The sequence below is a fragment of the Eilatimonas milleporae genome (assembly GCF_003688555.1).
GTDB classification, from domain to species: domain Bacteria; phylum Pseudomonadota; class Alphaproteobacteria; order Sphingomonadales; family Kordiimonadaceae; genus Eilatimonas; species Eilatimonas milleporae.
On sequence record NZ_REFR01000011.1, the window covers coordinates 346,030 to 576,715 of the forward strand.

The 230,686-nt window shown below is 63.2% G+C and carries 177 protein-coding genes, 2 tRNA genes, 1 pseudogene and 3 CRISPR repeat arrays (2 of these 183 running past the window's edge); of the genes and pseudogenes, 75 read left to right on the plus strand and 105 right to left on the minus strand.

Annotated features, from left to right (window positions below; all coding sequences use genetic code 11):
* The 12 genes from BXY39_RS09750 to rplU all read right to left on the minus strand — a co-directional run.
* On the minus strand, positions 1-468 hold the 5' end (the start) of the coding sequence (locus tag BXY39_RS09750) for a divergent polysaccharide deacetylase family protein (protein WP_121938664.1). 804 nt of this gene lie to the left of the window's left edge; only the first 468 of its 1,272 coding nucleotides appear in the window; the start codon lies at positions 466-468; the stop codon falls past the left edge of the window.
* A gap of 212 nt (positions 469-680) precedes the next feature.
* Positions 681-2,057: a S41 family peptidase gene (locus tag BXY39_RS09755; protein WP_245999034.1), complete on the minus strand. Its 1,377-nt coding sequence runs from the start codon at positions 2,055-2,057 to the stop codon at positions 681-683.
* 225 nt (positions 2,058-2,282) lie between these two features.
* On the minus strand, positions 2,283-3,617 hold the full coding sequence (locus BXY39_RS09760) for a murein hydrolase activator EnvC family protein (protein WP_170163738.1): 1,335 nt from the start codon (positions 3,615-3,617) through the stop codon (positions 2,283-2,285).
* The gene (gene gpmI / locus BXY39_RS09765; protein ID WP_121938666.1) at positions 3,595-5,172 is read right to left on the minus strand and encodes a 2,3-bisphosphoglycerate-independent phosphoglycerate mutase; all 1,578 of its coding nucleotides are present in this window, start codon (positions 5,170-5,172) and stop codon (positions 3,595-3,597) included. The genes BXY39_RS09760 and gpmI overlap by 23 nt, the downstream gene beginning before the upstream one ends.
* A 108-nt stretch (positions 5,173-5,280) precedes the next feature.
* Positions 5,281-5,742, minus strand: coding sequence for a 23S rRNA (pseudouridine(1915)-N(3))-methyltransferase RlmH (gene rlmH / locus BXY39_RS09770; protein WP_121938667.1), 462 nt, complete (start codon positions 5,740-5,742; stop codon positions 5,281-5,283).
* 242 nt (positions 5,743-5,984) lie between these two features.
* Positions 5,985-6,374: a ribosome silencing factor gene (gene rsfS, locus BXY39_RS09775; protein WP_121938979.1), complete on the minus strand. Its 390-nt coding sequence runs from the start codon at positions 6,372-6,374 to the stop codon at positions 5,985-5,987.
* 6 nt (positions 6,375-6,380) lie between these two features.
* A complete protein-coding gene (nadD, locus tag BXY39_RS09780) occupies positions 6,381-7,076 on the minus strand; it encodes a nicotinate (nicotinamide) nucleotide adenylyltransferase (protein ID WP_211332172.1) in 696 nt (231 codons plus the stop codon).
* Positions 7,057-8,370, minus strand: a complete 1,314-nt coding sequence (locus tag BXY39_RS09785) for a glutamate-5-semialdehyde dehydrogenase (RefSeq protein WP_121938980.1) — start codon at positions 8,368-8,370, stop codon at positions 7,057-7,059. Before BXY39_RS09785 ends, nadD begins: the two co-directional genes overlap by 20 nt.
* A 95-nt stretch (positions 8,371-8,465) precedes the next feature.
* Positions 8,466-9,773 carry a glutamate 5-kinase gene (gene proB, locus BXY39_RS09790; RefSeq protein ID WP_121938669.1) on the minus strand — a complete coding sequence of 436 codons (1,308 nt, stop codon included), beginning with the start codon at positions 9,771-9,773 and terminating at the stop codon, positions 8,466-8,468.
* Between the two features lie 11 nt (positions 9,774-9,784).
* On the minus strand, positions 9,785-10,852 hold the full coding sequence (gene obgE / locus BXY39_RS09795; protein ID WP_121938670.1) for a GTPase ObgE: 1,068 nt from the start codon (positions 10,850-10,852) through the stop codon (positions 9,785-9,787).
* Between the two features lie 443 nt (positions 10,853-11,295).
* A complete protein-coding gene (rpmA, locus tag BXY39_RS09800) occupies positions 11,296-11,556 on the minus strand; it encodes a 50S ribosomal protein L27 (RefSeq protein WP_121938671.1) in 261 nt (86 codons plus the stop codon).
* A gap of 50 nt (positions 11,557-11,606) precedes the next feature.
* Complete coding sequence (rplU, locus tag BXY39_RS09805; RefSeq protein WP_121938981.1) at positions 11,607-11,993, minus strand: 50S ribosomal protein L21; 387 nt, start codon at positions 11,991-11,993, stop codon at positions 11,607-11,609.
* Between the two features lie 448 nt (positions 11,994-12,441).
* Here rplU and BXY39_RS09810 point away from each other — a divergent pair, with 448 nt between their 5' ends.
* From BXY39_RS09810 to BXY39_RS09820, 3 genes are all read left to right on the plus strand, one after another.
* Entirely contained in the window at positions 12,442-14,016 is a 1,575-nt protein-coding gene (locus BXY39_RS09810) for an HTTM domain-containing protein (RefSeq protein WP_121938672.1), read from the plus strand.
* Complete coding sequence (locus BXY39_RS09815) at positions 14,013-14,477, plus strand: thiol-disulfide oxidoreductase DCC family protein (RefSeq protein WP_245999035.1); 465 nt, start codon at positions 14,013-14,015, stop codon at positions 14,475-14,477. The genes BXY39_RS09810 and BXY39_RS09815 overlap by 4 nt, the downstream gene beginning before the upstream one ends.
* A 555-nt stretch (positions 14,478-15,032) precedes the next feature.
* Positions 15,033-15,122 (plus strand) — tRNA-Ser (locus BXY39_RS09820).
* A gap of 267 nt (positions 15,123-15,389) precedes the next feature.
* Here the strand turns inward: BXY39_RS09820 and BXY39_RS09825 are convergent.
* Entirely contained in the window at positions 15,390-15,623 is a 234-nt protein-coding gene (locus tag BXY39_RS09825; RefSeq protein ID WP_211332173.1) for a helix-turn-helix transcriptional regulator, read from the minus strand.
* A 225-nt stretch (positions 15,624-15,848) separates the two neighbouring features.
* Positions 15,849-16,091: a helix-turn-helix domain-containing protein gene (locus BXY39_RS09830; protein ID WP_121938674.1), complete on the minus strand. Its 243-nt coding sequence runs from the start codon at positions 16,089-16,091 to the stop codon at positions 15,849-15,851.
* A gap of 210 nt (positions 16,092-16,301) precedes the next feature.
* Here BXY39_RS09830 and BXY39_RS09835 point away from each other — a divergent pair, with 210 nt between their 5' ends.
* The 4 genes from BXY39_RS09835 to cas2 (BXY39_RS09850) all read left to right on the plus strand — a co-directional run bounded on the left by BXY39_RS09835 (position 16,302) and on the right by cas2 (BXY39_RS09850) (position 21,525).
* Positions 16,302-16,709 (plus strand): hypothetical protein, encoded by a 408-nt coding sequence (locus BXY39_RS09835; protein WP_121938675.1) that lies wholly within the window; start codon positions 16,302-16,304, stop codon positions 16,707-16,709.
* 432 nt (positions 16,710-17,141) lie between these two features.
* A complete protein-coding gene (gene cas9 / locus BXY39_RS09840; RefSeq protein WP_121938676.1) occupies positions 17,142-20,333 on the plus strand; it encodes a type II CRISPR RNA-guided endonuclease Cas9 in 3,192 nt (1,063 codons plus the stop codon).
* Positions 20,291-21,193 (plus strand): type II CRISPR-associated endonuclease Cas1, encoded by a 903-nt coding sequence (cas1, locus tag BXY39_RS09845; protein WP_121938677.1) that lies wholly within the window; start codon positions 20,291-20,293, stop codon positions 21,191-21,193. The genes cas9 (BXY39_RS09840) and cas1 (BXY39_RS09845) overlap by 43 nt, the downstream gene beginning before the upstream one ends.
* Before the next feature lie 2 nt (positions 21,194-21,195).
* Entirely contained in the window at positions 21,196-21,525 is a 330-nt protein-coding gene (gene cas2, locus BXY39_RS09850; protein WP_121938678.1) for a CRISPR-associated endonuclease Cas2, read from the plus strand.
* 58 nt (positions 21,526-21,583) lie between these two features.
* A CRISPR array of direct repeats spans positions 21,584-22,880; the repeat unit is 36 nt; unit sequence AGCCTACCATGGGCAAATCGGTAGGGAAACCACGGC.
* A gap of 549 nt (positions 22,881-23,429) precedes the next feature.
* Here cas2 (BXY39_RS09850) and BXY39_RS09855 read toward each other — a convergent pair.
* Positions 23,430-24,260 (minus strand): TIGR02391 family protein, encoded by an 831-nt coding sequence (locus BXY39_RS09855; RefSeq protein ID WP_170163740.1) that lies wholly within the window; start codon positions 24,258-24,260, stop codon positions 23,430-23,432.
* A gap of 61 nt (positions 24,261-24,321) precedes the next feature.
* Here BXY39_RS09855 and BXY39_RS09860 point away from each other — a divergent pair, with 61 nt between their 5' ends.
* Together BXY39_RS09860 and BXY39_RS09865 are read left to right on the plus strand one after the other, a co-directional pair.
* Positions 24,322-25,431: a hypothetical protein gene (locus BXY39_RS09860; protein ID WP_147453536.1), complete on the plus strand. Its 1,110-nt coding sequence runs from the start codon at positions 24,322-24,324 to the stop codon at positions 25,429-25,431.
* Between the two features lie 417 nt (positions 25,432-25,848).
* On the plus strand, positions 25,849-27,276 hold the full coding sequence (locus BXY39_RS09865; protein ID WP_121938681.1) for a DUF2971 domain-containing protein: 1,428 nt from the start codon (positions 25,849-25,851) through the stop codon (positions 27,274-27,276).
* Between the two features lie 321 nt (positions 27,277-27,597).
* Here BXY39_RS09865 and BXY39_RS09870 read toward each other — a convergent pair whose 3' ends face one another.
* The gene (locus BXY39_RS09870) at positions 27,598-28,767 is read right to left on the minus strand and encodes a tyrosine-type recombinase/integrase (protein ID WP_170163741.1); all 1,170 of its coding nucleotides are present in this window, start codon (positions 28,765-28,767) and stop codon (positions 27,598-27,600) included.
* 393 nt (positions 28,768-29,160) lie between these two features.
* Positions 29,161-29,901, minus strand: a complete 741-nt coding sequence (locus BXY39_RS09875; RefSeq protein ID WP_170163742.1) for an IclR family transcriptional regulator — start codon at positions 29,899-29,901, stop codon at positions 29,161-29,163.
* A 98-nt stretch (positions 29,902-29,999) separates the two neighbouring features.
* Here BXY39_RS09875 and BXY39_RS09880 point away from each other — a divergent pair, with 98 nt between their 5' ends.
* The 10 genes from BXY39_RS09880 to BXY39_RS09925 all read left to right on the plus strand — a co-directional run bounded on the left by BXY39_RS09880 (position 30,000) and on the right by BXY39_RS09925 (position 40,762).
* On the plus strand, positions 30,000-32,030 hold the full coding sequence (locus BXY39_RS09880) for an alpha-ketoacid dehydrogenase subunit alpha/beta (protein WP_121938683.1): 2,031 nt from the start codon (positions 30,000-30,002) through the stop codon (positions 32,028-32,030).
* 22 nt (positions 32,031-32,052) lie between these two features.
* Positions 32,053-32,280, plus strand: a complete 228-nt coding sequence (locus BXY39_RS09885) for a lipoyl domain-containing protein (RefSeq protein ID WP_121938684.1) — start codon at positions 32,053-32,055, stop codon at positions 32,278-32,280.
* 181 nt (positions 32,281-32,461) lie between these two features.
* Positions 32,462-33,106 carry a DUF1330 domain-containing protein gene (locus tag BXY39_RS09890; protein WP_121938685.1) on the plus strand — a complete coding sequence of 215 codons (645 nt, stop codon included), beginning with the start codon at positions 32,462-32,464 and terminating at the stop codon, positions 33,104-33,106.
* Positions 33,099-33,509, plus strand: coding sequence for a nuclear transport factor 2 family protein (locus BXY39_RS09895; RefSeq protein ID WP_170163743.1), 411 nt, complete (start codon positions 33,099-33,101; stop codon positions 33,507-33,509). Before BXY39_RS09890 ends, BXY39_RS09895 begins: the two co-directional genes overlap by 8 nt.
* Positions 33,510-33,516: 7 nt before the next feature.
* A complete protein-coding gene (locus tag BXY39_RS09900; RefSeq protein ID WP_121938687.1) occupies positions 33,517-34,389 on the plus strand; it encodes an amidohydrolase family protein in 873 nt (290 codons plus the stop codon).
* 3 nt (positions 34,390-34,392) lie between these two features.
* On the plus strand, positions 34,393-35,931 hold the full coding sequence (locus BXY39_RS09905) for a class I adenylate-forming enzyme family protein (RefSeq protein ID WP_121938688.1): 1,539 nt from the start codon (positions 34,393-34,395) through the stop codon (positions 35,929-35,931).
* Between the two features lie 22 nt (positions 35,932-35,953).
* The gene (locus BXY39_RS09910) at positions 35,954-38,128 is read left to right on the plus strand and encodes a TonB-dependent receptor (RefSeq protein ID WP_121938689.1); all 2,175 of its coding nucleotides are present in this window, start codon (positions 35,954-35,956) and stop codon (positions 38,126-38,128) included.
* A gap of 17 nt (positions 38,129-38,145) precedes the next feature.
* Complete coding sequence (locus BXY39_RS09915) at positions 38,146-38,667, plus strand: VOC family protein (RefSeq protein WP_121938690.1); 522 nt, start codon at positions 38,146-38,148, stop codon at positions 38,665-38,667.
* The gene (locus BXY39_RS09920; RefSeq protein ID WP_121938691.1) at positions 38,668-39,147 is read left to right on the plus strand and encodes a hypothetical protein; all 480 of its coding nucleotides are present in this window, start codon (positions 38,668-38,670) and stop codon (positions 39,145-39,147) included.
* Positions 39,148-39,208: 61 nt separating this feature from the next.
* Positions 39,209-40,762, plus strand: a complete 1,554-nt coding sequence (locus BXY39_RS09925; RefSeq protein WP_121938692.1) for a GMC family oxidoreductase — start codon at positions 39,209-39,211, stop codon at positions 40,760-40,762.
* Positions 40,763-40,770: 8 nt separating this feature from the next.
* On the opposite strand, the gene BXY39_RS09930 is transcribed toward BXY39_RS09925, so the two are convergent.
* Both BXY39_RS09930 and BXY39_RS09935 read right to left on the minus strand, forming a co-directional pair.
* Positions 40,771-41,166, minus strand: coding sequence for a MarR family transcriptional regulator (locus BXY39_RS09930; protein WP_170163744.1), 396 nt, complete (start codon positions 41,164-41,166; stop codon positions 40,771-40,773).
* A gap of 299 nt (positions 41,167-41,465) precedes the next feature.
* Positions 41,466-42,371 (minus strand): LysR family transcriptional regulator, encoded by a 906-nt coding sequence (locus BXY39_RS09935; RefSeq protein ID WP_121938694.1) that lies wholly within the window; start codon positions 42,369-42,371, stop codon positions 41,466-41,468.
* Between the two features lie 156 nt (positions 42,372-42,527).
* On the opposite strand from BXY39_RS09935, the gene BXY39_RS09940 reads away from it, so the two are divergent.
* The 5 genes from BXY39_RS09940 to BXY39_RS09965 all read left to right on the plus strand — a co-directional run bounded on the left by BXY39_RS09940 (position 42,528) and on the right by BXY39_RS09965 (position 52,363).
* The gene (locus BXY39_RS09940) at positions 42,528-44,777 is read left to right on the plus strand and encodes a 2Fe-2S iron-sulfur cluster-binding protein (protein ID WP_170163745.1); all 2,250 of its coding nucleotides are present in this window, start codon (positions 42,528-42,530) and stop codon (positions 44,775-44,777) included.
* 565 nt (positions 44,778-45,342) lie between these two features.
* A complete protein-coding gene (locus BXY39_RS09945; protein ID WP_211332176.1) occupies positions 45,343-46,752 on the plus strand; it encodes a hypothetical protein in 1,410 nt (469 codons plus the stop codon).
* Between the two features lie 88 nt (positions 46,753-46,840).
* A complete protein-coding gene (locus tag BXY39_RS09950; RefSeq protein WP_121938696.1) occupies positions 46,841-48,937 on the plus strand; it encodes a LodA/GoxA family CTQ-dependent oxidase in 2,097 nt (698 codons plus the stop codon).
* A gap of 174 nt (positions 48,938-49,111) precedes the next feature.
* The gene (locus tag BXY39_RS09955) at positions 49,112-50,386 is read left to right on the plus strand and encodes a hypothetical protein (RefSeq protein ID WP_147453537.1); all 1,275 of its coding nucleotides are present in this window, start codon (positions 49,112-49,114) and stop codon (positions 50,384-50,386) included.
* 606 nt (positions 50,387-50,992) lie between these two features.
* Positions 50,993-52,363: a hypothetical protein gene (locus tag BXY39_RS09965; RefSeq protein ID WP_147453538.1), complete on the plus strand. Its 1,371-nt coding sequence runs from the start codon at positions 50,993-50,995 to the stop codon at positions 52,361-52,363.
* Positions 52,364-52,695: 332 nt separating this feature from the next.
* On the opposite strand, the gene lpdA is transcribed toward BXY39_RS09965, so the two are convergent.
* The 7 genes from lpdA to BXY39_RS10000 all read right to left on the minus strand — a co-directional run bounded on the left by lpdA (position 52,696) and on the right by BXY39_RS10000 (position 61,958).
* Positions 52,696-54,084: a dihydrolipoyl dehydrogenase gene (lpdA, locus tag BXY39_RS09970; protein WP_121938700.1), complete on the minus strand. Its 1,389-nt coding sequence runs from the start codon at positions 54,082-54,084 to the stop codon at positions 52,696-52,698.
* The gene (locus BXY39_RS09975; protein WP_121938701.1) at positions 54,085-55,410 is read right to left on the minus strand and encodes a dihydrolipoamide acetyltransferase family protein; all 1,326 of its coding nucleotides are present in this window, start codon (positions 55,408-55,410) and stop codon (positions 54,085-54,087) included.
* Positions 55,410-56,426, minus strand: a complete 1,017-nt coding sequence (locus BXY39_RS09980) for an alpha-ketoacid dehydrogenase subunit beta (protein WP_121938702.1) — start codon at positions 56,424-56,426, stop codon at positions 55,410-55,412. Before BXY39_RS09980 ends, BXY39_RS09975 begins: the two co-directional genes overlap by 1 nt.
* On the minus strand, positions 56,426-57,658 hold the full coding sequence (locus BXY39_RS09985) for a 3-methyl-2-oxobutanoate dehydrogenase (2-methylpropanoyl-transferring) subunit alpha (RefSeq protein ID WP_121938984.1): 1,233 nt from the start codon (positions 57,656-57,658) through the stop codon (positions 56,426-56,428). Before BXY39_RS09985 ends, BXY39_RS09980 begins: the two co-directional genes overlap by 1 nt.
* Positions 57,659-58,267: 609 nt before the next feature.
* On the minus strand, positions 58,268-59,926 hold the full coding sequence (locus tag BXY39_RS09990; protein WP_147453539.1) for a hypothetical protein: 1,659 nt from the start codon (positions 59,924-59,926) through the stop codon (positions 58,268-58,270).
* Positions 59,927-60,279: 353 nt separating this feature from the next.
* Complete coding sequence (locus tag BXY39_RS09995) at positions 60,280-61,185, minus strand: DUF2490 domain-containing protein (RefSeq protein WP_121938704.1); 906 nt, start codon at positions 61,183-61,185, stop codon at positions 60,280-60,282.
* Between the two features lie 38 nt (positions 61,186-61,223).
* Positions 61,224-61,958, minus strand: a complete 735-nt coding sequence (locus tag BXY39_RS10000) for a carbonic anhydrase (protein ID WP_121938705.1) — start codon at positions 61,956-61,958, stop codon at positions 61,224-61,226.
* Between the two features lie 353 nt (positions 61,959-62,311).
* Between BXY39_RS10000 and BXY39_RS10005 the strand changes: the two genes are divergently transcribed.
* Together BXY39_RS10005 and BXY39_RS10010 are read left to right on the plus strand one after the other, a co-directional pair.
* Positions 62,312-62,992, plus strand: coding sequence for a response regulator transcription factor (locus BXY39_RS10005; RefSeq protein WP_121938706.1), 681 nt, complete (start codon positions 62,312-62,314; stop codon positions 62,990-62,992).
* Positions 62,992-64,599, plus strand: a complete 1,608-nt coding sequence (locus tag BXY39_RS10010) for a sensor histidine kinase (RefSeq protein WP_121938707.1) — start codon at positions 62,992-62,994, stop codon at positions 64,597-64,599. The genes BXY39_RS10005 and BXY39_RS10010 overlap by 1 nt, the downstream gene beginning before the upstream one ends.
* A gap of 10 nt (positions 64,600-64,609) precedes the next feature.
* Here BXY39_RS10010 and BXY39_RS10015 read toward each other — a convergent pair whose 3' ends face one another.
* The 13 genes from BXY39_RS10015 to BXY39_RS10075 all read right to left on the minus strand — a co-directional run bounded on the left by BXY39_RS10015 (position 64,610) and on the right by BXY39_RS10075 (position 82,901).
* On the minus strand, positions 64,610-65,143 hold the full coding sequence (locus BXY39_RS10015; protein WP_121938708.1) for a DUF3833 domain-containing protein: 534 nt from the start codon (positions 65,141-65,143) through the stop codon (positions 64,610-64,612).
* Positions 65,140-65,664: a chalcone isomerase family protein gene (locus BXY39_RS10020; RefSeq protein WP_121938709.1), complete on the minus strand. Its 525-nt coding sequence runs from the start codon at positions 65,662-65,664 to the stop codon at positions 65,140-65,142. Before BXY39_RS10020 ends, BXY39_RS10015 begins: the two co-directional genes overlap by 4 nt.
* A 162-nt stretch (positions 65,665-65,826) precedes the next feature.
* Positions 65,827-66,426 (minus strand): DUF2878 domain-containing protein, encoded by a 600-nt coding sequence (locus BXY39_RS10025; RefSeq protein ID WP_170163746.1) that lies wholly within the window; start codon positions 66,424-66,426, stop codon positions 65,827-65,829.
* Positions 66,427-66,536: 110 nt separating this feature from the next.
* Positions 66,537-67,280 (minus strand): SDR family NAD(P)-dependent oxidoreductase, encoded by a 744-nt coding sequence (locus tag BXY39_RS10030; protein ID WP_121938711.1) that lies wholly within the window; start codon positions 67,278-67,280, stop codon positions 66,537-66,539.
* Entirely contained in the window at positions 67,277-67,699 is a 423-nt protein-coding gene (locus BXY39_RS10035; protein ID WP_170163747.1) for a nuclear transport factor 2 family protein, read from the minus strand. The genes BXY39_RS10030 and BXY39_RS10035 overlap by 4 nt, the downstream gene beginning before the upstream one ends.
* Before the next feature lie 245 nt (positions 67,700-67,944).
* A CRISPR array of direct repeats spans positions 67,945-69,038; the repeat unit is 36 nt; unit sequence GTTGCGGTCGGCCCGCAGTTTCAGATCTGCTATAAC.
* Positions 69,039-69,108: 70 nt separating this feature from the next.
* Entirely contained in the window at positions 69,109-69,414 is a 306-nt protein-coding gene (gene cas2, locus BXY39_RS10040; RefSeq protein ID WP_121938985.1) for a CRISPR-associated endonuclease Cas2, read from the minus strand.
* Between the two features lie 35 nt (positions 69,415-69,449).
* Positions 69,450-70,379 (minus strand): type II CRISPR-associated endonuclease Cas1, encoded by a 930-nt coding sequence (gene cas1, locus BXY39_RS10045; RefSeq protein WP_121938713.1) that lies wholly within the window; start codon positions 70,377-70,379, stop codon positions 69,450-69,452.
* Positions 70,380-70,403: 24 nt separating this feature from the next.
* Positions 70,404-73,688: a type II CRISPR RNA-guided endonuclease Cas9 gene (gene cas9, locus BXY39_RS10050; RefSeq protein ID WP_170163748.1), complete on the minus strand. Its 3,285-nt coding sequence runs from the start codon at positions 73,686-73,688 to the stop codon at positions 70,404-70,406.
* Positions 73,689-74,339: 651 nt separating this feature from the next.
* Positions 74,340-75,564: a CRISPR direct-repeat array (repeat unit 36 nt; unit sequence GTTGCGGTCGGCCCGCAGTTTCAGATCTGCTATAAC).
* Positions 75,565-75,829: 265 nt separating this feature from the next.
* On the minus strand, positions 75,830-77,068 hold the full coding sequence (locus BXY39_RS10055) for a methyl-accepting chemotaxis protein (RefSeq protein ID WP_121938715.1): 1,239 nt from the start codon (positions 77,066-77,068) through the stop codon (positions 75,830-75,832).
* 3 nt (positions 77,069-77,071) lie between these two features.
* Positions 77,072-77,692, minus strand: coding sequence for a PAS domain-containing protein (locus BXY39_RS10060; RefSeq protein ID WP_245999036.1), 621 nt, complete (start codon positions 77,690-77,692; stop codon positions 77,072-77,074).
* Between the two features lie 565 nt (positions 77,693-78,257).
* Positions 78,258-79,649, minus strand: coding sequence for a lipocalin-like domain-containing protein (locus tag BXY39_RS10065; RefSeq protein ID WP_211332177.1), 1,392 nt, complete (start codon positions 79,647-79,649; stop codon positions 78,258-78,260).
* Positions 79,639-82,206 carry an FtsX-like permease family protein gene (locus tag BXY39_RS10070; protein WP_121938716.1) on the minus strand — a complete coding sequence of 856 codons (2,568 nt, stop codon included), beginning with the start codon at positions 82,204-82,206 and terminating at the stop codon, positions 79,639-79,641. Before BXY39_RS10070 ends, BXY39_RS10065 begins: the two co-directional genes overlap by 11 nt.
* Positions 82,203-82,901, minus strand: coding sequence for an ABC transporter ATP-binding protein (locus BXY39_RS10075; protein WP_121938717.1), 699 nt, complete (start codon positions 82,899-82,901; stop codon positions 82,203-82,205). The genes BXY39_RS10070 and BXY39_RS10075 overlap by 4 nt, the downstream gene beginning before the upstream one ends.
* Positions 82,902-83,153: 252 nt before the next feature.
* Between BXY39_RS10075 and BXY39_RS10080 the strand changes: the two genes are divergently transcribed.
* From BXY39_RS10080 to BXY39_RS10095, 4 genes are all read left to right on the plus strand, one after another.
* Positions 83,154-83,900: a c-type cytochrome gene (locus BXY39_RS10080; protein WP_121938718.1), complete on the plus strand. Its 747-nt coding sequence runs from the start codon at positions 83,154-83,156 to the stop codon at positions 83,898-83,900.
* A gap of 417 nt (positions 83,901-84,317) precedes the next feature.
* Positions 84,318-86,081: a DEAD/DEAH box helicase gene (locus BXY39_RS10085; RefSeq protein ID WP_211332179.1), complete on the plus strand. Its 1,764-nt coding sequence runs from the start codon at positions 84,318-84,320 to the stop codon at positions 86,079-86,081.
* A gap of 540 nt (positions 86,082-86,621) precedes the next feature.
* Positions 86,622-87,818 (plus strand): acyl-CoA dehydrogenase family protein, encoded by a 1,197-nt coding sequence (locus tag BXY39_RS10090; protein ID WP_121938720.1) that lies wholly within the window; start codon positions 86,622-86,624, stop codon positions 87,816-87,818.
* Between the two features lie 164 nt (positions 87,819-87,982).
* The gene (locus BXY39_RS10095; protein ID WP_121938721.1) at positions 87,983-89,107 is read left to right on the plus strand and encodes an acyl-CoA dehydrogenase family protein; all 1,125 of its coding nucleotides are present in this window, start codon (positions 87,983-87,985) and stop codon (positions 89,105-89,107) included.
* Between the two features lie 426 nt (positions 89,108-89,533).
* Here BXY39_RS10095 and BXY39_RS10105 read toward each other — a convergent pair whose 3' ends face one another.
* Positions 89,534-90,958 carry an alginate export family protein gene (locus BXY39_RS10105; protein WP_170163749.1) on the minus strand — a complete coding sequence of 475 codons (1,425 nt, stop codon included), beginning with the start codon at positions 90,956-90,958 and terminating at the stop codon, positions 89,534-89,536.
* Positions 90,959-91,624: 666 nt separating this feature from the next.
* Positions 91,625-93,367, minus strand: a complete 1,743-nt coding sequence (locus tag BXY39_RS10110) for a methyl-accepting chemotaxis protein (RefSeq protein WP_170163750.1) — start codon at positions 93,365-93,367, stop codon at positions 91,625-91,627.
* A 355-nt stretch (positions 93,368-93,722) separates the two neighbouring features.
* On the opposite strand from BXY39_RS10110, the gene BXY39_RS10115 reads away from it, so the two are divergent.
* Positions 93,723-94,124 carry a DoxX family protein gene (locus BXY39_RS10115; RefSeq protein ID WP_121938725.1) on the plus strand — a complete coding sequence of 134 codons (402 nt, stop codon included), beginning with the start codon at positions 93,723-93,725 and terminating at the stop codon, positions 94,122-94,124.
* A 279-nt stretch (positions 94,125-94,403) separates the two neighbouring features.
* On the opposite strand, the gene BXY39_RS10120 is transcribed toward BXY39_RS10115, so the two are convergent.
* The 4 genes from BXY39_RS10120 to BXY39_RS10135 form a co-directional block, all read right to left on the minus strand.
* The gene (locus BXY39_RS10120) at positions 94,404-94,982 is read right to left on the minus strand and encodes a HupE/UreJ family protein (RefSeq protein WP_211332180.1); all 579 of its coding nucleotides are present in this window, start codon (positions 94,980-94,982) and stop codon (positions 94,404-94,406) included.
* 42 nt (positions 94,983-95,024) lie between these two features.
* The gene (locus BXY39_RS10125) at positions 95,025-95,663 is read right to left on the minus strand and encodes a DUF6702 family protein (protein WP_147453541.1); all 639 of its coding nucleotides are present in this window, start codon (positions 95,661-95,663) and stop codon (positions 95,025-95,027) included.
* A 14-nt stretch (positions 95,664-95,677) separates the two neighbouring features.
* Positions 95,678-98,143, minus strand: a complete 2,466-nt coding sequence (locus tag BXY39_RS10130; RefSeq protein WP_121938988.1) for a M1 family metallopeptidase — start codon at positions 98,141-98,143, stop codon at positions 95,678-95,680.
* A 387-nt stretch (positions 98,144-98,530) separates the two neighbouring features.
* The gene (locus tag BXY39_RS10135) at positions 98,531-99,145 is read right to left on the minus strand and encodes a TetR/AcrR family transcriptional regulator (RefSeq protein ID WP_121938728.1); all 615 of its coding nucleotides are present in this window, start codon (positions 99,143-99,145) and stop codon (positions 98,531-98,533) included.
* Between the two features lie 507 nt (positions 99,146-99,652).
* On the opposite strand from BXY39_RS10135, the gene BXY39_RS10140 reads away from it, so the two are divergent.
* The 6 genes from BXY39_RS10140 to BXY39_RS10165 all read left to right on the plus strand — a co-directional run bounded on the left by BXY39_RS10140 (position 99,653) and on the right by BXY39_RS10165 (position 104,231).
* On the plus strand, positions 99,653-100,066 hold the full coding sequence (locus tag BXY39_RS10140) for an antitoxin Xre/MbcA/ParS toxin-binding domain-containing protein (protein WP_121938729.1): 414 nt from the start codon (positions 99,653-99,655) through the stop codon (positions 100,064-100,066).
* A gap of 12 nt (positions 100,067-100,078) precedes the next feature.
* Positions 100,079-100,813, plus strand: coding sequence for an RES family NAD+ phosphorylase (locus tag BXY39_RS10145; protein ID WP_121938730.1), 735 nt, complete (start codon positions 100,079-100,081; stop codon positions 100,811-100,813).
* A 98-nt stretch (positions 100,814-100,911) separates the two neighbouring features.
* On the plus strand, positions 100,912-102,102 hold the full coding sequence (locus tag BXY39_RS10150; RefSeq protein ID WP_170163751.1) for an alkane 1-monooxygenase: 1,191 nt from the start codon (positions 100,912-100,914) through the stop codon (positions 102,100-102,102).
* 510 nt (positions 102,103-102,612) lie between these two features.
* On the plus strand, positions 102,613-103,368 hold the full coding sequence (locus BXY39_RS10155) for an aspartate/glutamate racemase family protein (protein ID WP_211332181.1): 756 nt from the start codon (positions 102,613-102,615) through the stop codon (positions 103,366-103,368).
* 51 nt (positions 103,369-103,419) lie between these two features.
* Positions 103,420-103,818, plus strand: coding sequence for a nuclear transport factor 2 family protein (locus BXY39_RS10160; RefSeq protein WP_121938732.1), 399 nt, complete (start codon positions 103,420-103,422; stop codon positions 103,816-103,818).
* Between the two features lie 14 nt (positions 103,819-103,832).
* A complete protein-coding gene (locus BXY39_RS10165) occupies positions 103,833-104,231 on the plus strand; it encodes a nuclear transport factor 2 family protein (protein WP_121938733.1) in 399 nt (132 codons plus the stop codon).
* Between the two features lie 104 nt (positions 104,232-104,335).
* On the opposite strand, the gene BXY39_RS10170 is transcribed toward BXY39_RS10165, so the two are convergent.
* Positions 104,336-104,707 carry a hypothetical protein gene (locus BXY39_RS10170; RefSeq protein ID WP_121938734.1) on the minus strand — a complete coding sequence of 124 codons (372 nt, stop codon included), beginning with the start codon at positions 104,705-104,707 and terminating at the stop codon, positions 104,336-104,338.
* A gap of 323 nt (positions 104,708-105,030) precedes the next feature.
* Here BXY39_RS10170 and BXY39_RS10175 point away from each other — a divergent pair, with 323 nt between their 5' ends.
* The 6 genes from BXY39_RS10175 (at position 105,031) to BXY39_RS19325 (ending at position 109,511) form a co-directional block, all read left to right on the plus strand.
* The gene (locus BXY39_RS10175) at positions 105,031-105,477 is read left to right on the plus strand and encodes an ABA4-like family protein (RefSeq protein ID WP_121938735.1); all 447 of its coding nucleotides are present in this window, start codon (positions 105,031-105,033) and stop codon (positions 105,475-105,477) included.
* Between the two features lie 279 nt (positions 105,478-105,756).
* Positions 105,757-106,464, plus strand: coding sequence for a glutathione S-transferase family protein (locus BXY39_RS10180; RefSeq protein WP_121938736.1), 708 nt, complete (start codon positions 105,757-105,759; stop codon positions 106,462-106,464).
* Positions 106,465-106,893: 429 nt separating this feature from the next.
* Positions 106,894-107,310 (plus strand): very short patch repair endonuclease, encoded by a 417-nt coding sequence (locus BXY39_RS10185; protein ID WP_121938737.1) that lies wholly within the window; start codon positions 106,894-106,896, stop codon positions 107,308-107,310.
* Entirely contained in the window at positions 107,307-108,482 is a 1,176-nt protein-coding gene (locus BXY39_RS10190) for a DNA cytosine methyltransferase (RefSeq protein ID WP_121938738.1), read from the plus strand. Before BXY39_RS10185 ends, BXY39_RS10190 begins: the two co-directional genes overlap by 4 nt.
* Positions 108,479-109,243 carry a GIY-YIG nuclease family protein gene (locus tag BXY39_RS10195; RefSeq protein WP_211332182.1) on the plus strand — a complete coding sequence of 255 codons (765 nt, stop codon included), beginning with the start codon at positions 108,479-108,481 and terminating at the stop codon, positions 109,241-109,243. The genes BXY39_RS10190 and BXY39_RS10195 overlap by 4 nt, the downstream gene beginning before the upstream one ends.
* Before the next feature lie 118 nt (positions 109,244-109,361).
* On the plus strand, positions 109,362-109,511 hold the full coding sequence (locus BXY39_RS19325; protein ID WP_170163752.1) for a hypothetical protein: 150 nt from the start codon (positions 109,362-109,364) through the stop codon (positions 109,509-109,511).
* Between the two features lie 29 nt (positions 109,512-109,540).
* Here the strand turns inward: BXY39_RS19325 and BXY39_RS10200 are convergent, their stop codons facing one another.
* Positions 109,541-109,885, minus strand: a complete 345-nt coding sequence (locus BXY39_RS10200; RefSeq protein WP_121938739.1) for a hypothetical protein — start codon at positions 109,883-109,885, stop codon at positions 109,541-109,543.
* A gap of 70 nt (positions 109,886-109,955) precedes the next feature.
* Positions 109,956-112,595, minus strand: coding sequence for a TonB-dependent receptor (locus BXY39_RS10205; RefSeq protein ID WP_211332183.1), 2,640 nt, complete (start codon positions 112,593-112,595; stop codon positions 109,956-109,958).
* A 282-nt stretch (positions 112,596-112,877) separates the two neighbouring features.
* Here BXY39_RS10205 and BXY39_RS10210 point away from each other — a divergent pair, with 282 nt between their 5' ends.
* Positions 112,878-113,546, plus strand: a complete 669-nt coding sequence (locus tag BXY39_RS10210; protein ID WP_121938740.1) for a GntR family transcriptional regulator — start codon at positions 112,878-112,880, stop codon at positions 113,544-113,546.
* On the opposite strand, the gene BXY39_RS10215 is transcribed toward BXY39_RS10210, so the two are convergent.
* A complete protein-coding gene (locus BXY39_RS10215) occupies positions 113,543-114,268 on the minus strand; it encodes an isochorismatase family protein (protein WP_121938741.1) in 726 nt (241 codons plus the stop codon). The two genes, BXY39_RS10210 and BXY39_RS10215, sit on opposite strands and share 4 nt — an antisense overlap.
* Positions 114,268-115,476, minus strand: coding sequence for a CaiB/BaiF CoA transferase family protein (locus BXY39_RS10220; RefSeq protein ID WP_211332184.1), 1,209 nt, complete (start codon positions 115,474-115,476; stop codon positions 114,268-114,270). Before BXY39_RS10220 ends, BXY39_RS10215 begins: the two co-directional genes overlap by 1 nt.
* A 515-nt stretch (positions 115,477-115,991) precedes the next feature.
* Here BXY39_RS10220 and BXY39_RS10230 point away from each other — a divergent pair.
* From BXY39_RS10230 to BXY39_RS10240, 3 genes are all read left to right on the plus strand, one after another.
* Positions 115,992-116,936, plus strand: coding sequence for a hydroxymethylglutaryl-CoA lyase (locus BXY39_RS10230; protein WP_121938993.1), 945 nt, complete (start codon positions 115,992-115,994; stop codon positions 116,934-116,936).
* A 75-nt stretch (positions 116,937-117,011) separates the two neighbouring features.
* Positions 117,012-119,066, plus strand: coding sequence for a hydantoinase/oxoprolinase family protein (locus tag BXY39_RS10235; RefSeq protein ID WP_121938743.1), 2,055 nt, complete (start codon positions 117,012-117,014; stop codon positions 119,064-119,066).
* Between the two features lie 14 nt (positions 119,067-119,080).
* Complete coding sequence (locus BXY39_RS10240) at positions 119,081-120,940, plus strand: hydantoinase B/oxoprolinase family protein (RefSeq protein ID WP_121938744.1); 1,860 nt, start codon at positions 119,081-119,083, stop codon at positions 120,938-120,940.
* A gap of 110 nt (positions 120,941-121,050) precedes the next feature.
* Here the strand turns inward: BXY39_RS10240 and BXY39_RS10245 are convergent, their stop codons facing one another.
* From BXY39_RS10245 to BXY39_RS10300, 12 genes are all read right to left on the minus strand, one after another.
* Positions 121,051-121,641 (minus strand): DNA-3-methyladenine glycosylase I, encoded by a 591-nt coding sequence (locus BXY39_RS10245; protein ID WP_121938745.1) that lies wholly within the window; start codon positions 121,639-121,641, stop codon positions 121,051-121,053.
* Positions 121,642-121,956: 315 nt separating this feature from the next.
* Positions 121,957-123,339 (minus strand): aldehyde dehydrogenase family protein, encoded by a 1,383-nt coding sequence (locus BXY39_RS10250; RefSeq protein WP_121938746.1) that lies wholly within the window; start codon positions 123,337-123,339, stop codon positions 121,957-121,959.
* Positions 123,340-123,390: 51 nt separating this feature from the next.
* Positions 123,391-125,085, minus strand: a complete 1,695-nt coding sequence (locus tag BXY39_RS10255; protein WP_121938747.1) for an acetolactate synthase large subunit — start codon at positions 125,083-125,085, stop codon at positions 123,391-123,393.
* A gap of 79 nt (positions 125,086-125,164) precedes the next feature.
* A complete protein-coding gene (locus BXY39_RS10260) occupies positions 125,165-126,706 on the minus strand; it encodes an FMN-binding glutamate synthase family protein (RefSeq protein WP_121938748.1) in 1,542 nt (513 codons plus the stop codon).
* Between the two features lie 320 nt (positions 126,707-127,026).
* Complete coding sequence (gene msrA / locus BXY39_RS10265) at positions 127,027-127,548, minus strand: peptide-methionine (S)-S-oxide reductase MsrA (RefSeq protein ID WP_121938749.1); 522 nt, start codon at positions 127,546-127,548, stop codon at positions 127,027-127,029.
* Between the two features lie 369 nt (positions 127,549-127,917).
* On the minus strand, positions 127,918-130,002 hold the full coding sequence (locus tag BXY39_RS10270; protein WP_121938750.1) for a HAMP domain-containing methyl-accepting chemotaxis protein: 2,085 nt from the start codon (positions 130,000-130,002) through the stop codon (positions 127,918-127,920).
* A 436-nt stretch (positions 130,003-130,438) separates the two neighbouring features.
* The gene (locus BXY39_RS10275) at positions 130,439-130,834 is read right to left on the minus strand and encodes a hypothetical protein (protein WP_147453542.1); all 396 of its coding nucleotides are present in this window, start codon (positions 130,832-130,834) and stop codon (positions 130,439-130,441) included.
* A gap of 159 nt (positions 130,835-130,993) precedes the next feature.
* Entirely contained in the window at positions 130,994-131,479 is a 486-nt protein-coding gene (locus BXY39_RS10280; RefSeq protein WP_121938752.1) for a PaaI family thioesterase, read from the minus strand.
* Positions 131,472-132,014, minus strand: coding sequence for a winged helix-turn-helix transcriptional regulator (locus BXY39_RS10285; RefSeq protein WP_170163753.1), 543 nt, complete (start codon positions 132,012-132,014; stop codon positions 131,472-131,474). Before BXY39_RS10285 ends, BXY39_RS10280 begins: the two co-directional genes overlap by 8 nt.
* A 250-nt stretch (positions 132,015-132,264) precedes the next feature.
* Positions 132,265-133,881, minus strand: a complete 1,617-nt coding sequence (locus tag BXY39_RS10290) for a TolC family protein (protein ID WP_170163754.1) — start codon at positions 133,879-133,881, stop codon at positions 132,265-132,267.
* Positions 133,874-134,959, minus strand: a complete 1,086-nt coding sequence (locus tag BXY39_RS10295; RefSeq protein ID WP_170163755.1) for an efflux RND transporter periplasmic adaptor subunit — start codon at positions 134,957-134,959, stop codon at positions 133,874-133,876. The genes BXY39_RS10290 and BXY39_RS10295 overlap by 8 nt, the downstream gene beginning before the upstream one ends.
* On the minus strand, positions 134,943-136,658 hold the full coding sequence (locus BXY39_RS10300) for an ABC transporter transmembrane domain-containing protein (protein ID WP_121938755.1): 1,716 nt from the start codon (positions 136,656-136,658) through the stop codon (positions 134,943-134,945). The genes BXY39_RS10295 and BXY39_RS10300 overlap by 17 nt, the downstream gene beginning before the upstream one ends.
* A gap of 334 nt (positions 136,659-136,992) precedes the next feature.
* Here BXY39_RS10300 and guaD point away from each other — a divergent pair, with 334 nt between their 5' ends.
* The 3 genes from guaD to mdoH all read left to right on the plus strand — a co-directional run bounded on the left by guaD (position 136,993) and on the right by mdoH (position 142,184).
* Complete coding sequence (gene guaD / locus BXY39_RS10305; RefSeq protein ID WP_211332186.1) at positions 136,993-138,303, plus strand: guanine deaminase; 1,311 nt, start codon at positions 136,993-136,995, stop codon at positions 138,301-138,303.
* A 139-nt stretch (positions 138,304-138,442) separates the two neighbouring features.
* Positions 138,443-139,990: a glucan biosynthesis protein G gene (locus BXY39_RS10310; protein WP_211332187.1), complete on the plus strand. Its 1,548-nt coding sequence runs from the start codon at positions 138,443-138,445 to the stop codon at positions 139,988-139,990.
* Positions 139,956-142,184 carry a glucans biosynthesis glucosyltransferase MdoH gene (gene mdoH / locus BXY39_RS10315; RefSeq protein ID WP_245999038.1) on the plus strand — a complete coding sequence of 743 codons (2,229 nt, stop codon included), beginning with the start codon at positions 139,956-139,958 and terminating at the stop codon, positions 142,182-142,184. The genes BXY39_RS10310 and mdoH overlap by 35 nt, the downstream gene beginning before the upstream one ends.
* A 53-nt stretch (positions 142,185-142,237) precedes the next feature.
* Here the strand turns inward: mdoH and aceB are convergent, their stop codons facing one another.
* Entirely contained in the window at positions 142,238-143,839 is a 1,602-nt protein-coding gene (gene aceB, locus BXY39_RS10320) for a malate synthase A (RefSeq protein WP_211332188.1), read from the minus strand.
* A 251-nt stretch (positions 143,840-144,090) separates the two neighbouring features.
* Entirely contained in the window at positions 144,091-145,551 is a 1,461-nt protein-coding gene (xdhC, locus tag BXY39_RS19330) for a xanthine dehydrogenase accessory protein XdhC (protein ID WP_170163756.1), read from the minus strand.
* A 361-nt stretch (positions 145,552-145,912) separates the two neighbouring features.
* Here xdhC and phbB point away from each other — a divergent pair, with 361 nt between their 5' ends.
* Positions 145,913-146,635, plus strand: coding sequence for an acetoacetyl-CoA reductase (phbB, locus tag BXY39_RS10335; RefSeq protein WP_121938758.1), 723 nt, complete (start codon positions 145,913-145,915; stop codon positions 146,633-146,635).
* Between the two features lie 138 nt (positions 146,636-146,773).
* On the opposite strand, the gene BXY39_RS10340 is transcribed toward phbB, so the two are convergent.
* The gene (locus BXY39_RS10340; RefSeq protein ID WP_121938759.1) at positions 146,774-147,739 is read right to left on the minus strand and encodes an NAD(P)H-dependent flavin oxidoreductase; all 966 of its coding nucleotides are present in this window, start codon (positions 147,737-147,739) and stop codon (positions 146,774-146,776) included.
* 441 nt (positions 147,740-148,180) lie between these two features.
* On the opposite strand from BXY39_RS10340, the gene BXY39_RS10345 reads away from it, so the two are divergent.
* From BXY39_RS10345 to BXY39_RS10355, 3 genes are all read left to right on the plus strand, one after another.
* A complete protein-coding gene (locus tag BXY39_RS10345; RefSeq protein WP_211332189.1) occupies positions 148,181-149,668 on the plus strand; it encodes an amidohydrolase family protein in 1,488 nt (495 codons plus the stop codon).
* 3 nt (positions 149,669-149,671) lie between these two features.
* On the plus strand, positions 149,672-150,541 hold the full coding sequence (locus tag BXY39_RS10350) for an ATP-binding cassette domain-containing protein (RefSeq protein ID WP_211332190.1): 870 nt from the start codon (positions 149,672-149,674) through the stop codon (positions 150,539-150,541).
* Between the two features lie 203 nt (positions 150,542-150,744).
* Positions 150,745-152,184: a glycine betaine ABC transporter substrate-binding protein gene (locus BXY39_RS10355; RefSeq protein WP_211332191.1), complete on the plus strand. Its 1,440-nt coding sequence runs from the start codon at positions 150,745-150,747 to the stop codon at positions 152,182-152,184.
* A gap of 430 nt (positions 152,185-152,614) precedes the next feature.
* Here the strand turns inward: BXY39_RS10355 and BXY39_RS10360 are convergent, their stop codons facing one another.
* The 10 genes from BXY39_RS10360 to BXY39_RS10405 all read right to left on the minus strand — a co-directional run bounded on the left by BXY39_RS10360 (position 152,615) and on the right by BXY39_RS10405 (position 166,440).
* Positions 152,615-153,745: a hypothetical protein gene (locus BXY39_RS10360; protein WP_121938760.1), complete on the minus strand. Its 1,131-nt coding sequence runs from the start codon at positions 153,743-153,745 to the stop codon at positions 152,615-152,617.
* Between the two features lie 43 nt (positions 153,746-153,788).
* A complete protein-coding gene (locus tag BXY39_RS10365; protein WP_121938761.1) occupies positions 153,789-157,796 on the minus strand; it encodes a hypothetical protein in 4,008 nt (1,335 codons plus the stop codon).
* Positions 157,797-157,862: 66 nt separating this feature from the next.
* The gene (locus BXY39_RS10370) at positions 157,863-158,786 is read right to left on the minus strand and encodes an exonuclease/endonuclease/phosphatase family protein (protein WP_121938762.1); all 924 of its coding nucleotides are present in this window, start codon (positions 158,784-158,786) and stop codon (positions 157,863-157,865) included.
* 83 nt (positions 158,787-158,869) lie between these two features.
* Positions 158,870-159,601 carry a hypothetical protein gene (locus BXY39_RS10375; RefSeq protein ID WP_121938763.1) on the minus strand — a complete coding sequence of 244 codons (732 nt, stop codon included), beginning with the start codon at positions 159,599-159,601 and terminating at the stop codon, positions 158,870-158,872.
* 24 nt (positions 159,602-159,625) lie between these two features.
* Complete coding sequence (locus BXY39_RS10380) at positions 159,626-161,293, minus strand: hypothetical protein (RefSeq protein WP_121938764.1); 1,668 nt, start codon at positions 161,291-161,293, stop codon at positions 159,626-159,628.
* A gap of 54 nt (positions 161,294-161,347) precedes the next feature.
* Entirely contained in the window at positions 161,348-162,406 is a 1,059-nt protein-coding gene (locus BXY39_RS10385) for a polyprenyl synthetase family protein (RefSeq protein ID WP_121938765.1), read from the minus strand.
* Positions 162,407-162,420: 14 nt separating this feature from the next.
* Positions 162,421-163,863, minus strand: coding sequence for a hypothetical protein (locus BXY39_RS10390; RefSeq protein WP_121938766.1), 1,443 nt, complete (start codon positions 163,861-163,863; stop codon positions 162,421-162,423).
* A gap of 39 nt (positions 163,864-163,902) precedes the next feature.
* Positions 163,903-164,280: a hypothetical protein gene (locus BXY39_RS10395; RefSeq protein WP_121938767.1), complete on the minus strand. Its 378-nt coding sequence runs from the start codon at positions 164,278-164,280 to the stop codon at positions 163,903-163,905.
* A 139-nt stretch (positions 164,281-164,419) separates the two neighbouring features.
* Positions 164,420-165,364, minus strand: coding sequence for a hypothetical protein (locus BXY39_RS10400; RefSeq protein WP_121938768.1), 945 nt, complete (start codon positions 165,362-165,364; stop codon positions 164,420-164,422).
* A 416-nt stretch (positions 165,365-165,780) separates the two neighbouring features.
* Positions 165,781-166,440 carry a TetR/AcrR family transcriptional regulator gene (locus BXY39_RS10405; protein ID WP_211332192.1) on the minus strand — a complete coding sequence of 220 codons (660 nt, stop codon included), beginning with the start codon at positions 166,438-166,440 and terminating at the stop codon, positions 165,781-165,783.
* 404 nt (positions 166,441-166,844) lie between these two features.
* Between BXY39_RS10405 and BXY39_RS10410 the strand changes: the two genes are divergently transcribed.
* Complete coding sequence (locus tag BXY39_RS10410; protein WP_121938769.1) at positions 166,845-167,495, plus strand: peroxiredoxin-like family protein; 651 nt, start codon at positions 166,845-166,847, stop codon at positions 167,493-167,495.
* 112 nt (positions 167,496-167,607) lie between these two features.
* Here the strand turns inward: BXY39_RS10410 and BXY39_RS10415 are convergent, their stop codons facing one another.
* Positions 167,608-168,375, minus strand: coding sequence for an ion channel (locus tag BXY39_RS10415; RefSeq protein WP_121938770.1), 768 nt, complete (start codon positions 168,373-168,375; stop codon positions 167,608-167,610).
* 270 nt (positions 168,376-168,645) lie between these two features.
* Here BXY39_RS10415 and ggt point away from each other — a divergent pair, with 270 nt between their 5' ends.
* Positions 168,646-170,388, plus strand: a complete 1,743-nt coding sequence (ggt, locus tag BXY39_RS10425; RefSeq protein WP_121939002.1) for a gamma-glutamyltransferase — start codon at positions 168,646-168,648, stop codon at positions 170,386-170,388.
* A 428-nt stretch (positions 170,389-170,816) separates the two neighbouring features.
* Positions 170,817-172,346 (plus strand): ATP-binding response regulator, encoded by a 1,530-nt coding sequence (locus tag BXY39_RS10430; protein ID WP_147453543.1) that lies wholly within the window; start codon positions 170,817-170,819, stop codon positions 172,344-172,346.
* Positions 172,347-172,557: 211 nt separating this feature from the next.
* On the opposite strand, the gene BXY39_RS10435 is transcribed toward BXY39_RS10430, so the two are convergent.
* The 5 genes from BXY39_RS10435 to BXY39_RS10455 all read right to left on the minus strand — a co-directional run bounded on the left by BXY39_RS10435 (position 172,558) and on the right by BXY39_RS10455 (position 181,492).
* Positions 172,558-173,739, minus strand: a complete 1,182-nt coding sequence (locus tag BXY39_RS10435) for a sensor histidine kinase (RefSeq protein WP_121938773.1) — start codon at positions 173,737-173,739, stop codon at positions 172,558-172,560.
* A gap of 149 nt (positions 173,740-173,888) precedes the next feature.
* Positions 173,889-174,335: a response regulator gene (locus BXY39_RS10440; protein ID WP_121938774.1), complete on the minus strand. Its 447-nt coding sequence runs from the start codon at positions 174,333-174,335 to the stop codon at positions 173,889-173,891.
* Entirely contained in the window at positions 174,304-176,682 is a 2,379-nt protein-coding gene (locus BXY39_RS10445; RefSeq protein ID WP_121938775.1) for a PAS domain-containing protein, read from the minus strand. Before BXY39_RS10445 ends, BXY39_RS10440 begins: the two co-directional genes overlap by 32 nt.
* Positions 176,683-177,100: 418 nt before the next feature.
* Positions 177,101-180,238 (minus strand): efflux RND transporter permease subunit, encoded by a 3,138-nt coding sequence (locus BXY39_RS10450; RefSeq protein WP_245999040.1) that lies wholly within the window; start codon positions 180,236-180,238, stop codon positions 177,101-177,103.
* A gap of 18 nt (positions 180,239-180,256) precedes the next feature.
* Entirely contained in the window at positions 180,257-181,492 is a 1,236-nt protein-coding gene (locus BXY39_RS10455; protein ID WP_121938776.1) for an efflux RND transporter periplasmic adaptor subunit, read from the minus strand.
* Positions 181,493-181,988: 496 nt separating this feature from the next.
* On the opposite strand from BXY39_RS10455, the gene BXY39_RS10460 reads away from it, so the two are divergent.
* The gene (locus BXY39_RS10460; protein WP_170163757.1) at positions 181,989-183,653 is read left to right on the plus strand and encodes a PAS domain-containing sensor histidine kinase; all 1,665 of its coding nucleotides are present in this window, start codon (positions 181,989-181,991) and stop codon (positions 183,651-183,653) included.
* A gap of 88 nt (positions 183,654-183,741) precedes the next feature.
* On the opposite strand, the gene BXY39_RS10465 is transcribed toward BXY39_RS10460, so the two are convergent.
* Both BXY39_RS10465 and purD read right to left on the minus strand, forming a co-directional pair.
* Positions 183,742-184,545 (minus strand): alpha/beta fold hydrolase, encoded by an 804-nt coding sequence (locus BXY39_RS10465; protein WP_121938778.1) that lies wholly within the window; start codon positions 184,543-184,545, stop codon positions 183,742-183,744.
* A gap of 339 nt (positions 184,546-184,884) precedes the next feature.
* Entirely contained in the window at positions 184,885-186,150 is a 1,266-nt protein-coding gene (gene purD / locus BXY39_RS10470) for a phosphoribosylamine--glycine ligase (RefSeq protein ID WP_121938779.1), read from the minus strand.
* Positions 186,151-186,402: 252 nt separating this feature from the next.
* Here purD and xseA point away from each other — a divergent pair, with 252 nt between their 5' ends.
* The 3 genes from xseA (at position 186,403) to BXY39_RS10485 (ending at position 190,537) form a co-directional block, all read left to right on the plus strand.
* Positions 186,403-188,328, plus strand: a complete 1,926-nt coding sequence (xseA, locus tag BXY39_RS10475) for an exodeoxyribonuclease VII large subunit (RefSeq protein ID WP_245999056.1) — start codon at positions 186,403-186,405, stop codon at positions 188,326-188,328.
* A gap of 92 nt (positions 188,329-188,420) precedes the next feature.
* Positions 188,421-189,623, plus strand: coding sequence for a M23 family metallopeptidase (locus tag BXY39_RS10480; RefSeq protein WP_245999064.1), 1,203 nt, complete (start codon positions 188,421-188,423; stop codon positions 189,621-189,623).
* Between the two features lie 146 nt (positions 189,624-189,769).
* Complete coding sequence (locus BXY39_RS10485) at positions 189,770-190,537, plus strand: TorF family putative porin (protein WP_121938781.1); 768 nt, start codon at positions 189,770-189,772, stop codon at positions 190,535-190,537.
* 420 nt (positions 190,538-190,957) lie between these two features.
* Here BXY39_RS10485 and BXY39_RS10495 read toward each other — a convergent pair whose 3' ends face one another.
* From BXY39_RS10495 to BXY39_RS10505, 3 genes are all read right to left on the minus strand, one after another.
* Positions 190,958-191,848 carry a 3'(2'),5'-bisphosphate nucleotidase CysQ gene (locus tag BXY39_RS10495; RefSeq protein ID WP_170163758.1) on the minus strand — a complete coding sequence of 297 codons (891 nt, stop codon included), beginning with the start codon at positions 191,846-191,848 and terminating at the stop codon, positions 190,958-190,960.
* 150 nt (positions 191,849-191,998) lie between these two features.
* The gene (locus BXY39_RS10500; protein WP_121938783.1) at positions 191,999-193,345 is read right to left on the minus strand and encodes a TldD/PmbA family protein; all 1,347 of its coding nucleotides are present in this window, start codon (positions 193,343-193,345) and stop codon (positions 191,999-192,001) included.
* Between the two features lie 18 nt (positions 193,346-193,363).
* The gene (locus BXY39_RS10505) at positions 193,364-194,872 is read right to left on the minus strand and encodes a UbiD family decarboxylase (protein ID WP_121938784.1); all 1,509 of its coding nucleotides are present in this window, start codon (positions 194,870-194,872) and stop codon (positions 193,364-193,366) included.
* A 146-nt stretch (positions 194,873-195,018) separates the two neighbouring features.
* Between BXY39_RS10505 and BXY39_RS10510 the strand changes: the two genes are divergently transcribed.
* Positions 195,019-196,005 (plus strand): nitrilase-related carbon-nitrogen hydrolase, encoded by a 987-nt coding sequence (locus tag BXY39_RS10510; RefSeq protein ID WP_121938785.1) that lies wholly within the window; start codon positions 195,019-195,021, stop codon positions 196,003-196,005.
* A 27-nt stretch (positions 196,006-196,032) separates the two neighbouring features.
* Here the strand turns inward: BXY39_RS10510 and BXY39_RS10515 are convergent, their stop codons facing one another.
* On the minus strand, positions 196,033-197,136 hold the full coding sequence (locus tag BXY39_RS10515) for an alkene reductase (RefSeq protein WP_121938786.1): 1,104 nt from the start codon (positions 197,134-197,136) through the stop codon (positions 196,033-196,035).
* Positions 197,137-197,741: 605 nt separating this feature from the next.
* Here BXY39_RS10515 and BXY39_RS10520 point away from each other — a divergent pair.
* Positions 197,742-198,299, plus strand: a complete 558-nt coding sequence (locus BXY39_RS10520; RefSeq protein ID WP_121938787.1) for a hypothetical protein — start codon at positions 197,742-197,744, stop codon at positions 198,297-198,299.
* 574 nt (positions 198,300-198,873) lie between these two features.
* On the opposite strand, the gene BXY39_RS10525 is transcribed toward BXY39_RS10520, so the two are convergent.
* Positions 198,874-199,338, minus strand: coding sequence for a VOC family protein (locus BXY39_RS10525; protein ID WP_121938788.1), 465 nt, complete (start codon positions 199,336-199,338; stop codon positions 198,874-198,876).
* Positions 199,339-199,614: 276 nt separating this feature from the next.
* Here BXY39_RS10525 and BXY39_RS10530 point away from each other — a divergent pair, with 276 nt between their 5' ends.
* The 4 genes from BXY39_RS10530 (at position 199,615) to BXY39_RS10545 (ending at position 202,855) form a co-directional block, all read left to right on the plus strand.
* Positions 199,615-200,232, plus strand: coding sequence for an Hsp20/alpha crystallin family protein (locus BXY39_RS10530; RefSeq protein WP_121938789.1), 618 nt, complete (start codon positions 199,615-199,617; stop codon positions 200,230-200,232).
* A 346-nt stretch (positions 200,233-200,578) separates the two neighbouring features.
* Positions 200,579-200,668: transfer RNA gene (locus tag BXY39_RS10535), tRNA-Ser, on the plus strand.
* Positions 200,669-201,188: 520 nt separating this feature from the next.
* Entirely contained in the window at positions 201,189-201,362 is a 174-nt protein-coding gene (locus BXY39_RS20110) for a DUF3311 domain-containing protein (protein ID WP_425458910.1), read from the plus strand.
* 2 nt (positions 201,363-201,364) lie between these two features.
* The gene (locus BXY39_RS10545) at positions 201,365-202,855 is read left to right on the plus strand and encodes a sodium:solute symporter family protein (protein ID WP_121938791.1); all 1,491 of its coding nucleotides are present in this window, start codon (positions 201,365-201,367) and stop codon (positions 202,853-202,855) included.
* Here BXY39_RS10545 and argE read toward each other — a convergent pair.
* The 3 genes from argE to BXY39_RS19720 all read right to left on the minus strand — a co-directional run bounded on the left by argE (position 202,852) and on the right by BXY39_RS19720 (position 205,998).
* Positions 202,852-204,009, minus strand: coding sequence for an acetylornithine deacetylase (gene argE, locus BXY39_RS10550; protein ID WP_121938792.1), 1,158 nt, complete (start codon positions 204,007-204,009; stop codon positions 202,852-202,854). The two genes, BXY39_RS10545 and argE, sit on opposite strands and share 4 nt — an antisense overlap.
* Entirely contained in the window at positions 204,010-205,089 is a 1,080-nt protein-coding gene (locus BXY39_RS10555) for a C45 family autoproteolytic acyltransferase/hydrolase (protein ID WP_121938793.1), read from the minus strand.
* Between the two features lie 462 nt (positions 205,090-205,551).
* Positions 205,552-205,998, minus strand: coding sequence for a DUF6653 family protein (locus tag BXY39_RS19720; protein ID WP_342779441.1), 447 nt, complete (start codon positions 205,996-205,998; stop codon positions 205,552-205,554).
* Between BXY39_RS19720 and BXY39_RS20025 the strand changes: the two are divergent.
* Positions 205,915-206,088 (plus strand): annotated as a pseudogene (locus BXY39_RS20025) (DUF2000 family protein); the annotation flags it as partial. The gene BXY39_RS19720 and the pseudogene BXY39_RS20025 overlap by 84 nt on opposite strands.
* Positions 206,089-206,450: 362 nt before the next feature.
* Here the strand turns inward: BXY39_RS20025 and BXY39_RS10565 are convergent.
* Complete coding sequence (locus BXY39_RS10565; protein ID WP_121938794.1) at positions 206,451-208,037, minus strand: ABC-F family ATP-binding cassette domain-containing protein; 1,587 nt, start codon at positions 208,035-208,037, stop codon at positions 206,451-206,453.
* Between the two features lie 338 nt (positions 208,038-208,375).
* Positions 208,376-209,650, minus strand: a complete 1,275-nt coding sequence (locus tag BXY39_RS10570) for an MFS transporter (protein ID WP_170163759.1) — start codon at positions 209,648-209,650, stop codon at positions 208,376-208,378.
* Positions 209,651-209,821: 171 nt separating this feature from the next.
* Between BXY39_RS10570 and BXY39_RS10575 the strand changes: the two genes are divergently transcribed.
* The gene (locus BXY39_RS10575; protein WP_121939006.1) at positions 209,822-210,724 is read left to right on the plus strand and encodes a LysR family transcriptional regulator; all 903 of its coding nucleotides are present in this window, start codon (positions 209,822-209,824) and stop codon (positions 210,722-210,724) included.
* A gap of 16 nt (positions 210,725-210,740) precedes the next feature.
* Positions 210,741-211,220, plus strand: coding sequence for an NUDIX hydrolase (locus BXY39_RS10580; RefSeq protein ID WP_211332195.1), 480 nt, complete (start codon positions 210,741-210,743; stop codon positions 211,218-211,220).
* 70 nt (positions 211,221-211,290) lie between these two features.
* Here BXY39_RS10580 and BXY39_RS10585 read toward each other — a convergent pair whose 3' ends face one another.
* The gene (locus BXY39_RS10585) at positions 211,291-211,755 is read right to left on the minus strand and encodes a cupin domain-containing protein (RefSeq protein WP_170163760.1); all 465 of its coding nucleotides are present in this window, start codon (positions 211,753-211,755) and stop codon (positions 211,291-211,293) included.
* A gap of 98 nt (positions 211,756-211,853) precedes the next feature.
* Between BXY39_RS10585 and BXY39_RS10590 the strand changes: the two genes are divergently transcribed.
* From BXY39_RS10590 to BXY39_RS10600, 3 genes are all read left to right on the plus strand, one after another.
* Positions 211,854-212,723, plus strand: coding sequence for a LysR family transcriptional regulator (locus tag BXY39_RS10590; protein WP_121938797.1), 870 nt, complete (start codon positions 211,854-211,856; stop codon positions 212,721-212,723).
* Positions 212,724-213,229: 506 nt separating this feature from the next.
* The gene (locus tag BXY39_RS10595; RefSeq protein WP_211332196.1) at positions 213,230-214,306 is read left to right on the plus strand and encodes an aminotransferase class V-fold PLP-dependent enzyme; all 1,077 of its coding nucleotides are present in this window, start codon (positions 213,230-213,232) and stop codon (positions 214,304-214,306) included.
* A gap of 21 nt (positions 214,307-214,327) precedes the next feature.
* Entirely contained in the window at positions 214,328-214,801 is a 474-nt protein-coding gene (locus BXY39_RS10600; RefSeq protein WP_121938799.1) for a RidA family protein, read from the plus strand.
* Between the two features lie 46 nt (positions 214,802-214,847).
* On the opposite strand, the gene BXY39_RS10605 is transcribed toward BXY39_RS10600, so the two are convergent.
* Positions 214,848-215,450, minus strand: coding sequence for a TetR/AcrR family transcriptional regulator (locus BXY39_RS10605; RefSeq protein ID WP_170163761.1), 603 nt, complete (start codon positions 215,448-215,450; stop codon positions 214,848-214,850).
* A 287-nt stretch (positions 215,451-215,737) separates the two neighbouring features.
* Here BXY39_RS10605 and BXY39_RS10615 point away from each other — a divergent pair, with 287 nt between their 5' ends.
* Both BXY39_RS10615 and BXY39_RS10620 read left to right on the plus strand, forming a co-directional pair.
* Positions 215,738-216,070, plus strand: a complete 333-nt coding sequence (locus BXY39_RS10615) for a DUF3817 domain-containing protein (protein WP_211332197.1) — start codon at positions 215,738-215,740, stop codon at positions 216,068-216,070.
* Entirely contained in the window at positions 216,067-216,486 is a 420-nt protein-coding gene (locus BXY39_RS10620) for a CopD family protein (protein WP_121938802.1), read from the plus strand. Before BXY39_RS10615 ends, BXY39_RS10620 begins: the two co-directional genes overlap by 4 nt.
* A gap of 431 nt (positions 216,487-216,917) precedes the next feature.
* On the opposite strand, the gene rsgA is transcribed toward BXY39_RS10620, so the two are convergent.
* From rsgA to BXY39_RS19335, 10 genes are all read right to left on the minus strand, one after another.
* On the minus strand, positions 216,918-218,018 hold the full coding sequence (gene rsgA, locus BXY39_RS10625) for a ribosome small subunit-dependent GTPase A (protein ID WP_121938803.1): 1,101 nt from the start codon (positions 218,016-218,018) through the stop codon (positions 216,918-216,920).
* 344 nt (positions 218,019-218,362) lie between these two features.
* Positions 218,363-218,941 (minus strand): TetR/AcrR family transcriptional regulator, encoded by a 579-nt coding sequence (locus BXY39_RS10630; protein WP_121938804.1) that lies wholly within the window; start codon positions 218,939-218,941, stop codon positions 218,363-218,365.
* On the minus strand, positions 218,938-219,987 hold the full coding sequence (locus BXY39_RS10635; protein ID WP_121938805.1) for an aldo/keto reductase: 1,050 nt from the start codon (positions 219,985-219,987) through the stop codon (positions 218,938-218,940). Before BXY39_RS10635 ends, BXY39_RS10630 begins: the two co-directional genes overlap by 4 nt.
* 342 nt (positions 219,988-220,329) lie before the next feature.
* Entirely contained in the window at positions 220,330-221,667 is a 1,338-nt protein-coding gene (locus tag BXY39_RS10640; protein WP_121938806.1) for an MFS transporter, read from the minus strand.
* Between the two features lie 6 nt (positions 221,668-221,673).
* On the minus strand, positions 221,674-221,931 hold the full coding sequence (locus BXY39_RS10645; protein ID WP_121938807.1) for a metal-sensing transcriptional repressor: 258 nt from the start codon (positions 221,929-221,931) through the stop codon (positions 221,674-221,676).
* Between the two features lie 415 nt (positions 221,932-222,346).
* On the minus strand, positions 222,347-223,519 hold the full coding sequence (locus BXY39_RS10650) for a PHP domain-containing protein (protein ID WP_170163762.1): 1,173 nt from the start codon (positions 223,517-223,519) through the stop codon (positions 222,347-222,349).
* A 480-nt stretch (positions 223,520-223,999) separates the two neighbouring features.
* Positions 224,000-227,185, minus strand: a complete 3,186-nt coding sequence (locus BXY39_RS10660) for a TonB-dependent receptor (protein ID WP_170163763.1) — start codon at positions 227,183-227,185, stop codon at positions 224,000-224,002.
* A gap of 191 nt (positions 227,186-227,376) precedes the next feature.
* Positions 227,377-228,522, minus strand: coding sequence for a FecR family protein (locus tag BXY39_RS10665; RefSeq protein WP_121938811.1), 1,146 nt, complete (start codon positions 228,520-228,522; stop codon positions 227,377-227,379).
* The gene (locus tag BXY39_RS10670; RefSeq protein ID WP_121938812.1) at positions 228,515-229,321 is read right to left on the minus strand and encodes an RNA polymerase sigma factor; all 807 of its coding nucleotides are present in this window, start codon (positions 229,319-229,321) and stop codon (positions 228,515-228,517) included. Before BXY39_RS10670 ends, BXY39_RS10665 begins: the two co-directional genes overlap by 8 nt.
* A 420-nt stretch (positions 229,322-229,741) precedes the next feature.
* A protein-coding gene (locus BXY39_RS19335) for a helix-turn-helix domain-containing protein (protein WP_170163764.1) crosses the window boundary here: on the minus strand, positions 229,742-230,686 show its 3' portion. The gene runs 141 nt beyond the window's last position; 945 of the gene's 1,086 nt are visible here — the last part of the coding sequence; its start codon lies off the right edge, out of view; the stop codon is at positions 229,742-229,744.

The following is a 230,686-nucleotide window of genomic DNA, read 5'->3' on the forward strand; positions in this document are numbered from 1 at the left end:
CGGCTGCGGATAGCGGCGCCGTGAGACGGGCGCGCTCTCGGGAGAGGGCGCCGTGCTTACAGCGCTATCCTGCGGTGCCGTGCCGGCAGCTGGTGCGGTGTCTTGAACGGACTGCAATGGTCTGTCGGACTCTGGCGCGCCATCCGGTGTCTTGACGGTCACGGTTTCAGCGGTGCCGTCAGGGACCGAGGTCTGGGGCGACATGGTTTCGGGGGCGGCGGTAAGCGGCGCATCCTGCGTGCGGGGCATGTCGTCCGTTGCCCTGTCGTCCACCCTGCTGTCACCCACCATGCCGTCATCTGCCATGGTGGTCGGCGCCGGGGATATATCGGCGTCTGTGTCCGGGTCCGCCATGGGGGCGTGCACCGGTGCCGCCTCATGGGTGACTTCCAGAAACAGGCCGCCACCGACAAGGATAACCAGGCTGAGTGCCCAGGCCGCCAGAAGTAGGTTCAGATTGCTCGACACGTGAAAAGACTTCCTTCAAAACCGAAGGCGGTTCTTCCATGCCCGTTTCCGGACCGGAAGACCCCCTGTCCGTTCCGCCAAACACCGCCGGTCCACTGCGGACCCGCGCACTCCGCAAGCCTTCCGGTGACTTGCCGGGGCCGGGTCATGCACAGCCGGGTCTGGCCGACCGCAGCGTCAACCTCTCCGAAACGGGCCTGTCAGGTCAAGCATCATTCAGGCCGGGCCTCGGCGATTTGCGGTATGGGAAGCATGCTGATATTTTTCAAAAGCTTGATCGCATACTGAAGCTGTATATCCGCCGGCGCGGTGTCGGAGTCGTTCTGGGCTTCGATCAGCGCTTCAATGTGGGCGATTTCCTCTTCGCTCATGGCGTCCACCTCGCCGGCGCGGTCCACATCCTGCGTGTCATTGTCGATGCTGTTTTGCAGGTCTTTTTCCCGGCGGGGCTTGCGGGCCTTGCGGGCCTTGTCGCGGGGGAACAGCACCTCGATGTCAGGCTCGATGCCGCGTTCCTGGATGGACCGGCCCGACGGCGTATAATAGCGCGCCGTCGTCAGACGGATCGCCTGGTCGCCGGCGCGGCCCAGGCGGATTTCACTTTGCACCGTGCCCTTGCCGAATGTCTGGTCGCCGATGACCAGCGCGCGCCGCTGGTCCTGCAGGGCGCCGGCCACGATTTCGGACGCTGACGCCGAATAGGCGTTGACCAGAACCACCATCGGCAGGCCGTCCAGCATGTCGCCTTCGGTGGCGAACCAGCGATTGTTGTTCTGGCGCCGGCGTCCGCGGGTCGAGACGATTTCACCCCTCTCGACAAAGGCGTCGGAAATACGCACAGCCTCATCCAGCAGGCCGCCGGGATTGTTGCGCAGATCCAGAATCACGCCGTCCATCCGGCCGCCCAGTTCCTCTTTGAGGGCGGTGACAGCCTGTTCCACGCCCTCGCCGGATTGCATATTGAAGGTGGTGACGCGGATATATCCGATGGTTTCCGCTTCCACGCGGTGACGGACCGACCGCACCAGAATGCGGTCGCGGACAATTTCCACATCGAACGGGTCGCTCTCTCCCTCGCGGATGACGGTGATGTTGATGGGAGAGCCGACGGGCCCGCGCATTTTCTTCACCGCTTCCGTCAGGGTCTGCCCCATGACCGCTTGGCCATCGATATGGCTGATCAGGTCGCCCCCCTCGATGCCGGCCTCGGCCGCCGGGGTGTCGTCGATGGGCGAGACCACCTTGACCAGCCCGTCTTCCATCTGCACCTCAATGCCAAGACCGCCGTATTCGCCTTCCATCTGGACGCGAACCTGTTGATAGACATCGGGGTTGAGATAGGTGGAGTGCGGATCGAGCGAGCGCAGCATGCCCTGAATGGCCGCTTCGATCACCTCGCGGTCATCCACTTCGTCCACATATTCGGATTGCACACGCTGGAAAACACGCATCAGAAGATTGAGATGCTCATAAAGATCATCTTCCGCCGCGGCGGCCGGCGGGCCCGACGGTATACTCAGGCCCGTTGTCAGGGCCAGAGTGACAGCCATGCCGAGCGCCGTCTGCCGTGCTGTTTTCCAAATCCGCATCCCAAATCCTTTCACCCGTTCTGACCGGCCGGTATCATGGCTCTTGCACATGTCGCGGGATTTTCATCACATGCCGAAACCGGCACGTTGAACATCATTTACTTTATCTAGGCCTATTATGGCCGAAAACAGGCATTAAATTCTTAACACACGTTGATTTGATGGTTTCGAACCGGATCATATTCCTGTCCCGGTTCGGATACGCCGCATTCTGCAAACCGTAAATCACGGCGCCGCGCTTGCGGATTGCCGTGACAGCCAGGGCAGGGGGTCAATGGCCTGGCCTGCGTGCCGCAATTCCATATACAGGCCGCCTTCATTCGCCGTGGCCGGCTGTTCGACCGCCATGGCGCCGACCGGTTCTCCGGTCAGAACCCACTCGCCGGTGCGTGCATACAGATCGCCAAGACCGGCCAGCAGACTATGGTATCCTCCACTGTGGGCGATGATCAAGAGCCTGCCGTATCCCCGATAGGGTCCCGCAAACAAGATCTGCCCTTCGTAAGGGGCGATAATCTGGGCGCCTGCGCGGCTGCGGATGCGGATGCCGCGTGACCGGACGGCCCCGTCCCGCTGGCCGAACGTCATGCTGACGGAACCTGCCGCCGGATAGGGCAGTCGCCCCCTGACCGCGCTGAGGGGCTGTCCGGTAATGGCATCGGGCCGTACAAGCGTCGGCGGTGCCGGTGTCGCCGGCCTGCTGCGCCGGGCGGCGGCCGCGGCCGCCTCACGGGCGGCCCGTTTGCGGGCGGCGTCGGCTTCGCGTTCCAGTTTCTCGATCAGGCTTTGGAGCGAATCGGCCTCTTCCGCCAGCCGTAAGATCCTCGCGGCTTCAAAGGCGGCTTCCGCTCTCGACTGGCGGGCCGCGCGTGTCTTCTCGGTCCTGAGGCGCGCCAGGGATGTCCGCCGTATGCTCAGGTCTTCCAGTGTGTCTTTCAGCGCGAATCGCTCGGCCGACAGGCTGCGTTGCAGGTCTTTCAGACGGGCCAGGTCCGTCCGCAGTCCTGCCGCCTGTGTCTGGATCTGCGGCATCAGTGTGGCCATGACCCGCGCGCTGCGGGCCGTGCGCACGGCTTCTCCCGGCCGGAGAAGCGCCAGCGTGGCCGGACGGCGGGACAGGCTTTCAAGGGCCGCCAGCAAATGTGTGGAGGTTTTTTGGCTGTCTTCCAGGCGGATACGCTGGGCCCGTTCTTCGGTGGACAGGTCGGCAATGCGCGTCTCCAGCCGTGTGGCCCGGCGTTCGGCATCCTGGATGTCGGCGGCAAGGGCGACGAGCCGCGACGCGAGGGTGCCGGCCTCGCTTTCAAGAACACCGGCGGTCTTTCGCAGATCGTCCTGGCGGGTCTGCCGGGCCTGGAGTTCCGTTTCAACCGCGTCGAGACGCTTGCGCGCATCCTCGGGTGTTTCCTGGGCAGTGGCTGTACCCGTCGTCGCAATCGGGACGGCGGGGACGGGCATGACGCCAAGAACCGACAGCAAAACCGCCGCGCCGGCCCGGCGCCGCCGGGTCTGGCGATAGGGGTGCCGCCGCCTGCTCTCAGGATGCGGCACGGTCCTCACGGGGGGCTGCATCCTGTCCATGGGCGTGGTCATCCTCTGCCGCCAGCAGGCTGTGTCCCGTCATCTCCGCCGGCCGGTCCAGTCCCATCAGGGCCAGCACCGTCGGGGCGACATCGGCAAGACAGCCGTCTTTTAAAGGCACCGTGCGGTTCACAAGCAGGACCGGAACATCGAAACTGGTATGGGCCGTGTGCGGTGCCCCGGTTTCTGGGTCCAGCATCTGTTCCACATTGCCGTGGTCGGCCGTGACCAGCATGGCGCCGCCGGTTTTAGCGACCGCCTGTTCCAGGCGCGACAGGCAGGTATCGATGGTTTCCACCGCCTTGATCGCGGCGGTGAGAACGCCCGTGTGGCCGACCATGTCCGGGTTGGCGAAATTGACGATGATGGCGCCGTACCGGCCGCTTTCGATTGCCTGCACCAGCTTGTCGGTGACCTCCGGTGCCGACATTTCCGGTTTCAGGTCATAGGTCGCCACATCGGGGGACGGGACCAGGACCCTATCTTCACCGGGAAAGACGGTTTCCACCCCGCCATTGAAGAAAAAAGTGACATGGGCGTATTTTTCCGTCTCGGCGATGCGCAGCTGCGGAATGCCCCTGTCGGCCAGCACCTCGCCCAGGCTGTTGGTGACGCTGACGGGCGGGAAGAGGGCGGGCAGAAAGGCATTCAAGGCGCTGGAATATTCCACCATGCCGGCGGTGGCGGCAAAGTGAACCGGCGTGCCCCGCTCGAAACCGTCAAAGGCCGGATCGGTCAGCGCCGTCAGAATCTGACGCGCACGGTCGGAGCGGAAATTGGCCATCAGCAGACCGTCACCGTCCGTCATGCCGGCATAGCCGCCGAGCGAGGTCGGTGTCACGAATTCGTCGGTTTCGCCGTGATCATAGGCGGCTTTCAGGCCGCTGGCGGCACAGTCCGCGCTGCGGGCGGCAGCGCCGTGTGCCACTGCGTGATAGGCGTTGGCGACACGGTTCCAGCGTTTGTCACGGTCCATGGCGAAATACCGCCCCGACAGGGTGGCGACGACCGCCTGCGTGTCCGCGATATCGGCCGTGAACCTGCCGAGAAAGGCGCCGGCGCTTTGCGGCGCGGTGTCGCGCCCATCCAGAAAGGCATGGACGGCGACGGGAATGCCCGCCCGGTCCAGCAGACGGACAAGGGCGGCCATGTGATCCTGATGGCTGTGGACGCCGCCGGGCGACAGCAGACCCATCACATGCGCGGTGCCGCCGCTGGCCTTGAGCGCGGCGATGAAATCCGCCATGGCGGCGCGGTCGCCCAGGCTGCCGTCGGCGATGGCGTCATTGATGCGCGGCAGATCCTGCTGGATAACCCGCCCGCTGCCCAGGTTCATGTGGCCGACTTCGGAATTGCCCATTTGTCCGTCCGGCAGGCCGACGGCGCGGCCGCTGGTTTTCAGCCAGGCCCGCGGCGCGGTGTCCCACAGACGGTCATAGGTCGGCGTCCGGGCCAGTTTGATCGCATTGTTGTCGACGGCGTCGCGGTGCCCCCAGCCATCCAGGATGCACAATATGACGGTTTCGCGGTGCATCGCTCTGCTCCCTCGCGTCCCTGTTCGGCATGTGGCCGCATGACCGGCGCCGGATCGTTTCGTTGCCAAAGGGCCGCTTCGTTGTCAAAAGGCCGTTACGTTGCCAGGTCAGTCCCTGTGATAGGGGTGACCGGCCGTGATCGACCATGCCCGGTAAAGCTGTTCGGCCAGCATGGCCCGCACCAGCATATGTGGCCATGTCAGCGCGCCGAGCGCAAGTGTCAGGTCGGCGCGGTCCCGCACGGCATCGCTGAGGCCGTCAGCCCCGCCGATGATGCAGGCAAGGCCGTTAAAGCCTGCCAGTGCCCAGCCGTCAATTTTTTTCGCAAAAGCCGGCGACGTCATCTGTTTGCCGCGTTCATCCAGGGCAAGCACCGCGGCGCCCGCCGGCACCGCGGCCAGAATACGCTCGCCCTCCAGCTTTTTACGCTGTCCGGCGTCAAGATGCGGTTTGCGGATGTCGATCTCCTGAACTGTCACCGGCCAGCGCAGCCGCTTCACATAGCTGTCCAGCAGGGTTTTTTCAGGTCCGGCGCCGAGCCGTCCGACGGCAATGATGGTGATGCGCATGATGTCAGCCAAACAGGCCGGCGCGGACCGGCCACCTTGTGCACGGGAGTGGCGGGAACAAACGCTCTGACCGCCGCCCTCCGGTGGGGCGGCACGGACCAGGGTCTTGCTCAGCGAGACAGCCCGAAGCGCCAGTCCGAAGCAATGGTCCCAAGGCCGTCCCATACCGCCACGGGACGGCATGGGGCTTGGGCTCGGAACTGCGGGCACGGCATCAGGGCCGTGCACCGTGTCGCAACCGGTCAGTTCAGGACGTCGGTCTCGTCAAGATCCGTCGCCCACATCTTGTCCAGATTGTAGAAGCTGCGGACCTCGGGACGGAAAATGTGGATGACCACATCGCCCGCATCGATCAGGACCCAATCCGCCTGCTCCAGCCCCTGGACGCTGATATTCTTCACACGGGCCTCTTTCAGGGTTTTCAGCACATGGTCGGCCAGGGCCGCCACCTGACGCTGCGAGCGTCCGCTTGCGATCACCATGAAATCGGCAATGCTGGATTTACCGGCAAGATCGATGGATACGATATCCTCTGCCTTGCGGGCATCCAGGGTTGAAACGACGGTATCGAGAAGGGTGCGGGGCTCAAGCCCCTGTTGAGGGTGTGTGACGCCGGGCGTCTCTGTATTCACCTGCAACTAGGTCTCCTGTTGTTCACCAGTCAGCGGAGCGGGGCTGTGCCATTCGCGCCCCAGCGCCTGACGGATCAATGTGGCCGAGGCGGGATGACGCGGTATCGTCAAAAACGCCCAGGCCGGTGCGCGGTCCGCCCGGATCATCCTTGCCGGCACGCGGTTCGCGGCGAAACGCTGTGCCAGATGACCCGACAAACCATGTTGAGAATACTGCGGACGGTCGAAAATCGCAATGGGAACGGTCATGGCGATGTCCTGCCAGTCGCGCCACAGGTGAAAAGTGGCCATATTGTCCGCGCCCATCATCCAGATGAAGGATGTTTTCGGCATGAACCGTCTGAGGGCGCGCACCGTTTCCGCCGTGTACCGCGTGCCCAGGCGGTTTTCCACATCGCTGGCAAACAGTCCGGGGTGCCGGTCCGCCAGTTCGCGCGCACTTTCCAGCCGGGCGTCGAAAGGGGCCATGTCCGTATCGTCCTTCAGCGGATTGCCGGGACTGACCATCAGCCACACCGCATCGACCGGCAGCCGTTTCAGGGCCTCCAGCGCCACATGCAGATGCCCCTCATGGCCGGGGTTGAAACTGCCGCCATACAGCCCCACGGTCCGCCCTTCCCACCGCGCCGCGTCACGCAGAAGGCCGCTGTGCACGGGGGGGCGCGGGCCGGCGGCGGATCGCTCAGGGACGGGTCTGGCCACGCCCGCGCACCTGATATTTGAAGCTGGTCAGCTGTTCGACCCCGACGGGGCCGCGGGCATGGATACGCCCGGTGGCGATGCCGATTTCAGCCCCCATGCCGAATTCGCCGCCATCGGCGAACTGGGTCGAGGCATTGTGCATCACGATCGCACTGTCCACGCGGGTCAGAAAGGCCTCGGCCGTGGCCGGGTCCTCGGTGACGATGCTTTCCGTATGCCCGGACGAATAGCGGGCGATGTGCGCCAGTGCGCCGTCCAGCCCCTCGACGAAACGCACGGACAGGACCGGTGCCAGATATTCGCTGGACCAGTCGTCCTCGCCCGCCGGAACGATGCCGTCGGCCAGCGCCTGAACCCCTTCATCGCCGCGGATTTCGCAGCCGGCCTCTTGCAGGGCGGCAAGAATGCCGCCGGCCATGTGCCGCGCCCGCCGGTCGATCAACAGGGTCTCCAGCGCGCCGCAGATGCCGGTGCGGCGCATCTTTGCATTTAGCACAAGGTCGCGGGCCATGCCGGCATCGGCCATGCCGTCCACATACATGTGGCACAGTCCTTCCAGGTGGGCGAAGACGGGCACGCGGCTCTCGGCCTCGACCCGGGCGACGAGGGACCGCCCGCCGCGCGGTACGATCACATCGATCAGGCCGCTGGCCGCCAGCATCGCGCCGACCGCCGCCCTGTCCGTCGTGGGCACCAGTTGCACCGCATCGCCCGGCAGGCCGGCCTGCGCTAGGCCGGCCTGAATGGCCCTGAAAATCGCCTGATTGGAATGGAAAGCCTCGCTGCCGCCGCGCAGAATGACGGCATTGCCCGCCTTCAGGCACAGGGCGGCGGCATCCGCCGTCACATTGGGGCGGCTTTCGTAAATCACACCGATCACGCCAAGCGGCGTGCGCACCCGGGCGATGGACAGCCCGTTGGGGCGTTGCCAGTCCGCAATCGTCTCGCCGACGGGGTCGCTCAGTCGCGCCACGTCTTCGAGGGCGCTGGCAATAGCGTCCAGACGATCCGGCGTCAGACGCAGGCGGTCGGTCATGGCCTCGGACAATCCCCTGGCGCCGGCGGCTTCCAGATCGCGCGCATTGGCCGCGATAATGCCGTCCCGGTCCGCGCGGACCGTCTGCGCCGCATGCCGGAGGGCCGCGTTTTTCTCATCCGTTTCCGCCAGGGCCAGCACCCGGGCCGCCGTGCGGGCGCGCTTGCCCATATCGGTTATGAGCGTGCCGGCGTCCGCATTTGCCGGTTTCGGGTCTGTCTGTGCCGGCTCGCGCTGGTTGGTGTGTGTCCGGGACATGTCGTTATCCATGACAGGTCATTCCATCATCTGGGCCATGTTTCAGGCGCCATACTCGATCCGCCGCACGCAAAGCGCGGCCTTCTGCGTCATCGTCAAAACAGGACCAGATCGTCCCTGTGTACCAGAGCTGACCGCCCTACATAGCCCAATATATCGGGAATGTCCGACAGCTGGTGCCCGCGGATCCGGCCTGCCTCGCCGGAACTGTAGGCGCTTAGACCCTGGCCGACAAGGCGTCCGTCGGCGCCGATAAAGGCCACCAGATCGCCGCGCGCGAACCCTCCCTCCACATCGGTCACGCCGGCCGGCAGCAGGCTGGCGCCTCGCTTCAGGGCGTCCAGCGCACCCGCATCCATATGCAGGAAGCCGGCAGGGGCCATCAGACCGCGAATCCATTGCTTGCGCACATTGAGCGGATCACCCGACGCCGGAAAAAAGGTCGCGCGCTCCCCCCGGTCCAGCCGGTTCAGCGGCCGTCCCGACCGGCCGTTCATGATCGCCAGCGTGCATCCGGCCGCCACCGCGATGCGGGCGGCCGCCACCTTCGTCACCATGCCGCCGGACCCGAGACCCGAGACCGCCGGCGGTCCGGCCATGGCCTCGATCTCGTCGGTGATGACCGGTACGATATCGAGAAAGTCGGCGCCCGGATCGTGGCGCGGGTCCGCCGTATACAGGCCGTCCACGTCCGACAGCAGCAGCAGGCCGTCGGCGCCCGCCATCTGGGCCACGCGCGCGGCCAGCCGGTCATTGTCGCCGAACCGCAGTTCGCTGGTGGCCACCGTGTCGTTTTCATTGACGATGGGCAGGATATCGCGCGCCAGAAGGGCCTCGATCGTCTGCCGTGCGTTCAGATAGCGAGGTCGGTCCTCCAGGTCGCCGATGGTCAGCAGCAGTTGCGCCGCGGTCACGTCATAGCGTTTCAGACTGTGCTGAAAGGCTTCCATCAGGGCCAGTTGTCCGATGGACGCGGCGGCCTGGGCATCTTCCAGCCGTTCGGGGCGGCCGGCAAAGCCAAGCGCCGACTGGCCAAGCGCGACGGCGCCCGATGACACGATAACGATTTGTGTGCCGTTCCGGCGCCAGCGATTGATGTCGGCCGCCAGTCCGCGCAGCCACAGACGGCGCGGCGCCGTGCCCTCGGCGATCAGGGCGGAGCCGACCTTGATCACCAGGCGCCTGGCGCCCAGCAGGCCCCGGCGCGCTTCTTCCGCCGTGATCGCGGCGGCGCTGGCGGCATCGGACGCGGCCGCGTCCGCTTCGTCGATACTGTCCGCCGCCACGGTCCGTGCCTCATGACGGGGGGGCGCATCCGTCTCCACATTCCCCCGCGCGCGTGGCAGGGATGCGGGGCCTTTGCCGGTCTTGCCGAACCAGGACAGGATGCGTTGCAACGGCATGGGCCGTCTCCTCAGATCGGCGACCAGCCGCCGGCGGTTTCGCTGTCGTCCGCGCCGGCGCCGTCGGCCTCGGCGCGGGTGCGCTGGCGCCGGTCTTCCTTGATCACGTCCCACAGGGCGGACAGCGCGTCGCGCACACCGGCGCCGCTGACGCCCGACAGGGTCATCACCGGCCGGGCCGATGCGTCCGCCAGGGCCAGCCGCTTTTCCTCAAGCGTGTCCTCGGGGATGGCGTCGGCCTTGTTCAGGCCTATGATCATCGGCTTGCCCGTCAGGTCAGCCCCGTAATCCGCCAGTTCGGCCATGATGGTTTCATAAGCCCCCACCACATCGTCGGCCGTGCCGTCGATCAGATGCAGCAGCACGCCGCAGCGCTCGATATGGCCGAGAAAACGTGTGCCCAGGCCGACGCCCTCGCTCGCACCCTCGATCAGGCCGGGAATGTCGGCCAGAACGAATTCGTTGCCGTCAACGCCGACGACGCCCAGTTGCGGGCTCAGCGTGGTGAAGGGATAGTCGGCGATTTTCGGCTTCGCCCGGGTGACCGCCGCCAGAAATGTCGACTTGCCCGCATTGGGCAGGCCGACCAGCCCGGCATCCGCGATCAGTTTCAGCCGCAGCACGACCCACATTTCCGCGCCCTCGGCCCCCGGTGTCGATCGGCGCGGCGCCTGATTGGTCGAACTTTTGAAATGACTGTTGCCAAGGCCGCCGCTGCCGCCCTCGGCCAGCATGACCCTGTCGCCCGGCTGGGTCAGGTCGGCGATCAGAAAGTCCATGTCCTCGTCGAAAATCTGCGTGCCGACGGGCACTTGCAGGGTGATGTCCGCGCCGTTGGCGCCGGTGCGGTCCTTGCCCATGCCGTGCTGGCCGCGCGCGGCCTTGTAATGGCGCTTGTAGCGGAAATCGACCAGCGTGTTCAGGCCGTCGACAGCCTCCACATAGACATGGCCGCCGCGCCCGCCGTCCCCGCCGTTGGGGCCACCGAATTCGACGAATTTTTCCCGCCGGAACGACACGCAGCCATTGCCGCCGTCGCCGCTTTTGACAAAGATTCTGCTTTGGTCGACAAATTTCATGGGGCCCTGTCTATCAGACACCACCTCCGCTTGAAAGGCTTGGCGGCGGGTTATTTTCGGCTTTGTTCCCCAAGGGGCCGGCGGCGCTTTCCCGCTGGACTTATATCCGTGAAGGGCAGTGTCTGCGCGTGGAAAACCGTCCGCTTGCAGGACATGGAAAAGTGGGCTTTCCGCATTTGTCGGGCGGTGTGTCGGTTGCCGGGCACCATAGCCTGGCACACGGAGTACGTCGTGCGGCGTTTCCTTGCTGCCATGATCGTGTGCCGTCTGACGTATAAGGACGGCAACAGGGACGCCAGACGGCAAAAGGCCGGGCTGTTATGCCGGCCCGGCCTTTTGCTGATACTGTTCTCGAACGGATTTTTTGTGGCGTGTCACACCCGTGGCGCAGCATTGGTCGGCGATCATCAGGTCGCCGTGCCGCATCCATGCTTTATGTGGCCTTACGCCTCGCCGCCGTCGACGGAAACAAAGGCCTTGCCGCCCTTGCCCTTGGAAAATTTCACATGGCCGTCGGTCAGTGCGAACAGGGTGTGGTCCTTGCCGATACCCACATTCTGGCCGGGGTGCCATTTGGTGCCGCGCTGGCGGATGATGATGTTGCCGGCGATGACGCGCTCGCCGCCGAATTTCTTGACGCCGAGACGGCGGCCGATGGTATCGCGGCCGTTGCGGGAACTGCCGCCTGCTTTCTTGTGAGCCATCTGTTTACTCCTTCCGGTATCTGGGACTGCCTTTGGGGCCGGTGCGGCGCTTATTCAGCGGCCGACTCTGCCGGCGCGGCGGCTGCTTTTGTCTCGTCCGCCTTGGCCGCGGTCTTGCGCGGGGCGGTCTTGGCGATCTTGGTCACGCGCAGGACGGTCAGGTCCTGACGGTGGCCTTTCTTGCGGCGGTAATTGTGGCGCCGCTTTTTCTTGAAAACGATGATTTTCTTGTCTTTTTTCTGTTCCAGAATCTCAGCCGCGACCGAGGCACCCTTGACGGCGGGCTCACCCACCTTGACACCCTTGTCATCGCCCACCATCAGCACGGTGTCGAGCGTGACGGTCTTGCCGGCCTCGCCATCCAGTTTTTCAACCTTGATGACATCGCCTTCACTAACGCGGTATTGCTTACCGCCGGTCTTGACGACAGCGAACATGTCCTTGTTCCTTAATTTTTGCGCGCCGCGGACAATCGGACGGGGTACACCCATTTGGCCCTGTCATATGCAGGGCCGGTCCCGTACTTTGGGCGATTTCCGCTGGCTTTTTCACACCAGATGGCGCGGCCCGTCCATGGGACAGCCCGCCATCAATCGGCGCACCATACGGATTTCGCTCCCCAAGTCAATGTTTATCGCGGGTTTGTCACGGCCGTATTCCGCTTGCCGGCGGTTTCCCGCATGTAAATCGGCTGTCGGGCCCTGAAACCCTGTTTCGGGTCTTGACCGGACTGCCGGCGCGGCGGCACCTTGACCGGGTATTGCGGGAAAAGCCACCCGGCACCATGGCGGTCCACGCATAGGGCCGACACCGGTCGGGGCCCTCAACGGTATCTCAGGGTATCTCACGGTATGCCACGGATGGAAGGACAATGACGGACGGGCAATGACGGTGGGCGAAAAAATCATGGGTGCTTTGTTCCGCCCGGCGGACGGGCGGTCGCTGGCCGTTTTCCGAATCCTGTTCGGCCTGATCATCATGGTCGAGGTCTGGCGCTATGCCGATCATGGCTGGATCGCCAGTAAATACATCACACCGGGTTTCCATTTCGCCTATCTGGGGCTGACCTGGATCACCCCGTTCGAGGCCCCTTATATATACTGGGTTTTCTTCGCCCTCGCCGTGGCCGGGTTTCTGGTCATGATCGGCCTGTTCTACCGTTTTGCCGCCGTCGCCCTGCTGCTGTTGTTCAGCTATGTCTTTCTCCTCGACGAAACCCAGTATCTGAACCATTTCTATTTCACCATGCTGCTGGCCGCCATTCTGGCGGCGGTGCCGGCCGCGCGCGCGTGGTCGGTGGATGCCTGGCGGGCGCGGCGGCGCGAACGGGCGGGCTCCGTGCCGGAATCCGCAGAACCGGCGGCAGTTACATCAGCCCCTGTATCAGCCCCCTTATCAACGGCGCCATCAGCCACATCCGTACCCGGGTGGAGCTACATCCTGCTCAAGGGCCAGATCGAAATCATGCTGATCTGGGCCGGACTGGTGAAAATCGACGCCGACTGGCTGGCCGGCCGGCCGCTGGCCGACTGGCTGGCCGATCAGGCCTACAAATATCCCGTTTATATCGCCGACCTGCTGACGATGCCCGAATTCGGCGTCGCCGCCGCCTGGGGCTCGGTCATCCTGCATCTGGTGGGGGCGCCGCTGCTGCTGGTGCGCCGGACCCGTCTGCCGGTGTATCTGATCTATTGCGGGTTTCACCTGTCCAATCACAGCCTGTGGCAGATCGGTATTTTCCCGTGGCTGACCATTGCCGGCATGCTGATCTTTTTCCCCGCCGACTGGCCGGCGCGGCTTATGGACCGTTTGTGCCGGGGTCTCGTCTTGCTGCCGTTTCTCAGACCGGCGGAAGGCTGGCTTCGGAAAGCGGCCCGGATATTGGATCTGGAGCCCGCCCCGGCGGGCGATACCCGCGTGCCCCCGTCCGCTGCCCCCCAGTCTACTGCACCTCCGGCGGCTGCGGCCCCCGCCGGACGGCTGACCCTGGCGCGGAAGGCCGTGGCGGGCGGCGTTATTCTGTGGCTCGGCACGCAGGTGCTTCTGCCTGTGCGGCCTTATCTCTATGACGGGGCCGCGTCCTGGAATGAACAGGGGCACCGTTTTTCCTGGCGCATGAAGCTGCGCGACAAGTCGGGCCGCGTCCGCTTTCGTCTGGTCGATCCCGTGACCGGACAGGAAACCGCCATCGACCTCAACCGGCATCTGACCGCGCGCCAGCGCCGCAAAATGGCCGTGCGGCCCGACATGATCCTGCAATTCGCCCATCATCTGCGCGACGAATATCGCGCCCGCCACGGCCATGACCCGCATGTCTATGTGCGGTCGCGCGTGCGGGTGAACGACCATCCGCCGGCGACCATGATCGACCCGGACCGCGATCTGGCGACGGTCCCCTTTCGCCTGATCGCACAGGATGATTTCATCCTGCCCCATCCGCAGCTGGACGCCCGCCGGTGAAGGCGGCGCCCGCAGCGGCCATGCCCGCCGCCCTGGCCGGTGTGACGGCGGACGGGCCGATCCTGTTGTTCGACGGCGTGTGCAATCTGTGCAACGGCACGGTGCGTTTCGTCGCCCGGCGGGACGCGGGTCGCCGCTACCGTTTCTGCCCCCTGCAATCGGCTTTGGGTCGGGCGCTGGTGAACGCCCACGGCGGCACCGCGGAACTGGATACCATTTATCTTGTCGAGGACGGGCGGCTTTATGACCGCTCCACCGCCGCGCTGCGGGTGCTGCGCGGTTTGCGGATGCCGTGGCCGCTGCTGTCGGCGTTTCTGGTCGTGCCGCGTCCCGTGCGCGATGCCGTCTATAATTTTATCGGCCGCCGGCGGTACCGCTGGTTTGGCCGGCAGGACCGCTGCCCCCTGCCGGACGCCGGCCTGGCCGCGCGCTTTCTCGGCATGGACGACCCGGATTTGTGATCCACCCGTGCCGGGCCGGTAGGGTGACCCCGGCAAAAGGCTGATCCGTCTCGTTTCTTGATCGCCGTTTTTTTCGCTGCCGATACGCTTCGGGACGATGCGCTCCTGCGTCTTCCTTTAGGGGTCCGCTGTCGCTTTCAGGCCGGTGATGGTTCCTCCATTGACAGGTAGGATATAAATCCAGGGACGGTATATGGATTTTATTTTAGAAATTATTATTTAATATCAATGACTTGATTCAAAAAATTCAAGACCAAAAACCATATACTGTCCCTGAATTATTCTATGCGGCAAAATCCGTATACTGTCCCCATAATTTCACCCCGTATTGTCACATGCGTTGCCGCATCCTGGACAGGCCGGTCAAAGGCCAGCCCGCCACACTTGGGATGCCGGACCGCTCAGTCAGGGCCGGGCTTGTGCCATAAGTCCATCGCCGCGCAATTTCCGGCTTGAAGCCCGTCCCCCCTTTGAGTAGGGTGCGCCGGTTCCTGCGCCCCTTGGCCTCCCAGGCATGTGTCCCACACTGTGGGCCGCACAGGGCGCACCACACGCGGAGAGTTGCCGGAGCGGTCGAACGGGGCGGTCTCGAAAACCGTTGTGCGCGCAAGCGTACCGAGGGTTCGAATCCCTCACTCTCCGCCATTTTTCTTATATAAATAATTGATAAAAATAGATTATTTTCGTGGGTAGATGGGGTTTTCCCACATTTTACCCCACATTTTTATATGCTTGTAAACGGTGTGGGAATGGTGCGCCCAGTATGAGGCTCTTGGCCCGACACCGTGAGTCTTAATAAGGGAGTTTTGTCGCGCCTGTTGCCCAGCAATAACCCTGTAGCACCTTTGCCCGAGACTCAGTCGGTTGTCCAGGCGTGTGCGGACGGAGAGGGTTCTATGGTGCACCACCGCATTAGTCAGAGCGGTTCTGCCGGGCTTTCTCGATCCGCTTGGCTTTCCAGGCGACAATGTCCGCTTCCACCCACAGCGCTCGGGTGCCGACATGGATGGGGGACGGAAACGGGTCGTCCGCCTCCTTCATCAGCGCATAGAGTTTGGATTTCTTGAGACCGACGGTGGCTTCGACCTCCGGCAGGCGCAGGAACCGCCCATATGGGTCCATTATTGGTTTGTCTTCAACGCGCATGGCGCACTCCTCCCCTTAAGAAAAATCAAGAGGACGGGGGACAAAACCCACTTCTTTATGGGCAGTGAAAACGGCGTTCGCGCAAGCGGAATTTGATTAAGCAAAAAAAATCGCGTTTAAGGCCCAAAAGTGTTGCTTAAGCAAAGCGTCCGATTTCAGCGTCGTGGCTATAAAGTGCCTTCCCGTTGCTTAGGCAAATCTGCCCGGTCCTGCGGCGTTTGGGTCTTAGGTATTTGTGCCGGGATGTTTCAACCGCACACCATCGCCGCCGCCATTGGCCGGGATGAATTCAACACCGGCTGCCTCAAATGTTTGTCTAAGGACGACCAAGGTGCCCTTCTGCGGGGTGGTTTTCTCAATCTCAAAGTGGCGGATCGTCACATCGCTGATTTCAGACTCGCGGGCCAAGTCTTTTTGAGACCATTTCAGCAGGCCACGGGCGGCACGACATTGGGCAGGTGTAATCATGGGCGCAATCTAAAGCCCTTATGGAAAATCATAAAGACATTTGATTTTGCTTATTAAAAAGCACAATTACTTATGCTATAGGTAAGAATCTTAAGGCGTCCGTGTTTTTTGCGCGCGAGACGGCTTTTGAGGTTTTTATCGTAAGCGGCCCGACAGAGTGCGGACACACCCTGCCGAGCCTAACCACACCAACCTTTACAGGAGATTGGCATGGCTAATCATGGCTTTATCACAAACCGCAGACAGTTGTTAATTGGTCTTGGTACATCGACACTGACCGGCAGTGCTATGTCGCTGACGGCCTCAAACGCAGCAGATGACCCCGCCTATGCAGCCTTTCTGAACGCCCAAAGGGCAGCAGATCGTTTGAATCGTTACCACGGGCCAGAGGGCACTTATCTCGACACACTTTATGCAGCTTACATCACAGCGGAGAGAGAATTGGTTGCAACGCCCGCCATAAGCCTTCCCGGTCTTCGGGGCAAGCTTGAACGATTAATCGCGATGACCGGTTGGGAGACAGAACAAGACGATATCGACGCTATGATGGCTCGTTCCGCCTGTGCAGACCTGAATTGCATAGCAACGCACACAAGCGCTAAGCAAGATATCCTATAGAATACGTGAAGTTGAATGCTGAGGTCTCGTCGAGCAGCTAAGGCTTGATGACCGTTGAGGGCTGCAAACTGGACATGTCTATCAATAGCGCTTTTAGCCCGTTTCTGCCATTAATAGTTGCATCAAAATTGCCCAAAATATACTATTGAAGCGGACGTCGAATGCAGACTGCGTTGGTGGAACACGGCCAACGCTTTTATGATTATGAATCTGGATCGAAATTTGTTTCTAAAAAGAGCCTCCGCCAGCGAGCGGAGGCCTTGATATGAGAAACCTAAATATTAGTGCTTCAATTAAGGAATTTCCCCGAGGGATGATCCTTCACAGTGAAGCTCTGTTACCGTGGCTTCCCTTCCGATTTGCCGATTACTTCAATCGCAGATTGACGCTGTCCGGTCAAGTCGGTTGTTTGGCCGATGGAGAGATAAGGTGATGAATAGTCCAGCATCCAATGGCTTGGTCTTCGGAATAGACCTCGGGATTGCTTCTTGCGGTTGGGCTGTTCTGCGCCAGCCCACGCCGAACCATCCGACTGGTGCAATCGAAGCAATCGGCAGCTGGATGTTTGACGTCCCGGAAACCGATGAGAAGCGAACACCCACCAACCAAATCAGGCGTAGCAATCGGCTTCTCCGCCGTGTCGTGCGGCGGAGGGCACAGCGCATGGCTGAGATCCGCCGGGTGTTCAGCGAGCATAGCTTGCTTTCTTCAAATGATCGCGATGCGTTAAAGCGTACCGATATCGATCCATGGGAAATGCGGGCAAGAGGTCTCGACAAGCCTCTGGCGCCTGCCGAACTGGCTGTAGCGCTGGGCCACATTGCCAAACGACGTGGTTTCAAATCCGCTGCCAAGCGACAGGAAGCAAACACGGCCGGCGACGACCAAAAGACGCTCAAAGCGCTGGAAACGACAAAAGAGAGGCTCGGTCGTTATCGCACGATGGGGGAGATGTTCGCCCGTGATCCGGATTTTCAGGCACGTAAGCGCAATCGTGACGGAATCTTCGACCGAACGCAAAGCCGAGATGACCTACTCGACGAAGTTCGCAAGCTATTCGAGGCGCAGCGCCGACTAGGCAATAAACTTGCGAGTGAGCAACTGGAAGAGGCCTTCATCGCAATAGCTTTTCACCAGCGACCCCTGCCGGACAGTGAGCGGTTAGTCGGCAAATGCCTTTTCGAACCGACAGAAAAGCGGGCCGCAAAACACGCCCCCTCGTTCGAAAAATTTCGCCTGCTGACTCGCCTCGTCAATCTGCGCGTCACGACTGATGATGGCGAACGTCCGCTGACGCCGGATGAACTCGCGGCGGCCACCACCGATCTGGGGTCGAATGCCAAGCTCTCGGTAAAGACGATACGCAGACGGATCAACCTGCCCGACCACCAACGTTTTACGGCAATCAAACCCGAAGATGAAGGCCAGGATATTGTCGCCCGCACCGGCGAGGCCATGCACGGCACGAAAAAGCTTCGCGATGTCTTGGGTGAGGAATTGTGGGCTGACTTACGCGAACAGCCTGCAAAGTTGGACCATATCGCGCATGTCCTGACATTCTTCGAAACAGCCGAGACAATCGGCGACGAGTTGCAAAAGCTCGACCTGCCAGCGGGAGCGGTCGATAAGCTGCTAGAATCGTTGCAATCGTTTGGACGCTTCAAGGGGGCCGGCCACGTTTCAGCCAAGGCTGTCCGTGCGCTCATCCCGCATCTCGAAGCGGGCCTGCGCTACGATCAGGCGTGCGAGGCAGCAGGCTACGATCACGCCGCCTCGCGCTGGTCAAAGCGCGAACAGGTGACCGACAAGAAATCCTTCAACCGGCTCGTCAAAGATATGGGCGAGGAGATTGCCAATCCCGTCGCGCGCAAATCGTTGACCGAGGGGCTTAAGCAACTCTGGGCCATGCGCAATCGTTGGGGTCTGCCCGATGCGGTGCATATCGAAATGGCGCGCGATGTGGGCAACAGCCTAGAGGAAAGGGACAAGATCAAGAAGCGCCTTGATGAAACCACGGCGCAGCGCGAGAGGGAACGAAAAGAAGCCGCCGAACAGCTGGGCGTCGATCCTGGCGATGTCGGCGGCGACACGTTGCTGCGTTACCGCCTGTGGAAGGAACAAGGAGGACGCTGCCCCTATAACGATATTGCCATTCCGTCGACTGCGATCGCCGCGACCGATAACAGCTTTCAGATCGATCACATTCTGCCCTGGTCCCGTTTCGGTGACGACAGTTTCAACAACAAAGTTCTGTGCAGCGCGCAGGCCAATCAGGAAAAGCGTCGGGACACGCCATTTGAGTGGATCACACGCACGAAGGGCGATGAAGGCTGGGCAACCTTCGTTAAGGGGATTGAGACAAACAAACAATACCGGGGTTTCAAAAAGCGTAACTTCACACTGAAGAACGCGAGGGAGGCTGAAGAGCGTTTCCGAAGCCGAAATCTCAATGACACACGTTATGCTGCCCGTCTTCTCGCTGAGGCTGTGAAGCTGTTTTTCCCTGAAGGCGAGAGGCAGGATCGTGCGAGCAGTCGCCGGGTGTTCACGCGCCCCGGCGCGCTCACCGCAGCCCTGCGTCACGCGTGGGGGATCGAATCGCTCAAGAAGGTCGATGGCAGGCGGGTCGATGACGCGCGCCACAACGCTCTCGATGCGCTCGTCGTCGCCGCTGTCGGTGAAGGGGAAATCAACCGGCTAACCAGATCATTCCAGAACTGGGAGCAGCGTGGCCTTCCTCGCCCCCTTCGGCGCGTCGATCCGCCGTGGGGTGATTTCCACAGTTTCCGACGGGAGGTCGAAGAAGCCTTTGATGCCGTTTTCGTAGCCCGTCCGGAGCGTCGCCGCGCACGCGGCAAAGGGCACGAGGCAACAATAAGGCAGGTTAAGGAGCGAGAAGGCGAAACACGCGTTTACGAGCGAGTGCCAATTGCGAAACTGACCGAAAAGCGACTGGAAGAGATCAAGGACCCCGAGCGCAATTCAGGCATCGTTGCGTCCGTCAAACAGTGGATTGCAAATGGCCGACCTAAGGATTCACTGCCTAGGTCTCCCGCAGGTGATGAAATTCGAAAGGTGAGAGTGCTCGCCGACAGGAAATACAAGAACCCAGCAATTCCCGTCCGTGGCGGTACAGCAGCGCGAAGCAAAATGGTCCGGGTCGATGTGTTCTCGAAAACCGACAAGCGAGGAAGGAACAAGTACTATCTTATTCCAGTTTATCCGCACCAGATCATGGACAAGCGGCGATACCCAAAACCTCCAATGCGAGCGATTGTGGCGAATAAGCCGGAGGCAGATTGGGAGCAGATCGACGAGAGTTTTGATTTTCAGTTCAGTTTGTATCCACGCTGCTATCTGGAGGTTGTCAAATCAGACGGAACTGTGTTCGAAGGTTACTTCTCGGGTGCTCATAGTGGAACTGGCGCCCTTACTCTATTCAATCCAAACAACAAGAACTCGTATGTTGATAAATCGGGACGAAAAATGGAAGGAATAGGTGCGAGGACTCTGTTAACTATAAAAAAATATAGTGTGGACCGTTTCGGCAATCGATTCGAAGTGAAGTCGGAGGTCCGCACATGGCGTGGCGCGGTCTGCACATCTCCAACCCCGCGCGACTGACCCATCGCCGGCGTCAGATCGTCATTGCGCTTGAGAGCGAGGACGAAGAACTGTCCTTTCCGGTGGAGGATGTCGCCTGGATCATCCTCGACACGCCACAGGTCTCGCTGACCGGCGCGCTGCTAAGCGCCTTGGCCGAGAATGGTGTCGCCATGATCGTGCCGGACGCAAAACACCACCCCGCCGGCGTGCTCATCTCCTTCCATCAGCATCATGCTCAATCGGCAATCGCCCATGCGCAAATCGCCATGACAACACCGTTGCAAAAGCGACTGTGGCAGAGAATCGTCAAAGCTAAGATTGAGAATCAGGCCGCCGTCTTGCGTGGGATTGGCAATGATCATGCGCAGGCGCTGTCAGCCATGGCGTCCCACGTCGCTTCAGGCGACCGCGGCAATGTGGAGGCGCAGGCGGCCCGTATCTACTGGTCCCGGCTCTTCGAAGACTTCCGCAGGCATGATGAAACCCGGGAAAATGGCCTCCTCAATTACGGCTATGCCGTCGTTCGCGCCGCTCTTGCGCGGGCCTGCGCTGCGTCCGGACTGTTGCCCGCTTTTGGCCTTCACCATAAGTCACAGACAAATCCTTTCAATCTGGTCGACGACCTGATCGAGCCCTTTCGGCCCTCGGTCGATCGTATGGCGCAGCGGCGCGCGAATGACAGGGACGGCGAAGACCTGAATGTTGAGGACCGTCGCCACATGGCGGGCATTCTAGGCGAGACGGTTTTGATCGGGGACGAACGGCTGACCATCTTGGCGGCGACCGAAGCCGTTACGTCCAGCCTTGTTCGTGCCATCCAAAGCCGCGATGCCACTTTGCTCAACACGCCTGCTCTGCCACTGGCGCGACGAGGATGACCATGGAGGCTGGGGAGATTCGCTTCATGTGGTTGATGGTGTTCTTCGATTTGCCCACAAAAACCAAACCCCAAAGGCGGCGCGCCAATCGCTTTCGGGAATTCCTCAGAAAAGACGGCTTCATAATGCTGCAATTATCCGTTTACGCGCGCGTCTGCAGGGGGCAGGATGCGGTGGAAAAGCACGTCCGAAGGGTGCGTTCGAACCTCCCCAAGGAGGGCAGCGTAAGGACACTCCAGGTGACGGATAAGCAGTATGGCAGGATGCAACTAATGCTCGGGACCGCGCCAAAAACCGAGACTGCCGGAACGTCACAAATGGTCCTGCTGTGATTTCGGCGGCAAATAATCCGCGAAAATCACAGCAGTTCCAATATGTTGCCGTAGAGGCAGCCTACCATGGGCAAATCGGTAGGGAAACCACGGCGCGTCTTCCGGCTTTACGCTCGGGTCTCTGAGCCTACCATGGGCAAATCGGTAGGGAAACCACGGCTGCCCGGTCCATCTGGCTTTGCCATTCGGAAGCCTACCATGGGCAAATCGGTAGGGAAACCACGGCCAGTGAAGGTACAGTTATCAGCCACATCAAAGCCTACCATGGGCAAATCGGTAGGGAAACCACGGCGTAAAATGACGATGACAGCCACCGCGCCAAAGCCTACCATGGGCAAATCGGTAGGGAAACCACGGCTTTGTTACACTTGGTGATGATCCGGGCTTGAGCCTACCATGGGCAAATCGGTAGGGAAACCACGGCCTTGACCGGTCCGGAATGCTCATATGTCTCAGCCTACCATGGGCAAATCGGTAGGGAAACCACGGCGAAAAGTCGAGCAGGCCGAGCTGCCGACCCAGCCTACCATGGGCAAATCGGTAGGGAAACCACGGCTGATCATGTGGACAGGCATCTGGAAGATATAGCCTACCATGGGCAAATCGGTAGGGAAACCACGGCTTCACCATGGTATTGGGGGCGGGGAGCGCGAGCCTAAGCCTACCATGGGCAAATCGGTAGGGAAACCACGGCCGCACGATGCGCCGATGGCTGTCCGGTGAGAGCCTACCATGGGCAAATCGGTAGGGAAACCACGGCTGCATGGTCCGCCTCCCGCTCATCGACACCAGCCTACCATGGGCAAATCGGTAGGGAAACCACGGCGTGAAGCGCCACGGGCAGACATTTCATATTAGCCTACCATGGGCAAATCGGTAGGGAAACCACGGCAAACCTCACCGGCTGAACAGCGCGCCGATTAGCCTACCATGGGCAAATCGGTAGGGAAACCACGGCGTGCGGTTTGCGGCGGCGCCGATATTCATCAGCCTACCATGGGCAAATCGGTAGGGAAACCACGGCATCCTGGATGTGGAAGGCGTATAAAATCGCAGCCTACCATGGGCAAATCGGTAGGGAAACCACGGCAGAATTCACCAACGCTTGTGTTTTCATTAAAAGCCTACCATGGGCAAATCGGTAGGGAAACCACGGCCGCCTTCGCGCTCGGCGGGTCGTCATCGCCAGCCTACCATGGGCAAATCGGTAGGGAAACCACGGCACCAATGACCGCACGCCCATGAACACTTTCAGCCTACCATGGGCAAATTGGTAGGGAAACCACGGCTGCCGGTCTCGACCAGCACGCCGGCATTGCAGCCTACCATGGGCAAATCGGTAGGGAAACCACGGCTTTATGGCGGACTGGGGTCCAATTGTCATCAGCCTACCATGGGCAAATCGAAAAAAGGGCACACAAATGTCCGCTAACGATAGATCAATAGCTGAATTCTGCATCTGCAGCGAACTTCCGCTTCCCGCCCAAGGCGGTTCTTCGCTGCAGAACCGCTTGTGTCCGCAATGGGAATGTTTCGGACGACCACTCGCTCTGCAGCTGAGTATCGCTACCGGTTTTACTGAGGTTGCAGCTCACAATATCAACTCAGCCCGATTTCGCTAGTTTGCCGCTATTTGATGCCGATTGAACGCATTAAGGACAGACTGCGGCATGGATAATTGTACAAAGTCTTGCGAGCGGTGGCTGGAGCCGCTCGCGATGGAAACGCGAAATATTATTTTAGAATAGCCTATGATGCCGCAATACCGGAATTTTGATTTAGCGTTTTTCTTTTCAACATATATTGTGCTCCTATTATGCCGTCCACCAAAGGAAAGGCCTTAACTGTCACTAAAATATGTCTGACTTGTCTAATGGATGAGGACAGTTAGAGCGCGATACTGACTACAGTAGTAACGACTTTGACTTATCAGTTGCACGTGGCCTGAGATTGACAGCGTCCCTCTCCAAGCAAAAGAGCTCATTTATAAGGTTGAATTCACGCACCAATGCGCAGCTTGTACTTCTGTCTTCCCGATGTGCCCGGCGGTTGCGGTATGCCCCAAAGATCGAGATGAAGAGGTTGGTGCGGCCTGTGTGTTCTCCATCATCCACATCATCCCAACCAAGCCGCCGTTCTTTTGCAAGGAAAGCTTGTGAGAATAACTTCTGACCACTGGTGGTTAAGCCGGTTCGCTCGCGGACAATGTCCTCAAGCTTCCTGAATGCGCGGACGAGCGCCGCATCCGGATCTTTCCTGAAGTCGATTGCCAAGTCGCATAGGCGGGGGTCGACCACGCCAAGCGAGAGAACTGGTGAGAAAAAACCTCGAAACCCATCCTGATCGGACTTACGCAGGACTAATAGGTAATCCCAAAGGCGTTGAGGCCGAATAGGACGTCGCTCCGCGATCTCTTCAGCTTGTTCGTAAGTCAGCAAACAGGAGTTAATCTGCTCAAGTTCCTTGTCGGTGATGTCAACCTCATCAATCTCAACCTGAAACCTATCCAACGTGGTGATCACTTCTGCGAAGCCGGCAGGGCCTGTACCACCATACCCCGATGTGAAACCAGATTTGATCGCTATCGACCATGCAGAGTCGATGTAGAGCAAAAAGGCGTGTTCATTGCCTGCCGTTAGAATAAGCGCGCGCTTAATATCCGCGCCACTTACCAAAAGCCGCTCGATAGCCTCTCGGCAAGGTACGGTTGCGCCGGCGGCGCCGTGGAACTGCATTTGTGCTATCTCCAAATGGTTTTTCCGTTCGCATTTTGCTAGTACGAAGCATATTGGAATAATGCACATCTTATCGTCGCACAACCGTTCCGAGTTTTTGTCCGTTCCGCAGCTAATCCGGTTCGAATACGCTCATGGTCGCGATGGTTTTGAACCAACTCTTCTCATTAAGGGCAGTACATTACTATTGAAATACACAGTGCTTGGAGCGCGGATGCAGCTTGCTTTCACTGTGTGCGACGGTCGCCTACTGTGTGCACTCAAAGTGTGTGACGACGGCGAAGACGGCAGTATCCTTTGGTCTGTTGTGGAGCACGAAGAAGAGTTGAACGGCATTCGCAGTTTGGCGCGCCGGGAACCATTAGTGGCGTTTCTATTCAACGAACTTGCTGTAAACGTCTCTTGGAATGACCTATATACGATAGGCGCTTTAGATCGCCTATCGACGATGGCAGATAGTGCTGCGCTCGGCCAGGTTAATCACTCGGCTATCAAGGTTAAGGTATCCCCCTTACTCGACCGCTTTCATCGTCACGTTCAAGATGATGGCGGATGGTGGGTGTTGGAGATGGGCGGAAGGTCCGATTGGAAGACCGTCCACAATCACTTCATTACGTCAGGCGCTTCGTCCGGCCTGATTGACCTGTTCGACAGTGATGAAGGCAAACATCAAGAGCAACTGGGCGTTTGGCTGACTGGCAATCTTCAACCTTTGGGGGTTCAGCATAGCCCACAAGTTTCGAAGGGCACCGGGACGCGAGAACTAACCAACGAGTTTGGCTCGGTTTTGATTGAGTCCAAGACGCTTTCGGTTTTGGCGCGCAAACAACTGCCCGAGAGGGCGAAGCTAAAGCGCAACCTTTCCGCCCACATTAGCAAAGCGTTCGCTCAATTGCGTGGGGCCATACGGGCGCTTAAATCCGGCGCTCCAGTGACTAGTACCAAGGGTAATAAGCTACTGGTCGAACGGGAATATTCTGTCCACGCTATCGTCTTAATTCCTGATTTGGAACTTGTGAACGATCGTTCAGCTTATGGCATCAAATTCATTCAAGATTTTATGAGCGCGACCGGCGGATTCGCCCATTTGCTCGACGTTGCGGAGTTACTCCGCAGCGTGCAAGCCGCCGAAATAATAGCGATGCGAGGTAAGACGGCCACCCCGCGATGATGGCGTTTGACTATTACCTTTTGGAATGCGCTAAAAAGGTGACAGATGCTGGCACATTATGCATCGAAATGCTTTTCCGCTTTGCTGACGAAGCAAAGAGGCTGGACTGACATAAGGACCGCTGCAGGTTGGCTTGTAGCGTAAAGGCGGCTGTTCATTATGTCGTTTGATGCAGGTGGGGTGATTTGTAGCGATGGTGCGCGCACGGCCACACATGGTGAGCCGTGTGAGACAAAGATGCGAACTATTCCTTCGCCACCGCACTACAGCGACATGACTGCAAGATGCGCTGTAAGGAATAATTCTACGCCAGCATACTGAGACTGTAGGTCTTCCGAGCACTTGCTGCGAACGGACGGTCAGAGCCATTCGTGGACATTAGCTTGCAATTTTTTGCGGCGTGCTAGACTCCAATTTATGCCGTCTGTATCGCATTTTGAAAACGCTGTATTCAGATACCGTTCCATCGATGCTCTACTTGGGGAGCGCGAAGAGTTGGGGCGTCAAACGGTCTATTTTGCACCGCCTGAGCATCTCAACGACCCCATGGAAGGCCTGCGTCAAATCTACTGGCACGGCGATCGGATTACATGGCGCAATCTTCTGCGGCATTACGTGATATGTCTCCAAAATCGTCTCTTTCAGGCGCTTTCGACAGATGATTCTGAGCGTTTGGACCCGCAGACCATCTCAGTGTTCCAGACGCTTGATAATCTGCCAACGCCAGAGGCCAGATCGTTGTGCGAGGCGTGTATCGCGGCGGTTGAGGCTGGTGAGCTTCATACCGCTCTGCTCGACCTGCTGGCGTGTGCTGATCGGGATATCGGCTTTTCAGAGCTTCAACTGCTCTTAAGGACTGTCCATATTGACTGGCTTGGAACAGTTTACGGAGTATTCGTTGAACACGGATTAGCCCAGCAAGGCCAGCCTGTGAGCGCCGAATCATCCAGTCTGGTGGATGTGTTGCGTAAGTTTCAACATTTGATGCCGCAAGTGCGCGAACAGGTTTCAGATGATGGCGTCGAGATTATCCATAACATTCGACAAATCATGTCCGATCAAACGACCCTGTTGGCCGCATACCAGCACGCCGATGTTTTACAGCCGAAACGTGCAAGTCTGTTTTTCGAGTTTACGACTGAATATCTCACCAACCTGATGAAGCTGGTTTATCCGCCGTGGTATGTCGCCTGCTTTTCCGGTCGACACGATAATGCTGCGATGTGGAGCTATTATGCGGACAACCATCGGGGTTGCTGCCTCGTATTTCGAGCAGACGACACAGAAACCGGTCGAAGTTTGCTGCTTAACGGGCCAACTGGTTACGGTTCCGATGGCATTTCGAGGAGTGTTCAAAACCTCCCACTCGAACCCGTGCGTTATACTGCCGGCGAGCAGCGGATCGAATTCTTCACGAATATTGGGCGATTGCCCCTTGCTCCGCTGGCGCGGAATTGGTTTCAGGATAACCATGGCCGTACATCCCCGCTTGCCCAACATCTCAACGAGGACAGGCAGGAGGCATGGGGAAACGCTTATTGGGAAAACTTCACTCCGCCCCTTCTCAGAAAGCTCCCCGACTGGCAGCATGAGAAGGAGTTAAGGATTGTTCTCTCAGACATTTTGAATATACGCGGTACGGATGAAGGCCGTACCTTCACATACGATTATAATACACTTGATGGCATTATCTTCGGGATCAACACAAACCTCTCCGATAAGGTGCGGATCATGCATATCGTTAATGCGAAATTGGCAAGCCGGTCAGTTCCTGAGCCCTTCAAGTTTTATCAAGCCCGTTACAATGCTAGAACAGAACGTATAGAGGCTCATCACTTCATTTGATCGCGCACGTCAGTAATCCTTCACAGTCTTGAGTTCGGATATCTAACGTCCAGAACCTTAGTTAAAATGGCGTCTACAAAAATAATATCCGGCTGATTCAACAACCTCCGTTCCTGCAACGACATAGAGGTCCGCAAAGGGTTCGTCGAACCGGCGAGTAATACGTCGCATAATCGGCCGCGAATGGCGGAACAAACGAGGTTCGGATTTCTCGATTAGCGTCGGCCTGTGAGTCCAGTCCATGACAAGTATAGGTCCTGGCTTTGCGACGCTCAATTGAGCCATAGGTTTTGGTGTCGAGCTGCAATCGAAGATTAGGTCTTAATTGCCTGAGCGAGTATTGTCCAGAAACCCCGCCCATTTATCCATAAGCACAATGCGTTTGTCGAAATAATTGGTGCGCCGATAGGCTGCCTCCACCCGGTTGCGGATGGTGTGGGCGAGGGCGGCTTCCACCACGTCGCCGGGGAGGGTGGTCTGTTCTGCCGCCCAGTCGCGAAAGGATGAGCGGAAGCCGTGCACCGTGACATCGCCGTGGCCCAGATCGCGCAAAGCCTTGGTCAGCGTCATGTTGGACAACGGCTTGCCTTTGCGTATGCCCGGAAAGATCAGATTGTTCTCCGCTCTAAGCGGCCTCAGCGTGTCCAGCACAGCGATTGCAGCATCCGACAGGGGCACATGATGGTCCTTACCCGCCTTCATGCGCTCTCCGGGAATGCGCCAGGCTTTGCCATCTTCGTCGATCTCGTCCCATGTGGCGAGGCGCACTTCTCCTGACCGGGCAGCGGTCAGGATCAGGAAGCGCAGGGCCAGCCGCCCCACACTGTCCTTCTCGCTGAGCTGAGCCATGAAAGCCGGTAGGTCCGCATAGGGCATGGCGGCGAAATGGCTCTCGGTCCTGGGCTGTTTGGGCAGGCCCTTTCGGACGGAGCGCAAAGGCGCTTCCTGATCCCGGTAGCCTTTGGCATGCGCCCAGTCGAGTACGGTGCCGATGCGCTGCAGGACACGGCGAGCTGTCTCCGGCTTGGTGAGCCAGATGCTGATCACCGCATCCCGGATCATCGGTCCCGTCACCTCGTCTATGCGCACATAGCCGATATGGGGAAAGGCATACGTCTCCAGGGTGGTGATCCACTGTGCCCTGTGCTTGGCGTTCTTCCAGGTGTGCTTGTGTTCCTCAAAAACCGCCCGTGCCGCTGTCTCGAAGCTGGGTGTTTGCAGCATTTCAGCCAGCTTGCGCTTGCGCTCCAATACCGGATCGACGCCGCTGGCATACAGCGCCCGCGTCTCCCGCGCTTTCTCGCGGGCCTCCGACAGTGACACCTTGCTTAAAGACCCCAGGCCAAAATCCCGCCGCTTGCCGTTGACCTGTATGCGCAACAGCCAGGAGCGCGAGGTTGGAGACTTGACCACCAGCATCAGGCCGTCGCCGTCATGATAGCGCCCCGGCTCTTTCGCGGCCTTCACGGAAAGGGCGGTGAGCTTGCTCATTTCAATCGTCCGTCCAACTTATTTTCCCCACAGTCTTCCCCACACTCTATCGAGGCTTAAGGTGGAAATCAACGGATAGTCATGGAAGAGCATTTCAGTAAATGGCTGTTTTTAAGTAATTTTATGGAATAGCAAAAACGTATATGGAATATGGTTTAGCGGACTCACTCTCCGCCATTATCTCGCTCCCGGCAAATTACTGCGTGATCGTCCTGTCAGGGTGACCAGGCCCCAACCGCAGCCTGGGGGCTCGGGCTTTCGGGTTACCAAACAGTCTGTCCGCCATTTATGCGCGCGCAGGGTCGCTGTGCGAGCAATTCTGCCTGGGGTCTGAACAGCCGGGGCGCCTGACCCGGTTCGATGTGGGGCGTGGTCTTTTCCGGTGTGGTCCCGTCAGGGTGTCAGGCCTGCGATCTCCTTGACCAGCAGTTTTCCGAACAGGGTGAAATTGGGCTCCACGCGGCTGGTCGGTCCGGTGATGGAGATGATCAGGGGACGCATGTTCACGGCAAGGCCGACCGGCGCGGAAATGGCTGTGGCGTCAGGGAAAACCGCCCCCACGGCAATGGTGAACCCTTGCCGGCGTGCGGTATCGGCCGCCTGTAATATGGCCTCCAGCGGGTGGCGGCCGGTATCGATCTGCCGGCGGTTTTCCGCCCGTCGGTACAGGGCTCGGATCTGCTGCGCCTCCAGTGTTGACAAATAGGCCGTGCCGACGCCGGTGCCCCAGACGGAGAATTTCTGCCCTTTTTCGGCGGTGAAGGAAATGGCATTGTCGCTTTTTTCCACCTGGACCAGTTCAATCATCAGATCCTGGTAGGCGGCCAGCGTCACTGTCTCGCCGGTAAGGTCCTTCAATGTTTCGAGAAGGGTCATGAGCGCCTGCGGAAATATGGACCCATCGGAGATCCACGCCCCCAGCGCAGCAAAACGCGCAGTCGGGAAATAGCTGTTGGTGCGGCGGTCGACACCCAGCATCCCCTGATCGCACAGTGTTTTCAACAAAGCCGCACAGCTTGAACGCGGCGCCCCGATCGCGTGGGCGATATCCTGCGCGGTGAGCGCTTTGCGGTCCCGTTCAAAGGTTTCGAAAACGCGGATGGTGCGGACAACGGACTGGCTAACAGAAGACATTGTAAAATCCATATTTATAGAATTTATTCTAAATATATGGATTTTATTGACTCAACAAGGGGCTTGGTGAAAAATTTGTAACAATTCGGGAGGGATCTATGACGCAACTCAGCACGCTTGGCCGGGACCTGGCTCTGGATATTTACCGCACCATGGTGCGTATCGCCGCGTGCGATGAACGGATTCAGCAGGGCCTGGCCGCCGGGGATTTGCAGTTTCAGTATTATCCGGCGGGCGGACAGGAAGCGATTGCCGCCGCCATCGGGGCGCTTTTGACCCCCGAGGACTATTGTGTCACCACCTACCGTGTGATTCACGACATTGTCGCCAAGGGGACCCCTGTCAGGGAAATCATGGCCGAGATGTACGGTAAGGAAACCGGAACCTCCAGGGGTAAGGGCGGTCCGATGCACCTGTCCGACCCGAAGTCCGGTCTGATGGTCACGACCGGCATCGTCGGTGCCGGCGCGCCCATTGCAGGCGGCCTGGCACTGGCGGGGCAGATGAAGGGTACGGGCCGGGTCACAGTGTGCAGTTTCGGCGACGGCGCCGCCAATATCGGTGCCGTGCACGAGGCGTTGAACATGGCGGCGCTGTGGCGGCTGCCGGTCGTCTTTGTCTGCCAGAACAATCTGTATGCGGAATACACCTCGTTCGAGGGTTCGACCCGGTCGACCGATATTGCCGGGCGTGCGGCGGGGTACGGCATGGCGGGCGAGCGCTGTGACGGGCGCGACCCCGTCAGTGTCTATGAAGCGGCCGGACGTGCGATAGACCGCGCCCGTGCCGGTGACGGCCCGACACTTTTGGAATGTGTCGCACCGCGCCTGCAGGGTCATGCCTTCGGCTCTGACCAGGCTCATATGGACCAGGCCAGACTGGCCGAGGATATCGCCAATGCGCCGCTGAAAACCGTGCGCAACCGTCTTCTGGAAGAGGCGCTGGCCAGCGAAACCGAACTGACGGCCATTGAGGATGCCGCCAGGGTGGAAGTGGACGCGGCCCAGACTTTCGCCATGGAAAGTCAGAGCCCGGCCGCCGCCGAGCTTTACACGGAAATCTTTGCCGATAACACGCTGTTGCCGGAAGGACCGGGAGCCGGCGGTGTGGCGGCGGATGAGCCCACGCCGGCGGAGACGGTCAAGGCCTCCTTCGGGGAGGCGGTCAACAACGCGCTGGATGTGGCGCTGGAAACCGATCCCGATGTTTTTCTGCTGGGTGAGGACATCATGGACCCCGCCGGCGGTATCGTGAAGGCCACATACGGTCTGTCCACCAAATACGGTACCGAGCGCGTGCGCGGTACCCCTATCTCCGAACAGGCGATCGTGGGCGCGGCCATCGGGGCCTCGTTGACCGGAATGAAACCGGTGGCCGAGATCATGGTGTGCGATTTCGCCATGGTCTGCATGGACCAGATCGCCAACCATGCCGCCAAGCTGCGCTATATGTCCGGCGGTCGCACCAGCGTGCCGGTTACGCTCAGAATGCTTACGGCGGGCAATGTCGGCAGTTTTGGGGCCCAGCATTCGCAAAGTCTGGAAAGCTGGTTTGCTCATATTCCGGGCCTGAAAATCGTGGCGCCGTCCAACGCGTTTGACGCCAAGGGTCTGCTGCTGTCCTGCATTCACGATCCCGACCCGTGTATTTCGCTGGAAGCCATGCGCTGTTTCTTCGCGCCGGGCGAGATCGGCGTGGGTGACTACCGCGTGCCCATCGGCAAGGCCGCCGTGCGCCAGAAGGGCGATGATGTGACGCTTGTCTCCTACAGTTGGGGCATGCAGGAAGTGATGGGCGCGGCCGGCGCTCTGGCCGAGGCGGGCATCTCCGCCGAGATTATCGACCTGCGCTCCATCGTACCGCTGGACTTGAACACCGTCCTTGCATCCGTTGGCAAGACGGGACGTGCCGTCATTGTCCATCCGGCCGTGGAGTTCTGCGGGTTGGGTGCGGAACTGTCGGCAAAAATTCACGAAAACCTGTTCAGCGAGCTGAAAGCGCCGGTGGCCCGACTGGGCGCGCGTTACACGCCCATTCCATTCAATCAGCAACTGGAGGCTCTGCACTTCCCCACTGCCGAGGGCATTGCGACCACAGTGCTTGGCCTCTTCGGTAAGACGCCAGCGTAAAGGAGGCGGAACCGTGGCGAAAATGACGCTGAAGATTCCGAAGGGCGCTGTTTCCATGCAGCAGGGCACCATCGTGGAATGGAAAGTGGCTGACGGCGATACCGTGGCGGTGGGCGATCATCTCTATGACATCGAAACCGAGAAAAGCACCATCGAGGTGGAATCGCCCTTTGCTGGGACAATCAGGATCCTCGCACAGATAGGGGAGGCCCTGCCGGTCGGGCACCCGGTCGCGGAGATCCACACATAAGGCGCGGCGCACGCTCCAAGGGGCGGGATGTGTGATGCGCGATGGGAGGGGAAGCAAATGAATAGGATCATGAAAGCCAGTGCGGCCGTTTCTGGAAAGCAGCCCTCCCGATTTTCGGTACGGACCGGACTAATTCAACCTTGTTCCGCCGGGTTTCGTGGCCTGAGGAGTGCGCGTTCCCATGTCTGATCCTGCCTATCTGATCATTCGCACGGCCGCGCCGCATATCCGTTTCCAAAGGTTCTGCGCCGCCAACCGACAGCATGGCGGTATCCTTGTGGCGGCCCGTGCGATCCATGAGATCGAAACGCTGGAGCCCGGCTCTATCCCTTTGCACACATGGATTGCCCTCTTTCCGTCGATGGACTCCGCCAAGGCCGCCTGGACCCGTATGGACACATCCATGCTGGCGGCGCCCGCACCGCCGCTGGCGCTGGCCGCGCGGGCCGTGCCCGACGGTGGTTTTGAGGACGACGTCATTCCCACACGCACCAATGTGACGCCGGGGCCGGATCAGCCGCCGACCCTGATGCTGATCGAGGGGACGGCCACCGACGAAACCGCGATGGACCTCTATCGCGGGGTCATTCTGCCCATGCTGAAGGCGCGCGGAGCCTATTATGTCCTGTTTGAGTTGGGCGGTGATATAGCGGTGCTGAGCGGTGACTGGGATGATGCGGTCTTTCTCATTAGCCGCTGGCCCAGCGCCCATGCCGCGCGGGATTTCTGGCTTGCCGACCGGTATCAGGACACGGCGATTCCGCTACGTCTCGGAGTCAGCGCCTTTCAGGTTGTCACCCTTGAGGGGGAGCGCGACGATGGCTGAGCCGGAGCCGGACGCCAGAACGGTGGTCAAAGCGTTTCTTGAGGCCATGTGGAGCGGTGACAAGGCGGCGGCCAAGGCCGCGTTTTCGGAGGATGCCCAGTGGTGGTTTCTACCATCCTTGGGGTATCAGCGGCCCATGCCGGCCGGAGATGCGCTCGATATTGTCATGGACGACATGATCGGCCGGTTCGATACGGACAAACCCTTTACCGTCGATCTGCATCATTTGATTGCCGACGGCGGCGAAGCGGCTGCGGAATATACCGCTCGTGCCATCCTGAAAACCGGCAGGCCGTACGAAAACAGATATCTTCTGCGCGCCAGCGTCGCGGGAGATCGCATCGTCAGTGTGCGGCCCTACACAGATACCAAATTCTTCCTTGAAGAGCTGTACGGGGAGTAGGTCGGCTATGGTGAAGGCGATCGACATTGTCTGCAATCCGTTTACGGCGCAGGAGGTTGCGAAACAGCAGACCGGCTTTGACGAGAATTTCATGGAGCAGGTGCGCATGCCGGAAGACATGCGCGGCGGCGTTGCCATGGAACGCTATGCGGACATCATGGATGAGGCCGGGGTGGATCATTCCCTGCTGATCGCCGTCCGCGCCGGCGACCGCCGGATGAAAGGCTCCATCGCCATCCCGTACCAGCAGGTGGCGGCCTATTGCGCCGCCATGCCGGGCCGGTTTTCCGGTCTAGCCGGGGTGGATCCGTTCATGGGCATGGAACAGCTGCGTGATCTGGAATACGCCGTGCGGGAGCTTGGCTTCGTCGGCGCGCACAGCTACCCCCACTGGTTCCGCCTGCCGCCGGACGCGGCCCAGTGGTACCCCATCTACGCCAAATGCTGCGAACTGGACATCCCCATCATGATGCAGGTGGGCCAGAACCTGATCTATCAGAAGGATGTGCGCCTGCCGTCGGTGGCCCGGCCCATTCTGCTGGATCAGATCGCCATCGACTTTCCCGAGTTGACGCTGATCGGCATCCATATCGGCGTGCCGTGGACGGACGAGATGATCGCCATGGCGTGGAAGCATGAAAATGTCTTCATCGGCATCGACGCCTATGCGCCCAAACATTTGCCGAAGACGCTGGTGCATTACATGAACAGTTATGGCAGCCACAAGGTGCTGTTCGGCACCGACTGGCCGGTTATCGATCCGCGCCGGGGTGTCCGTGAAGTCCAGGGCCATGCTTTGCGGCCGGAGGCTTATGAACGGGTGATGCGCATCAATGCGCTTGCCGTCTTCCCCGCATTGGCCGACAGGCTGGGTACATAGCCCATGGCAGCACCGTTACCGGACGGGTTTACCCACCTGGATCTCAGCCGTGCCATCCGCACGGCTGCGGTACGGGTGCCGGAAAAGCCGGCCCTCGTCTGTGACCGGGGCACGCTGACCTATCGGCAGCTGACAACGCGGATGGACCGTGTCGGCAGCGCCGCTGTCCGGCAGTGGGGCTTGCGGGCGGGGGATGTCGTTGCCGTCATCGCACCGAACCGCCTGGAATATCTGGAAGTCGTGGCGGGACTGTCCGACAGGGGGGTCGTCGTTGCGACACTGAACCCCCGTATGGCGGCACCGGAACTGTCGGTCATTCTGGCGGACTGTCAGCCCAGGGCCGTCCTGATCGATCCCGCCCTTGATGACCTGGCCGAGACCGTGCGGGCGGCAGGGGTGCCGCTGATTGCCTTCGGGCCTGCATATGACGCCCTTCTGCGGGAAGCTGTCGTGCCTTCGGGCCTGCCTGTGGTGCCGGAATGGGCCAGTTTTTCCCTTTGCTATACCTCCGGGACGACTGGTGCGCCGAAAGGGGTGATGCTGTCCCACCGCAGCCGGGCGCTCATGGTTCTGGCCATGGGGGTTGAATATGGCTGTTTCGGCATGGACGACCGGTTTCTCGCTCTTGCACCCCTTTACCACGGGGCCGGTTTTGTGTTCGCGGTGGCTGCCCTGTCCTTCGGCGGGACCTGTCTGCTCTTCAATGCATCCGATCCGGAGGCCATCGTCCGCCGTATCGCCGAGGGGGACGTGACCGGTGTCTTTATGGTGCCGACCCATTTCAAGCGTATTTTCGATCTGCCCGAGCGTGCCTTTGCCGGTCTGGCGGATCGTCACCGTCTAAAAGCCGTCATTTCCAATGCGGCGGCTTTGCCGCAGCGCTTCAAGGAGGCAACCTGCGCCCATTTCGGGTCCGGCCTCTTGCATGAAACCTACGGCTCGACCGAAGGCGGCATCGTCACCAACATCCGGCCGGCCGATATTATGGACAAGCCCGGCAGCGTCGGCACGCCCTTCATCCATATGGAGGTGGCCGTCCGGCGCGAGGATGGCACCCTGTGCGCCCCCGGTGAGATCGGCGAGCTGTTTTGCCGTGGACCTTACAGTTTCAACGGCTATTTGAACCGGCCGTCGGAGACGGCGGAAACGCTGCGTGACGGCTGGGTTACCGTGCAGGATCTGGCGCATGTGGACGGAGACGGTTTCATCACCATCGACGGCCGCAAGAAGGACATGGTGGTCTCCGGCGGCGTCAATATTTATCCGGTGGAAATCGAGGCCGTCATCGCCCGCCAGCCTGGCGTGGCCGAGGTTGCCGTGGTCGGTCTGCCGGACCCGGAATGGGGCGAGCGTCTGCACGCCTTCATCGTGCCCGAGAGCGGGCGGCCTGTCTCCGAGGCGGGTGTTCTGAGTGCATGCCGCGAAAATCTTGCGGGCTACAAAGTGCCGCGCGGCATGACCTTCATGGACGCGCTGCCGCGCAATACCAGCGGCAAGCTGCTGAAACGCACGCTTCGGGAGGGCATAACCACACAACCATAGAGACTTTTTAGGGAGGGGTCGAATGCAATACGGAATCAGTTTATCAGCCATGGTCGCCGCACAGGCCGCCATACTGGTCACAGCGGCGGCACCTGCCGCCGCGCAGACAGCCGACAGTGACAGTCTTGTCCTGGAGGAAGTCGTCGTCACCGCGCAGCGCCGGGCCGAAAGCCTGCAGGAAGTACCGGTCGCCATCACAGCCCTGAGCGCGGAAGCCCTGGAAAATCGCCAGATCACCGAAGTAGTCGATATGATTTCCACGGTGCCGAACCTGCATATTTCCAACAATATCGGTCAGGGCAGTGCCACCACCGCCTTTATTCGCGGCGTCGGCGAGACGGATGCGATCATCACCATCGACGCGCCTGTCGGTTTTTATCTGGACGATGTCTATCTGGGCCGCACGGGGGTGAATAATCTTTTCCTGTTCGATACGGAACGGGTCGAGGTGCTGCGCGGCCCGCAGGGTACCCTTTATGGCCGCAACACCAGCGCCGGCGCCATCAAGCTGGTCAGCCGAAAGCCCGTTTTCGAGACGGAAGGCCGGTTTGAGGCAAGCTATGGCCGCTTTGACGAATGGCGCCTGCGCGGCATGCTCAACACCACGCTCAGCGACGATACGGCCGTTCGTGGGTCCTTCATCGTCGGCGATGGCGGCGGCGACACCTTCAACATCGCCAATGATACACGGGTCAACGATATGAGCGTGGGCGGCGCGAAGCTGGCGACCCTTACCAAGGTGTCGGACCGGGTCACGCTGGAGCTGGGCGGAGACTGGACACGCACCAACCAGAACGGCCGCTACGGCATCGATATTTCCGGCATTCTGCGCGAGCCCACCGGCAGCCTGTTTGTCGCCAACACCAACGAGGTGACGGAAAATATCGGTGAAACCTGGGGTGTCTCCGCCAATGTGACGTGGGAGGCGTCCGACACAGTGTCGGTCAAGTCCATCACCGCGTTCCGCAACACCAATCAGCGTTTCAACATCGAGCTGACGGACCAGCCCACCTCGCTCTATGTGGTGTTCAGTGACAATGACAGCGATCAGTTCAGCCAGGAATTCCAGATTACCGGCAGTGCCGTGGACGGCCGGCTGAATTATGTGGCCGGTCTGTTTTATTTCAACGAACGCAGCACGTCTTTCATTGGCGATTTCATTTTCCAGTCCCTGGTGTTCAACAAGGACCTCGGCGTGGATGTGGACTCCTATGCCGCCTTCGCCCAGTTCGACTATGATCTCAGCGACAGGCTGACCCTGATTGTCGGTGGCCGTTTCACACGGGATGAAAAATCCATCGATATCGTCCAGCGCTTGGGGGGCGAGCCTGGTTTTGAACCCGGCGGCGACGTGATTTTCGATACCGACACGGTAAACGGACAGGTGCTTGATGCCCGGCCGGACGATCCGGTACGGACCGATCTCGGGTTCAGTCGCTTCAATCCCAAAATCGGTCTGGAATATGCCGTCAGCGATGACCTGAATCTCTATGCGACCTATACGCAGGGGTTCAAATCCGGCGGTTGGTCGGCCCGCGTGACGGCGGCCAACGAGTTTTTCGATTTTGACCCCGAGGAGATTGACAGTTTTGAAGTCGGTGCCAAGGGGACACTGATCGACGGACGCGGACAATTCAGCCTGGCCGGTTTTTATTACGATTACCGGAACCTGTTCAATACCGGCACCACGGCTGACGGCAGCTTTGGCATCGCCACGTCGGATGCGGAGATTTACGGTGTGGAGCTTGAAACCAACTGGCAGATCGTAAGCGGCCTGTCCGCCTTTGCCAACGCCTCCTTTCAGGAGGGCGAGCGCAACGCCGTCTCCGCCGCGACCATCGCACTGGGCGATGAACTCCAGCGCTTTCCCCAGTGGCAGGCCGCTGTCGGCCTGGACGGTGTGCAGCCGCTGAGTGACAAATACGATCTCATCTATAATGCCAGTTACACATATATGGACGAGCATTTCGTCAACCCGCAGAATACGCCGTCCGCGCTGACGGGACCCGTGGATCTGGTGAATGCGCAAATCGGCATCGCAACGGCGGACGGTGCGGCGCGCCTGACGCTTGGCTGCCGTAACTGTTTCGGCGAGCTGTATATCGACCAGATTCTCGACTTTGCCCCGCTTGGCTTCATCACCGTCTATCCGGGCGAGCGCGCCCGCTGGACGGCGATGGTCTCTTTCACCTTCTGACCTGGAAAGGACAGCCCATGACCGCGCCCCACCACCCGCACGGCAGCGTCTATCAGATCGCTTTCGTGGTTGAGGACCTTGAGACCGCCGCCCGTCACTGGATGATGGCGGGGGCCGGCCCCTTCTATGCGTTTCCGGGGTTTGAATTCACCGATATCCGTGTGCCGGACAGCGGACCGTCCCCTAGGTTGAGCATTCTGCTCGGCTATTCCGGAGACACGCTGATCGAACTGATGCGGGTGGAGGCGGACCCCCAAGGACTGTTCGGCACTGCCGGGCGCCATGCGCCCCATCATGTGGCCCTGCTGGTCGATGATATCGCCGGATATCTGGCCGGGGACAGCGGCCTGAAGGCCGACCTGCTTTTTCACGGTCATTTTCCAACCGGCACGCCGGTCGCCTATCTGGACACGCGGGCCGAGACCGGACTGGTGACGGAGCTTGTCACACGGGATGATATGGTCGCCGCCATGCTGGCCCGAATGCATGCCGAGGCGTGCGCCTTCGACGGCAGCGACCCGATCCGGAGTTTCGGTTGAATGGATACCTCTCTCACCCGCCGGGCCCTGATCGGGCGGACGGCGGCCGCCCTGGCCGCCGCGCAGCTTGTCGCCTGCGGCCTGCGCGGGGACACCGCCCTGACCGAGGCGGACGTGGCCGCCGCGCTTTCCCGTCTGGCCCGCGACCTGTTTCCGCATGATAGGGTGACCGACCGCCATTATGCGGCGATCGCCCGTGGCTTTCTGGACCGGGATATTGCCGTTGCCCGCCTGCTGGTGCAGCGCCTGAGCGCACCGGACAGGCCCTATCACCATCAGGATCGGGCCGCCCGTCTGGCCGGGATCGAGGCCAATATCACCGATGCGGGCGTGCAGGCCTTTCGCTTTGCCGTGCTGCTTGGCCTGTACACCGATCTGAGTGTGACGCGGACATTCGGCTATCAGGGGCCGTCCTTTGAGGATTTCGGCTATCTGGAGCGCGGCTTCGACGATCTGGACTGGTTGCCGGACCCTGCGTGAACCGGACCCGTCATGAACACGGCACTTGCCGATACTGTTGGATACTGGGGGACACAGCGTCATGATTGATCCGGATGACCCGGCGATTGTCATTATCGGTTCCGGCGCGGGCGGCGGAACGCTCGCCCATGCGCTGACGGCAGCCGGCAAATCCGTCGTTCTGCTGGAAGCCGGGCCGCGCATCGGGGCGGCGGACTGGATACAGGATGACATGGCGGCATACGCCCAGTTGTCCTGGTTGGATCCCAGGGTGGCCACCGGCAGCTATGCCGCGGCCCGTCATGCCCCGACCATGCCCGCCTGGATCGTCAAGGCCGTCGGCGGCTCGACCCTGCACTGGAACGGCCTGTCCTATCGCGCTCAGCCGCACGAATTTGCGCCGCTCAGCCGATATGGCGTGGTGTCCGGAGCCAGCCTTATTGACTGGCCTGTCGCCTATGATGATCTCGCCCCTTATTACGACCGGGCCGAGGATCTGATGGGGGTGACGGGGACGCACGGTATTCCGCCGCACCCGGCCACCAATCATTATAAAGTGCTGTATGCGGCCGCCAAACGCCTTGGCTACAGCCATATCTCCAACGCCCATATCGCCATCAACAGCCGGGATCGGGACGGGCGACCCGGCTGTATCCAGATGGGGTTCTGCAATCAGGGCTGCAAGATCAATGCGAAATGGTCGACACTGGCCTCGGAAATCCCCAAGGCCGAGGCTACCGGACGGCTCGACCTGCGCGCGGGCATGATGGCCGTGCGCATAGACCACGATGCCGCTGGCAGGGCGAACGCGGTGGTCTATCGGGACGGTGCCGGGACCCTGCACCGCCAGCGCGCCGGTCTTGTTTGCGTTGCCGGCAATGCCATTGAAACGGCCCGCCTGCTCTTGCTGTCCGACAGCCCGGCTTTTCCGGACGGTCTGGCCAACACACATGGCCATGTGGGACGGCATTATATGCGTCATACGACCGCCATGGCCTTCGCCCGGCTGCCAAGGCCCGTCAATATGCATCGCGGCATTGTCACGCCGGGCACGATTTTCGATGAAGCCGGGCATGACGAAGCCCGTGGGTTCGCGGGCGGCTATCTGATGGAGGCCGCGGCCCTGGCGCCTGTCACGCTCGCCATGCTGATCGATCCGGGTGCCTGGGGGCGCGACTATGCCGATTTTATCGGCAATTACGATCATCTGGCAGGGGTTCTCCTCAACGGCGAGGAACTGCCGCGTGCCGATAACCGCGTAACGTTAAGTCCCGATGTCAAGGACGCGGCCGGCCACCCCGTGGCGCGGGTGCATGTGGACGAACATCCTCACTGCGACGCCATGCGCGGGCATTTCCATGCGCGGGCCCGGGCGCTTTTCGACACGCTCGGCTCCAGTGATGTTCGCACCGGCGTGCCGCCGTCCGCCACCCACAATATGGGCACCTGCCGTATGAGCGCGGACCCCCGGGACGGCGTGACCAATGCCTTCGGTCAATGCCATGACGTGCCCAACCTGTTTATCTCCGACGGCAGCGTTTTCTCCTCAAGCACCGCTGAAAATCCCACACTGACCATTGTCGCCCTTGCCCTCAGGCAGGCGGATTACATCCTCTCCGGCGCGGGCGGGATATAGGCCGCCTTTCACGCAAGGGGCTTGTGCCCCGCGCGCCCGTCCCCTGTCAGCGACAATTGCACGATCCGGCGGTTGGCCTCCGTCCGGTTGCGCACCACCAGCCCGCGTTTGACAAGGCGCTCGATGATGGCCGACGCCGTTGTCGGCACCACCCCCAGAAAACCGGCGATGTCGGTTCCCGTGCACAGGTCGTGCGTGCCAATGAACAGCAGGGTCTGAACGTCGGACGGGTTCAGCTTCGCGGCGGTGCCGGCGGCGATGTCGTCGCCGATTTTGAACATGCGCACAATCGCATCGATCGCCGTGCGCAATTCCGTGATCTGGGCGTCCTGGATCTTGCCGTCTTTGATCTGGCCGTCTTGGATCTGGCCACGCTCGATCTGATCGGGGGATGGGTCGGTCATCGCCGTACTGTACAATCTTCGCGCCGCGCCGCAAGGCCGCCTTTGCCGCTGGGTCAAACGCATGGGGCGGCCCGCGATACCGCCAGTCCGGCCTGCCGGACCGCACACATTGCGCATTGGCCGTGTTGTCCCTGCCGTTGAGAGGGAATACGGGGACGGTATATACAAAAATATATATCTAACCTTTTGATTTAAATGGGAAAATTTTCAAGAAAAACCATATACTGTCCCCGTATTTAACAGTGCCCTTCAAGGGGGCGGCCTGTCCCTCGCCATGGCTGGTCCGCTGTGGCGTCTCTCTACCCGCTGTCCGGGCCGTCGCCGGCGTGCTGTCCGGTCGCGGATGCGGAGACGGCCGCCTCGCACAGGGCGTCCGTCACGCGGCTGCTGCCCATCCACGCCAGCGAGAAGGGGGCGTAAAAACGCGGCGACAGCGGGCGGCGTACCAGTCCGGGGATTTGCAGCCCGGTATAGGCCGGTGCGAGCGCTACGGCCGCCCCGATCGCGGCGATGCACAGCATCTGCAGAATATCGTCGGCCACCACCGCCACGTCCGGTTCAATGCCCTTGTGCCGGAACAGGGCGCGAATGCGGTCGTGCAGCATCGGATGCGCGTCCGGGCTCGGCACCACCAATGGCACGTCGGCAAGATCGTCGAACGCGATGGCCGTCCGGTCGGACAAAAAATGTCCGTCGCCGACGAAGATCTCGATCTCGGCCTGGCCGATCTCAAGCCGGTTGAGGTGGCCGGGCAGGCAATCGTTCGAGGCGATCGCCGCATCCACATGGCGCTCCGTCAACGCTGTTGCCAGCGTTCGCTCCGTCAGGGTGACGAGCGAAACGGTCGCCAGCGGATGCGCCTTTTGAAACGTCGTGAGGAGAGAGCCGGAGAAGGGCTGGGCCGTGCCGATCAGCACACCCAGCCGAACGGAGTCGATATCGTTGCTGAAGCCGGACCGGGCCTCCCGTGTGCCGGCGGCGATGTTTTCCAGGGCGGTACGGGCACGCGCCAGAAACAGGCGCCCGGCCCGGGTCAGTGACACGCGGCGGGCCGACCGTTCCACAAGCGTTACGCCCACATCCCGTTCAAGCTCCTTCACCGTCCGGCTGACGACGGGCTGGGATGTGTTCAGGCGCAGCGCCGTGCGGCCAAAATGCAGTTCCTCGGCGAGCATCGCGAAAGTGCGCAGGTGTCTCACATCCATCAATGATATCCATTTTGCTATGTTTGAGTAGATATTCGATATTATTCACGCATGACACGCTTTGCTAGTCTTTTCAGAACCGTTGCAAGGGAGAGGGCGGCACGCTGGACATCGACAGGCGTCCATCGAACCGTTCCGGGCAAACCGGAGTTTGTCATGGCACACTACAAAGGCACGGTGGCGGCCCTCGCCACCCAGGTAGGTATTTGGGTGACATCCGCCCTGTCGGCCTCTGTGGCCCTGGCGCTGTCACACGGACCGGGGCGCGCCTTCCGCGTCTGGCACCGGGCGAAGCGCAGAGCCGGCCAGGCCATCTATGTCGAGGATCTGCCAAAGGGGCCGACGCTTACCTCCGGTCAGCGCCGCGCCGGGGGGCCGTCGGTTCCGCCGCGCCCCGCCGACAAGGCGCATCCCTTCAAGCCGCGCTTCATGCGCCATGGACGCTTTCCGGAGCCGCGCCGGACGCTTGTCTACCGCGATCCTCCGCTTTCGGGGCTGACCCTTGCCGGCGTCGGCGATGAAACGCCGCGGCGTTTCACCAAATTCTACCACGCGGGGCACGACCAGATTTACGGGGCGATAAATTTCGGGTTCCATATGCTCATGCAGCCCAGGGCGGTCGCGACGCTGATGCGGGTGCAGTGGGACAATCGGCGGGCGACCGGACCGATCGCCCGGGCCCGGCAGGATGTGGCCGATCCTGCCCTGATGGCCGAGACGATCAAGCGGCTCGCCAAAGCGTCCGGCGCAACCCATGTCGGCTGCACCCCGGTCGTGGAGGAGGCGGTTTACGCCCCTTACGACGACGTTCTGCCCCACGCCATTGTCATCGCCGCCCCGATGGACCGCGAGGCCCTCCTCGGCATCCCCGACCCCGACAGCCTCGTTTCAATTCTGGAAGGCTATTATGAGGTCGGTCATACGGCCCTCGACATCGCCGAACACATCCGGTCGCTGGGCTGGCGGGCGGAGGCCGACACCAATCTCGGCAATGCGCCCGAAAAGGTGATGCACATTCCATTGGCGGTGAATGCCGGCCTCGGCACCATGGGGCGTCACACCTCTCTCATCACCGAGAGCCACGGGGCCAATGTGCGCCTGGCCGTCGTCCTGACCGACCTGCCGCTGGCCTTTGATGCGCCGGTGGACTTCGGCGTCGAGGCCATGTGCGCCAATTGCCGGGTTTGCCGCGAAAGCTGCCCGTCCAACGCCATCTACGAAGACAAGCAGATGGTCCGTGGGGTGCGGAAATGGCACCTGGATTTCGACCGCTGCATGCCATACTTCAACGAGAATGACGGCTGCGGTGTCTGCATCACCGTTTGTCCCTGGTCGCAATCGGGACAGGGGCCGCTGACGGCCCTGATGCAGCAGCAGCGGGCCCGCGTGGCCGACAGCTGGCCGGAGCCCGTGCCCGATGAGGATCGCCTTGTGGCTCTGTCCCCCATGCCGGACGAACCGCCCCATGTGCCGGCGGTCGGCGGACCGGAGGACTGGTGGCAGCAGGTCGAGATCACCGATCTTCGCCCGTTTCCCGGCGGCATTGTCGAATTGAGCCTGGAGCGCCCCGGCGGAGCGCCGCTGCCCGACTGGTCCGCCGGCGCCCATGTCGAACTGCGCCTGCCGTCCGCCCGCGTGCGGCCGTATTCGCTCGCCAACCTGCCGGAGGAGGGACGGTACCGGCTGGCCGTCAAGGTGGAGCGGGACGGCACCGGCGGATCGCGGGAGGTGGGCACCTTCCGGCCCGGTCAGCATCTGACCGTGTCGCGCCCCGGCAACAACTTTCTCGTCGCCGAGGATCTGCCGCACATGATTTTGTGCGCCGGCGGGATCGGCATTACCGTCATCGCGGCGCTCGCCCGGCGCCTGACACAGCTTGGCGCCTCCTGGGAGATGCACTATTCCGTCAGAACCGTGGATCAGGCCATCTATGCCGACGAAATCCGCGCCTTGAACGGCGGGCCCCTCACCATCCATACCGATCGCGACTGGCTCAAGACGCCGCCAACGGACCGCCCCGTGGGCACGGGCGTCGCCACATGCGGTCCGCGGGCCTACATGGACGCCGTGCGCGCCTGGGCCCTTGCGGGCGGTATCGATCCGAAACGCTACTACTGCGAGGAGTTCGGCTCGCTGCGCAAGGACGCCCCTTTCGATGTGGTCCTTGGCTCCAGCGGTGAGCGTGTGCGGATCGAGCCCGGACAGACGATCGCACGCGAACTGTCCCGGCGCGGCATCCATATTCCCGTTTCCTGCGGCTACGGCATTTGCGGGGCCTGCACGGCGGGCCTGCTGGAGGGCGAGCAGGACGCCCGCGACCATATCTTTTCCGACGAGGAAAGGCGCACGAAGATCGCGCTGTGCTGCTCCCGCGCGGCGGGCAGCGAGATCGTCATAGATCTGTAGGGCCGGGATCTGTAGGCCGGTATGGCGTTTGCGCGCCTCCTGGTCCTGGGGTGTCCGGTATCGCGTCGGGGTCAGGCCACACGCCGGACGCGGCCCGCGATACCGCCAGTCCGGCCTGCCGGGCCGGACATAGTCCGCATTGGCCGGGTTGCCTCTGCCGTCAAGGGAGAATGCCTGCACAATATATAATATATAAATATTTGATTTGATTAAGAAAGTTTCCAAGAAAAACTATATACTGTCCCTGTATTTTACAGTGTCCTGCAAGGGGGCGTCATGTACCGCCCCAGGTGCCCCAGATGCCCCTGTGACCTTCGGCGCTTTGGCGTGGATGATCGTACCATGTGCCGTCGATGGGCGGGACGGTTCGCCGGTCTTTGGTTCTGTCTGCCAACGATGCGTCGGTAACGATCGTGCGTGAGTATGTACCAAAGGTTATAAATACACGTTAATTTTGTATTTTATTTTATAAAAAATACTCTTATAAGTATTGTTCCATATGGCCGGATATATCCTTTCAGTGGTCATGCGCCAGCAAATGCCTTTCCAGTAGGGGGACGGGGGAATGAGCCAGCATATCAGACACACGGCACTTGCCGTGGTTTTTTTCGCGTTTTCATTGTGTGGCGGCAGTACGGAGATTGCCGCGCAGGGGTATCCCGGCGGGGGCGGCGCTCCCTGCCCGGATGAGAATATCAACAGCTGGTTCCCGCACCAGGACACGCCGGAACCCGACAATGCGGGGTTTCAAAGCAAATCCATCTGCGAATTCCATGAATGGTCCTGGCAGATGTTTTTGTGGCTGACCCAGGATGTGGACGGACAGCCGCGGTTTCTGGGCTTCGAGACGCCCTATGACCTGCTCGGCATCAACAACCGCGAGGTGCTGATGCCGCGCATGGGCAAAAGCAACAGCGGCGAAAGCTTTGACGAATTTCTGCAAGCCGGCACGGACGGCATCCTCGTCGATCAAACCGGCGACGTTGTCTATTATTCGCAGTATCTGGACGACACCTTCGTCACGTTCATGCAGGACAATGACCTCACCGATCCGAACAAGGCGTTTGACTTTCCGGGCACCACCAGTTTTCCCATCGGCGCGGTCGAGCTGAAAGCGTCCTGGCGCATCGTCGATGAGGGCGAGGACACAAGCGACGTCTTCACCATGCCGTCGACGGTCTTCGCCCTGGCCAACCGGGGCGGGAAGATCGTTGTCGATACCGCCAGAACCCGCGATGTGACGCTGGCGCTTGTGGGCTTTCACATCGCCGGCGTGGTCAACGGCCATCCGGAGATGATCTGGGCCACGTTCGAGCATGTGAAGAACGCGCCCAAAGTGCCCGCCGATTTCACGCCCGATACGGTGATTTCGGACCATGATTACACTTTTTACAAGGCCGGTACGGTCTTTGCCGACTGTAACCTGAATTACGCCCTGTCGCCCGAATTGAAGCTGAATGAGAAAACACAGAAAATGTCGCCGGTCACCCAGGTGTGCCGCCAGTATGAATTCGGCAACGGCACGGACAACCTTCCGGTTCTTCAGGACAGCGTCAAGACCAACGACCGCAATGTCGCCGACCTGAACAAGGTGGTGCGGGCCCGTCTGAAGGCGGAAGGCGATGTTTTCGCCAATTACCGCGAAGTCGGCGCCATCTGGTTCAGGCCCACCGACGCGCTGAAGCCGGGTATGAGCCTTGCCAGCGATGTCGATGCCGCGGGCAATCAGTTTCTGATCGGTTCGCTCAGGCTGTCCAATTCCACCATCGAGACCTTCACCCAGCTTTCCAGCCGCATGAACAATTGTTTCCGCTGCCACAACACCATGCAGACGCTGGCCCCGGCAAGCGGCGACACCCGGCTGAAACCGCTGCCGGCCAAAAACATCAATATCAGCCACGCCTTCCAGAATATCTATTTCTGGTCGCAACAGATCGCCAACGGCGACACGCTGCTGGCCACACCCGAAAACTGAGCCCGGCCAGGACGCGCGCCCGACCCGCAAGGGTGGGGACGGGCGCGCGCATGGGAAGGCTCACGCACAGATTTTTAGGGGAACATGCATGTCCAACACCTATTTCCGGGTTCATCCCGCCATCAACATCGCCCGTGTCGGCAACAGCGACAGCTATTATATCGCGCCGGAAACCGCCGCCGGGGATCTCATCGACAAGGAAAGCGGCCTGTTCGGCGGCCTGCCCACCAATAAAGACACCGGAAAGCCGGTTGAGGCCGCCGATTTCCGCGACAGCGCGCAAAAGGTCGTGCGGCAGGCCGCGCGCTTCCGCATCTATGCCTATGACCGGCCGCAGGATGCCTATCCCGGCACCGATCCGGGGCGCGAGATCAAAATCGGCGACACCGTCGGCGGCAAGACGGTCAAGGACATCGTCTGGATGGTCCATCTCGCCAACAAGAAGAACAATTTCTTCCAAATCACCAGCGCCAACGGCGAGGAAGAGGGCATCAATGCCTACAAGCCCGGTCCGGACGGAAAATACAATTTCCCGCCGGTGCGGGACCCCAGCATCGGCCCGGCGGCAAAAGACGGCCTGGAAAAACTGGCCGAGCCCGAGCGCCTGAAAAAACTGGTGATCGATCCGGGGCCGCGCACCATCGCCTCCAGCGCGGCGCCGGACACCGTGGTTCCTTTCAACGCGGCCACGCCCTGCACCTTTGTCGACGACAAGGGGAATGTGGTCGACGCGCCCTATTATCCCGTCAGCTTTCCCGACGATCATTTCAAGATGTATCAGTATTTCGGCGCCATCGACACGCTCGGCGAGCTTCGGATCGAAAAGGATACCGGCCGGCTGGTGATTGCCGGCGGCTATGGCCGTGCCAGCGGTATCGAGCAGAAGGACGGCGGCCCGCCGCCCATGACCGATGCGATCGACAATAACTACTGGTTCGACGACATCGCCGACGGCCCGGTCAATGCGACCGTGCTGTTCGATGACGGCAGCACGGCCGAGGTCGTCGCCGGCTGGTTTGTCACCAGCGATCCCGGTTACGCCCCGCAGACCCGCAATATAGTCTCCACCTGGGACGATATCTTCAACACCTGGGTGGAAAATCTGGATCTCATGCCCGACCTGTATTCAGGCGGCACTTACCAGAGCGATTACAAGGCGGTGTTCAACCGGGACATTCTGCCGGTCTTTCACGGTGCTTTCCTCCAGCGTTGGAACACCAACCTGCCGAGCCAGGGCATCAACGGCCATGACCTGATGGCCAGCATCACCCCGCGGGACAAACCCAGCGACCGCATTCCCAGCTTCAAAAGCCTGATGCGCGACCCCAACATCCCGCAGGACGATGACGAGGGCGTGAAAATGCCCCTGTCGCTTGGCGATGCCACCAAAAGTTTCCTGTCGGTCAGCCCGACGCAGTATTTCCTGATGATGCAGTGGTATGACAACCGGTTCGTCGCCGATGCCCCGCCCATCGGTCCGGGCGAGCGGTTGGACCGGGATGTGTTGCTCAACTGCCTCGGCGGGCGTTATTCGCCGGGGATCGAGCTGACCTTCATCGTCCGCGACGTCAATCTGTACGATCAGGACTGGAAGGGGGCGACCGGCCCCTTCCGCATCAATCAGGACAGGCTGGATTATACCCCCTACACCGAGGAAAGCGGCCGCGACAAAATCCCCCTCGGCGTCGGTTATATCCCGCTTCAGACCGCCAGGGTGCAGCCCGGCGACCTCAGCAAATTCATGTCGCAGCCCTGGCACACCGACTATAACAGTTGCGCCGTTCACCTGCCCGACCCCAACCCGGACGCCAACAATACCCTCTACTGGTCCTGGCCGTCACAGCGGCCGGTTCAGGTTCATCCCGCCGACCTGTGCCATTATGACGCCGAGAAAGGGGTCTGGAATCTGGGCGGCCAGCTGTTCAGCGTGCGCGGCGACGGCTCGGGACCGGAAAACGGCACCCACACCAATCTGCCCCAGAAGGTCGGACGCTTTCAGGAGTATCCCGATTTCGTCGAAAACTGGCACAAGGTCGGCTTTATCATTCAGGGCACGCAGATCCCCGCCGACCACGGTGACAATTACGGCAGCGACAAGTTCCTGGAAATTGCCAGCCTGTTCACCGGGCCGGGCGATCTGGTGCAGCCGTGGCCCACGGCCGTCCTGCCCACCGGCGATGACTGAGCGGCCCCATCCCCCTGTGCCCGACAGTCTGTGCCCGGCAGCCTGATGTCCAACGGCCATCCTATGCCTGATGGTCTGATATCCGGCGGCCCCAGTGCTGCCAGTGCCGACAGTGGGGTCGCCACGGGGCCGCGGACCGCCCCATGGCACCCCCCGCGCCAAAGGACCGTCGCCGTGATCGGCGGCGGCCCCGCCGGCGCGGTGGCGGCCCGGGTGGCGGCGCGCACCCTGGCCGCGATGGCCGGGGACGGCTGGCGACAGCGCTTTGCCGTCCATATTTTCGACAGTGCCCCCTGTTCGTCCGAGCGTATCGGTGTGTCCGTGCGTATCGGCGAAAGCATCCCGCCCGCGGCCACCCCGCTCCTGCGCAGGCTGGGACTGCACCGCGAAGTGGAGGACGGCGGCACCCATCTTGTCTGTCCCGGCAGCATATCGCTGTGGAACGGGGACCGTCCGGGCCACAATGACTTCATGCTGGATGTGATCGGGCGCGGGTATCATCTGGACCGCGCGGCCTTCGACCGGCAGCTGCTGACGGCGTCTGAGCGCAGTGGTGCGGTTGTCCACCATGCCGCGCGCCTGACCCGCGTGCGCCCGCGCATCGGCATGGCGATCGCCGATCGCGGTGCCGTGACACCCGGCCGTGCCGACGGCCCGCCAGAAAATTCGCCAGAAAACCAGCCGGAAAACCAGCCGGAAAACCCGTCAGGGAACCGGCGGGACGGCTGCGGCTATCTCCTCGACCTGTCGCTATCGGGTCGGGGCCGGGCGGACAGCGTTTTTGCCGCGGATTTCGTCATCGATGCCACCGGCGGTCCGGCGGCCTTTGCCCGCCGTATCGGCGTCGCCCGCAATATTTTGGACGATGTCGTCTTCCACTGTGCCTTTTTCGATCTGCCGTCGGGTTGTGACCTTGTCTCCCACACACTGGTCGAGGCCGTCGCGGACGGCTGGTGGTATGCCGCCCGGCTTCCGGGTCACCGGCTGATCGTGACCTTCTGCACCGATATGGAAACCACCCGGCATCTGGCCTGTGCCGAGGCGGACATCTGGCACGGTCTGCTGCGGCGGACCCGCTGGCTGAAAACCGTTCTGCCGGACAGTGTGACCGGCGCCGGCACCCTGCCTGCCCGCATTGTCACACGGGCGGCGCCGTCGGCGCTTCTGTCGGCGGTGTGCGGCGATGACTGGCTGGCCGTGGGCGATGCCGCCAGCCAGTATGACCCCATCACCTCCGCCGGCATCACCAAGGCCCTGATGCACGGCGAGGTGGCCGGACAGGCAGCGGCGCGCCGGCTGGCCGGCGGCGACCGCGAGGGCCTGCGGGCCTATCAGCGCCGGGTGTTCGACGATTTCCTGAATTTCACCCGCGTGCGCCGGCACCTGTATGGCAGCGAAACCCGGTTTCCGGACGCCCCCTTCTGGCGGCGGCGTCTGGGCCGGGCCTGACCGGCGGCGGGGGTAGGGGGGCGGCACAGCCAAACAGGCGCACCCCGGCGGGGCGATATAGTTGTGCCCGCACCCATGCCCGCACCATGAATGCCGGCGCCCGGATGCCGCCGCGCCTTGGCCTGTGTGCCGTCTCGTATCGTATCGGGATCAGGCCGCACGCCGGACGCGGCCGGCGATACCGCCAGTCCGGCCTGCCGGACCGGACATATGTCGCATGGGTCGGGCGGCCTCTGCCGCCGGGAGAAAATACGGGGACGGTATACTAGAAAATAATAAGTTAAATATTTGACTTTATTAAGAAAATTTCTAAGAAAAACTATATACTGTCCCTATATTTTTACCCCGCTTTTCAAGCACGAGGTTTGTTCTCCACCGCCGTTTCGCCTCGCGGCCCGTTGCCGCCTGTGTCCGGTTCCATGCCTGTCCATGACGCCGTCACGAAAAGATTGTCACCGGTCCGTCTGCCCGCTCCCTGCGGGCCTCGGGCAGCCGCTGGGCCAATTGGATGGCTGGGCTGCCGCGCCGGCAATGAATATCTTGACAATACACGTAAAAATATAATTTATTATTTTAATAAATCTTTAAGGTTGCATGGGGGATATCATGGCTGCTTGGAATGCATTTATGTCCGTCGGATTGAACAGCCTTGGTGATCATTATGGCATTAGCGGACTGGGTGATCTGTTTGACGGACTTTTCTCCTCATCGGATGATGAGTTGAAGGATATCCTGAAAGAACTGGACCAGATTGCTTCGGATGTCAGTGAGATCAAACAGCGCCTTGACCGGCTTGCGCTATATGTCGAAAACATGAAGGTTGTTGAGTATTATACGAAGATCGAAAGTTCCTTTGAGGATGTGATCGCCTTATCCCAACAAAGATCAAAAAAAGGCACCGATCTAAAAAAATTAAGAGACAACATGGCACGGGTTGCCAAGGACATGGCCGACCCGACGAATGGTATCAAGAACGTGTGCGACGAAATGAGCGCCTTTTTGGTTGGCAATGATGTCAATGATGTCGCGTTCGTCAGCGAAATCGCCAAGAGCAATGTCGATAAGACGTTCGTGCCATACTATATGAGCGTCCGTACAGCCTGTGCCAAGTACGCTCTGGCGTATCACAAGGCAATCGCCTGCGTTCGCTGGATGGCGGCTCTCAGCAAGGTCAAGGATGTCGATTTCGGTTTCGTTACCGATGCCGAATGGATCAGGGATATTGAAGCCCACATTCATGCCCTGAGCCATGCATTCACCAAAGAAATCCCGATGAGCGCCGAAAGAATATTCAATCACCTGAATGACCTGCCGACGCACGGGACCACCGCGCATCCGACCTTCCGGGTCGATAACGCTTTTCCCGCATGGCCTAGTGGGGTCAGAGTGCGGATTTCTTCTGCAAAGTACAGAAGTAAAAAACTAAACATTAAGATGCTTAAATTTCGAAGAGAAGACCCAATTCTTGCTGTAAGGGCAGATGATGATGACCCTGGGGGAGTGACATTTTATTTGGCTCCTGTTACGCCATTTCATTATGCTTCAGTGAAGTATGACGGTAAACCCGAAGATAAAGACAAAGATATTCACTTTTGCCTGTTTTGGTTTCAGGACATATTGGGGAATGCGCATCATATGCTCGGTAATTCCAAAGGTATCCTCTGTGCGCAAAACTGGAACAGTGGAACGGCCGGTGGAGAAACGGTATATCCGCCAAGGTTTCAGCTTTACCTGAATCATGACGGCACATTTTCTCTTCAATGGTATAGTGACCGCAGCAGTGGGTATGGTGAAACTCACCATGCGGGCCACTTTCCAAAAATTGAACGCTTGGACAAATCCCCCTTGAGGGAAATTCCCTTCTTCTTTGAAGAAATAGAAGATGAGTTGAATGATATGGTGTACTCGGATGATGGTGATTCGAAGAAATTCGATCGCTCTTCCGAAGAACAGAAATTTATATTGCAAATATCGTGATGCGGAAAATCGGCTGATAAGAGTCATGCTCCGTTATGAGACCGGTGTGTTCTCCATGTTGTATCCCATTGGTGGGGATAGCCATGAATGACCATGGTTTGGCCGGGGCCGGATACCCCTTGTGTTGAGCCTGGCATGTCATGCGGTCCAGATGTGCGATGCCGCAGTGGTCGCGCGGTCCATGCTCTGCTGTCCGTCACTACCTTTTCGCCCGCCTCCCCCGGCGCCGTCTGTCTCCCGGTTGCATACCCAAAGGCAAAAGGCCCTGTGCTTGCCTCTGCCTTTTCCCTGTCCGTCCGACTTTTCCCGATGTCTCAGGGGGCCTTAAGGGCTCAGATATGCAGGGCGTGCCCCAGTGTTCTCAGCGCCGCTTCCTGAAGGGCTTCGCCCTGGGTCGGGTGGGCGTGGATGGTGCCGGCGATATCCTCGACCCGCGCGCCCATTTCAATCGCCAGTCCGAAGGTCGCGGCCAACTCGGCGCAGCCCTTGCCGACCGCCTGAAGGCCGAGGACCAGATGATTGTCCTTGCGCGCGGTGACGCGCACGAAACCGTCCGTGCGCTCCATGGACAGCGAGCGGCCGTTGGCGGCAAGCGGAAACTGCGCCGTCACGATGTCATGGCCGGCCGCCTCGGCCTCATCCGGGGACAGGCCGGCGCTGACGATTTCGGGGTCGGTGAAACAGATCGCCGGGATCGCCCGTTTGTCCCAGCGGCGGTTTTCGCCGGCGACGATTTCGGCCACCATTTCGCCCTGCGCCATGGCGCGGTGGGCCAGCATCGGCTCGCCCGTCACATCGCCGATGGCATACAGGCCGGTCATCGCCGTCTGGCAGCGGTCATCGATGCGGATAAAGGGGCCGTCCATGTCCAGGAACAGGTTGTCCCGGCCCCAGCCCTCGGTCACCGGGCGGCGGCCGACGGTGACCAGAACCTTCTCCGCCGCCAGGCTGTCCATTTTGCCGTCCTCGGTATCGATGTCCAGCCGTCCGTCCGTGTGGCCGGCCGCTTTCGCGTTCAGGCGGACATCGATGCCCAGCGCCTTCAGCCGTGCGGCCACCGGCTTGGTCAACTCCCGGTCATACAGCGGCAGGATGCGGTCCTGCGCCTCGACAATCGTCACTTTCGCGCCCAGCTTGGCATAGGCCATGCCCAGTTCCAGCCCGATATAGCCGGCGCCGATCACCGCCAGGCTGTCCGGTACCGTCTCCAGCGCCAGCGCCCCGGTCGACGACAGGATATCGCCGCCGAACGGCATGTGCGGCAGTTCCACCGGCACCGAGCCGGTGGCGATGCAGGTTGCCTCGGCATGGATGCGCGTGGTGCCGTCGGCGCCGGCCACATCCACGGTTTTGCCGTCGACAAAACTGGCCCGGCCGGACACCACCCGGACCTTGGCCTTTTTCAACAGGCCGCCGACGCCGCCGGTCAGCTGGCCGACGATGCCGTCTTTCCAGGCGACGGTCTGTTTCAGGTCGATGGCCGGTGTGCCGCCGCTGATGCCGAGGGCGTTCTTGCCCGCGAAATGCTGTGCCTTTTCATACTCGTCCGCCGCGTGGATCAGCGCCTTGGACGGGATGCAGCCCACATTCAGACAGGTGCCGCCCAGCGCGTCCGCGTCGACAATAACCGTATCAAGGCCGAGCTGGCCGGCGCGGATGGCGGCGACATAGCCGCCGGGGCCGGCGCCGATGACAAGGAATTTACAGGTGATGTCAGACATTCAGTCCTCGATGAAAATCGTTGCGGGGCTTTCCAGCAGGCCCTTGATGCGCTGGATGAACACGGCGGCGTCCCAGCCGTCGATCACCCTGTGGTCGAAGCTGGACGACAGGTTCATCATCTTGCGCGGCACGAACTCGCCGTCCTGCCAGACGGGCAGGGTGCGGATTTTGTTGACGCCGATGATGGCGACTTCCGGGTAATTGATCACCGGTGTCGTCACGATACCGCCCATCTTGCCCAGCGACGTGATCGTGATGGTCGAGCCCGTCAGCTCCTCGCGGGTGGCGGTGCCGGCGCGCGCCGCCTCGGCCAGGCGGGACAGCTCCGCCGCCGTGGCCCACAGGCCGAGCGCCTCGGCATGGCGCACCACGGGCACCACCAGGCCGCCGCCGGTCTGGGCCGCGACGCCCATATGCATGCCGCCATACCGGTGGATGACGCCCGCCTCGTCGTCGAAGCGGGCATTCATCTGCGGCTGTTCGCCGATCGCGCGCACCATGGCGCGCATCAGGAACGGCAGCAGCGTCAGTTTCGGCTGGCCCTCCTTGCGGTCGCTATTCAGGCGGGCGCGCAGGTCTTCAAGGGCCGTCACGTCAACCTCGTCCACATAGGTGATGTGGGGGATGCGCGACTTGGCGGTTGCCATCTGCTCGGCGATTTTGCGGCGCAGGCCGACGACCTTGATCTCCGTGACCGAGGTATCGGCCACATGGCCCGTCCGGGCCGGCGCCGCCGTTTCCCCGCCCGACGCGATAAAGGCGTCCAGGTCGCCGTGGGTGATGCGGCCGGCCCCGCCGGTGCCCGGCACATGGCGCAGGTCGACGCCGGCGTCCATCGCCCGCTTGCGCACCGAGGGCGCGGCCAGCGGCTTTTCGCCGGGGGCGCGGCGCGGCACCGCCGCCGGCATGATCGCGGCCGGTGCGGGCGCCGGTTTTGGTCTCGGCGTTGGGGCGGGCGCGGGTTTCGCCGCCCCGGAAGGTTTTTCCGAGGGTTTTTCCAACGACTTTTCGGGGGCTTTTTCCTCCGGCTTTTCCGGTGCGGGCATGTCCTCCAGCGCTTCGCCGGGTTTCACATTGCCTTCGCCCGCGACCTCCAGCCGGATGATCGGCGCGCCGACCGCCACCGTGTCGCCCACGTCCGCGCCGAACCACAAAATCTTGCCGTCGCGCGGCGAGGGGATTTCAACCGTCGCCTTGTCGGTCATGACACTGGCGAGCACCTCGTCCTCGCGCACTTGCGCCCCGATCGCCACATTCCATTCCACCAGTTCGGCTTCGGCAACGCCTTCACCGATATCCGGCATCTTGATGACGTGTTCACCCATCAGGCTGGCTCCATCACTTTCTTCATCGCCGCGCCGACCCGCTGCGGTCCGGGGAAATAGTCCCACTCCTGCGCGTGCGGGTAGGGCGTGTCATAACCGGTGACGCGTGTCGGCGGCGCCTCGAGACTGTAAAAGCAGTGCCGCGCCACCAGCGCCACCAGTTCGGCGCCGTAGCCGCACGTCCGTGTCGCTTCGTGGACGACGATGCAGCGGCCGGTTTTGCGCACGGATTCGGTGATCGTGTCCAGGTCCACGGGCACCAGCGAGCGGATATCGATGATTTCGGCGTCGATGCCGGTTTCCTCGGCCGCCGTCAGCGCCACATGCACCATGGTGCCGTAGGCCAGCACGGTCACATCGGCGCCCTCGCGCCGTATCGCCGCCTTGCCCATATCCACCCTGTAATGGCCGTCCGGCACATCGGCCAGCTCATGCTTGGACCAGGGGGTGACCGCGCGGTCGTGCCGGCCGTCGAAGGGGCCGTTATACAGGCGCTTCGGCTCCAGATAGATGACCGGGTCGTCATCCTCGATCGCGGCGATCAGCATGCCCTTGGCGTCATACGGGTTGGACGGGATCACCGTTTTCAGCCCGGCGACATGGGCGAACAGCGCCTCGGGGCTCTGCGAATGGGTCTGGCCGCCGTAAATACCGCCGCCCGTCGGCATGCGCACCGTCAGCGGCGCGGTGAAATCGGTGTTCGAGCGGTGGCGCAGGCGCGCCGCCTCGGACACCAGCTGGTCATAGGCCGGATACATATAGTCCGCGAACTGGATTTCCACGCATGGCCGCAAGCCATAGGCCCCCATGCCGATGGCGGTGCCGACGATGCCGCTTTCATTGATCGGCGTGTCGAAACAGCGGTGACGGCCGTATTTTTCCTGAAGGCCCTTGGTGCAGCGGAAGACGCCGCCGAAATAGCCCACATCCTGGCCGAAGACGATTACCTTTTCATCCTGCGCCATGCACACGTCCTGGGCATCGCGGATGGCTTCAATCATGGTCATGCGGGGCATCAGATACCGGCCTCCTTGCGCTGGCGGATCAGGTGGCTCGGCACCTCGGCATAGACATCCTCGAACATGTCTTTCGGGCTCGGGTGCGGGCCGTCATGCAGGGTGCCGTTGGCCTCGGCCTCTTTCTGGATGCGGATGATCTCGCTCTCGATTTCCGCCTGGGCCTGGTCGTGGCGTTTGTCGTCCCAGACGCCCCTGGCGATCAGGTGCGTCTTCAGCCGCTCGATCGGGTCGCCGAGCGGCCAGGACGCCTCCTCCTGCTTCGGCCGGTAGCCGGACGGATCGTCCGATGTGGAATGCGGCCCCGCCCGGTAGGAGACATATTCGATCAAGGTCGCGCCCAGGCCCAGATTGGCCCGCTCGACCGCCCATTTGGCGACCGCGTGCACGGCCAGATAATCGTTTCCGTCCACCCGCAGCGATGGGATGCCGAAGCCAAGGCCCCGCGCGGCGAAGGTCGCCGCCCGGCCGCGCGCGATCCCCTGAAAGGTCGAAATGGCCCACTGGTTGTTGACGATGTTCAGGATCACCGGCGCCCGGAAGGTCGAGGCGAACACCATCGCCGAATGAAAGTCCGATTCCGCCGTCGCCCCGTCGCCGATCCAGCCGGCGGCGATCTTGTCGTCACCGGCAATGGCCGAGGCCATGGCCCAGCCCACGGCCTGGACGAACTGGGTGCCCAGATTGCCCGAGATCGAGAAAAAGCCGTACTCCTTCGACGAATACATGATCGGCAGCTGGCGCCCGTGCAGCGGATCGGCCGAGTTGGAATAGATCTGGTTCATCATCTCCAGCAGCGGATAGTCGGTGCTGATCAGCAGGCCCTGCTGGCGATAGGTCGGGAAATTCATGTCGCCCTTGCGCAGCGCCGCCTGAAAGGCGCAGGCGATCGCCTCTTCGCCCAGCGCCTGCATGTAAAAACTGGTCTTGCCCTGGCGCTGCGCCATCAGCATGCGGGCGTCAAAGGCGCGCACCGTCATCATGTCCTTCAGGCCCTTCAGCGCCGCCTCGTCGTCCAGCGTGTCGGCCCATTCGCCTTTCGCCGTGCCGTCGTCGTCGGTGACGCGGATGATGTCGAAGGCAAGGTCGTGCATGTCCTCGGCATCGGCGTCCACCGGCGGGCGTTTGGTCGTGCCGGCCTTCGGCACATCGAAACTGCTGAAATCCGGGGTATCGCCCGGCCTGCACTCCGGTTCGGGAACATGCAGCTGGAACGTGCGTTTTTCTGCCATCAATACACCACCGAGTCTTGCGCAGGCGGCGGTGCCGCTGCGCGCCATCCTCTCCAAACCCGGCGTGTCCGTACCGGGTCCCCATGTCCGTCGCAGGCGACGGTGACCGTCCTATAGACATATGTTGACGTGCAAATAAAGGGAGAAAAATTTCTCCCCGGCCCGCGACGCGCGCCGGCCGCGAACGAACCGGGCCGGCCCGTCGCCCTTGCGGGCGTCGCGGGCCGGGGTGCGCCCAAGCACATCAGGACACATCGGGACATATCAGGGCACATCAGCGTGTACCAGGACGCGCGCCCTGCCAAGGGCGGGGGACTGCGGCGGCGGGACCCGGACCCCCTCCCACACCGGGCAACGTTCCATGCGATCAGGGCAGGGTCATGCCGGGCCGACGATCCGGCCGGTTTCCGGCATGTCCCGGCCCCATCCGGTGACCCGGAACAGCCTCGCAACCGTGGTGCCGCCATGAAGGCACAAGGTCAGTTAACCGCATGATAAATAAGGGTAACTTTTTGCAAAAAACTATATACTGTCCCCGTATTTTTCTGTGGCCGCTCCCGGTGCGGCCATCCCCCGGCATCCGTGCCGTGCCGGGGGATGGAGGCCGGCCTATTTGGCGGCGCTGGGCAGGAAGCTCAGATTGGACGGGTTGCCGGCCGCGTCCGTCGCCAGATTGTGGCAGGCCACGCAGGACGCCGGCCCCTTGAAGTGAAACCCGGTCGAACCCAGAACGCCGACCGGTATTTCATTGGTCTGGACATAGGTCTCCATGGTGGAATTGACCATATAGACGGGGGCGGAAAAGGGTTTCACGTCCAACAGGGGCGGGTTCGTGAATTCCGCTTGTGACGCCACCGCCCACTGGGTGCCGATCATTTCGTAATTCTCCCACACCAGATGGTCGACGCCGAGCGCTTTCGCCTTCTCGCGCCAGGCGTTTTTGAAGGTCCGCGTGATCTCGGCCGCGCTGTCATAGGGGCGCCAGCACCGCGCCACCTGCGTACCGTACCGGCCGTCCGTCAGATAGTCGGCGGCATAAGGGGGCGCGCTTGCCCAGAGATAGGCGGTCTGCTTCGGTCGCAGTCGTGGCGGGCCGTTGACCGTGCAGGACTGTCCCCCGTCCGTGCAGGACGGATTGAAAAAGGCATAGTCGGTTCCCGTGGTGTCTCCACCGGTTTGCACGGCATCGCATGTCGGCGTCGCCAGGGCGTCCGGGCTCGGGATGGGCACAGCGCCCGAGACCGGCGAGACCCGGGCATCCTGCGCGTATGGGGCGGTGTCCACATGTTCGAAACTGGCCCAGGACCAGAAGGGCGCGAATTTTTTGGGCCGGGAGAATTTCTGCATGATGTGCATGCCGACCAGCCCCACGGTGGCATCGATACAGGCCGGTGTATCCTTGCCGCGGTTTTTCCTGGCAATGGCGATCGTCACATCGGTGGTGTAGTAGCGCGACAGGTCGTCCTTGTCCGTCATGATGCGCCAGGCGGTCTTGATCTCCATCGCGCCGGGGCCGAGCGGGTTGGCCGCGTCACCGGGAAAATCATATGTCCCGCCCTGTGCCAGGAATTTTTCCTGCCCCGCCTTGGTCGTCAGGTTCAGACCGGTGAAATCGGGATTGAGCAGATAGGCGATTTCAAACGGACTGATGCGGATGTCATAGACGGCATAATTTCCGTGCCGGTCGATCAGCGGATAGGGCTCGAACGGTTCGTTGAATTCCGAAATGGTGAATTTCGAGCCTTCGAACAAAATCGGCCGGCCGCTGGCCTCGGAACACTGGCGGTTTAACAGGGCGCGCTCTTTCTCCTCGGCGCTGGCGGCCGCCGACAGGTTTTGGGCCGCGAAAATCTGTTGTTTGGAGCGGAACGCATTCCACCGTCTCGGACCGTGGTTGAATTGGTCCGCCGTCGGCGTCCCGATCGGAAAGAAGAGCCCGTCGACAGGCCAGTTGAGGGCGACAAAAGCCTGCCAGCCGAAATAGTCGAAATAGGTCTGCGGTTCCGGGTGGCCGGGCCTGCCGGCCGTGGTGGTCGGCTCATAGCCGATCTTGGGCTCCACGCTGGCCACATTGCCAAGACCGCGCGGAAAGCGCGGGCACAGATCCTGGCGGCCGTCCGCGCACAGCGTCACGGTCCCCTGATCGGGCTCCAGGGCCACATCATTGGCCATATCGTTGGCATGAATGCCCCCGGTCCAGGACCAGGACCAGAAAGCGAATCCCGCCAGCACTAAAACCCTGACAGGGGGTATCGGTGTCTTGAGCATCGCGGCCTCCTTTTTAAGGTGCCGGTCACGCGGTTCCCCCGGTCTCGGCCCTGCGTGCCGGTCGCTGTGTTCTCCATGCCGCCCGGCGATTTCGGCCGGACGCGCCCGGATCCGATGGGACCGGACCTGAAGCCTACAGGGCAGTATGGAGGAAAAACACACGCATAACAGTGCAATACGTGCCAAATATGTGACTTAAAGTATCAAAATCGCGGATGCCCGGCGATGCGGCCCCCCCCCCCTCGCCGCCGCCGCCGTGGCCGAGACGCCTGAAAACGGCCGCCGGACACGGACGTCGGACACGGACGTCGGACACGGACGTCGGACAGGGCCGTGAGGGCGGGCGGAACGCCCTAGAAATTGACGAAGGCGTTCAGCGAGACGGCGTGGATCAGGCTGTCGTCCACCCCTTCCGGACGGTTCAGATAGACATTCAGATAGCCCAGTTCCAGGCGCAGGTTGCCGCCCATCTGCCGGGCGCCGCCTATGAAGGTCCGCGTCTGGTCGAAGCCGGCGCGCGGGCCGAAATCGGCGTCGTTCAGATGGATGAAGGTCTCGTTGATCAGCACGCCGGAATAGGGCGTCTCGCCGATGGGCCGCATGAAGCGGAAAAACTGCCGGAAGCGCCAGCCGGTGTCGTCGCCGGTGTTGAGAAACCGCTGTTCCAGCCGCGACCGGCCCGACAGCGTGCCGCCGAACACGCTGCCGATGCGGTAGGTCGCCTGCTGCCAGATCCGGTCCTCCTTGCTGTCCCGGCCGTCTTTGTGCCCGGTGACGCGGGCATACCCCGCCCACAGCGACAGGCCGTCATTGACCTTCCAGCCCAGCGCCGGGCGCAGGATGGTGGTGCCCAGCCCGCCGATATCGTCGTCGAAACGCGCATGCCCGTCGAACCAGACCAGCAGGCGGCTGTTGTCCGACACCGGCCCGTTGACGAAGGTGGCCAGCCACGCCTGTGCCTCCGCCTCCACATCCGCCCGCGCCGTCCCCGCCGGCAGAAAGGCCGACAGGACCAGGGCGGCAAGCCCGACCGCCCCGACGCGCAAAGCCGCCCCGATGCGCAGAGCGGCGACGCGTAAAGCCGGGGTGGCCAAAGCCGAAATGGTCAGCGTTGCAACACGCGGCCCCGGACGGCCTGTCGTGCCCCCCCGTGAACCCGCATGGCGGCTCCGTCCGCTGATAAATCCGATGATCCCCGCGCGGCAGCGGCGGGCCGCAGCCCACCGTGCGGCGCGGGCGCGCGCCGGCTGTCCGTCCATACTCAAACCTCTTGTCCGTCGATATCCTGGCGTCTGTCTCAGACCGTATCGAAGAAATCGACGCGCCCGCTGTCAAGCTCATAATAGGCGCCGACCACTTTCAGCCGGCCGTCCCTTTGCGGAGTGAGCATGATGGGGTCGGAATCCTCGCGCAGCATACGCGTCACACGCCGGACATTCTGCTTGACCGCGTTTTCCAGCGGATCGCCCTGTTGGCCGCGCGATGCCAGCACCGCCGGGATGATCGGTTCGATCATCTTGCCGATGGCACCGGGGAAGCGGGCGTTTTTGGCCACCACCTGCATGGCGCCGTCCACCGCGCCGCAGCTTTCATGACCCATGACCACCACCAGCGGCACCTGCAAAACCGCGACCGCGTATTCGACCGAGCCCAGCGCCAGCAGGTCCAGCGTGTTGCCGGCGTTGCGGATGATGAACAATTCCCCCAGGCCCCGGCTGAACAGCAGTTCCGGCGGCACCCGGCTGTCCGAACAGGTGACATAGGCGCAAAAGGGCGTCTGCCCGTGCGCCAGCGCCATGCGCCGTTCATGGCCGGTTTCCGCCACCGGTTCCACATCGGCGAGAAAATCCTCATTGCCCTTTTTCAGCAGGGCCAGGGCCTCGTCCGGTGTCATGGCCGGGCCGGCCGGTGCCACGGCGGGCGACCGGGCGTCCTGTGCCTCGGTCCATGCCGCCGTCGCGGGTGCCAGCGCGGCGCCCCCTGCGGCGGTGCCACCAAGAATGAGAGTGCGGCGCGTTAACGAAGTGTCCATCGATTCAGTCCCCGATTTTCCAAATGGTCGAAACGCCCCTTCATGCCGGGTCTGTCATTCCGGCCTGTTCCCGAAAGTCCGTCGGAAAACGGCCCCCGCGAACAGGCTGGAAAACAGTCCGTAAAACGGCCCGGAAAACAGTCCGTAGAAACCCATTAAGGTATTTGTTTTAAAGTGATAAATCTCTACCAGATACACGGCCCGCCCACAACCGTCATGCGCCGTATCCGTCACAGGGCGGCGGTCCGTTCGCCGGTGCGCTGCGTATATGCTGCAACGGCCGGCCGGTGATGCCCGTGCCCCCATGGGCGGGCGTCCGGTGCCGGCGGCCGCACTCCGGGGATGGAACCGCCATGCGCATACTGGTGATCGAGGACGACGCGGGTGTCGCCGACTATCTGAAAAAGGGCCTGCGCGAACTGGGGCACCGGGTCGACGTGGCGGACGACGGCCGCCAGGGCCTGTTTCTCGCCACCACCGAGGACTATGACGCCCTGATCGTCGACCGCATGCTGCCGGGCGTCGAGGGGCTGGCCATTCTGGGCACGCTGCGGGCGTCCGGCATCCACACGCCGGCGCTGGTGCTCAGCGCCCGCAACACGGTCGAGGACAGGGTCAAGGGCCTGCGCTCGGGCGCCGACGACTATCTGGTCAAGCCCTTCGCCTTCGAGGAACTGGCCGCCCGCCTCGACGTGATGGTGCAGCGCCACACCCGCGTCGACGACCGCGCCAGCGTGCTCACCGCCTTTGACCTGGAAATGGACCTGCTGGCCCGCCGGGTGACGCGCGGCGGCGCGCCCATCGACCTTCAGGCGCGCGAATTCAGCCTGCTGGAATATCTGCTGCGCCACAAGGGACAGGTGGTGACCCGCACCATGCTGCTGGAAAAGGTCTGGGACTATCATTTCGACCCGCAGACCAATGTCATCGATGTCCATATCAGCCGCCTGCGCCAGAAGATCGACCGTGGCCACGACCGCGCCGTCATCGAGACCGTGCGCGGCGCCGGCTACCGGGTGCCGGCGGACGGCTGATGCGCGCCATCCGCCGCTATACCCGCAGTTCCAGCGTCGCGCTCGGCGGCCTGTTCTCGCTTGTGCTGCTGCTGGGGGTGTTCTTTGCCGCCTATTTCATCATCGTCGCCGGGGACGAGACCCTGACCCGCGACGCCGGTGCCGCCATCGACGCCGACATGCGCGGCTTCCGCGAGGTCGCGGCGACGGGCGGCCGCCCGGCGGTCGACCGTCTGCTGGCGGCGCGTCTCGGCGATCCGCGCGGCGGGTTTTATTACGCCCTGAAAGAGCCGGACGGCCGCATCGCCGCCGGCAATCTGGCCGCCTGGCCCGGCAATCCGGTCACCCGCCTGCGCGAGGGGGTGATCTCGTTCGAGCTGCCGCCCCCGCCCGAGGGCGCGGCCCGCCCCCCTGATGCCGCGCGGGACAGCGGCCCCTCCGGTGGCGGCGTCCTGTCGGCGGCGGCTGAAATCACCGGCGGGCACCGGGTGATCATGGCGAAAATCCTGACACTGGATGACGGCGCCCATCTGCTGATCGGTCGCGGCATCGACGATCTGCGCTATACCCAGTGGTTCGCCCGCACCTTCGGCTGGGTGATGATCGGGGTGTTTCTGCTGATCGCCGGCACCAGCCTGTCGGTCGGTCTCTATGTCGTGAACCGCATCAACCGCATCGCCGACACGGCGGACCGCATCATTTCCACCGGCAATCTGTCCGCGCGGCTGCCGGTGGACAGCAGCTGGGACGACCTCAGCAAGCTGTCCATGGCCCTCAACCGCATGCTGGACGAGCTTCAGGCCCTGGTCGACGGGGTCAAGTCGGTCTCGGACAGCATCGCCCACGATCTGCGCACGCCGCTGACCCGTCTGCGCGGCCACCTTGAATCCGTCGACGATGCCGACCGGCGCGACGCCCTCCTGCGCGAGACGGACAATATCCTTGCCATTTTCAACGGGCTTCTGCGCATCACCGAGATCGAGACGCGCAAGCAGACCTCCGCCTTCCGCCGCACCGATCTGGCGCCCATCCTGCGCGATGTCGCGGAAATGTATCAGCCCCTGGCCGAGGACAAGGGCCTCGCCCTCATGGTCGAGACCGTGCCCGCCCCCCTGTTCGGCGACCGCGACCTGCTGTTCCAGATGATCTCCAACCTTGTCGACAACGCGGTGAAATTCACCCCCGCCGGCGGCCGCATTCACCTGCGCCTTGACGGGGGCGCGGAGACCGTCGCGCTGGATATTTGCGACAGCGGCATCGGCGTGCCGCCGGGCCTGCGCCAGGATGTGCTGAAACGCTTTTTCCGCGTCGACAAAAGCCGCACGGCCGCCGGCAACGGCCTCGGCCTGGCGCTGGTGGCGGCGGTCGTCAGCCTCCACGGCGGCACGCTCGACCTGACCGATGGCGATCTGGCCGATGGCGACTTGGCCGGTGGCGACCTGATTGATGGCGATTTGGCCGATGGGCCGGATGAAACGGAAAGCGGCAGGGGCGCGACGGGAAAGGGCGGCGGCGGGCCCGGCCTGTGCTGCCGCATCCGCCTGCCCGCCCGGCGTGGTCTTTTTATGGATCAGGCCCCGGACCGCGCTACGGATCGCGCTACGGACCGCGCTACGGATCGGGCCTGATATATCTGGCTCATCCCTGTTTCTGCATGAACAGCGTCACCTCCGCCATCACCAGGCCGAATTTCTGGATATAGGACCGGTTGACGATGGTGCGGTCGTCAAACGCCCAGATCCAGTCCTTGAAGGCGACGCGGTATTCACTGTCGCCCACCGGCAGGTCCATCTCGTACCGCCAGTAGACCGCATTGCCGTAAGCCGTGCCGGTGGCCGGCCCGGCGATATCGTCCGCCATGCCCTCATAGGTACCCTCAGCCGTCTCGCGGATGGTCCAGATGCGCTTTTCCACCCCCTCGCCCAGGCTGTAGGCAAAGGTCTCGTCCAGTGTCAGCACGCCGTCCGCCACGCTGCCATCGATATCCACCTCGAACCGTTGCAACAGATCGCCGGACCGGTCCTGCACGATGCCCCAGGCCTTCACCTCGCCGTCGAAAAACGTGTACAGGTCAAAGGTCGGCGGATCGTCCAGATAGCGGCTGCCGTCGATGGACTTCGAACAGGCCGACAGCAGCAGCGCCGCCGCGATCAGAAGAATCGACGCTTTCATCCCCGCTCTCCCAGCAGTTTTTTGCGGAATTTCGGCTGGGACGACTTTTCATCCAGCCAGATGCCGAAAAACCGTTCGCTGAACTGGGGCTCCTCGATGGTGCCGATCAGCGTGCCGTTGCGGTAAAACAGGGTGTGGCCGCTTTCGTCCGCCACACCGGTGATGTTGGTGTTCTTGTCCACGTCGGGAATGATGCTGCGCATCTGCTCATACCAGCGCGCCAGGGTGATTTCGTCGTCGAAACCCTGTCCGCGGATTTCGGTGATGGTGCGCTTGGCGATCTGCTCGCCCTTCAGCTTGCGCAGATAGTTCAGCGTCAGGGCAAAGGGCGCATCGCCCGACCAGCTGCCCTCGGGCGCGTACAGCTCGGCGTCATACACCTTCCAGAACAGGACCTTCAGCCGGGCCTTGCCGACAAGGCCGGCGTCGGGCACATGCTGGCGGGCGGTTTGCAGGTCGGCGGTCGCGGGGTTTGCCATCAGCAGGCAAAGGCCGATCATCATCAGACATATCCTTGTCATGGTTTCAATCCTTGTCGTTGGGGGTTAAGGCTCTCGCTCACGGTGTGGGGGTCTTCAAAGTCATGGGATTTCTGCCCTCATGGGATTTCTGCCCTCATGGGATTTCTGCCCTCATGGGATTTCTGCCCTCATGGGATTTCTGTCCTTAGGGGATCTCTATGGTCACGGGGCGGAGGGGGCCGGCACGGCCGTCCCGGTCTCTGCTCCGGTCTTTGTGCCGGTCTCGTATCTGTCCGCTTTTCTGTCCGCTTTTCGGGCAACGGCCAGGAACACGGGCATCAGACAGGCCCAGGCGCCGCCGATGATCAGGCCGGCCAGCCAGTCCTCGACGCCGAAGGTCACCGCCCCCATGCGCATGCCGGCGAAATAGCTCAGCGGCGCGGAAATCCCCGCCGCCACGCTGGCCAGGCGCGGCCGGGTCAGCAGATAGCGCAGGCTGTTGCGCAGCGCCCCGGCAAAGCCCAGCCACAGGCCCGCCAGCCACAGCGGGATCGCCAGCACCTCCGGCGCCGGGTCGAAGACGAACACGCCGCTCACGCTCAGCACGCTGTCCAGGGTGATGCCCATGCCGGCGCACAGCATCATCACCGCCGCTTCGCCGCGCCGGTCGCGGCTCAGCGTCAGGTGCAGGGCCAAAAGCCCGGCCAGCAGCCATGTCCACGGCTCGCGGCCGAGAATGGCGGTGAACCAGATCCCTTGATAGACAAGGAAATTCAGAACCTTGGGATAGGACAGGCGTGTCATGGGGGTCTCCGCTGTCATGTCGGTTTTCCGTGTCGGGGGGAACGGGCCGGCCTCTGTGTCGGGGGCCGGGCCGGTCCCGGTCCTGTGTGTCCCGGTGTTTTGTGTCCCGCTGTTTTGGTCCGGTGCCGTCATGCCTTGGCGCTCTGCGTTTTCATCCGCCGGCACAGCGCCACCTGCCACGACACCGGCAGGCTGGACAGGGTGCGGATGATGGCGGCGAACAGGGTCGGGAAATAGCCGGTCGCCGTGCCGCGCTTGACCGCGTTCAGGATGGCGTCCGCCGCCTGTTCGGCGCTGATGCGCATGGGCATGTCGAAATCGTTTTTGTCCGTCAGCGGCGTCTTGACGAACCCGGGCGAGACCGTCTGCACGCGGATGCCGCGCGCCTTCAGGTCCACATCCATGGTTTTCGCCAGGTAAAACAGCGCCGCCTTGCTGGCACCGTAGGCCTGGCTGCGGGTAAAGGGCAGCAGCCGCGCCAGACTGTCGACAAAAACCAGCTGGTCGCCCCGCCGCAGGTTCGGCAGCAGGATCTGCAAACAGTTCACCGCGCCGAAGAAATTGGTGTCGAACACCCGCCGGAACATGTCGGCGTCCCAGCTGTCCACATCCACATATTCGCAGGTGCCCGCGTTCAGCAGCACGGCATCGAACCGCCGGTCCGCCAGCGCGAAGCCGCAGGCGTCCGCGTCCGTCACGTCGAAGGCCAGTGGCTCGATCGTCGCCAGCGCCCCGGCATGCTGCTCCGCCAGCGCGCGCAGGCGCTCCTCGTTGCGTCCGCAGGCGGTCACATGCCAGCCGCGATAGGCCGCCGCCAGGGCGGTCGCCCGGCCGATGCCCGAACTGGCGCCGGTGATCAGCATCCGTTTCATGCCGCCATCCTCCGGCGCAGGCCGCTGACGGCCCGGCCCAACAGGGGCACATGCTCGTAGATCATCGCGCCCATGTCATAATAATCGCGCTGGGCGCTCACCAGCCCGCCGTCCAGCGTCACCACGCTGAACCCGTCCACCGTGATCGCCGCGCCGCCGCGCAGCCGCCGGTGGCGGAACCGCATGGTCCAGGACACATAGCCGGTGTCGGCCCGCACCGACATGCTGGTGATGTCGAACCGGCAGGACACGCAGTTTTCCAGCAATCTGTCGAAATAGCGCGCCACCGCCGCCAGCCCGGTGTGCCGGGTGACGGGGTCGGTAAACACCACGCTGTCGCTGTAAACCTGTGGCAGGCGCGCCGCCGAACCGGGGCCGAGGCTGCGGTAAAACTCCGCGAATGTCGCAAGGGCTGTCATAAGGTCTCTCTCACCTTTCCAAAAGGCGCCGCCCACAAGCGGAACGGCCAGGATTGACCCCACCATGACAGCCGCCCCCTTACGCCGGCATGGCCGCCGCATTACATCGGTGTAATGTTCGGGATGTGGGGGAAAGGTGTAGGGACGGCCCGCGCGCCACAGCATGGCGGGCCGGGCCGGGACAGCGCCGCACACGACCACCGGGGGAAAGCCGGGGGACTGATCAGTCAGTCAGCCGGCATTTTCTTATGGCCGTTTCGCAGTTTCAGATCTGCTATAACCATGGAACAGCGGGACCGTCAGTTGATGGCGTTGCGGTCGGCCCGCAGTTTCAGATCTGCTATAACAAATCTATCAGTCTTTAGGAGCCAAATAATGTTGCGGTCGGCCCGCAGTTTCAGATCTGCTATAACGGTCCGGCGAAACCCGCCTTCCGGAAGTCTGTTGCGGTCGGCCCGCAGTTTCAGATCTGCTATAACTGTCGGCGGCGGCGCGCTCGACCTCGAGGCGTTGCGGTCGGCCCGCAGTTTCAGATCTGCTATAACGCGTTTTTCCGGCGGTGTGATGGATGCGCGGTTGCGGTCGGCCCGCAGTTTCAGATCTGCTATAACCAAAGGGCTTGAATTATAAGTTTCCGTAAAGTTGCGGTCGGCCCGCAGTTTCAGATCTGCTATAACCGCCACTGTTTTTGCAAATGTGCCCTTCAGTTGCGGTCGGCCCGCAGTTTCAGATCTGCTATAACCGATGTCGCCTCCGCCTCCGCCAGATTGCGCAGTTGCGGTCGGCCCGCAGTTTCAGATCTGCTATAACGCCTGCTCATGGGCATGGATCAGGACCGGAGTTGCGGTCGGCCCGCAGTTTCAGATCTGCTATAACCTCACCCGTCAAGGGGTCCGGCACGCTGTCGTTGCGGTCGGCCCGCAGTTTCAGATCTGCTATAACCACCGTTTTCGTGCGGGGGACGCGGTGGATAGTTGCGGTCGGCCCGCAGTTTCAGATCTGCTATAACGACCGCACAGGGCTTAAGCCTGTGGAAAAAGTTGCGGTCGGCCCGCAGTTTCAGATCTGCTATAACCGTGGCTTCGCGTCAAAATACATCACTGGTGTTGCGGTCGGCCCGCAGTTTCAGATCTGCTATAACAGAACCGTTCGTCCAAATTGCCGCGAAACTGTTGCGGTCGGCCCGCAGTTTCAGATCTGCTATAACCATCAGGCCCCTATCGTCCTGCCTGGCTCCGTTGCGGTCGGCCCGCAGTTTCAGATCTGCTATAACGCGGGATCGAGGCTTGAGCCCTGGAAAAGAGTTGCGGTCGGCCCGCAGTTTCAGATCTGCTATAACGGATGTCCGGATAATGCCATGAAATCCATCGGCTTTTTCCGGACATTTTTTGTCAAAAACGGGTCCATGGTCAAAAAAGGGTCAGTTGATCGGGCGGTTTTTCGGACGAATCCGGGGCCTTGCCGTAAAAGCTTTTGATGCTTTCATACTGCTTGTCGGTAAAGCTCAGGATTTTCACCTTGCCGGCTTCGGGCAGGGCGCGCTCGATCCGGCCGGCGATGGCGTCCACCTGTTCCTTGCCCTTGCAGTATCGCACATAGACCGAAAATTGCGACATCTCGAACCCCTCGTCCAGCAGGAAATGGCGGAAGCGCGCGGCCGCCTTGCGCTCCGGCTTTTCCGTGACCGGCAGGTCGAACATGACAAGCATCCACATGATCCGGTATCCGCTCAGATGCATGGCCGGGCCGCTCAGGCTGACACATCCGGGTTCAACAGCGCCGCCAGGTGCAGGTCGGTCGGCGCCTCCGGCAGGGCCAGCGTGCCGCCGTCGCCCTCATACACCCCGCCCAGCGACGCGGCCAGCCGGTGCAGCACCGTCATCAGCGGGCTGACCCCCTGCGGTGACGGCATGTCCCATGTGCTCAGCGCCGCCAGATGGCGCTTGGCCGTGGGCGACACATCCGTCTGCCCCTGTTTCATCAGCCCCTTGACGCTCAGGTCCACATAGGGCCGGAAGGGCTCCATCAGGTCGTCGGCCAGCGCCATGGCATTGGTGCGGTTGCCGTGGTGCAGGCCCAGCGTCGGGTGCAGGCCGGCGGCGGCGATGGCCCGCGCCGTCACCGCGCGCAGCACGGTGTAGCCGTAATTCAGCAGGGCGTTGGCCCCGTCCGCGCCCCGGTCGCGGCTGAAATCCGGCCCCATCATCAACGGCCAGTAGCGCCGCGCCGCCTGCGCCTCCACATTGTCCGGGTCGCCCGAACGCACCCTGGCCGCCAGCGCCGCCACCCCGGCATGCGGTGCGCCCGCCGCCCGCAGGGCCTGTGCCTGGGCGGCGATCTTGGCGCGGACGATCTGTTGCCACAGGCGTTTGTTGCGCGGCCGGCCGGCGCCGGCCTGGGCCGCCATGCGCCCGCCCTGTCCGTAATGCCCCGACAGTGGCCACAGCCAGCCGACCGGCCGGAACCGCTCGTCGCAGGGGATCAGCAGGGCGTTGCGGTCCGCCAGCGCACAGACCAGCCGGTTGGAATAGCGCGCCTGCCGTGCCGTGACGATCACGGCGGCGATATCGTCCAGCGGCACCCGCCCGGCCTCTCCGTCATCCGTTTCCACCACCAGGAAACCCCGCGCCACATGCAGATAGCGCTCCTCGCCGGCGATCTCGATGATGCGTCCCGGCATGGCGGCCCGCTCCCCTGTTCGCTTTTATCCGCTCTGCCCGGCCTGTTTCCCGGCCTGTTCCTTGGCCTGTCCCTCGGCCAGTTTCTCGGCCTGTTTCCGGCCCGCGCGGGCCGGAGCGAACGCGCCCGGATCGAACACCCGGCCGGTTTCGTCCACCCGCACCTGCCGGGCGCCCAGTTTCGCCAGCCCGCCCGCCGTGCGGCTGACATAGCGGAACGGGTCGTCCCGGTCGGCGTCGCGGGCCTTCAGCGCGCCGCCCTCGTGATGCGGCGCCAGCACCACGGTCTTGCCGGAAAATTTCACTACCCGCAGGATGGCGCGCCCGCCGTCCATGTCCACGGCGACCATGTCGTCCTTGTGCAGGCGCATCATCCGTTTGGCCGCCGGATGCGGCCGCCGGTCGGCATAACCCGGCTGGTTGACGGCGAATGTGGTCACGACCCGGCTGTCCCACCGCCCGTCCGGCAGGCGCCAGATGTCGATACAGTGGTTGGAATCCCCCTTGTACGCCTTGTAGGCGCGCCCATCTGCGTCCCGCACCGGCACCAGCGACGGGCCGGACAGGGTTTCCTCCACCCGCAGGCGGCGCACCCCGGCCGCGCGGCCCCAGGCGTCGCGCGCGGCGGCGAAGGCTTTTTTGTCCAGCCCCTCGGTCGCGGCTGTCAGCCCGGCGCGCAGGCGCGGGTCGCGGACGGCCGCCACATCGCCGGCGCCGGTAAAGGCATCCAGCGCTTTGCGCGTCACCACCGTCCACCGGTCCCCGGCCGCGTCATACCGCGCCAGACCGTAGGCCGTGTCATTGTGCAGCTTGTCGGTGGTGGCGCCTGTTCCCTTGCCAGAGCCCTTGCCAGAGCCTCGGCCCGCCCCTTTCGACAGGCCGTGGTCCGGTCGGTGGCTGACGGTCACGCGGTCCTTCAGCGCGTCCAGGTCCGCGCGAAAGGTCGGCCACGGTGTCGGCACCGTCTCCATCAGCGCGTCCAGCTGATGGGTTTCGGCCCGCGCGGCGGCGCGCGACATGCGCTGCAACAGCGACCGGTCCACCGCGCCGATCACCGCCGCGTCGATCAGATGGTGCCGGTGGTCCACGCGGGTTTTCAGATTGTGGTCGGACAGCAGGCTGTTCAGCCCCCATTTGCCGCGCAGCATCGCCACCAGGCTGCCCGGCGTCACCCACACCGCATCCGGGCCGCCGCCGCACACAACGCCCACATACTCCCGCGCGATGCGGGACAGATATTTGGTGTCGTTCAGATGCCGGGCCAGGAAACCGCCGCTTTCCTCGAATTTTTCCGCCGCGTCGGGCGCGAAACGGGCGCGTTTCGCCGGCGGCAGCGCCCGCGCCCGGCTGGCGATGTCCGGCCAATATTCTTTCTCACCAAAAGCGACGTGCGGTGTCATGTTGCCTTTCCGCCGGTTCCAGGTGCGCAGGCTGACGGTCTTGTTGGCCGGGCTGTCGTCCAGCGACCGGGAAAAGGGGATCAGATGCTCCACCTCCACCGCATCGGAAAACAGCCGGCTCAGGCCGATCACCTCGCCGGAAAAGACGCAGCGTCGGTCCAGCGGGTCTTTCGGGTTCAATTCCTCCCACAGGCGCATTTTCATGCGGTTGGCGCCGGTGTCGGCGATGCCGTGCTGCGCGAACGTCTCGCGGTAGCGGTCGTTGCGCGCCTGGCCCTCGCGCCGCTTGCGCTCCCAGTCGCGGCGCTGTTTTTCGTTCAGCTTCAACTCCCGCGCCACCTCGATGATGATTTCGGCCGGGCGGCCGTGGCGCCGGATCAGGCGGTTGACCAGCCGCCGCACCTGACCCAGCGCGATATGCACCGTCGGGTTGGCGATGCGGCCGAACCGTTTTTCCGGCGGGTCGTCCGCATCGCCGCTGCCGAAGGCCACGTGCCGGTCCAGCACCTCGCCGTAATAGGGCAGGGCGTCCCGGATCTCGCCGGTGCGGAAATCGCTGTGATGATAACCGGCCTGCGCCGCCGCCGTGGAATAGACATGCACGCCGGCTTCAAGCTCTGCTAGGATCCTGCGCGCCGCCGTCGGGCCCAGGCCGGCATGGCCGGCGGGCAGCAGGGTGCGCGCCACCGTGACGGCGCCGGCCGTCTCCAGCCCCCATGTGTCCGTCAGCCAGCGGATCAGCGCGGCCTCGTCCTGTTCGCGGTCCAGCCGCTCGACAATGGCGATCTGGTCGTCCAGCGGCAGGGCCGTCCACCCCTTGCCCCAGGCTTTCGCCGCTTTCAGCCTGGCCGCCGTTTCGTCCGGCTTCAGATAGTCGCGGTCGCCGCGCTCGAAATTCAGCGTGCTGCCCGGCGGCAGTTTCAGGCGCTTGCGGATCTGGTCGAAGGTCAGCTTGGTGCCGCCCAGCAGTTTGGCGGCGAAGATGTCGCGTTCCTCCAGGCTCAGCGCCCGTTCCGGCGCGTCCGGCGACTGAAGGCGCAGGGCGTTCAGCTCCTGGTAAATCCGCAGCCGCTGCGACAGCGGGTGGGCGCGCGGCAGGCGTTCCTCCTCGGTATGGAACGGGCAGCGCCCGCCCGACACCCGGCGCAAGGGCCGCTGGTAAAAAATCAGGTCGAACAGGGTCTCCTTCAACGCCGCACTCAGCAAGCCGGGGTGATGGGGGGCCTGCGCCGCCCACAGGGCGTTGAACTCGTCGATATACAGCGACCGGTCCGGATACATGTCATAACCGCTATCCCGTTTGCCGTCGCCCGCCGGCAGGTCCTGTGGGCGCGCGCGCACCCACTGCCCGCGTGCCTTGCGGGCGTGCAGATACGCGCCCAGCGTCCGCGCGCCGGTATCCGCCATGGCGTCGCGCAGGCGGCGCGTGCCGGCGCGGATCTTGCCGTCTTGCCCGTCGTCGCCGCCGTCGGTCTTGCGGTTGGATTTGAACCCCCGCCGCTGGTTGATGTGGAAAATCGCCCGCCCCAGTTCGTGCGGGTGCAATGGCCGGTCCAGCCCCTCGGCTCGCAGCCGGTAAGGGTCCAGGTCGGCCAGTTTTTTGCGTGTCCCCGTGTCCTCCGGCAGCAGACCGTGGTCGACGAGGGCCGCCAGCAGCCGGCCGCGCCGGTCCAGATAGCGGTCGCGCCGCCGCCGTGCCGACCGCGCCAGCCGCCGCGCCACCGCCAGCGAGGTTTTCGTCTTGGGGTCGCGCCCGGCCAGTTCCGACGTGGAAAACAGGCGCACGCCCCCGTCCACAAAGCCGGTGCCCCGGCCGTCGCCGTCCAGCGCGATCAGCGCCCAGCCGATGGAATTGGCCCCCAGGTCCAGGGCCAGGCGATAGTCCGGTTTTGTCTGCTGTATCTGCGGCATGTCCAAAAATCCCCCCTTGCGGCCGCGCCCCTCGCGCGAAAGCATACAGGGCGCGGCCTGGGGTTGCAATTCCCGGCCTTGGCAGATCTGAAACGCGGCTGGCCGCAACAGACACTTGTAACTCTTTGCAAGAGCTTAAATGTCAATTTGAATGATAGCAGCATGTATAAAAATATCTAGTGTCTAGGAAAAATTATTTGACATCGGAAGCGTGCAATCAGATGATGATGACGGCCTTCGGGCCACACCTTGGGCGGGAGAAAGGCCGGCCAGCCTCTTGCGCAGGGGCCGTCGGCGGGGTCCACACCCGCGTGCCGGTCTTTCTCTCCACCTCTTGACTTTATGGGGGAGCCACCTTGCCATTTCAATGGGGCTCGCTTATTATCATACCTGTCTAGCAGATCTGAAACTGCGGTCTGACCGTTAACAAGCTTTCAGAGCAACAGATAAGGGGTGGGCCACGGCCTGCCCTTTTTTACTGTCCCCTGTCTTTTTTTACTGTCCACGGCGCGCGGCCGGCCGGTCCGACGGTGGCGTCATATATGTGGCTGGTAAAGTGTCGCAGGATCGGCCAGCCTGCGACAATGAGGACCGGCGCGCGGTTTCGGATCTGCTATAACACCGGGACCAGAGGCCACGCTGCGGGGACCGGTTGCGGTCGGCCCGCAGTTTCAGATCTGCTATAACGAAGTCCACAAAGCGGTGCTTACGAAAGAAGTTGCAGTCGGCCCGCAGTTTCAGATCTGCTATAACAATTTCTGGCGTCGGTGTTGTCGCGTTCGCGTTGCGGTCGGCCCGCAGTTTCAGATCTGCTATAACCCAGCATCTGGTCGGCCCTCAACGCGTCGCGTTGCGGTCGGCCCGCAGTTTCAGATCTGCTATAACGCCCCATGGGCATATCCATCGGCGCGGCCTGTTGCGGTCGGCCCGCAGTTTCAGATCTGCTATAACCGGTGTCCTGCGCGGTGGTGTGCGACTGGAGTTGCGGTCGGCCCGCAGTTTCAGATCTGCTATAACATAACAGGGCGAATGAAGTCATAGAGGACAGTTGCGGTCGGCCCGCAGTTTCAGATCTGCTATAACTACCCTCTGAAATGCCAGCCGGACCCATGCGTTGCGGTCGGCCCGCAGTTTCAGATCTGCTATAACCACGCCTGAAAAAAATCCTTGAAGATCACAGTTGCGGTCGGCCCGCAGTTTCAGATCTGCTATAACCCATGGTCGCCATTCTCAATCGACAAAAAAGTTGCGGTCGGCCCGCAGTTTCAGATCTGCTATAACGCATACACCCAACTAAGCCCGACGGTGTGAGGTTGCGGTCGGCCCGCAGTTTCAGATCTGCTATAACGAAAGAGCTATCATCCGGTGACAGTCTCCAGTTGCGGTCGGCCCGCAGTTTCAGATCTGCTATAACAATGGAGAACCGACCGCGCGCCATACCAACGTTGCGGTCGGCCCGCAGTTTCAGATCTGCTATAACCCTTTCGCCCGCGTCTGCCACAGCCAGAAGTTGCGGTCGGCCCGCAGTTTCAGATCTGCTATAACTGGACACGCTGGCGCATGTGCGCCTGCAGGGTTGCGGTCGGCCCGCAGTTTCAGATCTGCTATAACTCGTCTCACCGCAACAAGCGCCGGCCTCCGGTTGCGGTCGGCCCGCAGTTTCAGATCTGCTATAACCTTGGTCTCGACAGATGCAACGGCTGGCTCGTTGCGGTCGGCCCGCAGTTTCAGATCTGCTATAACAGGTCAGGGTTGATTATGCCGATGCACTGTGTTGCGGTCGGCCCGCAGTTTCAGATCTGCTATAACGCCGGTCATGGTCAAGGCGCGGCTTTACGTCGTTGCGGTCGGCCCGCAGTTTCAGATCTGCTATAACTGATGTCCGGATAAGGCCATGAAATCCATCGGCTTTTTCCGGACATTTTTTGTCAAAAACGGGTCCATGGTGACAAAAGGGGCCTGTCGGTTGCTGGTTTTTTCCGCGAATCACGCGGATGCCCGGCCGGCTGTGGCATGCGCCGGCGGGGCAGGGGCATGATACCACATCCCCGTGCCGCGCGGGCCGGAAAACGGGCCGGCCGCCGTGCCCGTTCCCCTGTCCCGTCCCCATATCCGGTCTTCTGGGCTCAATACCCGGTCCGTCAGGCGCTGCGGATATCGGCGAGGAAACGCTCCGACCCGGTTTGCAGGGCGGTGACGGCGCGGGCCAGGTCCTGCGCCGCCGTGTCCAGGGCGTCGGCGCTGGCCATGGTGTGGGTGGCGGTTTCGTTGACGGCGGCGATCCGGTCGGCCACCTGCCGGGTCATGTCGGACGCTTTCTGGATCGTCCGGCTGATGTCGCCGGTGGCCGCCGACTGCTGCTCGGTCGCCGCCGCGATGGTGCCGGCAATCTCGCTCAACCCGCCGACGGTGCCGGAAATGTCCGAGACCACCGTCACCGTGGCGCCGGCATTGTCCTGGATGGACCGGACCTGCGATCCGATGTCGCCGGTGGCCTTCGCCGTCTGCTGGGCCAGCGATTTCACCTCCGACGCCACCACGGCGAAGCCCCTGCCGGCCTCGCCGGCGCGCGCGGCCTCGATCGTGGCGTTCAGGGCCAGAAGATTGGTCTGGTCGGCAATGTCGTGGATCAGGCCGACGACCTTGCCGATGGTCTCGGACGCGTCCCGCAGCGCCGTCATGGTGGCGGACGCATTGCCGGCCTGGGCCGAGGCGTCGGCGGTTTTCTCGGATGAGGTCCGGACCTGCCCGGCGATCTCCCGCACGGACGCCGACAGCTCTTCCGTCGCGGCCGCCACCGTCTGTACATTGTCGGTCGCCTGCGCGGCCGCGTCGGCGACCTCGGCCGCCAGGGACCGGTTGCGCCCGGCATGGGTTTTCAGCGTGCCGGCGGTCTCCGACACCCTGTCCAGGGCGGCGGTCAGGGCGGCGATCACCTCCATGACGCTGCCCTCGAAATTGGCGGCCATGTCGGCGCGCTGGCGCACACGGTCCTGTTTCATGGTCCGCATGCCCTCGACCGTGCGGTTGATCAGCGCGGCGCTGTCGCCGAAGCGGCCGGTCATGCCGTCGGTCAGGAACCGCCGGTAAAACCGCCCCTCGGATGCGGCGCCCAGCGCGGCGGTGGCCTCGCGCATATAGGCGTCCGTCAGGTCCAGCACGCGGTTTACCTCCGCCAGCACAGGCGACAGCGGCCCGTGCTTGTCCCAGTCGGTGATGCGGGCTTCCATATCGCCCACCTTGGCCCGGTTGGTCACATCCGCCAGCGCCTGAAAGGCGGCCTTGTAGCGGGCGTTTTCGGCCTTTGCCTCCGCCAGCTCGCGCTCCAGATCGGCGCGGGTGCCGGGGGCGTCCGCCCTGTTCAGGAATTTGTCGAACATGGCTCAGTCTCCCGTGTTCCAGATAAATGCGTCATAGTCCCGGCCCACGGCCGCCAGCTTTTCCCGGAGCAGGCCGTCGCTGGCCGTCAGGCCCGTCTTGGGATTGTCATGGCGCCTTTCCTCGGCCAGCAGGGCGTCGTACAGCGGCAGGATATCGGCAATGCCCCTGGCGCTGGGCACCCGGCGGTTGGAATGAAACCCGGTGATGGTGCCCGCCGCGTCCAGCGACGGGGTGACATGGGCGATCACCCAGTAATACCGGCCGGTCGCCGACATGTTCTTGACATAGGCGAAAATCTCCTTGCCCGCGCCGATGGTCTCCCACATCAGCTTGAAGACCGCGCGCGGCATGTCGGGATGACGGATGATGCTGTGCGGCTGGCCGATCACCGCGTCCGTCGACAGTTCCGACACCCGGCAGAACACATCGTTCACATACGTCACGCGGCCCCGCCTGTCGGTTTTCGAGACGATGATTTCATCGCGGGAAAAACGGATTTCCTCATCCCGTGGCGCGACGGTCTTGCGGATCGCCCGCATGACGGTCCCGGTGCGTTTGAAGGCGGGTGCCTGTGAAGCACGGGCGCCGGTCCGGGTGGCCGCGCCGTGTCCTGTTTCAGTCATATCTTTTGCCAGTCTTAATCTGTGGTGGCCAGTCTTGTCTTTGGCGGCCAGTCTTGTCTTTGATGATCGGTCTTGTCTTCAGCGGTTGTGTCGTTTATGCGGCCCTGTCGCCACACCGGCTTGCCGTGCACGGCCAGGGTCCGCGTCCTTCGGCGCGGTGGCTGCAATTTTCCGGATAGTGTTGGTTTTTACCGGGAAAAGGTTACCAAAAAAACAATTATTGGGCGTAATTGTATTGAGAAGTACGCAATATATGCGCACTTTGCAAACAGTCAGGTTGCGTTCTGATTTCGTTCTGGACAAATGGCCAAGTCACGACTGGGTTGTTTTCAGTCAACCGGTCTGCCTGTCGCGACTGCCCGCGCCGATGCCCGCCGCGAATACATGTCGGCCATCGGTTTCGTCTGCGGGTTGAAAATATTCTTTTCTTTAAGGGTGCTTGATTATTTTAAGTTGTGGCCCGGATGTGCGGTGCGGGTGCCGTCAGTGTTGCGCCCCGGCATGGGTGTTGCCAGGGGTGTTGCCAGGGGTGTTATCCGGTCCGGTGGTGCCGCTGCCGTCATGATCACCGGTCGCCTTGTGCCCGGTACCCCGTCATTTCCAGATAGCCGTCGCCGCTGTGGCTGCCCGTCAGTGTGACCGGGCCTTCCCAATAGGCGATGCGGGTGCCCATCCAGCTTTCCGGATTCAGGGCGCGGACGCGCACATCCAGTCCGCGCGCCGGCACGCTGACGGCCCACAGCGTCGGCACCCGCCGCCCGGCCACCATGGTGAAGGCCAGCGGGCGCAGGGCCGCCGTCTCGCGGTCCAGGGGGTGGGTGCCGCCGTCGGCGGCGATCCAGGTGCCCGATATGTAATCGCTGTCACGCCCGTCCTTGCCGCCGCTGTCTGCACCACCGGCGTCGTCACCCGCGTCGGCACCCCCGCCATCCTCGCCGTTTTCGTGGCGCAGGCGGAACAGCATCACCCGCGCCCCGTCCGCCAGCCGCAGGGAAAACCAATCCCATCCCGTCTGGTTGGCGGCCAGCGGCTGGCTGCTCCACTCCCGGTCCAGCCACGCCGTGCCCGTCACCGGTATGGTCCGGCCGTTCACATGCAGGCTGCCGCGCGCCGTCAGGAACGGCTGGCTGAAATAATAGGACGCCTGCCCGCCGTCCGATTTTTGGCTGTATCCCTGTTTTCCATGCAGGACGGGCGGCGCCGTGCTGTCCAGCGTCAGCCGGTAGCCGAACCCCGCCCCCCCGGCGCGCAGGGTATAGCGGTGTTTCCCGTCGCCCGCATATCCATCCGCATATCCGCCCGCATATCCATCCTCAGGCCCACCCTCAGGCCCGCCCTCAGGGCCGCCGGCACTGTCTTGCGCCCCGTCTGCCGTGTCCTTGCCGTGCCCGGCCAGCTGCCAGTCGTCGATCCAGGCGCCGAAGGGCCTTGCCGCCGCCCCGGCCTGGCCGATGCCGCCGCGCGCCAGCTTTTCGGCGAAAAACTGCCGCTCCGGCGTGGTCACGGCGGCATGGCCCATCCAGAAATGCGGACTGGCCCAGCCGCCCTCCGGCCCGTCCGTCCCCGCGCCTGCGCTGCCGGTTTTGTCGCCATGCCGTGGGGCGGGCGGGCGCGCCGCCTGGCGAAACAGGGTCCATTGCAGGCCGTACGGGTTGCCGTCCGGCCCGCTCAGATTGGCGGTCACATACCACCATTCAAGGCGAAAGGCCGGGTGCGGCCCGAAATCGCGCGGGAAGGCAAGGGCCCGGCCCGGCACCACGGGCGCGAAACCGTCCGCCCTGTCCCCCAGCCCGGCAAAGCCGCGCTCCTGCGCCGTGGCGGCCCCGCCCGCCGGCAGGTACCCTGTCGCCAGAGCCGCCATCATGGCCACAGCTGTCATCACGGCCCCGATCGGCAACGTTTTCAGGCCGGTCGAAACGACTTTTGACGCCATACGCGAAAGACGGTCAGCGTTCATCGGCAAACACCTTGGCCAGCCGGGCCGGCGGCATGCGCCGCAGGGCGGCGAGCGGCAGGGCGGCGGCCAGCCCCGCCGTCAGCGCGGCCACCGCCGCCATATCCAGCCATTTCATCGGGAACACATACAGCGGCAGCCGCCAGCCGAACGCCTCCACATTGACAAGGGCGACCAGACACCAGGCGACAAAGGTACCGAGCGGCACGGCCAGCCCGGCCGTCAGCAGGGCCAGCGCCAGGATTTTCGCCAGTTCCAGCCGCACCAGCGTCCGGCGCGGCACGCCCAGCGCCCATATGGGGGCGATCTGCGGCAGGCGCGCGCCCGTCAGCGTCATCAGCGCGGTCAGCAGGGCGATGCCGGCGACCCCCAGCGTCAGGGTTTTCAGCGCCACGGTGACGGTGAAGGTGCGCTCGAAAACGCCGTTTGAAAACCGTTTCAGGCGCGTCTGGTCGATCACCCGCCGGTCGTCCAGGGCGAAGCGGGTCTTCAGGGCGGCGATCACCCTGTCCGTTTGCTGCGTGCGCACGCCATACTGGGTGCGCCGGGCGTTTGGAAACCGCTGCGTCAGGGTGGCGGCGGCCACGCGGACCTGCCCGCGCGGGTTGCCGTAATCGGCGTAAATGCCGGCCACCGCCACCGTCCACGGCCCCGCCGGACTGTCCAGTGTGATATCGTCGCCGGCGCGGATGTCGAACCGCCGCGCCAGCTGTTCGCTGACCAGCGCGCCGGCCCCGTCGCGCACACGGTCCCAGGGGCCCTCCACCGCGTCCAGCAGGGTCCACAAATCGCGGTAGGTCGCATGGTCGCGGAACCCGTAAATATCGGCGGGCCAGCCCCGATAGGCCCCGGCGACGGACCAGTTGGGCAACACGGCGTCCACATCGGCGCGGGCCGCCAGCCAGGCGGCGATCCGGTCGCCTTCGCCGTTGTCGCGGGCGTCCACATAGACCTCCGTCACCAGCCGCTCGTCAAGAAAGACGGCAAAGGTCTTGCGGAAGCCGTCCACCATGGTGCCCACGCCGATATTGGTCGCCAGGGCCAGCAGCAGCGCCATCAGCGCCAGCGACAGCCCCGACAGCTGCTGGCGCATGTCGGCCCAGAACCACTGCGCCAGCGGCCGGCGCGCCAACGCCCCGCCCGCCGTCAGCATCAGCGACAACAGGCCGGGCAGGGCCAGCGCCGCGCCGAGCAGAACCCCGCCCATGACGGCGAAGCCGGCCACCAGTCCCGTGCCGTAGCGGTACACCGCCACCGCCGCCAGCAGCAGGGCGCCGGCGGCCAGCGTCTGAACCGTCAGGCGCCGCGCCTGCGCGTCGTGCCAGGCGCGCGGATGCGCCGCCGCCAGCAGGGGCAGCCGGTACACCCGCCACAGCGCGCCGGCCGATGCGGCCAGCGCGCCGGCCAGGCTCATCCCCAGGCCGGCCAGCCACCAGCTTGGGCGCACCCGCAGGCTGCCGTCCACCGCCGCGCCGTACAGGCCGCCGAGACTGCCGGCCACATCCGGCAGCAGCGCGGCCGCCAGCCCGTAGCCCAGCGCCACGCCGACGGCGCCGGCGGCCAGCGCAATGGTCAGCAGTTCGGTCAGCAGCAGGGCGGTCAGCCGCCGCGCCGACACCCCGCAGGCCCTCAGCGTACGGTATGTGGGCAGCCGCTGTTCGAACGCCAGGCCGATGGTGGCATGGACGATGAACAGCCCCACCAGAAAGGACAGCAGCCCGAACGCCGTCAGATTCAGGTGGAAACTGTCGGTCAGGCCGGAAATGTCCACCGTCACCGCCGGGTCCACACGCACCAGCGCCGCGCCCGGCAGCCCGGCCAGGATGCCCGCCAGACTGTCTTGCGCATTCAGATTATCTTGTGCATTCAGATCATCTTGCGCATTCAGACTGTCTTGCGCGGTATCCATCGCCGCGCCCCGCCGGTGCCCGCTGTCCGGGTCCAGTATCAGATAGGACAGGCGCCCCGGCTGCCCCAGCAGGGCCTGCGCCACGCCGATGTCGGCGATCAGCGTATCGCCGGCAATACCATCGCCGGCGGCAATCGGCGGCAGGGGGTGGTCTTTGGGCCCCACGGGCCGCCCGGTGCCGGCGGCCAGCGCCCGTGCCGTGGCCGGGGCGGCATACAGCAGGCCCGGCCGACTGACGAAGCGCAGAAAGTCGTCCCCATACGCGGCGACGGCGTCGAATCCCTGTCCTCCCGGAAGTCTTTGGCTGTCCGGCAGGCTCAGCGGGTCGATGCCGACAAGGGTGTAGGATCTGCCGTCCACCGTCAGCCGGCCTTCCAGCACCGGCGCGACAGCCCATCCCGCCCGGCGCAACCGGGCAAAGACCGCATCCGTGACCGTGCCGCCGTCCGGCGGTGCCAGCACGGGCACCCGGCTTCTGGAAAAACTGTCCTCGGCCGCGCGGTAACTGGCACGGGCGTGCGTGTTCAGCGCCTGCACGCCGCTCCACAGCGCCGTGGCGGCGGCCAGCCCGACAATCAGCGCCGCCAGCTGCACCTTGTGGCGGCGCCAGTGGCCGGCCAGCGCACCGGCAATGGCGGCGGTGCCGGTCACTGTGACCGCTCCCCATCCGGTCGTTCCCCATCCAGCCGCCCGCCGCTCAGCCGTCCCCCGCTCAGTCTCAGGGTCCGGTCCATGGCGCCAGCCAGGCGGTCGCTGTGGGTGACCACCAGCAGGGCGCAGCCGGTCTCGCGCACCAGCTCCAGCGACAGGGCCATGACGCTGTCGCTGGTGGCCTCGTCCAGGTTGCCGGTGGGCTCGTCCGCCAGCACCAGCGACGGCCGCGCCGCGAAGGTGCGGCCGATGGCCACCCGCTGCTGCTGGCCGCCCGACAGATGTTCGGGATAGCGGTCCATCAGTCCGCCCAGGTCCAGCCGCCCGGTCAGACGGTCCAGCCAGTCCCGGTCCAGCCGTCCGGCCAGCCGCGCCTGAAAGGACAGATTGTCCCGCACCGTCAGGCTGGGGATCAGGTTGAACTGCTGGAAAATCAGCCCCACCCTGTCCCGGCGCAGGGCGGCGCGGGCGCTGTCGTCCATGGCGCTCACATTGTCGCCGTCCACGCTGACGGTGCCGCCGTCGGCACTGTCCAGGCCCGCCACAACATGCAGGAAGGTGCTTTTGCCGCAGCCGGACTCGCCCATCAGCGCCAGGCTCTGCCCGGCGGGCAGATGCATCGACACCCCGTCCAGCACCCGCAGGGGGCCCTGCGGCGTGTCATAGCGTTTTCTCAGATCGTTTACATCCAGCATCGCATCGGGCCCGGTCCGGAAAGATGGTCGCACATTATCTGTGCGGCGCGGTCACGCATTTCAAGGATCATGATGTACGCCCGGATCGCGCTGCCGGATTGTTTTCTTTGCGAATAGCCAAATCATAATGATTAAAATATTAATGGAATTGAACCCTTTACCCCCTGCGTGTTTCAGTGCGCCCCGGCGCGGGCCGCCATATGGACGGGCCCGCATGATGTGCATGGTGTGCATGGCATTGGGGGGTGTGCAATGGGACGCGCGATGGGTCCGGGTGTCGCGGCGGCGCTGCTGACGGTTTGGGGTGTGACGGCGGGGTCACTGTTTTTCGCGGGCGCCATGCCGCCTTCCATGGCGGACACAAAGGGCGCAAGGCCCTCCGCCGTTTTGCCTGCGGCGTCCCTGTCACGGGCGGCGCCGGCCGCCACCCCCGGCGATACGGACCCCGACCGGCCGCCAGGCATGCCGTCGGCCCCCGATGCCGACACCGGGTCTGATACCGATACCGGCCCTGTTGATCCCGCGAGCCCTGCCCCTGATATCCCCGAAACTGACACCCCCGAAACTGACACCCCTGAAGCTGAAACTCCTGACACGGGCACTTCTGGCATCGCTGACGCGGCCGCCACCGTCTGGGAGGGGGACGCGGAACGCGGCGAACAGCTGGCGCGGCCGTGTTTCGTCTGTCACACGGCCTGGCCGGGCGCGGGCAATGCCATCGGCCCCAACCTGTACGGCGTCGTCGGGCGCCCGGTGGCGTCGTTGCGCTATTTCCATTACAGCGAACGCCTGATGCGCCGTGGCGGCCTGTGGACGCCCGCGCGGCTCGACGCCTTCATCGCCGAGCGTAAGGCCTTCGACCAGGGCAGCCACATGGCCTTTCTGCCGTTTCAGAGAAACGCGCGGGACAGGCGCGACCTGATCGCATGGCTGACCACGCTGCGCCGGCCGTCCGGTGGCCCCAGGCCGGTGCTGCGCGACAACCCGCCCCCGGAATAGGGCCGGAATAGGGCCCGTTCCCCGAACACCGGCGCCCCGCCATGCAGTTTGAGCCATCCGGACTCCTCCAGGATGCGCACCTGATACGGCCCCGATGTGTCCCGCATTGCTTTTTGCGCTCCATTGACTTTCGCCCCCTCCATTGACTTTCGCATTCAGGCATGACACAAGCTGGCCCGCATGGTGCTTTGGATACATCCATTTGCACTGCCCCTGGCGGCCTGGCCGCGTCGATTGAGAGCCCTTGTTACAGTCACGGCTCCCTCCGCCCTCCGCCAGGGACATTACTTGAGAGATTCACTGACAGGCCCGGGAACGCGGGGCTTTTCAAACATATGATACGGGATGGGTTTGTGCCGGCCTGACAAGGGGCCGGGGCGGACCGCGCGTCCCTTTGATGCGAAAGACACAATATTCGTGACACAGTTTAGTGACCTGGGCCTTGCGCCCGATCTTCTGACCGGCCTGGAGACGGCCGGCTACACCACGCCGTCGCCCATTCAGGCGCGCGTCATTCCCGCCGCCCTCGACGGGCGCGACATCATGGGCATCGCCCAGACCGGCACCGGCAAGACGGCGGCCTTCGCGCTGCCCATTCTGGACCGTCTGATGGGTCTGCCGCGCCGCGCCGGGCCGGCGGCCTGCCGCGCCCTGATCCTGGCGCCGACCCGCGAACTGGTAACCCAGATCGCCGAAAGCATCCGCAAATATGCCGGCAGCCGGCGCCTGTCCGTCACCGTCATCGTCGGCGGAGTCAAATACGGCCCGCAGATCCGCATGCTGTCGCGCGGCAGCGACATCATCGTCGCCACGCCCGGCCGCCTGCTGGACCACATGTCCTCCGGCACCTGCCGGCTGGACGAGACCGAGATGTTCGTTTTGGACGAGGCCGACCACATGCTCGACCTTGGCTTCGTCAAGCCGATCCGGCGGATCGTCGCCGCCCTGCCGTCGGCGCGTCAGTCCATGTTCTTTTCCGCCACCATGGCAGGGCCGATCAAGGGCCTGGCCGACAGCATGCTGGACCGTCCCCATTTCGCCGAGGTGACGCCCCAGGCCACCACGGTCGAGCGTATCGACCAGCAGGTGATCCTGATCGAGGGCACGCGCAAGCGCGACGCGCTGGAAAGCCTCCTCCGGGCCGAACCGGTGGACAGCGCGCTGGTCTTCGTCCGCACCAAGCGCGGCGCCGACCGTCTGGCCGAACGGCTGACCAGGGCCGGGTTCGAGGCCGTCGCCATCCACGGCGACAAGAAACAGTCGCACCGCGACCAGGCCCTGCGCCGGTTCAAGGCGGGCAAGGCGCTGTTGCTGGTGGCCACCGACATCGCCGCGCGCGGCATCGACATTTCCAGCGTGACCCATGTCTTCAACTATGACCTGCCGCAGGTGGCGGATGCCTATGTCCACCGCATCGGTCGCACGGCGCGGGCCGGGCGCGACGGCGTGGCCGTGACATTCTGCGACGACAGCGAACGCGACCTGTTGCGCGCGGTGGAAAAACTGATCCGCCGCAAGCTGCCGATGGAAGACATGCGCCTGGAGACGACCCGCAAGGCGGCGCGTTCGGGCAAAAGCCCCCGTGGCCAAGCCAACGGCGCGCGCGGCAACGGAGCGCGCGGCAACGGGCAAACCCGGTCGCAAACCCGGTCCCAACACCGCAAGGGCGGCCCCAGGACGGATGCCGACACCCGCCGCGACACCCGCCGCGACACCGGCCGCGATGGCGACCGCGTCGCCCGCAGCGATCAGAGCGGCCGGGCCGATCAGGCCGCCCGCTCCGGGCAGGACCGCGCCGCCACTCGGAACCGCCACACCGACAGGAATGGCCAGGCAAGTCACAATGGTCAGGCAAGTCACACTGGTCAGGCCAGGCGGACCCGTGCCGACGGCCGCGATCACGCGGACACGCAGCGGCGCGATGACGGACAGCGGCGCCCGGCCGGCCGCAAGGGCGGGCGTGGCGGCAAACCGGCCCGTCACGACCCCCGCCACGACCATGGCCCGCAGGCAACCGGGGGCGATGCCAAACCCCGGCGCGACCGGTCCGGCCACGGCAAGCCGCATCGCACCAAATCCAGTGAGGCCGCGCACCGGCCGTCGCGGCAGGACCGTGACCGGGGCGGCAAGGGCGCGGGCGGCGACCAGGCCGGCGGCGGCCGCGACCGCCGGGCGGCCTGAGTGCGGATCTGAGTGGGGGATTTGGGCGCGGACCCGAGTGCGTGGCCCGGACCCCGGACACTCCTATCGGCGTGGCCCGGATCAAAGCCGGCCCGACCAAACCAGATCCGGCCAAACCAGATCCGGCCAAACCGGACCCGATCAAACCTGAGCTGGCCAAACCTGAGCTGACCGGCATGGGCTAACCGGCATATGCCGCGCGATAGTTCCCACGCGGAGTCGCGCGGCCAAGCGCCTTGTCCGAATCTTTGCGGCCAGGCTCTTCTTGGCGGGCAGGGTCTCCTTTGCCGGCAGGCTCTGGCGCAGGGGCCTTCCGTCTCTCGCCTGACCCGGCCGGTCGGTCCATCCTGTCCCATCACCCGGCGATCCCGTATCATTTGGCGCGGTCCAGTGGGCGCGCCGCCGCCCTGTCCGGCGCCGCTGCTGGGACATTGTGCCGCGCTCTCAGGCCCGTGTGCGTCTTTTCGCTGGACGGGCGGGCGCGGGCGCCTAAACTCACGCCCTGAGGAGAGACAACCGAGTTCCAAGGGGAGAGTGAGCATGCATCTCGACTACAGTGCCGGGGACCACGCATTCCGCGATGAGGTCCGCGCCTTTCTCAAAGACAATCTGCCGTCCGCCATCGCCGCCAAGATGAAGGGCGGGCAAATGCTGTCCAAGCAGGATTTCCTGGACTGGCAGGCCAAGCTGCTGGCGCGCGGCTGGCTGGCCCACAGCTGGCCGGAGGAATATGGCGGCTCCGGCTTCACCCCGTTCCAGAAGCATATTTTCGAGGAGGAGTGCGTCAATGCCGGGGCGCCGGAACTGCCGCCCTTCGGCCTCAACATGCTCGGCCCGGTGCTGATCAAGTTCGGCAGCGACGAACAGAAGGCCCATTATCTGCCGCGCATCCTCGACGGCACCGACTGGTGGTGCCAGGGCTATTCCGAGCCCGGCGCCGGCTCGGACCTGGCCAGCCTGAAAACCCGTGCCGTGCGCGACGGCGACCATTATGTGGTCAACGGCCAGAAAACCTGGACCACCCTCGGTCAGTATGCCGACTGGATTTTCTGCCTCGTGCGCACCAGCACCGAGGGCAAACCGCAGGAGGGCATTTCCTTCCTGCTGATCGATCTGGACACGCCCGGCGTGACCATGCGGCCCATCATCACCATCGAAGGCGACCATGAGGTGAACGAGGTCTTCTTCGACGATGTGCGCGTGCCCGCCGCCAATCTGGTCGGCGTGGAGAACAAGGGCTGGACCTGCGCCAAATATCTGCTGACGCATGAGCGCACCGGCATCGCCGGCGTCGCCTATGCCAAGGCCGCACTGGCCAAGCTGAAGCGCGTCGCCGGCGAGACCGAGGACGAGGACGGCCCCCTCATCGACGATCCCCATTTCGCCGCCCGCATGGCGTCGGTGGAAATCGACCTGATGGCGATGGAACTGACCAATCTGCGCGTGGTCAGCCAGGCCCAGGACGGCGGCGTGCCGGGGCCGGAAAGCTCCATGCTGAAAATCAAGGGCACGCAGATCCGCCAGGAACTGAGCGACCTGCTGCGCCGCGCCGTCGGCCCCTACGCCCTGCCGTTCACGCCGGAAGTGCTGGAGGACGGCTCGAACGAGGCGCCCGTCGGCCCCGATTACGCCACGCCGCTGGCCGGTCAGTATTTCAACCGGCGCAAATATTCCATCTATGGCGGGTCGAACGAAATTCAGCGCAACATCATCTCGAAAATGGTGCTGGGCCTGTAGGCGGATTTGTCCCCGAAACCGTTATCCCGGGGCCGTGAATGCCGGGGGGTGAGGGTGGTGTGTCACCGTCCTTCCCCCGTCCCCGTCCGGCCCCGTCCCCGTTCACGCGCGGCACCGCATGCCTCCCCGGTCCGGCGCCGCGCCTATTTTAAGAGAGACCTGTCATGGACTTTACCCTGTCTGAGGATCATCGCCTGCTGAAGGACATGATCGCCCGCTTCGTGCGCGAAAAATACGACTTTGAAACCCGCGACAAAATCTACAAATCCGATCTCGGCTACAGCAGGGACCACTGGGCGCAGATGGCCGAGCTCGGCCTCATCGGCGCGGTGTTGCCGGAACGGGTCGGCGGTTTCGGCGGCACGCCCATCGACATCATGGTGGTGATGGAGGAACTGGGCCGCGGCATCGTCATCGAACCCTTTGTCGCCACCGCCATTCTCGGCGCCGGACTGCTGGCGGACGAGCGCGCCGGCGGCGCCGGTCCCGGCCTGCTGGACGACGTGATCGCCGGCGGCCGCCTGCTGGCCTTTGCCCATTATGAGCCGGGCGCCCGCTACAACGCCGCGCGCATCGCCGCCAGCCTGGCCGCCGACGGCGACGGCTACCGCCTGACCGGCGCGAAATCCGTCGTCATCAATGGCGGCGAGGCCGACACGCTGATCGTCTCGGCCCGCCTGCCGGACGGCGGTACCGCGCTGGTGCTGGTGCCCGGCGACGGTGACGGGGTCGCCCGCCGCGCCTATCCCACCGTCGACGGGTCGCGCGGGGCCGAAATCACCTTTGAAAATGTCGCCGTGCCCGCCGACCATGTGCTGATGACCGGCGGCGCGGCCGATGACGCCATCGGCGAGACGCTGGCGCGCGGCGCCTTCGCCCTGTCGGCCGAGGCCCTGGGCGCGATGGAAAACGCCCGTGACGCCACGCTGGACTATCTGCGCACCCGCACCCAGTTCGGCGTGCCCATCGGCAAGTTTCAGGCGTTGCAGCACCGCATGGTCGATGTCTGTACGGAAATCGAGCAGGCGCGCTCCATCGTGCTGACGGCCACCACCGCCTTCGGCAAACCGGCGGGCGAGCGTGACCGCCTGATCAGCGCCGCCAAGTCGCTTGTCGGCAGGGTCGGCCGCCTGGTCGCGGAAGAGGCGGTGCAGATGCATGGCGGCATCGGCGTCACCTGGGAATATTCCGTCGCCCATGTGGCCAAGCGGCTGGTGATGATCGACCATTATTTCGGTGACACCGACTATCACTTGAAACGCTTCACCAAACTGTCCCGCGCCGCCTGACGGGCCGGTTTGCCAGACGGGCCGGTTTGCCTGACGGGCCGGTTTGCCAGACGGGCCGGTTTGCCAGACGGGCCGGTTTGACAGACGGGCCGGTTTGACAGGCGGGCCGGTTTGACAGGCGGGCCTGTCAGGCTGCCTGAAACAAGGGCCTGATCAAACAATGACCTGAAGCACACTCACCGGATTGTCATCTGGAACGACTTTCCGGTGAGTGTGTATCCACTCAAATCGTCTGGCCCGACTTTTATTCCAGGTCTCGGATCTCTTTCTTTGAGGTCATTGTCTTGTGTTGGGTCTTGTGCGGGGTCTTGTGCGGGCGGTGGCTTCCCGCGCGCGTATTGGCGCGGCGTTGAAAAGGCCCGGGCCCCCGCGCGGTCCTCCGGCAGTGACGGGCTTTGCTGCCGGTTGCCGCCGGCTCTCCGGCCCTCAGAAGGAAAAGGTCACATCGGTGTAGAGATAGGTGGTGTCGCCGAACCCGGTCGCCCCCGGCGCCCGCCGGGCGAAGCCGCCGTCGACAAGATGGGCGAAGCCGGTCTCCACCATCAGGTTGCCGGGAAAGGGGCGCCAGCGCAGGCGGCCCTGTATCTGATGCCCGAGAAAGGTCCCCGACCGGCCTTGCCGGTCCTGAAGGTCCGCCGGGCCCCACTCATCGCGCCGTTCGTCCAGCCAGAAGGCGCGGTAGCCGACGAAACCGTCCAGCCGCCGGCTCGGCGCGATGCTCAGGCGGATGCCGGGGCCGGTGATGTTGCTGCGGTTGAAGGCGCCGTAGGTGCCGGTCGGGCCGAACTCCGGCCGGCGCGGGCCGAACAGGCTGTCGAACCGGTTGCTGTTGCCGTCTTCGGGGTCCCGGTCGCCGCTGGCATGGTCATATTGCAGCATCAGCCGCGTTTGCCAGCCGTCGCCGAAGCTGTAGCCGATTTCGCCGTGAACATAATGGGCGCTGTGATCCAGGTCGCGGCGGTCTTGCGGGTCGTCGCTCGCGCGTTGCTCGCCGAACTGGACGGCGCCGTGCAGTTCATAGTCCACATGGCGGCCCGCATGCGGACGCCACAGGCGCAGGCTGGCGGTGTACAGCTGGCGGTTCTCTGTCTGCCTGTGCGCCTTGTCGGGCGCGCCGTCGCGCTCATGCAGGCCGAAGACGGCCAGCTCATAGTGGGCGTGCCGGCTGACGGTCGGGTCGGTCAGCGCCAGGCCCCAGAATTGCAGGTCCAAGCTCTCGCGGTCGAAAACGATGTCATTGTCCAGCAGGCGCTCGGGCGCGTCCGGCCGGATGATGACGGGCAGGGTGTAAAAGCCGTGCACGCGGCGGCCGCCACGGCCCCGCCACAAGATGTCCAGGCCGGTGAAATTCTGGATGGTGTTGCGGAAAACCTGCCGTCCGACAAAACGCCGGCGGCCGATGCCGAGGGTCTGGCGCCCCAGCGTCAACCGCGTCCGCCCGCCCAGGCCGAACAGATCGTCCGCCGTATAGCGCAGATTGGCCTGCAACAGGGCCAGCGCATTGACATTGGTGGTCTCCAGCGGTGTGCTGCCGTCGGCCAGCGCCTGGCGCGCGTCCTCGATTTCGGCGGTCAGGCTGAAGCGTTTGCCCAGGCGCACATCCGCCCGCAGCAGGGTGACAAAGGCCATGGAATGGTCGCCGTCGCCGAAACCGGGCCGGAACTGGCCGTCCAGCATCTGGAAGCGCGTGCGGTGGCTGCCGCTCAGGCTCAGCCGCTCCGGCCCTTGCACGGTATCGTCCGGCCGTTGGGGCCGGCTTTCGTCAAACGGGGCCGTCTGCGCCCGGACGGGGCCTGTCCCTGCCCAGAGGATTGCCCAGAGGATTGCCCAGAGGACGCCCCAGAGAAACATCCGGAGGATTGTCCGGAAGGTCGCCAAAAGGAGTGTCGGCAGGACCGCGACCATGCCCCCTGAAAGGGCTGTCCGCACGCCGGGCCGTGTGCGCTGCCGGACCGCCTGCGCCCCAATCTGTCGAGCCCCAGTCTGTCGCGCCCCAGTCTGTCGCGCCCCAATCTGTCGCGCACCGGCCTGCCGCGCCCCAATCTGCCGCACACCAGTCTGTGGCACACCGGCCTGTCGCGTCCCGGCGGCGGTGGGCCGCCCCTTGTGCCCGCTACGGTGTCCTGATCTGAACGCCACGCCCTGTTCCTTATGGCCCCCTTTGTGCCGGTTCATCCCTGCGGTCCATATTTGTGGCCCATCCCCCTTTTAGCCCATCCCCCTTTTAGCTCATCCCCTTGTGGCCCATCCCCTGGCCGGCCGCCAACTTTTGCAGGCGGCGGACACCGGGCCGGGTGTGTCATGCCGGCGGGCGGGTCACGGTGGCCGCACCCCGCCATGCGGAGACGGATACAGGCCCCGACACAGGTACCGACACGGGCACCGACTTGTTGACCGACATGTTGACCGACATGGGCACAAAGACAGCCCCGGCAGCCGTTCAAGACTGCCGGGGCATTGGTAAGGGGAAGCTTAATGGTTTTTTACAGCGGGCGCGATATCGGGCATATGGCGGCCTTACTGTTGCAGATTGGCGACAAACTGCGTCACCTCGGTCTCCAGCAGCACCACATTGTTGCGCAGATGCTCGGACGCGCCCTTGACCTGGGTGGATGCCGTGCCCGTGTCTTCCGCCGCGCCGAGGATGGTGCGGGCCTGATCCGCGACCGACTGGGTGCCTTTGGCCGCTTCCTGCGTGCTGCGGCTGATTTCGGCCAGCGCGGTGTTCTGTTCCTCCACCGCCGAGGACACCGCCTGGCCGATATTGGCCAGATCCTGCACGATGGTGCCGATATCCCTGATTTCCTTCACCGTGCCTTCGGTCTCCGACTGGACCTCGTGGATTTGCCGGGTGATGTCCTCGGTCGCCTTTTGCGTCTGCACGGCCAGCGATTTCACTTCCGATGCGACCACGGCGAAGCCCCTGCCGGCCTCGCCGGCGCGCGCCGCCTCGATCGTGGCGTTCAGCGCCAGAAGATTGGTCTGCTCGGTGATGTCCTGGATCAGGGTCACCACCTCGCCGATCTTGCGCGCCGCCTCGCTCAGTCCGGTGACGCGCTCATTGGTGGCCTGTACCTGCGCATTGGCGTCTTCCGACACCTTGCTGGAATGCTGCATCTGCCGGGCGATTTCAGCGATGGAGGCGGCCAGTTCTTCCGTTGCCGCCGACACGGTGCCCACATTGGTTTCCGTCTGCTGCGACGCGGTGGCCATGTTTTGCGACTGCGACTGGGTCTGCTCCGCGGTCGAGGCCATGCTGTCCGCCGTGCCTTTAAGCTGGTCGGCGGCGGTCGACACTTCAGACACCACGCCGCCGATCACCAGCTTGAATTTTTTCGCCAGATCGTGGCGGGTGCGGGTCTGCTCCGCCTGCAAGCGGGCCTCGGCCTCCTGCTCGCGGGCGCGCCTCTCGGCGTCCGCGCGTGCCTTGTTCTCGGCGGCGCGGACCTGATCCTGTTTTTCCTGCTCCAGACGCCGGCGCTCCTGCTCCTGCAGGGTTTCCATCTCGACCCCCGTCTGGCGGAACACCGCCAGCGCCCTGGCCATGGCGCCGATCTCGTCGCGCCGGTCGGTGCCGCGCACGTCCGCCGACCAGTCCTTGTCCGCCAGCCGGGCCATGGTGCCGGTGATGGCGACGACGGGCCGCGCGATGGAACGGGCGATCAGCACGCACAACACGATCGTCAGCAGGATGCCGGCGGCCGTTCCGGTCATGATGCTGGCGGTGGTGGTCTCGATCATGGCCAGGGCGTCGCGGCCGATGGCCCGCTGCTGGCGCTGCAATCCGTTCTGGGCCTCGTCCAGCCGGGCCGACAGGTCGGGGCCGATCCTGTCCAGGTCCGCCCGGAAAACCCTCTCCGCGCCGGCATCGTCCAGGCGCGCCGCCTTGGCGAACAAGGCGTCATACTCCGCCGCGCTGTCCTGAAAGCCGCGGATCTGCCGCAGGATCTCCGGCCGGATTCCGGCCAGGGTCGCATCCGACAGCGCGGCGATTTCCGCCATATTGTCGCGGGCTTCCCGTTCAAAGGCCCGGTCGCGGTTTTCCAGGCGGTATTTCAGCGTGGCCAGCCGTGCCTGGTTCAGGTCTTCGGCGATATCGGCCAGCAGCGACTGTTCGCGGGCGATGCGCTGGTACATTTCAAAGGCGGCGGCGTCCGAGCGGGCGCCGGACAGGCCGGTCAGGCCCACCCCGGTCAGCGCCACCAGAACGACAAAAAGCAGCAGATACAGTTTATGCGTGATTTTCAAGTTGCGGAGCACGACAGTCCCTTCCCTATCCTGTGACGGACACTTGCTGACGAAATCCATGCAATTGAGAATGAGTTTATATCTGGAGATGTGTTAAAGACTTGTAAATAAATTTTTGCGCTAGTTGACATTGGTCTGATGTATTAACTTCAGGTGTTTTAAAAATAACCAAAAGTTCTGTCATTTTTACCTAAAATCGTAATAAATATCTTTTTTATGGACACTATCGACTGAATTTGCCCCGGTTTGGTCGAAGACCGGCCGTAGACCGGCCATGGACCGATCGGAGTCGGGGCCCGGCTGGCGTCCGCTGCCCGCATGTCGTATGATGCCGGTTCGGGCTTTGGACAACTGAGGGGGGAAACCCATGATGAAGGTACAGACATATGCCTGGCCGGTCGGTCGGGTCCTGATGGCGTTCATATTCGTGGCGGCGGGGGGACAGAAACTGTCGGACCCCAGCGGTACGGCAGCCTATATGACCACGATCGGCATTCCCGGCCTGCTGGTATGGCCGACCATCCTGTTTGAGATTTTGGCCGGTCTGTTCATCGCCGCCGGCTTTCTGACCCGATACACCGCCCTGGCGCTCGCCGGGTTTTGCGTGGCCACCGCCCTGATGGCGCACAGCAATTTCGCCGATGCCATACAGCCGGTCCTGTTCATGAAAAATCTCGCCATGGCGGGCGGTTTTCTCATTCTGGCGGTGGCCGGGGCCGGCCCGCTCAGCGTGGACGGTGCCCGCGCCGGCAAAACCGCGGCCGCGTAAGGCCGGATCCCACTGTGGTCCAGTGTGCCGCAGGGTGGTCCATGGGCGGCTGTCTTTGCTCGCCCGCATACCCGCTGTATCCCTTGCGACAGCGGGTCTGTAAAAAAGAAGGCTTGACGCCTGTCCGCATTGACCGCATTCTTGATGTATATCCAGTCATAGTTGGACATGTGCGCCCGCAAGACCCTGACGGTCCTGCGGGCGTTTTCGTCGGTCGCTTTTGCCGGTGTTGTCGCCGATGGCTATCGCGGGCGATGCGTGTCAGGCACCCAAAATCCGCTACCCCAGAATCCGTTCCACCGTCCAGTACAGGCCGGTGGCGCCGATCAGGGCGGCACCGGGCACGACCACCGCGCGCCCGTACCATGGCCGCGCGAAAAAGCGGTGCAGCAGCGCCCAGGCGATCAGCAGCACCGCGATCTGGCCCAGTTCCACCCCGATGTTGAAGGAGGCCAGCGCCGCCGCCAGCGCGCCCGTCGGCAGGCCCAGTTCCATCAGCACACCGGCAAAGCCCAGGCCGTGCAGCAGGCCGAAGGCGAACACGATCACCGGCCGCCAGCGCGACGGCGGCCGGCCCCGGCTGTGCTGCCACAGGGTTTCCGCCGCCACCGCCGCGATGGACAGGGCGATCAGCGGTTCGACAATATGGGCCGGCACGGTGACAAGGCCCAGCACCGCCAGCGCCAGCGTCAGTGAATGCGCCAGCGTAAAGGCGGTGACCTGCCAGATCAGGGGCATCAGCCGGGTGGTGGACAGGAACAGGCCCAGAATGAACAGGATATGGTCCAGCCCGCGCGGCAGGATATGCTCAAAACCCAGGATCAGATAATCGCCCACGGTGGGCCAGAAATCGGTCACGCGGTCCATACTCCTGTTGCCGCAAGGGTGGAAACGGGCCTTTCAGCCCGGCAGGTCGCTGCGCAGGCGGGCCGTGCGCACGGTGCCGTCGCGCAGGAACATCATGCTGTGCGTCTGTCCGTCCACGGTGACATTGACCTGATTGACCTGTCCGGGAAAGACATCGCGCAGTGTGTTGTCACGCACGGTGAGCGCGGCGGGCAGGGGCGCCGGCACGCTTTCCCGGTACAGGAACAGATAATCGCCGTCCACTTCCGCCCCGATCAGGGTCGTGGCCAAGGGGGTTTCCATGGGGGCGTCGTCCTGCACGGTCATGGAAAACTGTGCGTCCAAATGCAGGAGCAGGCGCGCCTGGCCTTCGACGTCGAGAATGCTGGCCGACGGGTCGCCCGTCACCCGGTTCAGCGCGAACTGGGCGTCATGGATATGCAGCCGGTGCGTGATCTCGAACCGCCCATGCCGGTCGGGACTGGCGTCGACCGCTGCACTGCCGGGTGCCGCGCCCGTATCCGGGCCGGCCTCGGCAACCGGGCCGGTGTCCGCCTGCCACACCATGGTGGTCAGCGCCGCCCGGATCCGGTGCGCGTCCGCCCGCGGCGGAGCCGCCACCCACAGGAAAAGGACCGCGGCGATGACCGCGGCCCCGTTCAAAAGCCGGTTTGGGCACTGTCTGTCCGGCATCGGCGGGCGCGGGCTCAGTTGCCCGCCGGGGCCAGCGGCACCTCTTTGTCCGCGTCGCCGGCCTCACCGTCCTTGGCGCCTTTCAGCTTTTCCAGCATGTCGGCCATCAGATTGCGGGCCTTGCCCGTGGACTTGTACAGCTCCAGCCGCGAGGACACGATCTGGCGCGGGAAGTGATTGTCGGCATAATCCGCGTCCGCCGTCTGATGTTCCGCGTCCAGCGCGATGGAGGTGATCTTCTTGTCGCGGATGATCAGCTTGCTGCCCTTGGCCGCCTGCCGGCGCCAGAACTCCGCCGGGATCATCAGCTTTTCCGTCGTCCCGTCGGCAAAGGTCAGCGTCAGCGGCAGCGGCATGACCAGACCGCCCTTGTTGTGGAAATCGACGAAATAGATAAACTCGCCGTCTTCCACCGCGCGGTCCAGCGCCGTGCGCTCCCAGTCGCTCAGCCCCTCGCGGAAGGACTGGTAGTCGTTGCGGTCCTTGTTGGTGACGGTGAACTTGTCGTTTTCATTGTAGAAATCGCCAAGCTCGGGGTAGCGCTGAAGCCGGGTTTGCAGCCCCGCCGCGCGGTTGCGGCTCTGTTGCAGCGGCTCGGGGTAAAGCGCGGCGTCCTCCGCCCGGTCCAGCGGGAACTCGCGGTCCGGGTCTTTGGACGAGATTTTGTATTCCCGCACCCCGGTGATCGCCATGTCCACATGGTCGGTGCTGTAGAACCAGCCGCGCCAGAACCAGTCCAGATCGATGCCGGAGGCATCTTCCATCGTGCGGAAGAAGTCCGCCGGGGTCGGGCGCTTGAACTTCCAGCGCCGGGCATATTCGCGGAAGGCGTGGTCGAACAGCTCGCGGCCCATCACCGTCTCGCGCAGCACGGTCAGGGCGGCCGCCGGCTTGGAATAGGCATTGGGCCCCAGGTTCAGCACCGAATCCGACTGCGTCATGATCGGCACCTGATTGCTGCTGGTCATGTAGGACGGGATATAGTCCAGCACATTGGTGCGTCCGCGAAAGGCGGGGAAATTTTCTTCCCACTCCACCTCGGCCAGATATTCGAGGAAGGTGTTCAGCCCCTCGTCCATCCAGGTCCAGCGCCGTTCGTCGGAATTGACCGTCATCGGGAAATAGATGTGCCCGACCTCATGGATGATGACGCCGATCAGGCCGTATTTGGCGCCGCGCGTATAGGTGCGCTCGTCCACCAGGTCTTCCTTCGTCGGGCGGTAGCCGTTGAAGGTGATCATGGGATATTCCATGCCGCCCCGCTCCCAGCTGTTGACGGACTGCGCCGTCGGATAGGGGTAGGGGAAGCTGTATTTGGAATAGACCTCCATGGTGTGGACCACGGAATGGGTCGAATATTTCGACCAGATCGGCTCGGCCTCGTTGGGATAGAAGGACATGGCCATCACCAGCGGATGGTCGTCCGACTGCTGGCGGTGGCCCATGGCGTCCCAGATGAATTTGCGGCTCGACGCCCAGGCGAAGTCGCGCACATTGTCGGCCTTGAACACCCAGGTTTTGGTGCCCGTGGATTTTTCCGCCTCGTTCGCGGCGGCTTCCTCCGGCGTGACGATGAAGACCGGGCTCTCGGCGTTTTCCGCGCGGGCAAGGCGCTGGCGCTGCTCGCGGGTCAGCACCCGGTCGGCGTTTTGCAGCACGCCTGTCGATGACACCACATGGTCCTCCGGCACGGTGATTTCCACCTCATAGTCGCCGAATTCCAGGGTGAACTCGCCGCGTCCCAGAAACGCCTTGTGCTGCCAGCCGGTATAGTCGGTAAAGGCCGCCATGCGCGGGAACCACTGCGCCAGGAAGAAGATATAGGTGTCGTTGTCGGGGAAATGCTCATAGCCCCCGCGCCCGCCGATGGCGGCTTCCTGGATGATGTAGAATTCCCAGTCGATGGAAAAACGCGTCGTCTCGCCGGGGTTGAGCGGCGCCGGCAGGTCGATGCGCATCATCGTATCGACGATGGTGTGGGGCAGGTCGCGTCCGCGCGCGTCCTCCACATCCGTGATGTCATAGCCGTGCGGCGTGTCCTTGAACGACTGGTGGCGGCGCAGCGCATTGAAGGAGAAACTGTCGCCCTTGCCGACGCTGGCGCGGCGCGTACCGGCTGTCCGCGCGGTTTCCGACCGGCGCGACAGGCTGTCATTCCTGAACTTGTTCTGGTCCAGCTGCACCCAGATATAGCGCAGCGCCAGCGGCGAATTGTTGGTGTAGGTGATGGTCGCGGAGCCGAAAATGCGGCGCCGCTCCTCATCCAGGCGGACCTTGATCTGATAATCCGCGCGCTGCTGCCAATAGTCCGGCCCCGGCGCGCCCGAGGCGTCGCGGTAGCGGTTGGGCGAGGGCAGGTCGGTTTCCAGCTGCGCGAACTTGTCGGCCCCGTCGCCGATATAGCCGACGCTCTTGGCCTGCCCGGCACCCGTATCCGCGGCGAAAACCGTGTCGCCCGGCCCCGTCAGCGCCGCCGCCATCAGGCCGGCGGCGATGATGCCCGTGAAAAACCCTTTACCCAACATGATACTGACGTCCTCCCCAAGTCGGCCCCGGCGTCTGTCCGGATATTCCGGGACCGGAAACGGCCCCATGATGAATAGTCCGGGTCGCTCCGGACCCCTGATCTCTGATATAAGGTCCCTTCCTGCCAAGAATACGCACGAAATTCAACGCCATTCGCGCGAACGGGTTGCCGGACCACCCGTGACGGGGGTGAAAACCGCGTCTGAACCGGGGGTGCGCCACGGCGCCGGGCCGAAAACAGGGCCTCGTGGTCTCCTGACGCTCAAAAGAGTGCCCAAAACGATTACAGGGACCAATATACGGTCCTCCGCATGGACGTATGGCGTGGGAACGGCGGCGTCTTATCCGGTGCCGTCGCGGCCGTAGGCCATCACCACGTCGATGGTGTGCTCGGTAAAGCGCGCCAGTTTTTCCGGCGGCTCGCCGTCCAGCTTCATGATGCACAGTGTCAGGCTGGCCGCCATCAGGATGCGGGCGTCGTCCCGGTTGTCCCGGCAGAATTTTTCGTCCCCCGCCCACAGGATATGGCTGATGCGCGACAGCAGCTCCTCCTCGAACAGGCGATAGCGGGCGCGCATGTCCGGGTCGAAGCGGGTGCTCCAGCCCAGCCACACCTGCACATGATAAGGGTGTGTATCCACAAGGGTCAGCGCCTTGCCGGCCAGGGCGCGCAATATGGCCGCCGCGCCCCCCTTGACCGGTTCCACCCCGTCGAACAGGGACAGCACAAAGGCGCTGACGGCGTCGATGACATCGGTGACCAGGGCATCCCGCGTCGGAAAATATTTGAACGTGGCCGCCGTGGTGATGCCGACGGCGCGGGCGATGTCGGCATGCTTGGCCTCGCCGATGCCCTGACGCGCGAACTGCTCGATCGCCGCTTCCAGAAGCTGCTCGCGCCGTTCTTCCGGATGCAGGCGTTTTCGCGGTGCTGTCTGTGCTGTGGATGATGCCATGAATAAAGACTTGGTCAACGGGCCCCTGTATGGATGTCATATTGTTCAAATAACGACCATATCGCCGGGACTATGCCTGGGAAAGACTAAAAAGCCACCGCCCAGAACCGGCCAGAACCGGCCAGAACCGGCCAGAACCACCCGGACAGGCGGCGGCAAGGCCGAAACCCGTAAATACAGTGCGGACTAAACTTTTCATAAGCCTTTGGTAAAGTCAGCTAAACCAAAGATAAGCCTGCATGAATATTCACCGAATCACACGCGGCGATACAGTGCCGCCGCCGGATGGCGGGGGACCGTCTTGGCCGAACCGGTGCCCGGTCAGGGCGCGCGTGCTTTTCACGCGGCCATTCATGCCGGTTTTGCCATGCCCCTGAAAACATGCCCCTGAAAAGAAGCCTGTTGAAAACCTTGTTTAATTGCAATGGAAATACATATATCATTTCAAATGGAATAAAAGCGCAGTCATATGGAACCATACGGCATTGAAGGCGAAAGGGTGGGATCATGACATCTCTCGGCACGGGCGCGGCCCGCCCGGCGAAGCGGGGCCGTGACAGAAAGCCCCGCTCGCGGGACGAGACACTGGTGACCAGGGCTCTCCTGCGCGCCGCCGAACAGTTGACAATCGCCGACGGCGATCTGGTCGATATTCTGGGCGTGTCGGCAACTTCGCTGTGGCGACTGAAACGGGGGGACACGGTGCTGAAAGAGACCTCGAAGGAATATGAGATCGCCCTGCATGTCATCCGCTTGTTCCGCGGTCTGGGAGCCATCTACGGCAACAATACCGCGGATATGGCGCGGTGGATGCACGCCGGGAACAGTGCGCTCGATGACAAACCGGTCGAAATTCTGAAATCGCTCAAGGGCCTGTTCAGTGTGATCGGTTATGTGGATGCGCACCGCGAGAAACTCTAGGGCGGCATTTGAATGCTCTGGTCCGGGCAGGATATCGCGGCGGCGGTCACGCCCTATGAAAACAGGCTTTATCGCGTTGTCGAGGATCAGGCTCGGGACGCGACAAGTCTTCTCGTTGATGACGGGCCTGAACTGGACCGCTTGGAAACCTTGCTGGAGGCCGCCAAGCCGTCCTTTCCCTCCGGTATTCCGGACAATCCGGCCCTGTATCTGCTGACCGCTCCTTTTCGCTATCGGCCGGAAAACCGGGGGTCGCGCTTTCGCGCACCCGGAACCGTGCCGGGGGTGCTGTACGCCTCGGAGGGCGAGCGGACGGCGCTCTATGAATTTATCGCATGGCGGCTGCGCTTTTATCTGGACAGCCGGAACGGCTTGCCGTCCGCGCCGTTGCCGGCGCTGGCATTCGCTTTCACCGGCCGGCATGACCGCGCGGTGGATGTGCGGTGCGATCCCTTTGCGTGTGACCCGGCCTTCGCGGACAGGGCCGACTATGCCCTGTGTCAACGTTTTGCCGACGAAGCCCGGAGTGTGGGCGTGGGGATCATCCTGTATCGGTCGGTGCGCGATCCGCACGATGCGGCCAATGCCGCCCTGTTGTCCTGGGACGCCATCGATCCGCATACCCGGACGACGGACACCCGGCCCGTCAAGGTCGCGTTCAAGGAAGACGTGGTTCTGATTTTGCGGGGGCCCCTCGCCACGACGGAAAGCGTGTCGCATGATGCGTTGCTCGGCATGACCGGTTGATCCTTGCTCTGTCCGGCTCTGTATCGGCACGTCCGGAAAATAATTGACAATTTTATCACTAAATGAAAATCTGGTTCACGGGAAAAAGGGAGACAACCATGTCCGACACCGTGATGCCGTGGAAGGACGGCAAACGCCATCTGTGGGCGCTGGCGCCGCTGACCGCGCTCATCCCCCTTGTCGCACTGGGGCTGTATGACAGCTTCGGCGCGGTGTGGATGCTGTGGATCCCCTTTCTCTTCTTCTACGGGCTGACCCCCATTGTCGAGACGCTGTACGGCGAGGACCCGACCAACCCCCCGCGCGAGGCCATCCCCTTTCTGCGCGATGACCGCTATTACCGCTGGACGGCCTTTGCCGTCGTGCCGCTGGTCTATCTGGTGTGGATTGTCAGTGCCTGGTATGTCGGCAGCCACACCCTGCATTGGAGCGCCTATCTGGCGATCACCATTTCCGCCGGCATGACCTGTGCCGGGGCGCTCAACACCGGCCATGAACTGGGCCACCGGCGCGATCCCGTCTCCCTGTTCATGACGCGTCTGCTGCTCGCCATGTCGGGCATGGGCCATTTCCGCATCGAACACAATTTCGGTCACCATGTGCGGGTGGCCACACCCGAGGACAGCGCCACCGCCGCCATGGGCGAAAACTTCTATGAATTCGTCCTCCATGAACTGCCCGGCGGGTTCCGCCGCGCCTGGGCGATCGAGACCGCGCGTCTGGCGCGCAAGGGCAAGTCCGCCTTCAGTTTCGAAAACGAGCTGGTGCAGAACACGGCGCTGACCCTCGGCCTCTACGGGCTGCTGGCGCTGGCTTTCGGGATCGGGGTGCTGCCCTACCTGTTCGGCACGGCGCTGTGGGCCAATCTGATGCTGTCCAGCGCCAATTATATCGAGCATTACGGCCTGATGCGGGCAAAGCGCGACGATGGCCGCTATGAACGGGTGCAGCCCCATCACAGCTGGAACAGCAACCATATCGTCTCCAACGTCATGCTGCTGCACCTTCAGCGCCATTCGGACCATCACGCCCATGCCGAACGGCCCTATCAGTGCCTGCGCCATTTCGACACGTCGCCGCAACTGCCCGCCGGCTATTTCACCATGTATCTGGCCGCGTGGCTGCCGCCTGTCTGGTTCCGTGTGATGGACAGGCGTCTCGCCGCCCAGGTCGGCCATGACATGACCCGTGCCTATATCAAGCCGTCTTTCCGCGACACGGCTTTCCGGCGCTGGCACCGCCCGGCGGGCGAGACCGGCGACGCCGGGGCGGTCGCTCCCGCCGGCTAGCCACCGGCCCGTCCGGACGGCAGGGCACCACATCTGAAACCGGCGACGCCTGGCCGGGCCGCTCCCCGATACGGTCGCCCCCGATACGGTCGCCCCTGATACGGTTTGCGACAGAAAGCCGGCAGTCCGCCCGCCGGGTCGGTCGGTCGGCATGCCAGCCGGCATGATCAGCCAGCACGCCAATCAGCCCGCGCGTGGCAGGCCCGCCGCCGCGAAGTCCGCCGGGCATGTCTTTGTCCTTCTTGATAGGCGCGTATTTGCTCATGACCCCGGTTGCGCCAGTGTCCGGGACCACACCGGCCTGGCCCCGCTTTTATAGCGGATTCCTGTATACAAAATATCGTGATTGACGATCTATTCGCCGCGATGTTGAAAGGCGGCGTTGTTTATGTATACAATATGTCGCAGATTGGGGTGTCCGTTCCGGTGCGGCCAGATGAAAGGGCCGCACCGGCAGCGCTCTGGCCATGCATTTCTGAAGTTATGTGTTTTTGGGGGAGGAAAAGCAGCGTGACAAAACGAATCAAGGTGATCGTGCCCATACCCATGGACGAGGCCGGCGTCGCCAACCGCGCCGCCCAGCTTCCGGCCGAGGTGATCGGCGCCGGGTTCGAACCGCATTTCGTCGCCGTTCCCTGGGGCGCGGCGCTGGGCGATTCCTATCATGATATGCTGCTGATGGACTGGACGGTGTTTCAGGCCGGCATCGACGCCGAGAACGAGGGCTATGATGCCGTGTGCATCGACACCGTCAGCGATTCAGGCCTGTATGCCCTGCGCTCGCGCCTGTCCATTCCCGTTTTCGCCCCCGGACAGGCGGCCTTCCACGCCGCCATGACACTGGGCAAATCCTTTTCCATCGTCACCATGTGGGACGAATGGTTCCCCCTGTATCAGAAAACCATCACCGAATACGGGCTGGAAAAACGCCTGGCCTCCCTGCGGTCCATCCGCACCCGCCCGGATGTCGAGGAACTGCTGGCCGGCAAGGAAGACATCATTTTCGGCAAGCTGCTGGAGGCCAGCACCAAAGCGATCGAGGAAGACGGCGCCGACGTGATCGTGCTGGGGTCCACCACCATGCACCAGTCGGCCGAATATCTGGCCGCCAACCTGCCGGTGCCGGTGATCAATCCGGGACTGGTCTGCTACAAGATGTGCGAGATGTTCCTCTCGCTCGGCCTTGGCCATTCCAAGAAAGCCTTCCCCACGCCCGAAGTGGGCCGGGACGAATTTATCCGCGCCGCCCTGCCGGACGCGGGATAAGGCGGCCCTAACCGCCGCGCCATCTGTACATAGTCGGAGGACACATTGCCCATGTCGGAACTGCCCTACGAATATTATGTCAATATCGTCACCAAACGCTATTTCGACGGTGTTGACACCAAGGACCTGGAAAAGACGCTGGATTGCTTCCACGACGATGCCACATTGCATGAAATGACGTCCGACACCCTGCATGAAGGGCGCGACGCCGGCATCCGCGAAATGTTCACCCGCCTGTTCGAGGACAATGGCCGCATCTGGCACGGCAACTTCGTCCACACCGTCGATGTGGACCAGCAGGCGATTTGCAGCCAGTTCTCGGTCGAGATCGAGCCCAAGGCCCTCGAGCTTGAGGAACAGCGCTATGAAAACTGCAACCGCTTTTACCTGCGCGACGGCAAGTTCGAGCGGGTCTATGTCTATATGTCCGGCAGCAATCTGCTGAAATGAGGGAGGGCTGATCCATGCAATATCCATCATCGCTCAGCGGCGCGGACCTGGTTGATCTGGCGACCCAGCGCTATTTCGCCAATGTGGACGCCAAAAACATGGACGCGGTGCTCGCCTGTTTCCACGACACCGCCCTGTTCACCATCCAGACGGATCACACCCGCCACCACGGCAAGGGGGAAATCCGCGAGATGTTCCAGACCTTTTTCGACAGCTACGAGACCATCATCCACAAGGATTTCGTCTGCACGGTTGACGAAAAGAACGGCCGCGTCAGCGCCGTCTTCAACGTCGTGCTGGTGGACGCCGACGGCAACGAGACGCGCATGCAGAACACCAATTTCTGGCGCATCCTCGATGACAGGTTTCAGGAGGTCTACGTGTATATGAGCGGCGCCAACGTCCTCGTCTGAGATCGTTTTCTGACCCGGTCCCTCCTCGCCCGAGGGGGTGCCGGACACGGTTTGTGTGGGCCGGGCCCGCTGTCGACGGTAACACCGTTGGCGGCGGGCCTGTTTTATGACAGCACGGCGCTATACCCGGTGATCAGGGCCACCGGCAGGAAAAAGACCCAGGACAGATGCGTGCCCCTGGACAGGATCAGCGCCGCCAGTCCGGCCAGGCCGAAGACCGCCGACACCATGGTCAGGAACGCCGCGTCCGTGCCGCCGGGCACCACCTGCATGTGCACAAGCACGCCGGCAAGGCCCCACCAGGTCAGCGATGCCGCATGCCAGCCCGCTTTCAGCGTCAGCCGTGTGCGCGATCGGCTGCCCAGAATGACCGGCAGGCCGTCCATTTTCAGGATCGGTGCGATCAGGTACCGCCCGCCCAGAACCGAATGCATCAGTCCGACGGCAACGGTCAGTATGGCTGCGACAATCAGCATGGGGCGTATCTCCCTATGGTCCCCTGTAATCGTGTTTCACCGTACTCGTCGTCTGCTGTATCTCTACCCCGCGTGTAACAGCGTGAAACCCTAACACACCGGCCACCATCGGGGCAGGGCCGGGCAAGGGACCTGTTGACGCAGGCGCCTGATGCCCGGCCTTCCGTCGGGTGTTCCCCGGTCCGCCGCTCTCCGCTATTCTGGCCGCTATTTTGGCCGCCCATTGATCCGGCGCGCGTGCCGTGCCCATCCCATACACACCCTTGAACCCCCGACACCCTTTAACACCCGAACCCTTTAAAAAATCCCGAGGTCCGCCTGCCATGACGTGGAATACCCTGTATCTGATCCTCAACGCCCTTGTCATGCCGGCCTGGGCGCTGCTGCTCCTGCTGCCCCGCGCGCGTCTGACCGCGCGCATCGTGCACTCGGCCCTCTACCCGGTGGTGATCGGGGCGATCTATGCCGTCAGCCTCGCGGCGGGCATGATGTTCGGCCAGTCCGCCGACGGTGTCGGCTTTTCCAGCCTGGCGCGGGTCGCCCTGCTGTTCGACCATCCCAACGGTGTCATCACCGGCTGGTCCCATTATCTGGTGTTCGACCTGTTCATCGGCGCCTGGATCGGCCGTGACGGCGTGCGGCGCGGCATCGCCCACATCGTGGCCGTGCCCTGCCTGCTCGGCACCTATCTGTTCGGGCCGGTGGGCCTGCTGCTCTATATGGCCGTGCGCGCGGTCAGGGGCGGCGGCCTGTCCCTGGCCGAGGATTGAGCCCCGCGCCGCGCTTGCCGCGTTTGCGGCGTTTCGGCGCGGCATGCGGGCCATTCTTTTGCGCCGTCCTTTTGGCGGCCCGCGTCGGCTCTTCCTTGCGCCAAGGTCGGTACCAGCGCCGGTGCCGAGGCCGGTGGACACCGGTTCGGCCTGTGCCGTATTTGCCGCTATCTTTGGCGCATTCTCGGACACGTTGTCATTTATTCGGTCATTTCCCTCGTGCGGAAAATGAATCGCGTTATAGTCTAGTGTTTTGCGCAAACGGTATGGGGAAAATGCGTGCCGAAAAAACATGGTCTGGACTGGCAGGACCCGGCGGCGGGCCGGACGGCGGAAATGGTGTTCGCCGTCAAGGGCTTTGCCTGGCACCGCCGGCACGGCCTCGGCGTGCAGCACGGCGCGCGGGTGGCCGCCAATATCGACGGGCTGACCATTCTGGGTGAAGACGCCCTTTTGACCTTTCTCGAAGAAAAGACACCGACGCCGACCCTGTTCCCCAACGGCAATCGCGGCATGCCCATGGCGCTGACCGCCTGGCGCGACCGCATGACCGAACGCCCCGCCGACACACCCGAAGGGATCATGCGCGCCCATGGCGGCCTGGTGGCGCGGCAGATGCGCGACGGCCGCGCCTTTCTCCAGGGTGATGAACTGGGCCTGGCCGACATCGTGTCCTTCAGCTGGATGGACCAGCCGGCCTGGCGCACCCTGTGGCTCCAGGAGCCCGTTCTGGGCCCGTGGTCCGCGCGCATGCGAGAAGCCACCGAATCACTGCGCCGCAGCCTCGCCCCGCCGCTCAGCTGGTCGCGCCCGGTGACGGACGAGGACCCCGCGCCCGTGCGCCTGACGGCGCTGAACGGCGCCACCGTCGACGGCCGCCTGATCAAGACCGACGACGCCTTTTTCTGGGTCGAAACCGACGCCTACGGCATGCTCATCGCCTCACCGCTGACCCACTATATCACGCCATTGGAAGACGGGGCTTAGGGCGCGAGGGGGACGAAAGCGAGCATGGCTTGGCGGGTTCGCCCGCGCGCCTGTGACTCCATATGGCTCTAACGGTTTTCAGTGTGCAAAGAGGGCTTGGCGCCGTTCTTCGCATGGTCAATCTGTATGTCGGTCGCATCGGTGCCGCGCGATAGAGGGCTGAAGCCCTTCGTCTTCCGGGTTTTGATGATTTCAAGGCTCACGGATCGGTACGGCTCTACGGTGGTTTGACTTTGGCGAGGACGTCATTGCCCGCCCGTCGGACGGTGGGAGGCTACACCTTCTTATGCACCGCCGGATCATGCCTGGGGAGATTGACGGAGAGGCACCAAGCGGTCCTAGCCTGATATCCAATATGTCCTCCATCACGAATGAATTGGACGCTGTACACAATATACGGTAAGAACAAAGCAAGCACTGGTACGATATATGGATACCCTCTCCAAGAGACAGCGCAGCGAGCGGATGGGCCGCATTAAGGCCAAGGATACCAAGCCCGAGATGACCGTACGGCGTCTCGTGCATGGCCTAGGTTATCGTTATCGCCTACATCGGCGCGACCTTCCGGGTAATCCGGATCTTGTTTTCACTTCTCGGCGCAAGGTCATTTTCGTTCATGGATGCTTTTGGCATAGACACCCTGATAAGGATTGTAAATTGGCGCGATTGCCAAAAACACGTCTGGACTTTTGGTTGCCGAAGCTAGAAGCAAATCGTGAGCGTGATATAAAGAAGCAAAAACAGTTACGAGATCTTGGTTGGCGATTTATGATTATATGGGAATGTCAATTAAATAACCTTGATGATCTCTTGATTAATATAAAAGGCTTTCTGGAGGCAAAATGAGATCAATAGAGTTATTTGCCGGGGCGGGTGGTCTTGGCTTGGGTATCAGCCAGGCAGGCTTTCATCCCAGCATGGTTCTCGAATGGGACCCCTATTGCTGTGATACGATTCGTGAAAATCAGCGGCGCGATATCGCTCCCGTGAAATCATGGCCCTTGAGGCAAGCGGATGTAAGACGCGCGACTTTTTCGCACTTGGAAGGTGAAATCGATCTGGTTTCCGGAGGACCGCCTTGTCAGCCGTTCTCTTTGGGAGGAAAGCACAAAGCGCAAGCGGACAAACGAGATATGTTTCCCGAGGCGGTGCGGGCGGTGCGAGAAGCGAAACCGAAGGCTTTCATGTTCGAAAACGTAAAAGGGCTTACTCGCGCCAGTTTCACGAGCTATTTCGAATATATTAAACTACAGCTTGTTTACCCCGAGTGCGTCGCCAAAAAGGATGAAACCTGGACGGAGCATTTAGGGCGATTGGAACGCCATCACACCAGTGGCACCGACAAGGGGTTGAGCTACAATGTCGTTGCTCGTGTCCTGAACGCGGCGAATTATGGTATTCCACAAAAACGAGAGCGTGTTTTCATTGTTGGCTTTCGAAATGACCTTGGTCTTGAATGGCGGTTCCCGGAAGGAACACATTCTTGGAACGCCTTGGCTTGGGATCAAGTGAAAGGCACTTACTGGGATCGCCATAAGGTCCCTAAAAAAGAGAGACTTATTTCGGAACGGGCCCTGAAAGTGGTCGAGCGGTTGGACCATGCGTCTCATGAAAAGGCTTGGCGTACCGTACGCGACGCTATTAACGATTTGCCCGATCCTGAAAAATTGAAAAGAGAGAATAAAATCCTGAACCATCGTTTCCAACCGGGTGCTCGTTCCTATCCCGGCCACACGGGTAGTCCCATGGACGAACCGGCCAAGACTTTAAAGGCTGGCGTTCACGGTGTTCCCGGTGGTGAGAACATGCTGAGGCGAGCCGATGGCTCGGTCAGATATTTCACCGTCAGGGAGAGCGCGCGTCTTCAATGTTTTCCAGACGATTATCTCTTCCATGGGTCGTGGACCGAAACCATGCGCCAGCTTGGTAACGCCGTACCCGTCAATCTTGCCGCGGCGCTTGCCCGCGATGTTCGGGAGCATCTCAAGTCGTTGGAGTTGGAGACGCGTGTCGCATGATTCCAGGCTATGTGGATTTCGAATTCGACCTTCCGAATGCCTTGCTAAGCCACCTTATAGGTGTTCTTGATGAAATGGATCCGGCTCTTCTGGACCCAGAGAACCTTACGTCCATTCCCGAAGCGCAGGGCGTCTATCAACTCTTCTTGGATGGAAACCTCGTTTACATTGGCAAGACCGACGCGGAAGCTGGCCTAAGAAAGCGGCTTGGGAGGCATGCCTTGAAGATCATGCATCGCGTTGGCCTCGATACAGCTCGGGTTTCCTTCAAGGCTGTCCGGATCTACGTTTTCACGGCGGTGGATTTAGAGTCCCAACTAATTCGCCACTATGGCGGTTTACGGCAAGTGAGTTGGAACGGAAGCGGATTCGGCTCCAACGATCCGGGCCGTGAGCGCGATACAACCAAGTTCAAGGAAGGGCATTTCGATCTGACCTTTCCTATAGATATTGATCACCCCATTAGGTTTGCCGGGCGCCGTAATGGACATGCGGCGGAGTTCTTGTCCGATCTAAAAACAGCTTTGCCTTACGTTTTTCGTTTCCAGACGGCTGCCGTTCGTTCCCGAAAACCGCATCCGGATTTCGACGCTACCTTGGTTGAAATCAATGAGCTGGGTCCAGTAACGGCACGAGGGATTATCGAGCAAATTGTGCGCGCTCTTCCAAGAGGTTGGCAGGCGACGAAATTGCCCAGCCACATTATACTTTACAAGGAAGCCCGCCATTATCCCGCTGGTGACGTTATCGCTACATCTTGAATAAGCCGCGCGCTGACCGAAGAGGTGATCGGGAATATCGAGGACACTCCGTGCCGCGCACTAAAAAAGCATGACCTGTAATCCAAAGCCCATGATGGGCTTTGCTCAGGCGTGCTCCTTGGCCGATATTGGGAAGACTATTTTCAGTCCTCGGCGGTATGCCATCGTCATCAGCCGTCTTTCGCACGATGCCCGCGACCTGCCCCGGTATGTGCCCGACGCGCACCGCCGGGCGGTGGACCGGGGCCGTGTGCCTGAGGACGACTGACCCGCCGCGCTCCTGCGCGCGCCTTGCGCTCAATCCTGCTTCCGCGCGATCAGGGCGAACGGCTGATCATCCCTGCGCCACGGTGTGCCGCGCACCGCGTCCAGGGCCGGCCCGCTGATCAGGCCGGCCTCGGCCAGGTCCGCCGACAGGCCGTCCGGGGTCATGTATTCCAGCCAGGTGTGGACCCGGCGGGTGCCCGACGGTTCGACGATAAGGTAGCGGTCCAGCACCGTGGTGTGCTCGGCGTAAAGGAACGTGGCCTTCAGCCCGACATAGTCCCCCGGCGCCCAGAAGCCGTCGTCAAGGCGCCGGGCGGCACGGCACCGGGCGGTTCCGGCCGCTGTCAGGGGACGGTCCGCCGATGGTCCACGCAAAACGCCACCCGGCCATGGCCGGGTGGCGCGCTGTTTTGTCTGACATTTCGTCCGAAACCGGGCCGGTGTTTTAGAAACGGTAGCCCAGTTCGATGCCCCAGCGGCGCAGCGCCCCGGGTTGCAGGAAGGACCCGCCGAATTCAGGCGCCGGGATCACTTCCTCGATGATGTCCTCATTGGTCAGGTTGCGGGCAAACGCCATCAGCGACCATGTCTCCGACTGGAAGCCGACGCGCATGTCCAGCGTGTGATAGCTGTCCCGCTGGGTCGAGGCGTAGTTGCCCGGCGCGCCGAATACGGTCGGACGGTCCTGATCCTGCACCGTGTGGAACCAGGTCGGCCCGATCAGCTGCCAGTCCGCGCGGATGATCGCATCCAGCCCGTCATTGACCGGCAGGTTGAACTGGGTGCCGATGTTCAGCGTGTAGTCCGGGGTGTAGGGCGCCTCGTTGCCCACCGTGTCCGGCCGCGCGCTGTTGGCGTTGATCTCGCTGTCCAGCACGTTGGCGTTGGCATAGGCCTGCCACCAGTCGTTCGGCCGCACATTGATCGACGCTTCAAGACCGCGGATTTCCACCTCGTCGATGTTGGAGACCACGCGCAGCAGCCCGAAGGACCCGACAAGGAACTCGAAGAACTGCATGTCGTCCACTTCGACATAATAGCCGGCGGCCTCGAAATTGACGACGCCGTCAGCCGCGCTGCCCTTCACGCCGACCTCGAAGGCGCTCGACGTTTCTTCCTCGAACACATCCGAAATGCCCAGATTGGCACCGAGCGGCTGGTTGAAGAAGGCCTCGATGATCGCCGCCGAGCCCTGATTGTTGAACCCGCCCGACTTGAAGCCGATGCCCCAGCTGGCAAAGGCCGTGATGTCGTCGCTGATGTCATAGGTCAGGCTGACTTTGGGCTGCAACTCGGAGAAGGTGCGCTCATTCTCGCGCGCGCCGCCGCCGAACGCGGGGTCGAGGCCGGGGTTCAGCGGCGCGCCGCCGTTAAACACCCCGTCGCCGTCGAAATCGACGAACTGGGACCGTGCGTCGGTCGGCACCAGGCTGCGCACTTCGCGCTTCTCATTGTCGTAGCGCAGGGCCAGCGCCAGCTCCATCCGGTCGCTGACGTCATAGGCGAACTGCCCGAAGAAGGCGAAGACCCGGCTGTCGAAATCGTCCCACACCAGCTGTTCGGTCGGGTTGCTGGTCTCCGGCCCGTTGAAGGGCTGCGGGATCACGCCCTGGCCGCGGTCGATGCCCAGATTGACGGCCACCTGCCGGTCGATGTCCAGATAATAGGCGCCGAGCAGCCAGCGGGCATTGTCAAGCTCACCGGCCAGACGGATCTCGAAGCTGATGTCGGTCTGGTCGCGCAGCTGGAACTGCGTGCCGTCACAGGTGGTCGGCGTATAGGGCCCGAAGACCGAGCCGAGCTGTGTCGGGTTGCCGTTGGCGTCCGTTGCCGGCCATGAGGCCGGGTTGAACAGGCTTTCCGGCACATTGCCCAGCACCTGCGGCGCCGGCAGGGTGAAATTGCCGAACAGGTCGGCGGTGGACTGCTCACAGGTCGGCTCGTCATTGAAGAAGCCGAAGGCCCCGGACGTGCCGTCCGAGAAGAAGAAGTTGTCGATGTCGCTGTACAGGCCCCAGGCCGTCAGCGTCGCCCACTCCATGTCATGCTCGACCTTGAGCGAGGTCTCGAAGGTGTCCTGCTCGTTCTGCGGGTTGATATTGGGCTGGAAGGAGAACTCGTGATCGTTCACATCCTGGTTCCAGGCCGGGTTGACCCCGGCAAAGGCGGGCAGGGCAAAGGCCGCGTCGAAGGAAATGGCGGCACCCTCCACCTCGCCGACACGGATTTTATAGTCGAACGTGGTATCGGGCGTCGGCGTGTAGACCAGACGGCCGTTGATGTTGTAGTTCTCGAAATCGTCGACCACCTTGTCGTTGAGGAAGTCGTTGCGGAAGAAGCCGTCGCTGGAACGCCAGTCGGCGGCGATGCTGCCGGCCAGCTTGCCCTCGACGATCGCGCCGCTCAGCGCCGCGTTGGCGTAGAAGGTGTTGTCATTGGCCGCGCTTGCCTCCACCTGGCCGGTGACCGGGCCGTTCGCGTCCGGCGTCTGGGTGTTGACGATGATGGCGCCGGCGGCCGCGTTCCGGCCGTAAATGGCGCCTTGCGGCCCTTTCAGGATTTCAATCTGCGACAGATTGGAAAATTCGCGGTTGAAGGCCGCCGGGTTGGTATACAGGATGCCGTCGACCATGAAGGCAAAGCTGTTTTCCGCGTCCCGCGCGCCGTTGATGCCGCGGATGTTGACCTGTGTGTCGCCCACTTCCGCCGCGTCGACAATGGTCACACCGGCGGTCAGGCCGATGAAATCCTCGGGCCGTTCGATGCCGGCGTCGCGGATGGTGCGGCCCGTCAGCACCGAGACGGTCGCGGGCACGTCCGTCAGGCGTTCCTCGATCCGCCGCGAGGTCACGACGATTTCCTCCAGCGTGAAGGAATCCGCCTCCCCTTGCGCATCCTGCGCGGCGGCCGACGGTGTCGCCGGCGTCATGCCGCCAAGCGCCAGGCCGATGACCAGCGCGCTTGCGGAATATCTCCAGTGTTGCGGGTTTTTGCATCCGGTGCCGGATACGAAGTGCGGCGCGGATTTTATATTTTTTGCCGCGCCCGGCAGTGTGTCTTGATTGGCCCTTGGCATGTCGGCCATGGCGATCCTCCCAGTATATGGTTGCCCCTATGCTTGTACCGAAGATCGTAATACTCGTAACATGCGATGGTCCGGCGGGATTTGCTCGTAAAACGCTTTTCAGGAATACGCATTTACTCTTAACAAATCCTTTCGTGTCCACACTATGACACACCCGGCCGCCGGCGGCATGACATCTGCCCATGAGACCGCGCGGCAATGGGTATTGTGACGGGGCAGTGTTGCACAATGGTCGCCATTGTATACAATGTGGCGGAAATTTGAAGGGCAAAGACGGATCTTATGGCAACGGCGACCGAAAAAGCCTACGACATCATCCGCCGCAACATTCTGGACGGTGTGTTCGAGGCGGGCACCCATCTGAAGGAAGAGGACCTCGTGCGCCTGTGCGGCGTCAGCCGGACACCGGTGCGCGACGCCCTGCGCCGGCTGGCCATCGACCATTATGTGGTGACCCGCCCCAATCAGGGCACTTTCGTCAATCAGTGGTCGCTGAAGGACATTCACGACATTTTCGAGCTGCGCGCCATGCTGGAAGGGGTCGTCGCCCGGCGTGCGGCGGCGGCCATCGGTCCCGGACACATGGCCGCCCTGAAGCAGGCGTTCGGCACCATTCAGGCCATGCTGGCCGACGATGCCGCCGACCTCGACGTCAATCTGTTTCTGGCGGAAAACAAGATATTCCACATGACCATGTTGCAGGCGGCCGACAGCGCCCCGCTCGCCACCATGCTGTCCAGCCTGGTGCAGCCGCCCATCGTCGCGCGGACCGCGCTCGGCTACAATGTCGAGGATCTGCGCCAGTCGAACGAACACCACCGCGAACTGATCGAGGCGCTCGGCGTCGGTGACGGCGCCTGGGCCGAGGCGATCATGCAGGCCCACATCCGCGCCGCGCACCGCAAATTCATGGCCAGCTACCGCCCCGGCGGCGGCTTTGCCGCCCCTTAAGCGGTTTTTTCGCCAGCCCTGTCCAGTTCAGTTCCGTCCAGCGCGGTTCCGCCCGGCTCAGTCCCGCCCGGTTCGGTCTTGTCAAGCTCGGCGATCACCGCGTCCGTGGTCGCCAGGTCGGCATATTTCGCCTGCAGGTCGAAAATATTGGCGTCGTGGACGGCCCGGTCGCGGTCGCCGCAGGCGTCCTCGACCACGATGGGCAGAAAACCGTTCTGCAACGCGTCCAGCGTCGAGGCCCGCACGCAGCCCGATGTGCTGACACCGGTGATCATCACCCCGTCTATGCCCATCGCCGTCAGCGTGCTGGCCAGCGATGTGCCGAAAAAGGCGCTGGCATATTGCTTGGTGACGATCACCTCGCCCACTTTCGGCGCCAGGTCGTCGGGCCAGCAGGCCAGCGGGTTGCCGCGCTCGAAACAGGCCAGCGCCGCGACTTTCCTGAAGAACAGGCCGCCGTCGGCGCCGCCCGGCATATATTCGACCCGTGTGTGCACGACCGGCCTTCCGGCGGCGCGGAACGCCGCCAACAGGCGGCGGATATTGGCCCGCTCCGCCTCGATGCCGGCATAGAGCGGCGCGTCCTCCGCCAGATAGGCCAGGCACATGTCGATGACCAGCAGCGCCGGATTGCGCGGCATGCCCAGCGTCCCGCCGAAGCCGGCGGCGCGGTAGTCCGCCGCCAGGTCGCCGTCTTTCACGTCTTCCGGCGCTTTCGGCATCAGATCACCCCTTTGGCTTTCAGGGCGGCCAGATCGTCCGCCGTCTTGCCGAGCAGGCTGCCGTATACCTCGTCGTTATGGGCGCCCAGGCCCGGTCCGGCCCAGCGGATTTCGCCCGGCGTTTCCGACAGTTTGGGAAAGGTGTTCTGCATTTTCAGATTGGGGAAGTCCGGGTGCGCCACCGGCACGATGGCCTCGCGCGCCTGATAATGCGGGTCCGTCAGCATGTCCGGCGCCTTGTAGATCTTGCCCGCCGGCACGCCGGCCTTTTCCATCATCGTCAGCAGCTCGGCGGCGCTGAAGCCTTTCGTCCAGTCCGCGATCAGGTCGTCCAGTTCCTTCTGGTGCTTGCCGCGCGCCATATGGCTGTTGTAGCGCGCATCGTCCGCCAGCTCCGGCCGGCCCATGGCCTCGGTCAGGCGTTTGAACACGCTGTCCTGGTTGGCGGCGATCAGCACGTCGCCGTCGGTGGCGGGATAGACGTTGGAGGGCGCCACTTCCGGCAGGATGGAGCCGGTGCGCTCACGGATGAAGCCGGCCTCGGTATATTCGGGCACGGTGGATTCCATCATCGCCAGCACCGATTCGTAGATCGAACTGTCGATCACCTGTCCCTTGCCGGTGATTTCGCGCCGGTGCAGGGCCATCAGCGCGCCGACGGTGGCATAGGTGGCCGCCAGCGAATCGCCGATGGACAGGCCGACCCGGCTTGGCGGGGTCGACGGGTCGCCCGCCAGGTTGCGCATGCCGCCCATGGCCTCGCCGATGACGCCGTAACCGGCGCGCTTGGCATACGGCCCCGTCTGCCCGAAGCCGGTGACCCGGATCATGATGAGGCGCGGGTTGATCTTGGCCAGGTCCTCATAGCCCAGGCCCCATTTTTCCATGGTACCGGCGCGGAAATTTTCCAGCAGGAAATCGGCGTCCTTGATCAGGTCCTTCAGGATTTCCTGGCCTTCCTCCAGCCGCAGATTGAGGGTGATGGATTTCTTGTTACGCGCCACCACCGGCCACCAGACAGGTTTGTTGCGGCCCCAGTTGCGCATGGCATCGCCCACTTCCGGCGGCTCCACCTTGATGACCTCGGCGCCGTGATCGGCCATCAGCTGGCCGCAGAACGGACCGGCGATCAACTGGCCCAGTTCAATCATGCGCAAACCTTGCAGGGCGCCGAAAGGCGTGTTCTGCGGGGAGGGGACGTCAGCCACGGTATTCTCCTTGTTTAATCCGCTATGTAACCCGTTGCCCGCGGCCCTTGTGGACGGGCCCGGGCATTTCCTGTTTCTGTTTCGCCGCCGCCCCGGTATTTTACCGGTCGGATAGCGTGCCGGCCTGATGACCGGCGGTGCCGGGGGCGGCTCTGATTCCGCTGCCGCGCGCCGTCCCCTTGTCCGGTTCGGGCGGTCCCGGATCCGCCCCATGGGCACCGGGCCGGCCGGCGCCGTAAAATGGGGCTGGACCTGCGGCTGGCAAATTGTATACAAAATATGTATACAATATCCAGTCAATTTGGATAGGCTGCCGATCCGGCGGGTATGACGGCGGTCCGGGAGCGCTCCGGTGCGGCCCGGTATGGCCGCATTTGACAGGGGCATGAGATGGACGGGGGCATGAGGTGGCCGGGGATACGGCCGGATCGTGCCGCCTAGGCGGTGGCCGCGTATGATCACTGTTAAAGACAGACTGAAATACGGAAATATAGAGACGGAATTCGATGACCGATATGGCGCCAGTTGAAATTGTTGAGGTCGGCCCCCGCGACGGCCTGCAGAATGAAAAGGTCCTGTTCTCGACCGGGGACAAGCTGACCATGATCACCCGCGCCATCGACGCCGGGGTGCGGCGGCTGGAAGTGGCCAGCTTCGTCCATCCCAAGCGCGTGCCGCAAATGGCCGACGCCGAGGATGTGGTCGCGGGCCTGCCGGTGCGCGATGACGTCACCTATATCGGTCTGGTCTTGAACAAGCGCGGCGCGCTCAGGGGCTTGGCGACACGGGAAAACACGGCTGCCGGCAAGGCCGCCATCGACGAACTGGGCGCCGTCGCCATTGCCTCCGACACCTTCGCGGACAGGAACCAGGGTCAGACATCGGACGAATCCGTCGCCGTTTCGGCTGACATCGTGCGTCTGGCCAGGGCCGAGGGGATGAGCGCCCAGGTCACCCTGTCCGCCGCGTTCGGCTGCCCGTTCGAGGGCCGGGTCGACCCGGCCCGCGTGGTCGACATGGCCAAACGCATTGCCGAGTGCGACCCGCGCGAAATCGCGCTTGCCGACACCATCGGCGTCGGCTCGCCGCGGCGGGTCGGCGATCTGGTCGCCGCCGTGCGCGACGCGGTGCCGCACATTCCGCTCAGGGCGCATTTCCACAACACGCGCGGCACCGGCATCGCCAATGCCTGGGCGGCCTACCGTGCCGGCGCGGTGACGCTGGATGCGTCCGTCGGCGGACTGGGGGGGTGTCCTTTCGCACCCAAGGCCACCGGCAATATCGCGACGGAAGATCTTTTATACATGCTGGAGGAAAGCGGCGTCGAAAGCGGCGTGTCGCTGGACGCCATGCTCGACCTGGCGCACTGGGTGGAAGACCGGCTGGGCAGGCCGACACCGTCCGCCCTCAGTCAGGCCGGCGGCTTTCCGACCGGTGCGGGAGACCAATCGGCGGCCTGACCGGGCCGACCGCCATCAGACTATCAACTTGGAAACCGCGCCGGACCGGGTGCGGGTGGGAGGTACACAAAAATCATGTCTTATCGTCTGGGCGTCGATGTCGGCGGCACCTTTACCGATCTGCTGCTGATCGAGGAAACAACGGGCGAAACCTGGCGCGAGAAGGTGCCGTCCACCCCGAAGGACCCGTCCCTGGCCGTTGTCAGCGGGACGGAAATCATCTGCGGCAAGGCCGGGATCGCACCGGGCGATATCGTCCAGTTTCTGCACGGCACCACGGTGGCCACCAACGCCGTGCTCGAAGGCAAGGGCGCGCGCACCGGTCTGGTGGTGACCGAAGGCTACCGGCAGATGATGCAGGTCGCCCGCTCGCTGGTGCCGGGGGGGCTTGCCGCCTGGATCACCTGGCCGAAGCCGGAACCGCTCGCCCCGCTGGAATGCACGGTCGAGGTGGTCGAGCGTCTCGACGCCCAGGGCAATGTGGTCAAGCCCGTCGACCGCGCCCAGGCCAAGGCCGCCCTGGAAAGCCTGAAGGCCGAGGGGGTCGAGGCCCTGACCATCTGTCTCATCAATTCCTACGTCAACGGTGTCCATGAACAGCAGGTCGCCGAGATCGCGCGCGAGGTCTTCCCCGACCTGCCGATTTCGCTGAGCCATGAGGTCCTGCCCGAAATGCAGGAATATGAGCGCGCGCTGACCACGGTCGCCAATTCGCTCGTGCGTCCGGTCATGGCCATGTATGTGGCCAATCTGCGCAACAAGCTGCGCGATCTCGGCATGGCCGGCCGCATCAATCTGCTGCGGTCCGACGGCGGGCTCGTCAGCTCGGAAAAGGCCGAGCATACGCCGGTCAATCTGCTGATGTCGGGCCCGGCGGGCGGCGTGACGGGCGCCCTGTGGGTGGCGCGCAATGCCGGCCTGAAAAACATTCTGACGCTGGATGTGGGCGGCACCTCCACCGATGTGGCGCTGATCGAACACGGCGAGCCGCGCCTGCGCCGCGAAACCTCGGTCGGGCACCTGTCGGTGCGCGCCTCCTCGCTCGACGTCAAGACGGTCGGCGCGGGCGGCGGCTCCATCGCCCATGTGCCGGAACTGACCCGCGCGCTGCGCGTCGGCCCGGAAAGCGCGGGCGCCGAGCCGGGGCCGGCGGCCTACGGCAAGGGCGGCGAGCAGCCGACGGTGACGGACGCCCATGTGGTTCTCGGCAACCTGCCGGAAGATCTGCTTGGCGGTTCCTTCAAACTGGACAAGGCGGCGGCGGAAAAGGCGGTCGACACCGTTGCCACGGCGCTCAGTGTCACCCGCGAGGAAGCCGCCCAGGGCATCATCGATATCGCCAACGAAAACATGTACGGCGCGCTGCGCCTCGTCTCCGTCCAGCAGGGCTATGACCCGCGCGATTTCGCGCTGATGGGCTTCGGCGGTGCCGGTTCCCTCCACTCCAACGCGGTGGCCAAGCTGATGGGCAGTTACCCGGTGGTGGTGCCGGTCAGCCCCGGCGTCCTGTGCGCCACCGGCGATGCCACCACCCAGATGCGTTATGAGCATGCGCGCAGCTTCAACCGCACCAACACCCAGACCTCCGACGCGGAAATGGCCGAATGGCTGACCGCCATGGGCGAGACCGTCGCCAAGGAGCTGGAGGACGAGGGCGTGCCCCGCGATCAGCAGATCGTCACGTTTGAGGCCGGCGTGCGTTACGCCGGTCAGGGCTTCGAGGTGGACCTGCCCATCGCCCTCGGGGATTTTGAAAACGGCGACGGCCTCGCCAGGCTGATGGCCGCCTTTGACGCCGAGCATGAGCGGCTGTTTACCTTCAATCTCGATGTGGCGCATGAAATCGTCAATCTGCGGGCCGTGGCCCTCGGGCAGGGCGCGGAAATGCCCGCCCCCAAACTGCCGCAGGGCGACGGCGACCCGGCCCAGGCCAAGGTTCGCGATCACAGCATGTGGATCGACGGCGCGGCCCATCCCGCCGTGATCTACGACCGCGCGAAACTGGAATCCGGCGACCGGATCGCCGGGCCGGCCATCGTCACCGAGATGGACAGCACCGCCGTTATACTGCCCGACCATGAAGGCGAGGTCGACGCCATGGGCAACATCCTCATCAACCCGTCGGCGTGAGAGGGAGAGACACCATGAAAGCAACCATTGTCGAGACGAACGACACCCCCTTTGACAGCCGCGATGTGGACACCATCACGCTGGACATCATCGAAAACGCCCTGCGCAACGCCCGCACCGAAATGGACGCCACGCTATTCCGCACGGCGATGAGCCCCGGCATCCGCGAACAGGGCGACGCCTTCCCGCTGATCGCCGACCGCGACGGCAAGATGATCGTCGGTCAGTTCGGCAGCTTTATCGGCGGCTTCCTCAATGTCTATGAGGGCACGATCGAGGAAGGCGACGTCATCTGGCTGTCCGATCCCTATTCGTGCGAGGGCGCCGTCAGCCACAACAATGACTGGCTGATCCTGCGCCCCATCTACCGCAAGGGACGGCTGGTGGCCTGGTCCTGCATGTTCGGCCACCAGACGGACGTCGGCGGCAAGGTGCCGGGCAGCATGCCCACCGATTCCACCAGCATCTTCGAGGAAGGCATCCGCATTCCGCCGATCAAGCTGTATAAAAAGGACGTGCTTCAGGAAGACATTCTGAAGCTGGTGCTGCACCAGGTGCGCATGCCCGAATGGTGCCGCGCCGACCTGCACGCCATCATCGCCTCCTGCCGGGTGGCGGAACGCCGCATTCAGGAAATCTGCGAACGGTTCGGCGACGATGTCTTTACCTCGGCCACCGATGAACTGCTTGCCCGCAACCGCCGCGCCATGGCGACCCTGTTCCAGAACGCGGTGCAGGAAACCAAGGTCAGCTTCGAGGATTATGTCTGCGACGACGGACGCGGCTACGGCCCCTTCAAGATGAAATGCACCATGTGGCGCGAGGGCGAGAAGGTGGTGCTGGACTTCGGCGGGACCGACCCGCAGGCCGCCGGCTCCATCAATTTCTACCTCAATGAAAACATGCTGAAGATGTTCTTCGGCATCTACATGATCATGGTCTTCGACCCGCAGGTGCTGTTCAATGACGGCTTCTACGATCTGGTCGATGTGCGCATTCCCGAACGCAGCCTGCTCAAGCCCGAGTTCCCGGCGGCGCTGAGCAGCCGGACCCATGCCCTCGGCCGTCTGTTCGACGTGCTCGGCGCGCTTCTGGGGCAGGGCCAGCCGGAATTCCTGAATGCCGCCGGCTTCTCGTCCAGCCCGCACCTGATGTTCTCCGGCTTTGACGACACGTCGGGCGACTGGTTCCAGCTCTTCCAGATCGGTTTCGGCGGCATTCCCGGCCGTCCCTTCGGCGACGGGCCGGACGGGCACTCGCTGTGGCCGGGCTTCACCAATGTGCCCAACGAGTTTCTGGAGCGTTACTTCCCCATGCGCATCACGCGCTATACTTCCATCCCCGACAGCGGCGGCGCCGGCGTCAACCGGGGCGGCAACGGTATCCTGATGACGTATGAGTTTTTGAACAAGGGCTCCATCTCGATCCATGACGACCGCTGGTTCACCTATCCCTGGGGCGTCAATGGCGGCAAGCCGGGCATGCGGTCGACCAAAATCCTGCGCCGTAAGGACGGAACCGAAAGCGTGCTCGCCTCCAAATGCGACAATATCGAGGTCGAGGCCGGCGACACCCTCGACTTTATCACCTGGGGCGGCGGCGGCTGGGGCAACCCGCTGGAACGTGACCCCGATCTGGTGGCGCTGGAGGTCAAGCGCGGCCTGGTAACGGTTGAGGGGGCAAAGGCCAATTACGGCGTGGTTCTGGTGGCTGACGGCAGCGTCGACACGGCCGCGACGGATGCCGCGCGCGCCGGCATGGCGAAAGACCGGGTCGAGGGTGAAATTTTCAATTTCGGCCCGGATATGGAAACCCTGCGCGCCGTGTGCGAAACGGAAACCGGTCTGCCCGCGCCCACCCAGCCGCGCTGGTAAGACCGGCACAGACGACCGGAGAGATGATCAAAGAACCGGGCGGGGCCGTGTGCCCCGCCCGTTTTTTCAGTCCGGTTTTCAGGTGTCCCCGTTTTCAGGCGTCCCCGTTTTCAGGCGTCATAGTAGCGCCAGCAGCCCCTGACGTGGTCGTCCACCAGGCCGCAGGCCTGCATATAGGCGTACAGGATGGTGGACCCGACAAAGGTCATGCCGCGCTTTTTCAGGTCTTTCGACAGGCGGTCGCTGATGGCCGTCGTCGCCGGTACGTCCGCCAGGGTTTCCCAGCGCCCGACAATGGGCGTGCCGTCCACATAATCCCAGACATAGGCGTCGAAGGAGCCGCGCTCGGCCTGAATGTCCAGAAAGGCGCGGGCGTTTTTGCGCGCGGCAAAGACTTTCAGCCGGTTGCGCACGATGCCGGGGTCCTTCAGGCGCTGTTCCAGATCGGCGTCGCTCATGGCGGCGACCTTTTCCACGTCAAAACCGTGAAAGGCCGCGCGGTATCCGTCCCGCTTTTTCAGGATGGTCTCCCAGTTCAGGCCGGCCTGTGCCCCCTCAAGGATCAGCATTTCGAACAACAGCCGGTCGTCATGCACGGGCACGCCCCATTCCGTGTCGTGATAGGCCTCATAATGCGGTTTGTTCGTCCCGACCCAGCCGCAACGCATGCGCCCGTCCGTACCGGTTTCCAGAGTGTTCATGGAAAAAGTCCTTTTTGTTTTGGAGGGTCTGGTTGGTTCTCTGCTGATTTTATCGGGCAGAGCTTAGCCGTCCCTCTCCCCCACCCGGCCACCCATAGCATACGATCCCGTGGGTGGCCGGGTGGGGGAGAGGGACGGCTAAGCTCTTCAAACAATCATCCTGTGGGGGAGCGGGCTGGCAAGGCCCTTCGAGCAATAATCCCGTGGGGGAGAGGGACGGCTAAGCTCTTCAAACAATCATCCCGTGGGGGAGAGGGCTGGCAAGGCCCTAACCGACAGAGAACCGTCCCGGCTCCTCAAAACAAAACCCTGAGCCTACAGCCGGATCACCGCCATCTTGTCCTGCGTCATGTCGTGCATGGTATACCCGATGCCGCCGGTGCCGTGGCCGGATTTGCGCCTTCCGGCAAAGGGCATCCAGTCCACGCGGAAGGCGGTGTGGTCGTTGACCATCACGGCGCTGGCATCCAGATCCTCGATGCAGCGCATGGCCACGTCCAGCCGGTTGGTGAACACGGCGGACTGGAAGGCCACATCCAGCCCGTTGGCCCGCGCGATGGACTCGTCCAGACCGTCGGTGCCATAGACGCAGATAGCCGGGCCGAAGATTTCCTCGCGGGAAATCCGTGCCTCCGCCGGCGGGTCCAGAAGCACGGTCGGCGCATAGGCCGTCTCGCCCAGTTTTTCGCCGCCGGTCAGTATCTCGGCACCGCCGCCCCGTGCCTCGTCCACCCAGTCGGCCACGCGGGTCACTTCCTGCGGGCGGATCAGGGGGCCGACCTCGGTGGTCTCCTCGACGGCGTCGCCCACCGTCAGTTTCACCGCCCCCTCGGCCAGCCGTTCGGCGATATCGCGCGCCATGGCTTTTGGTGCGAAGACCCGCTGCACGGACACGCACACCTGGCCCGCATGGTAAAAGCCGCCCTTGAGAAGCAGGGGGATCATCGCCGCCACATCCGCCGTGTCCTCGACGACCACGGGGGCCGCGCCGCCATGTTCCAGCGCGCAGCGCGTGCCCGGCGCCAGTTTGGAACGCAGCATCCACCCCACGCGGGCGGACCCGATAAAGCTGAAAAAGGCGGCACGCGGGTCCGTCACCAGTTTTTCCGCCACCTCCTGTCCGCAGGCGATGAAGCGGCACCAGTCCTCCGACAGCCCCGCCTCGTGCAGCATATTGACAAAGGCCAGTGCCGACAGCGGCGTATCGCCCGCCGGTTTGACAATGACGGGACAGCCCACGGCCACCGCCGGGGCCACCTGATGCACGATCAGGTTCAGCGGGTGGTTGAAGGCGGAAATCGCCACCACCGGGCCGATGGGCTCGCGCTGGATAAAGGCGGTGCGCCCGGCGCCCGCCGGTGTCAGGTCCATCGGTATGTCCCGCCCGCCGGGATGCAGCAGTTCCTTCACCGCCAGCCGCACGCCGTCGATGGCGCGCGCCACCTCCACCCGTGCGTCGATCAGCGGCTTGCCGCCCTCATTGGCGATCAGGTCGGCCAGTTGGGCGAACCGGTCCTCCATCAGGCCGGCGGTTTTCTCCAGGACACGAATGCGCTCATGGGCGGGCAGCCGGTTTTTGCGCTGGCTGTGCAGTGTGACGGCGGTGTCGAACCACGCGTCGGCCACATCCCAGCCGCTGAGCGGCACGGTCCCGATTTCACGCTGGCTGTAGGGGTTGACGACGGTCCATTGATCCATGGGGCGCATCCTTGTCCGGCTGTTGGTCTGTAACGGGTTGCTGGGTATGGCTTACAGAAGGCAGGTTTTCGCCTGCAGTTCGTCGATCAGAACGCGTGTATTTTCCGAATAATCCAGTGCCAAGTCCACCAAATGTACGCCGCCCGCCTTGAATGCTGACTCCAGTGTCGGGATCAGGCCGTCGGCACTGTCCACCCGGTGGCCGTGCGCGCCATAGCTTTCAGCGTATTTGACGAAATCCGGATTGTTGAAGCTGAGACCCCAGTCCGCGAAGCCGACATGGGCCTGCTTCCAGCGGATCATGCCGTAGGACCCGTCGTTCAGCACCAGCACCACCAGATTGAGACCAAGGCGCACGGCGGTTTCCATCTCCTGGCTGTTCATCATGAAACCGCCGTCGCCGCAGATCGCCATCACCCGCCGGTCGGGGTAAAGATGCGCCGCCTCCATCGCGGACGGCAGGCCCGCGCCCATGGTGGCAAGCGCATTGTCAAGCAGGATGGTGTTGGGCTCATAGGCCGGATAATTGCGCGCGAACCACACCTTGTACATCCCGTTGTCCAGCGCGATGATATCGCTCGGCCCCATCACCTTGCGGATGTCGGCGATGGCGCGCTGCGGGATGACGGGAAAGCGCGGATCGTCCGCCCCTTCGGCCAGATGGGCGTCGATTTCCCCCTTGATACGGGTGAAATAGTCGAAGTCCGCATCCACCCTGCCGAGCGCCTCGCCCAGCCGGGTGATGGACGGGGCGAGGTCGCCGACCACCTCGACCTGCGGGAAATAGACCTGATCCACCTGCGCGGCCTTGTAGTTCACATGGATCACCTTCTTGCCGCCCTCTTCCATGAAGAAGGGGGGCTTTTCAATCACGTCGTGGCCCACATTGATGACCAGATCGGCGCGGTCGATGGCGCAGTGGACATAGTCGTCATCCGACAGGGCCGCCGTACCGAGGAAGAGGGGGTTGCGTTCGTCGATGACGCCCTTGCCCATCTGCGTGTTGAAGAAGGGAATGCCCGTCGTCTCGACAAAGCTTTGCAGGGCCTCGCGCGCCGCGCGCCGGTTGGCGCCCGCGCCGATCAGAAGCAGCGGATGTTTGGCACCGCGCACCATGTCGGCGGCCTCGGCGATCACCTTGTCGCCCGCCACGGCGTAGGTGCGCTCATGCGGTTCAAAGACCGGTTCGTTCGTATCTTCCGCCGCGATGTCTTCCGGCAGTTCCAGAAGCACCGCGCCGGGGCGCTCTTCCTCCGCGACGCGGAACGCCTCGCGCACCAGCGCGGGGATGGTGTTGCCGTGGACAATCTGGTGCGACATTTTCGTTGTCGGTTCCATCAGGCGCACGATATCGACGATCTGGAAGCGCCCCTGCTTGGATTTTTTGATCGGTTTCTGACCCGTGATCATGATCAGCGGAAACCCGCCAAGCTGGGCATAGGCCGCTGGCGTGACGAAATTGGTCGCGCCGGGGCCAAGGGTTGCCATGCACACGCCCGCCCTGCCGGTCAGCCGCCCATAGGTGGCCGCCATGAAGGCCGCCCCCTGTTCATGCCGGGTCAGCACCAGGTCGATCTGGTCCGACTGGCGGATACTCTCCAGAAGGTCGAGATTTTCTTCTCCCGGAACGGCGAAGATATGGCGCACGCCTTCCTGTTCAAGGGCCTTTACGAACAGGTCGGATGCCTTGCGGCTGCACGCGGCCTCGGCGATGCTGGTGCCGGGATGTGTGGCGGGTGCGGTCATGGGGTCTCTCCTTGGATGGGGCTTGATCTATGCCTGTGATCTGTCTTTGTGGTGTGTGTCGCCTGTCCGGGCACGGCGCTCATATGTGAAGTTTATCGCGTTCGCAGGTTGCCGCCAGGTCGCGCGCCATCGGCACCACCTCGGGCCAGGGGGTCAGATCGTCCATCGGCACCGTTTTGCCGTTTTGCTGGACGATGCGCACATGATAGCGGCGCAGGCGCCGCGGTTCATGCACACCGCAGGAATGGGCCAGTGTCTCCACCTCTTTCACGATATTCTTGCAGTAATTGGCAACCTTGACGGACTTCAGTTCCGGGTTCAGGCCGCTTTGCAGGCGCGGATTGTGGGTGGTGATGCCGGTCGGGCAGGTGTTCTTGTTGCATTTCAGCGCCTGAATGCAGCCGAGCGAAAACATGAAGCCCCGCGCCGAGACGACAAAGTCCGCGCCCGCGCACAGGCACCATGCCACGCCGGACGGGGTGACCATCTTGCCGGACGCGATCAGCCGCACCCGGTCCCTGAGACCGTATTTGTAAAGGGTGTTGGCCACCATCGGCAGCGACTCGCGCACCAGCAGGCCCACATTGTCCATCAGCGGCATGGGCGCGGCCCCGGTGCCTCCGTCTCCGCTGTCCACGGTGATGAAGTCGGGCGCGCTTTCAATGCCGCGTTCGTGGATTTTTTCACACAGTTTTTCCAGCCAGCCATAGGCGCCGATCACGCTTTTGAAGCCGACCGGCTTGCCGGTGACGCGGCGCACGCGTTCGATAAAGTCGAGCAGGTCGTCCACACTGTCGATTTCCGGGTGCCGGTTGGGGGAAATGGAGTCCGTGCCCATCGGGATGCCGCGAATCTCGGAAATGGTTTTCGTCACCTTGGCGGCCGGCAGAATGCCGCCCTTGCCGGGCTTCGCGCCCTGGCTCAGCTTGATCTCGAACATGCGCACCTGTTCGTGGGCGGCCACGTCGCGCAGCCTGTCGTCGCTCATGGTGCCGTCCGGGTCGCGGACGCCGTATTTGGCCGTGCCGATCTGAAAGACGATGTCGCAGCCGCCTTCCAGGTGATAAGGCGACAGGCCGCCTTCGCCCGTGTTCATCCAGCAGCCGGCCATTTTCGCCCCGTTTGACAGGGCGCGCACCGCCGGGACCGAAAGCGCGCCGAAACTCATGCCCGAAATATTGAAGATCGAGGGGGCCTCATAAGGCTTTTCCGCATACGGGCCGATGACGAGGGTTTCGCACTGGGCCGCGTCCGCTTCCAGTGTGGGAAAGGGGCAGTTGACGAAAATCGGCGTGCCCTCGGGCGTCAGGTTCTTGGTGGAACCGAAAGCGATGGTGTTGCCCTTGCCGGAAGCCGCGCGCGAAACCCATTCGCGTTCCGCCCGGTTGAAGGGCATTTCCTCCCGGTCCATGGCGAAGAAATACTGGCGGAAAAATTCGCCCAGCGTCGAGAAGATATAGCGGAAGCGGCCGATGACCGGATAATTGTGCCGCACGGCATCACTGTTCTGCCGGCGGTCGATGAAATACAGTACGGCCAGAACGGCAAAGAAAATACCGATTGCAAAAATAAACAGCCCGGCCAGGACATCGACGGCCTGGGTCAGAAATTCAGGTGACATGGCATACCCCTCTTGAGTCCGTATTTGTCATATCCTTGTTGATGCTGGCTGCGGCCCGACTGCCGGACAGACCGGGACGATCTTGCCCGCATCGCACCGGTCTGTCCGGCAGTCGGGCCGCCGGGCAGTCGTGTCTTTTCGTCTGAACTCAGATACAGGGCCCCTGTTTTCGGTCCGTGTCCGTCAGGCCATGCTTGCCGGCATGCCTCACGACAGGGTCGTCTCGGATCGTGACGGTTTTACAGGCACGGCACTTGGCAGCAGCCAGCGGCTGTCGGCACCGCCTGTCCAGCCAGGATCCGACAAAGGTAAATCGGACCTCAGGCCGGTTCGGTCTTGTTCAAATGCCAGTCCGCGCGCACGAAATGGCAGGTGTAGCCGTTCGGGTTTTTCACCAGATAGTCCTGGTGATAGTCCTCCGCATCGTAAAATGGCTGGGCCGCGATCACCTGTGTGACGATGGGGCCGGGCCAGCGGCCGCTCTCGGTCATCTCGGCGATCAGGGCAAGGGCGGTGTCCTTTTGACCGTCATCCATGAAAAAAATGGCCGACCTGTACTGGGTGCCGATATCGTTGCCCTGACGGTTGCGGGTGGTGGGGTCGTGGATCTGGAAGAAACACTCAAGCAGCGCCCGGTAGCTCAGCACCGCGGGATCGAAGACGATCTTCAGGCTTTCGGCATGATCGGTGCGGCCCGTGCGGACATCCTCATAGGACGGGTCGGTCATCGCGCCGCCCGTATAGCCCACACGGGTTTCGATGACACCATCCAGGGCGCGCAGCAAATCCTGTACGCCCCAAAAGCAGCCTCCGGCCAGAATGGCGGTTTCGGTGTGTGACATTGTTCTATCCCCATCGTCAGCGTTTGGCGCCTGTACCGGCTCCTTTTATGTAACGCTGTCGGCGCCGGAGTAAACCGCCCTGTCGGCGAAACCTCCATCCTGACCTCCATCCTGTCGGCGTCGGTCCGTAAACCGGTACCACAAGGGACGGCAGGCTCCGTTTGCCGGCATGGACATGCCCGTGCCTGTCATAACATGCAAATCGCGTTGGTGTGACTGCCGGTGTGAGCCCTTTGTGAGACACCGTGATCTCCGGGCAGTCCGGGCAGGGGCATGGGGCAAAGACGCCCGGGATATGCCACGAACAACCGGCGCGCCCGCTATCTCAAGCGGCGCGCACCGGCTATGCGGCCAGGTATGCTGTTTGCCTCAGGCGGCTTCGATTTCCCGCAGGAAGCCGAGGATGGTCTTGTTCAGCATTTCCTGCATGCGCTGCAGTTCGTTCGCGGCGGTGCTGACATCGTCGGCCCCTTCGCGCGACTGCGAGGCCCCCTCGCTGATGGTGCGCATGCTCTCATTGACCGAGCGGGTGCCGCTGGCCGCGCTCTGCGCGCTCTGCGAGATCGAACCGGTGGCCGCCGATTGCTCCTCCACCGCCGCGGCAATCTGCGAGGCAATGGAACTGGTCTCGCCGATCATGTTGCGAATGGTCACCATGGCCTGGGCCACCTCGCCGCTGTTGCGTTGCAGCTCGTTGACCTGTTCGGATATCTCGCTCGTCGCCTTGGCGGTCTGGTTGGCCAGTGCCTTGACCTCGCTGGCGACCACGGCGAAGCCCTTGCCGGCATCGCCGGCGCGCGCCGCCTCGATGGTGGCGTTGAGGGCGAGCAGATTGGTTTTCTCCGCGATATCGTTGATCAGCTGCACCACATTGGTGATGCGGTTGGCCGCGTCCGCCAGGCTGGAGACCAGACCGTCCGTGGTCTGGGCCTCGGCCTCGACCGTGCTGGTTTTGTGGGCGGATTCCTGGATGCGCTCGGAGATTTCCGAGATGGAGACAGCCATTTCCTCTGCGGCGCTGGCCACCGACTGGACATTCTGCGTGGTGTCGGAGGTGGCGTTGGCGACGGTGTTGCTGCTCTCCTCCGATGTTTTGGAGACCGAGACCAGTTGTGCGGCGGTGCCCTGCAACGAGGTCACCGACGACGCCACCTGTTCCAGCGCCCCGGAGATATCCACCTCGAACCCCTGGATCATCTTGCGGATATGCGACGCGCGTTCTTCCGCCGCCTGGGTCCGCTGCCTTTCTATTTCTTCCTGCTGGCGCAGGCGTTCCTTTTCCTGGCGTTCCTGTTCGGCCCGCTCGCGCTCGGCCTTTTCACGCTCGGCCTCCTCGCGCAGGCGTTCCCGTTCCAGAAGGCCGTTGCGGAACACGTCCAGCGCTTCGGCCATGTCGCCCACCTCGTCCTTGTGATCGCGGGCCGGGATCGGGGTGTCGGTTTTGCCGGCGGCAAGGGCGCGCATGGCATTGGTGATGGCCTGCACGGGCCTGGAAATGCCGGTGGCGATCAGATAGGCCGCGCCCAATCCCAGCACCGTTGCCAGAATACCCGCGATCAGCGACAACGTGCTGGACCGCTTGACGTCCGCTTCCGCCATGGGGCCAAGTTCGTCCTGAAGGGTTTTGACCTTCAGCTTCAGGTCCTCGATGTCGCCGCTGATCTGCGGGCCGATGCGGTCCAGCGTTCCGGTGATCAGGCCGGTGCGTTCTTCCGTCAGGTCGAAGGCCTCGCTCAGGGCCTCGGAATAGCCTTCGATCAGGCGGACCGCATCGCGGGCGGCCTCGCCGCGTCCGCGTGCTGTGATGCCGCGCCCGATATCGGCGATGCGCGTCAGTTCCGTCTGGGCGGCGTCATAATACTGGCGCTCAAGACGGCTCAGATATTTGAACACCGACAGTCGCGCCAGCATGATCCCGTGCAGCATCCGGGCGGTTTTCAGCGTTGCGGCGCTTTGCCCGGCTTCACTGCTGCTGACCAGAAGCGCATTGAGCTGCGTCTCGATCTGCGGTCCGATCACGTCCATGCGCTGGGTGATGACGGCCTGTCGGCGGCGCTCGGCCACCACCACCCTGTCGAAGGTGCTCTGGTATTCCTGCATGCGGCCTTCGATGCGCTGGCCGATGACCGCGTGCGCCGGGTCGGTCGCCAGCGTTTCCATTTCCTTGGCAAAGGCCGTGGTTGCCGCCGCCCGCTGATTGACGGTCTCGATCGCCCTGTCATTGGCGCGGATGACGAAATCCTTCACCCCCACCCGTGTCGTCAGCAGGTTCGCCTGCACCCGGCTGGCCTGGTTCGCTTCCCGCGCCAGCGTCCGGTAGTCGCTGAAGTTGCCGTTGGCCCGGATCAGGCCGCCAACCGCGATCAATGCCAATACTATCAAAAGGGCAATCACGGCACCGAAACCGACGAACAGTTTGGTGCTGATTTTCAGGTCCTTGATGAAATTTGTCATGTCGTCTACCCCACTACCCGGCCAGCTCCGTGGTCCGGTTTATGCCGCATGCCTTACGCCAGTGCCGCGCGCTTTTAATAATCCGGCGGAAAATTTTTCAGGCTTTTACTTTGGTATTCCAGCTCGAAACTTGTTTAAATTCGTATGAAGCGCGAGGGTTCAAAAATCGACGATCTATAAAAAGTATTGAGGAGACAAGATTGATTTGTGATTGTTGAGCGATTCGTGGCTTTTGATTTGCAAAATGATAAATCAACGCCGCTCTCTTAAATTGAGGGTTTTAATTTTTTGTTCAGAATTCAAAGTATCTTTAGTTGTTAATATGTGCAATTAATACACTTTATAAGTGTTTTCCGATTGTCGGAAATCTTTGATAGTTGCAATAAAAATGGCGGCACCTGTTGAGATGCCGCCATTTTCGAATGAATGAAAGGTTTCAGGCTTTTTCGCCAAAGGCGAATTCACCCTCCGTGCCGGCTGCGATCCGCACCATGCATTCCTCGCCCGTTACATCGAACGGGCAGTCCAGTTCCTCGCCGGTATTGATTCTGATCGTCAACTCGCCGCCCCTCGGGACGGTGTACCTGCACGTGCCGCTGACCACCTGTGTCAGCACAATGCCGGTTTTCGAGCTTGATCCGCGTCCCTTGCGGTTTACCTGCAATGTGTCGCCGTCTTCCTTGACCATGTTACAGTCAATGATCCAGTTACGCTTGCCGGTCAGTTGAATGGCGACGTCACACCCTTCCTGTGCCATCGCGGCAGCGGGTACCACTGCCAGTGCCCCGCCAAACAAAAGAGAAATTGCCTTAGTGAGAATACGCCCTTTCATGCCGCCCTCCACTTGCCTTCGGGTGTCTCGCTATGGAATGCCGCCGCCGGCCGAACCGGCGGCGGCATTATCCTAGAGGCTTTCGCCTGAGGAGGGTTTGTCCTGAATCAAGAAGACGCAGGCATGTGGCGATTTCGGACAGGGCGGCCGGTCACACCGTTACGCCGGGCCGCTCTCCAGCGGGAAAAGCATACAGGTGGTCAGTCCGTGCGCCAGCAATTTGCCGTCCTCGTCCTCAAGACGGCCGTCCGCCGTGGCAATGCGGCCGCCACCGTGAATCAGGGTTCCTGTTGCCCTGACGGCGCCTGTTCCGGGTGTGATCGGGCGAACGAAATTGATGGTCAGGTCTATGGTCGTCAGGCCGCGCCGGGGCGGCAGGGTCGAATGAATGGCGCAGGCCATGGCCGAGTCCAGCATCGTGGCGGCATAGCCGCCGTGAACGGTTCCCAGGGGGTTCAGATGATCCTGTGTGGGGGTCCCTTCGAACACGGCCGTTCCGTTGCCGATATGGACGGGATGAAACGCCAGGGATCGCCCCATGGTCGGCATCGGCAGATCGCCATCGGAAATGCCGTCAAACAATTCCTGCCCGCTTAAGGAAAGCAGGGCATCCCGTGGAATAGTGCCGTATCTCTGATCATCCATTTTTCAGTCCTTTTTTGACGTGAGGGGAGGGGGGAATCTCTGCGGTACCCAGGGCGGCATCGAGGGCGCGGCGCAGTGCATCGTCCGCACCCGGACCCGGCCGGGACAGTATCTGTGACGGCGGCGTGTCTTCGCCGGTGACGCTGTCCACCATGCGCAGGGCCACGGGATGACCGGTGGCGGCATTGTAGATTTCAACGGGTGGGCCCGCGCGGTCCGTATTGATCCAGCGGTCGCCCCAATGCGCCAGTGCGATCATGACGGTGCGCAATGAAGTGCCCTTTTTGGTGATGAGATATTCAAAACGGCGGGCATGGTTGCCATAAGGGCGCCGTTCGATCAGGCCGCCCTGTTCCAGTTTTTTCAGCCGTGCCGTCAGCGTGTCCGTTGGAATATCCAGCGATTGCCGCAGGTCTTCAAAACGGCACGGGCCTCGCATCAGGTCCCGCAGGATCAGAAAAGCCCAGGCGTCGCCAATGGCATCCACCGCACGGGCGATGGAACAGGTCATGCTGGTGAAGCTTTTTCGGCGCATGCGGATACCCCGTGGGATGGAATGCGGATGCATCATAACATTTTACTTTGATTATCCAAGTTAAATGCGCAAATATAATCAGGTGACGTATGCAAGCATACTCACGCGGCAGGGGGTCATGATTGTGCCCCCTGTGCAGGTATCCGGTTTTCATGGCCGGTATCCCGGGCGGCGCGCCGGGCTGCTCTCCCAAGCTTCCGAAATCCCGGCGCGCCGTATCCCCGAGGGCAGTCTGCCTGCGGGGCCCGATTTACCCTTCGGGAATTTGCAGGGCGGCCATATCCACCGTTGCGGCGTAAAAGGCGGCCAGCGCGCCGAAATAATTCAGTTCGGCATCCACCAGGCGGACCTTGGCGTCGGCGGAGTTGCGTTCCCGCAGGTTGATCAGGAAAAAGTCGCTGTCGCCTTGTTCAAAACGGCGTTTTTCCGCCTTTTCAAGGGCATCTGCCAGATCCACCTCCTGAAAGGCAAGGGTCACGGCGCGCCGCGCGGCTTCCAGCGTGGTGGCCAGATTGCGGACCTCGATATCGATTCCATCGGCAATCAGCCGGCGCTGATGGCTGAGAGAGGTCAGCCGCGCTTCCGCCGCCGTCACCCGTCCACGGGCGTCACGCCGTTGCAACGGTACCGACAGATTGACGGTGACCACATTGTCGGTGCTGTCGCGGCTTTCCCCGCCGGTGCCTGTGCCGCCGAAATCATGCGAGGATTCAAGTTTCACATCCAGACGGGGCAGAATCTTGTTTTCGCTGAGTTGCAGGTTTGCCCGTGTCTCCCGGACATCGACGTCGAGGATTTTCAGTTCGGGCCGGCGTTGCAGGGCCCGGTCCAGGGCGACCGCCATCTGCGCATCGGCGATCGGCGGCAGGGCGGGAAAATCCGTTTGCAAATGAATATCGCTCGGGATCAGGGGTTGGCCGTCCCGGTCCCGCAGAAAGAAAGACAACCCCTGGGCGGCCACCTCATAGGCGCGCCGGGCATTCACGACGAAATTCTGCCGTTGCAGGATCAACTGATTGTTTTCCGTCACCGTGATCTCGGCGACATCGCCGCTCGCCGCCCGTGTCTCCAATGCTTTCTGCCGTATTTCCGCAAGTGACAGCAGGTCTTCGAAAATGGTCAGCTTTTCCCCTTCGGCCAGCCAGCGCATATAGGCGATCATCGCATCCCGGTGGACGCCCAGTTGCGTTTGCAGCACCAGTCCGCGCGACCGTTCAATGCCAAGACGGCCTCCCAGAAGGGCGAACCGCCGTTCGTCGATATCTCGGTCCTGCAGCAATGACAGGATAACGCCGATCTTGGCCTCGCCACCCTGGTTGGTGAAACGGATATCCTCATAAACGGGGAAATCTCCGCGCGACATCCGGTAACTGCCGAAGACCCGAGCATTGTAATCGCCCAGGAACTGGCTGAACTCGCTGCCGAAACTGGTGCCGCCGTAAAATCCCGTCAGGTTGGAGTGGAATTCCCCCCCCACATTCAGGTCAAACGCACCGAGGGCCGACAGGGCCTCACCCTCGCTTTCACGGACATTGGCGCGGGCGGCAAGCAGTTGCGGAAAATGTTCGGCGGTGGATTCCAGTACGTCTTCAAGATCCAGTTTTTCCGTATCGAGAACGCGCGGCGCCGCAAAACCGGTGGCCAGGTTTTCCGTTTCCTGCCCGGCCCCCATCCGGCTTTGCGCGCGCTCGGTCACGGAGACGGGAACAAGGTCGTCGGTCGCGTCAGTGTCACCGGCGGACGTTGCCGCGAAAGCCGTCTGTCCGAAAAACAGACCAAAATAAAGGGTGCTCGACAATACCGCCAACCTGTACGGCCGGTCTGCACGCTGTTGCGGATGGTCGCCGGGCTTTGCTGTGTCAGCCATGGCGTCCGGCTCCGGGGGCTGCCGCGTCCGCGCTGCCCATAGACTGTTGGGCATCCGGGTTGAAGTTGGGCGGGAAATTGTTCAACTGACGCCACAATTCATAGCCGAGACGAACCGTGTCCAATAGAACCCAGCCGCGCGCCTGTGCGCCGAATCGGATGAAGGCTTCGTCCGGCCAGGGCGAATCGTTAGGGTCTTCAATGATCATGACACGGAAGCGGCCGCTCACCTGCGCACTCGGGTCGACAAAGACCACCTCGCCGCCAAAGGTCCCGATGGCCACCGACGGCCAGCCGCTGAACTGGACAACGGGCCAGCCTTCAAATTGCAGCCGGACCTTGCGCCCGGGGTACACCAGGCCGATGTCCCGGCCATCCACATAGATTTCCACTGCCCGCGTCACTTCGTCGGGCAGGAAGGTGGCGATGGATTGCCCTTCGCGGACAAAGGTCGCGGTATCGCCCGCGTTCAAGCGGATGATGGTGCCGTCGCGCGGGGCCACCACCGTCTGTATGGACAGTCGGCTCAGATTGACCTTGGCGGCATTCAGGCCGGCCAGGGCCTCCTCTTCCGATACGCGCAGCTGTTGCACGCGGATACGGGCCTGTTCCAGGTCGCGTTCCGCGGACAGCCCTTCATTGAACAGGGTCTCTTGACGATCATAATTGAGGACCGCGGTATCCGCGGCGGATTTGGCGGCTTCATATTTGCGTTCCGCCGCGCTCATCTGTGCCTGTAGACGCTGAACCAGGTCCGGGTCGTTGTCGACCAGCCGCAGAATGGGATCACCCTCCTTCACACGGCTGCCGTCGCGCACATACCATTCCTGAATCCGGCCCGAGACCAGCGCGTTGATGCTTTGCTCCCGGTCACGCGGGTCCAGCGCGGTGACGACACCCGGACCGGACGTTGTCTGAACCCACGGTGTGAAACCGAGAAAGGCGGCGATCATGAACGTGCCCAGTATCAGCATAACGGCGATAGACAGCGTCACGCGCGGTATGCGAACGCTTGCAAGGGTTTTCAACTGTGCCCGATGATGCTCGCGGAAAAGATGCTGTTCAGGAATCGGCGGCATTGTTCTCTCCCTGATCACCGGCAGGGGCGTCCGCTGCGTCAAGACGCGTGATCCGCTGCTCATCATTGCTAAGGAACAGATTGTGGGTAAAGGCGGCGATATCGCGGCGCTGGGTGAAATAGACCACCGTGGTACATGCCTTTTCATCCAGATAGGCGATGACGCGGTTCATGTGATCGCCGTCCACGAGGTCGAACTGCTGGGTCAGAACCAGGACATGCGGACGGGACAGAATGGCGGCGGCCAGTTTCAGCCGCATGGCCTCATCGTCGGACAGGGGCAGCCCTGACGGACCGACAATGGTATTCAGGCCGTCTTCCAGGGCGCTGATCACTTCGTCCAGCCCCACCATGTCCAGGGCCTCGACCATATCGGCGCGGGTCACGCCCTCATGGCTCAGACGCAGGTAATCGACGATACGGCTTTCCATCATGTTCGACCGGTGCAGGACCACGACATCCTGGCGCAGGCGGTGGACGTCGCAGTCCATAAGGTCCTGTCCGCCCAGTGTGATGCTGCCGCCGTTCGGGACGATATGGCGTTTCATCAGATAGGTGAAAATCCGTTGCAGTCCGAAATCCTCGGCCTCCGCCCGCAGATTGGCGCCGCCGGGGATGACCATGTCCAGCATGACGGGCTTGTCATGCAGATGCAGCCGCACCTTGTTGAAGGTCAGGTCCGTCGCGCCGTCGGGCAGCACCAGCGAGCCCTCGGCCTGTTCCAGCGGCATGTCGAAAAAGCGCGACAATTCCTCGACCGCCGCACAGACATCGTAAAACTGCCTCAGATAGCTGCTGAACTGGGACACGCCGACGAAAATTGCCGACATGATCAGCTCCGCCGCCACCAGCTGTCCCAGCGTCAGCTCGCCGATAATGACCAGCCAGCCGCCGATCCCGAGCAGGCCGGCACTGGCAATGGCATACAGCAGCAGCAGTGCGACCGTTTGTGCGAAGGTAAAGCGGAAGTGCCGCTTTTTTTCCGTCATGTAACGGTTGGTGAAATCATCGGCCTGTGACAGCGCGAAGGAAATATGCTGATCGGACTTGAAGAAACTGTTGTTGCTGGCCAGACCTTCCAGCCAGCGGGCGGTGTTGTATTTCGACTCCGACAGATACAGACCCGTGCGGATGGCCCCCCGGCCCCATACCGCCCAGACCAGCCAGATCAGCAGCACGAAGGCAACATTGAAGATCAGCAGCGCCGGGTGATACAGCGATACCACCGCGATACCGAAAACCGCCTGAAATATAAGTGACACGGCACCGATCAGAATCGACGGAACATACCGTTGCAGGGTCATGATATCGAAATAGCGGTTGAACAGGTCGGTCCGCTGGGTTTCGTCGAAGAAGGTCGCCCTGGCATACATGGCTCTCAGGGCGACCTCGGATGTCAGCCGGGCGTAGATACGTCGTTCGAACAGCTCCATCAGATGGGTTCGGAAGGCATACAGAAGGCCGGAAACCAGCAGCAGCACCAGCAGAACCGCCGACAGCACGACCAGTGGCTGGACCAGGGCGGTGTTGGCAACCGTATCAATCAGCATCTGCACGGAGATCGGCACCGCCAGCGTCAGCACACTGAACGCGATACCATAAATTACAGCCAGATTGTAATAGGATCCCTCCGGTCCGAGAACACGCTGGAATAAATTCCTCAGAACACCCGGTTTCAGGGCATGTTCGACACTTGCCATCCTCGCCTCTGTCTTTGTTTGCTGCTTTTCTTCTACTCGATCTCTTGGCCGCCGCCAATTTATCGATGACGGATATTTCAGGGCCGCGGCTGTATTTGGCTAAATTTATAGATAGGTCAATCTGTCAAAAAACAAATTCTATGATAGAAAAAAGCAATCATATTTTCATCCCATATCATCATACCGTTTTTGTCCATTGGCAGGATGGCCTTCTATGACCCTGGGATAGGCCATGCGCGGCCATATTTCGCTGCTGAAATGTCGGGAGACAGGTGTATGGGTTATAGAGTTGACCGATTGATCAGGTTTGTAACGCAAAGCGGAGGCGCGGGCAGTGGGCGGTGACAGCGGTATCAGGGCCTTTCAGGGGCGTTTCCTCACTCTGACCGATGACCCGGCGTATGGCAATAGCGCGCTTCGTTATATCGAAGACGGCCTGATGATCGTTGAAAATGGCCTGATCACGGCCATTGGCGATCGGCCCGCCCTGCGGCATCGGCTGGCGCGTGGTACGATTGTTCACAATTTGGGCCGGCGGCTGGTCCTGCCGGGGTTTGTCGATACCCATGTCCATATGCCGCAACTGGATGTGATCGCCCGTCACGGCGCGCAACTGCTCGACTGGCTGGAACGCTACACATTCCCGGAAGAAAGCCGGTTCGCCGATCCGGACCATGCCGCCGAGGTCTCCGCCCTGTTCTGCGGGGAACTGCTGCGCAACGGCACCACGTCGGCCATGGCGTTCTGCACCGTGCATCCCGGGTCCGTGGACGCGGTTTTTCAGGCCGCCGAGACGTTGGGTATGCGCATGACCGCCGGCAAGTCGGCCATGGACCGCAATGCGCCGGACACTCTGATGGACACGGCACAGACAAGTTATGACGACAACAAGGCACTGATCGCCCGCTGGCACGGGCGTGGCCGCCTGACCTATGCGGTGACGCCGCGCTTCGCGGCCACATCAAGCACGGCGCAGCTGCGTCTTGCCGGGGCCCTGCTTGGCGAGCATGACGGCCTTTTGATGCAGACGCATCTCAGCGAAAACAGGGCGGAAGTGGACTGGGTCCTCTCCCTTTTCCCCGAATGCGACCATTATCTCGATGTATACCGGCACTTCGGCCTGTTGACGGACCGGTCGCTGTTTGCCCACGCCATTCATCTCAGCGACGGTGAATTTGCCATGCTGGCCGATCATGGCGGTACCATCGCCCATTGCCCCACATCCAATTTTTTCCTTGGCAGCGGTCTTTTTGACAGCGCCCGTGCCGCTGCCGCCGGCGTATGCTTCGGACTGGGCAGCGACGTGGGGGCGGGGACCGGCTTTTCCATGTTCCAGACCATGGCCGGCGCCTACAAGGTCAGCCAGATGTGCGGTACGCCCCTCGATGCACCGAGACTGTTTTACCTGGCCACGCTGGGCGGCGCCCGTGCCATCCGGCAGGATGCCCATATCGGCAGTCTGGAGCCGGGCAAGGAAGCCGACTTCATCGTTCTGGACCCGGAGGCCACGCCGCTTCTCGCGCGGCGGACCGCTCGTTCGGACAGTATCGCCGACCTGCTGTTCGCGCTGGCCATGCTGGGGGATGACCGGCTGGTGTGCGAAACCTATGTCATGGGACGGCGCGTGTATTCAAAGGCGCCCTGACACCGGACATGCTGGCGGCAGGGGCCGTGTCCGCCTCTGTCGGCCGGTGGCTGCCACGATACGGACACGCTGTCCCACATTCCCGCCCCATTTATGCCAGACCGTCTCCCCATTCGTCGGCTCAAAAATAATCAGAAGCATGACGAATATGGTGCAGCAGATGATGTATCCGAACCGACGGTCTTTTCTGGGTGGGGTTGCCGCGATCGCGGGATTGGCCGCGACGGCCCATGGGTTTGCCCATGTGGAGCGGGGCGGGGGCCGGCCTTTCTCCCGGCAGACCGTTCTGGACGAGGCCCGCGGGCTTGCGGGCCGGCCCTATGAGCCGCCGGCCCCGGTGGACAGCAGGCTGACCGGGCTGGATTACGATAGCTACCGGCAGATCCGCTACCGCAAGGACAAGGCCATATGGGGCGGGTCGCCGACCCGGTTTTCCGTGGAACTGTTCGCCCCCGGCTTTCTGTTCGAATCCGGTGTCGATCTGTTCATCGTTGAAAATGGTCTGTCGCTTCCGGTCGATGTCGGCCCGGACAGTTTCGATGTGCCGGACCCGGCGCTGGGCGCGCTGCTGGCGGATGGCGGCAAGTTCGCCGGATTTCGCCTGCACTATCCGGTCAACCGGTCCGACTACAGTGATGAATTCGTCGTCTTCCAGGGGGCGAGTTATTTCCGGGCGGTTTCCGCCGGCCAGTCCTACGGCCTGTCGGCGCGCGGCCTCGCGGTCGATGTGGCCGAACCGACGGGCGAGGAATTTCCTGTTTTCCGCCGGTTCTGGATCGAACGGCCCTCGGCGCGGTCCGGCAATATCGTTGTCCATGCCCTTCTGGACAGCGAAGGCGTCACCGGCGCCTACCGGTTCGGCATATATCCCGGCGCGCCCACCGTCATCGATGTCGAGGCCACCCTGTTTGCCCGCCGCGAGCTGACGCATATCGGGTTCGGCGGTTTGACCTCCATGTTCATGTTCGGCCCCGTGGACGGGCCGGACCAGCCCGATTACCGCCCCGCCGTCCATGATTCCCAGGGGTTGTGCATGCTGACCGGGCGCGGCGAATGGCTGTGGCGGCCGCTGGCCAATCCGGCCGCCCTTCAGGTCAGTGCCTTTGTCGACGAAAATCCGAAGGGGTTCGGCCTTGTCCAGCGTGCGCGCGGTTTCAACCGCTATCAGGATCTGGAAGCCTATTATCACAGGCGTCCGTCCTGCTGGATCGCCCCTGTGGGCGACTGGGGGCCGGGGCATGTGCAGCTTGTCGAAATTCCGTCCGCCTCCGAGATCAACGACAACATCGTCGCCTATTGGCGCCCCGCCGTTCCCCTCAAACCCGGACAGGAGACACGCTTTGCCTACCGGCAGACATGGCCGGACAGCATTGTCCCCGATAGCCCCCGCCTCGGCCATGTGATCCGCAGTGCCTACGGCCTGTCGCTTGAAGGCGGGTTTCCGCAGATGACCATCGATTATGATTTTCACGGCTGGCAGCCCAGCGACACGATGGATGCCGAGGTGTCCGTCAGCGCGGGACGGCTGGTGAACACCGTGCTCCAGCCCAATCCGGTGACGGGCGGTGTGCGGATGTTTCTGACCTTCGACCCGCAGGACGCGGATGTGGTCGAAATCCGTGCCCTGCCCATGCGTGGAGGCGCGCCTCTTGGTGAAACATGGCTTTACAGGTGGCTGCGTGCCTGAGGGGGCGTTCCACCCCGACCGGCCCGCCCTGCCGCCCGAGTGCCGTCTGGACATGCCGCGTCAGGGCGTCCATGCCCCGCGCCGGCCCCTGCGCCTGAAGAACCGGTCCCGGACCGCGCGTATCGGCACCGCTGTCAGCCGGGCGGTGCTGGCTGTGGGCACCCTGCTGCTGGCGGCTTTCGGCGCACGGGAAATGCACGGTGTCATGGCGGCCGGCGGTCTGACGGCTCTGCAATGGGTGTTCCTGGTTTTCTTCACGCTGAATTTCGCCTGGGTCGCCTTTGCCGCCTGTCAGTGTCTTCTGGGGTTCCTGCGGCGGGCCGCGCGCGATCTTGCGCGTCTCCTGTCCCCTGCAACGCCGCCGCCCTCCGCAACACCGCCGTCCCTGTATACGGCGGTGTTGCTGCCCGTCTATAACGAGGACCCTCATATGGTCGCGGCGGCGGTCTCGGCCATGGCGGCGGCTCTGTCGGAAAAAGCCCCCGACCGGTTCTGCTTTTTTATTCTGAGCGATACCAACCGCGCTGCCGACTGGCTCAGGGAGGAAAGTGTTTTTTCAAGGCTGACGCGCCGCGTGCCGGCCGCCTGTCCCGTCTACTATCGTCACCGCCGCGCCAACACCGAACGCAAGGCCGGCAATGTCGCCGACTGGGTCATGCGCTGGGGCGGTGCCCATGACGCCATGCTGATCCTGGACGCCGATAGCCTGATGAGCGCGGAGACCATGATCGCGCTTGCCCGGCGGTTGGAGGAAGACCCCGGCCTCGGCCTGATCCAGACGGCCCCGGCGATCATCGGCGGGCACACCCTGTTCGCCCGCCTTCAGCAGTTCGCCAACCGCTGCTACGGCCCGATTTACGCCGACGGACTGGCGGCATGGCATGGCCCCGGCAGCAATTTCTGGGGCCACAATGCCATCATCCGCACCCATGCCTTCGCATCCGCCGCCCGGTTGCCGCATCTGTCCGGCGCGCCGCCGTTTGGCGGCCATGTCATGAGCCATGATTTTATCGAGGCCGCGTTGCTGCGCCGCGCCGGCTGGGGCGTGCGGCTGGACACCGACCTTGACGGCAGTTACGAACAGGCACCGCCGTCGCTCAGCGATGTGATGATCCGCGACCGGCGCTGGTGCCAGGGCAATCTGCAGCATGCGCGGTTTCTGGGCGCGCGCGGTCTGGCGCTGACGACGCGCCTGCACCTGCTGGGCGGCATCATGGCCTATATGAGCGCGCTGTTCTGGCTGATCCTGGTCGGGATCGGCCTGTTGCTGGCGGTTCAGGCGGCCTTTACCCGCCCCGAATATTTCGCCGTGCCGTCGTTGTTCCCCACATGGCCGGTTTTCGATGCCGAACGGGCCATCAGGCTGTTTATCCTGTCGCTGGCCGTCGTGTTGCTGCCCAAGGGGCTGGGGTGGCTGTCCGCCTGTCTCAACCCGCGCCGCTGCTGGGCGTTTGGCGGCCCCGTACTGTTGACGGCCGGCCTGCTGGCCGAGAGTGTGCTGTCCGCCCTCTACGCGCCGGTGATGATGCTGGCACAAAGCCAGATCGTCCGGGACGTCCTGTCGGGCGGGGACAGCGGCTGGGCGGTTCAGCGGCGCGGCGACGGGTCCATCGCCCTTGCCGATGCGTTTCGCGTGCATCGCTGGCATATGGCGACCGGCCTCGGTTTCGGGGGCCTGGCCTGGATGCTCAACCCCCACCTTTTCTGGTGGATGCTGCCGATCACCGGTGGTCTGATCCTGGCGGCGCCCCTGTCCTGGGCCAGCGGACGGAACCGCTTTGGCCGGGCGTTGCGCTGGTTCGGCCTGTTGCGCACGCCCGAGGAAAAGCGCCGGAAACCGGCCATCATCCGGGCGTATGAACGGGCGCTGCCCGCCGGCCTCGATCCCGTGGGCGGCGCGTTTGACCGGATTGTCGCTGATACGGATCTGCGCAACTGGCATCTGGGCCAGCTCGACGCCATGGACGAGGGCGTCTTTGATGCCGACCGCATCCTTGCCGGCGAAAAGCTGAAACGCGCCCGCGGCCTGGCGCATCTGGAAAACTGGCTCACCCCGTCCGAGACCGTGGCCCTGCTGCATACCCCGCGCCTGATCGCCGGGGTTCTGGGGCTGGCGGGCAATCCCAGGCAGCAGCCGCCGGAAGGTGATGGGGCCGGCGCCGGGACCGGCGACCGGGACCCCGTTATGTCCTGACAGGCCCGGATGTCCCGACGGCTGTCGGATACACCCCTCTGCCCTTTTTGCGCTCAGGCCGCCGTCTTTTCATACTCCAGAATCATGGCATAGGCATCCGTGGTCAGGAATTCGGCCAGGTCGTCCGCCATCACCAGCCGGTCGAACAGCGTGATGGCATCCTCCAGCCTGGGCAGGTGGCCGGCGCTGTTGCGCAGGGCGTCATATTCCTCATCCAGCATGCGGCGCATCAGCCCGTCGTCGATCACCCGCCCGTCGTCCAGCTGCGCCCGGTGCACCCGCCACTGCCACAACTGGGTGCGTGAAATCTCCGCCGTGGCCGCGTCCTCCATCAGATTGAAAATCGGCACGCAGCCGGTGCCGCCCAGCCATGCCCCCAGATACATCAGACCGATGGTGATGTTCCGGCGCAGGCCGGTCTCGGTGATGGTGCCGGTGGGCAGTTTCAGCAGATCGTCGGCGGTGACGCTGACATCCGCGCGTCGGGTGGCGATCTGATTGGCGTTCGGCATATGTTTGTCGAACTCGGCCAGGGCCACGGGGACCAGGCCCGGATGGGCGACCCAGGTGCCGTCATGGCCGTCGGAGGCTTCGCGCTCCTTGTCGGCCCGCACCTTGTCAAAGGCGGCCTTGTTGGCGGCCTCGTCCGTCTTGATGGGGATCTGCGCCGCCATGCCGCCCATGGCGTGCGCGCCCCGGCGGTGGCAGGTCTTGATCAGCAGCAGGCTGTAGGACCGCAGGAAATGCTGGGTCATGCCGACCGCGTCGCGGTCGGGCAGGACCATGTCGCCGCGCCGGGCGAACCGCTTGATGAAATTGAAGATGTAATCCCAGCGCCCGCAGTTCAGCCCGACGATGTGGTCCTTCAGCTCGTAAAGGATTTCATCCATCTGGAAGGCGGCGGTGATGGTTTCGATCAGCACGGTGACGCGCACGGTGCCGCGCGTGAGGCCCAGCGTGGTCTCGGCGAAGGTGATGACCTCTTCCCACAGTCTGGCTTCCAGATGGTGTTCCATCTTCGGCAGGTAGAAATAGGGGCCGCTGTCGCGCTTTTTCAGTTCCGCGTGATTGTGCACCAGATACAGGGCGAAATCGAGGAAACCGCCGGACACCGGCTGTCCGTCCAGCGTCACATGGGCCTCGTCCATATGCAGGCCGCGCGGCCGCACCAGCAGGACCGCCGGCGTCTCGCCGAGCCGGTAGTCCTTGCCCTTGGCCGCGTCGTGAAAGCTGATGGTGCGCGCCACGGCGTCGCGCAGATTGATCTGCCCCTCGATCTGGTTCGCCCATGTGGGGGTGCTGGAATCCTCGAAATCGGCCATGAAGCATTTGGTCCCGGCATTCAGGGCATTGATCACCATCTTGCGATCCACCGGGCCGGTGATTTCCACGCGGCGGTCGCGCAGGTCGTCTGGAGTGGGCGCCACGGTCCAGTCGCCGGCGCGGATGTCCGCCGTCTCGGGCAGGAAGTCCAGCGTACCGCCGGCGTCCAGCTTTGCCTGCACGGCGTCGCGGGCTTTCACCAGATCGCGGCGACGGGCGGCGAAACGCTGCTCGATCCCGGCGACGAGGGCCATCGCCTCGTCGGTCAGGATACTGTCCTGTCCCGCCACGTGCGGGGCGTCGATGCGAAGGCCTGCGATATTGTGCGTCATTGATGAAGTCTCCGTGGGTCTGGTGTTGGCCGTCTGGGTGGTGTGTGTCCGGTGTGAACCGATGTGGTCCGCAGCCCGGACTGAATTGTGCGGTGCGGCAAAACAACGCCACTGTAGCCACCGGAAGGCGGTGAGGCAAATGCTGGATTGCCACGCCCGCGCGAATTGATGCAGCCCTGATCTTTCGGCATGGCCTTTCAGCATGCCCCCTCGGCATGGCCCCTTGGCTCGGCCTCCTCGGGCCGGATCCTTCAGACCTGATCCCCGTCGGTTAGCCGCAGCAGTTCGGCCGCCACCGCCACGGCGATGTGGGCCGGGGCCTTGCCAGGGATACCGGCGATGCCGATGGGGCAGGTCAGGCGGGCGATGTCCGACGGGCTCAGCCCTTCTTCCCGTTCGAAGCGCCGGACGAAGCGCGTGCGTTTGGTCCGCGATCCGATCAGCCCGCAATAGCGCGCGTCGCCGCGCGCCAGCACCGCCGCTGTCACCGCGAAGTCGAGATCGTGGCTGTGGGTGAACACCAGATAGAAGGCCCCGGCGGGGGCGACCGCCACTTCCGCCGCCATGTCGCCGGTGACGGGGTCGAGCAGGCGCTTGCGGGTGTTGGCCGGAATATGGTCGGGAAATTCCTCGGCGCGGGAATCGATCCAGGTGATGCGGAACGGCAGATCGGCCAGCGCCCGCACCACCGCCCGGCCCACATGCCCCGCCCCGAAGATGAACAGCGGCCGCCGCGCCGCGCCCGCGGGCTCCAGCAGATAGGCCGCCTGCCGTGGCTGTCCGCCAAGCCCGATGGGCTGTCCGTCCGCCATCAGCAGCAGCGGCCCGCTTTCCGCCAGGGCCAAAGTGCTCTCAGCCAAAGTGCCTTCGCCCAGAATGTTTTCGCCCAGAACGTTTTCGCCCAGACCGCTTTCAGTCAAAGTCAGAACGTTTTCGCCCAAAGCCACAGCGCTTTCCGGCACATCACCGTCCCTCGGCGCCGCCGCGTCGCTGATCCCCGCCTCTGTCCCCGCCTCTGTTCCCGCTGCCGTGACCGGTCGTTTTTCCGGATCCGTCCCGCTCAGCCGCGAGAGGATGAAGGCCGGCGTCGCGACGAGACGGGCAATGTGCCCGGCATCGTCCGGGGTGAAGCGCTCGTAAAGCAGGCTGGCATTGCCGCCGCAGCACTGGTTGAGCAGGGGCCCGAGGGGATAGTCCTGATAGTGCAGGGCCCGTCCCTGCACCCGGCGATCACCGCCATCTTTGTCCTGATTGCCAGCCTGATTGCCGTCCTCATCGCCGCCCGGTATCCCCGGCCCGCCCAGCATTCTGTTCGCCTGCGCGATCGCCTGCAGTTCCAGATTGCCGCCGCCGATGGTGCCGCTGACCCGGTCGCGTGTGACGATCATGCGGGTGCCGGCGTCGCGCGGCACCGACCCGCGCGCCAGCGCGATGGTGACAAGGACGGCCGGCGTCCCGGCGGCAAGGAGGGCATGCAGATGCGGCCAGTCGCCGTCGTCCGGGGCGTTCGCGCCCGCATCATACCCCGTCTGTGCGACGGACGACTCCCCAGGCGATTCCTCCCGTGCCGCGACGGGCGAGCCCCCAAGCAACGCCCCAGGCGGCTGTTCCGGTGTCGTACCGGGTGGCATGCCGGCCAAGGACATAGGCCGGGACGCAGTCAGAGACGCGGGCCGGGCCGGTGCGGTGGAAACGGGCGGATCATCGGACATGGCGTCTTTCTAGCCCGGTTTGTCCGGTTCCGCCAGCGCCCCGTGGTCCGCCCGGTCCGCGCCCCGGCCGCGTCATGATCCGGTTCCGGTCCTGACTCCGTCCCCGCTTTCGGTCCCGGTCCCGTCCCCGCTTCCGGCCCCGGTTCCGTTTCTGACCTAATCGCTCCCGTTAGAATTGTTACTGAAATAAGACGCTGCGATGCAGCAAAAACCTTTGTATTTACTGGTGTTTCAGGGGTTGACGTCCCCCCCATGCCTTGGGGCATGATGGCATCCGCATCAGGGGAGGGGTCGTGTTGCCCGCATTGCGGGAAAGTCTTCCTTGAATGTCTTTTTTTGCCCATCAATTCGGAGACAGACAATGGCACGCGTAGCACTGGTAACCGGTGGCACCCGCGGCATCGGCGCCGCTATCTGCAAGCATTTGAAGGATGACGGCTACAGCGTCGTGGCGAATTACGCCGGCAATGTGGAAAAGGCCGAAGCCTTTTCCCAGGAGACGGGGATTCCCGCCTATCGGTTCGACGTGTCCGACTATGACGCCTGTCAGGAACAGGTGGCCGCGATCGAAGAGGCGGTCGGCCCGGTTGACGTTCTGGTCAACAATGCCGGCATCACCCGCGACGGCACGCTGATGAAAATGTCGCACGAGCGCTGGCAGGACGTGCTGGACACCAATCTGGGGTCCTGCTTCAACATGGCGCATGCGGTCTTTCCCGGCATGAAGGACCGCAAGTTCGGCCGCATCATCAATATCGGCTCCATCAACGGTCAGGCCGGCCAGTACGGTCAGGCCAACTATGCCGCCGCCAAGTCGGGCATTCACGGCTTCACCAAGGCGCTGGCCCAGGAGGGCGCGCGTTACGGCATCACGGTGAACGCGGTCGCCCCCGGCTATGTCGACACCGACATGGTCGCCGCCGTGCCCGAGGACGTTCTGGCCAAGATCGTCGCCCGCATCCCGGTCGGTCGTCTCGGCAAGGCCGGGGATATCGCGCGCGGCGTCGCGTTCCTGGCGGCGGACACGGCCGACTTCATCACCGGGTCGACCATGTCGATCAATGGCGGCCAGCACATGTACTGACCCGGACAGGCCAGTATTCGGACAGGCCAGTATCGGACAGGCCTGTACCGGATGGAAACGAAAAGGGGCCCGGTGTTTTGCCGGGCCCCTTCCTTGTGTGCGGGTCTTGTCTTTGGGCCGTCTGTTCAGGCTCTGTCTTTAGGCCGCCATCACGCGGTTGCGGGCCGCCTGGTATTCCGCCTCCAGCCGGGCGACGAAGTCGGCGGTGGTCTTGACGTCCTTGACCGCGCCGATGCCCTGTCCGCAGCCCCAGATATCCTTCCACGCCTTGGCTTCCGTATTGCCGCCGGAGCCGAAATTCATCTTCGACGGATCGCTTTCGGGCAGATTGTCGGGGTCCAGTCCGGCGGCGATGATGCTGGGTTTCAGATAGTTGCCGTGCACGCCGGTGAACAGGTTGGTGTAGACGATATCGTCGGCCACACCGTCGACGATGCCCTGCTTGTAGCGTTCATCCGCGTTGGCTTCCCGTGTCGCGATGAAGGCGGACCCGATATAGCCCAGGTCCGCGCCCATGGCCTCGGCCGCCAGTACCGCATCGCCCGAGGCGATCGCCCCCGACAGGCACAGCGGCCCGTCGAACCATTCGCGGATTTCCTGGATCAGCGCGAAGGGCGACAGCGTGCCGGCATGGCCGCCGGCGCCGGCCGCCACCGCGATCAGGCCGTCGGCGCCCTTGGACACCGCCTTTTTTGCAAACGTGTTGTTGATGATGTCATGCAGCACGATGCCGCCGTAGGAATGGGCGGCCTCGTAAATCTCCTCCCGCGCGCCGAGCGAGGTGATGATGATCGGCACCTTGTATTTCACGCACAGTTCCATGTCGTGTTGCAGCCGGTCGTTCGAGCGGTGGACGATCTGGTTCACGGCGTAAGGGGCCGCCGGGTTGTCCGGATTGGCCTGATTGTAGGCGTCCAGCTCTTCCGTGATCTTTTGCAGCCACACCTCAAGCTGTTCCGCCGGCCGGGCGTTCAGCGACGGAAAGGACCCGACGACGCCGGCCTTGCACTGCGCGATCACCAGGTCGGGGTTGGAAATAATAAAAAGCGGCGCGCCGATCACGGGCAGGCGCAGGCGCTGTGTCAGCCAGTCGGGCAGGGCCATATGTCACCTATCTCTTTCAACAAGGGGCGGCGGATAATAATCACACCGGTCAGTTCCATTATTCGCGACGCTAAGGCGTGCGGATGTGCAACTCAACAAAAAAGCCTGAATATTGAACAAGACATCGGCTCACGCCAGGACGGATTGGCCGCGACGATAGAAAAGGGCGCCTCCCGCTTACCCCGCCCCCAGCTCACACTCGGGCCTGCCCCCTTGACCTGCGTGCCGGGGCCGCCGACACTGTGGCCGGGTAAAAGACGGTAGGGCCCGGCTATAAAGACGACAGGGCAGGGCACGGTCCGGCGCTTGCCGTGTTGCCGGGCTGTTTCCGGGCGCGGTCTTCGGCGCGCGGCTTTCGGCTCTTAAGGGGCGGCGACAGTCACCGGGCCGTCACAGGATCGCCGCAGGGCCGTTACAGGGCGGATAGAAGGGGGAACGCACATGACACCATTCATGACATTTCAGGCGGCCGGGTCCGCGACACGCGGGGCCGTGGGGGCGGTTTCGCGGGAACGCTTTCCGGCCCTTTTGCTTTTGGCCCTTTTGTTTTTGGCCGCGCTGACGGCGGGGGCCGCGCAGGCGGCGGACCGGAAAGCGGACCGGAACGCCGCCCGGAAAACGGCGCTGGTCGGCGGGCGGCTGATCGACGGTTTCGGCCACCGGCCCATCGCCAACAGCGTCATCCTCGTCGACGGCGACACCATCACCGCCGTCGGCAGTCTCGGTGCCCTTGCCGTGCCCGACGGCTATGATGTCATCTCCACCGAGGGCATGGATGTACTGCCGGGCCTGTGGGAAAACCACGCCCATCTGATGCTGACCGGCCACTCCGACTATCCCCACTGGCACAGCACCTATCCCGACCGCTACGCCGACGAGATCATGCCGGCCAGCGCGGTGCAGCTGCTGCTGGCCGGGATCACCAGCGCCCGCGATCTCGGCGCGCCGCTCGAGGCGTCCGTTTCCGTCAAGCGGCGGATCGAGGACGGCACCATTCCGGGGCCGCGCCTGTTCATTTCCGGGCCCTTCATCCAGCACCGCGCCTATCCCGGCACCGAGGGGTATCGCTGGGGCGTCTTCGGCGCCGAGGACGGCCGGCGCAAGGTGCGCGCACTGGCCGAGGCCGGCGTCGACATCATCAAGCTGATCGATCAGGACGCCATGACCCTGGACGAAGCCCAGGCCGTGGTGGACGAGGCCCACAAGCACGGCCTGAAGGTGATCGCCCATTCCCACCGGCCCGGTGAAATCCGCCGCGGGCTTGAAATCGGCGTCGACAATTTCGAACACACCGGCCTGACCACCGCGCCCGGATACCCCGACGATGTCATGCAAATGCTGACGGAACGCACGGCCACCGGCCGCATTGCCGGCGGGCCGCTGTTCTGGACACCCACGGTCGAGGGTCTGTGGAATTACAAGCACACCGTCGACAACCCGGAAAAGCTGGACGCCACCTGCTGGCACCGGGGCCTGAAAGCCGACACCATCGCCGATATCAAACGCTCCATCAGCCGGCCCGGCCAGCTTGGCTACACCCAGCTGACGCCGTTGCGCCGTCCGACGCTGAAGCACAAGATCGCCCAGCTGCGCGAGGCCGGCGTCGTCTTCCTCGTCGGCACCGACAGCGGCATCCCGATGAAATTCCACTGTCAAAGCACCTGGAACGAGATGGACGTTCTGGTCAATGTCATGGGCCTGCCGCCGATGGACGTCATCCGCGCCGCCACCTACTGGCCGTCCGTCATGATGGGGGTCTCGGACAAATGGGGCACCGTCTCCGAGGGCAAGTTTGCCGACATTGTCGCCGTGCACGGCGATGTGCTCCGCCACATCAATCTGTTGTCCCGCGTCGATTTCGTCATGAAGGGCGGCGTGGTCTACCGTGAAAACGGCGATGTGGTGGAGACCGCCCTTGCCGCCCGCTGATCCGTGACCCCCTCCCTCGACACGCGGCCCGCCTTTGACGCTCGCCCCGTCTTCGATATTCGCGGCGTGACGAAATCCTTCGGCGCCACGGCGGTTCTGCACGGTGTTTCGCTGACCGTACCAGTAGCGGGAACGACCGTGCTGGTCGGCCCGTCCGGCTGCGGCAAGTCCACACTCCTGCGTCTGATGATGGGCCTGGAGGGTGCCGACGGCGGCACCGTCACCTTTGAAGGCGACCCCGTGACCGCCGGCGACCTCGCGCTCAGGCGGCGCATGGGCTATATGGTGCAGGGCGGCGGCCTGTTTCCCCATCTGACCGCCGCCGGCAACGCGGCGCTGATGGCGCGCTTCCTCCGCTGGCCCAGGGACCGCATCGCCGCCCGGCTGGCGGAGCTGTCCGCCCTGTGCCGCTTTCCGTCCGACCTTTTGTCCCGCCGTCCCGCCGCCCTGTCCGGCGGGCAGAGGCAGCGCGTCGCCATCATGCGCGCCCTGATGCTGGACCCGCATGTGATCCTTCTGGACGAGCCTTTCGGCGCGCTTGACACGCTGGTCCGCCACGATCTTCAGGATGAGCTGAAGGCCCTGTTCGCCGACCTCGGCAAGACCGTCGTCCTCGTCACCCATGACATGACCGAGGCTGCCTTTTTCGCCGATCAGGTGGTGCTGATGCGCGCCGGCCGCATCATACAGAGCGGCCCGGTGGCGGCCCTTGTGGACACGCCCAAAGACCCCTTCGTCACCCGTTTCCTGACCGCGCATCGGCCCAGACCTGATCAGCAAACCAGACCTGATCAGCAAACGAGACCCGATCAGAAAGCAGGGCCCGATCAGCCAACAGGACCGGATCAAAGCCGGCGGGAGGATGGCGCATGATGCCGGTTGTTGCCGTCCGTGCGGGGTTTCCCCTTCGCCTTTGGCGCCGGCTCTGTTTTGGCGTTTCGCTTGTTCTGGCGGCTGCGCTCGCCGCGTCGGCCCCATGTTTTCCCGTTGCCCAAGAGTCTCCCGCTGTTCAGGGGTCTCCCGCTGTTCAGGGGTCTCCCGCTGTTCAGGACTCTCCCGCTCAGGACCGCCCCGTCGTGGTCGCCTCCAAAACCTTTACCGAAAGCGTCGTCCTCGGCGACATGCTGGCCCTGTCCATGCGGGCCGACGGCCTTGTCGTGCGCCACCGCGCCGGCCTTGGCGGTACCCGTGTGGTGTGGCAGGCGCTTCTGCGCGGCGATGTGGATGCCTATGTGGACTATACCGGCACCCTCAGCCTTGAGATCCTGCGCGACACCGGCGCCGCCGGTCTTGCCTCCATCCGTGACCGCCTGCGCGCCCGCTACGGGCTCGGGGTCAGCGCGCCGCTCGGATTTTCCAATTCCTACGCCTTCGGGGTGCGTCCTGCCGTGGCGCGGCGGCACGGGCTGAAAACCATCGGCGATCTGGCGCGCGTGCCGGATGTGAAACTCGGCCTCAGTGCCGAGTTTTTGCAGCGCGGCGACGGCTGGCCGGGCCTGAAGGCACGCTACGGCCTGCCGCACACGCCGTCCGGTCTCAACCATGATCTTGCCTATCAGGGCATCGCCGCCGGCCAGCTTGACGTCATCGACATCTACACCACCGATGCCGAGATCGATCTCTACGGCCTGACCGTGCTGGCGGACGACCGGGGCTATTTTCCCGACTATGCCGCCGTCGTCGTCTACCGCCGCGATCTCTATGACCGGCACCCGGCGGCGCGCGGGTCCATCGCGCGGCTGGAAGGGCTGATCGATGCCGCCGCCATGCGCCGTCTCAACCGCCGGGCCAAAATCGACCGGGTGCCGGGCGCCGAGGTCGCCGCCGCCTTTCTGCGCGCCCGTGCCGGTCTGGATGCGGGCGAGGGTGCGGCGATGGATGCGGCCATCGGTGCGGGCCTGGGTGAGGGGCGTGGGGGCGGCCCGTGGGCGCAGGTGCCGCGCCACACGCTGCGCCATCTGTTTCTGGTCGGCCTGTCGCTGGGTGCGGCCATTCTGGTGGCGATCCCGCTCGGCATTGCCGCCTTCTGGTATCCGCGCTTTGGGGCCGCGATTCTCGGCATGGTCGCCGTCCTGCAGACGGTGCCGTCGCTGGCGCTTTTCGTCTTCATGATCCCGGCGCTCGGCATCGGCTGGCTGCCGGCGGTGGCGGCGCTGTTCTTCTACAGTCTGCTGCCGGTGGTGCGCAACACCCATGCCGGTCTGTCCGGCCTGCCGGGCGATCTGGTCATGGCGGCAAACGGCCTGGGCCTGCCGCGCGCCGCGCGCATTCGCCTGATCGAACTGCCGCTGGCCGCGCCGATGATCCTGGCCGGCATCAAGACGGCGGCGGTGATCAATGTGGGCACCGCCACCCTCGGCGCCCTCATCGGCGCCGGCGGGTACGGCGAACCGATCCTGACCGGCATCCGTCTCGACGATATGGAAATCATCCTGTCGGGCGCGGTGCCGGCGGCGGTCATGGCGCTGCTGGTGCAGGGCCTGTTTTCCGCCATGGAACATGGGGTGCGGCGCTAGCGCGCTTTCAGGCGAAGTGCTTGCGGTTCGCCGCCCGGAAAGCGCGCCACAAATATCCACATGCTTTCAGGCGAAGTGTATACGGTTCGCCGCCCGGAAAGCGCGTCACAACGATCCATAGCTTTCAGGCGAAGTGTCAGCGGTTCGCCGTCCGGAAAGTGCTCCAAACTGCCGCTCGCCGGTCTCGGCCCCCTGATGACCCGGTGTGCAACGCCGGTTACTGTCCTGTCTGTGCCGCTGTTTTCTCGAACGGATCTTCTGATAGATAAAAAATTTTATATAATTTAAATAGATAAAGTATTTTATTATAAATTCTAAGTCAAAATGACCTATCGATAGGTAGGTAAAGCCCTTAAAGTGTCCCATCGTTGCCTGTGCCTGTTTCGGCATGGCAGGGACGCCTTATCCTGCCATGCCGGTACCATAGCGGTCAGCTGGTGACGGACACGGACGCGGATCCGCGAACGTCGACTTCGCTACCATTGACGGTGAGGGACAGTTTGTCCGGTGTGAGTGAAAAATCCACTCCCTGAAAGCTGGAACTGACTGTCGGCACCGTATAGATCGTGCCCGCCAGATGATCCTTGATCTGGCCCGGTATCATATTGGCCACAACCTCGTTCAGGATGAGGGTGACAATCGGCCCCGCGGCAATCGATGTGATCGTTGCCAGGAAATTATCCGGTTTGATCGAGACGCTCGGCGTGCTGACGCTGCCGCCGGCAAGATTTACATTGTTTTTATCGTCAATCGAAATATTCAGCGTCACATGCACGGTGCCGATGTCGATATTCCACTTGGCCGTGCCGATGCCCACGTCCAGTTCGTATTTGCCGCCAAGATTGAGCGCCAGGTTCAACCGGCCGCCGCTGACCGAAAAGCTGTAGCCGTTGATGTTGACGGTCGTGTCACTGTTGGGACGGAAGGATTTTTCCGTATGGTTCCACCAGACATTGCGGACCACATTCTGCATCAGCCCGTTGGACAGGACGAGCCCCAGGCCCAGATCCGTTGATGTCGGTGCCGATGAGGATATGCTGGCGCCGCCACTGATCGTCGCACCGACATTCAGCGCGTCCGAAACCACGGCCACGGCATAGCCCTGAAAGCTGGTGCCTTCTATCGGACCGATCGGCAGTTGAATGGCGGACAGCAGGCTTTGTACCTGACCGATGATCTCCGGCTTCTTGATATCGAGGACCTTCTGCAGAAATGGGTCCTCCGAATTGAAAGTCATGTCGGTCACCGAAAAGGACAGATCGCCCGAACCGGTGATGGCGGCCTGCGCGTCGGCGGTGGCGGGTACCTTTGTCGAGGACGGCTTTCCGCCTTCGGGCGTGACACTGATGCCGAGGCTGAGGTCGACCTTGAAGGCCGCCGTGCCGCTTTGGCTGAAATCGAAAACCGGCGCCTCGGTCAGGGACCATGTAACGCTTACCTTGACGCCTTCCACCGTGATGGTGGATGTGCCGCCGATCTTGTCTTTGATCGAGGGAAAAAGGCTTGTGGATGTATCGTTCAGAAGGCTGGCGTTGACGCCGGCAAGAAAGTCGGTGGACATGACATGTCTCCTCGGTCGGGGTCGGTTTGGAAAAGCGGATGCGTTATGACGTCACAAGACCGGTCGTCATGGCGCAGCCCGCGGCGACGTTGTAAAGGAAGTTGACAATTGCCTTCGCTTCCTCCTCGGTCTTTTCGAAAACGGATTTCAGGACGTTCAGGACTTCTTCCGCCGCATACCCTGCGGCGTGAAGAAGACTGGCCGCCTCCTTCGCCGTTTTCTCGAAATAGGAGGCGAGGACTTTTGCCGCTGCCTCCAAATCCTTGAAGCCTTCGATCAGGCCGTTTTTGAGTGCCTTGAGCCATCTCAGTGCGTCTTTGAAGAAACTATCCAGGGCGGCTTCCAGCGCTTTGATGGCGTACTGGGCGATATTTTCCAGCGACTGACCGTCAATATCGAGATGGATGGAGGGTGTGTTCAGGCTCTCGCCCAGAATGGTGACGCCGAAACTGGCGCTGGCGGAAATGGTATCGCCCGAGACACCGAAGCCGAGGGATGCGTGCACATTGTCATTCAGCAGGAAACTGCCGCGCCCGGAAATTCCGAAAGGATGATCGAGACCGATGACCGCGCTGCCGCTGGCGCCCATGTCTTGCAGGCCATTGAACCAGGCCTTGATATCATATGAGGTGCCAAGCGGGTTCTCGTAGCTCAGCGCCATATTGAATTTTTCGTCCCGGTATTCGATGAGCACGGAATCGGTGATGCCGAGAAAATCGATCTCGCCGGAAATCTTCATCGCCGGTTCGCGGAAATTGGGGTCCGGGTTGCTGGGATCCGTAAAGGTGCACAGCAACAGTCGCGGCCCTGTTTTGACAGCTTGTGCCCGTTGGTGTCGCAGCGCCGTTATCCGGGGCGCTGTCTGGTCGGAGGCCGCCTTGATGACCAGGAAATTCTTGCCGCCGACAACGATCTCGTTCAACTGATCGTAAAAAGCGATGCCCTTTTGCGGGACATATTCCAGCTGTATCGTGTCCTGTATGATCAGGAAGTCGATTTCGCCGAAAACATTATAGCCTTCCTGAAAGGTGATGGTGGCGATCTGGGTGTTTTGCGGAACCACATAGAGCTGTGCCTCAAGGGACACATTGATGGTTTTCTTCGCCGTGTCCGCCTGCAATTCATAATGATACATTGTCGACAGATCGAACAGATACCACAGCATGCCCTTGGTATTGACGATCAGCTGTATCTGCGCGCTGTCGCTCGGCAGGCTAATCCCGCCCGCGGTCTTGAACATGGCCTGAATCGTGGTCAGGTCATAGGCGTCCAGCGCCTCGGCATAGGTCGCATAGTCGGCATTGAAGCCGTGAATGCCGCCGACACCGATTTCCTTCAGCGCGTTTTCCAGGAAATCCGGCAGCCCCGCTGTTGATCCGGCGATGGACTGGATGATATCGGCGAGCGTGATGTCGCTGACGGACCCGGCCACCATGGATTTCGCCGGGTCGGCGGAGTCGATGAAAACGGCGATGGAACTGTCGAACTGCTTGAAATCAAGCGCCGCGATAAAGCCGAAGGAAGGGACCCCCTCGAAGGAGATTCCCAGCTCCAGAGCCAGTTCCTTCAGTTTGAAGGAGCTGAAATTGATCGTGCCCCGGCCCGTGACGATCATATCGCCCGAGATGAAGGCACCGTTCTCGGTCACCAGCAGCTGGGCATCGAACTGGACGGCCTGTCCCTGGATTTTCGTGTCCGCGGTGCCGGTCATGTAAAACATGATCTCGCCGCCCTGCCATTTGATGCCCATGGTACCGGACAGGGACAGCCCGTTCTGGTCCGCCGGCACTCCGCCGGGCCCGATGGTCAGGGACAGGTCGGCCTCGGTCGCGGCATCGCCGCCGATAAAGAAGGAAATCGCCAGGGTTTGCGTGGTCGGCAGATTCATCAGCCTGGCGACATTGGTCAGGATTTCATTGTCGCCGAAACTGGCGTCCGCATAAAAATAGAAGCCCTTTCTCAGTCCCTTGGACTGGGCGGGCGGAACGATGTCTCCCTTGCCGATCTTCGGATTGTCGAACAGTGACAGCGCGGGGAAGGAAAAGTCGCCCTTGTCGATCGTCGAGATGACGATGACCTGATGGGAATCGGGCGGGAAAATCTCCAGAAACGGCTTGATCGCGGACAGACCGTCCAGTGACGCCAGCTGCCCCAGTGTCAGGTTCAGTCCCAGTGCGAACCCCCAGGTGCCGCTGTCGTCCAGAAGCGTGAAGGCCAGGTCGCCGAAATGGTCCACATGGGTGCCGAAATCCAGCTCGAACGTGCCGGACTGGTCGCGGATCAGCAGGGTCGACTCCGTGAAGGCGATGGCACCGAACCCGTCCGGCAGCACAGTGTCCGCATTGGTGATCCAGCCGAGAAGCTGGTTCAGCGTCACATCGGCGAAGGCGCCGCGCATTTCAAACCCGCGCGTCGGGTCGTATGACATGGACAGCGTCGCTATGTCCGGGACAGTCAGGGTCCCGGCAACCTTCGCGGTGGTCTGCGGACCGGTCCCCAGTGTACGCGACCCCAGTGTACGCGACAGGCCGAAGCGTACATCCTCGATGACCAGACCCTTCGGTCCGAGCGGCACGGCCCAGGACGGGTCCTTGGCCATTTCCGTGAAGAAGTTGAAGCGGACGCCGGGGTCGTAATTGATGCTGAGCGCATCGATATGCAGGTCGGCGCCGCTGCCCGTGGGCGGCGTGGTCCCGCCCGGCAGATATTTATGGAAAAAGCTCTGAAGCGGGATATCGACCCCGGTTTTGAGGGCGCCTGAGATGAAAAAATCGGGATAGCCGGCTTCCACGTCGATCACCGCGCCGAGCACGTCCAGTTCCATGGTCATCGTCGCCGAGAGCCGCGGGCCGTCGAAAGGGGTGGTGACGATGAAGTCCGCCGTCAAGGGGCCGAAATCGAAGCTGGCATCCGAGCGCGGCCAGCGCGGGGCTTCCGGCATGTCGACCGCCAGATAGACATAGTCCGCCGAAATGCCGCTGCCCGGTGCTCTGGAAAAGGCGATCGCCGCTTCTTTCAGGTCCAGGGTGCCCAGCCTGTCGGCGGCGTCCCGCAGCGGCTCGGGCAGACCGTCGATCAGGGTGTCGGTGCCGGCAAGACCGACGAAATCGGCCAGATTGCCCACGGTGACATTCTCGAACGTGCCTGTGATCACCAGTTTCGGCAGGCCGATCTGGACCTTGGACGCCAGATCCAGCCCCACCTTCAGGCTGTCGATATAAATATGGCAACTGAAGCCCATGGCCGGCAGATAGTCGGGGTTCCGTTGCAGCTCGGACGCGGACAGGGGCGAATAGACGGTGAACGCCGTTCTGGTCAGTTCCAGCGTGTCCGACAGGGTGAAATCGATCCCCAGACCCGCCGACAGTGTGATGCCCGGCGGGTTGTCCGCTTCCACCCACGGGAAATTCGTCGCCGATCCGCTCAGGCGGGGCAGGGTCCGGCCCGTCGGCTGGATGATCGTGCCGGTCAGCGCGAATTCCGTATCCAGACCGATCTCGTCGGTGAGGGCGCTGATCAGCCCCGCCAGTTTCGTCGCGCCGGCAAAGGCGAGCCCGGCCTCCAGATCGACCTTTCGCGACGTGCCGCCCACCGGTATATCCACGCTCAGCGGGTCGGTCGTGGCATGGAAAACCGCCGCGCTGAATGTCAGCTCATACAGGGGAGAGATCTGTGTCGCCGTGAGTGTGGTGGCGAAATTGAACGCCGCCGGCAGGTCGGGATAACTGTCCCGAAACCCCCAGGACCGGCCGCCGCCGGCCAGTGTGAACGCGATGTCGGCCGTCACATCCCCGCTGTCCGGGTCCAGCACGAAGGTGGCGATGACCGGTGCCCCGTCCACATTCTGAAAGGATGACCCGGTGCCGGTGACCTGCACGGTGTCGCCGGCGTCTCCGGGTCCTTTGCGTGCATGGCTCAGCGTCAGCGGCGTCCCGCCGAAAACCGTATCGAAGAAAGATTTGTACCGTGCCGTCGTCACTGTCTGGTCGGTGATCGCGACCGTCCCGTCGGGGCCGATCGCGAGATTCCGGCGCAGGGTGTCGATGTCCATGCTTCATCTTTCCTTGTGTGCGCGGCGCCGGCCCCGACACTGTGGAACCGCGCGCCATGGGAGGACTCAGCCGTTGACCGTCAGCACCAGGGGCATGTGATCGCTGACGATCTTGGCGGCCTGAATGGCGTATTGAATCTGCAACGACGGCTTCAGCGCCAGACTGGGATCGGTCTGTATTTCCTGAAACAGGATGAAGGGAATGACGCCCTTCGCCGTGAATGTACCGGTGACCGTGCGCAGGAAAATATTGTCGTAGGCGCTGGACAGAAAGGCGTCGTCCACCTCGCCGTCGAAGACCAGCGCCTTCTTTTCCTGTTCATTCTTGATAAAGGTGGCCAGACGCGACAGCGTGGTCTTTTCGCCGTCGAAAACACCGACGAAGCCCAGCTTGGTCAGCGGCTCATAGACCGCCGCGCTGCCCGTGGCATAGTTGAAGTCTCCCGAGACCAGCTGGTTTTTCGAGCCCGTGATGCCGGCGATTTCCGCCGCCGCGTCGGCAATCGTCCCGATCGTGTCGCCGCCAAGGTGATTTTTCGGCTGCGGCGCATGCCACAGCAGGCAGTGCACCACCGTTCCGCCCGCGGCATTCGCCATTTTCCATGACAGGGGCTTGCGGTCCAGAAACGCCGTCTTCAGGTCGGGGATTTCCGCATCCGCCACCGTGACGGCGGCCGTGTCCCACAAAAGGGCGTATTTGTCGGCACGCGCCGCCAGCGGGTCGGAGGCATCCACGTCCCGTTCGGACACCGCACAGGTCCATTTGCCGCTGCTGCCGGATGTGATGTTCAGCGTGTCCGCCAAAATCCTGGCCGCCGCCGCCCCGGTGCCCAGCGTGACCTCCATGATCCCGACCACATTGGTTTCCATGGTCAGGATCAGCGTGGCGATCCAGGCCGGTACCGAAACGCCGGTGATCAGGTCTTTCGCCGATTTCCGTGAAGACAGATTCTCGATATTCCATGACATGTAGTCGGCGATTTCGGCCATGGCCTTCCCTCACGGTTTCACGGACGACAAACCCGTTTCCGTGCCGGGGACGCCCCGGCACGGGTCGGGACGCTTGCGGTGTCTCAGGCGGGCACGGCCATCTCGATGCCGGCCAGTGCCTTGCGCGCCTGATCGGTCAGCGCATCGGACAGCTTTTGCAGGGTTTCCGGCTTGGCCAGTTCCGTGTTCAGCGCGGCCACCATCTTGTCCAGATTTTCCGGCGTGTTCAGGATGGTGTTGATCACCCCCTTGAACACGGTATTGAGATCGACGGTGATGGTGATGTTGCCGTCCGCGGTCGCCGGGCTGATCACCAGTTTGTTCATCTGGATCTGGACGGTTTGCGGATCGTGACTGTCCTTCTGGGTCGCGGTGAAAACACCGGTGATGTCGGCCACCGTCCTGATCGTGCCCGACAGGGTGCCGGGGGGCATCGCCGTGCCGTTGAGCGCGATGTCCAGTTCCGATGCCATTTCGACCTGGTCGGGCACGCTCTGGGGCCGCTCATAGCCCGCCTGGGTGTTGGGCAGCTTGGCGTGGAAGGTGACCTGGTCGCCGTCCACCGTGATTTCCGGCTTGTTGTCCGTGTCGAACTTGACCTGGGTGTTGCTCAGCCCCTTGATGACCACCTGTTTCAGCACCACGCCGATCTCGACACCGTCACCGTCCATCGTGCCCACGTCGATCTCGGCCGCCGTGAGGGGGTCGGCGGATGTGCCGTCCGGATTGTACAGCACCGTCGATATGTAGAATTCCGAAGACGGTGTCAGAAACAGGTTCTCAAGGATGGGAATCAGCGGATTGTCATTGCTCATGGCGTGTGCTCCTCGTGTGTGTGGTCAGGAATACAGTTGCGCGTGAATGGCCGCCCGCGCCGATGCGGAGACCGATTTGGAAATCTCGCTTTCCTGGTCCGTCAGTTGCGTGGTGATGGCATCGGCGATGTCCGTCTTGACCGTGTCGGACTGGAAGAACTGCTCGACCACCCCTTGCAGAAAGGGGTTCGGCGGGTCCAGCGTCACGGTCGGGGTCACCGTCGCCGCCGACAGGTCGACGGCGAACCCGCCGACGTCCAGCACCAGCTCGGATGCCTTGTCGCCGGACGGGGTGATCGACAGCGTGGCGGTCATCCCCGTCACCGTCACGGCCACCGTGCCCTTGATATCGACGGGCGAAATGCCTTCCTGCGTCATCGCGAAGCCGAATGTCACGCTCAGCGGCGGGGCGGCCGGCACCGGCACCCGCGCGTCGTGGCCGTCCCGCTTGACGGTGCGCTCGCCGCCGGCCTTCAACAGGCCGAAATCGAGGGTCGCGGTAATCTTGGGCGAGGCCAGAAACACCGTATCCACCGGCGCTTCCACATTGGACGTGCCGGCAATCACCAGATCGGTCAGCGTGATATCCTTGTAGGTCAGCCCCTTGAAGACCTTGGTGCCGATCTCGATCTTGTCCTTGCCGTAGGGATCGACGACCGGATCGTCGAGCGAGGCGACCTGCCACGGCAGGTACCAGTTGCTCGCCGGGGTGCCCAGCGCCCCCCGCATACGGTCGAACAGCAGCAGGTCCACCGGATTGGACGGCTCCTGGCCGCTGTCACGCGACGGCAGGCCGCCGGCGGGCGGCGGGCCGAAAATCCGGTCCAGAATATCGCCGGCCCGGCTCAGCAGGGCCTTGCTGACCGCGTCGATATTGTCCGGCGTGTTCAAGGCATTGTTGACCGACCCGAAGACCGCCGCCTGTCCCTGTCCCGATGTCATCGCCTGCTTGATGAAGCTGGAGAAGCCGCTGCCATATTTGAAATTGGTGATCGTGATCTCGGTGATGTCGAACGTCGGACCCTTGTCGTCGATCCCCGTTAGTGTCAGCGTGTCCAGCGCCAGCCCCAGCGTCCGGCCGGTGCCGGTGCCGTTCACCGTCACCAGCAGCTCCGCCTGAAGCTGGGCGTCGGCGATCTCGGCCGTCAGGGAGCCTTCGCCGGTCAGCGTGTCGCTGATCTCGCCGTTGCATGTCTTGCCGTCCGTCGTGGTGCAGACGCTGGCGGTGAAACTGTAACCGGACACCAGCCGCAGCGGCGTCATCGGCACACCGCCCACCGTTTTGCCGTAGTGGTTGAAATTCAGCGGTACGGTGACTTTGTAGCCGTCGCTGTGCGCCGTCGCCGCGCCGACCAGCGCATAGACATTCTGGAGGCCGTCTATATTCATATTGGTCAGGCTCAGCGACGGGTACGGATTGGACGGATCGGGAATGGCGGCGCTGGACGTGATGCCGGGATCGTGGGTCTGAAGATAAATGATCCAGGTGTTGGCGATCTGCTCCGACAGAAAGATGCCGTTGCTGTTTTCGATCGCGCCCAGATTCTCCTTCTCCGCCGTGACCGGCAGGACTTTGTGTCCGTCGTCATTTTTCAGGGTATAGAGCAGCTTCGGCAGCCACAGGGTCGTGTTCTCGGGGTCGTTGACGGGGCCCTGAAGCGTGTTGAGAATGAAACTGACCAGGTTGGACATCTGTCTCTCCTTCCGGACAATCAGGCCTTTCGGGCAATCAGGCCTTTCGGGCAATCAGCATAGAGGCCGGTTCACCACATAATCGGTCAATGTGCCGAGCGCCGCGGCATAGGCGTTCCGTGGAAAGGGTTTCAGGTAGAAATGCGCCTCGAAGGCGGCGGCGCGCGCCTGCTCGTACGCCTCTTCCACCGCGCCGCACAGGCGCAACTCCGACAGGGCCGCATCCAGCTCCGCGCCCGACAGGGGCGCCTCGCCCCGCACCGCCGCCTCGATCGCGTTCGGCGTGTCCAGCCGGTCCAGCGCATGGATGATCGGCAGGGACAGACGGCCGAGCGACAGGTCGATCCCCGGCGCCTTGCCGGACTGTGCCGCCGGCTGCACCACGTCCAGTATATCGTCCATGATCTGGAACGCCCGCCCGAAGGACTTGCCGAAAAAGCCGCCGCGCCGGCTGTCGCGGGTGCGGCCGCCGGCCAGTTCGATGCCCGCCTGGCAGGCCAGCCGGAACAGCACCGCCGTTTTCCGGTCTATGGTTTCATAATAGCGGTCCAGCCGGTCGTCCCGGTCCGCCGGCAGCGCGCGCTCCAACTCGTCCAGTTCGCCCCGGCAGATGTCAAAGGCCGTGTCCAGAACCATCCGCACCAGGTCCATGTCGCGTTCCGTGTCCACCGCCTGGGCAAAGCCCCGGATCGCCTGTACGAATTGCAGGTCGCCGACCAGCAGGGCCACCTTCGGTCCGCGGTGCGCCGACACCGAGGGCAGGCCCCGGCGCATCTGCGCCTCGTCGATGATGTCGTCATGGATCAGGGTCGCCACATGCAGCATTTCCAGGGACGCCGCCCCCTTGTAGATCTTCTCGCTCAACGGGCCGTCGCCCGCCATCATGCGTGCGGCGAGCAGCATCATCACCGGGCGGATTTTCTTGCCGCCCTTGAACATCCGCCGTTCCACATCGCTCAGATAGGGGTCCTGCGGCCGCAGCGCCTCGTGCAGCGCCTCGCGGAAACGCACCATGTCCGCGTCCAGAAGATCGTCCACGATCCCCGACAGAACGGACCGGGCGGCCGGGTCGGTCCCGGCCTTTGGCCCTTGCGATGATTGATCGCGCGTCATGACGGTGCCGGTTGTCAGGAACCGCTTTCCGCGGCGATCACGGCCCGCAGCCGCATCTCCACATATCCGGTGATGCGCGCCTGTACCAGATTGACGAAAAAGCTGGCCGCCGCCAGCGCCTGCTTGGAGGCCGCCGCCCACGGGCCGTCCCACGACGCCGTATCGATGCCGAGCCCCGCCAGGTTCAGCGTGGTCTCGCTCAACTGCGCGGTGATGGCGCCGTCCGGCTGTTGTGTCAGGGTCATGGTATAGGTGGCGGCGGCGGCGTTTTCCGACAGCGGCCCCGAAGCCAGATTCCCCGAAGCCAGATCACCCGAAGCCAGATCTCCCGAGGCCGGATTCTCTGTATTCGCGGCCGTTTTCAGCCCCCGTGCTTCCCGGTAAATCATCTGTATGTCGGCGATCTGGTCGTCCGCCACATGCAGGCCCATCCTGTGGCACAGCGTGACATGGTCGTCCGTGTGCGTTCCGGCGCCGATATGCCGCATCGCCAGCACCAGGTCGTCATGCCCGTTTGGCGCCGCGTCGCCGGTGACCGAGCCGTCCTGCACGGCCTGATACACCGTCGGACCCGTCATCTTGACGATCGTGGTCTGGGTGTTGCCCGTATTGCTCTGCACATCGGTGCCGAAATTCAGCACCGACGGGGCGGCGGCCTGCTGTTTCGGGTCGGGGCTGAACAGCAGGGTGGAATACAGCGCCAGCTTTTTGCTGAAGGCCTGATAATTATAGGTGAAATTGCTCTTCTGATGCGGCGGAATGTCATTGCCGAAATATGTGTCGTCCGGATTGATCACCTGATCGGTCGGCGGGTCGCCGTCGGCGGTGCCCCCTGCCTCGTTCAGTTCCGCGATGTCGGCGGCGTCCAGCGCGTTCGAGGTATGGGACATCATCTGCGTGACGGAATCGTTTCTCTGCCAGATGCTCCTCAGCGCCGCGCTGCACAGAAACGCGTTGTTGTAATTGTCGTTATACTGGCTGGCCATGCCGACCAGGGCGCGGCCGTGGGCGGTCTGGTTAAGTTTCACCCGCTGTGACCGCGCCTGTTGCAACTGGTCGAATTGCGCGTTCGATATGGTGCCGGGCTGCTGCGGGTTGCCGCCGTCGCCCGCCGCCGCGCTCAGCGCTTCCATGGCGCCGCCCGTATCCATCGTCACCTGTTCTTCCGGTTGTCCGATCAGGGCATAGTCGCCGGTCAGGGTGCCCGCCGACAGCGACACGGTCAGAGTGCCCGCGTCGGTGTCCGCCGACACATCGTCCAGTGTCAGCGGCCCGTAGGACATGTCCGTCAGCGCCAGAGACACGCTGCCCGTCTCACTGCCCGAAAGCGGCGTCGATTTCACCAGCGTCGTCGGGCACCACGCCAGGATCGCCGCCGGGTCCTTCAGCGCGGCTTCGATTTTCTGTTTGCCGGTGGCGGACGTCAAGGCCGTCAGAACCTCGGTAACACTTGTCATGACACTATCTCCCCAATCCTTCGGCGGGCCGCCGGGACGTTAGCTTTCTTTGGTGACCGTGATCGTGCCGGTGATTTTCAGCATGTCGGTACTGCCGGCCGTGAATTTTCCAAGGGCGGGGTCGCTCAGGGTGACGGTGACCCCCTCGACATCGTGCGAGAAGTTTTTGCCGATCGTCTTGCTCTGGCCCTTCAGGATGTCGCTCGGTTTGTTCTTGAAATCATCGGCCACGTCCGATGCGATCGGCTGAAGGATTTTCGACAGGATCTTCTGCGCCCAGTTGCCCTTTGGCGACAGATGAAAGCTCACCGGCGGCACATCGGTCACGGTCGCGACGACGGCGCCCTTGTCCACGTCCACCTTCACATCGATTTCGGCATCCGGAACGGTGACGTCGTATTTTACCAGCGTGGTCATGCTTTTTCCTTTCTGGTCCGTTTCCGGTCGCGGCGTGCATCCGGAAAGCGGGGTGCGGGAACGGACGCCCATGCGCGGACCGGCAAAACAGGCATATGGGCAAAAACGGACATGGAGGCGGACACCGGCGGGCCGGCCATCAGGCAAACAGCAGCGCGCCGCCCAGGGCGCAGCCCACGGCCGCCAGCGCCATCCCCGCCGCCGTCAGGCCCGCCGAACATTCCCCGGACAGGGCCACATCCGCCTGTACCGCCAGAGGGGACACGGTCCGGACGGTTGCCGATATGCTGTCGATCTTGCCGCTGGCGCTGTATGTCGCCAGGTCGGCGATTTCGCCCGACTTGCTGAAGCCTTTGCCCACATAGGCTTTGGCGAAATCGTCGATCGCCGCCTCCAGCAGGCCCGTGCTGGCAATGGCGAAAGCATCGTCGTCCGGCCATGTCAGTCCGCCGATGTCCACGGGCGACGGGTTGGTCGTCAGGGTCGCCGCCGCCACGATCCCGCTGGCCGACAGGTCGAAAACCGGCGGCTTCAGGCTGATCCCGTTCCAGGTCAGTGCCGGTAGGGTGATGACGGATATGGCCGCATTGGCCGATGCGAAAATCTGCGGCAGCAGGAAGGAATTGAAAATGGCCTTGTCCCACTTGGAAAAGCCGGATTCGTCAAGAGACACGGCGACGGCCTTCGGTTTGATCTGGGGACTGTCGAACGCGACGGTCGCGTAAATCACCACATCCTTCGCCTCGCCGCCGACCGGGGACTGGCCCTTGGAGCTGTAGCTTGCATCCAGAACCGGCAGCGTCAACTGCACCATCGGCAGGCTCGGCAGGGGAATTTTGTCCGCGCCGTTCGTATTGCCCTTCGGGTCCAGGGCCTTGTCCCACACATCCTGGCTCGGCGGTCCGAACGCCACGGTCGGTGCCTGCGTGATGTCCCAGGTCAGCGTGATCTCGACGCCGCCGATCTCCTTCGTGCGGCTGCCCTTGAAGGGATTGTTGTCGGTGGGAACGCTCTTGTAATACTGGCTCAGTATGGTGTTGGCCTCACCGACCGACACACCCGCGGCCAGATCGAAATTTGCCATTTCGCTCTCCCCCCTGCATGGCTTGAAAGTGCATTCTATCAACTTATACAAGAATAGGAAAAATACAATCAAATATTGTCTAAAATATATTCTTTTAAATTTTTAAGTGTACTAAAATTGTCAAAACCGGCGCGCGCCTGCCATGAAGCCGCTGTCCGCGCGGGAAGGGCTGTCCCGGCCTGTATTCCCTCCATGGTCCCTTTGCCCGTGTTTTGCCCGTGTTTTGCCCGTGTCCGGCGCGGTCCGGACAGGGGAGACTCGGCTATTCCGTGCATACGGCCTCTGATGGGATGCGGGCCGGATCAGGCCACCGGGGTGAATGGTGGGACGCGGTGGATGGGCGCCGGACGGGCTTGTTGATGGCCGGATATTCAGGCGCGCGTGTCGCCAGGGAGATGTGAGGGAGATGTGGTTGTTTACGGTGCCGGCGCCGCGCGGTCGAACAGGGCGGTTTCGCCGGCGTGCGCCCTGTCCCTGTCTTTCGCCCTGTCCCCATCCCCTGGGTCGTCCCCCGAGCCGCCTTCTGTGCCGTCCCCCGTGCCGTGCCCTGGGCCGCCCTCCGGATCGTCCTCAAGGCCGCGTGCCAGCAGCATGGCGCCTTCCAGCCCGGCGATGACGGCGAGCGCCTGGGTTTCCAGCCGGGTTCGCGCCGTGCCCTCATGCTCGGCCGTGCGGGCGAGGGCATCGGCCAGCCAGTCGCGGTTGTGGGTGAAAAACCGCCGCACCGCCCGCCGCACCGCGTCGGGCAGGCCGTCCCGTTCCGCCGCCAGCATGCCGCACGGGCACATCCGCCCGCCGGTCAGCGCCTGCCGGTAGGCCGCGCGGTACCGGGCCAGCACCGCGTGCGCCTCCGGCGCCTGCGCGTCCGCCGGCCCCAGCCCTTTCAGGAAGCGTCGGCTGTAACGCTCCACCACCGCCACGGCCAGGCGCGTCTTGGTCGGATAATGATAATGCACGCTGGCGCTTTTGATGCCCACGGCCTCCGCCACATCGCGAAAGCTGAAACCGTGATAGCCCCGGCGGCGGATCATCTGCTCCGCCGTGTCCAGAATGGTCTTGTCCGTATAGTGTGCCATGCCGTTCCGTATCCGTGCTGTTGTCCCGTCGCTGCCCTCATGCCGCCGCCGGATCGTGGCCGGGACAGCCTCGCGGCCTCGCCTGTATCCACCCCTGTGTGGCGGCTTTTTACCAAACTGACCTTTTGATAGGTACGAAAAATTCCTTATTTAAATAAGCTAGATAGATAAATTTAAAAGCCTTATTTTTATAAACTGACCTATCGATAGGTAAGATGCCGTTTCCATGGCGGGCCTATAACCGGCTTTCCCTTTCAGGCCCGCCCTTCACCGAAGTGTGAAACAGGCGTGCCTTGATCGTCCCCCGCGATGGGTAAATATGAGCCGGGCATCCAGGAAATTCCCGTCCCGCCCTCCCTGATCGGGCATGGCCGGGCCGGGCCGCTGAAGGAAAGGCACGTGATATGACATTGACACAGGAACTGGCCGATGCGCTCGCCGCCAGCAAGGACAGAATCCCCGAGGACGTGCGCGCCATCATGGCCGACGCCACCGACAGGATCGCCGGCACCGGCCTTGTCGGCGGTGCGGTGAAAACCGGCGACCGTGCCCCCGACTTCACCCTGCCGGGGGCCGCCGGCCAGCCGGTCAGCCTGTCGGCGCGTCTGGCCGCCGGCCCGGTGGTGCTGTTGTTCTATCGCGGGGCCTGGTGTCCCTATTGCAACATCGAACTGCGCGCCTATCAGCATGCCCTCGGCCGCATCGCCGATCTCGGCGCCAGCCTCATCGCGGTCACGCCCGAGACCCCCGACAACAGCCTGTCCACCGTGGCCAAGCACAATCTTGCCTTCGATGTGGTCAGCGACGTGGGGCAGGACACCATTGCCGACTACGGCCTGTTGTTCGACCTGCCGGACCCGCTGGTGACGGTCTACCGCGATTTCGGCATCGACCTGCCCAAATCCAACGGCGAAAACGCCTGGCGCCTGCCGGTCGCCGCCGGTTATGTCATCGCCGCCGACGGCACCGTGCGCCTGCATCATGTGGATGTGGACTATACCAAACGCCTCGACCCCGAAGACGCCATCCGCGCGCTGGAGGCCCTGCGCGGCTGAACCGTCCCGCCGGCCCTATTTCAAACACTCAGGCAGGGCCGGCGCCCCGCCGGTCCTGTTTCAAACATTCAGGCCCAAACGGTTCAGGCCCAAACACTCAGGCCCAAACCGTTCAAGCCCAGTCGCCGTCGGTCGGAATGTTCAGCAGCGTGCCGCAATGCTTGCAGTGCACCGCGTCGGTGTCGTGGCGGCGCAGGCCGCAGTCGGGGCAGGGGTAATTGACCTTGGCCGGGCGGAAAATCGTCTGCACCAGCCGCAGAAACAGGGCGACGCCGAACACCATGATCAGCACGGCGACGAAACGGCCCACACTGTCCTGCATGGTGATGTCGCCGAACCCCGTCGTCGTCAGCGTCGCGACGGTGAAATACAGCGCGTCCAGATAATTGCCGATGGCCGGGTTGCGGTCCACCTCCAGCACATAGACGATCGCCGTGATCACGAACACGAACACCAGCAGGTTGACCGCCGACTGGATCACATCCTCATTGCGGCGGAACCACGGCGACGTGCCGCGCAACTGCACCAGGACATGATAGGACCGCAGCAGCCTCAGCATGCGCACCACCCGCAGAAAGCCCAGATTTTCAAACAGGGCCGCCGCCACCAGCGACAGAATGACAACCACATCCGCCATGCTGGCGAAGCGGAAGACAAAGCGCACCGGGTGCCGGTCCGCCATCAGCCGCGCCGCGTAATCGACCGCCAGCACCACCGCCAGGCCGTAATCCACCCAGTGATTGACCACATGCAGCATGGACGACAGCACGAAATAGACGATCACCACCAGGTCGAAGGTGATCAGCCCGGCGCGGAACCGCCGCGCCGCCCGTCCGCCGCCGAAATAAAGCTGCCGCACCCAGTCCCGCGTGTCCGCCATGGCCTTGTCCCCGTCCTGAATTATGGCGCCGTGTTCCGGGCGCTCTTGTCGTCGCCGTCCCTCCGGCCCGTATCGGCCCTTATCGACCACGGGCAGACCGACCCGTCCGGCCCGTCCGCTCTGGGTAGGCTGCTCTGGGCAGGCCGCTCTGGGCAGGCCGCTCTGGACCCGCCCGCCCGCATGGTTAATATAAACACCGTATTGGACAAGAGGAGACTGCGCGTGCGCCGCATTTTCACGCCCGTGAAGGCTTTTTGCACTTTTACCCTGATGACGCTGACCGCTTTTTTCACCCTTTTCACCGCCTTTAACGGGGCGGTCGCCCAGCCCGCCGCCCGCGAGGGCGCGCTGATCAGCTATCGCTCGGCCCAGCATCCGGTGCTGGCCGAAAACGGCATGGTCGTCTCGCAGGACGGCTTCGCCAGCCAGGCGGGGCTTGAGGTTTTGCGCGCCGGCGGCAACGCCATCGACGCGGCGGTCGCCACCGGCTTCGCGCTCGCCGTCACCCACCCGCAGGCCGGCAATCTCGGCGGCGGCGGGTTTCTGCTCGCCTATATCGCCGCCGAGGACAGGGTGATCGCCCTCGACTACCGCGAAATGGCGCCCAAGGGTGCCTCGCGCGACATGTTCCTCGGCGATGACGGCGCCGTCGACAATGACCGGGCGCGCTTCTCCTACCTGTCCAGCGGCGTGCCCGGCACGGTGATGGGCCTTTTGCGGGCGCTGGACGCATACGGCACCCTGCCGCGCGCCACCGTCATGGCCCCCGCCATCCGCCTGGCCGAGGACGGCTTCGCCATGACATGGCCGCTTTACGAATCGCTCAGCCGCTATCAGAAACGTCTGAAATCCGATGCCGCCAGCGCCGCCTATTTCTTCAAGCCCGACGGCAGCGCCTACAAACCCGGCGAGGTCTTTCGCCAGCCCGATCTGGCGAAAACGCTGAAAACCATCGCCGGCAGCGGCGCCGACGGCTTTTACAAGGGCTGGGTCGCCGACGCCATTGTCGAGACCATGGGCAGGAACGGCGGCCTTATCACCCACGGCGATCTCGCATCCTATGTGGCGAAGGAACGCACGCCCGTCTCGGGCACCTTCCGGGATTTCCGCGTCGTGTCCATGCCGCCGCCATCCTCCGGCGGGGTGCATATCGTCCAGATGCTGAACGTGCTCGAAGGCTGGGACCTGGCCGGTCTGGGGCACAACAGCGCCGCCTATCTGCACCGGCTGGCCGAAACCATGAAATACGCCTATGCCGACCGGTCCAAATATCTCGGCGATCCGGATTTTACCCCCGTCCCCGTCGCCGCCCTGACCGACAAGGACTATGCCGCCCGGATCCGCGCCCGCATCGATGTGGACAAGGCAACCCCCTCGACCGAAATCGGCCCGGCGCCGACCCTGGCCGATGAAAGCCCGGACACCACCCATTATTCCACCGCCGACCGCTGGGGCAACATGGTCGCCAACACCTATACGCTCAACTTCACCTACGGCAACGGCAAGTCGGTGGCGGGCGCCGGCTTCCTGCTCAACAATGAAATGGACGATTTTTCCGCCAAGCCCGGCGTCCCCAACGCCTTCGGCCTGCTCGGCGGCGAGGCGAACGCCATCGCCCCCGGCAAGCGGCCGCTGTCCTCCATGACGCCGACGCTGCTGTTCCGCGACGGCCGCCCCTTCATGGCCACCGGCGCGCCCGGCGGCAGCCGCATCATCACGGCGGTTTTGCAGGTCATCCTCAACGCCACCGCCTTCGACATGAACGCGATGGAGGCGGTCGCCGCCCCGCGCATCCATCACCAGTGGTTCCCCGACCGTTTGTTCATGGAACCGGGCCATTCCGTCGACACGCGCGCCCTGCTCGCCGCCATGGGCCAGGCGGTCAAGGCGGACCCGCGCGACGGCTTCGATTTCGTCATCGGCTCCACCCAGACCATCGTGCGCAACCCGGACGGCATTCTCATGGGCGCGCCCGACCCGCGCCGCCCCGGCTCCAGCGCCGCCGCCTATTGAGGCCCGAGGGGTCGGCCCGACCGACCCCTCAGAACAGACAAAGGGGCAGGGGCCGTCTACAGGCGGCCCCTCAAAACAGACAAAGGCGCAGGGGTCGGCCCAGGGACCACGTTTGGGCGACCCCTCAAAACAGACAAAGAGGCAGGGGCCGTCCACGGACGGCCCCTGTTTCGTGTCACCATGGCGGCTGTTTTTTCCCCCGCGCCGGTGGGGCAAACACATCCCGCCACCGGGGTAAAGCCGGGCCGCGTCCCCATGGGGGCGCTGCAACTGCAAAATGCACAGCGTTCCGGAAAATCCCCTTCAGGACGCAGACGCCCGCATCTTTAATGTGTAATATTACAATTCCATGCCGCACCTTTTACAGGTGACGGCACCACGGTCCTTTGTTGATCTTTGCGTGCGGCAATCGGTGGGGTCCGATCATCATGCAGGTGGAAAACCAGTCACCCGGCGGGACACGGGATGAAAACAGCGGGGCAAACGGACGCACGCCCCATGCCGTGCTTCTGGTCGAGGACAATGCCGCCGACCGGCGCCTGATCGAAATCCATCTGGACGAGGCCTTTCCCGGTGCCGTGGCCGTCACATCCGTATCCACCCTGCACGCCGCCTATGACGCGCTGGAGACCGTGCGTTTCGACATCGTGTTTCTCGACCTGGGCCTGCCCGACTGCACCGGCGTGGAAGTCCTGGCCCGTCTGGCCGGCAGAATCCCCGATATCCCCATCGTGGTCATCACCCATCAGGACAGCGAAGCCGTCGGCCGGGACGCCATCCGCAAAGGCGCGCAGGATTTTCTGCCCAAATCCAACATCAACGCCGGCAGCATCGCCGCCGCCATGCGCCATACGATCGAACGCCATAAGCTGTACCGGCAACTGGAACGGATGATCGCCGAAAACGCCGATGCCATCCTGATCGTGTCTCTCGACGGCGCCATCCGGTTCGCCAACAGGGCCGCCGCCGCTCTCTTCCATATGCCGGCGGACCGGCTTGTGGGCCGGATGATCGGCGTCGATCTTGCCGGCCAGTCCCGCGCCGAAATGGAACTGACGCTGAACGTGGCCGCCCCCGTCATCGCCGACCTGCACATCGCCCAGACCCACTGGGCCGGTGCGGCCGCGCATCTTGTCACCCTGCGCGACATCTCCCGCCAGCGCGCCGAGGAACAACGCCTGATCACCGAAAAGGAACTGGCGCTTGCCGTCGGCGATGCCAAGAACAAGTTTCTGTCCAGTCTCGACCATGAATTGCGCACACCGCTTGATGCCATTATCGGTTTTGCCGAATTCATCCTGACGGAAGTCCACGGCCCGTTGGACGACAGGCGCTACAAAAGCTATCTGGAATATATCCGCGACAGCGGCAATGCCCTCATGACCCAGGTGACCGACCTGCTGGACCTGGCCAGGATTGATTCAGACCAGCTGTCGCTTGTCGTCGATGAGGTCAATCTCAACCAGCTTGTCGAGCGGACGGTGGCGCATATGCTGCCCTGGTCCAGGGTGATGGACGTTGCCATCGAAACCCAACTGCCGGAAGACGACATTTATATACAGGGCGACCATAACCGCCTGGCCCAGGCGCTCAGGGCCATCCTGTCCAATTCCATAAAGTTTTCACCCAGACAGGGCACGGTCACCGTGCAGCTCACCGCCCTCGGGGCCAACGCGCTCCTCCAGATCAAGGACACCGGCTGCGGTCTGGCGGCCGAAGACATCCCACGGATTTTCGAACCCTTCACCCAGACGTTCAGGACCGGTCAGCGCGCCATCAGGAAAGGCAGCGGCCTCGGACTGCCGCTTGCCAGGCAACTGGTCGCCCTGCACGCGGGCGACGTGATCATGGAAAGCAGGCCGGGCGGCGGCACAAGCGTGGCGATCCGGCTGCCCGACATGGCGGCCCGGTCTGGCGGGAAGGATCCCCGGCCGTCGGTTGGACAGCGGCTGATCTAGACAGTCTGCCGGACGCGGCGTGCGCGCAGGCACCTGGACTTGAAAAATCGCGTGCATGTGGCTGCACCCGCGATCACCGAAAACACGTGTCTTGTGGCTGTTGCCCTGGCAACCGGCTGTTCTGGCAACCGGCTACTCTGGCAACCGGCGCTATCCGTGTCCGTCAGGCAGCGGTTTTCCGTAAGGCCGACGTCCTTGCGGCGTCCCTGTTTTACTGGGCGGCCGCATATTCCGCATGCGGGCTGTAAGCGGCTGTGGTTGCCGCCAGGTTGCGGTTGGGCGGCAGGGTCACTTCAACCGACGTGCCCTTGCCCGCTTCGCTCTCCAGCGTCAACCGGCCGCCATGCAGTTCCACAAGGCTCTTGGCCATGGGCAGACCCAGGCCCGAGCCGTCGCCGTCATGGGCGATATGCGGATCGCCGCGGTTGAACGGCACCAGAACCATCTCCAGATCCTCTTTCGGGATGCCGATGCCTTCATCGCGTATCCGTATGACCGTCTGGCCCTCGGCATCGGTAAAGATCTTCACGTTCACGCACCCGCCCAGCCGGCTGAACTTGATCGCGTTCGACAGCAGGTTCAGCAAAACCTGAAACAGGCGTGTTTCATCGCCCAGCACCGGCATCTGCCCGCATAGGGGGTCCACGCACAGTTCCACATCCTTGTCCAGGGCATGCTGTTGCAGATAGTGTATCGCCCGGCCGGCCAGACAGACGATATCGACGGTCTTCTCTCTCAGGGTCAGCTTGCCCACATTGGCGCGGGACAGGTCCAGCAGATCATTGACCAGACAGCTCAGATGCGCGCCCGACTGGTGGATCATGTCGATATAGTCGGCGTATTTCTTGTGCTCCATGGGGCCGTGCAACTGTTGCTGCATGATCTGGGAATAGCCCAGAATGGCATTGAGGGGCGTGCGCAGTTCATGGCTGACGCCCGCAAGAAATCTGGATTTCAGGGTATTGGCTTCTTTCAGTTGCAGAATGTGGTGCTGGCGCTCCTGCAACAGGCGATGCCGTTCCACCGCCAGAAAGATCGCCCGGACAAAGGTGCCGCTGTTCAGCCCGTCCTTCAGGATGAAATCCTGCGCGCCCAGCCGCACGGCCTCTTCCGCAGTTTCATTGCTGTCCAGCCCGGTAAACACAATGACCGGAATGTCGCGCGCCGCATTCAATATGGTTTTCAGGGCGTCGAGACCGCTTGAATCCGGCAGGGACAAATCCAGAAGGATCAGATCGGCATGCCCCTGGCCCAGCGTGTCCAGCCCGCGCGCCAGGTCCGGTTCCGTCAAAAGATGAAATCTGTCCTTGCCGAAGTCCCTGAACTGTTCCTCGACCAGACGGGCATCGGCGGGATTGTCTTCAATCAAAAGAATCGCAAGCTGGTCGGTCACTTTGATAGCCCCTCAAGTGATATCCGATCGACTCGTCCCCAACCGGAAGTATACTACAACCTTTCGGGAAAAAATTCATTTAAAAATTTTAATCGCTTTCAAGATGTGTGTAATAATTAAAAGTTGATATGTATTTTGCTTTTCGCAAATTATACCGTCGCCAACTTGACGACGGAAAGCCAAAACCCCTCAATACTTTTGATCACATCGACAAAACCATTCAAGTCCAATGGTTTTTTTACATAACAATTTGCATGTAGATCATAACTTTTGACGATATCTTTCTCCGCTTCCGACGATGTCAGAATAACGATCGGTATCCTTTTCAGGACATCCTGACTTTTAATCCTGTCCAGCACCTCCAGCCCGCTCACGCGCGGGATGTTCAGGTCCAGAAAAATCAGATCCGGCAAGACCGCATCCTCAAACCGTCCGCGCCGGAACAGATAATCCAGCGCCATTTCGCCGTCGCGAACGGTATGCAGTCTGTTGGCTATTCTGGCTTCCCGCAGGGCCTCCTGGGTCAGGCGCACATCGCCCGGATTGTCTTCCACCAGCAGAATTTCAACGGGATTGGACATGATATCGCTCTCCATGGGATGGCTTTTTCAGTTGAAAGGCAAAGGTCGCCCCGGCGCCGCTGTCATCGGTCCGTGGGGGGGCGGATTGACAGCCGTCGGCCGTCTGGCCGTCAGGGCCTGTTTCCAGCCAGATCCGGCCGCCATGCTTTTCCACGATCCGTTTGGCGATCGCCAGCCCGATCCCCGTGCCCTGATACTCTTCCTTGGTATGCAGGCGTTGAAACACCTGAAAAATGCGGTTCTTGTATTCCGGCTTGATGCCGATGCCGTTGTCACGGACCTTGACGGTGACATCCCGGCCGTCCTCCTCGCACCAGACTTGCACGATCGCGTCCCCGTCCCCGCGGAATTTCAGGCTGTTCTGGATAAGGTTTTGCAGAACACGGCGGATCTGCCCGTGATCCGCCAGAACGGCGGACATGTCCCCGATGCCGATCGTGGCGCCGCTTTCCGCCACGGCACCGGCAAGATCCCGCAGGACTTCTTCCAGAACCGCGTTCAGGTCGGTTGGCCGCTGGTCATAGTCGACCTGTCCGATACGCGAATATTGCAGCAGGTCGCTCAGCAGCGACTGCATCCTCTTGGCGCCGTCAACCGCATACTCGATGAATTCCTTCCCGTCCTCATCCAGTATGTCGGTGTAGCGCCGGCGTAAAAGATCGCAGTACCCGGCCACCATGCGCAGCGGTTCCTGCAAATCATGCGACGCGACATAGGCAAACTGTTCCAGCTCCCTGTTCGATGCCAGAAGATCGCTGGTTTTCTTTTCAAGAAGGTTCTCGACCCGCTTCTGTTCCGTGATGTCGATCGCCGATACGAAGACATAGCGCTTGTTCGTCGCCCGGTCGATAAAGGGCACCTTGTCCGTCATCACCCAACCGCGCACACCGTCACGGGGCGTGTATTCCTCGACAATGCCCAGTTTCGGCTCGCCGGAATTGATCACCTCCAGATCGTCATCATGGTATTTTTTCGCCATGTCGGGAAACAGGTCGTAGGTGTCCGTCCCCTCGGCCTCTTCCACCGTCATGCCCATGGACCGGGCAGCCTGCTCGTTCAGACGCAAAATCCGGTTTTTGTCATCCTTGTACCAGATCCGCACCGGCACCGAATCAAAGATCAGGCGCAACTCCCGCTCACGCACACGCAGGGCCTCCGTGGCGGTTTTTTCCTGGGTGATATCGACAATCGATCCGGTGATGCGGATCGCCGCGCCGGTTTCATCCAACAGGGCCTGCCCTGTCCCGCGAACCCAGATATAATGACCGTCCCGGTGGCGGATCCGGTATTCCGCCGTCATCGGTTCATACCGCTCCATATGGCGGCGCAGGGCTTCCAGAACGATATCCGTATCGTCCGGGTGCAGCATGGCCATGAACTTGGGCATGCTGGGCTGAAACGCATCCGCGCTATATCCCAGCATGGTGAAATGCTGGGGCGACCAGTACAGATTGTCGGATCGCGGGTCGGGCCAGTCCCACACCCCGGCACCGATCCCCGCCACGGCGAGGTCGTAGCGCTCCTGGCTTTCCCGCAGCGCCTTCTCGGTCATTTTGCGGGCGTGGATGTTCATGATCGAACCGACCATGCGCACCGGTTTGCCCCGGCTGTCCCGCTCGGCGAGGCCGGTGCCCAGAAACCATAAATATCCGTCCGTCTTGTGTTTCAGCCGGTATTCGATTTCAAACTTGGCTTCCCCCCGGAAATGGGCATCCACCAGATCGAACGTCGCCTCCAGGTCGTCCGGGTGCAAAAGCGAGGCAAAGGACTTCAGACCCGGCTCGATTTCCCCGACTTCATATCCCAGCAGGGCAAAAAACCGGTCCGACCAATACTCCTCGTCACGGCTGACATCGATCCAGTCCCAGATTCCGACGCTGGCCCCCCTGGCGGCCAGCTCGAACCGCGTCTCACTGTCGATCAGGGCGGTCTCGATGGCCTTGCGGCCGGACACATCGTCGATGGACCCGGCAAAGCGCACCGGCATGCCCCGGTCATTCCACACCGCCTGGCCCCGCGCATGCACCCAGACATAGCCGCCATCGTCGCTGCGCATGCGCATGTCCACCGCATATGGCACCCGCTGTGTCAGATGGGCGTTGACGGCTGCCCGCACCCGCGCGGCATCGTCCGGATGCAGCCTGTCGAAAAAATCCGACACCCGCCTCGCGCCATGGCTCGGACCTATGTCTGGGCCCATGTCCGGACCTGTGTTCAGGCGTGTGCCTGTATCCGGGTCGGCGCCGATAATCTCCAGAAACCGGGGCGACCAGACAAGACTGTCCTCGACAATATCCCAGTCCCACAATCCCACACCGGATGCTTCGATCGCCAGGTCGAAACGGTCTTGACGTTTTCCCATGGCCTTGCCCGTCCTGCCACTTTCCCTAAAACGAATATTTAATTAAGTCGATTAAATTAAATATTCGTTTTCTTTCACTGGATTATTTATTTAGAAATTATTAAAAATAATATTTTTTATTTATATAAGCTCAATAAAATATAAAAATTTATTAAATAAATTCATGGCTTCAATCAATAATTGAAGGTGTGCATCCGATCCAGATCAAATGAGCGTGCGGGTGTATTTCTTCCTGTTTTGCAAGAAAGTGCACCGGACAGGGCATGCGGGGGGATAAAGGCCGTGGCCCATATAAAAGCCGGACCAAAAGAAAAAGCCGCCCTTTTGGGGCGGCTTCTCCGTCTTTTGATTGTGCCGCGCTCCGCCGCCGGTCAAGGCACGCCTGACGGGGCGGGGGAGGGACGCGGGCGCGCGCGGTCTATTCCGCCGGGCGCTTCACCTCCACCGCGTCGTCGCCCCAGGGCACCATGCGGCCGGCCACGCGGCCGACACCGCCGAAAAACCGCTTCAGGTCGATGCCGACCATATACAGCGCCGGCACCAGCAGCAGGGTGACGAAAAAGGCGATGCCCACCCCGAAGGCCAGCGCGATGACGATCGGCTTCAGGAAGGCGGCCTGTGTGGACCGTTCCAGCATCATCGGCACCAGCCCGACAATGGTGGTTACCGATGTCAGCATGATCGGGCGGAAACGCGCCACGCCCGCCTCGACGATGGCCTGCGGTCCGTCCATGCCGCGTTCGCGCAGGCGGTTGCAGTAATCCACCAGGACAAGGTTGTCGTTGATCACCACGCCCGCCGCCGCCGCGATGCCGAAATAGCTGAAAATCGCCATGACCTCGCCCAGCAGGAAATGGCCGATGATGGCGCCGACAAAGGCGAACGGAATGGCGATCAGGAACAGCGCCGGCTGGGCATAGCTGCGAAAGGCGATGGCCAGCAGCATATACATCAGGAACAGCGCGCCCACATACAGGCCCAGAACCTCCTGGAAGAAACGCGCCTCGCCCTCGGCCTGGCCGATGGCGCCCCGCTTGACGCCCGGATAGCGCTGTTCCCATTCGGGGAAGAAGTTCTTGTCCAGATCCGCCATGATCTCGCCGCGCACTTCCTCCTTCAGGTCGGCGCTGATAATGGCGGCGCGGTCGCGGTCGCGGCGCAGGATGCTTTTCAGGCCGGGGGCGTATTCCAGATCGGCGACCACCGCCAGCGGCACCTCGCGGCCGTCCGATGTGCGCACGCGGAAATCGGACAGGCTTTCGATCGAGCGCCGCGATTCCATCGGATAGCGCACCATCACCTTCACGTCCTCGCCGCCACGGGGCAGGCGCTGCACCTCTTCGCCGTAATAGGCCTGGCGCACCTGACGCGAGACATCCGCCAGGTTCAGGCCCAGCTGTTCGGCCCCCGGCTTCATCTTCAGGCGGATTTCCTCGGACGCCGTCTGAAGGTTGTCGCGAATGTCATACAGGGCCGAATAGGACCGCAAATGCTCCTTCAACTCGTCCACCGCCAGACGCAGCACATCCAGGTCGGAATGACGGATCGCCAGTTCGAAACCGGCGCCCTGATTGTCCAGCGTATAGTTGACGGTCACGTCCTCGGCATCCGGCACGTCGCCCATCAGGTCGCGCAGGCGGATCGCCGCTTCACGCGCCGACATGTCGCGCACCTCGGGCGAGGCCAGCTTGACGATGGCGATCACACTGTCGCGGCGCGACCGCGTGTACCAGTTTTCCACCAGTTTTTTCCGGCCGCCGCTCTCGGCCGCGACCTGTGCCACCAGCGCGGCCTGCGCCCGCTGCATCTGATGCAGGACCTCCTGGCTCCGCTCATAGGTGTTGCCCTCGGGCATGGTGACATTGATGTAGATTTCCTCCGATTCGATGATCGGATTGAAACTGGTCTGCACCCAGCCCGCGCCCAGCAGACCCATGAAACACACCAGCATCAGCGCGGTAAAGGCCGCCAGGGTCAGATAGCGCCGCCGGATGGCCGCCTGACCGATACGGCGGTAATGGTTCTGCGCGAAATGCACGATCCCGCCGGAAATCTTTTTCTGAAACCGGTCGAACGCCGTCAGCCGTTGCCGTGGTTTCAGCGACGACAGGTGCGCCGGCAGGATCAGCAGGCTTTCCACCAGCGAAAAGGACAGCGCCGTCACCACCACCCAGGTGATGTGCTTGGTGAACTCGCTGGTCTCGCCCGACAGGAACAGCCACGGCATGAAGGCGATGATGGTGGTCAGCACCGCGAAAATCACCGGCTTGGCGACCATCTGTCCGCCCAGGACCGCCGCGGTGATGCCGCCGCCGGTCTTGTGGCTTTCCGAATGGATGCTTTCGCCGACCACGATGGCGTCGTCCACCACGATCCCCAGCACCAGCAGGAAGGCGAATGTGGACAGCATGTTCAGCGATACACCCACCGCCGGCAGGAAGATGAAGGCCCCGGCATAGGCCGTGGCGATACCCACCGTCACCCACACCGCCACGATCGGCCGCAGTGTCAGCACCAGCACCAGCAGCACCAGCAGCAGCCCCTGGAAGGCGGCATTGCCGATGGTGCTCATCCGGCTTTTGAAGGCGTCGGCGTCGTCCGTCCACAGGGTCATGCTGACGCCGCTGGGCAGGGACCCGCTGCGCTCCTCGATCCAGGCCCGCACCGCATCGGACGCGGTGACGATATCCATCACCTCCGTCGTCATGACCTGGATCAGCACGGCGGGCTCGCCGTTCAGGCTGGCCTGGATCGGCTCGTCCTCGAAACCGTCGATCACGGTCGCCACGTCGCCGACGCGGATGGTGCCGCCCTCCGGCGTCTGGCGGATGATGATCTCGGCGAAATCCTGTTCCGTATCGGCCAGATTGCGCGCGCGCAGCGAATATTCACCCACATCCGTGCGCACCGAGCCCGACGACAGATTGATCGAGGTGTTGCGGATGGCGTCCGCCACCTCCATGAAGCTCAGATTGTAGCGGCGCAGGGCCTCTTCCGACACCTCCACCGACACTTCCTCGCGCCGCACGCCGAACAGCTCGACGATGGAAATCGACGGCAGGGCCGCCACCTCGCGCCGCAAATCCTCGGCCAGGCGCTTCAGGTCCCGTTCCGGCACATTGCCGTGCACCGCCACGCGCATATATTCTTCCGACTGGATCCACTGGCGCACCTGCGGCGGCTCGATATCGCGCGGAAAGGTGGAAATGGCATCGATGCGGTTTTTCACATCGTTGATGAACTGCGTCTGGTCCACGGTGGAAAAGGTGCGGATGTCCACCTCGCCGTAACCTTCGCGGGCCCGCGACAGCACCCAGTCGATATTGTCCAGGTCGGACACCGCCTCCTCGATGCGGATCAGGATCTGTTCCTCGACCTCCTGCGGGTCCGCGCCCGGCCAGACCACATTGACCTCCACCCCGTAGGCCCGGATGGTGGGAAAGATTTCCCGGTCCATGCTCAGGAAACCGGTGACGCCGGTCAGCATGATACCGATCATCAGCAGGTTGGCCGCAACCGTGTTGCGCGCCCACCATTCGATCATTTTGTTCAACATCTGTCCGCTCCCCCGCCCTTACCGGGACCCGGCGGCGATGCCGCTGTCGGCCGTCATCGGCGCCGTGTTGGCCCGCGACAGGTTGGTGGCGGCCGCCCGCGTGATGGGCTGGACGATCATGCCGGCCACCGCCGACTGCACCGGCGATGTCACCACCTTTTCGCCGTCCACCACCCCGCTTGACACCAGCACCCGGTCCGGCGACGTGGCCAGCACGCCGACGGTGCGGATTTCCAGCTTGTTCTCGGCATTGATGACGAACACCCGGTTGTCGGACCGCAGCGCCAGGCGCGGCATCACCAGGGCGCGCTGCGGCTGGGCGCCGGCGATCTCGGCATGGACGAACATGCCGACGGCAAAGGGCATGCCCCGGTCGGTGTTGCGGCCATAGGGGTCGTCCACCTCGGCAATGGCATAGGCCAGGCGCGTCTGCTGGTCGATGTCGGCATTGATGCGCACGATCCGTCCGCGCCACTGATAGGGCATGCCCCCCATGTCATGGGTGAAGGTCACACCCGGCGCCGTGGTCGGGTCCATGGCCACATAGCCGATGGGCAGTTGCAGTTCCGTCAGTTGCTTGTCGGTCAGCGGCAGCTTGATCTCGACCACATCGGTGGCGAAGGCGCGTCCCAGCACCGTGCCGTTGCTGACGAACTGGCCCAGACCCACATCCCGCGAGCGCACGCGCCCGTCAAACGGCAGCGAAATCCGCGTGCGCTCCATATTCAGCCGCGCTTCCTTCAGGTCGGCTTCCGCCGCGCGCAGTTTCGCCTGGGCCTCGGCCACCTGCGGCTTGTTCAGGGCCAGCGGCGTCGGTTCGCCGTCCTTGACCCATTCCTGCCACTGCTTTTCCTTGATCCGGGCGTCCGCCAGTTCCTGCTCCACCTGCACGCGGGCTTCCGCCACGCGGGCCTCGGCGCGGATCAGTTCCAGCTTGTAATCCGAATCGTCGATCCGCAGCAGCACCGTCCCGGGGGCGAAGCTGCCGCCCTCGGAAAAAGCGGGGTCCACATAGGTGATGCGCCCCGACACCTGCGGGATGATGTTCACATCCGTTTTCGGCCGCACCTCGCCCTGCGTCCGCACGGACAGGACGACGGATTCCGCCCGCACCGTGTCCACATACAGCGACACGGGGCGCGGGATTTCCTCGGTTTTTTCAGGGTCGGGTTTCGCGGCGGTCAGTGCCCATACGACACCGATGCCGGCCACCAGCACAACAGCCGGCGCCACGCTTTTGAGAATCTTCCTCACCGTATTCCTCGCTTGTCATCGTTATTCGGGCCTTTGGACCCACTTTTGTTTATATGTGTCGTATATATCAAATCTATATAGATGTCATCCCCCTTTTATGCCCGGCACCCCCGCATTTTTTCGCCGCACGCCGGAAGACGCGGCCCTTCCGTCGACGGATCCCCGGCCAACCGCCGGGGCCCCCGCGCCCGATCCCCGTGCCTGATCCCCGTGTCTGATCCCCGCGTCTTTCTCCGTGCCTGTCCCCGCATCTGTATTCGCCCTTGTATCCGCTGTATCCGGCCCTGTATCCGCCCCTGTCTGCCGTCTTGAACAATCCTTCATCTTTCGTTACGAAATTTATGTCATTTTTTATTCGCAACCCGGATTGCATAAGTACACGTCGCCCGCACTTTGCCCGGATCGATCCGCCTGAATGCAAGCGAGAGTCAGATGCACCGAAACCCTGACACCATGATGCCGCGATCACGCCCATATATGTGTTGAGTTTATGCCCGTGTTCACCCGCTCCCCCGATAATGAACCGGCCACCGCGCCCGGCCCCGCGCCGGACAAGGTAACTGACACGGCACCGGACACGGTACCGGACACGGTACCGGCCACGGCAGCGGAAAAGGCATCCGGCGGCGAAACCGCCGACAGGCTGTCCGACAAGGCCGCGCTGCTGGACACGCTGGGCGAAGGGGTGGTCGTGGTGCGCGACGGCGTGTTCGTCTATGTCAACGCCCCCATGCACCGCATGCTCGGCGTGCCCCAGTCCGCCGGCGACTTCATCGGCCAGCGCTTTGACGACTGGCTGCATGAAGACGACCGCGACCGGGTGCTCGGCAATCACAAGATCCGCCTCATCGACGATGAGGGCCCCGAGGAATATCGCTTCCGTCTCCGCCACGCCGACGGCGACACCATCTGGGTGTCCTGCCGTGCCGGCCAGATCGAGTGGGAGGGCAAGAAGGCGGTGGCGGCTTCCCTGTTCGATGTCACCGCCCAGGTCCGGGAACAGTCGGACCGCCGCCGCGCGGAAAAAATATTCCGCAATGTGTTTCGCCTGACACCGGAAATCATGGCCCTGACCGATGCGGTGACCGAACGCCTGATCGATGTGAACCCGGCCTTTATCAACATGTTCGGGTTTCGCCGCGATGACGTGATCGGCAAAACCATGTCGGAACTGGGCCTGTGGGCCGACCCCATGTTCGCCGGCCGCTTCCGCGAGGAACTGAAGAACACCGCCACCATGACGGACGTGCCCACCACGCTGAAGACCCGTGGCAACCTCATCCGCAATTTCCGGCTCTTCGCCCAGAAAATCGAGGAAGACGCCGAACCGATGCTGCTGATCATCGGCCGCGACGTCACCGACGACCTGATCCAGGCGCAGGAATTGCAGCGCAGCCGCGACATGGCCGAACTGGCCAACCGGGCCAAATCGGAATTCCTCGCCAATATGAGCCACGAGCTGAGGACCCCGCTCAACGCCATTCTCGGCTTCGCCGAAATTCTGAAGGACGAGCTGATCGGCCCCGTCGGCAATGAACGCTACGCCGAATATGCCGGCGACATCCATGAAAGCGGCACGCACCTTCTGGCCATCATCAATGACATTCTCGACCTGTCCAAGGTCGAATCAGGGCGGCTGGAAGCCCATCTCACATGGGTCAATCCGTTGCCGGCCATGCAGATGTGCGAAACACTGGTCCAGCAGCGCGCCTATGAGGCCGGGCTCAAACTCAGCCACCGTCTCGACCCCGCCATCCGGCTGGAGGCCGACGAACGCCTGATCAAGCAGATCTGTCTCAACCTCCTGTCCAACGCCATCAAGTTCACCGAGCCCGGCGGCCAGGTGGAACTGGGGCTGGAAGGCCGGGTGGACGGCAGCGCCGTCCTCGTCGTCGAGGATACCGGCATCGGCATGACGCCCGAGGAGATCAAGATCGCCAAGCGTCCCTTCGGACAGGTGGACAGCTCCCTCTCGCGCCGTCACCAGGGCTCCGGTCTCGGCCTGCCGCTGGTCGCCGCCTTCGCCGAAAAAATGAACGCCAGTATGAGCATCGTCAGCCGCAAGGGCGTGGGCACCTGTGTCAGCATTATCTTTCCCCCGCACAAGGCCCGCCGGCTTGACCCCGACGGCACCCCCGCGCCGGACGGCCAGGCTGTCTGACGCAGGGCCCGTGCACCGGCCCGCATGAAGCCTACAGGCCCGTCATGGCCGCCACAGTCCCCGATATCTCCCGCATGTCCGGCCCGGATCAGCCGATCCGCCGCAGGAACGCCGTCATCATCGCGTTCACCTGCACCGGTTCGCTCAGATGACAGTGGTGCGAGCCCGCCAGCACCTCCCCCCAGAACAGTGACGGCACGGCACGCTTCATCTCCGCGCGGTGGTTGTTGGGATATTCGGCGGCGATATAGGCCAGCGGTCTCGCCGCCGCCGCTTTCAGGGCCACCCGCCCGTTCCAGTCGATCATGCCCTGCCAGGCCGTCAGGGCCACATGGCTGGGCACGCGGCGCTGCACACTGTGCAGCCAGGTGCTGATCTCCTCCGGGTCGTCCGCGCGCAGCATGTAGCGTTTCATGCCGTTCCAGTATGTCTCGCGCACGCCGTGTTCCTCCATGGCGGCCTGCGACCCGTTCAGGGACCGGACCATGCCCCGCGTCGGCAGGATCATGGCGGGGTCCACCAGCACCGCGCCCCGCGCCGTGTCCGGGTCCTGGTGCAGCATCTCGACGGCGATGCAGCCGCCCATGGAATGGCCGACGATCATACTGTCCCGCAGGCCCAGCTTGCGGATCAGGCCGTTGATGATCTCGGCGAAGAACACGATGGAATAGTCGATCTGCGGCTTGGCCGAGCGGCCGTGCCCCGGCAGGTCCACGGCAATACAGCGGTGGGTGGGCAGAAACTGTTTGATCTGTTCCTTGAAACTGGCGTGATTGCCGCACCAGCCATGCAGAAACAGCAGCGTGTCGGGTCCGCTGCCGGTCTCGACACCGTGCAGACGGACACCGTAAACGGTTTCCTCGAATGTTTTCAGTCCGATAATCGCATCCATAATGCGGCATCCCCACCTGCCCGTGATGATCCCTTGCCCGTCTATCCCTGTATCATCAGCCCCTGTATCATCAGCCCCTGTATCATCAGTCCCTGAATAATCAGTGTCGGGTCCGCTCTCCGTGCCGGGTTTATGCCCGGCCGCACCCTTGGCCTGTCCATCGCTGCCCTTCTTCTGGCCTGTCTTTCTTCCTTTCTTCTGGACTGTCTTTTTTCTGGCCTTGCCTCTGGCCTCTCCCGGACGGTTCCGTCCGGTTTGTTCCCCTTGGGCGTCGTCTCTGTGCCTTCGTCTCTGGCGCGCCGTCCTCGGCGCCCTTGCTGTTATCGGTCCTGTGTTGCCTCAGGTCGTTTCAGGTCGTTTCAGGGCACGCCATGCGATGTCGCGGCGGCAAAAGCCTTCCGGCCAGTCTATCCTGTCCACCGCCGCATACGCCCGCTCGCGCGCCTGTTCCACGCTGTCGCCCCGCGCCGTCACATTCAGCACCCGGCCCCCGGCGGCGGTCAGCGCGCCGTTGTCGCGGGCCGTGCCGGCATGGAAAACCGTCACCCCCTCGACCGCGCCGGCATCCTCCATGCCGCCGATCACGCTGCCCTTGGCATAGGCGCCGGGATAGCCGGTCGTGGCCATCACCACCGTCAGCGCCGTGTCCGCCGACCAGCGCGGCGCCATGCCGGCCAGCCGTCCCTCGGCCGTCGCCACCATCAGCGCCAGCAGGTCGCTGTCCAGACGCGCCATCAGCACCTGGCATTCCGGGTCGCCGAAACGGCAATTATACTCGATCAGCTTCGGTCCGTCCGCCGTGATCATCAGCCCGGCATACAGCACGCCGCGATACGGATGGCCCCGGTCTTTCAGCGCCTGTACCGTCGGCTCGATGATCTCGGCCATGATGCGCGCGGCCATCGTCTCCGTCACCACGGGCGCCGGTGAATAGGCGCCCATGCCGCCCGTGTTGGGGCCGGTGTCGCCGTCGCCCACCCGCTTGTGGTCCTGCGCGCCCGCCAGGGCCACCGCATGGCCGCCGTCCACCAGGGCGAAAAAACTGGCCTCCTCGCCGTCCAGAAACTCCTCGATCACCAGCGATCCGGACAGGGGCAGCAGGCTGTCGATGGCGGCCATGGCCGCATCCCGGCTTTCCGCGATGATCACGCCCTTGCCGGCGGCCAGACCGTCGGCCTTGATCACCACCGGCAGGCCGTGGTCCGCCGCATGAGACTTGGCGGCCGCCGCATCGGTGAAATGGGCATGGGCCGCCGTCGGTACGCCGGCCTCGCGGCAGATCTCCTTGGTGAACTGTTTCGACCCCTCCAGCTGCGCGGCATAGGCGCCGGGCCCGAACACGCGGATGCCGGCCTCCATCAGCCGGTCGGCCAGCCCGGCCACCAGCGGCGCCTCGGGGCCGACGACCACCAGGTCGATCGCCTCGTCCCGGCAAAAGGCGATCACCGCGTCGCTGTCCGCGCTGTCCAGCGCCGTGCAGGTCGCGATCTCCGCCATGCCGGCATTGCCGGGGGCGCAGAACAGGGCGCTCAGGTCCGCGCTCTGGCGCAGTTTCCACGCCAGCGCATGTTCCCGTCCGCCGGATCCGATCAAAAGAACCCGCATGACCCCCTCCTTCACTTGTGCGTGATGGATACGCAACATCCCGGCTTGAGCCGGTGCGCCCTTGTAGCATAGGCTTGGCGCATCTCAATAGGGTCTCGATCGGGGTTTGGTTTTAGCCGGTCCCGCCGCGACCCGACCCGGACGATGGACCGGGGACCGTGCCGGCCGCGCGGCCCCCGGTTGGACTGACGAATAAGGCTGGACTGACGAACAAGACTGGACCGGCGAACAAGACTGGACTGACGAACGATTATGACCGACGGCGCCAATATTCATGAATTCACCGTTTCCGAACTGTCCGCCGTGCTGAAACGCACGGTCGAGGACCGGTTCGGCCATGTGCGCCTGCGCGCCGAACTGTCCGGTTTCAAGCGGGCGGCCTCGGGCCATCTCTATTTCGCGCTGAAGGATGACACTGCGGTCATGGACGGCGTGTGCTGGCGCGGCACCGCCAGCCGGCTGTCCTTCCGGCCCGAGGACGGGCTCGAGGTCATCGTCACCGGCAAGCTCACCACCTATGCCGCGCGCTCGAAATACCAGCTTGTCGTCGACCATATGGAACCCGCCGGGGTCGGCGCCCTCATGGCATTGCTGGAGGACCGGCGCCGCAAACTGGCCGCCGAGGGCCTGTTCGACGAGGCCGCCAGGAAACCGCTGCCCTATCTGCCCACCGTCATCGGCGTCGTCACCTCGCCCACCGGGGCGGTCATCCGCGACATTCTCCACCGCCTGTCCGACCGCTTTCCCCGCCATGTGCTGGTCTGGCCGGTGCGGGTGCAGGGCGACGGCGCGGCCGAGGAAATCGCCGCCGGCATCAATGGCTTCAACGCCCTCGGCGATGCCTCTTCCGGCGCCTCTTTTGGCGCGCCTTCCGGCCCTTCTTCCGCGATCCCTTCCGACATCTCTTACGGCGCGCCTGCCGGCCCCTCGTCGGGCGACCCGTCCGACGCCCCTTTTGGCGCGCCTTCCGGCCCTTCTTCCGCGATCCCTTCCGATATCTCTTCCGGCGTGCCTGCCGGCCCCACGTCGGGCGACCCGTCCGACGCCTCTTTTGGCGCGCCTTCCGGCCCTTCTTCCGCGATCCCTTCCGACATCTCTTCCGGCGTGCCTGCCGGCCCCACGTCGGGCGACCCGTCCGACGCCCCTTTTGGCGCCCCTTCCGGCCTTTCTTCCGCGATCCTTTCCGACATCTCTTCCGGCGTGCCTGCCGGCCCCTCGTCGGGCGACCCGTCCGATGCCTCTTTTGGCGCCGCCACTCCTGCCGGTGCCCATCGTCCCGCCCTGCCAAGGCCCGATGTGCTCATCGTCGCGCGCGGCGGCGGCTCGGTCGAGGATCTCTGGGCCTTCAATGAGGAAATCGTCGTGCGCGCCGTGGCCGCCAGCGCCATTCCGGTCATTTCCGCCGTGGGGCATGAAACCGACTGGACGTTGATCGACCATGCCGCCGACCGGCGCGCGCCCACGCCGACCGGGGCGGCGGAAATGGCCGTGCCGGTGCGGGCCGATCTGGCCGCCGCCATCGCCGATCTGGGCCGCCGGCTCGACGGCCGGCGCCGGCGCCTGGTGGACGACCGCGCCGACCGTCTGACCGCGCTCGCCCGCGCCCTGCCGTCCCCGCGCGATCTCATGGGTCTTGCCGCCCAGCGCTTCGACGATCTGTCGGACCGCTTGCCGCGCGGTCTCATCGCCGTGGCGCGGACGCGGTCGGCCCGCCTGAACCGCCTTGTCGGCGGCCTGTCGCCGGCCCGTCTGCGCGACGGGGTGCGCTATCGCCGCCAGCGCCTCGACGGCGCGGACAGCCGCCTCGCGCCCGCCGTGCGGCGCCGGCTGGACGGTCTGGGCGACCGGCTGTCGGCCTCCGCCCGCATGCTGGACAGCCTGTCCTTCGCGCGGGTGCTCGACCGGGGCTATGCCCTGGTCATGGACGATGCCGGCCGCCCCGTCACCGAGGCTGGCGCGCTCACCCCCGGCCAGCGCGTCGATGTCCGTTTCCGCGACGGCACCCGGCCCATGTCCGTCGACCCGGCGGACACCGGCACCGCCCCGGATGCACCCGCGCCAAAACGCCCGGCACGAAAAGCCGCCCCCAAATCCCTCTCCCCCAAATCCGCCGCCCCGGATGGGCCAGGCGGGCCAGGCGGTCCGAACCGGGATAACAAACAGGGCCAGCTGTTTTAAGGCCGCGCCATGCTCATGTGTGGGGGCAGGGTCACATCTCCGCCCCAATGCGGCGCCACCATGGCCGCGCAAGACAAGGGACACGACACCGTATGACGACCGACACGACAGACCGGCCCCACCCGGACTTCGACACGCCGCCGGCTCACAGGACCGCCCGGCCTATCCCGGTATGGGCATCCCGGTTCGCCGCCCTGTGCATCCTCCTGGCCGCGCCCCTGTCCGCACCTCCGGTTACCTCTCTGGCCGCCCCCCTTGCTGCACCTCTGGCCGCCCCCCAGAGCGCTCCTCTGGTCGCCCCTCAGGCTGCCCCTCTGGCCGCCCCCCAGACCGTCCCTCTGGCCGCCGCCCCCCAGACCGCTCCTCTGGCCGTTCCTCAGACCGCTCCTCAGACCGCCCCTCAGACCGTCCCTCAGGCTGCCTTCCAGGCCACTCCTGAGACCGTCTCCCAGGCCACACCCGCCCCGGCACGGATGCAGGACGGTCCGCCCGTCACGCTCGACGGCTTTCTGGTTCAGGGCGGCATGGTCTGGGGCCGCACCCGGCCCGGCACCCGCATGACCCTCGACGGCACCCCGGTCAAGGTGGGGGCGGACGGGCATTTCGTCTTCGGCTTCGGCCGCGACGCCGGCCCGGAAGCCCGCCTCGCCTTAACCTATCCCGACGGCCGCCAGACGGTGCGGCGCCTGGGCGTCGCTTCCCGTCGCTTCGATATCGAACGCATCGACGGCCTGCCGCCGAAAACCGTCACCCCGCCGCCCGAATGGCGCGAACGCCGCAAGCGCGAGACCGGCCGCGTCGTCTCCGCCCGCGCGCCGGTCACCGACGCCACCGACTGGGCCGACGGCTTCATCCTGCCGGCCGAGGGACGCTTCTCCGGCTTTTACGGCAGTCAGCGCATCCTCAACGGCAAACCGCGCAGCCCCCATTACGGCATCGACATCGCCAACAGCACCGGCACCCCCATCGTCGCCCCGGCCGGCGGCATCGTGCGTCTGGCGGCGCCCGATTTTCTGCTGGAAGGCGGGATCGTCATCATCGATCACGGTTTCGGCGTCACCTCCACCCTGTTTCATATGAACACGGTCGATGTGGCCGAAGGCGACCGCGTGGCGAAAGGCGAGCGTATCGGCACCATCGGCGCCACCGGCCGGGCCAGCGGCCCGCATGTGGACTGGCGCATCAACTGGGGCCGCGTGCGGCTGGACCCCGGGCTGTTTTTTTCCGCCGGCACCGGGGTCGCGGGTGGGGCCAAACCGGCAACCGACACCGGCGCACCGGACACGCGGCGTTGACGCCCGGCGGCCGCATGGCCGCGCGCCGGATCCGGGGGGCGGGGGCTTCACAAAAAATGGCAAGACTGTAAAACGGGGCTTGCAAAAGCAGCGCTTCAAGAAAAAACAGCGCTTCAAGATCAAGAAACGAAAAAGGGGCATCCTTCATGACAGCTCGGTTTTTGTCACCTTCGGCGGCACTGGGTCCGTTTGCGGCCGTGGCGGCCTGTTTCTGTGCCGCCCCGGCGGCGCAGACGGATGACAGCGCACCCGTCACCGTGTTCGGCGCTCTTGGTGCTGTCACCGATTACCGCGACAGGGGTGTCAGCCTGTCGGATCAGGACGTATCGCTCGTCGGGTCCCTGACGCTGGAACATGACAGCGGCGTTTATATCGGCGCCCATGGCGGCGGGGTCCGGGTGCCTGGCCGTCTGTTCGGCGGCGCCGACGTGCGGCTCAGCCCGTATGTGGGCTATCTGGCGGATGTGGACGGTTTCACCCTTGACCTGTCCTTTGAACTGGACGGGTTCGAGGGCGGCGAGGAGGGCCGTTTTTTCCCCGAAATCAAGACCAGCCTGTCGCGGGATTTCGGCCTGTTCTATACCCGTGCCGGGCTGGCCTATGCCTTTGACGGGCGCTGGCTCACCCCCGAGACCGACAGCCTGTACGGCTATTTCGACCTGGAGGTTCCCGTGCCGGGCCTGCCGGCGCTGACGGTGCTGACCCATGTGGGCCATGACCTGCGTGACGGCCGCAGCGATCTTGTCGACTGGTCGGCGGGACTGAGCTGGTTTGTCGGTGATTTTGAACTCAGCGCCGTGTGGAGCGATACCTCGCTCGACAGCCCGGCCGCCGATCCCGGCACGCCCCGTGGCGGGCGCGGCGACACGCTGGGCGAGGGCAACCTTTCTTTCGGCCTGCGCCTGTATTTCTAAAGCACTTTCAGACGACAGTGTGCCGCTCGCCGCCTGGGAAGCGGCTGGAATCTAAAATTCAGAATGCCCTCGGGGTGATGTTATCATCATCGAAAATGCTCGGGGGCATTTCAGAGGCGTCGTTGCCAAGGGCCCCTCTGTCCCGGTACGGTCTGTTCCGGTCGCCGACCCATGCGAAAGGGCAACCGCGCCCCGACGTGCGGCGGATCGCCACTTTCGTGGATTGCTGATGCCTGAACCAATAATGCCTGTGCCACCGATGCCCGTGCCGCCCATATCCGCGCCGCCGATGCCTGTACCATCCATGCCGGTGGTGCCGTCGATATCGGTGCCGCCTATGCCCGTGCCACCAATGCCCGTACCACCGGTTCCTGTACCGCCCTTAATAAGGGGCTGATGGTATTCAAGGGGAGGGCGGCTTTAGGCCGCCCGGTTGCGCCAGATGTTCAGGGCCGGCACCACACGCTGCATCATGCCCGGCATCAGTCCCGGCGTACCGGCGACGATGTGCCGGTGCAGCGGTTTCGCCCGGTTGTAGATCAGCGGCGCCTTGTCGCCCGTGGTCACACGGCCGCCGGCTTCCCGCAGGATCAGGTCGGCCGCCGCCATGTCCCAGTCATTCTTGGGGCGCAGCGTGACACAGCAGTCATACTGGCTGTCGGCGATCTGGCACAGGCGCAGGGCGATGGAATTGGCCGGCTCGGCGGTCATGGTCTCCGGCCAGGGTTCCGGCCACAGACGGCTGGACCGGAAGGCGTCCGGGTCGCCCATCATGCGGGCATGGGCGAGGTCCGCCTGATCGCTGACATGGATGCTTTCGCCGTTTTTCGTCGCGCCCTGTCCGGCGACGGCCATGTAGAAGGCGTCTCTGGCCGGTGCGTAAAAGGCGGCAACCTGGGGCACGCCCATTTCCACCAGTGCGACCGACACGCCCCAGTCGTCGCGCCCTTCGAGAAAGGCGCGCGTGCCGTCGATCGGGTCGACCACCCACACCCGCCCGCAGGCCAGCCGCCTGTCCGAGTCGCGCGTTTCCTCCGACAGCCAGCCATAACCGGGCCGGGCATCCATCAGGGCATGGCGCAGATAATGATCCACCGCCACATCCGCTTCCGAGACCGGGTCGTTATGTCCCTTGTCCCAATAGCGGATATGCTTTCTGAAATATTCCATCGCCAGATCGGCGCCCTTGCGGACCGCGCGTTCGGCCAGGGCCGCGTCGCGGTCCAGGGGCGGACAGAACTCCGCCCCGGCGATTTTGGTGTCGTGTGTGCCCGTGTGATTATCCGTGTGATCGTCCGTTCGATCGCCCATATTATCAGGGCTGTCCGGGGCGGCCCTCCGCTCCGGCATGTCTGTCGTGTTCATCTTGTCCGTTACCCACGCGCTGGTGCGCTTTTTCTCGGCCGGCCCGCCATTTTTTATCGGGTCTGCCCGGTTACTCTCTCATCATGTGTTTTATCATCAGGCACCGGCCACCGTCATGCCGTCCACACGGACGGTCGGGGCGTTGATGGACGTGCGAAATTCCAGGTCCGACGCCGGCGTCATCTCCCGGAACATAGCCTGAAGTGTGCCGGCAATGGTCACTTCACTGACCGCACCGGCCAATTCCCCTTGCAGAATGCGAAATCCGGCGGCGCCGCGGCTGTAGTCGCCGGTCACCGGGTTCACCCCCATGCCGATCAGCTCGGTGACGTAAAAACCGTCGGCGATGTCGCCAATCAGCGCCTCGGGGCTTTGGGGGCCGGCGGCCATGTACAGGTTGCTGGTGCCGGCGCCGGGCGGTCCGCCGGTGCCGCGCGTGGCGTGGCCGGTGACCTCCAGGCCCAGTTGCCGGGCCGTGGCGCTGTTCAGCAGCCAGCCTGTCAGCACGCCGTCGTCGATCAGCCTGGTGGTGCGCACGCCCACGCCCTCGCCGTCGATGGGGCGCGAGCGCAGGCCGCGTTTGCGTAAGGGGTCGTCGATGATGGTGACGCCGGGGGCAAAGACGGTCTCGCCCATCCTGTCCTTGAGAAAGCTGGTGCCGCGCGCCACGCTGGCGCCCGAAATCGCCCCGGCGAAATGACCGAGGAGTGTGGCCGCCGCCCGTGGATCGAAGACCACCGGCATGGCCGCGCTTTCCGGTTTGGTGGGGTTGAGCCGCCTGACCGCCCGTTCGCCGGCGCGTGTGCCGACGTGGGCTGCGTCTTCCAGGTCCGCCAGGAAGCGCGCGCTCGACATGTCATAGTCGCGCTCCATCCCGGTGCCGCTGCCGGCCACCGCCGCGACCGAGACCGAAAAACTGGTCCCACCATAGGTCGCCGCCACCCCGTGCGAGGTCACCAGCGATACCCGGCCCCGTCCGGCCGACGCGCCGGCGCCTTCGGCATTGGTCACGCCCTCGACGGCGCGGGCCGCGTCCTCGGCCCGTGCGGCCAGCGTCTTCAATGTCTCGGGCGAGATGTCGGTATCGTCGCGCAGGTCCAGTTCGGGCAGGGGGGCCTTGAACAGGCGCTCTTCCGGGGCCAGGCCGCAATACGGGTCCTCGGGCACGGCCTTCGCCATGGTGACGGTGCGCTCGACCAGATCGTTCAGGCTGTCGGCGCGGCGGTCGCTGGTCGATGCCACCGCCTGCCGGTGACCGAAAAAGACGCGCAGGCCGATATCCTCGCCCTCCGATCCCTCCACATCCTCCAGCCGGCCGTTGCGCCAGGACACGGCGGTCGACACGCTGTCCACCGCCACCGCGTCCGCGGCACTGGCGCCCGCGCGCAGGGCCTGCCCGATCAGATCCTCCAGAAGGCCAAGGGTCTCGCTATCCTGTGTCATACACTCATTTCCAAACGCTTATTTCCAAATTGACGCGCCGCGTCCCGGAATGCCGAGATCGGCCCACAGACTGTCGATCCTGTCCACCACCGCCCGGTCCATGCGGATTTGTCGGCCCCATTCGCGGTCCGTCTCGCCGCCCACCTTGTTGGTGGCGTCCAGGCCCAGCTTGCCGCCGAGGCCGGAGACCGGCGAGGCGAAATCCAGATAGTCTATCGGTGTGTTTTCCACCGCCACGATGTCGCGCACCGGGTCCATGCGGGTGGACAGTGCCCACATCACATCCTTCCAGTCGCGCGCATCGATGTCGTCGTCGACCACGATGACGAATTTGGTGTAGACGAACTGGCGCAGGAAGGACCACACACCCATCATCACCCGCTTGGCATGGCCGGCATAGGCCTTCTTCATCGACACCACCGCGATGCGGTAGCTGCACCCCTCGGGCGGCAGCCAGAAATCGGTGATCTCGGGAAACTGCTGCTGCAACAGGGGGATGAAGACCTCGTTCAGTGCCTCGCCCAGGACGCTTGGTTCGTCCGGCGGCCGGCCTGTATAGGTGGACAGGTAAATCGGGTCGCGCCGCATGGTCATGGCGGTGACGGTGAAAACCGGGAAGGGTTCGACCGAATTATAATAGCCCGTATGATCGCCGTAAGGGCCTTCGTCGCGGTAATCGTCCAGGCTGACGAAGCCCTCCAGCACGATTTCGGCGCTCGCCGGCACTTTCAAGGGTACCGTCTTGCAGTCGACCAGTTCCACCTTCCTGCCGCGCAGCAGGCCGGCGAACTGATATTCGCTCAGCGTGTCCGGCACCGGCGTTACCGCCGCCAGTGTCGTTCCCGGATCGGCGCCGATGACGGCCGCCGCCGGCACCGGTTCGCGTTTTTCGTCCTTCCAGCGCTGATACTGCTGGGCGCCGCCCCGGTGTTTCAGCCAGCGCATCAGCGTCTGTGTCTTCGACAGGCGCTGCATGCGGTAAATGCCCAGATTGTAATTGTCCTCGGCGCGGGTGGACGGCCCCTTGGTGACGATCAGCGGCCAGGTGATCAGCGGTGCCGGTTCGCCCGGCCAGCAGGTCTGCACGGGCAGACGGTTCAGGTCGATGGCGTCGCCCGTCAGCACCACCTCGTGAACCGGTGCTTTCTTGACCGTTTTCGGGCGCATGGCCATGACCTGCCCAGCCAGCGGCAGCAGGCTGACCGCATCCTTCAGGCCGCGCGGCGGCTCCGGCTGTTTCAGGAAGGCCAGCGTTTCGCCGACGGCGCGCAGTTCGTCCGGTGTGCGGTCCATACCCATGGCGACGCGCTCGACGGTGCCGAACAGATTGACCAGCACCGGCATCTCCGCCTTTTCGCCGCGTTCGTTGATGACGGTCTCGAAAAGGATGGCGGGGCCGCCTTCGGCGATGACGCGGGTCTGGATCTCGGTCATTTCCAGATCGGTCGACACCGGTTCCTTCACCCGGACAAGGCGCCCGGTATGTTCCAGATGATCGATGAAATCGCGCAAGGATCCGTATGGCATGGCTTGCCTTATAGGCGAAGGTCCGGGGCCGTGCCAGCGCAAATGATGTCGCACGGTCCAACACATTCATCTGCCATCCGCGCACGGCTCTGTGACTTGCAAGCGGCCTTTGGCTGGGCCAAGGAAAGCGGGCGGGATAAGACCGTATGCATAAGGGAGAGACCGCCGTGACCGATGCCGACACCCAAGACAGCGCCACCGTGCGCGCCGCCGTCATTCAGGCCGCGCCACAGGCATTCGATACGCCCGCGACCCTCGAACGCATGGAGCGGCTGGCGGGCAAGGCGGCGAGCGAGGGTGCGCGGATCGCCGTTTTTCCGGAAGCCTTTGTCGGCGGGTATCCCAAGGGCATGGATTTCGGCGCCCGTGTCGGCCAGCGCGATGATGCGGGACGTGACTGGTTCCGCCGCTATCACGCCGCCGCCATCGACCTGCCGGGGCCCGAACTGGACCGAATGTGCGACATCGCGGCCGGCCACAATCTGATGATTGTCGCCGGTGTGATGGAGCGCGACGGCGGCACCCTGTACTGCACCAGCGTTTATATCGGCGCGGACGGCAGTTTTCTCGGCAAGCACCGCAAGACCATGCCGACGGCGATGGAGCGCCTGATCTGGGGATTCGGTGACGGGTCGACCCTGACGGTGGTGGACACGCCGCTCGGCGCTGTCGGCGGGGCGATCTGCTGGGAAAATTACATGCCGCAATTGCGTCTCGCCCTATATGCCAAGGGGGTGGAGATATACTGCGCCCCCACGGTCGACGACCGCGACCAGTGGCAGCACGCCATGCGTCACATCGCCTGGGAGGGCCGCACATTCGTGCTGGCCGCCTGCCAGTATGCCGTCCGCGCCGATTATCCGGATGATTACGACTGCATGCAGGGCGACGATCCGGCCACCGTGCTGATTCGCGGCGGCAGTGTCATCGTTTCGCCGCTCGGCCGGGTACTGGCCGGGCCGGTTTATGATGAAGAGGCGGTTCTGGTCGCCGATCTGGATATGGGCGACATCGCGCGCGGCAAATACGATCTGGACGTGACCGGCCATTACAGCCGGCCCGATATCTTCACCCTGCTGGTCAATGAGGAGGCGCAGGGCGTCGTCTTCGGCGACGGTCCGGCCGAGGACTGATGTGGCGGCAACCGACCGGGTGGCGGATCAGGCGGCGAGCGATGGATAGTCCGTATAGCCCCGCGCGTCGCCGCCGTAAAAGGTATCGCCGTCCCATTTGTTGAGCGCCGCCCCTTCCAGCAGCCGGCGCGGCAGGTCCGGATTGGCGATAAAGGCCCGGCCGAAGGCGACCGCGTCGGCCCGGCCGTCCGCCACAGCCGCAGCCGCACGGTCGCCGTCATAGCCGCCATTGGCGATGAAAAGACCCTGCCAGCGCCGGCGCAACCGGTCGAGGAGAGCGTGGTCGTCGGCACTGGTCTCGACGCCGGGCAGGCCCTCGACAAAATGCAGGAAGGCGAGGCCGCGATCGTTCAGCATGTCGATCGCGGCGGAAAAGGTGGTCTCGGGGTCGCTGTCGGTCATGCCGTTATAGCTGCCCGTGGGGGCCAGCCGCACGCCGGTGCGTCCGGCGCCGAAGACGCCGGTCACCGCGTCCGTCACCTCGGCCAGCAGGCGGGCGCGGTTTTCAGCGCTGCCGCCATAGGCGTCATCCCGCCGGTTGGTGCCGTCATGCAGGAACTGGTCGATCAGATAGCCGTTGGCGGCATGGATTTCCGCCCCGTCGAAGCCGGCGGCCCTGGCGTTTTCCGCCGCCGCCGCGTAGTCGGCGACGACGCCCGCAATCTCGCTGAGCGCCAGCGCGCGCGGCGCGGACACCGGGGCGAAACCTTCCGCGAGGAAAGTCTGGCTGTCCACATGGACGCCCGACGGGGTGACGGGCGCGGCGCCGTCCGGCAGAAGCGAGGTGTGGCTGATGCCGCCCACATGCCACAGCTGGATGAAAATACGCCCGCCCGCCGCATGCACCGCGTCGGTGATCTGTCGCCACGCGGCCACGTGCGCGGGCGTATGGATGCCGGGGGTGTCGATATAGCCCTTGCCCATGGCGCTGATCTGTGTCGCCTCGGAAATGATCAGCCCGGCACTGGCCCGCTGGGCATAGTAGCGCGCGGCGAGGCCCACATTGGGCGTGCCGTCGCCATGTGCCCTGTTGCGTGTCAGAGGCGCCATCAGAACGCGGTTGGGCAGGGTGATGTCGCCGAGTGTGAGCGGTGTGAACAGGGCGTTGGCGGCGGGGAGAGGCTGGGTCATGGGTCAAGGCTCCGGACGGTGTGAACAGATACGGGTACCGACAGATACAGTATGGCGGACAGGGTTTGGACAGACAGTGTTTGAGCAGACTGGGTTTAGGCAGACTGGGGCAGACCCCGGCACTCACAGGCGGAAACCGTGCCCTGCGTGGCGAGGTGGGGGCGGTACGGTCCCCTTTCAAGCCGGTCGGCCACAGTCAGTGGTGAATATCACGGGGATGTCATCCGGGAAACCGGATACCGTATTGGCAAGGACGGCAGCGCAAGGACACTGTTCCAAGCGGTATCGCGAAAACCCCGGTCTGCCAGGATGTGCCACCGAAACACCGTGCCGTTTCACGCTGTCGCCGTTCGGTGGCCCCGCCGCTGCCGTCCCGTCCCTCTCCTCACGGTGCGGGGTTTTTGTACTTTTTGAGCCTGTATTTTTGCCGTCACCCTGTTAGGCACCCTCACGGCATCATCGTGCCTGTGGCACCGGGCGGGAAATGTGCTAGTCATGGACCGGCACGAAACCGGCGGGCGACGAGACCGGCGGCGGCGCGGACATCGGCATGACCCCCAGAGTCGGTATGACCCCAGAGTACGCAGGCCAGAGGACGTAGAACTGTGAAAACAGGCATCGGCACCATTTTCAAATCCATCCGGACCGCCCCTTATGACGGCGGGCTCTGGGTTCAGCGCGCGGGCGGCACCGTGGTGTCCGTCCGTCTCGGCTGGACCGGACGCCGCTATCCCCTGACGCCTGAGCAGCTCGAACAGTTCCGCATGAAGGCGCCGACCATCGGTGCCGGCCTGATCATCATCCTCGGTTACAATGTGGCACAGATGATCGGCCTTCCGGACCATCCGCTGGCCCATTTCGGCGCCTTGGTGGCGGCCCTGCTGGTTGCCTATGTCTGGCCCGTCAGCCGCGAAGAGACGGTGTTCCGCGAGCTGTTCCCGGACACGGACACCACCGGCGACAGCGCCCGTCCCGGCATACGCTATCTGCATTATCTGGGGTATGCCCTGCCGCTACCGGCGGTTCTCATCATCGGGGCCGCCGGACTGGTTACCCTGGTCCTGGCGATGGGCCATGCCCACGCGCAATTCATGGGACTCGGCGCGTTTGCGGTGTTTTTCATGCTGATGCCCCTGATCATCCGGGCGGTCGGACGCGGGTAGCCGGCAGGGCTCTTCCCGAAAAAAGTGTATTTCTGTACGATAATACTCGACATTCCCGTTTCGAGAGTATTAAATCGTCCGCAGGCAGAGGGTGCGTCAACCTGGCCTTGGGCTCTCAAGCCGCCTCCCACGGATTGGAAGGGTTGCGCGGCGGGTGTCGGGGTGATGCAGGCAGGGGAACGGATGCGCAGGTGGGCAGATGTACCCACACCCTTCCGCCGATTAAGAATTCACAGTCCCCTCCCAGTGCCGCCGCGGCACACGGGGCCGTGGAACAGCGCCGGAACCTGCCCAGCCGGCGCTGTTCCACCACTATTTTTTCCCGGAATGTATTTTCTCTCGGAATTTATGGCGTTTTCAGGCGCCATATATGCCCTGCAAAGTCAGGGATGTGGGCCGCATACATCCTGCCCGTTTGCATATGACAGAAGCCCGACTCGGCCGTCTGCCGTCAACAAAACAGCTGGTTCTGGAAGGTGCACATCCGTTCAGTCTTCACCCGCGCCTATAGATTAGGGCAGGCTGAGGGCTGGTGGGCGTGCGGTTCCGTTTCCCAGATGCAGGGGCAGGACTTTCATGTGGCGAACAGCTGCGCGGGATCGCGGAACGCCTTGATTTCCAGCGCGTTGCCCGCGGGGTCGTGGAAGAACATGGTCGCCTGTTCGCCCACCTCGCCCGCGAAGCGGATTTGCGGTTCGATCAAAAAGGTCACCTCCGCCTTTGCCAGGCGGATGGCCAGGGCATGCCAGGCGTCCCAGCCCAGCACCGCGCCGAAGTGAAAGCCGGGCACAGCCTCACCGTCCACCATATTGGTGTCGGGCCGGCTGAGCGGCGTGCCCAGATGCACCACAAGCTGATGTCCGAAAAAATTGAAATCCACCCAGCGGTCACTGGAGCGGCCCTCGGCGCAGCCCATCAACCCGCCGTAAAAACGCCGCGCCGCCGCCAGATCGTCCACCGGCACGGCCAGATGAAAGGGGGGAATGCCGGCTGCTGCCACCGCTGTCGCGGACGAAGGGGAAGGGGTGTTCGCCGTCATGTCGATACTGTCTCCGATAGGTTTTCGTGTGCCGTGAGTGCGCCTTGCCGTCCCGGTCCGTCAGGCTTTGGACATTCCGTCTTTGTCCGGTTCCGGCACGGGTGTTCCGCCCACGGGCATTTTCGGACCCGCCGCAAAATTTGACAAGCGTCAAGGACGGTACGCCGCGCCCGTGAAAAAACAAGTCCAGGATGTGAAGTGCACAAAGACAGCGCCCGCCCGCGCCCGAGGGCCGTCAGTGCCCGCAACAAGGGCAGCGGAGAGGGGGCGGCATGAGTGGCGGCATCCTTGTTCCACCTTCTGGCGCCATGGGCGATTTTGAACGAGGACAGTGCAATGACGGAAAGGCAAGACACCCCCCAAACCACCGGCCCCCAGGCCGGCAATACTGGCGGCCGCGAGGCCCGTCCGGCGGCGCCCGAGATGCGCAGGCCCGGCTATCCCTTTTCCGCGCTGCGCCAGGAAATGGACAGGTTGTTTGAAAGTTTCATGGGCGAGCATCCCGTCTCCATGTTCGGGGAAATGCCGCTGGCCCGCCACATGCGCCCCGAGGCCCCGGTGATCGCGCCGCACATCGACATTGCCGAGACCGACGGCAAACTGGTGTTGAGCGCGGAGTTGCCCGGCCTGTCGGAAGAGGACATTTCGCTGGAGATCGAGGACAATCTGCTGACCCTGTCGGGGGAAAAGCAGATCAGCCGCGAGGACAAGGATGAAACCCGCCATGTGAGCGAGCGCCGCTATGGCCGGTTCGAGCGGCGCATCGGCCTGCCGCAGACGGTCGATGCCACCGCCGCCGAGGCCGAGCTGAAAAACGGCGTTCTGACCGTGACGCTGCCAAAACGGGTGGAGGAAAAGGAAACCGCCAAAACCATCAAGGTGAAGTCCGTCTGACGGACGGTGCCTGATGTGATGCCAGGACATAGGCGCGCCCTGTCACAGTCCGCAAGGGACCGGACCGGGCGCGTCGGGAGGATCCCGGGGCCGAAGTCGCACAATGCTTCCCCTATTCGCCTGGTTCCGGGAGAGTGGCGTGCCTGTACTGCCGGCACGCCACTTTTTTTGTCGTCTTGATCCTTTCGTTCGGACACGCCATTCAAGCAGTCGGCCTTATTACGGCGGCATAGCCGGTCGCGGCGCGCCGCCCGTCCGGCAAGCCCCATGGCCGATTGGCGCTCGGGCTGCGTTTTCTTGACTTCCCGCGTTGACTTCTAAGAGCGACTTGGCTATCCACGGCGGCGGAGAGGTGGCCGAGTGGCTTAAGGCGCTCGCCTGCTAAGCGAGTTGGGGAGCGATCCCCTCGCGGGTTCGAATCCCGTCCTCTCCGCCACTCACCTTCTGTTCATTAAGCCCTTGATTTTAAAAAGAAGTTACTCCCCTCGGTCTTGGGGTTAAGCCTGCGTGTGGCTGTGCGAGACGACGGGCTGCGTGCCTGGGGTCCGCCACATTCTCTCCCCCAATCTCGGATCCCCATTGTCGCCGTTTCCTTTGTCCTCTGCAAAACAACAGGGAATTGACAGGATAATCGTTCGATTCTTGGCGGCGGTGATGGAGACCAGCTCTGGTGTCCGGGGCACAAAGTCACAGATCCTGTGGCTTTAGTCGGTCATGGAAAGAGATTGACCTGGGTCGTGTGAAGCCAAACAGGGTTTCCTGGGTGGGCCAGTATCTTCGGCGCCCTTGTGGCCCTGAATGGAACTGGACATAAATGGGGACAGCGTGCCAAGGTCCAAACCACCATAGTAACCAGTCGTCTCATCACAGCATATTGCGAAGACAATATGTCAGTTTTTTCACTATAAGGACTTGGGGTGGGTGTTCTTGCATTAAGATATGCTGTCGTGGCTTATATGGTCGTCTTTCTTGTCGTCACGACATGGCCTGGTGTCCTCTTGTTCAATAAAGTGCGGCCCCTGGTATTTGGTTTGCCTTTCAATCTGTTCTTTATCGCACTGATTATCGTTGGCGCCCTGTGCCTTCTGGTTGCCTTGTACAGAAGTGAACAGCGGTCGGGGGAAGAGTAGTTTTGGAACGCTGGCATGTTATCGGGCTGATCATAACGCTCTATCTGGGGATAACCCTGGCGATCGGCCTGTTGTCCGGGCGGCGATCGTCCATGAGTGTGCAGGGCTATGTTGCGGGCGACCGTGATTTCGGTCTCCTGGTGATGTATTTCGTGCTTGGGGCGTCGGTTTTTTCCGCATTCGCTTTTCTCGGCGGCCCGGGCTGGGCCTACAGTCGCGGAGCCGCAGCCTTCTACATCCTGTGTTACGGGGTGCTGGGCATTGTTCCCTATTTTTACATCGGTCCGAAAGCCGCGGCCCTTGGTCGTAGCCGTGGCTATGTGACCCAAGCCCAGCTGATTTGCGGGCGGTTTCCATCACGTGCGCTGTCCGTGCTGATTGCCGCCCTGACCCTGCTTGCCTTTATTCCATATGTCACGCTGCAGATGCGGGGGGCCGGCATCGTCATTGAGGCCGTCACGGATGGCAATATCCCCTTGTGGCTGGGAGCGGCCGTGTCCTATGGCATCGTCACCCTTTATGTCCTTTTCTCCGGTGTGACGGCTGTCGGGTGGACGAATACCTTTCAGGGTATATTCATGCTGACGATTGCCTGGACGTTGGGCCTGTATCTTCCGATAAGCCTCTATGGCGGGGTTGGTGAGATGTTCACCCAGATCCATGCCGAACGGCCGGAACTTTTGTCTTTGCCGGGTTTGACCGCGACGGGAGAGCCCTGGTCCTGGGGGGGCTATTCAAGTGCCATTATTGTGTCCGCGGTCGGGTTGATGATGTGGCCGCATCTTTTCATGAAGGCTTTCACGGCCCGGACGGACAATACCCTGAGGCAGACGGTGGTCCTGTTTCCCACATTTCAGTTGTTTCTGATCCCGGTTTTCCTGATTGGCTTTGCCGGTGTGCTCTATCCCGAGCGCCCGCCCTCGGCCGATTTCATCCTTCCCTTTATGATCCTGAATACGGATCTGCCGGCGATTGTCGTGGGCCTGTTTTGTGCTGGCGCCCTGTCCGCATCAATGTCCACGGGCGATTCCCTCATGCATGCCGCCGCTTCCGTCACTGTTGAAGACGGCATCAAGCCCTTCAGTTCCCTATCAGATCCGCAGCAGCGCCGTTTGATCCAGATTTTCGTTCTTGTTGTTGGCGCGGTCGCGTACGGCTTCGCCGTGAGCGAGGGCGCTTCGCTGGTGGTACTTCTGCTGACGTCCTACGGTATCATCTGCCAGCTCGCGCCGCCGATCGTGGCCGCACTTTACTGGCCCCGGGCGACAACGGCAGGTGTTATCTCGGGATTTGCGTCCGGTTCAATAACCGCAGCGTTCTTTTTTATGACCGGCTATTTCGGGGCAAACCTGCGTCCGTTTGACCTGCACGAAGGTCTTCTGGGGCTCATCGTCCACATATGTGTTCTGGTTGGTGTGAGCCTTCTCACCAAGCCGCAGCAGCGTCAACACATCGCCGCTTTTGTTGAGGTGGGGGGCAAGACGCCCTCCTAGCTGCTCAAATAGCGTATCAGCTTGCGCATAAAGCGCGTACCTTCGGCGACTTGGCTTAATTTGATGAACTCGTTCGGCTGATGGGCCTGATCGATTGAGCCCGGCCCACAGATCACCGTTGGGAACCCCGCTTCCTGAAACTGCCCGGCTTCCGCGGCATAGGAGACGGAGGACCGCACATTGGACCCGGTTAATTTGTGCGCCAGCTCGGCCGCGGCATTTTCGCCCTGCGGCATCAGGGGCGGGCCGTCAGCCAGCATGTGCGTTGTGATCATACAGTCCGGCGCGATGGCCTGCATCTCTGCAAGGACGGTCCGGGTTTCCGCATCGAATTCAGCGCGGACGGCACCGACGTCATCCCTGGGAATGCAGCGCACGTCCCAGGTGAAGGTGCACCGACGTGCCAGGATGTTGGCCGCCGTGCCGCCTTCGATCACGCCAACGGAAATGGTGGTATAGGGTGGCATAAAGGGCGAGTCACCCGGAGCGGCGGACTTTCGTTGCTCCACCATCGCCGTCAATTTGGCGATGAGGCGGCCTGCCGCCATGATAGCGCTTGCGCCGCGATGGGGCTGACTGGAATGGGCTTCATGCCCGGTTATTTCCGTTCTGAAAACGGCGATACCCTTATGGCCGTCAACAACCTGCATGTCCGATGGTTCACCAACAATGACCGCCGCCGGCGTTGGCAGGAGGTCCCTGATTTCCCGGATCATGGCGGGTGCGCCGAGAAGCCCGACTTCTTCGTCGTAACTCAGGGCGAAATGGATTGGCCGTTTTAGATTGGCGGCCAGCATCTCGGGCAAGAGTGACAGGCCAATCGCTGAGAAGCTTTTCATATCCGCGGTGCCGCGGCCGTATAGCTTGTCGTCTTTCTCCACCACGTCCCACGGGTCGGTATCCCATGGCTGACCGTCCACCGGCACCACGTCAGTATGGCCGGAGAGGACAACGCCGCCCGCGACCTTCGGGCCTACCGAAAAGTACAGATTGGCCTTGCTGCCGTCCTCGTTCGGGACCCGTGTCGCGCTGATGCCATTCTCAGTGAGATAGCTCTCCACATCTTCAATCAGATTGAGATTGGAATTGCGGGAGGTGGTGTCATGCCGCACGAGGCGTGCGATCCAGTCTATCTGGGTCTGCAAATCAGACATTCAGCGCCTTTCAAACTCAAGTTTGATCCAATCGCCCTGGTCGGCGCGACCGCGGCAGGCCAGGAATTCCAGTTCCGCCGGATTGCAGGCTATCACGGCATTCGTTGTGGCGCCGGATTGATCCTCAGCCCGGCGGTTGATACTTAAGCGGCCATCGGACCGGTCTGCAAAAAGCCGGCTGAGAGATTGCGCGGTGTGCGTATCCGATTGTGACAGCAGCGCCTGCATGCGCTCAAGCCGGGCATGACTGCTCTCTGATATGTCCGATTCCAGCTTCCTGTTTTCTGCGATCAAACAATGGTTTGAACGCGTCAGGGGGGCATCATCCGTCGTTCGGGCATGTGCGGACATCGGTGTTCTTTCCCACTCTGTCGCGCCACTTTTATCGCCAACCCAGTAGGAGTGGCTGCCGGCGACAGGCGTCTTTTCAAAAAGCGCATTCGCGGCGTCGCGGCTCGTCTGTCGCAAGGCCAAATGCAGGACGGAAAGATAGGGGATGCCGACGCGTGCGCCCCTGGTCTTGAGATTGGTGGTGCCGACCGTGACGCCGTATTCATTCATACCCATAAGGGTCTGGCATCCTGCACATGTCACGGTCCATGTTTCCGGGCCATCATCCGGTAGCTGGTGAAGGGCGACCACATAGTTGACGTCCGGGCCGTTCAGGTCCCAGGTCTGGCCCTGGATGCTGTGCCCCTGCATGGTGATGCCGGGAGGCAGAAGCGCGGCGGTGCACCCTTCATCCTCCAAAACAGGGGGATCGCCCGGTAAAACGATAATGTCACGGACATCGGTCATGTTGGCGGCGGTGAACAGTTGAACCGGGTCCAGCTTCGCGCCTTCGGCAATGGCGATATGCTCCACATAGCCCTCGGGGTCATAAGTGCGCACTTGTTCGAGGCAGGCAGTGCCTGCTTCAAAAAGCGATGCCATTTGTGAATGACCGGCTTCCCTCAGGTATGTATCAACCGCAGCCACCCGGTCCGATACAAACGCATGGATCATATCGCGGAAATGGGTTCCATATTGGCGGCCCATGTCTTGTCGGGTGCCGGTAACGGTTAAGCGCGGAAGTTCCATAGCATTGTTTCCTTTACCCTCGTGTCGGGCTTCAGTCGTCGATGGGTGGCAGCCATTTAAGCGACGAATGGCGCAGTGAACTTACGACCCGCCCCTCAATCTTGTGACAGGTGAAAGCGTAGTCCGCTCAGGTCGCATTGCCATCACCGCCAACAAAGTATGATGTGGCCCATCGCGATCCAACCGTCTTACATCCGCCAAAGTGGATTTGGAGAGGAGAGATTCGTCAGGCGCACCGAAATCGTAGAGTTCAAGCGGAATGTCAACATCCTGTTCTGTGACATAGTTTGCCTATGCGTGCCGCGCGGCAATCACCTCTGCTTTTGTCATGGGTTCATAGACACTCTCAGCCATTTCTTTGCCTTTCCCCCGCAAAACCGATAAAGAGCTCTACACCTAAACAAGACCATTAGCATCAGGCGCGCGCAGCGGATACGTCAAACTCTTGTGGTCTTTAGCATCTCAAGCGCCGCATGATCGTGCTCCATGGCGCGGAGCCGCGCTCATATCCCGGACTTCGCCGAGAACAGTAGCGACCATGCGACGTCCGCCCAAGGCGGCACAGGTGGGGTGCTTGTCCTTCATGTCGACCCACAGCAGTGCCATGCGGTCGACGAACCACGCCTGGCAGACCACTGGGGCGTGCCAGCCGGCGAAGGCGGTCCAGAACTCGCCGCGCACAAGGCCCCGGATGACGATCCCCATGAACAGACCCGAGAGGGTTGTCGCTACCCGCGCGACCAGCTGGGGCCCGGCCGGGATCGGGACATGCTTTCGGTTCAGAAAGGCGTGCTCGTCCAGAATGCCCCGCGCGGTCCAACTGTCCGCGGTGTTGAAACGGCGGTCTATATCGAGGAAATGTTCGCCATAGGCCATGACGCGGCCAATCGCCCGGTGTTCGCCGAACATGGCGTCGATGAAGAGAACACCGTCGGCGTCACGCTCAGGGCCGACAGGAAGATCGGCGACAAGATCACCAAGGGCGCGAAGATGCATGCTTGGCGAAGCGGCCCTTGGCGCGGCCAACGTGTGGCTGGAATTGAAGGTATCCGGCGGATGGGTGTGTTTGAGCGGGCGAAAAGACCATGGCGGCGCCGGCGCGTCGGCCATTGAGCGGTATATCCGGATGCAGGATAGGGAGCGAGGTCGCGATGCTGAGCATGCCCTTTCCGATCGGTCATCCCATGGTAGGGTCGACGCGCATCGCGTATGCAACGGAAGGCCAAAAAGGCACTATTTGCCGTCGCTTTTCTGAGGGTCCGGGCCGTCAATAGCCGTGCCGGGGCACGTTTGCGTTCAGGGGACGCGGCCAAGACCATGCGGGCCAAGGCGTCACGCCCGGTATTCGGTGCGCCCGGCCTTTACGGCGTGGGTAATTCAAGCGTTCTGTTCGCGGCGAGGGTTTTCAGAAATGCGGCGTCATGGCTGACCGCCACCACCGCGCCGTCATAGGTGGTCAGCGCGGTCTCCAGTGCCGCGATACCGTCCAGGTCAAGATGGTTGGTCGGTTCGTCGAGGATCAGCAGCCGTGGCGGCACCGGCGCCGCGAGCGCGCAGGCAAGGCCCGCGCGCACGCGCTCGCCGCCGCTCAGCTCGCCTGCGCGGCGCGGCGCATCGCGCGCGCGAAACCCGAAACGGGCGAGCGCGGCGCGGGCCGTATGCGGGTCCGCCCCGCCGTTCAGGCGCAGGAAATTGTCGCGGAGGCTGCGCGCCGGGTCCAACTGTCCCACATGCTGATCCAGCAGCGCCCACGGAACCGGCAGGGCCACCGTGCCGCGACGGGGCGCGAGCTCGCCGGTCATCAGTTTGAGCAGCGTCGTCTTGCCGCTGCCGTTCGGTCCGGCAATGACGATACGCTCGGGCCCGGTGACGGTCAGCGACAGGTCGCGGATGACGGGAGGATCGTCGTCATATCCGCCCGTCACACCGTCAAGCCGCAGCACGACCCTGGCGGATGGCAGGCCGGTCGACGGCAGGGCCATGTGAAACGCACGCTGCCGGTCGACCGCCGCGCGCGCCGTGGTCAGGGCCGCGTCGGCGGCCGCGCGCTGCCTGTCGCGCAGGCGGGCGTTCGTTCCGTCCGATGCCTCGGCCCGGTTCCTGGCGGCGTCCAGCAGGACTTTGGGGTGACTGCCCGTCGCCCGCGTCCTGCGTCCGGCGCCGTCCTTGCGTGCCTTGCGTTCGGCGGCCCGCCGCGCGCGGAGGTCCGTCTCGGCGCGGACCTTTTCCGCATGGACGAGATCGCGCTGTACCGCCTGTGCCTCGGTGTCCTTGCGCAGCCGATAGGCGCTGTAAGGCCCGCCATACCGGGTCACCCCGAGCGGGGTCAATTCGACGATGGCATCCATTTCCTCCAACAGGGTGCGGTCATGGCTGACGACGATCGCACCGCCTTTCCACTCCTTGATCAGGGCGGTCACGGCCTGCCGTCCGGCGCGGTCGAGCGTGTTTGTCGGTTCATCCAGCAGCAGGAAATCGGGTTCGGTAAAGATCTGCGCCGCAAGCACGGCGCGCGTGCGCTGTCCCGCCGAAAGCGCTGTAAGCGGCGTATCCGGATCGGCCGCGATGCCGCAGCGTATGAGAGCGGCCGCGATCCGTGCGGGCAGGGTCCAATCCGCCTTAGCCAGGGCCTCGGCATCCGCCCGGCCGGCTTCGGCCCGGTCGAGCAGGGCGAGCGCCGACCGCGCCGCGAACAGATCGGCGATGGTTTCGCCGGGCTGTGCCGTTGTTTTCCACCGCGGCATCGCGCATGTGCCTGAAACCCGCACCCGCCCGGAAGCAGGGGCCAGCACGCCGGCGATCAGACGCAAAAGGGTGGTTTTGCCGACCCCGTTGCGCCCAACGATGCCGGTGCGCTCATGGCCGAAGGTCAGATTCAGGGTGTCAAAAAGCCGAACGCCGTCAGGCGTGGACCATGATAGATCGGACAGGGCAATGGATGCGGGCATGGACTGGACCGTTTTTGCAGCGATACCGAAGGGCGGAAGGCGGCAAGGGTCTTGTCCATGGCGGGAAAATCTCCGGATGGGATGCATCGAATTCTTTTCGGATATGGGTATCGGCTGCGTCCATTGCAAGGGGGCACCCGTCCGGTGCGTACAGCCCATGCCGGGCCTGGCGTCCGTGTTGAAGCCGGCGCTGTAAAATATGGGGACAGTATCCAGTTTTTTGGAAAAAATTGCTTTATTTATAATTATTTAATTGAAAGTCGTGCGGCCTGAAACATGTATACCATCCGCAGTTTTTAAACGCGGCGCGGCGGCGGGACGAGGGCCGGCAACCGGGCCTATGCATGGTGAAGCGCAGGTCCGGCGCCGCGCTCTTTTACAAGGCTGTGCAAAAGGGCGGAGACGGCGCCGAGGGCGACCGAGGCATGCCAGACGACATCATAATTCGCGTATATATCGAACCAGGCACCGGCAAGCCATACGCCGATGAAGCCGCCAAGCTGATGGCCGAGAAACACGAAACCGAAGAGCGTGCCCATGGGACGCGGACCAAACATGGTGAGAACGAGGGCGCTGGTCAGCGGTACGGTCGACAGCCACAGCACCCCCATGGCGAAGGCGAAAACCATAATGGACAGGGGCGTCAGGGGCTGCGAGATGAAAACGAGGATGACCAGAGTGCGTAGCGCGTAAATCGCCGCCAGCACGTACGGTTTGGGAAAGAGCGTGCCTAAATGCGTGGCGAGCAGTGTGCCGATGATGTTGGCGAAACCGACCACGGAAAGCGCCCGCAGGCCGAACGCGCGCAACTCCCCCGGTGACATGCCCGTGCCGATGCAGAAGTTTTGCACATAGTTCGGCAGGTGCGCGGTGATAAAGGCCAGATGAAACCCGCACACGAAGAACCCGGCGGTCAAAAAAAGGAAGCTGGGATGTCTGAACGCCTGTGTCACGGTTTGGCGCAGCGGGGGCGTGTCGTCCCCGCCCGCGCGGCCCATGCCCCCGCCCGCCGAAGGGCCGGCATCCGCCCGCAGGCGCGGGATGCAAAGCGCCATGGGCGCCAGCATTACCGTGATCACGGCCAGTGTCATCCGCCAGTCCAGCCACGCCGTCAGCCAGGACGCCATGAGCGGCATGACAACCTGCCCGACGGACCCCAGGGCCGAGGCGATACCGAGATAGAGCGCGCGCTTTTCCTCGGGCGCCGCCCGGCCGATCACGGCCAGCACGACACCGAAGGCCGTTCCCGAAATGCCCATGCCGACAAGCAGCCCCGCGCCCAGATGCTGCGCCAGAGGCGTGGTGCCGACGATGCACACTCCCAGCCCCGCGAGGTAGCAGCAAAGGCCGATGGCAAGCGCCCGGCGGTCGCCGTATCGATCCGCGACCATGCCGAAAACAGGTTGCGCCAGCCCCCAGACCAGATTCTGGATCGCGATCGACAGGGAAATGATCTCTATTGCGCCGCCGAACAGGTCGTTCGAAATCGGTTCCACGATGCCGCCGAACATGGAGCGCGCGCCGAAGGACAGCGCCAGTATGAGACCGCCCGCCATGACGATGGTGTTGATGGAGGGCGCGCCCTTGGCGGATGCTGTCGCAGTGTTGGCCATACCGTCGGTGGTCTTTCCGCTGTCATGTGTCTTTCCGCCCGGTCTCAGGTCACCGGGCATGCCGGGCCGGCACCCATGGCAGGCGGGGGCCCAGGCTTGACTTTGACGCTAGCAAGCCGCAATACTTCTGAAAAACGAATATATTTGAAGTATCAATTCAAGAAATCTGAAATGCCGACTGACTTCGACACACATGCATTGCGGGCTATCGTGGCCGGGGCCGACCTTGGCAGTTTCGGGCGGGCGGCGGTGCGGCTGGGCCGGTCGCAGTCGGCGATCAGCATGCAGCTCAAAAAGCTTGAACAGCAGGTTGGCGCCCGGCTTTTTGTACGCAAGGGCAGGGGACTGGTGCCCACGGACGCCGGCGAGGTCCTGATCGCCTACGCCCGCCGGATTATCGCGCTGAACGATGAAGCGGCCCTTGCGCTGGGTGCCGCCGCCGGCAGCACGGTCGTGCGTCTGGGGTTGCCGCAGGATTTTTTCGACGATGTGATGCCGGCCACCCTGACGGCCTTCTCGCGGGACCATCCCGACGTCCATGTCGACATCCGTGTCGGCGATAATCACAAGCTGAGCGATGAAATCAGCGCCGGGCGCCTTGACGGCGCCATCGCCTTTTTCGAGGAAGGTGCCGTCAGCGAAGGGGAGTTGATCCGCAGCCTGCCCATGCGCTGGCTTGCCCATGAGAGCTATCGCGGTAGCCGCGCGCCGGACAGTGTCGACCTGGTCATGTTCGACCATCCGTGCCTGTTCCGCAAGGCGGCGCTGTCGGCCTTTGACCAGGCGCGGATGCGCTGGCGCATGGCGGTGACAACGCCCAGCCTGCTTTATGTCTGGTCGGCGCTGCGCTCGAACCGGGGGGTCGGTGTGCGGACCGGGCATGGCCTGCCCGCCGACATTGTCTGCCTGAACGATGATTTCAATCTGCCCGCGCTGCCGTCCATAGAATTGAGACTGCTGCGGTCGCAGAGCGCATCGCCCATTGCGCAGGATCTGTGCGAAATACTGCGGACCGAAGCGATCCGGATCATCGGGACTGCGGAACCGGTCGGCGCGAAACAAAGGGCCCGATAGGGGGGCGGTCTTCAATATGGAACAGCGCGGTGAAACACAGGATATGACCCCGTCCCGCGAAGACACGGGCCGCCGGCCGATTGTCGCGGCGATCGCCGTTGTCATTCAGGGCGGCAGGGTCCTTCTGGTCCGCAGGGCCAATCCGCCCGACGCCGGGCGCTGGGGCTTCCCCGGCGGGAAAATCGAGGCCGGAGAGACGATTGAGCAGGCCGCTGTTCGGGAATTGTTCGAAGAAACGGCCATACGGGCCGAAGCGCGGCATGTGTTTACCGCCGTCGATGCCTTTGACCGCAGCGGGACCGGGGCGCTGCGACGGCATTTCGTGCTGGTCGCGGTGCTGTGTGACTGGCTGTCGGGTGTCCCCGCCGCAGGCGACGACGCCCTTGAGGCAAGATGGTTCAATCTCGACGCCCTGGACGACGCCGACCTTGCATTGAGCCTGGATGTCGCGATGGTCGCCCGTCAGGCGGCGGCCATCGTCATGCGCGCGCCCTGATCCCGTCGTCGGGCGCGCACGTTCTCCAAGACAGAACAAACCCTCCAAACCCCGGACCGGTCCGCGACGGTCAAGGTTGGACGATGGGCCCGACAATGGCCTGATCGAAGCGTGCGCAGACGGACTGGACCTCGGCCATGCGATGCGGCAGTGAAAGCGCGGCCATTGCCTGAAAGAAGCGGTCGTGACGTCCGGGTGTCGATACCAACGTCATGCGCGCGGCCGCGCGTCCCACGGCCGTGAAGCCGTGCGGCACGCCCTTCCGGATGAAGACGCATTCGCCGGCCTTCGCCACGATCTTCCGCGTATCGACCAGAAAAACCAACCGTCCCTCGCCGATCAGGAAGACCTTGTCCTCGCCGTGGGATATGTGCACCGGCGCCCCCATGCCCGGTGTTACCTTTATGGTCATAACGGTCATGGGTGCCTGCTTGCCGCCCAGAAGAATATCGGCGCGGATGCCCGAGAAAGCCGCCGTTCCGGTCGGGGCAAGTTTCCCGCTTGTGTAGATGGGCGGCCGGTGCGTCTGGTTCATGGTCTGTCCTTTCACGGTTGCAAACCATGCATAGCGCCCTTGCATTGTTTTGATTAGTGGTCAAAAAATGTATAGTTTATCCATTCAGATGGACAATCATGAAGCTCGACCCGATCCGGACATTTGTCGAAGTGGTGCGCGCCAACGGTTTTTCGGCGGCGGCGAAACAGACCGGAATGCCCCGGTCCACCGTCAGTCTTCAGGTGAAAGCGCTTGAACGGTCGCTCGGGGTCCGGCTTTTGAAACGCTCGACCCGCTCCATCGCCCTGACGGACGAGGGACAGGCCCTGTACCGGCAGGCAAGCGGGGCGCTGGACATGCTGGCCCAGACCGTGGACGACTTACGCAATGCAACCGGTGCGCTGCGGGGGCTTATCCGGATGACGGCCCCCGCCGACTTCCCGACGGACCTGCTGGCAAAGGCGGTGAGCCAATTCAGCCGGCATCATCCTGACGTGCGGTTCCAGATCGTGCTGAGCAGTGAGACACGCGATCTCGTCCGTGACAATGTGGATATCGCCCTCCGGGTTGGTGTGAACGCCGCCATGGATTCCGTCGAAAGGCGTCTGCTCGATGTCGAATGGGGCTTCTTCGCCAGCAGTGACTGGATCGCCCGCCACGGGCGTCCGAGGACAGTCCGGGACATTCCCTGCTTCATCTCGCCACTGCCCGCATTGCGGCGCTATCTGGAACGCACCGTGCTGGCGGGCACGCCACTGCCCCAGGCCGGAATGGAAGTCGACAACCACCTTCTGGCGCGTGACCTGATGCTGTGCGGCTTTGGCGTCGCGCTTCTGCCCGAGGGGATGTGCCGGGGGGCCGTGGACGCCGGCAATGCGCACGCGCTTCTTGCCGGTGAGACGCCCGGCCGGACCCGCGTCAACCTGCTGTTTCCCTCGCGGGCGGATATGCTGCCGCGCGTCAGGGCGTTCGCGGATCACCTGTCTGCGGCGTTGGGCGGGGCCTGAAACAGGCAACGCGTTCGCACGGCAGGACCGGTTGCACGATCACGCCTTAAACTGAGACTGTACCCCCTGACACGATAGTCGGCTTTGCCCCGGCGGCATGTCCGCTGTCAGTGACGCCGGGGTCGGCGGTTCCGGCTTGTGGCAGCCTGTCGCGTTCACATTGGTTTCACGGCGCCGCTGTCCCATGCATCCGTATCCGTTCCCGTTCCCGTCGCGCCGGGCAAGGGCCGTTCGAAATGTATCCATGCATGATTCCATTTATTGTTCAATAAATCGAAATTCATACTTCAAGTATATTCGATTTTCAAAAATAAAGGCGACGGATATCGTCATGATCCCGGTCGGCAGTGCCGTGTTGTTGCGCATTGTATGATCGTCCGGGCATTGAAAATCGGGCAAGGGCATTTGTCATCGGCATGAACGTATCCGGCGTATGTAAAGACTTTCGCGAGGGCTGCGCCGACTTTGGCGACCATACATTCATGAACTTCGCCGGACTTGCGCCTATGCCGCTGTCAGCCGTCGAGGCGGCCACTCGAGCCGCCAGGGCGAAAGCCATGCCCCATGCCTTTGAGCCGGGCGCATTCTTTAACGGCGTACGGACTGTCAGGTGTCACCTGGCAGGGCTGATCGGCGCCGATCCGCAGGATATCGCGGTCACAACCGGGGCAGGCGCCGGCACCGCCCAGGTCGCCTCAAGCCTGGACTTCAAGCCGGGTGATGAAATCGTTCTCGTCGCGCAGGACTTCCCGTCGCACGACGCCACGTGGAGACCTGTTGCCGACCGATACGGCGCCTCCTTGAAGATCGCGGATTTCGACACACCGGAGCAAATCCCGGAAAGGCTTTGTGAGCTGATCACGCCCGCCACGCGGCTTGTATCGGTGAGCCATGTCCGTTTTGACGATGGATCAAGACTGGATGTTGCGCCGGTCGCGTCCGCATGCAGCCGGAATGGAGCCCTTTTGCTCCTCGATGTCAGCCAGTCCGTTGGCATCGTGCCATTGGATGTGGCGGACCTCGACGCCGATTTTCTCGTCGGGGTCGGGTACAAATACCTCATGGGGCCCTGGGGCACGGGCTTTTTATGGATATCGCCGGAAGTGTCCGGAGACCTCCGCCCCGCGCCGTGGAACTGGGTCGCGCAGAACGTAAACAGTTTCTCCGATCTCAGCTACGTGACGCCGAGGCCTGCGAGGGGCGCAGCGCGGTTCGACGCGGCACAGACGGTCGGGCCCTTCAACATCAATCTGGCCGCCTGGGAGGCGTCGTTATGCTTCCTGGAGCGTTTCCCGCAGGGCATGGCACTGGATCATACGCAAAACCTGATCGACCGGCTTTTGGAGGCCCTGCCGCCGCGGTGCCGGCGGTTAACGCCAACAGACAGAACAGCGCGTGGCGCCGCCGGGTGTTTCGCGGCAGAGAGCAGCGATGCCACCGCCGATCTGTACACATTCCTGATCAGGAAGAAGTTTTCAATCAGCGCCCGCAATGGGCGTATTCGCATCGCGCCGCATCTGCTGAACCGTGAGGCCGAAATCGATCGCCTGATCAAGGCGTTGCGGCAGTGGGCGTCGTTATGAGACAAGGCGGAGACCTCTGAAATGAACACGACGGAACAACGCATTTCCGAACTGGGTTTCATCCTGCCGGCAGCGCCGCCGATCGCGGCGGGGTACCAGCCGCAATTCGCGCCCTATACACGCGCCGGAAACAGCATCTACGTTTCCGGGCGTCTGGCGAAGCAGGGCGACGACATACTCTCAGGCAAGGTTGGCGAGGATATTTCGCTGGAGGCCGCCGCCTCGGCGGCGGAAGGTGTCGCCCTGGAAATTGTCGCGATCCTCAAACAGGCCACCGACGGCGACCTTGACCGCATTTCCCGAATTTCGCGAATGTTCGTCATGGTGCGGGGGGCGGAAGATTTCGATGCGCCGCACATGGTGGCGGACCGGGCCTCGCAAACCTTTGCGGACATTTTCGGGGCAAGGGGCGTGCACGCCAGAAGCGCCATGTCGGCCCTGAACCTTCCCTTCGGCTGCTGTGTCGAGATCGATCTGGTTGCTGAAATGATCTGATCCAAATCGCCTTTGTCAGCGCCGGCCATTTTATCGACAGGTCGTCTTAATCCTGCCCGTAGAACGCGCCGATCATGCCGGCGGCATCCCGCAGGGCCCGGTCCGTGTCATCCGCCGGGCGTTCCAGGATGATCCCTTCCGTCAGGGCGGCCGAAAACGAGATGAAAGCGACCTGCCGGAAGACCATGGGCAGCGCGACACCGGGCGCGATGCGTCCCGCGTCGCGCAGCCGGACCAGCCGTTCCATGAAGTTGGCGTCGGTGGCATAGGTCAGCGACCGCAACGCCCTGTCCCGGAACGTCCTGTCCACGGTTATTTTCGAGATGATGATGCGGATGAGCGCCTGGTCCGCCATGTCCGCCCGATAGCGGAGGCGCAGATATTCCAGCGTTTCCGCCTCCAGACTGTCCTGGGCCGGATAGTCGAGCGCGCCTTCCTGCTTTCGCACGATCATTTCATCGAGGATGGTCAGGAGCAGGCCCTCCTTGCCGCCGAAATAGCGGTTGATCAGGGAGACGTTGGCCCCGGCGGCCTCGGCGATTTCCTTTACGGATGCCCCGTCGAAACCGTGATGCGACCAGACCGCGACGGCGGCGGCCTTCAGGCGTGCCTCGGTCGCGGAGCGATCTCGCTCGTTCACTGTCACCATGGCGTGCTCCTCCATGTAAATAATCGTTTACATTTATGTGCCGTCGGGCTATCCATATAAATGATCGTTTACATGGAGTCCTTCATGGTCAAGCCCAAAGCGTATTTTTTCCCACCGGACTGTCCGCTGCCCGGTGTCATGGCGCATACCCCGGACAGCGCCGCGTTCTTGCGTATACGGACGGAACCGGATGGACCCGTCCCTGCCGGTGCGGCGCGGTTTATGCCACGAGGCCCCGCGACCCTTGCGGCCAATGGGCCGGAACGGGCCGCAAAGGCAGGTGATGCATGACCGGCCGCAACACTCCGCGCCTGTCCTGGTTCGATGATATCGGCCGCCTGCGGCTCGCCGGATATCTTGAGGGCACCACGCTGGTCACCCTTCTTTTCGTGGCGGTTCCGTTCAAGCATCTGGCCGGTTACGGCGGGCTTGTCAGTGTCGTCGGGCCGATCCATGGCGGCTCCTTCGTGCTGTATTTCGTCTGTGCCGTATCGGTCGTGTTCGCGCGCAGTTTCAGATGGCCCGAGACAGCGCGGATCGTCATCGCCGCGCTGCTGCCGTTCGGGACGTTCGTCAATGACCGGTTTCTCGCGCGCAAGCACAGGGAGTTGTCGGCATGATCTATGACTTTGTGAAGATCGCGCACATCGCGTCCATGGTTCTGTGGATGGGGTTGGCTTTCACCGTGCCGATGGTCGCTCTCGCGCTGGCCCGGCAGGCCGACGGCGGCCACCAGACCGCCATTGCCGCCCTGCGGCAGGCCCATCTTCGGCTTGGCGGGCCCGGCATTGTCGCGACATGGGTCTTCGGTCTTGCGCTGCTGAGCCTCGGGGGCTGGTTCAACGCGCCCTGGATGCCGACCAAGATTATCTTTGTCGTCTTTCTGTCCGGGCTGCACGGTGCGCTGTCCGGGCACCTGAAGAAGATCGCGTGGGCCGGTGACGGGGTTCCGGCGCGGTTTTTCAAAATCCTCCTCCTCCTCCATGCCGCCGGGCTGGCGGCGGTGCTGGCCCTGGTGGTGCTGAAACCTTTCTAGGGCGCCAAAAGCGTTTCCCGCCGACAAGGGGGGTATGAGAGGTCGCGGTACACCGCGATAAACCCTCCGCCAAACCTGCCCTTTCGCGGTTCAGAGGGCGTGGCTGCGCAGCGCCGTTTTGGTTTGCGGGCGGGCCCGGCCCGTTCCGGCCCGGCGGTCATGCCTGTGTGACCATGCAAGGGAGCAGGCAGGCATGACCGCCGTCCGGATCGTGCATGAAAGACGGCTGCCGTCCCTGCTGCCACCCCTGCTATCGGGCCGGTTTGCCGGGCAGTGGATCGAAAAAGCCGTCGCCCTGTGTCAAACTCGGTTGCGTGCCCGGTTTTACAGGTACAGCCGGCGACACAGCGGTAAAGCGCCGTCGCCCGCCGTCTGAGCGGCGCTGAACAGGTCATGCCGGACGATCCGCCCTGTCTTGCCAACTGTCATTCTTACCAGCCGTCAGTGCCCCAACCCTTTGCGGTTTTCTGCTTTTTGATCCGGCGGACCATTTTGCCAAACGCCTTGTCCTTGCTCCTGCGCTCAGCCAGGCTTGCCGAGTTGAAGGCGTCTTCCGCCTTGAGCTTGCGCCACCTGTCCAGCCGCCGCGCATCGATATCACCGCATTCTATCGCCGCCAGCACGGCGCATCCCGGTTCCGTCCGGTGCCGGCAATCGTTGAACCGGCACCGGGCCGAAAGGGCGTGAAGGTCCGCGAACACGTCATCGATGCCGGCCGCCGCGTCGGTCAGTTGCAGTTCGCGCATCCCCGGTGTGTCCAGCACCAGACAGCCCCCCGGTACCCTGTGCAGTTGCCGCCGCGTCGTCGTATGGCGGCCTTTGGCATCGTCTTCGCGGATGGACCGTGTTTCGATGAAATCGGTTCCGGCCAGGGCGTTGGTCAGTGTCGATTTTCCCACACCGGATGAGCCGAGAAACGCAACCGTTTTGCCCGGCCCGCACCAGTCGGCCAGTTTTACCCCCGGCTCATCGCCCGTTGCGTCAAGGGTGACGACGGGGACCAGATCGGAAATGGCGGCCGCCTTGGCGGCATAGGCGGCCACGTCGGCGGTCAGGTCGGTTTTTGTCAACACGATAACGGGTGTGATGTTCGCCTCGAACGCCAGGGCGATGTACCGTTCCAGACGGGCGACGTTGAAGTCCTGATTGCAGGATGACACGATAAACACCGTATCGATATTGGCGGCGATCAACTGTATCCGCCGATCCGTTCCCGGAGCGCGGCGCTGTATCAGGCTTTTTCGTTCCAAAACCCGGCTTGAACGGGCATGCGCGCGGTCCAGCAACACCCAATCGCCAACCGTTGCCCCCTGTAGGGGCGGGATCGTCTCGTCGATGCCGTCGCCGATGACGCGCAGCGTGCCGCGATGCACCTCGACAATGCGGACAGGCGGGGTCGCGAGCCGTTCGTCAACGCCGGTCTGTCCCGCGAAACAAGGCTGCCAGCCAAGCGCTGTGAGTGGGCAGGGTTTTCGGTCTGATCCGCCCTGTTTCAAGGTGGACGGCAGGAATGTGGAATAGTCCCGTGTCATTTTGGGCTACTTTCATGTCACGGCCGCGAGCCGGGCTCGGGCGCGAAGGGTCGGTGTCTTTACAGGAATGCAAACCAACGGGTCCGCCAAAGAGGTCTTGGCAGCGTATTTTCACCGTTGAATTGACACTGGGAGGGCTGTTGCCTCCCCACCTTACCGGGACATGAAATCTCCACTTTAGATATATTCGATATAGAGAGCTTTCAGGCGTCTTTCAAGCGGCTGGAGCGCCGCCGGGACCGCAGAGCGATCCTGCCCCGCCGGTGCCGCGCGGCACACGGGGTGCTCCCAGGGTGCTCTCAGGGTGCCTTCGGGGTGCCCACAGGGTGCTTTCAGGACGTTCTTCAGGCCCGCAGTCCGTCAAGCAGAAGGTCAAGGACGGCATTCAGCGCTTCGTCGCCGGGCGTTCGCAGCCATTCATAGGCGTGGGCCGGGTGGTGAAAGCGGACGGTGGCGTCGAAAAGGGCCGCCGCCGTCCGGTCGGGATCGACGGCGCGAAACTCCCCCTCGGCGACGCCGCCTTCGACAATGCCGGCAAGCTGGCCCACCAGGGCGGCGACATGTTCCGAGACCACATCCCGTGTTTCTTCCGCCAGAATGGCATACCCGGCAAACAGTTCCGGATCGTCAAGGACCTTGGAGCGTTTGGCTGCCGCCAGTGCTGAAAGCCAGGCGTGCAGGCGCTCCGTGGCGGTGCCGTCCCGCTCCGCGATCGCGGCCAGCGGCCCGGTGATCCGGGCCAGCCAGCGTCTGGCGACCGCCTCGCGCAGGGCCTCTTTCGAGGGAAAGTGCCGGTAGACCGCACCGTGGCTGACGCCGAGCGCCCGCGCCACATCGACAACGGTTGTCTTGCGCGGCCCGAAACGGCGGAGCGTCAACTCCGCCGCGTCGAGAATGGATTCCGCTGTCAGAGGGTCGTTCAAGGGGTACCTCCCGCCGTGTGTTCCGAGTCAAGCATCGCCATCTGTCCTTCGCCGTAGCGGTCGCCCGCCGCGGCCCCTTTCGGCACCGCGCGTTCAATCGCCGCAATGTCCTGCGGGTCCAGCACCAGCCTGACCCCGCCGAGCGCTTCGTCAAGGCGGGCCCGCGTGCGGGCGCCGATGAGGGGCAGAATATCCTCACCCCGCGCCAGCACCCAGGCAATCGCCAGTTGGGCAACACTCACCCCCTTGTCGTCGGCGATTTTACGCAGGGCGTCAACCAGGCTGAGGTTATGGGCAAGATTTTCACCCTCGAACCGGGGTAGGTGACTGCGGAAATCGGCTGCGCCTGTCTTCGCAGCGTTTCCTGTATCTGGCCCTGTATCTGGCCGCCAGCGGCCGGACAGCAAACCGCGCGACAGCACGCCGTAGGCATTGACGGCCACGCCGAGCTCGCGGGCGGCGGGCAGAATGGCGTCTTCGATACCGCGCGACAGCAGCGAGTATTCAATTTGCAGGCTGGCGACAGGCCGTTCGGCCACGGCCTGCTTCAGGGTGGCGGCCCCCACCTCGGACAGGCCGATGTGGCGGACATGGCCGCTGTCGAGCATGTCACCGATGGCGCCGACCGTTTCCTCGATGGGGACGGTCGGGTCCAGGCGGGCCGGCTGATACAGATCGACATAGTCGGTGCCCAGACGCCTGAGCGTCATGGCGAGGAAATTTTTGGTGCTGGCCGGCCGGGTGTCGACACCGACAAATCCGCCGGAGGCATCGCGCAGCGCGCCGAATTTGACGGCGATGAAAACATCCTCGCGCGGCACGGTGCGCAGGATTTCCGCCAGCAGCAGTTCATTGTGCCCGGACCCGTAAAAGTCACCGGTGTCGAGAAAGGTAACGCCCGCATCGATGGCCCGCCGGATGGTGTGCAGGCTTTCCGTCCTGTCGGCGGTGCCGTAAAAATCGGACATGCCCATGAGGCCGAGGCCGAGAGCCGGAACGGCGGGGCCGCCACGGCCCAGGTTTCGGGTTGGGAAAGAGGTGGTCATGATGTGTCTCCTGTGTGTATGGAGCCATTCATATGAAATTAAAGTAACAGATTTCAATATCTGTTACTTTAATTTTTTATTCATGCGCCTGTGTCCGCCATTTTCGTGCACCGTGGCACGGGGCAGGGACGGTGCGAAACGCGGTGTGCACCGGATGATCAAAGCCGGGCCCCTGTCTGTTGCGGCCGGTACGTCATGCGATTCAGTCTAAAAATGGAGATACCTGTATGGGCCGTGCGTGATGTTACAGGCCCGTGAAGCAGCGGGACGGAGCCGGGCGCGCCGGCCTGAACGGTGTGACAGCCACCTTGGCGCCGCCGGTATGGTGGGCGCGCCGGCGGCCTAAAGGCCGCGCGCCCTCTTGCCGTTTCCGGGCCAGCGCGGGTGCAGATCGTCGATCACATAGGCATGGCTGTGGCGCCGCCCGGCAGCAATATGCGGATGGTCGGCCGGCAGGTCGTCATGAACATGGGGGAGGGCGGCCGGATCGCGGCGCGGCCACAGTGTGCCAGCGGCTCCAAGTCCCATCAGGGCGAGCCCGGCGAGGACCAGCATGGCCGCCGCGCTGCCATGGGCGGCCTGTAGCCAGCCGGCCAGCGGATAGGTGACGAGCCAGCAGGCGTGCGACAGCGCGAACTGGGCCGCGAACAGCGCCGGGCGGTCCTCGCCGTGGCCGGACCGGCGCAGCAGCCGCCCCGACGGTGTGACCGTTGCCGAATAGCCCGTGCCTATAAGGAACCAGGCGGTCAGAAGCCAGCCCCAGCGCAGGTCCCAGAGCGCGCTGGCGGTCCCCAGCGCGGCCAGTGCCAGGGTCATGCCCGCCGCGCCCGCCAGCATGACGCGCCGTTCGCTCAGCCTTTCCAGAAGGTGCGGCAGGCCGAGTGCGGCCACCATCGACCCGGCCCCGAAAGCGGCAAGGGTCAGCGCGAGGGCCTCGTCGGGCAGGCCGAGATCCCGGCGCACCAGAACCACGGTGTTGACGATGACCATCGCACTGGCTGCCGCGACCGAGACGGACAGCGCAAGCAGCGCCCTGAGACGGGGCGTCGCGAGATAAATCCGGCTGCCACGGGTGATGCGTGTCCAGACGCCGCGCCGCGCTGCCGGTTTCGGCCATGGCAGCGCCACCGACAGAACCAGAAGCGCGGAGGCGACAAAACCGATCACCGTGCCGCCGAACAGAACCGGAAAGCTCACCACCGTCAGAAGCGCCGCGGCCAGCATGGGTGACAGCAGGCTTTCCAGATCGTAGGCCAGCCGCGACAACGACAGGGCCCGGGTATAATCCTCCTCGTCGGTGAGAATGTCGGGGATCGTGGCCTGGAACGCCGGCGTGAACCCGGCCGATGCGGCCTGAAGCAGGAAGATCAGCCCATAGACCTGCCAGACGTCGGTCACGAACGGCAAAGCCGCCGCAACCGCCGCCCGAATGAGATTGAGCGCCACGAGCAGGCTGCGCCGGGGGATGCGGTCGGCGAACGCCTGCGCCACCGGCGACAGGGTGACATAGGCCACCATCTTGATCGCCAGCGCCGTTCCCAGCACCTGTCCGGCATCGCCACCGGCCAGATCCCACGCCAGCAGCCCCAGCGCCACGGTCGCCAGCCCCGTGCCGACAAGGGCGATGACCTGGGCCGCGAACAGGTGGCGATAGGTGCGGTTGGACAGGATACGGAACATGGCTGTCTACAGCAGCCTGGCCAGGGCCTTCATCTCGGCCGGCGCGGATCCGCCGCCGGCATCGAGACAATGGTCGATATGATCGTGGATCAGGGTACGCTTGGCGGCCGTCACCGCCTTTTCCACGGCCTGAAGCTGTACGGCGATGTCGGGGCAGGGCCGGCCCTCCTCGATCATGGCAATGACATGGCGCAGGTGGCCCTCGGCGCGTTTCAGCCGTTTGACGATGCCGGGATGGGTGCCGTGGCGATGGGGATGTGTCATGCTGTACCCTATCCCCCCTGGGGGGATAGTTCAATACGATAAAATGTGTCGGACGGGTGTGCCGGAGCCGGGATGTAATGGGCCGGTATGGAGCGGGCAGGCATGTAACGCGGTTAAGGCATGGCGGGCCGGGATCGGGGCCATGGCGGCGGCGCCATGGCCCCCTTGAAACGCGGTGGTGAGTGTCAGGACGCACCGGGGCGGAGACGAGGGTGTCGGGTACGTCTGTACAGCCTTGTGATAAATCCAGGGACAGTATATGGTTTTCCTGATTGGAAATTTTTCGAAAAAAGCCTTTTATTACATAAGATTATAGAAGAACTTCATGACAATGAAAACAGGATACTGTCCCCGGTTTTTGCCTCAAGCCGTGTCGCGCTTTCGCCCGCGCGGCCCATGACCTGGTGTGCCTGCCTTAAAACGCGATATCCAGTGTCAGGGGGGTCGCCGGGTCGGTCAGTGTGTTCAGAATGCGCAAGGCCATGGTGCCGCCGCCGGTAAATTCGCGGCCCTTCAGGCGCAGGGTTCTGGCGGAGCCGGGGGCGATGGAAAATATCGGTCCCTCATCGACGAAGGACAGGCCCGCCGGTGCCTCGAAGGTCAGGGACACGGGCGCGCGATTGGCGATGCGGACCTTGGCGGTGCGGGGCAGCCGCCGGTCCATTCTGATGCGTGCATCGGGTGGGACAAGCGTGGCCTCGACCAGTGTCTCCATCAGGCTGGTCAGCTCCGGCGCGCGGCCGATGAACATGCCGTCGTAAAAGGCGACGGTCGCTTTTGCCCTCAGGGCCGCTTTCAGGGCGTCCTTGCCGGCGTCCTCGGCCAGGACGAGGGTGACGGTGCGGTGGCGCAGACCATGTTGGTCGTTTTCCCAGACGGCCGGGCGGTGGGAATCCGAGCTTGCCATGATCGTCAGATCGTATGTCAGGGCGATGCCGATGGCCTCGCGGACGAATTTTTCCCGCATCGCGACCTCGATTCCCTGGACAAGGCCGTTTTTTAATATCCGGTCATGGATCGGCAGCACGACGGGTTTTCTGTCCTTCAGGGAGGGCGCGTCCGGATGGTTCCATATGACGAAGGCGTCTTCGTCGCGCGCTCTTTCCAGCGAGGCGATCAGCGTGTCGAATTCACCCCGGCTTTTTTTGTACAGCGCGGCGGACGCGGCAAAGGCGTCATAGCCCGGGATGCGGTATGCGTTGACGTCCTCGACGAACAGTATGTTGAAGTGACCGGGCGGCATGCCGCGCGTCAGCTCGAACCCGTTGATGACGATCGGCACGCCGCGCGCATGCGCCCGTGCGATGGCATAGGGACGGTTGCGGTCGGGGTTGGGCAGATCGCAGTATCTGGTCTGGTATTCCAGATGGTCGGTTATGGCGATGGCGGCGATCTGTTCGCGCCGCGCTTCCTCGACCCGGAATTGCGGCCAGACCTGCCCGTCCGAAAAGACGGTGTGCATATGGGGGTCGAAGGACAGCACCACGCGCCCGTCTTTCAGCGGCGGAAAGGACAGCGGCGCCGGCCGGGCCGTGACCGGGACAGCCAGAACGATGAGGCCGAGGAAAACGGAAAAGAGACGACGCATGAGCGGTATCCTTGAAACCGGCGCCGCAAGATGTGCGGAGCCCCTGTCGGTGCTGGTTGATTGCATGGGGGCCTTTCCGCTGTGTCCCCGTCGCGGTCGGGTCGCGCAAAGGCCCCGGCTTTTTAATCTGGAAACGGGTTTGTTTGTGTCGCGTTTCCGGACGATGACCCGGTGTCCACTTCATCTGGAAACGGATTTGCCCGTGTCGCGTTTCCGGACGATGACCCGGTGCCCGCTTCATCTGGAAACGGATTTGCCCGTGTCGCGTTTCCGGACGATGACCCGTTGCCCGCTTCATCTGGAAACGGGTTTGTTTGTGCCGTGTTTCCGGACGATGACCCGGTGCCCACTTCATCTGGAAACGGGTTTGTTTGTGTCGCGTTTCCGGACGATGAACCGGTGTCCACTTCATCTGGAAACGGGTTTGTTCGTGTCGCGTTTCCGGGCGATGACCCGGTGTCCACTTCATCTGGAAACGCTTTAGAATCTTGCGGTGAGCTGAAGCTGGAAAAAGCGGCCGATATTGTCGTACAGGCCGCCGCGCCCGGTGCCGTCGACCGTCTCGTCGCTGAACGGCGGGTCGGTGTCGAACACATTGTTGATGATGGCGTCCAGCGTGTAGCGGTCGTCGAAGGCATACTGGAACCGCAGGTCGGTATAGATGAAAGGGTCGACCTCGTTGATGTCGAAGGCCTCGTCCGTGACCTGCCGGTCAAGTTTTGACGCGCCGATAAAGCGGTTGATGATGCCGGCGGACCACGCCCCCTTTGCATAGGATGTCGTCAGGGCCCAGCGCAGGGCGGGATTGTCCACCTCGCCGTCATTGATGACGAGAGAGCCGCTGTCCGTCGGGTCCACCAGTTCTTCATTTTCGATCAGATAGCTTCCGAGCAGATTGAACGACAGCTGGCCGTCGCCGACCGGCAGGTCGTAGGCGACCTGAAAGTCGAGCCCCTGCGCCGTCAGTTCGCCGATGTTGAAGGGCGTGCCGCTGACGGAGACAAGCCGGCCGTCCGCCCCGCGCGTGATCAGCCGGCAGAAGACATTGTCGACGGTTGCCGCGTCAACGCAGCGATTGGTGATCGTCTCGACGTCGAAGCTGCCCACGGCGTCCTCGATTTCGATATTGTAATAATCGACCGAGAAAACCAGGTTGTCGATCCAGCGCGGGCGTACGACAAGGCCGGCGCTGAAACTGGTGGCGGTTTCCTCGCGCAGGTCGGGATTGCCGCCCAGAACCTGTATCAGTTCGGCGTCGACACTGTCGCCTGCCGGTTCAAGGTCGGCGGGCACGCCGAGCGCCGCGCAGTTCGCCGCCCGGTTGGCCCCGGCGGACAGGTTTTCGACAAAACAGGGATCGCGAAAGCTGATCTGGCCGTCAAACTGGGATTCGAACAGTTCAAACAGATTGGGCGCGCGCACGTTGCGGGCATAGTTCGCGCGGATGGTGATATCCTCGACCGGCGACCAGACGCCGCCGACCCGCCACGCGGTCGTCCGGCCGACGGTGCTGTAGTCGGACACGCGCACGGCGCCTTCCAGTTCGAGATAATCGGCGAAGGGTCGCCCGACAAGCAGGGGCACGCGAAACTCGGCAAAGGCCTCGGCCACGTCGAAATCGGCGTCCACGGGTGCGCGCGGGGAAATCGACAGCACCAGCGCATTGGCAAGGGCCAGCCCGTCGTCGCGGGTTCTCAGCGTTTCATCGCGGTATTCCACACCGGCGGCATATTGCACCGGACCGGCGGGCAGGCTGAACAACTCGCCGTTCATCTGGCCGCCGGCGACCAGAAGGGTGTTTTCCACATCCTGAAGGCGGGTGTGGCTGACATAGGCGCGCTGGGCGTCGGTGAACGGATGGCGGCCGATCACATTGATGGGTACGCAGCCCTGGGCGCGCGCCGCCTCGCTGCGGCAGACGGTCTCGCCGCTTACGGGGTCGGTGACGGCGTCGATGGCATTCAGGTAATTCTGCTCGATGCGGGCATTGTCGGTCTGGATGGTGTTCATGCTGTGGTCGTACTGGAAAAACGCCTCCCAGCGGTGGCGGCCGGCGATGTTTCCGCGAAACCCGGACACGCTGCTGATCAGGGTGCGGTCGTGGTCTTCCGCGATCAGGCCGTATTCGATGGGGGTCTTGCGGACGTTGATTTCACTGAGGCCGTTGGCGTCCATCAGGGCCGCGACTTCGTCCGGGACAAACGGATTGTCGCGCCGGATCAATTGCGGCCGGCCGAACAGGCTGCGTCCGTCATCGACGATATAGCGGTTGAAATCGGTGGTTTCCGTGCGCACCACATCGAATGTGGTGAAAAAGGCGATGTCATCGGTCAGGTCATAGTCGAGGTCGCCGCGCAGGGAGAGCAATTCCTGCGGTATGCGCAGCACATTGTCGTCATTGATGTTGCGTCCCTCGCCACCGACGGCGACGATGCGGCTGACGGGCGTGCCCTGGTCGACAAGCCGCAGGCCGCGCGTCCGATCATAGGCATACAGCATGTCGTCGACGATGAAACTGCCCTCATACAGATAGGTGTTGACCCTGAGGTCGCGCAGCGTCACCTGGTCGAAAATGCCGTCGTCCGGCCCGGTGTTTTCGGGATTGCGGCGCAGTGCCGTCCACGACCGCGCGAAATCGCGGTCTTCGGCGAACAGTGCCTCGGCATTGTTGTAGGTGACGGCGACGGAGATATTGCCCTTGCCGTCGTCGAAACCGCTGCCGCCGAGAACCGAGATATTGTAGGTCTCGGCCCCGCCGCCCTGCGACAGGCCGCCGCCGGCGGTGATTTCCAGACCGTCGAAAGTGTTCTTGGTGATGATGTTGACGACACCGCTGACCGCATCGGCGCCGTAGACGGCGGACGCACCGCCGGTGACCACGTCGATACGCTCGACCAGCGCGGCGGGGATGGTGTTCAGGTCCACCGCCGAGGCCGAACGCGACCCGGACACGCGCCGCTTGCCGTCGACCAGCACCAGCGAGCGGTTGACGCCGAGCCCGCGCAGATTGACGAAGGCGGCGCCGGCATTCTCGTTGCGGGTGCCGTTCGCCGATCCCAGCCCGACACCGACGGACGGGTTGCGCAACAGCGTATCGTCGATATTGACGAAGCCGGACTGCTTGATTTCTTCGGACGAGATGATCGACAGCGGTGCCGTCGACATGAACTCCTGCCGGGGGATTTTCGAACCGGTGACGACGATGGTCTCAACCCCGTAGCCATCGGGCGCGCCGGCATCCCATGCGTCTGTCTCCGTCGTCTCAGGGGCCGCCGTTGACGGGGCGGCCCCGGACAGTGTGGACCGGGGACTTGCGGAAATCAGGACGGCGCCGCCGGCGTCGCGGGCCGCCACAAGGCCCGAACCCGCCAGAAGTTTCTCCAGCGCCGCCGCGGGCGCGTGCCGGCCGGCGAGGCCGGCCGTGGTCTTGCCGCGCGTCACGCGCGCCGGCGCGATGACGGCCACGTCCGCCTGGCGCGAATACTGCGACAGGGCGTCCGCCATCGGCTGCGCCGCGATGGAAAAGTCCTGTGCCTGTGTCCTGTCCCGTGCCTGTGTCTTGTCCTGTACCTGCGTCTGATCCTGCATCTGGCCGCGCACAGGGGCGATGAGGGCGACAGCCGTGGCCGACGCCGTGATCAGCGAGAAAAGCGGTTTCCGGATCATATACATCCCCAACATCCGGGTGCGGACCATAAAGGGCGTAGACGCCCCGAAGCCCCTGTCCGCACACTGCGCCTACACTAGGATGTCGATTGGATGTTCGGGCTGATCCAGCCCGGCGGCGGATTTCATGAAACATTCACAAAAAGGGCGGATGCACCGGGACCGGCACTGATCGGCAGGGTGGCGGCCCGTCAATCGGCGGTGGCGGACAGGACCCACCCCGACGGCGTTTTTTCAAGCCTCAGCCCTTCCGACGCGGCGATGCCGGCCAGCATCTGGTCGATCTGGGCGGCGCTGCCGGCAACCGTCACCACACGGTCGCCAAGCCGGGGGTCGCCAAGCCGGGGGTCGCCAAGGGAAATCCTGTCATCGCGGTGGCGGTTGAAGTCGGCGATCACGTCGCCGAGACGGGCATTGGTATAGCTGAGATGGCCGTCCCGCCAGGCGAGACCGGCGGCCGCGTCGAAGGGGGCGGTTTTGCCGAGGGTGCCGGACAGGGACGCGACAACTTTTTGTCCTGCGGCAAGCTCCAGGGCCGGGACCGCGCCCGTGCCGGGACCGGCGGCGCGCGGTGCGACCGCGACCCGCCCCTCCCGCACGGCCACGCTGACTGTCCCGGGCCTTTTGGCCACTTCGAACTCGGTCCCGATGACGGAGACACGGGTCCGGCCGGCGGTGACGCGGAACAGGCGCCGGGGGTCGGGTGCCACGTCAAAAAACGCCCGGCCCCGTGTGAGGGTGACGGCCCGCTCCCGGCCCGAGAAGACGATTTCAAGGGCGCTGTCCGCGCCAAGGGTCGCCCGGCTGCCGTCGGGCAGGGCGACGGTGCGGATTTCGCCGACGGCGGTGGCGTGGAGGGCGCGCGCCGCCGGTCCCTGGAACGGGTCCGGGATGAAAACGGCCCCGATGACGAAAACGGCGATGACGGCGGCGACAGCGGCGATTGCCGTGGCAAGGGAGCGGCGGGGCCGGCGTTTGGCGCGGGGGGCAGACAGGCCTTCAGCCGGATCTTCAGACAGGCCTTCAGGCAGACCTTCCGGTAGACGTTCAGGCAGACCGTGGCCCGCGCCGCCCTCTAGGGTCGTGCTGCCGGGGTCCTCCATCCCTGCGTCCAGGACGTCCTCGACCGCCGGGACGGCGGTCAGGGACTGCCACAAATCATGGGCCTGTTGAAACGCCGCCCGGTGGCGGCTGTCGGCGTTCAGCCATGTCCGGAAGGCGGCATGGGTCGTCCCGCCGTCCTCGCCCGAATACAGATGGGCCAGCCAGGCCTGCGCCTCGGCGTCGATGGCCGCGTCACGCGTAGGCTTTTCGGGACGGGTGCCGTTGTCAGTCATGGCTTGGGGGCTCCGATCTGTCTTTCTCCTCCGCCGTCCCGGTCATGGTCGTTGCAGTCATGGTCGTCGCGGTTTTGGTCGTGGTCGTCGTGTCCGGGCTCTGATCTGAGCTCTGATCTGAACTCTGGCCTGAGTTCTGGCCTGAGTTCTGGCCTGGGCTTTGATCCGGGGTTTGGCCGGACTGCCGGCGGGCGGCATCGTTCAGCGCTTTCATGGCGGCGGCCAGCTGCCGGCTGATGTCGGCCTTGCTCCACCCCGTGGCCGCGCGGATGGTGTCGAAGGTTTCGCCCCTGAGGCGGCTGCGCGTCAGGATTTCCCGCTGTTTCGGTGTCAGCCGGCCGATCGCCGCCGCCGTCGCCGACAGGGCCTGCCTTGTTTCAAAGACGTTCAAGGGCGTGATCTGATCCAGTTCATCCTGCCGCAGCAGGATGCCTTCGTCCCTCAACAGCCGTTCGGTGCGGGCGATATGGCGCTGGCCGTCGCGTCCCTTGTTGATGGCAACGGTGAACAGGAAGCCGCCGGGATTGCGGATGGTCGCAAGCCCGTCCTGTTCGATCAGTTTCTGAAAGGCGGTCTGGGCCAGATCCTCCGGGTCCGGCGGCCCGTTGCCGAAAACCCGGCGCAACCGCGCGCACAACGGCCGCCAGTGTTCGCGGTAAAGACGGTCGATATGCCGCCGCCGGGCCGGGTCCGTTTCCGTCGCGCCCGACGGCGCGCCATCCACTGCCCGGCGCCCGCCGGCACGCCGCCCCATGTCGAACGGAACCACCGCCTTGCCCGTGCGGTTGTCGTCGTCCATATCCCAGTGTCCCCGAACATTGACCCGGTGTCTCTGTCCCGTCAGCAGTCATACGGGCATCGCCGTGAAATGCAAAGCGTTTCGGCCCCGTGCACGTGATACCTGCCCGATACCGGCTTAAATCGATGCCTTCCCGCCCGGTGTCTCTCTGCCTGATGTTTCTTTGGCCGCTGCCTCTCTGGCCGGTGTCTCTCTGGCGCTGCCTCGCCGGGCGGACTGCCCGTACCTGCATAGCCCCACGCCTCTGCCACACTATCGAAAAAATTCAGGGACAGTATATGGTTTTTTATTTTGATTCTCGGTGAAATAAAATCAATGAAAACAATAGGTTGGAGAGAAAATACGAGAAAGGTAAAACAGGATACTGTCCCCGGTTTTTGCGGCAGGCGGCCTATCGTTTCCGCCCGTCTGTTTCATCCATCAACCGGTGGGGTCCGGATGTGCCGGATGTGTCGGATGTGTCCGGGCTTGCGCCAGATGCAATTGCAGGGCGTCCCGCGCCGACAGGCCGAATTCCGCCTTGAAGGCCCGGCTGAATGTCTCCCGGTTTTCAAAACCGACCATATAGGCGATTTCCGTGACCGTGGCCGGGCGGCCACCTGTCCTGGCCGCCCTGATCAGCGCCATCGCCCGTTGCAGGCGCTTGTGGCGCACCAGCTCCATCGGCCGGCCGAACGGTCTGCACACGCGGAACAGTTTTGCCCGCGACACGCCGACGGCGTGCGCGATGAAATCCGGCGACAGCGCGGGCCTGTGCAGATGCTGTTCGATACACAGCCGCACGGCTTTGAGCAATGGCGCGTCCAGCTCTTCCGCTTCCATGATGCCGGGGATGGTCGCGCTTGACAGCGCCGCGCCCAGCATCTCGACCGTCACATCGGACAGCTTGTCCGCCTCCCTTTGCGACAGGGCCGGCAACCCGTCGATGGCGGATACCATATGCGCCCTGAGCAGCGCCGTCATACCGCCGGCCGGCAGGGTCGCGCCGTGCAGCCTGTCCAGGGCCGGAACCCGGTCGACCAAGTCCTGCTTGCGCACGATAACGGCGATATTGTCATAGGTCGGGTTGACCGAAAACAAAGGGTGCGACAGGTCGACGATGCGGATATCGCCGCCGGTGAAATACCGCCCGGTCGCGAAACCGTTGGCCGTTTCCGTGCCGCTCACCCGGTACTGGATGGCAAAGGCCTCCACTTCCACCGCCGCGGTGTGGCGGTCGCCGCGATCCAGGCTGCTGGGGTCGAAGGCCCGGTGCCGGGAATAGGCCAGCGTCGATGTGTAATAGTTGCGCACCGCCGCGCGGAAAGGCGCAACCTCGGCGCCCGGCCTGTCGATAATGCCGATATTCGTGCCCGCCTCCCGCCA

Excerpts from the sequence above, each read along its gene's own strand:
- BXY39_RS09755 (WP_245999034.1), bottom strand. The coding sequence starts at position 2,057 with ATGCGGATTTGGAAAACAGCACGGCAGACGGCGCTCGGCATGGCTGTC.
- gpmI (WP_121938666.1), bottom strand. The coding sequence starts at position 5,172 with ATGCACCGCGAAACCGTCATATTGTGCATCCTGGATGGCTGGGGGCAC.
- rlmH (WP_121938667.1), bottom strand. The coding sequence starts at position 5,742 with ATGCGCATCACCATCATTGCCGTCGGACGGCTCGGCGCCGGACCTGAA.
- BXY39_RS09785 (WP_121938980.1), bottom strand. The coding sequence starts at position 8,370 with ATGTCCCGGACACACACCAACCAGCGCGAGCCGGCACAGACAGACCCG.
- proB (WP_121938669.1), bottom strand. The coding sequence starts at position 9,773 with ATGCCGTTGCAACGCATCCTGTCCTGGTTCGGCAAGACCGGCAAAGGC.
- obgE (WP_121938670.1), bottom strand. The coding sequence starts at position 10,852 with ATGAAATTTGTCGACCAAAGCAGAATCTTTGTCAAAAGCGGCGACGGC.
- rpmA (WP_121938671.1), bottom strand. The coding sequence starts at position 11,556 with ATGGCTCACAAGAAAGCAGGCGGCAGTTCCCGCAACGGCCGCGATACC.
- rplU (WP_121938981.1), bottom strand. The coding sequence starts at position 11,993 with ATGTTCGCTGTCGTCAAGACCGGCGGTAAGCAATACCGCGTTAGTGAA.
- BXY39_RS09810 (WP_121938672.1), top strand. The coding sequence starts at position 12,442 with ATGACGGTGGGCGAAAAAATCATGGGTGCTTTGTTCCGCCCGGCGGAC.
- BXY39_RS09825 (WP_211332173.1), bottom strand. The coding sequence starts at position 15,623 with ATGCGCGTTGAAGACAAACCAATAATGGACCCATATGGGCGGTTCCTG.
- BXY39_RS09830 (WP_121938674.1), bottom strand. The coding sequence starts at position 16,091 with ATGATTACACCTGCCCAATGTCGTGCCGCCCGTGGCCTGCTGAAATGG.
- BXY39_RS09835 (WP_121938675.1), top strand. The coding sequence starts at position 16,302 with ATGGCTAATCATGGCTTTATCACAAACCGCAGACAGTTGTTAATTGGT.
- cas9 (WP_121938676.1), top strand. The coding sequence starts at position 17,142 with ATGAATAGTCCAGCATCCAATGGCTTGGTCTTCGGAATAGACCTCGGG.
- cas1 (WP_121938677.1), top strand. The coding sequence starts at position 20,291 with ATGGCGTGGCGCGGTCTGCACATCTCCAACCCCGCGCGACTGACCCAT.
- cas2 (WP_121938678.1), top strand. The coding sequence starts at position 21,196 with ATGGAGGCTGGGGAGATTCGCTTCATGTGGTTGATGGTGTTCTTCGAT.
- BXY39_RS09855 (WP_170163740.1), bottom strand. The coding sequence starts at position 24,260 with ATGCAGTTCCACGGCGCCGCCGGCGCAACCGTACCTTGCCGAGAGGCT.
- BXY39_RS09860 (WP_147453536.1), top strand. The coding sequence starts at position 24,322 with ATGCACATCTTATCGTCGCACAACCGTTCCGAGTTTTTGTCCGTTCCG.
- BXY39_RS09865 (WP_121938681.1), top strand. The coding sequence starts at position 25,849 with ATGCCGTCTGTATCGCATTTTGAAAACGCTGTATTCAGATACCGTTCC.
- BXY39_RS09870 (WP_170163741.1), bottom strand. The coding sequence starts at position 28,767 with ATGAGCAAGCTCACCGCCCTTTCCGTGAAGGCCGCGAAAGAGCCGGGG.
- BXY39_RS09875 (WP_170163742.1), bottom strand. The coding sequence starts at position 29,901 with ATGTCTTCTGTTAGCCAGTCCGTTGTCCGCACCATCCGCGTTTTCGAA.
- BXY39_RS09880 (WP_121938683.1), top strand. The coding sequence starts at position 30,000 with ATGACGCAACTCAGCACGCTTGGCCGGGACCTGGCTCTGGATATTTAC.
- BXY39_RS09885 (WP_121938684.1), top strand. The coding sequence starts at position 32,053 with ATGACGCTGAAGATTCCGAAGGGCGCTGTTTCCATGCAGCAGGGCACC.
- BXY39_RS09890 (WP_121938685.1), top strand. The coding sequence starts at position 32,462 with ATGTCTGATCCTGCCTATCTGATCATTCGCACGGCCGCGCCGCATATC.
- BXY39_RS09895 (WP_170163743.1), top strand. The coding sequence starts at position 33,099 with ATGGCTGAGCCGGAGCCGGACGCCAGAACGGTGGTCAAAGCGTTTCTT.
- BXY39_RS09900 (WP_121938687.1), top strand. The coding sequence starts at position 33,517 with ATGGTGAAGGCGATCGACATTGTCTGCAATCCGTTTACGGCGCAGGAG.
- BXY39_RS09905 (WP_121938688.1), top strand. The coding sequence starts at position 34,393 with ATGGCAGCACCGTTACCGGACGGGTTTACCCACCTGGATCTCAGCCGT.
- BXY39_RS09910 (WP_121938689.1), top strand. The coding sequence starts at position 35,954 with ATGCAATACGGAATCAGTTTATCAGCCATGGTCGCCGCACAGGCCGCC.
- BXY39_RS09915 (WP_121938690.1), top strand. The coding sequence starts at position 38,146 with ATGACCGCGCCCCACCACCCGCACGGCAGCGTCTATCAGATCGCTTTC.
- BXY39_RS09920 (WP_121938691.1), top strand. The coding sequence starts at position 38,668 with ATGGATACCTCTCTCACCCGCCGGGCCCTGATCGGGCGGACGGCGGCC.
- BXY39_RS09925 (WP_121938692.1), top strand. The coding sequence starts at position 39,209 with ATGATTGATCCGGATGACCCGGCGATTGTCATTATCGGTTCCGGCGCG.
- BXY39_RS09930 (WP_170163744.1), bottom strand. The coding sequence starts at position 41,166 with ATGACCGACCCATCCCCCGATCAGATCGAGCGTGGCCAGATCCAAGAC.
- BXY39_RS09935 (WP_121938694.1), bottom strand. The coding sequence starts at position 42,371 with ATGGATGTGAGACACCTGCGCACTTTCGCGATGCTCGCCGAGGAACTG.
- BXY39_RS09940 (WP_170163745.1), top strand. The coding sequence starts at position 42,528 with ATGGCACACTACAAAGGCACGGTGGCGGCCCTCGCCACCCAGGTAGGT.
- BXY39_RS09945 (WP_211332176.1), top strand. The coding sequence starts at position 45,343 with ATGAGCCAGCATATCAGACACACGGCACTTGCCGTGGTTTTTTTCGCG.
- BXY39_RS09950 (WP_121938696.1), top strand. The coding sequence starts at position 46,841 with ATGTCCAACACCTATTTCCGGGTTCATCCCGCCATCAACATCGCCCGT.
- BXY39_RS09965 (WP_147453538.1), top strand. The coding sequence starts at position 50,993 with ATGGCTGCTTGGAATGCATTTATGTCCGTCGGATTGAACAGCCTTGGT.
- lpdA (WP_121938700.1), bottom strand. The coding sequence starts at position 54,084 with ATGTCTGACATCACCTGTAAATTCCTTGTCATCGGCGCCGGCCCCGGC.
- BXY39_RS09975 (WP_121938701.1), bottom strand. The coding sequence starts at position 55,410 with ATGGGTGAACACGTCATCAAGATGCCGGATATCGGTGAAGGCGTTGCC.
- BXY39_RS09980 (WP_121938702.1), bottom strand. The coding sequence starts at position 56,426 with ATGCCCCGCATGACCATGATTGAAGCCATCCGCGATGCCCAGGACGTG.
- BXY39_RS09985 (WP_121938984.1), bottom strand. The coding sequence starts at position 57,658 with ATGGCAGAAAAACGCACGTTCCAGCTGCATGTTCCCGAACCGGAGTGC.
- BXY39_RS09990 (WP_147453539.1), bottom strand. The coding sequence starts at position 59,926 with ATGCTCAAGACACCGATACCCCCTGTCAGGGTTTTAGTGCTGGCGGGA.
- BXY39_RS09995 (WP_121938704.1), bottom strand. The coding sequence starts at position 61,185 with ATGGACGGACAGCCGGCGCGCGCCCGCGCCGCACGGTGGGCTGCGGCC.
- BXY39_RS10000 (WP_121938705.1), bottom strand. The coding sequence starts at position 61,958 with ATGGACACTTCGTTAACGCGCCGCACTCTCATTCTTGGTGGCACCGCC.
- BXY39_RS10005 (WP_121938706.1), top strand. The coding sequence starts at position 62,312 with ATGCGCATACTGGTGATCGAGGACGACGCGGGTGTCGCCGACTATCTG.
- BXY39_RS10010 (WP_121938707.1), top strand. The coding sequence starts at position 62,992 with ATGCGCGCCATCCGCCGCTATACCCGCAGTTCCAGCGTCGCGCTCGGC.
- BXY39_RS10015 (WP_121938708.1), bottom strand. The coding sequence starts at position 65,143 with ATGAAAGCGTCGATTCTTCTGATCGCGGCGGCGCTGCTGCTGTCGGCC.
- BXY39_RS10020 (WP_121938709.1), bottom strand. The coding sequence starts at position 65,664 with ATGACAAGGATATGTCTGATGATGATCGGCCTTTGCCTGCTGATGGCA.
- BXY39_RS10025 (WP_170163746.1), bottom strand. The coding sequence starts at position 66,426 with ATGACAGCGGAGACCCCCATGACACGCCTGTCCTATCCCAAGGTTCTG.
- BXY39_RS10030 (WP_121938711.1), bottom strand. The coding sequence starts at position 67,280 with ATGAAACGGATGCTGATCACCGGCGCCAGTTCGGGCATCGGCCGGGCG.
- BXY39_RS10035 (WP_170163747.1), bottom strand. The coding sequence starts at position 67,699 with ATGACAGCCCTTGCGACATTCGCGGAGTTTTACCGCAGCCTCGGCCCC.
- cas2 (WP_121938985.1), bottom strand. The coding sequence starts at position 69,414 with ATGTGGATGCTTGTCATGTTCGACCTGCCGGTCACGGAAAAGCCGGAG.
- cas1 (WP_121938713.1), bottom strand. The coding sequence starts at position 70,379 with ATGCCGGGACGCATCATCGAGATCGCCGGCGAGGAGCGCTATCTGCAT.
- cas9 (WP_170163748.1), bottom strand. The coding sequence starts at position 73,688 with ATGCCGCAGATACAGCAGACAAAACCGGACTATCGCCTGGCCCTGGAC.
- BXY39_RS10055 (WP_121938715.1), bottom strand. The coding sequence starts at position 77,068 with ATGTTCGACAAATTCCTGAACAGGGCGGACGCCCCCGGCACCCGCGCC.
- BXY39_RS10060 (WP_245999036.1), bottom strand. The coding sequence starts at position 77,692 with ATGACTGAAACAGGACACGGCGCGGCCACCCGGACCGGCGCCCGTGCT.
- BXY39_RS10065 (WP_211332177.1), bottom strand. The coding sequence starts at position 79,649 with ATGAACGCTGACCGTCTTTCGCGTATGGCGTCAAAAGTCGTTTCGACC.
- BXY39_RS10075 (WP_121938717.1), bottom strand. The coding sequence starts at position 82,901 with ATGCTGGATGTAAACGATCTGAGAAAACGCTATGACACGCCGCAGGGC.
- BXY39_RS10080 (WP_121938718.1), top strand. The coding sequence starts at position 83,154 with ATGGGACGCGCGATGGGTCCGGGTGTCGCGGCGGCGCTGCTGACGGTT.
- BXY39_RS10090 (WP_121938720.1), top strand. The coding sequence starts at position 86,622 with ATGCATCTCGACTACAGTGCCGGGGACCACGCATTCCGCGATGAGGTC.
- BXY39_RS10095 (WP_121938721.1), top strand. The coding sequence starts at position 87,983 with ATGGACTTTACCCTGTCTGAGGATCATCGCCTGCTGAAGGACATGATC.
- BXY39_RS10105 (WP_170163749.1), bottom strand. The coding sequence starts at position 90,958 with ATGTTTCTCTGGGGCGTCCTCTGGGCAATCCTCTGGGCAATCCTCTGG.
- BXY39_RS10115 (WP_121938725.1), top strand. The coding sequence starts at position 93,723 with ATGATGAAGGTACAGACATATGCCTGGCCGGTCGGTCGGGTCCTGATG.
- BXY39_RS10125 (WP_147453541.1), bottom strand. The coding sequence starts at position 95,663 with ATGCCGGACAGACAGTGCCCAAACCGGCTTTTGAACGGGGCCGCGGTC.
- BXY39_RS10130 (WP_121938988.1), bottom strand. The coding sequence starts at position 98,143 with ATGGCGGCGGCGCTGACGGGGCCGGGCGACACGGTTTTCGCCGCGGAT.
- BXY39_RS10135 (WP_121938728.1), bottom strand. The coding sequence starts at position 99,145 with ATGGCATCATCCACAGCACAGACAGCACCGCGAAAACGCCTGCATCCG.
- BXY39_RS10140 (WP_121938729.1), top strand. The coding sequence starts at position 99,653 with ATGACATCTCTCGGCACGGGCGCGGCCCGCCCGGCGAAGCGGGGCCGT.
- BXY39_RS10145 (WP_121938730.1), top strand. The coding sequence starts at position 100,079 with ATGCTCTGGTCCGGGCAGGATATCGCGGCGGCGGTCACGCCCTATGAA.
- BXY39_RS10150 (WP_170163751.1), top strand. The coding sequence starts at position 100,912 with ATGTCCGACACCGTGATGCCGTGGAAGGACGGCAAACGCCATCTGTGG.
- BXY39_RS10160 (WP_121938732.1), top strand. The coding sequence starts at position 103,420 with ATGTCGGAACTGCCCTACGAATATTATGTCAATATCGTCACCAAACGC.
- BXY39_RS10165 (WP_121938733.1), top strand. The coding sequence starts at position 103,833 with ATGCAATATCCATCATCGCTCAGCGGCGCGGACCTGGTTGATCTGGCG.
- BXY39_RS10170 (WP_121938734.1), bottom strand. The coding sequence starts at position 104,707 with ATGCTGATTGTCGCAGCCATACTGACCGTTGCCGTCGGACTGATGCAT.
- BXY39_RS10175 (WP_121938735.1), top strand. The coding sequence starts at position 105,031 with ATGACGTGGAATACCCTGTATCTGATCCTCAACGCCCTTGTCATGCCG.
- BXY39_RS10185 (WP_121938737.1), top strand. The coding sequence starts at position 106,894 with ATGGATACCCTCTCCAAGAGACAGCGCAGCGAGCGGATGGGCCGCATT.
- BXY39_RS10190 (WP_121938738.1), top strand. The coding sequence starts at position 107,307 with ATGAGATCAATAGAGTTATTTGCCGGGGCGGGTGGTCTTGGCTTGGGT.
- BXY39_RS10195 (WP_211332182.1), top strand. The coding sequence starts at position 108,479 with ATGATTCCAGGCTATGTGGATTTCGAATTCGACCTTCCGAATGCCTTG.
- BXY39_RS10205 (WP_211332183.1), bottom strand. The coding sequence starts at position 112,595 with ATGGCCGACATGCCAAGGGCCAATCAAGACACACTGCCGGGCGCGGCA.
- BXY39_RS10210 (WP_121938740.1), top strand. The coding sequence starts at position 112,878 with ATGGCAACGGCGACCGAAAAAGCCTACGACATCATCCGCCGCAACATT.
- BXY39_RS10215 (WP_121938741.1), bottom strand. The coding sequence starts at position 114,268 with ATGCCGAAAGCGCCGGAAGACGTGAAAGACGGCGACCTGGCGGCGGAC.
- BXY39_RS10230 (WP_121938993.1), top strand. The coding sequence starts at position 115,992 with ATGGCGCCAGTTGAAATTGTTGAGGTCGGCCCCCGCGACGGCCTGCAG.
- BXY39_RS10235 (WP_121938743.1), top strand. The coding sequence starts at position 117,012 with ATGTCTTATCGTCTGGGCGTCGATGTCGGCGGCACCTTTACCGATCTG.
- BXY39_RS10240 (WP_121938744.1), top strand. The coding sequence starts at position 119,081 with ATGAAAGCAACCATTGTCGAGACGAACGACACCCCCTTTGACAGCCGC.
- BXY39_RS10245 (WP_121938745.1), bottom strand. The coding sequence starts at position 121,641 with ATGAACACTCTGGAAACCGGTACGGACGGGCGCATGCGTTGCGGCTGG.
- BXY39_RS10250 (WP_121938746.1), bottom strand. The coding sequence starts at position 123,339 with ATGGATCAATGGACCGTCGTCAACCCCTACAGCCAGCGTGAAATCGGG.
- BXY39_RS10255 (WP_121938747.1), bottom strand. The coding sequence starts at position 125,085 with ATGACCGCACCCGCCACACATCCCGGCACCAGCATCGCCGAGGCCGCG.
- BXY39_RS10260 (WP_121938748.1), bottom strand. The coding sequence starts at position 126,706 with ATGTCACCTGAATTTCTGACCCAGGCCGTCGATGTCCTGGCCGGGCTG.
- msrA (WP_121938749.1), bottom strand. The coding sequence starts at position 127,548 with ATGTCACACACCGAAACCGCCATTCTGGCCGGAGGCTGCTTTTGGGGC.
- BXY39_RS10270 (WP_121938750.1), bottom strand. The coding sequence starts at position 130,002 with ATGACAAATTTCATCAAGGACCTGAAAATCAGCACCAAACTGTTCGTC.
- BXY39_RS10275 (WP_147453542.1), bottom strand. The coding sequence starts at position 130,834 with ATGAAAGGGCGTATTCTCACTAAGGCAATTTCTCTTTTGTTTGGCGGG.
- BXY39_RS10280 (WP_121938752.1), bottom strand. The coding sequence starts at position 131,479 with ATGGATGATCAGAGATACGGCACTATTCCACGGGATGCCCTGCTTTCC.
- BXY39_RS10285 (WP_170163753.1), bottom strand. The coding sequence starts at position 132,014 with ATGCGCCGAAAAAGCTTCACCAGCATGACCTGTTCCATCGCCCGTGCG.
- BXY39_RS10290 (WP_170163754.1), bottom strand. The coding sequence starts at position 133,881 with ATGGCTGACACAGCAAAGCCCGGCGACCATCCGCAACAGCGTGCAGAC.
- BXY39_RS10295 (WP_170163755.1), bottom strand. The coding sequence starts at position 134,959 with ATGCCGCCGATTCCTGAACAGCATCTTTTCCGCGAGCATCATCGGGCA.
- BXY39_RS10300 (WP_121938755.1), bottom strand. The coding sequence starts at position 136,658 with ATGGCAAGTGTCGAACATGCCCTGAAACCGGGTGTTCTGAGGAATTTA.
- BXY39_RS10310 (WP_211332187.1), top strand. The coding sequence starts at position 138,443 with ATGACGAATATGGTGCAGCAGATGATGTATCCGAACCGACGGTCTTTT.
- aceB (WP_211332188.1), bottom strand. The coding sequence starts at position 143,839 with ATGACGCACAATATCGCAGGCCTTCGCATCGACGCCCCGCACGTGGCG.
- xdhC (WP_170163756.1), bottom strand. The coding sequence starts at position 145,551 with ATGTCCGATGATCCGCCCGTTTCCACCGCACCGGCCCGGCCCGCGTCT.
- phbB (WP_121938758.1), top strand. The coding sequence starts at position 145,913 with ATGGCACGCGTAGCACTGGTAACCGGTGGCACCCGCGGCATCGGCGCC.
- BXY39_RS10340 (WP_121938759.1), bottom strand. The coding sequence starts at position 147,739 with ATGGCCCTGCCCGACTGGCTGACACAGCGCCTGCGCCTGCCCGTGATC.
- BXY39_RS10345 (WP_211332189.1), top strand. The coding sequence starts at position 148,181 with ATGACACCATTCATGACATTTCAGGCGGCCGGGTCCGCGACACGCGGG.
- BXY39_RS10360 (WP_121938760.1), bottom strand. The coding sequence starts at position 153,745 with ATGTCCACCGACTTTCTTGCCGGCGTCAACGCCAGCCTTCTGAACGAT.
- BXY39_RS10365 (WP_121938761.1), bottom strand. The coding sequence starts at position 157,796 with ATGGACATCGACACCCTGCGCCGGAATCTCGCGATCGGCCCCGACGGG.
- BXY39_RS10370 (WP_121938762.1), bottom strand. The coding sequence starts at position 158,786 with ATGGCCGAAATCGCCGACTACATGTCATGGAATATCGAGAATCTGTCT.
- BXY39_RS10375 (WP_121938763.1), bottom strand. The coding sequence starts at position 159,601 with ATGAGCAATGACAATCCGCTGATTCCCATCCTTGAGAACCTGTTTCTG.
- BXY39_RS10380 (WP_121938764.1), bottom strand. The coding sequence starts at position 161,293 with ATGTCCAACCTGGTCAGTTTCATTCTCAACACGCTTCAGGGCCCCGTC.
- BXY39_RS10385 (WP_121938765.1), bottom strand. The coding sequence starts at position 162,406 with ATGACGCGCGATCAATCATCGCAAGGGCCAAAGGCCGGGACCGACCCG.
- BXY39_RS10390 (WP_121938766.1), bottom strand. The coding sequence starts at position 163,863 with ATGACAAGTGTTACCGAGGTTCTGACGGCCTTGACGTCCGCCACCGGC.
- BXY39_RS10395 (WP_121938767.1), bottom strand. The coding sequence starts at position 164,280 with ATGACCACGCTGGTAAAATACGACGTCACCGTTCCGGATGCCGAAATC.
- BXY39_RS10400 (WP_121938768.1), bottom strand. The coding sequence starts at position 165,364 with ATGGCAAATTTCGATCTGGCCGCGGGTGTGTCGGTCGGTGAGGCCAAC.
- BXY39_RS10405 (WP_211332192.1), bottom strand. The coding sequence starts at position 166,440 with ATGGCACACTATACGGACAAGACCATTCTGGACACGGCGGAGCAGATG.
- BXY39_RS10410 (WP_121938769.1), top strand. The coding sequence starts at position 166,845 with ATGACATTGACACAGGAACTGGCCGATGCGCTCGCCGCCAGCAAGGAC.
- BXY39_RS10415 (WP_121938770.1), bottom strand. The coding sequence starts at position 168,375 with ATGGCGGACACGCGGGACTGGGTGCGGCAGCTTTATTTCGGCGGCGGA.
- ggt (WP_121939002.1), top strand. The coding sequence starts at position 168,646 with ATGACGCTGACCGCTTTTTTCACCCTTTTCACCGCCTTTAACGGGGCG.
- BXY39_RS10430 (WP_147453543.1), top strand. The coding sequence starts at position 170,817 with ATGCAGGTGGAAAACCAGTCACCCGGCGGGACACGGGATGAAAACAGC.
- BXY39_RS10440 (WP_121938774.1), bottom strand. The coding sequence starts at position 174,335 with ATGGAGAGCGATATCATGTCCAATCCCGTTGAAATTCTGCTGGTGGAA.
- BXY39_RS10445 (WP_121938775.1), bottom strand. The coding sequence starts at position 176,682 with ATGGGAAAACGTCAAGACCGTTTCGACCTGGCGATCGAAGCATCCGGT.
- BXY39_RS10450 (WP_245999040.1), bottom strand. The coding sequence starts at position 180,238 with ATGTTGAACAAAATGATCGAATGGTGGGCGCGCAACACGGTTGCGGCC.
- BXY39_RS10465 (WP_121938778.1), bottom strand. The coding sequence starts at position 184,545 with ATGGATGCGATTATCGGACTGAAAACATTCGAGGAAACCGTTTACGGT.
- purD (WP_121938779.1), bottom strand. The coding sequence starts at position 186,150 with ATGCGGGTTCTTTTGATCGGATCCGGCGGACGGGAACATGCGCTGGCG.
- xseA (WP_245999056.1), top strand. The coding sequence starts at position 186,403 with ATGACCGACGGCGCCAATATTCATGAATTCACCGTTTCCGAACTGTCC.
- BXY39_RS10480 (WP_245999064.1), top strand. The coding sequence starts at position 188,421 with ATGACGACCGACACGACAGACCGGCCCCACCCGGACTTCGACACGCCG.
- BXY39_RS10485 (WP_121938781.1), top strand. The coding sequence starts at position 189,770 with ATGACAGCTCGGTTTTTGTCACCTTCGGCGGCACTGGGTCCGTTTGCG.
- BXY39_RS10495 (WP_170163758.1), bottom strand. The coding sequence starts at position 191,848 with ATGGGCGATCGAACGGACGATCACACGGATAATCACACGGGCACACAC.
- BXY39_RS10500 (WP_121938783.1), bottom strand. The coding sequence starts at position 193,345 with ATGACACAGGATAGCGAGACCCTTGGCCTTCTGGAGGATCTGATCGGG.
- BXY39_RS10505 (WP_121938784.1), bottom strand. The coding sequence starts at position 194,872 with ATGCCATACGGATCCTTGCGCGATTTCATCGATCATCTGGAACATACC.
- BXY39_RS10510 (WP_121938785.1), top strand. The coding sequence starts at position 195,019 with ATGCATAAGGGAGAGACCGCCGTGACCGATGCCGACACCCAAGACAGC.
- BXY39_RS10515 (WP_121938786.1), bottom strand. The coding sequence starts at position 197,136 with ATGACCCAGCCTCTCCCCGCCGCCAACGCCCTGTTCACACCGCTCACA.
- BXY39_RS10525 (WP_121938788.1), bottom strand. The coding sequence starts at position 199,338 with ATGACGGCGAACACCCCTTCCCCTTCGTCCGCGACAGCGGTGGCAGCA.
- BXY39_RS20110 (WP_425458910.1), top strand. The coding sequence starts at position 201,189 with ATGGTCGTCTTTCTTGTCGTCACGACATGGCCTGGTGTCCTCTTGTTC.
- argE (WP_121938792.1), bottom strand. The coding sequence starts at position 204,009 with ATGTCTGATTTGCAGACCCAGATAGACTGGATCGCACGCCTCGTGCGG.
- BXY39_RS10555 (WP_121938793.1), bottom strand. The coding sequence starts at position 205,089 with ATGGAACTTCCGCGCTTAACCGTTACCGGCACCCGACAAGACATGGGC.
- BXY39_RS19720 (WP_342779441.1), bottom strand. The coding sequence starts at position 205,998 with ATGTTCGGCGAACACCGGGCGATTGGCCGCGTCATGGCCTATGGCGAA.
- BXY39_RS10565 (WP_121938794.1), bottom strand. The coding sequence starts at position 208,037 with ATGCCCGCATCCATTGCCCTGTCCGATCTATCATGGTCCACGCCTGAC.
- BXY39_RS10570 (WP_170163759.1), bottom strand. The coding sequence starts at position 209,650 with ATGGCCAACACTGCGACAGCATCCGCCAAGGGCGCGCCCTCCATCAAC.
- BXY39_RS10575 (WP_121939006.1), top strand. The coding sequence starts at position 209,822 with ATGCCGACTGACTTCGACACACATGCATTGCGGGCTATCGTGGCCGGG.
- BXY39_RS10580 (WP_211332195.1), top strand. The coding sequence starts at position 210,741 with ATGGAACAGCGCGGTGAAACACAGGATATGACCCCGTCCCGCGAAGAC.
- BXY39_RS10585 (WP_170163760.1), bottom strand. The coding sequence starts at position 211,755 with ATGAACCAGACGCACCGGCCGCCCATCTACACAAGCGGGAAACTTGCC.
- BXY39_RS10590 (WP_121938797.1), top strand. The coding sequence starts at position 211,854 with ATGAAGCTCGACCCGATCCGGACATTTGTCGAAGTGGTGCGCGCCAAC.
- BXY39_RS10595 (WP_211332196.1), top strand. The coding sequence starts at position 213,230 with ATGCCGCTGTCAGCCGTCGAGGCGGCCACTCGAGCCGCCAGGGCGAAA.
- BXY39_RS10600 (WP_121938799.1), top strand. The coding sequence starts at position 214,328 with ATGAACACGACGGAACAACGCATTTCCGAACTGGGTTTCATCCTGCCG.
- BXY39_RS10605 (WP_170163761.1), bottom strand. The coding sequence starts at position 215,450 with ATGGTGACAGTGAACGAGCGAGATCGCTCCGCGACCGAGGCACGCCTG.
- BXY39_RS10615 (WP_211332197.1), top strand. The coding sequence starts at position 215,738 with ATGACCGGCCGCAACACTCCGCGCCTGTCCTGGTTCGATGATATCGGC.
- BXY39_RS10620 (WP_121938802.1), top strand. The coding sequence starts at position 216,067 with ATGATCTATGACTTTGTGAAGATCGCGCACATCGCGTCCATGGTTCTG.
- rsgA (WP_121938803.1), bottom strand. The coding sequence starts at position 218,018 with ATGACACGGGACTATTCCACATTCCTGCCGTCCACCTTGAAACAGGGC.
- BXY39_RS10635 (WP_121938805.1), bottom strand. The coding sequence starts at position 219,987 with ATGACCACCTCTTTCCCAACCCGAAACCTGGGCCGTGGCGGCCCCGCC.
- BXY39_RS10640 (WP_121938806.1), bottom strand. The coding sequence starts at position 221,667 with ATGTTCCGTATCCTGTCCAACCGCACCTATCGCCACCTGTTCGCGGCC.
- BXY39_RS10645 (WP_121938807.1), bottom strand. The coding sequence starts at position 221,931 with ATGACACATCCCCATCGCCACGGCACCCATCCCGGCATCGTCAAACGG.
- BXY39_RS10650 (WP_170163762.1), bottom strand. The coding sequence starts at position 223,519 with ATGCGTCGTCTCTTTTCCGTTTTCCTCGGCCTCATCGTTCTGGCTGTC.
- BXY39_RS10660 (WP_170163763.1), bottom strand. The coding sequence starts at position 227,185 with ATGATCCGGAAACCGCTTTTCTCGCTGATCACGGCGTCGGCCACGGCT.
- BXY39_RS10665 (WP_121938811.1), bottom strand. The coding sequence starts at position 228,522 with ATGACTGACAACGGCACCCGTCCCGAAAAGCCTACGCGTGACGCGGCC.
- BXY39_RS10670 (WP_121938812.1), bottom strand. The coding sequence starts at position 229,321 with ATGGACGACGACAACCGCACGGGCAAGGCGGTGGTTCCGTTCGACATG.